The organism is Paenibacillus tyrphae, assembly GCF_000722545.1.
Taxonomy (GTDB): domain Bacteria; phylum Bacillota; class Bacilli; order Paenibacillales; family NBRC-103111; genus Paenibacillus_G; species Paenibacillus_G tyrfis.
The window spans coordinates 1-230,686 of sequence record NZ_JNVM01000017.1; the positions used below are offsets into that span (position 1 = coordinate 1).

The following is a 230,686-nucleotide window of genomic DNA, read 5'->3' on the forward strand; positions in this document are numbered from 1 at the left end:
CGAGCGCATCCAAACATCTGATGGATCAGCGTCGTTTGCTCCTCCGTAGGGTAGATGCGACAGCGAAATGCTTTATGATGCAACATGCGTGCATTTACCTTCCTTGGTGATTCTATGATAATTATAGCACATATGTTCCCATTCATACACAAGAGATGCTGATTCATCTCTCCCTTATCGAAGCGGGAGTCCTCTCAGCCTTAACGATAAATTTGTAGACTTTTCGCCCCATTTTTGCCGCTCGTAAAAAAACGGGACCTGCAAAAAAAAGGGATTGTGTTGATTTTTGACGAATGTTAACTCTCAGCCTAAAAAAGTGGAGGGAGTCTCATTCATGAACGATTTGCTCGTATCGCCATTCGTCCCAGAGCAATTGAAAACCAAAGCGGATGGGACTTTTTCACGAATGTTTGTCGATCTGGCGCTGAAAAGCTTCGCCAGCCCCCACACCGGCTCCCTCCTGCTCGATCAGGACTGCAATCTGCTGATGGCCGGTGAATCGCTCGGCAAGAAGCTCGGTTACAGGACGGAAGAACTGGAGCGGATGAATCTTCAGACCTTAGTGCATCCCGGGGAGCTTCTCCTGTGCATGCATCATATGAGCCAGCTCGTATCGGGCCAGCTCTCCCGCTATGAAACCGAGATGCGCTGGCTAAGCGCGGACGGACAAACCTTATGGATGAGCGTTTATGCAGTCGAACTTAAGGACAGCAACGGCGGACCAGCTTACATATACATGCAAACCCAGGATATCACCGCGCAAAAAGATGCCGAAAGCGCGCTTCAGGAATCGCTCATCCGCATGACCTCCCTGCTCGAAACGTTTGCCGACGCTTATATTATGTTGAACCGAAGCGGACAGCTCGTCTATGTGAACCGGAACGCCGAGCAGCTCCTGCAGCTCAACCGGGAGGATATGCTCGGACACGGCATTCGGGGCACGGTGCCGGAATGGCTTGGCGCAGGCTTTTACAAAGCATGCTGGAGGGCGATCGAGGAAGCGGTTCCCGTCTTTTATCAGGATTATTATCCATTGGTCAAAAAGTGGCTGGAAGTCAGCTGCTATCCGGGCAAGCCCGGCTTGTCCGTCTTTATCCGGGACATTACCCGGCATAAAGAGCAAGAAGAGACGCTCCGCGCAACCAAGCAGCAGCTTGATTCCATGATTGAGCATGCCGCGGACACCATTGCGATTCTCGACGCGGACCTTAGGCTGACCAAGGTGAACAAAGCGTTCATCGACTTGTTCGGCTATGGCGAAGCGGAGCTGATCGGCGAGCGTCCGCCGAACATACCGGAGGAGCTGTGGATCGAGTCGGAGCTGCTGTTCCGCAAAGCGCTGCAAGGCAAGCAAATCTCCAGCTTCGAAACGAAGCGCAAGCGCAAGGACGGCACGCCGCTCGATATGAGCCTCACGATCTCGCCCGTTGTCGGTAAGGATCAGGACATTACCGGGATCTGTATTATCGGGCGGGATATCAGCGAGAGCAAGGCTACCGAGGAACTGCTGCGCAACTCCGAGAAGCTGTCGGTCGCCGGGCAGCTCGCCGCCGGCATTGCCCATGAAATCCGCAACCCGCTAACCTCGCTGAAAGGTTTTACGCAGTTTATGAAGAGTGCCGGGCATTACAAGGAGCATTACTTGGACATCATGTCGTCGGAGCTGACGCGCATCGAGCACATCATCAGCGAAATGCTGCTGCTGGCCAAGCCAAGAGCGGCCATCTTTCATTATAAGCGGATTGGCCCCATTCTCGCCGATGTCCTCTCCCTCCTGGAAGCGCAAGCGAATCTGAACAGCGTCGGCTTCAAGACGCGGATCAAACCGGACCTGCCTGCGGTTCGCTGTGAAGAGAATCAATTGAAGCAGTTGTTCATCAATATCGTCAAAAATGCCGTCGAAGCGATGCCGATGGGCGGAACCGTGGAGATTGTGGCGGCCTTGGCTGAGCCGGGCATGCTCGCGATCACCTTCCGGGACGAGGGCGACGGCATTCCCGCCGAGCTGCTCCAACGGATCAGCGAGCCCTTCTATACGACGAAAGAAAACGGCTCGGGCCTCGGTCTGATGGTGAGTCAAAAAATCGTCACCGAGCACAAAGGCCGCATGGCCATCGCAAGCGAAGCCGGCGTGGGAACGACCGTGACAATAACGTTACCGGTTTAAAGCATGTAAGAATCTGCCACAAGCCAAGACCCCTTTAACATGGCGATAAAGGGGTCTTATTGTGCGCGCGAATGTTCGTTTTGCTCATCTCAAAACCTTGTATCTCGCTTCTGTCTCCCCTTCGACGATCCGTCCGGTGGGCACGAAGCCGACGCGCTCGTACAGCTTTCCGGCCGCCTCATTGTCCGGCACATAGCTGATGACGATCTCGGGGCTGCAATCCTCCTGACGCTTGATCAGCTCCAGGCCCAGCCGGATCGCAGCCTCACCGTAGCCCCGGCCTTGAAACCTTTTGTCGATCATCAGCCGCACGATCCAATACAGCCCGTCTTCCGGGTCCTTGCCGTACATGAAAAAGCCGACCATCTTGTCTTCGTGATAAATGGAAAGCGGCGTGTACGTTTTGTCGTAGGCGGCTTGAATAATCGAATACCAGTTGGGAGCCACCATCTTCCGCTGCTCCTCCTTCACCTCCAGCTTCACGCAATCTTCCCAATTGTCCTGAGTAATAGCTTCGAATCTTACCGTCGGTGCGTTCCTCAAAGCGGTTCCTCCTCACGCAAGTCTATAGACCCATCATACGGGAAGCGTCGCCGGAAGCGTAGGGAAGATTCGGGTATAAGCCGTTTTTTCGGTCGACAATAAAGCTTCTAGTAGAGAGGTCAGGGGAACGTAAGCGCTTTGGTACAACTCATGGATGAATGGAGATTCGGCAAGCTCAACTTTGGTATGGTTGAGGTAAGCTATTTTGTCATTTATAAAAAATTGAATCTGATTCCGATCTCTTGACACTACAACGGAACGCGTCTCTTCATTTATCTTTTTTCCTGATTATACCACACTCCATACCGACCAGATCGAAACCTGTACCTCCCCCTCAACTTGTGCTATGATAAATTTCGTGATTTCTCAGGGAGAGGCGGACTAGAGGCGTGGCCAAGCTATATTTTCGTTACGGAACGATGAACAGCGGTAAGTCGATCGAAGTACTGCGCGTCGCACACAATTACGAGGAGCAAGGAAAGAAAGTGCTGCTCTTTACCCCAGCGGTGGATGACCGGGACGGGGTCGGCGTCGTTGCTTCCCGCATCGGGATGCAGAAGGACGGCATCGTCATTGACGACAGCCTGGACATGGTCGGAATGGCGGCGGCCGAGCGGCCGAACTGCATTCTGATCGACGAAGCGCAGTTTCTGAACAAGCAGCAGGTGCTGCAGCTTACAGAAATCGCGGATACGCTCGGCATTCCCGTCATTGCGTACGGGCTGCGGGCGGATTTTCTTGGCCAACTGTTCGAGGGCAGCTATCATCTGTTTGCGCTGGCGGATAAAATCGAGGAGATCAAAACGGTCTGCTGGTACTGCGACCGCAAAGCGACGATGAATATGCGCCTTGCCGACGGCAAGCCGGTATTTGAGGGCGCGCAGATTCAAATCGGCGGCAACGAAAGCTATTTGCCGGTATGCCGCAAATGCTACTCCATGCAAAAGAGCCAGACGCAACCCCATCATGAATAAAAAAACGGAGCGAAGCGCCTCGGCGCCTTGCTCCGTTTTGCGTTTTAGACGGGCAGCGCCCAGTTGCCGGCGCGGAATACCGGCTCCCGTACGCCGTCCTGCGTAATCCCGTCGATGTTCATATCGGCCGAGCCGATCATGAAATCGACGTGCACAAGACTGCTGTTCGCCCCGTGTTGGGACAGCTCCTCTTCCTTCATCTCCGTGCCGCCGTCCAGATTGACCGGATACGCTTGTCCGAGGGCGAGATGGCTCGATGCGTTCTCGTCGAACAGCGTGTTGTAAAAGATCAGATTCGTATTGGAGATCGGCGATTCGTGCGGAACCAAGGCGACTTCGCCAAGCTTGCGAGCTCCCTCGTCCGTGTCGAGCAGCCGCTTCAGCATCTCGTAGCCTTTGTCTGCGGAGAAATCGACGACTTTGCCGTCTTTGAACGTCAGGCTGAACCCGTCGATCAGCTGGCCTCCGTGATTCAGCGGCTTCGTGCTGCGGACGACCCCGTTGACGCCGTCGTGGTGGGGCATCGTGAACACTTCCTCCGTCGGCAGGTTCGGGTTGAAGAAAATACCCTTGGCATTCTCTTTCGCGCCGCCGAGCCAGACATGCTTCTCTGGCAGGTCCACGGTCAGGTTCGTGCCCGACGCTTCGTATACGAGCTGCTTGTACCGTTTCTCGTTCAAGTAGCTCACGGTCCGGGCCAAGCGGGCATTATGCTCCTTCCAAGCCTCGACCGGATCGTCCGCGTTCACGCGGGTCGCTTCGAAAATGCGCTCCCACAAGGCATCGAGAGCGGCTTCCGGCGAGAGATCGGGAAATATTTTCAATGCCCATTCTGGCGTGGCGTAGGCCATCAGCGTCCAGGACGCGCGGTGCGCCATCAACTGGCTGCGGTACCCCTTCAAAGCGGTAGAGGCCGTTTTGTTCGCCGTGGAGACCCGCTCCGGGTCGACGTCCTTGAGCAGATCAGGATTTGGCCCGTAAAATTGAATAAAGGCCGCATCGTTCTCCGCCAGCTCCTGAAGACCTTGCGCCTTCCACATCGGATATTCGTGAAACGCTTCCATCGGCGCCATCTTGTATTTGATCCGCGTCAGTTCCTCGTCGTTCCACTCGACCATAACGTTCTTCGCGCCGGCCTCATAAGCCTTAACAGCAACAAGCCGGACCAGCTCCGCGGCAACGACCGGGGCCATGACGACCACCGTTTGTCCCTGTTGTACATTGGCGCCTACCCGAACGGCCAGCGTTGCATATTTTTCCAGTTTGTGGGCAAATGTGCTCATTAAAATTCCTCCAAAAATGAAAGGTTGTCCTACGTTCCCAGTATAACGCTTTATGCCGCACTTTACCAAATGATGTATACCGAAATGAACCCAAAAAAACCAGCCGCGAACGGCTGGCTGCAAGTTCCCGTTATTTTTTCGTTTTGGACTCCGCCACTTCCGAGTCTTGATTATTGCCGGGCTGGGACTTTTTGCCGTTGTTGTTGGCATTGTCTCGGGACATTGGGACGCCTCCTTCCGGGATTTGGGATTCGCCCGTAGTGTATCCGATCCGCCCGGCAGCCATACATAAAAACATACGCTATGTCCACTCCGCCAACAAGCGGTCAATTAACCACACGAGATCGGCAGCCCGGTTCGGCGACTCCGCCGCCCCGTTCAGCAGATCGAGCAGCGCGATCAGATCGGCCAGCTTGGACTTCAGCTCCCACCGTTCGGGCAGCACCCCACCCTCCTGCACGTAGCCGCGGATAAAATGGTGCTCGAACTCGGAGCCAGTCGATTCATAGCGAAGCATGTTGCCGATGTCCACCAGCGGCGGACCCGCGAAGGCAAATTCCCAGTCTAGCACAGCCGTTACCTCATATCCTCCGGAGCCGTCCGGCGCCAGCAGCACGTTCCGTCCGTTAAAGTCGGAATGGATCAAGGAATACTTCGGCTGCTCCTCCAACAGCCCGGCATGGCGCTTACACAGCTCCCATAGCGCTTCGGTCCGGCGCGGACCGAGCAGGCGGCCGGCCTCACCGTGCAGCAGACTCTGCTCCGCGAAGCCGACGAACATCGCTTCGTCCAGCCGCATCGGCGTGCGATCTCCAGCTCCGGGCCTAGGAGGCCAGGGACCGGAAACGGGAACGCATGCACGGATGCCAACGTTCTGCCGAGCGCCGCCGCCGCGGAAGCGAGCTCTTCCGGGGAGGCCGTCAGCCTCAGGGACGACAGCAGCTCTCCGTCATGCCATTCAAGCAACGCCCAAGGCCGCGGAAAGCGGGCGAACGAAGCATCCGCATGGAGGAAGGCCGGGACCGGAACGGCGAACCGTACCAACTGGGCAACCGCCTTCTCCTTGCGCATAACATCCGCATCGCCCCGATAAATACGGAGCACAAAGGGCCGCTCCTCTCCGCGCAGGCGGATTTTATAATTCGAGTTGCTCAGCCCTGTTCCGAGTGGCTGCGCGAACTCGACGGACCTTCCCGGGAACACCGGCTCCAGCAGCCCGTTCAGCTCCGCCAAGCTTAAGCGCACGAACGGCTCTCCCCGCTCCCAACCGGCTTTCTCCTGCCACACGTCCTTTCCCGATACAACGTTCTGTCGCGAATCCTCCATACCGCCACGGCTCCTCTCCCGTTAATCCATCGCAGACCGGACCTGCCGCCTCAAGCTCCCGCCAGCTTTTTGAGCTCCTCGGCTTCGCTCGGGTCTTTGGCGATCAGCTTGTCCACCCACGCCTGATCCGTCTTGCCCTGCTTCTGCAGCGACGCCACGTACCAGCGCGCGATATACCGCTGCACCGAGGAATCCATGTTGTCCGATAAGGCCGGACGCAGGATGTCCGCCGCTTCGGCATACTTGCCTTGGTCGTAGGAAATTCTCCCCAAGACTAGAAACATCGGCTTCGTAATCTCGAAAGGAGGCACGCTGATCGAAGACGGAATCGATTTTAGCGACTCCCGTTTTTCCTGCACGTGCTGATAAATGCCGACGGCTTTTTGATATTGCGCGTCTCGTTCCGCCGGCTTATTCGCCTGCCCCGCAGCATACCCCAGCTCGTACGAAAGCACCATCGCCCGTTCGTACCACATCATATCCCATTGAAATTTCGGGATCGACTCGCTCGCGATCGCCAGCGCCTGCTGGGCATTGTCCTCAACCGCCCAGCGGTACCGATTCTCGTGGATGCCGTGCGCGTTAGGCTCGTTGTCCATAAACCTAGCGGCGAGCTGCTGGGCTTCCTGCAAGTACTGCTTGTCCTTCGTCTGGTTGTACACATCATTCAAGATCCGAATCTTCAGCAGCGCGTAATCCGCATTGGTCGAATGAAGCGCCATGGCGTTATCGATGAAGCCGATAAACTTCTCCAGTTGGACGGATTCCTGCGAAAGCTCGTTATACGCCTTGCCCGCCTCGGTGTTCGCTTTTAGCAGTCGAATCGATACGACGAGCATGCACAAGCTGAGCAGTAGGACGAACCCCGGGTAAATCCATTTCGCTTTTCCCGATGCGATCGTCGGCTGCTCCTGCTCCTTGGTCCCCGGCAGGGCCGCGCCCGCCAGCAGTCCTCCCAAGCCGATAAAGACAAGAGCGGACAAATAGCCGTAGCTTAAGTCGAAGTCCATGAAGCTGTGGGCAAGAATGGCCGCCAGCACGATGAAATAAACGAAATGCCGCCTTCCGTCTTCCGTCTCGTGATGCTTGATCACATGACGCACGTAAAAGTATACGATGCAGCCGATAAAAGCAAACAGCAGCAGCGTGCCGACCCAACCGATATCCGTCAAGGTCTGGAACAAAAAGTTATGGGCCTGGTTCGAAGCGTAGCCGTAGCTTTGGTGGGATTGATACAGCGCGGCCCATGTCCCGCCGCCCTTCCCGAACAACGGCGCTTCGTTTACGATTTGCATCGCATCCTTGTAAAAATACCCCCGCTCCTGCACGCTGTGCTGCTGGAAGTTGATGCTTGCAATCCGCTGCTGCAGGTTCTCCGGCAGCAGGTTCAGCACCCACTGGCTGTTCAGCACGACCGCGATGCCGATGCCGCCGACCAGCAGGATCACCAGCGGGAACCAGAGCCGGGCATAGCGGAGCTTGAATTTTTCCTCCAGCTTCCCGACGGCCGGAGGCACGTATTTGTGAATGACCGCCGACAGCAGCGCTACCACAACCGATCCGGCCGCCAATTGAAGCCATGCCTGCGCGGACAGCGCTGCGTTCGAGGTGTGGAACAATTCCGCTCCGATCCGCGTACTGGGCCCGGACAGGATGAAGGCGGCCGCCGCGGCGACGCCCAGATTGAGAATCATGACGATTTGCCCGGACAAGCGGAGAAAAGGCAGCAGAGCGAGCAGCACCACCGGCAGCAGCACGAGACCGCCGCGGGATAAGGTCAGGATGAGCGACAGCAGAGCCGGCGCCAAAATTAAGGCGTTTCCTGCGGCTACGGCCCATTTGGAGGAAGAGGCGATCATATACAGGGCACCCAAGATGATGGCAATCAGATAGGCGGCATACGAGTTGGCGTAAGTAAAAGAAGACGTTAAACGCATGCCGTTGCTGTCGGCTATGATGACGCCATGCGCCTGGATGTTGCCGTACCAGACCAGCAGTCCGTAAATGACGAGCGCATATCCTGAATACAGAATGCCGTGCTGAACGAGGGCCGCCCCTTTTTTATTCCGGGCGAGCACCCAACTGATGACAAAAAACGAAGCATACATGAGCTCGGCGTACAATCCTTGAAGGGCCAAATACATGGACGCCGGACGGGTCAGCACGGGAATGAGATAAGCGAGCGGAATGAGCCATACCGCCAGCAGCAGCATGTCCCGCTTGCCGGTCGCTTTAAACGAGGTCATCAAAAACAGCGAAGTCAGGAACAAAGCGATGTAAATAAAAATATAGGAGCTGTACAGCGGGAAGTTGTAGAAGATGTTGTTCCCCGGCTTGGCTTCGTAGGAGAACATCAGAAACAATCCCTGGTGAAACGGGGCGATGAACAGAAACAACAGGACGAATCCGAGCACCGAATAGAAAAGCAGCGACCCCTTTTCCTGCTCCCGGCTTTCCAGCCACTGCTTTCTTGAAACATAAGGCGTGTTCATTACGACAATTCAACTCCGTCTGTATGATGGGAAAAGGCGGCAAAGACTCATTCTCCCCCATTCTTTAGACGCACCAGATCTGGATAATGTTTCTATCCCGCTCCCGCATTTCATCATTTTCCCGGACGGCGCATAGGTTGAACTAGAACAAGTCTGCAAGCGAAAGGGGCGGGAGCCATGATGACCCGGGAACATGGGTTCAAGCTCGGAGTACTCGTTTATTTGCTCGCTTGGTTCATTGGAAGCTTCTGGATGACAGGCGCCATCCGCAGCGGCCGTATCACGCATTGGCTTGGGATCAAGCTTCTTCCTCCCGTCACAGAGTACGCTTACTATGCGCTTGCCGGAGCCATCGGAGGCACCATGTACGCCATGCGCTTGTTCTTCGAATATTACGACAGCATGACCCCGCGCTGGTACTGGTGGTACCTGCTTCGTCCGATCAAATGCGCCGGTGCGGCCATGATGACGATTGTTCTGTTCAAAAGCGGCATTATGCTGCTCCAGACCGGCACCTCGATGGAAGCGAAGATCGGCATCGCGTTTCTCGTCGGATTCGGCTACGGCAAGCTGATGGATAAGCTGCGGACGCTGACGGAGGCGCTGTTTAACGGAAGCGGCAACGGCGGCAAATCGGGGGATGACTCGCCCAAATAAACTCCGCCAATGTGCCAAGGGCAGCGGAGTATGAATATCCTAGCATATCATGACCCGGAAGGAGGTGCCCGAGCAGATGGATAGCCAATCTCCGATCGAGTCGCTGCGAACTCAACTGCCTTCGAGAACGGTGGAGAACAAAATTTACATCGGGGAATTCACCTACGGTCATCCGGATATCCGGTCTTGGGGCGAGAGCAGCATTCTGATCATCGGCAAGTTTTGCTCCATTGCGGACCGAGTGACGATTTTTCTCGGCGGAGAGCACCGGCCTGATTGGGTAACGACGTATCCGTTCAACTCCTTGATGCCCAAGTACTCCTTCATTACAGGACATCCGAAGAGCAAAGGAAACGTGACCATCGGGCACGACGTCTGGCTTGCCTCGGGGGCGACGATTTTGTCGGGAGTTACGGTCGGGCATGGAGCGGTTGTCGGAGCGGGCGCCGTCGTCAGCAAGGACGTTCCGCCCTACGCTATCGTGGCGGGAAACCCGGCTAAGGTCATCAAGTGCCGGTTTCCCGAAGCGACGATTCAGCGCTTGCTCCGCATCGAATGGTGGAGCTGGCCGCTGGACAAAATCGAACGGGCCGTCCCCTTGCTGCTGTCGGGCGACATGGATGCTTTTTTTCGCTATTGCGATACGGTCGGCTAGCCGCTGGCGGATCAGATCCCGGCCAGCTTGAGCACATTCAGCAGCTTGTCGATATCGACGACGATATTATCGGCGCCGACGGCGGGCTTGGGCGGGTATTCGATGTCGCACACAACCTCGTAATAATCGATGCCGGCATGGTGGCATATTTTCCAAAAATAGTTATCTACGACCGTACGCGGCGACAGCTCGATAAGCTTCGCTCCGGGAGGACAGAAGGTGATGTTAATATTACTGCTGCCAAACGGAGCGACGACCACGCTGGCGGAGGAGTAGATCGCAATTTTATCCCACATCGACAGCGGCGTCGGAACGATCTTCGTAAACCCTTTCTCGCTTAGGACGCGCATCACTTCATCCTCGTTGACGACGAACCGCGCCGCAGCGTCCTGCCGGCTGACGTAGATCCGTTCATAGCCGCCAACCTTCGCGACCGGCAGCCTTTCTCCCAGCCGCCGACGAAGAAACTGGTATGCCCACCTCGGACTTTTTCCGACCATCAAAGGAACCGCGGGCACGACCAGATTGCTGGCCTTCAGATGAAAATCGCTGTGATCGACCTGAACCAGCTTATCCATCGGAAAGCCGAGCATGCCGAGAGACTCATACTGAAACGGATGATGCAGCATGCCAACCAAATATTTGTCGATCGGGATGCCGCTTTGCTCGAGCAAATGAATCCGTGGCAGGATATCATAGAACCAATGGCCGTACACGGCCTGGGTAAAGATGCCTTTCTCGGGCATATTCCATCCCCAGATCAAGGTAGCCACCGTTTCCGCTATGCATACCGGAGGCGGCAGCAGCATTCCGCCATGATCCGGGCAATACAGCTCCACATCGAGCAGCCGCTTGTTGTTAGAGGTAACCACGTAGCCGTTCCCGGTCATGACGCGTCCGTTCGGGACGACGGCGACGAAGGCCGGATCGAAATGACACTCGCTTGCCCAGCGCGGAGGATCGAATCCGCCAGGGGCCTCAAGATGAAGCTTCTCCCCGGGATAGATGATCTTGTAAAATTCCGGCATGAGGCTCCGGTCAAAGGCCGCGCGATCCATCACCCAATCGATGGTTTTAGCGTAGACTTGATCGGGGATTGCATACATCTTGTCTCGCCTCCCATTCTTCATAAAAATGCTAATGCCGGCTCGTCAGGCCCCGTCGATATAATGCGCGACAAGCTCATCCCGATGCTCCAGTACTGCCTGGAAAGCCGGAGGACACCCCTTCGGGAAGAGGACGCCGAGGCCGTTGGAGTGCGGGAACTGGAGATGCGGGTGTTCACTGAGCTTCTCCCATAAACGGTACACGCCGAAATCGCCCAGCCTGACCACGATATCGTGAAACAAGACGATGCCGTTCTCCGCCAGCTTCGGGTACCAGGTCGTATAATCGTGCAGCACCGCATCATACGTGTGGTAGCCGTCAATGTGCAGCAGATCGACCGAACCGTCGGGAAAACCGGCCAGAGCCTGGTCGAAATGGCTGCGAACCAGATAGCCGATGCCCGGAAATTCCCGGAGCGTCACGGATTGAACGGCCTCATAAATAGGATCACCGCCATAATAGCCGGTATGCGGATCGCCCTGCCACGTATCGACAGCGAAGCAGCGGGTGGACAAATTTCCGTCCTTGACCGCCTGGCAAAAGCTGAAGAAGGAAGTGCCGTAAAGCGTGCCCAGTTCCGCAATAATGCGCGGCTTGGCAAAGCGCACAAGATCGTAAGCGAAACGGCGGTGGCCGGACCATGCGCCGTTCGTCGTATAGGCTAACGGCAGCTCGGGGGCGTGATCCGCGGCAAACCGTACAGGATGATATTCCCAATCCATCGAATAAACCACCGCCTTGAGGAAAATCCCGAAGCAACCTACGGGTATGCCTTATTCTATGTCCAACTCACCCGGCCGGGGTGGGCAAGTAAATAAGGGGAAAGGCACATTTTGAAATAATTTCCCTTTCATTGACTTGAAACGGACCGTATCCTACAATAGGATTTGCATGACCGAACCGGCCGAAGCCTGGAAGCGGCCATGCTTTTTTTTACTTTGAATGAGTTTTAGGGATGAGAGGTGTGCTGATGGAAACCGCAGGAGAAGCGATCCTGTCCATTCGCGACTTGCGAATGATGTATGGAGACCGCTATGTGCTCAGAGGAATCGATCTTGACGTATATCCGGGACAAATCATCGGGTATATCGGGCCGAACGGCGCGGGCAAAAGCACCACGATCAAAACGATGCTCGGCCTCGTGGAGGGCTACACCGGAGAAATCCGTATTTTCGGCAAGGACATCTCGGACGGCAGCGTGGATTATAAGCAGCGGATCGGGTATGTGCCCGAAACGGCCGAAGTGTACGACGCCCTGACGGCGAAAGAATATTTGACCTTTATCGGCAATCTGTACGGACTGGAGGACGAACAGGCGGAGTGGAAAGCCAAACGGCTGATCGACCTGTTCGGGCTGGAGGATGCGTATAACGCGCGGATCGTATCGTATTCCAAAGGCATGCGCCAAAAGGTGCTGCTCATCTCCAGCCTGCTGCACAACCCGGACATTTTGTTTTTGGACGAGCCCTTGAGCGGACTGGATGCCAACAGCGTCATGGTGGTGAAAGAAATTTTGGCGCAGCTGGCCGCGAAGGGCAAGACGATCTTCTATTCCTCGCACATTATGGATGTGGTCGAAAGGATCAGCAACCGCATCGTCCTGCTGGACGGCGGCGAGATCGTGGCGGACGGAAGCTTCGACGAGCTGAAGGCGCAGAGCCGGGAAGGATCGCTCGAAGAGATCTTCAACCGGCTGACGGGCTTCCATGAGCATAAAGAGATTGCGGAACGATTCGTCTCCGTCGTACAAGAGGTGTAGGCGATGAGGGAATTCGTATCGCTTAAGGTGCTGGACCGGTTCAGGACTCTGTTCGAGAGGCTGGGCGTCGATTACCCGTTGATGCGCAAAATTTTGCAGATCAAGCTGACGATGGACGGACGGCGGATGCCAACCATTTTCAATCAGTCCGCCAAAAAGAACCGGCACGAGACGGCCGATCAGAACAATTTCGTGAAGTCCCTCGGCTTGTACGCCTTGCTGGGGCTGACCATGGTTCCTTTCGTCGTGATGGGCGACAACTATATATTCCAGATGAGCTTTGTGTTCGGCCTGCTGATGTTCCTGGTCATGACTTCCTTGATCTCGGACTTTTCTACCGTTCTGCTCGATATCCGGGATCGGAACATTATCGCCTCGAAGCCGGTCAACCGGCGGACGATCGGCATGGCGAAGACGCTGCATATTTTGCTTTATTTGTTCTTTTTGACCGTAGCGCTCTGCGCTGCGCCGATGATTGCGGCAATCGTCAAGCATGGCGTGTTGTTTTTTCTCTTGTTTGTGGTCGAAATCGTACTGACGGACGTGCTGATTGTCGTTGTGACGGCCTTTTTGTATATGCTGATTCTGAAGTTTTTCGACGGGGAAAAGCTGAAGGACATGATCAATAACGTGCAAATCGCGCTATCTATCGCGATTACCGTCGGCTATCAATTCGTCGGACGGTCGTTCGACCTCATGCAGCTTCACGTCGCGTTCGAGCCGAAATGGTGGCAGGTCTTCCTCCCTCCCCTGTGGTTTGGCGCGCCGTTCGAATGGCTGCTGCGCGGACAGGCGGCCCCGCATTTCATCGTCTTTACACTGCTGGCGTTCGTCACGCCGATCGTTTCGATTCTGATCTACACGAACCTGATGCCCTTCTTCGAGCGCAGCTTGCAGAAGCTGGCGAACGATAGCACGAAAAAAGGCAGGGAGCAAAGCAGATGGCTGGATGTCGTTTCCAGATTCATTTGTTCAGGACGGGAGGAACGCACCTTTTTCCGGTTCGGCTCGCTGATGATGGGCAACGAAAGGGAGTTCAAGCTTAAGGTATACCCTTCGCTGGGCTTCTCGATCGTGTTTCCGTTCATTTTCTTTTTCAACGTGCTGCGGGCCCAGTCCTTCAGCGAAATCGCAGCGAGCAAATGGTATCTGAACATTTATTTCTGCGCGCTGCTGATTCCTACCGTCGTGATGATGCTGCGGTATTCAGGCAAGCACAAGGGCGCTTGGCTCTACAAAACGATGCCCTTGCCAAGTCCGGCGCCTATTTTCCGCGGAACGATCAAAGCGTTCCTCGTCCGGCTGTTTATGCCCGTGTTCCTGATCGAGAGCGTTATTTTTCTCGCGCTGTTCGGGGTGCGCATCGTCCCGGATTTAATCGTCTTCGCACTGAACGCGCTGCTGTACACGGTCATTTGCTTCCGAACTTTCCGCAAGGCGCTGCCGTTCTCGGAGTCTTTCGAGGCGGTAAAGCAGAATGACGGCCTCATTATCTTGCCGCTTCTGCTGCTCCTCGCTCTGTTCGCCGGCGTGCATCTGGCCAGCACGTTCGTCACCGGCGGGATCTACGCGTACATGGCGCTGCTGGTCGTGCTGAATGCCGCCGTCTGGCGGAAAGGATTTGCCATCTCGTGGGATGACTTACGGGACAAGGGATAAGGGATGAGCATCAGCCGGCCTCAGAAATGAAAAGAACCTCCGTTTCCATGATATCGGTGGATTCGGAGGTTCTTTGGTTTCTGCTGTTAGTGCTGCTGCGTGAACATTGGGGGCCATGCATTTATCTGGAGCGCTAGAGATTTAGAGGAATAGCGATGTGCTATCGCAGCCAATCAACCGTTTGCTCGGACCATAGAGGATCTGAGGTGCGCTAATGACGTCCCCCAAGGCAGCACGAACATTTTTCGACACGATTAAGTCACCTTTTGTTCCGCTATGTTTCGGTACCGGGTCCAAAAGCGCCGCTTTACGCATCGTAGTTCCTCTATGCTCGAATAGAGGCCCCCCAATGATTCGGAGCTTCGCCGATTGCGCATTTGCTGCGGGGCCCGGCCGGAATTGGATGACCTCATCCCGCCTGATTCTGCAAAGCTCGGGCCATCGATCTACTCTCATGACTCCATCCAAAGGATTGAACTGTCGAGCCTCCCCCAGCCTGATTCTGCGAAGAATCGCCCTACCTTATCGCGAACTCACGCTCTCCCGCACGATCAGCTCGGTGTCCAGCATGAGCCGGTGGCTCACCTTGCGGCCTTCGAGCAGATCGATCAGCATCTGGGCAGCCTGATACCCCATCTCGTATTTGTTCTGGTTTACGGTCGTGAGCGCCGGCGAACAGTACGCCGTCACGTCGATATTGTCGAAGCCGACGACGGAAATTTGTCCCGGCACTTGAAGCCCTAACCCGCGGACGGCCTGCAAAGCCCCGAGCGCCATCAGATCGCTGATGCAGAACAGCGCCGTGATGTCCGGCTGCTGCGCAAGCAGCCTGTACACCGCTTCCTTGGCTCCCGCCTCAGAGAAGGAGCCGTCCATGATGAGCGACTCGTCGAACGGGAGGCCGAAGCGCTCAAGCGCCTGCTTGTACCCTTTCAGCCGCTGCACGCTGACGTCCGCCTGGGAATGGCCGTTGATGACGCCGATTTTGCGGTGACCCGCTTCCAGCAAATAGCTGACGGCCCGGTTCGCGCCGCCGACATTATCGGAGGTCACATAGCCGACGTTCGGCCCCTCCAGCGGAATGTCGATGAGCACGCAAGGAATTTGGGAGGAGACGACTTCTTTCAAGTACTCGTCGTCCAGACGGATGCCCATAATAATGACGCCGTCCACGCCGCGCTCCTGACACAGCGTCTTGTACGATTTGATTTTTTGTTTCTGCGGCGTCGTGCTGAACAGCACGAGATCGTAATCGAGCTCTCCCGACCGGTCGTTCATGCCGCACAAAATTTCAAAGGCAATATTATCTTTCGAGCTGGTCCGCGTCACATTGGACAGAAGCAGACCGAGCGTTTTCGTTTTCTTCGAGATCAGCGAGCGGGCGGCCATATTCGGGCTGTACCCGAGCCCTTGCGCAATATCCTTGATCTTCTGGCGCGTAACTTCATTGACGTCGTCATACCCGTTCAGCGCCCGCGATACGGTTGTGACGGACACGCCGGCCGCCTTGGCGATATCTTTAATCGTAACCATGTTCTCTCCTCCGAAACGTTTTGAATCTCTATTTTTATCTTGTTGGCAGCCGCAAAAAAATATTTACTAAAAAAAGCAGTTGTAAATGCTTTCAGCTTGCAATATAATCAAGTATATCGTATCCAAAACGTTTTGGAAAGACAATTTTCCTTTCTTTTGCAGAGAAGAAATATTTTTTTATCGGTTTTCCGAAACGTTTCGGATAGCTCTTATACAGTGAGGTGACCGCATTGGATTATCGAATCATCAAAGAAAACGATCTCTTCCTCTACTCCGACAAGGACGGCGATATTCCGCAAGGTCATCCGTCCGGCTTCGGGCTTTATACCAAGGATACCCGCTTTCTGAGCCGGCTGGAAATTGCCATCAACGGCCAAAAGCCGGTGCTGCTGTCCTCCGCGGCGGATGCGAACTACATATCCGTCATCCGGCTGACGAATCCGCATATGGAGCAGAACGGCGAGTTGATTCTGTGGCGGGAATCCGTCGAGATCGAGCGTACGCGGTTTATTTACGAAGGCGGGCTCTACGAAACCTTCCGCCTGACCAGCTATTATCCGAAGCCGATTGAGTTCGACTTCTCGGTGCTGGCCGACGCTGATTTTGCGGATATGTTCACAGTACGCGGCTTCCAGCACGGCGAGACGGGCCATAAGACGGGAACGCAGAGACAGAACGGCGGGCTGACGATCGGCTACGCCGGCGTGGACCATGTCGCCCGGGAAACCCGCATCGCTTGGCAGCCGCAGGAAAGCTTCATCGACGAGACGACGAACACCGTCGGCTTCCGGCTTCGTCTCGATCACCGCGAGAGCCGGGAAATCACGTTCTTCGTCGCACCGGTCGTGAACGGAGAAGGCCCCCGGTTTTACGACCCGCAGGTGGCGATGGCGAAGCTCGAAGCGAGCTATGCCGGCTGGAACGCCGGATCGACAGCCGTCCGCAGCGACAACGCCGCGTTTGACAAACTGTTCCACCGTGGGGTGCAAGACCTGCGCGTGCTGCTGACTGATGTCGGCTACGGATCGTTCCCGGTGGCTGGGCTTCCGTGGTATTCGGTTCCGTTCGGACGCGACAGCCTGATTGCCGCGCTGCAGATGCTTTCGCTGAACCCGCAGGCGGCGAAAGGTACCCTGCTCACGATGGCCGCTTACCAAGGTCAGAAGGAAGATCCTTGGCAGGACGAGACGCCGGGCAAAATCATGCACGAAATCCGCTACGGCGAGCTGGCCGGCGCCGGGATGGTGCCGTTCGCCCCGTATTACGGAACGATTGACGCGACGCCGCTCTTCCTGATGCTAGCCGCGGAATATTACCACTGGACGAACGATCTGGCGCTGATCGAACAGCTGATGCCGAACCTCGAAGCGGCGCTCACCTGGATCGAGCGTTACGGCGACCGGGATGGCGACGGCTTCGTGGAATACTTCCAGGAGTCTTCCAAAGGAATCGCCAACCAAGGCTGGAAGGATTCGGCCGACTCCGTCGTCCACCGCAGCGGGGATTACGGCCAGGCGCCGATTGCGCTCGTCGAAGTGCAGGGATACGTGTATCAGGCGAAAACGCGCCTGGCTCCGATCTTCCGCATGCTCGGCCGCAGCGTAGACGCCGACCGTCTGGAACAAGAAGCGGCCGTGCTACGGGAGCGCTTCGAGCAGTCGTTCTGGATGGAAGACGAGCAGTATTACGCCATTGCGCTGGACCGGAACAAGCAGCAGGTGCAGTCGGTGACCTCGAATACCGGCCACATTCTGATGTCCGGCATCGCGTCGCCTGAGCGTGCCCGCTCCGTCGCGTCGCGGCTCGTCGCGGAAGATATGTTCGGCGGCTACGGCATCCGCACGATGAGCACCGGCTCGTCCGGGTACAACCCGATGAGCTACCACAATGGCAGCGTGTGGCCGCACGACAACTCCCTTTGCCTGCTCGGACTGAGCCTCGGCGGCTTCGAGACCGAAGCGCTGAAGGTGATGCAGGGGCTGATGAAAGCGGCGGATGGCTTCGAATATGCCAGACTGCCGGAGCTGTACTGCGGTTACTCCGACGAGCTCGGGCATCCCGTTCCTTATCCGGTCGCCTGCTCGCCGCAAGCATGGGCCGCGGGCACACCGCTGACGTTCCTGCAGACGATGCTGGGCATTCGTCCGAATGCACTAAACGCAACGATCGAGCTGCGGCCGCTGCTGCTCCCCGGCATGAACGAGCTGGAAGTGACGAACCTGCGCATCGGCCAAGGAACGCTGCATTTACGTGTCAGCAGAACCGGAGACGTCGCCGCGCCGTATCAAGTGGACATTTTAGAGAATCATACGGGGTATCAAGTTCTTATTCAACCATTTGAGGGGGATGTTGTGAAATGAAAAAATCGCTATCCGTCATTCTCTCCGTAGGTTTGGCTTCCAGCATGGTGCTGGCGGGCTGCGCCAAAGAAGAAGCCAAGCCGGCTCCGACCGGCGATGCGCCGAAAAGCGGCGAGCCCGTAACCGTAACGCTGGCCGGCTGGGGATCGTCGCCAGAGGAGCAAGATTTGCTCAAGCAGACGATTCAAGAGTTCGAAAGCAAGCATCCGAACGTCAAAGTAAAATACGAAGTAATCGCCGACCAGTACATGGACGTCATCAAGACGCGGCTTATCGGCGGCGAAGGCCCCGACGTGTTTTATCTGGATGCGTTCGAAGCTCCGGCTCTGATCGAGAAGGGTGTTGTCGAGCCCCTCGACAGCTACGTGAAGCCTGAATTCGACGTGGCCGACTTCGAAGAGCCACTGCTGAACGCGTTCAAGGTCGGCGGCAAAACGTACGGCTTCCCGAAAGACTCCTCCACGCTGGCCATGTTCTACAACAAGAAGCACTTCGAAGAGGCGGGCATTACCAAGCCGCCGACTACGTGGGAAGAGCTGCAGGACGCCGCGAAAAAGCTGACCAAAACCGAAGGCGGCAAAACCGTCCGCTTCGGCTTCGGCGTCGCTCCCGAGCTGGCGCGGCAAATGTACATGGCGCAGGCGTTCGGCGGCAAAGTGTCCGACGACAAAGGCAACGCCGCTTACGCTTCCCCGGAAGCGCTCAAAGGGCTGCAGCTCGTCGTTGACCTGCACAACAAGGACAAATCGTCCGGCGAGCCGAAGGAAGTCGGCGCAGGCTGGGGCGGCGAAATGTTCGGCCAAGGCAAAGCGTCCATCGTCTTCGAAGGCAACTGGGCAATTCCGTTCCTGAACAGCAACTACAAAGATCTTCAATACGCCACTGCCGAGCTGCCGACAGTGAACGGCAAAAAAGGCACGATGGCCTTCACGGTCGCCTACGTCATGAACAAGGCGTCCAAGAAAAAAGAAGCTTCCTGGGAGCTGATTTCGTACCTGACCGGCAAGGAAGGCATGAAAACGTGGACCAGCAAAGGGTTCGCCCTGCCGACGCGCAAATCCGTCGCGAAGGAGCTCGGCTACGACAAGGACCCGCTGCGCGGCGCCCTGGTTGCGGGCTCGGCTTATTCCACGCCATGGCAAGCAGGACCGACGCTGCCGACGGTCATGAACAATTTCAACAACCAGTTCCTCGACGCGTTCCTGGGCAAATCCTCGCTGGAAGACGCGATGAAAAAAGCGCAGGAAACCGCCAATAAAGAAATTGCTGCCGGCAAATAACGAAGCTGAACCGGGAGGGGGCTGCCCCTCCCTTCATCCACTTAAAAAGCGGGGGACGTCATCCTGTTCAGTCTGACACAGTTCCCCTGCCTCTTTTGAAAGGGAGGTTTCCCTATGGCAAGCCGTTCGGTTTGGAAGCGGAAGCTGAGAAGCACGATAACCGGCTATTTGTTTTTGCTCCCTACCCTGCTGGTTATCGGCACGTTTTTGTTTTTACCCGTCTTTTATTCGCTGTTCCTGTCGTTTCATAAAGTGAATCTGCTGGGCGATGTCAGCTACAAGTTTGTCGGATTCACCAACTTCGAACGGATGGCGCAGGACGAACGGGCATGGATCGCGCTGAAAAACACCGCCTCCTTCGCCGTCTTCGTCGTGCCGCTGCAAACGGCGCTGGCGCTCGGACTCGCGTCCATTTTGAATGCGAAGCTGAAATTCCAGAATTTTTTCCGCATCGTCTTCTTTATGCCGACTGTGACCTCGTCCGCCGTGCTGACGCTCATTTTCATGTGGATCTATAACTCCAACGGGCTGCTCAACAAGGCACTGCAAGCGATCGGACTGCCCGGCTACAACTGGCTCGGCGATCCCGCAGTGGCTCTCAAAGGGATCATGCTGATGAACATCTGGTCGACGGCGCCGTTTTTCATGGTCGTCTTTCTCGCCGCGCTGCAGGACATTCCGGATGCGCTCTACGAGTCGGCGATGCTGGACGGAGCGGGCGCGTGGAAACGATTCACCGCCATCACGCTGCCGATGCTGAAGCCGGCGACCTTCTTCACCGTCGTCATGGGCATTATCGGAACGTTCCAGTTGTTCGACCAGTCGTACATTTTCTCGGCAGGGTCCGGGGGGCCGAACAACTCCACCCTGACCGTGGCGCTGCTGATTTACCAGTATGCATTCAAAAACTTAGACTTCGGCTACGCCTCCGCCCTCGCCGTCGCGCTGGCTCTGGTCATCATGATCGCGACGTTGCTTCAGCGGAAGTTGTTCGCCGAAGAGAAACTGAACTGAGGAGGCCGAGACGATGGTTAAACAGCCGAAACCGTGGGTCAAGTATGTCATTTACGCACTGCTGTTCCTGTATGCTGCGGTGACGATGGTACCGTTCCTATGGGCGCTCTCCTCCTCGTTCAAGACGCTGGAAGAGATTGTCGCCGGAGGCATCAATTTTATTCCCAAGAATTTTACGCTGCAAAACTACTACGATATTTTCGTCCGCGAGCCGCTGTTCCTCCGATGGATGACCAACAGCGCCTTGATCGCGGTCGTGGCGACAGTCTGCAACATTTTGTTCAACTCGATGGCCGGCTATGCGCTTGCGCGCATCGATTTCATCGGCAGCAAAGTGATGTTCCTCATCATTCTGGGCGTGCAGATGATTCCGGGCCAGCTCACGATCGTGCCCGCGTACTTGATCATGAAAGAGCTCGGATGGCTGAATTCGTACGCCGCGCTGACGGTGCCGATGATGGCCAACGCCACGTTCACGTTCATGATGCGCCAGTTCTTCATCAACTTCCCGAAGGAGCTGGAGGAAGCGTCGCAGCTCGACGGACTGAGCCGCTTCGGCATCTTCTTCCGCATCGCGCTGCCGCTGGCCGTTCCGGCGCTCGCCGCGCAGATGATCTTCGTGTTCATGGGCGCCTGGAACGAATTCCTGAAGCCGCTCATGTTCGTTTCCGACAAATCGATGTTTACGCTGACGCTCGGCCTTAACACCTTCAAAGGCCAGTACATCAGCTACTGGAACTACATCATGGCCGCGTCGATGGTGTTCACGCTGCCGGCGCTGCTCATTTACGCCTTTTTCAACCGCTTCTTCATCAAAGGCATTACGTTTACGGGCGGTAAGTAAAACCACACAAAAACATAAGCTGACAATTGAGCGGTCTCCAACCGGGACGATTTGGTTCCCGGGGAGACCGCTGTTTTTTTGTTCTCCGCCGACCTCTCCCCTCCAATCCTCTCATAACGGAAGAAAATAATTCCTGATCATTGATTTATATAACATTTCATTGATTAGACAAGTAGCCGCGCGCATCGTATCCCTTTTAAGATAAAGACAGATCGACAATACACAGGAAAGGGTGGTCCGTTTGAAACAAACCGCGACAGCGGTCCCTGAGGATCGTCCGGCGGTGAAGCCGGGGAAGACGAAGGTCGCGGCCTGGCTCCAGCAATGGGATCTGCAGCTTATGGTGCTGCCCGCGCTCGTCTTGATTTTGATTTTCAGCTATTTCCCGATGTATGGCGTGATCATCGCATTTCAGGATTACTCGGTGTTTAAAGGATTCGCAGCCAGCCCGTGGGTAGGCTTCAAGCATTTCGTCGATTTCTTCCAAGCGCCCGAGCTTGGCGTCGTGATGCGAAACACCATTGTCATCAGCTTCCTGAAGCTGGCCATCGGCTTTCCGGCGCCGATCATTCTCGCAATTCTGCTGAACGAAGTCAAAAATATGTTTTTCAAACGCGTCGTGCAGACGGTCAGCTACTTGCCGTATTTCCTGTCTTGGGTCATCGTCGCCAACTTCGTGATCTCCCTGCTTTCGACCGATAATGGAAGCGTAAACATTTTTCTCCAAAAGATCGGGGTCATCGACGAACCGATTCCCTACTTGTCGGTTACGGAATATTTCTGGACCATTCTCGTCACGACGAACGTATGGAAAGAGATTGGCTTTGCCTCTATCGTATACTTGGCTGCAATCGCTTCCATCGACCCTCATCTGTACGAATCCGCCGCTATCGACGGCGCGAGCCGTTTTCGCATGACTTATTTGATAACGTTTCCATGCATTTTGCCCGTCGTGATGATTTTCTCTATTCTGGCGATCGGCAATTTGCTGAACGCGGGCTTCGAGGACTTGCTGCTGCTGGGCGTCAACCCGGCGCTGCGCGACGTATCGGAGGTTCTGGACACGTACGTGTACCGGATGGGGATTACGTTAAACCGCTATTCGTTCGCGACAGCCGTCGGCTTGTTTAAGGCCATCGTCAGCGTCGGTCTGCTGACTCTTGCGAACTATCTCGCGAGACGAACCGGCAACAGCTTGTGGTAAGGAGGATGTATTGATGAAGCTGGCATTGGAAGATCGCGTCTTTAGCATCGTTATCCATATTGCGCTGCTCTTTCTGGCCTTCGTAACGTTTTATCCGTTCTGGAACTCCGCGGTCATCTCGTTCAACCTCGGTTCGGATACGAGTCTCGGCGGCATCACGTTCTGGCCCAGAGCTTTCACGCTGGAAAATTACCAAGTCGTGCTAAAGGACGTTAAAATATTGAAAGGCTTCGGCGTTTCCATCGCCCGTACGCTCGTCGGCACCTTTCTGACGATCGCGGCGACGTCCATCTTTGCGTACGGCATGTCCCGCAAGGAGCTGATCGGCCGGGGCTATTACATGACCTTCTGTATTATCACGCTTTATTTTGGCGGCGGTTTGATTCCGACCTACCTGCTGATTCGCGGTCTCGGCCTGTTCGATTCGTTCTGGGTATTCGTCATTCCGTCGATCATCAGCGTATGGAGCATGATCATCTTCCGCACGTTTTTCCGGGGAATCCCGGCCGGTCTCGAAGATGCGGCGCGGATTGACGGCTGCGGCTACTGGGGCACGTTCCTGCGCGTTGTGCTGCCGCTGTCCGGTCCGGTCGTCGCCACGCTCTCGCTGTTCACGGCCATCGCCCACTGGAACGACTGGTTCGTCGCTTCCATCTATATCAACAATCAGGACCTGCTGCCGGTGCAGGCGCTGCTGAAGCAGACGCTCGATTCCAATATCGCTTCTGAGCTGACCCAGGACTCAGCGGCTCAAAGCTTCCTCGCCAAGCGTCAATCGTACACGACCAAGTCGCTGACGATGGCTACCATGATGGTCACGACGGTTCCGATCATCCTCGTCTATCCGTTCTTGCAGCGGTTTTTCGTCAAGGGCGTACTGGTCGGTTCCCTGAAAGAATAGTCCGGGCTTCAAAGCGCACCGCTTTAAGCATAGCTTGAAATGACAATGGGAAAGGGGCTATACAGACAATGAACAATTGGGTCAAAAAAGGAATGGGTCCGCTGGCAGCCGTCATGGCGCTGGGGACGGTTATCTCCGGATGCTCCGGCGGAGGCAGCGCTCCCGCCGACAAAGCGGCGGCGCCAAACGGAACGCAGACGCCGGCCGCCTCGTCAACGGAGCCGTGGAAGGTAGGCAGCGAGCCGATCAGCTTCACGCTCTTCGGCAACTACGGCTGGTACACGATGCCTCCTTGGGGCAAAGACGTATTCTCCAAGCAAGTACAAGAGCAGTTCAAAATCAACATAACCGCCATTAACGCCGGGGGCAATGCGGAAGCCAAGCTGAGCACGATGATCGTCAGCAAGGACTTGCCTGATGTCATCTGGGGCGACCGCGACAAGTTCGAGCGGCTGCGCGAGAACGGCGTCCTCGTGCCGCTTGACCCGTATTTAGACAAATACCCGAACCTGAAAAAATGGGCGGGCGACGAAATTCTGAACATGCTGCGCTCCAAAGACGGCAAGCTGTACATGTTCCCAAACTGGTACACGAACAAGCCGACAGGCAATGCCGGCTACGTCATAAACAAGAAAATTTACGAAGAGCTCGGCAAGCCGAAGCTGGAGACGACCGACGACCTGTACAACTATCTGAAGCTCGTCAAAGAGAAATATCCGAACATCATCCCGTTCGAGCCGGGCCAGGCCAAAGAAGGCAAAGGCGTCGACCTGCTGTTCTCCGCCTTCGCAGAGAACAATCCGGCGAGCTACGCGGGGACGCTGCGCGCCGTGCCGAAGGACGGCAAGTTCACGTCGCTCTTCGCCGATCCGGTGTACAAGGAAGCCATGATCTTCGTCAACAAGCTGCACCGTGAGAAGCTGATGACGCAGGATGCGCTGACGCAAACGGTCGATCAGGTACGCGAGAAGCTCAACACAGGGCGCGTCGCCGTGTATGCGGATATTACCGCTACCGACTATGCTTCCAAAGCGGACGCCGAGCTTTCCAAGTCCGATCCGAATGCCGGATACTTCATGATCTGGCCGATCCACAAGCCGGGACTGGATAAGAACAAAATCATGGTGGCCCACTACGACCGTCTGGGCTGGAACGCCGCCGCGATCACGGCGACGGCCAAGGACCCCGAGAAAATTTTTGCGGTGCTGGACTGGATGACCAGCCCAGACGGCATGCGTCAAATCGTATGGGGTCCGGAAGGCATGTATTGGAAAGGTCTGGACAGCGAAGGCTTGCCGAACTTGACGGACAAATTTTTCAGCGAGCCTGCGGAGCGCACGAAAAACATGAACGCGACGAACGACCTGCAATTCGTCGGAAACTCGACGTACAACGATAAAATCAAAGTGAAGGCCGAGCTCTCCTTGCCGGAGGAGAAGCGTTCCTGGGAAACGAAATATCAGGATGCCATCACCTGGAAGACGCATATGGACCTGACGGCGCTTCGCGGGATCGAGCCTCCGCAGGACAGCCCGGAAGGGATCATTCGCGAGCGCTGGATCGAGCTGTACAAGAAAGTCCGCGCCCAAGCGATTCTGGCCAAAAGCGAGCAAGAAGTCATTGAAATCATCGACAAAGGCGAAAAAGACGCGCAAACGCTTGGCATCGACAAGCTTAACGAGTATTTGACAAAACGCTGGAAGGAAAACGAAGAGAAAATGAAGAAGAAATAGTCCATGCGGACAAGGCAGGGTGCGCTATCGGCGCACCTGCTTTTCCATTTCATTCGAAGATCCAAGGCCGAGGAGGACCGACATGTACAAAGTGCTGATCGCAGACGATGAGACGCTGGATCTGGAAGGAATGAAGACGTTTATTCCTTGGGAGTCGCTCGGGATGGAGATTGTGGGCGCCGTGACGAACGGGTTCTCCGCTTGCGAGCTGATCGAGACCCAGAAGATCGATGTGCTGGTTACCGACGTCAATATGCCCAACATGTCCGGACTCGAGCTGGCGAAGCGCGTGAAGGAACGGTTCCACGACGTGCGGATCGTTTTTGTCAGCGGTTACAGAGATTTTCAATATGTGAAGGAAGCCCTGACCTTGCAAGCTTACAGCTATGTGCTGAAACCGATGAACGAGGACGAGCTCATTCAATCGCTTGAGCGTATTCGGCGGGATCTGGATGACGCCCGCAAGCGCGAGCAAGCGGAGCATGAAGTCCGGCAGATGCTTTCAGGCGGCGCAAAGCCCGCTCCATCTCCAGCTGTGGCCGCGGACGGGATGGGTAAAAACGGGAAGCTGATTCAAGAAATTATCGGCATGATGCGCAGCGGACTGGATCAGCCGCTCACGCTGAAGGAAGTGGCGGATCAATTCTCGTTTTCGCCGAATTACCTCGGGCAAATGTTCAAGGAAGCGACGGGCCAGACGTTCCATGAATACCTGGTCGCGCTGCGTATGGAAAAAGCCGGGGAGCTGCTTCGCGATCCGAAGCTGCGCATTTATGAGGTGGCTTATCGGGTCGGCTACCGCTATATCCCTTATTTCAGCAAGCAATTCAAAGAAACGTACCGGATGACTCCGCTGGAATTCCGCAATGGCCAATAGCCGATTCCGGTCCGCACTCCGTCGATCCCAGCGAAACACCGCGGCCGCTTCGGGGCCGAAAGCGCGGTACATGCCCTTCGGGTACAAGCTGATGCTGTCCTATATGCTGCTTACCTTGGTTCACGTCATCTTGTTCGGTTATTTGGCCAATTGGATCTTCGTGGATTCGGTCCGCAAGCAGACGAGCGAGAACGTTCAGGCGGCGCTGCGCCAAATGAAGGACAATATCGAGTACCGGATGAAGGATACGGTTCGTCTGTCGGATATGATCTACTACGACGAGACCGTGGCTTCCCGGCTGAGAAGATTGAACGAAGGCTACTACGGCTACGAATCGGTCACGCAGTATTTGGAGCCCAAGTTCGATAGCGTTATCAAGGCGACGAACCACCGCATCTGGCTCGTCGTTTACTTGCGCAACGAAACGTTGCCCGAAATCTACTCGTTTTATAACGATTCGGACCCGCTGACCTATGCCGGCAAAAGCTATAACATGATGTATTTGAAGCGGATCGCCGACAACTCGTGGTATAAGGATTTTCCCCCGGAGCGTTACGGGGTGACCATGCAGTGGCAGCAGATCGACCGGGACGCCGAGTTCGGCAATATTTCGCTCCTGCGGCGGCTCGTGGACACGGCTTCCTTCGGCCGCCAGTTAGATTTCGGCTTCATGCGGCTAACCGTCAAGCTGACGGAGATGTTCGAGACCGTCTCTCCGGATTTCGGGGAAGGCACGTCGGTTCGGATCCAGGACGGGAAAGGACAGATTTTGTTCGAGCGGGGCGCCTGGACGGCGGGAAGGATTGCCGAGGTCGGGGAAAGCAACTACTTGACGATTACCGAGCCGTTCCAAGACTTGGATTGGAAGCTTGTAGCCAGCATCCCGAAGGAATGGGTCGAGAAGGATGCGAAGAAAGTGAAGGTGCTGACCGCCGTCATCGGATCGGCCAGCTTCTTGCTCTTTCTCGGCGTAGGCGGTTTCCTGTCGCGCTACTTCTCCAAACGGGTGTCGCGCATTGTGACGGTGCTTGATTCGTTCCGTCACGGCAGCTTCCATAAGCGGATACGCTTCAAGGGAAAGGACGAGTTCTCGACGATCTCGCAATCCATCAACGCGATGGCGGAGCATATCGACGGGTTGATTCAACAGGTGTACGTTGCCGGCATCAAGAAGAAAGAAGCCGAGCTGGAATCGCTGCAGGCCCAGATCAATCCGCATTTTCTGTACAATACGCTGTCCTCGATCAGCCTGCTGGCCAAGTTCGGGCAAGTCGAGCAGCTGCACCGGATGGTCAGTAATCTGGCGCTGTTCTACCGGCTTTCGCTCAACGAAGGGCGCACCATTATTCCGGTAGCGAACGAGCTGGAGCAGGCGAAGGCCTATCTCGATATTCAAAAGGTGAAGTATACCGACCGGCTGGACGTACTGTTCGAGATCGAGCCGGAGCTGCTGCGCTACGAGATGGTCAAGCTGATTTTGCAGCCGTTCTTGGAAAATGTGCTGAAGCATGCCTGGACGGGCGACCGGGTGCATATCCGGGTAGCCGGTCGCCGGATCGGCGACGATATCGAGTTCCGCATCATCGATGACGGCGTCGGGATGACGCCGGACACGCTGCGGCGCATCTCGCAGTTCGACGATGGCGAGGAAGCCGGGTACGGCATCCGCAACGTTCACCAACGGATCGAGCTGCATTACGGCAAGCCGTACGGCGTAAGCATCTACAGCAAGCTGGGCATCGGGACGTCGGTGACGATCCGGCTGCCGTGCGTGCCGCGGACGGCGCCATACGTATCCAGCCGGGCGGAGCTGGGTGCCGGACGGCGCCCGGAGGAGGCGTGAGGGTGTTGAAACGAGCTTCCCGTAGGGGGAAGCTTATTTCAATTGCTTGAGTAGTTGGCTAACCCAGCCCTGCGATATGCCAACCAGGTTACCCCATTCGGCTTGCGAAGCGGATGGATGCTGTTCCATCACCGCGGTCAGGCGGAGCATCGTATCCTTATTCCGTTTTCGTTTCGTTCCGGTTACCGATTCGTCATTCCTGCCCGACTCCTTTAAACAGGCCTTGCAGATAAAATGTCCTCGAAAAAAGAAAAGCTGCTCGTCGGAGGAACAAAAAAGACATTCCTCCGCGCGGTATTTCCGGATCAGCACCTGCCTTTTTTCATCATCGACAAAAAATTCAATCGCATCGCCAAACTCTATGTTCAAAGTTCGTTGCAGTTCAATCGGCAGATTAATGCGTCCTAGATGATCCAAATGTCGGACAATGCCCGTTTTTTTCATTTTCCCGAACTCCCGTAACCTAGAATAAGCTTAGTAGTGCGAATCCCCGTCAGAGAAAAGGATAAAAATGCCACCGTCAGCTTTTGGAGTTCCATTCCGTTATAGAAGTGATGGACCGCCTTCTCTCTGGGCGCGTCGGGATGCTTTGGACAACTGCCAGGAGTCGAGCTAACCCTACTAAGACACGCTTTCTACTACATATAACGATCTATCCCGAACAAATTTGACGAAAAAAAATTACAAAAATAAGAAACTTATTACATAAAATGCTCGTTCAAACAATTGTATATAACAGAATGGTGTTGGAGGAGTATACATGGAGCAATGGCTCACGTTCTTACGTAATCATTTCCATCACCTGGACAACTCATCTCAAGAATTGATCTATCATTCTTTTCGGGAACTGATCTATCACGACATATACTTTTTGTTCAGGGATCATGCTTTAGCCGAAGATGTTGTACAAGAATCATTCTTAAAAGTGGTAGAGAAAGCGCCGAAACTGGAAAATACGGTAAATATGAAGGCTTGGCTCAAAAAAGTAGCCCGGAATACCGCTTACGATTGTTTTAAAAAAAACAAAAAATACCGGCATGTATCCGACCTGCAGCTCGTTAAAGACAGTGAATACTTTTCTCCGACCGAAGAACGCACAGTGGCCGATCAGGTGGAAGAAAAAATCCGTGACGAACTGCTTCACGAAGCCCTGAATCAATTGAACTTCAAATACAGGCATGTGTTGCTTTTATTCTACATCGAAGAAAAATCATACCGGGAGATCGCACAGGAATTGCAGATATCGGAACAAGCCCTCGCTCAAATCCTGACAAGGGCCCGCAAGAAATTGTTTTATTATTTCTCGAGAAAATGGGTTGATCAAAATGAATCATTTAGACCATGATGATCACAAGCTGAAGGAATTGTTGAAACGAAACTATGTCCGTGTCGAAATCCCCGATGGCGCGGCGTCTTGGCAGCAAGTACAGCTCAGGCTAAAAAAGATCGGCCGCCGTAAAATGTTCATCCGGCGCATCAAGCTAACGGCTGCGATTATCGCCTGCTCCTTGGTCATCAACTTTTTGATGAATGACAATTTTCCTACCTCCTATGCGAATATTGCCTCGCTGCTTAAAAAGGTTCAGGGCAATATCATAGAAATTTTTTATGAAGCGCCGCCGGCTCGGGACTCTACACACGCTAAAACAACTGCGCCTCCGGAAGAAAAGCCGCCTGCTTCGAATCACCCTAGCAGCAGCTTCGATCCCGAAAAAACCAGTTTGGAAGAAGCTAAAAATAAATTGGCCTTCCCTCTCTTGACTCCATCCTATGTACCTGAACGATTCAGGTTAGATGCCGTATTCGTAACGAAGGAACCGAACGGAACGTATCATGATGCCTACTTGGAATACCTCGATGAACATGGAGAGTTGTTAAAGATCAGTCAACGAAAAATTGAAGGAAAAACAGGGGCAATTAAAACCGATATTCATAGCGATTCGGGCGAATTTATTGATGTTTTTGTGGGTGAACATCCGGCGGTTTTATTCGCGGATCGGAATGGCAGCATAACGAGCTTGGAATGGCTGACGAAAGACAGAATTAAAATCTATATCTCCGGACCCGTCGCCAAAGAGGATATTTTAAAGATTGGAGCATCATTACAATGAATAGCGAACAAGGGGAGCCCTCTGGAGCTTGTTGAGAAACCCGCTTCGCGTAGAAAAATCTCTGCATACGCCGGTGGGGTATATCCCTCCAGCCGCTCTTGAAACCCGTGAACTTGATTAGAATTTGCGGTACTTTCACGGGTTCCAAAGGCGGACGTAAACTCTTACGGGATATACCCCACCTCTATTTGTCTGAGTTTTTCTACTTCAGGGTTTGTCAACACTCTGAAGGGGAACATCCCCTGTTCGCTTTTTTTCTTTAATCCGGAATGAGCAAGGTGGAGGAATAACGAGCGCCATCTTCCTTTGTGCTACCGTAAGTAATCCAATGGGACGATTTCACCCGATAATAATAGCCGCTCGAAACGGACAAATTGTCGATGGTCTTATTGATGCGCGATGCATTGCTCATCTCCGCCTTCTCTCCTGTGTATACGTCAATCCATTCACTTCCCGTCCAACGCTGTAAAACCAACTGTATCCCGACCGAATCCACTCTACGGGTCGCAATGCTTTCCCCCCATAGACTTGCCTCTCCATTCCCGCTATAACTTATGTAAGCAGAACCGTTTTCAAGGTAATTAAAATTGGGATCAAACGGGGTAAATGAAGTGACAACTTCCGGCGGTGGCGGCGTTTGAGCTGCCATAGCTTGTCCGGGAATTGCCAGAGCAATCGCAAGCACGGCCATGATTACAGTTTTTGCAGCGAATGGTCTCAACACGGATTCCTCCCTAAAAATTCGATTCATTATCCTTAACGCCTTATCTATTAAAAATCTAACGCTTTATTTTCATCGACTCATCCCAAGCAACCGAACGCATGACTACGTACAAAAAAGCCCGCTCCCGGCCGAACCGGAGGCGAGCTTTTGTATTGTTTTGTCTTGGCGATTTTCCAAATTAAGGTTTTGCGACGATCGGCACTTCCCACTTCACATCGCGGTGCTGCTTTTGCACGGCCTTATACGTGACCGTCAATTCCTTCGGCTCCTTCTCAAGCTGCGGGATCACCAGCACGCCCTGTTGGCTGACCGTGCCGTCAGCGTTGCGGGTCGACGTTTTTTGCAGCAAAGCATCGTACTCCTTGCCCGTCTCGTCCTTGACCTGCCAAATATCCAGCGCAACGACGTCCTTGGCCAGCTCCGCTTGAAGCTCGATCACCCCGCCTGTACCGCTAACGGTCTGATTCCCGATTTTGGTTTCCGCAGGGTCCGTCTTCATGGCAAAGTTGCTGAAGGTGAGCCGGGTTCCTTGGTCCTCCGCCTGAACCGGCTTTTGCTGCAGCTGGGCAGGCTTCAGCTTCGCGCTGAAATTGGCCAGTTCATTCGTGTAAACGGAGTGCAGTCTGAACGTAAGCTTCCGGTCGCCGCTCATTGGCACAAACGTATGCCACAATTGCATGACCTCGTCCGTTCCCGTGCCCGTAATCCCGTTTACAATCGTGTTTTTCTCGATGCTCAAGTCTCTGTCGCGCAGCAAGCCGTCGTCTCCCGCCGCCACAACCTTCCCTTGCTCGTCGACAAGCTCGTAAGCGATTTTGTATTCCTGAATGGCACGACTGAGCTGGAAAGACTGGAATCCACCCGGGCCCGGATTCATCTCCTCGGACAGACCGTTCTGCTTCATGATCTGCTTCTGCCGCTCGCGAACTTCGGGAGTGAGCTGGGTCTCCAGCGACAGCAGCGTGGCACTAGGCGCGAAATCGACCTTCTTGAAGTCGATCTTCAGCCCTTGCGACGACGTATACTGCTGGTTGACCGCTACCGATTTCGTCGCCCGCTTCGCTTCGGCCATATCGATCGGAACCGACAGCTTCCAGCTTCCTTCTTTACCGTCGAGCTTCGCCCAATGCACCTCGGCGGTCAGTTCGTCCGGCAGCTCTCTTCCGGTGGCGGTCAGTCCGGTCAATTCCTGGCGAATCATGATATACTCGCCTTCTTTCCTCATCGTCCATCCCCATCCCGCTTCTTCAGGCTTGATGAGAGGCGTTCCGTTTTTGTCCTTAAGGACAAACTCTTCCAATCTGTTTTTCCGTTCTCCCAGCTTTAACATATCGAAATCGATTTTGTTGCCGTTCTGGTCTATCGCTTCGCACATGACCGCAACGCGCAGCGTATCCGCCAATACCTCCTTGATCTTTAACGTGATGCCTTGATCCGTTACGCCGAGATCAAGCTGCTTCGAGAAGCCTTGCTTGACGGCCTCCTTGATCCCTTGGTCCACGTCCTTACTGTTGCTGAAAATGCTTTTCACATAATCCGCGAAGGTCGGCGATACGAAGGTACCCAGCGATATGGCTACGGCCAATCCGGCCACAACAATGGTTACTTTTTTCAAAATGTCCACACTCCTCTTTTTCCAATCGATACGTTTGGGTGCGGAGTCCGGCGTTTCGGCCGCTTGCGGCTGCTCGCCCGGCACGTAAGGGTCCAAGCGGTCCAATATGGCCTGGGTAAATCCATCCTCGGGCTGCACTTCTTCGAGCGCCGGATCAAAGTCGTCCAGCGAAGTCAGGAGTCGTTCCATTTCGTTCCGGCAATCGGCGCAGCTCTCCAAATGGCGTTCCCACTGTCTGGCTTCAAACGGAGAAAGGTCTTGGTTCAGTTCCGCGGCCAGCCGATCAGCTCTGACGCACTTCATAGATGAACTCCCCCTCTACTCCGGAATTGGACATGCTCTCCCGCAGCTTCTGCCTGGCGCGGTACAGACGCATCTGCACCGTGCTTATGGGAACCGAAAGCCGTTCCGCAATTTCCTGATAGCTTAAATGTTGCACATATCTCATCACAAACACCGCACGCTGGCTCTGATCGAGCTCCATAATCCGCTGCTCCAACGCCTGTCTCCGTTCCTTCTCCAAGTAGGCGGTTTCCGGAGTTTCTCCCTGCATGAACTCGGCGTCGAAGCCGGTGATGTCGGGTCTGCGCTTGCGCTTGCGCAGCTCGTCAATACAGCGGTTGGCCGCGATCCGGTACAGCCACGCGGAAAAGCTGTGCCCCGGCGTATACTCGTTCAAATGATTATACGCTTTAATGAACACCTCTTGGGCAATGTCCTGCGTATCCGGCGAATGACCCAGCATGCGCCGAAGCAGGGCAAATACCCTTCCCTTGTATTTATCGATAATTTGAGCGAACGCCTGCTTGTCTCCATTCAGAATCCGCCCAACGATTTCAATGTCATTGTCCATCCTAGCCCTCCCTGTCCCAAAAGGTTCGCTGCGCAGCATCTGCCTTTTGCGGCAGTTACATTAGGTATGACGCTGAAGAAATGGAAATCTTTCTCTAACTGGAAAAATTTTTTCGCCGCCATCCGGTTCCTGTCACAAACCGCTCTCCTTGTTCGCCATAACGAGTAGCAACGCTGTTTTCCGGAGTGATCCGAACCCAAAGGAGGAAATAGTCATGAATCGAAAACCGTTCGACGCTGCCGTGATCGGCGGGGGGCTTGCGGGATGGATCGCCGCCATCGAGCTGGCGCGGGCGGGCAGATCGGTCGTCCTTCTGGAACAATCGGACCGGATGGGCGGACGGGCGAGAACGGCCGACAAGAACGGCGTGCTGTTGAATCTCGGAGGCCATGCGCTGTACCGCAGCGGGGAGCTGCATGCCTTGCTTCGGGAATGGGGCGTGCCGTTTGAGGGAGGTCCTCCCTCTTCCAAGATGTCCGCCATTTGGAGCAATCGGGTCTTCCCCATGCCTGCGAGCCCGATCCAACTGCTCGCCTCCCGCCTGCTCTCATGGACAGGCAAAGGCGAGTTGGTGCGGCTTCTGCTGAAGCTTGGGCGGACCGATACGGACATGCCGGAGAACGCCAGCCTCCGGGATTGGGCCGAGAAGGAAGTCCGCGATCCGATGGTGCGGCATATTTTTTACGCCTTATGCCGGATAGCCACCTACACCCAAGACCCCGACCGGCAATTGGCCGGACCGGTGCTCAGGCAGGTGCGGCGCTCGCTGAAAGACGGCGTGCTGTACTTGAACGGGGGCTGGCAGACGATCGTCGACCGCTTGGAAAAGATGGGGGCAGCCGCCGGGGTTCACGCGCGGTGCGGCAAAGCGGTAAGCGCCATCGAGCAAACGAACGGAGCCGTGAGCCGGGTCGTCTGTACGGACGGCGAAGCGTTCGAGCTCGCACATGTGATCAGCACGCTGCCGCCAGCAGACACCTGCCGGTTGGTGAGCAACGCGGAGCATACCTCGCTGTACCGTTGGAAGAAGGAAGCCCGGCCTTCGATGGCAGCTTGTCTGGACCTCGGGCTGAAGCAGCTCCACGGCCCCGTCAGAGATATCGCTATCGGACTGGATCAGCCCGTGTTCTTCAGCAATCATTCAGCAGGCGCGAAGCTAAGCAAGCATGGTACAATAGTCGTACATTTGGTCAAATATAACGGCCCCGGCGAGAGCGATCCCCGGGCGGACGAACGCCTGCTGGAGCAAACGATGAGTCTTCTCCATCCGGGCTGGGAGCAGGAGGTCGCGGTGCGGCAATATTTGCCCAATATGCCGGTCGTCCACGACTATATGCACCTGGGGCGCACAGATCGTTTCCCGGGTCCGGCCGTACCGGACATTCAGGGACTTTACGTAGCCGGAGACTGGGCCGGTCACGGGGAGATGCTGGCGGATGCCGCGGCGGCAAGCGCCAGAAGGGCCGCACAGCGGGTTCTTGCGGAGCTGGACCGGCCGCGCGCCGAACCGGTTTGTGCGGACGAGACGCCCGAGGGCCAGAGGCCGTACGAGATTTCGAAGGGAGGCGCTTAGACATGGAACCTGCCGAATTGGCCGGGGAACTGTACGTTTCCTACAAGCCCCTGTTATTTTCCCTTGCCTACCGCATGCTGGGAAGCGTAATGGATGCGGAGGACATTGTACAGGAGGCATTCCTGTATGTGAACGAAACGAAGCTGGATCACGTGCAAAATATGAAGTCCTACCTGTGCAAGCTGGTGACGCACCGCTGCATCGACCGGCTTCGTTCGGCCAGCAAGCAGCGCGAGGTTTACGTCGGGCCTTGGCTGCCGGAACCGCTAATCGCGGACAGAGATCCGGACGGCGAGCCGTCTCATTCCTATTTGCACAAGGAATCGCTCTCCACCGCTTATCTGCTATTGCTGCAGCAGCTCTCTTGGACGGAGCGGGCAGTGTTTCTGCTGCGCGAGGTGCTACAGTACGAATACGACGAAATCGCCGATATCGTCGGCAAAAGCAGCACGAACTGCCGGCAAATCTTCCACCGCGCGAAGCGGGCCGTCAGCGGCTTGCCCGATCCCAGAGACGGACAGCCGTCCGAGGCGGTGCCGGCCCGCGGGGGTCCGCATCCTTCGCAGGAGCAGACGGGCGACCTGATCGAACGGTTCGTTCAAGCGCTAACCACGGGCAATGTCAGGCAATTGATGGATATTTTGTCCGCGGATGCGGTGCTGTACTCCGATGGAGGCGGCAAAGTTACCGCGGCCGTTCGTCCCGTGCAAAGCGCGGAACGCGTATCGCGTTTCTTCGAAGGGCTCATGGCCAAGCTGCCCGAGGCATTCTACTATCGCTTGGCGGACGTTAACGGCCAGCCGGGCATTGTTTGTTATTCCGGCAAGCAGCCGGTGAATGTCATTTCGTTCCATATCCGGGAAGACCGGGTCCATGGCATTTATATCGTCGTGAATCCGGATAAATTAAAGCATGTTCTATAGCCCGTCCAGCGGAGGAACCGGCAGGAGGATCGACTCTTCTGCCGGATTTTTGCCGTTTGATGGCATGGATGATACGTTAACCCGAATATGATATAATCAGTTAACAATATTCTGCATCGCGATGCAGGAATGGAGAGAAGTCCTATGAACAGCATCCGGCTCCGCGGCCATCATCTGCTTTGCCTGCTCGGGTACCGGGGAATGGGGTACTCCGAATCGTTTTGCGACAATATGACGGCTGTGTACGAAACGCTACGGAAGCATCCGGACACCCGAATCGAGCTTGTCGAAGGCCCCGACGACATCTGCAGCGCGTTTCCCAAGGACCAGCCCCCGCATTGCGACGGCCACAGCGTATACGACCGGGATGCCCGCGTGTTGAACAAGCTTGGACTGTACACCGGCTCCGCGATGACGTGGGCGGACATCTGCGCCGCCGTCTCCGCGACGATGCGTCCGCACGACATCGGCCTACTGTGTTCGAGCTGTCCATGGGAGCGATACGGTGTCTGCAAGAACGGGGTCCGTCTGATCCGCAGCGGAGAGCCGCTGCCTCCGGTCGCCAGCCGTAGCAGATGGCCGCAGCCGAAAAAATCGGTATAGGGGAAACTAGCCCTTTCACATCCAGTCCATCCCGAGGTATGATAGAGAGACATACTTCTACAAGCAAGCAAGGATGGTAGCGGAAATGAAAGTCGGTCTGGTTCGGCATTATAAAGTAAAAAAGGATTATCCGTCGCAATTTCTGATCTCGGCCAGGGAGCTCGATCAATGGTTCGCGGAGTATGATGAATCCGACATCGAGCTCGGTCAGACCGACCTGGGCGGCATCGAATGGAACCGCTGTTATGCCAGCGATATGTCTAGAGCGGCCCGCACGGCCGAGCACATTTATGACGGTGAAATTAAGCGCTGGAAAATGCTGCGCGAGGTTCCGCCTCCGTCGTACCGAACGAAGGTACGGCTGCCGCTCATGATGTGGGCGGTTCTGATTAAAACCTTGTGGTTTGCGGCCCCCCGGTCGATGCCGGAAAGCATGGCCGATACCAGAAACCGGGCCGACGCCGTTCTGGACGAGATTTTCCAGCAGGGCGACGGGAATGTGCTTATCGTCAGCCATGCCGCCTTGATGATGACGATGAGAAAAGCGCTGCTTGCGCGTGGCTTCCGGGGACCGAAGTTCGGTACGCCGGAGAACGGCAAGCTGTATTTGTTCGAAAATTAACGCGAAAGGTGAGTGCCATGGCGAAGAAAAACAGGCCGGCGGCTCCTCCGGGCGCCGCTTCCCAAGACAAGCCCGCTACGCTGAAAGATTTGTTGAATCCGGACGTCGTAAGCAAGTTGAAAGCGCAGGCGGATCAAATGAAGGCCGAAGCCGAGATTCAGCGCGAGGAAGCCAGAAAGCAGGCGGAAGCGGCCCGCAAGGCCGAGCAGAAGCGGCTGGACAACAACTTCGAATATTTGCTGAACAACAGCGGCATGGACTGGAAGAAGTACAATTAAGCGGTAAGAACAGTAAAACCTCCAAAATCGCGGTAAAACGTGATCGTGGAGGTTTTGTTTTGTCTCATAGGAGTGTATGGATTACTTGCCGGGCGGTCTTACAGGAGCAGGACCAGCCAAGGGACAACGACCAGCGCCAGAAGCGCGGTCACGAGCATGGATATGCTCGATACCGTGCCGGAGACGGCGCCGAACTCGAATGCCGTCGTCGTCCCGGCCGTATGGGCGCTCGTCCCGAGCAGCACGCCCTGCGCCACCCCGCTGCGGATGCGGAACAGCCGGATAAGCATCGGTCCGACGACCGTGCCGAGCAAGCCCGTGACCAGCACGAACAGCGCCGTCATCGCCGGGATGCCCCCGATCATATCCGTGATGGCGATGGCAATCGGCGTGGTCGTGGAGCGCAGCACTAGGCCGTCGATGATCTTCACGTCGAGGTGCAGCCCCTTGGCGATCCAAACCGAGGTCGCAACACCCGCCGCGGAGCCGACCAGCACGCTGGCCATTATTTCTACGGCATATTTGCGCAGCAGTGCGACATTTTTGTAGAGCGGCACGGCCAAGGCAATTGTCGCGGGTCCGATCATGTCCGTCAGCCAATGCGCCCCGGCGTTGTAAGTCTCGTAAGGAATGTCTCCTTTCAGCAGCAGGACAATGACAACCGCCGGTGTCAGCAGCAGCGGCGACAGATAGATTTTAGGTTTCCTACGATACAAGCTTTTTATGCCGTAATAGACGGCCATGGTGAACAGCAGCAAGCCGAGCGAGAGCCAGGTCATGACGGGGTTCGCTCCTTTCGCTTCACGATCGCTTGCGCCACAAGCCCTGCCGAGAGCATCACGACGACAAGGCTGCTCACCAGCACGAGCATGATCGGCAGCCCGTTATCCCGCAGCAGCGACTGATATTGAATCATCCCGGCCGCCGCAGGGATGAAGAACAGCAGCATTTCGGCCAACAGCCACTTGGCCCCCAGATCGATCCATTCGATCCGGATGATTTTCAGTTGAAGCAGCACAAATACAAGAACGATCCCGAGAATGCTCCCCGGAATCGGCAAATGAAGCAGGGTTGCCAGCCCGTTCAACAGCCAAGAAACAAGGACAAAAAAGAGCACCTGCCCCAAAGTTTTCACAAAAGCCGCCATGTTGCACAGCTCCTTTCCTTCCAAAGTTTACACCCCTTCCTTTCATAGGTAAAATGAATATATCGAATTTCTTTCATTCCAGTTATCTATGCAAAGGAGGTGCCCGGGCATCGATATCCGGCAGTTAGAGTATGTGCTGGAGATTATCCGACACAGCAGCTTCACCAAAGCAGCCGAGGCGCTGCACATTACCCAGCCTACCATCAGCAAAGCAATCAAAAATTTGGAGGAGGAGCTAGGCGTCCCGCTCTTCGTCCGCTCCGGCAAAACGCTGGAACTGACCGACGCCGGCCAGCTCATTGCCGGTCAGGCGCAGGATGTCGTCCGTTCGTTCAAGCATCTGGAGCTGCAGCTCGGCGATTTGACGAATTTCAAAAAAGGGCATATCCGGATCGGATTGCCGCCGATGGCGGGCGCGAGATTTTTCCCCGGCATTTTGAGCCGGTTTCGCGACACGTATCCAGGGCTGACGATCCAACTGGAGGAGGATGGCTCGGTCAAGCTGGCGGAAAAGGTGGAGGACGGCACGCTGGACGTCGGCGTGGTGCTTTTGCCGGTGGACGAGGAAGTGTTCGAATCGTATTCGTTCGTGAACGAATGGCTTCGAGCCGTGCTTCCTCCTGCCCATCCGTTGGCGGGCAGAAGGGAAATCCGGCTGGCCGAGCTGCAGGACGAGGCTTTCATTTTGTTTCGGGAAGACTTTGCGCTTCATGAGCGGATTATCAAGGCTTGCGATGGCGTCGGCTTCCGGCCCCGGATCTGGTACGAAAGCTCGCAGTGGGATTTTATCTATGAAATGGTTGCCTCGGGAATGGGCGTGGCCCTGCTGCCCGAAAGCATCTGCGGCATGCTCGACCCGAACCGCGTCGCCACGGTCACTTTGACCGACCCGGCCATTCCATGGCATCTGGGCATGATTTGGCGGAAGGACCGCTACCTGTCGTTTGCCGCGCGGGAGTGGGTCCGCTTCTCGAAGGCGCATTTGACGAACTAAGGCAGGCCGTCTCTTTAAATCCATTTTCGGAAGGGGTACGTAACTATGGAACGATTTCGTGCACTCGTCGTGGACAAAACGGAGAATCAGTTTTCGGTAAGCGTACAATCTCTCAGCTTGGACGATTTGTCGGAAGGCGAGGTGCTCATTCGGGTCGCCTACTCCGGCGTCAATTACAAGGACGGCTTGGCGGCAAGCCCGAAGGGCCGGGTGGTCCGCGACTATCCGATCGTGCCGGGGATCGATCTCGCCGGGACGGTAGCCGCTTCGACCGATCCGCGGTTTCGCGAAGGCGACGAGGTGCTGGCGACGAGCTATGAGCTCGGCGTAGGGCATTCCGGCGGATTTAGCGAATATGCGAGGGTTCCCGCCGATTGGGTGATCTCCCTGCCGAAAGGGTTATCCCACCGCGAGGCGATGATCCTCGGAACGTCGGGATTGACGGCAGCGCTGTCCGTCCACCGTATGGAAGAGAACGGCTTGCGCCCCGAGAACGGCCCTGTGCTCGTCACCGGAGCGACCGGCGGCGTCGGAAGCCACGCCGTCTCGATGCTTGCGGCGTCGGGGTACGAGGTCACGGCCAGCACGGGAAAAGCGCAGGAGCATGACTACCTGCGCGAGCTGGGTGCCGCTTCGATCCTCCACCGGGAAGAGCTGTACCCGGAAGCGGTCAAGCCCTTGACCAAGGAACGGTGGGCGGGCGCCGTCGATCCGGTGGCCGGCGCCGCGCTGCCACATATTCTTAGCGCTATCCGACGCGGCGGCTCCGTGGCGCTTAGCGGGCTGACCGGCGGCGCCGAATTTACGGCGGCCGTGTTCCCGTTCATTCTCCGCGGCGTGAACCTGCTCGGCATCGATTCCGCCTACTGCCCGCTCCCGCTCCGGCAGCGGCTCTGGGAACGGATGGCTTCCGATCTGAAGCCGCCGCGGCTCGAAGCGATGGTCCATGCGGAAACGACCCTCGACGAGCTGCCGACCGCCCTACAGCACATTCTGCAAAGCGGCGTCCGCGGGAAGGTCGTTGTGAAGCTGAAGTAAACGCCCCGTAAGAGGCCGAATCTCTACGAGAAAAAGCCCGACCGGTCAACCCGGTCGGGCTTTTTGTACGGTTGCAGCGCGAACTGCAAGTCGCTTATCCGGCAACAGGAAGCTTGATCTTCTGACCCGGGAAAATGAGATGCGGATTGCTGAGCTGATTCAGCTCTTGCAACTTCTGCCACGTAGTGTTGTGTTTCCTGCCGATTTTCGACAGCGTATCGCCGGACTTCACGATGTACACCCCGCCGTCCGTCGCCGCTGGTGCCGCCGGGGCGGGCTTTGCAGCTTCCGGTGCCGGTGCAGGCGTTGTCGGTGCAGGAACGGCCGGAGCCGGTGCTGGCGTCGGAGCCGGTTTGGACGTCTGCTCGGCCGGCGGAGCCGGAGGAGCCGGTACCGTTGGCGCCGGTGCTGCCGGAGTCGTCGCCGCGCCGGATGCATTTTTGACCGCGATGCGGCCTTCGACTTGCGGATTCACTTCGCCCCTCTTCTGGAAGTACTTGATCAGCGATTCCTCCAGCGAAGAATAGTCGCCCGCAAGCGGGTAGTCCTTGAACATCTTGTAATCGTCTCCGCCTGCAGCCATAAAGTCGTTCGTCGCAAGCAGATACGTTTTGTTCAGATCGATCGGCTGGCCTTTGACTTTGACCCCCGATACCCGTTTACCTTTCGGCTGTGCAGGGTCAAGCTCGAAGGTAACGCCGCCGACCTGCGGGAAGCCGCCCAGCGGTTCCGGATAAGCAGATACGCCGTGCTCAAGAGCGGCGACGATGTCAGAGCCCTTCACTTTTTTCGTCTGAATGTAGTTGCCGAACGGCAGTACGGTAATGACCTGCCCCTTCGTAATCGTGCCTGCAGCGATCGAATCGCGGATGCCGCCGCCGTTCGTGATAGCAACGTCGGCCCCCGTCTCGTCGATCATCGCGTCGGCGATCAGGTTGCCGAGGTTCGACTCGCCCTTGCGCACAACTTCGCGGTCCCCAACAAGCTTGACGGAGGTGGCGCCCACTTTTTGCTGGAGCACCTTCTCCTGATCTTTTTTCACAGAGTTAATAATGTCCAGAACGGCCGCGTCGCCCGGCGTTTTGTCGTCGTCAGCGGCTTTTTTCGTGATCAGGCCGGACACCTTGTCCTTCAGCTTTCCGTTCTCGAACGTCAGGTCGACGCGTCCGAATTGCTTCAGGTACTCGCCGGTCTGAGCGATCAGCACGTTGCCGACCTTCATGCCCGTATCCAGCTTCGTATGGCTGTGTCCGTCGATGATGACGTCGATGTCCGGCACCTGCTCGGCTACCTTGATGCTCGTGTCAATGCTGGACTTGTCGACTCCAAGATGCGTCACCGCAATGATCGCGTCGACTTTTTTGCCTTTCAGCTCGCCCACAATCGCCTTCGCCTCGACGGCAGGGTCCGTAAAGGTGAGGCCCGCGACGTTGTTCGGATGCGTTTTATAAGCGGTTTCAGGCGTAGTCAGGCCGAAAATGCCCAGCTTGATGCCGTCCACTTCCTTAATCACGTAAGGCTGCAAAATACGGGTACCGTCCGCTTTTTTCGTATTGGCGCTAAGTACCGGGAATTTGGCTTTGCCTGCCAGCTCTATAAGCCGCTCGTAGCCGTAGTTGAAATCGTGGTTGCCCGCGGCCATCGCGCTGTACCCCACGGCATTCATGATGTTGACGATGCTTTCGCCGCGCACCAGATTCGCAACCGTTTGCCCGTGGAACGTATCGCCGGCATCCAGTATGAGCGAGTTCGGGTTCGTTTTTGCATACTCCTTGATCATCGCGGCCATTTTGGCGAAGCCGATCCCTTCCTTGCTCTCGTCGACCCGGGAATGCGTATCGTTCGTGTGGAACAGCGTAACTTTCGTCGTGCCCTTCTTGCCACCGGTATTCCCCACCGACGTTTCCGCCGCCGCTGCCGGGGCTGCCGCCGATACGAGCATCAGCGCAGCCAGCGCCGGGGACATCCATTTTTTCCAACCCTTCATTCGAAGCTTCTCCTCCCAAATTATAACAGTTTGGTATGTCCCTCTTAGTTTAGCACAGATATATAAATGGAAATTCTGCCCTGTGTAAATTTTTCGTAAATTCAATCGGCTCGATGGCGGAAAGGCAACTCCGGCGCCAACTTTAAAACGAGATTGAGTTTTTTCAATTGGTATCATACAATGAAAATGCTTAATTTTTGGCAAAAAGGGGATCGCAGCACATGTTTGGATGGTTAGCAAAAGGCTTGCTCGCAGGCTGCATCGCAGTCGGGGTTATCGCCGGTTCGGTCTATCAATGGGGCAGCTATCCGTATGCGGATCAGGTCGCGGTGCTGGCCTATCATCATTTGGACGATACGGATAAGAGTAACGTCACGATCACGCCGGAGCTGTTCCGCAAGCAAATCAGCTTCTTGAAGGAAAAAGGATACCATTTTCTGACGCTTTCGGAATTCCGCGAATTCATGAACGGCAAGAATGTGCCCCGGCAATCGGTGCTGATTACGTTCGACGACGGCTACGAAAGCTTCTATACGTACGGATACCCTGTGCTCAAGGAGCTTGGCATACCGGCGGTCAATTTTGTCGTGACCAAGGACCTGGCCGATCCGAAGGCGCCCGCCCTGACGGCTTTATCCGAGGAGCAAATCCGGCAGATGGCCTCGGCAACGGACTTTATCGATTTTCAATGTCATTCGCACGACCTGCACCAAAAAGTGGACGGCCATCCGCTGCTCACCAGCCTGCTGCATACGGAGGGCCGAATTGAAACGGTGGCCGAATACGGCGACCGGATTCTGAAAGATACCCGGGCTTGCGCCACCCGGCTCCACGCCCTTCATCTGCAGGAAGTGGATATGTACGCCTACCCTTACGGCATGTACGATCAGCAAGCATCGGAGTTGGTCCGGCAGGCCGGGATTCGCTACGCTTTTACGGTAAAAAGCGGCATGGTGACGCAGAAGGACGACGTGATGCAAATTCCGCGCATCAATGCCGGGAATCCGAGCATCACGCCGGAAAAGCTGCACCGCACGATCATGCGCCGCGCCGTGAAGAAGCAGCTGTCCTGGTTGAGCCGCTAAAGGCAGGTTGGTTTAGCGGCGGCTGTCGAACCACAGCTTGCGGTAATCGACCCAGCCGAGCGAGCTGATCGAGACGTCCCGCAGTCCCGGCGGGTACGAGGCGGACTGCTGCCAGCGGTACCACAGGATGACGGCGCGTTCCTGCAGGAGCGCTTCTTCCAGCTGACCCAGCAGCGCTAGACGGCGGGTGCGGGAAGGCTCCCCGGGAAGTGCCGCGCATAGACGGCTCGCCATTTCACGCAGCTCCGGAGGCAAGCAGCGCCTTACGGGGCTGTTCGCGTTAGCCAGCAGGGCGAGCAGCGTCCACTCCGCATCCTCATGCACCGGCTGCTCCAGCAGATACAAATCCGCTTCGGCGAGCGTGTTCTTTTCGAATAAGAGATAAATGTCGGAAGCATATAGTACAACATTTAAAATTACATTAATTTACTTGATTGGTATATTAAAATAAATTACAATTAATATTGTAATTTATTACTAATTAACCCTTTCGCTCAAAGGAGGTGTGGTATATCAATAATTTAAGATTGAATCAAACAATCTTATCATAAATGGGAGGTTAGGGATGAAAACAAAAGGGCTCGTGACATTAGTCGTATTGCTGTTTCTATCAACATTCGCCGGATCTTTTTCGACTGTGAAAGCAGCAGCTTCTTCTGTAAAACCTCAAGTAAGCGCTGGAAATTTATCGGGTTACGCTCTAAAAAGCGATGGGACCGTATGGGCTTGGGGCAATAACGGTTCTGGAAGATTAGGAGACGGGACGACAACCAATAGTACTGTCCCCATCCAAGTATCAGGTTTAGACTCAGTCATTCAAATTGCGGCTGGGGGCAGTCATTGCCTTGCACTGAAGAGTGATGGGACCGTATGGGCTTGGGGAGCAAATACGACTGGGGCTCTTGGGAATGGTACAAAAAAAGCCAGTAAATCTCCGGAACAAGTGCTATATTTGAATTCGATTATTGCAATTGCAGCAAATGATAACTCCAGTATGGCCCTAAAAAGCGACGGGACTGTTTGGGCTTGGGGGTCAAATGCGTATAAAAAATTAGGAATTGGTGCCACTTCAGACGCACAGGTTTCTCCCGTTAAAGTGCATAATCTGAATAATATTGTTTCTATTTCGATGGGATTTACCCATTCCTTAGCTCTTCAAAACGACGGGACCGTATGGGCTTGGGGGGCAAAAGGGAACAACGATTTTACTTTAGGGGATGGTACTAAAAATGGTCAAGCAGAGCCAATAATAGTTTCTAACCTGGATCAAGTTGCTTTTATTAATGCAGGCACGAATTCCAGCATGGTGATAAAACAGGATGGAAGCTTGTGGCAGTGGGGAGCTGGATATGCAAATGGCATTAGAGGGAATGTGCCTACTCAATTTCCGAAACAAATGAGCTATGTTGATGCGGTTAAATATGTTGCTACATATCATGATAGAGCAACTTTTATAAAACCAGATGGCAGTATTTATTCGATAGGAGCGGTAACCGAAGGATTTCTTGGGACAGGTCAAACATCCGGTGATAATCAATATATCCCATACCCTGTTGTACTTTCAGACTTAGCAACTCCGTTAAAGGACATGACTTCTCTGGCGATGGAAGATTTATTTACTTTGGCTATAAAAAAGGATGGAACCGTGTGGGCCTGGGGACATAATACATCAGGACAACTCGGTGATGGAACAAAAACGAATAAAAATTACGCTGTGCAAATTTCTGGCTTAAATCTATTGGAATAATAATTCAACCATATTGAATTAAACAGCCCCAAGGCATTTTGCAAGGTGAGTATGGAACGTTTCTACTAGTCATGAATTATTTTTTGATAACCGATTTACATAAGGGTACGGATCTTTTCTTATAAAGAATAGTTCCGTATCTTTTTTTCTGGACACAGAGGTTTACTGCAAAATGGGGCGTGATAAAAAGCAAAGGGCAGTCCCTCGGCTATTATTGAATAGCTTTGAGGACAGCCCTGAAGGTAGCCAAACTAGCTTTTCAAGAGTTATTATCCACTAGTTGGTTTCTATTGCAATGGTTTTATTGAATTAATCCGCTTTAAAGTAAAGGGCATAAGGCAATGTAGCAGACGCAGGAATCATTGTTCTAAGTATGAAACTTTTACTATTACTTACTGATCTTGCTGTATTTTTACTAAAATGATCTTTATCGTTTGGTTTTGGGGTTTTAGAAATGCCATCAATTTGATATACAAGATGTCCCGGAGCGCTACCCGCACTTCCGAATAACGTGCTAACTGCCGTTGAACTTGTTAAATTAATGGTTATATTATAGTCTGTTAACCAATAAGTATTACGTACTTTCCCACGCCACACTACGGGTGTTTGATTAATTGAATTGCCATCTTTATCCCATCTTGTGTATAATTGCTCTTGCTCATTTGTATATCCTGGATTATCGGCTAGTTTAATATATTTTGTCGTTGTATTATTAATATTTAAATTAATGGTTCCGTCTCTGCCCCAATGGGCTAATAAACCACGATAATCATCCGATTTTGTTGAAGTTTCATTCGTAGTTGCTATCGTAGACATATATGCCGTTGTATAAGGAATAGGGTCACTTATGGAAGAAGTTGTATTCACATCTGAAACTTTAACACTCGCACTACTGCCATCAGAATTTATAGCATTGAATTCCGCAAAATAGACCATTGCTTTATGTGAAGCTATATCACTCGAATATTGGTATTTATATGTATCTCCCGCTGAAAGAGTTGCTATGAGTGTTGGATTTGAGGATGCACTCATGAAACTATTTGCAGCGCTTTTTGCGGCCGGTCCTATATCTTTTGCAGCAGCATTACCGTAGCCGAACTTATTTCTATAAATTTTTACAGTTTGAGCAGAGGTATTTTTAATAACAATCCAAAATCTTAGAGTGCTTGAACTTCTGTTTGCATGAGATGACCAAAATCTGAAAGCGCCTGTCAATGTATCGGTATACAAAGTTCTATTCACTTGTCCTCTTACAACGGAGCTATCCTCCCTCTTAGCACCATCACTAAAAATAGATTCAGGGGCATTTGATGCGAAAACCTGTCCACCAGTAAAAGAGAAACTAACATTACTTGAATTGAATGGTTCCATTGTCGTGGGAAAATTAATTGATACTTCGGTATCTTCCGGGTAGGATGCAAATGTGGAAAACGGTACACCTAAAAATAAAACGATCGAGAGGATGAAAACTAAAGACTGCTTCATACAATAACCTCCTTTAATTATCATTCTAATATTCAGTTACTTGCAGTCCTCTACCAACCCCTTAAAATAAGTAAATTATATATTGTTTTATAAATAATAGCATGAAATGTAATATTTGTAAATTAATACACTATTATGAATTGATGAATTCTGGTGAATTCGACGTTGTAGGCGCGTTCGGCCCCGCCGGCGTCGGCTTCGCCTGCGCCGTGCTGATGGCACTCACCGCCGCAGCCTGGCTTATTTTTCACCGCAAACGGCGTATGCTATAAGGTGCGGCAAAAAAACGTACGAAGGAGCGAATCGAGATGCAGCGGTTCGAAGCGGTGCTGCACCGGCCCGAAGAGACAGGCACGTGGACGTACTTCACGCTGCCCTTTTCCGTGGAGGCCGTTTTCGGCAGCAAGGGACAAGTCAAGGTAAAAGGAACAGTCAACGGCGTACCGTACCGCAGCTCGGCGATGCCGCACGGCAACGGCACCCACTACATAGTCGTAGGCAAAGCGATTCGCGATCAGGCCGGAGTCGTGCCGGGGGATACGGTGCAGGTGACGATGGAACCGGACACAGAAGAGCGGACCGTCGAGGTTCCCGGCGATCTGGCCGACGCTCTGCGCCAAACGGAAGAAGCCGCGGCCCGATTCGACAAGCTCGTGTATTCGCACCGGAAAGAGTTCGTGGACTGGATCGAATCGGCCAAGCGGCCGGAAACGCGGGCGAGCCGGATCGCGAAAGCCGTAGCGATGGTGCTGGAAGGAAAAAGGCCGAAGGGATAGCAAACGCATTGGAAGCCGCGGCATTGACCGCCGCCGGCGCCACTCGCCTTAAAAAAAGCAGGCCATCTCGCGTAGGATGGCCTGCTTTCCCTTTATTAGTTACTTTCCAAATACGCTTTCAGCCGTTCCTTCTGATGAAGATGATGGCGGTAATGCATCTCCACAAGCTCGAACCATTCTTTCGCGTTAAGCCCGCCGAGTCTGGCATGCTGAACGGTTTGCAGCGGGGAAATTTCCTCAAGCAGCGGCTCAATCTCTTTCATTCGCCGCACCACCGTATTCAACTCTTCGACGATCTGTTGTTTCGTTAGCGGCTGGTCCGGGATAGCCGTCTGGACTTGAATACGAACCGGCGGAAAGCTGCCACTCCTAAAAATCGCTTCTCCCGCTTCCGTCTTCCCTCCTGCTTCAGCGGGCTCATTGGCGCTCTGATGCCTGCAAAGCTCGATATTCCGAAGCTGCATGTTAAGCGCGGTGTTGATCAGATGGACATACATTTGTCCCAGCGACCATTCGTTCTCGCTTGGCTTACGAGTCAACTGTTCCATGCTGAACTGATCTAACTCCTGAATATAATGGTTCGTGATTTCTTCCATACGTTGTACGATTTCGGCTGTGCTCATCATTTTAGTGACCCCTCTCGCATCAGGTATCAGGCTACCGCCTGCAGCACCAGAACAAGCGGCGGCATGAATAGCCATTCGTTTATGCTATACATGCCGCTGCGTGCTTGTTTGGATATATATTCTATTTTATCATTTTTATTCAATTTAATCGAATAGAATGCTAACGGGGAATTGCGTCCGGTCACAGAGGTTTTCCAAACATTTAGGTTTCCAGCCGGAATCTTTTCAGTTCGTGCTGCATCTCCTCGGCGATGAGCCGCAGCGTCTTCACCTTCTCCCCCGCCACGTCGAACGCACGCTTTTGTTCGACCGTCGATGCCATGATCTCTTCGCTGCCAGCCACCGATTGCTCCGTGATCGCGCTGATGCTCTCAATGGCCTGCTGAACCTGGGTACACATCTTCTGCGAAAGGTTCATGTCGTCCGATAGTGCGGCCAGATGACCCGCAACCTTCTGCACCTTCTCGGAAATTTCGGCAAAAGATTGTCCTGTCGAGGAGGCAGCTTCCTCCTGTACGCGAGATAACTCCATACTCTCCGACACGGAATCCTTCACCTTATTCATCGCCGAGCCGATCCCTTCGACCGCCTGGAAAATTTGCTTCGCGGCGCTCACCGACTGGTCTGCCAGCTTCTTCACCTCTCCGGCGACGACCGCAAAGCCTTTGCCCGCTTCGCCTGCCCGGGCCGCTTCAATCGAAGCGTTCAAGGAAAGCATTGTCGTTTGTCTGGCAAGGCTGGAGACGTAAACGGTCATTTTGGCAATCTCCGCCGCGTTGCCCTCCAGCTCCTGCACGGTCCGTTCCACGACAGCCATTGCGCTCCGATTGTCGGCCACGACCCGCAATTGTTCCTGCATGGCGCGGCCGCCCAGCTCGATCGCGCGGACCGCTTCTTCGCCGTACTCCGCCGACCGTGCGGTTTCCGCAAGATTCGCCTCGAACTTCCGCTGCATCTCATCTACGAGAGATACCGTCATCGTCAAATCTTCCGCTATTTTTTGACTGCCGACGGCCAATTCCTCCGTAGCAGTCGCCACCTGGGCGACGATCCCCTGCATCGTATCGTTGTTCCGATCAATGTCTCTTGCCATGTTGTCCACGCGAGTGCCGGCTTGGTCTACCGAACGGACAATGCTGCGGAGGTTACCGATCATTACCCGAAACGATCCGTTCAGTTCGTCCAGCTCGTCTCGCCCCTTCGTTTCGGCCAGTTCGATCATCAGGTTGCCCTGCGAGATATGCTTCGCAGCGTCGTTCAACCGGCGAATCCGCCGGACGAGCTGCCTGGCCGAAAACGTATTATACGTACCGACCGCTACGAGCAGCAGTATGCCTCCCGCCAGAGCCAGCTGCCACGTAAACCGAATGCTTCGCGTCAAGTGACCGGTATAATCGTCGTAACGCGCCTGCATCTGGAGGTCGAGCATATGAATATCGTTCTGTATGCCCAGCGTACGAATGGATTGCCGCTTTGCCTCCGGGCTGTTCTTGCCGTTTAACGCCTGATCGGCAGCCGCCGTCAGCTCCTTAAACTTCGTATCGATGCTCGCAAGCAGCTTTTGCTGATCTTCCGACAGCGCAGTCCCGCCGGACAAAGCCGTGATCGTTTTTGCCGCTTGGCCCAGTTGACTTTTCACTCCCGCCTTGTTGCTCTCGGTCATGGAGGACGAGTAATTGTTCAACCCCTGACCAATTTGGATCATGCTGCTCTTCAGCTCCCGGATGTTCATCATCGCAGGAACCAACTCATTGTTTTGCGAGTTAATGCTTACCAATTGAAAAATAATATAGGCCACCAAAGCCAAGGACGCGAGCAGCGAGATCATCGCGCTGCGTACCAGTTTGCCCTGCAGTTTCATCGCTTCTTCCTCCGTTACCGAATCATGGTGTTGGGATCGTGATGCTTCCGGACGCAAGCTTCTGGATCAGGTCGTCAACCTTCTGCTGCTGCTCCGGCTGCAAGGAAATGACGCGGATCGGCGCGAGGCCGACGCCATTCTCCTTCAGACCAAATACCATATGCTTCTGCGGAAAACGGCCCGAATTTTGCACAAAAGATTTCACCGCCAGATCGATGGTAACGTCAATATTTTTCAGCATCGACGTTACAACGGCTTTCTCCGCAACGAAAAATTGATCCGTATCGACGCCAATCCCGTATTTTCCGCGCTTCGCCGCTTCCTGCAGCACTCCGACACCCGTAAAACCCGCTGCCGAATACAGGACATCGACCTTTTGTTTATCGATCATCCCGCCGGCAATTTGCGCGCCAAGCGCGGCATTACCAAAATCTCCGGCGTAGGCTGCGGTGACCTCAGCTTTCGGATTCACCGCTTTAACCCCCTGTTCGAAGCCGTTCTGAAATTTGCGAATGAGCGGCGCGTCCACCCCGCCCACAAAACCGACCGCGTTCGAACGGGTGGCCAACCCGGCAATCGCTCCTGCGAGGAAGCTTCCTTCCTCCTCCTTAAACGTAATCGAAGCCACATTCGGCAGGTCCGACGTCTCGTCGACAATGATAAACTGCCGGTCCGGATGCTGCTTCGCGGCTTTCTCCAAGCTGTCCTTGATCATAAAGCCCAAGCCGATCACAAGATCGCAGCCATCCTGCGCCAGTTGCTCGAACCCTGCATCGTACGTTTTCGTCTTGGCGATCTCCCGGTAATCAAAAACGATGCCTTGCTCATCGCGGGCCTTGATCAGCCCTTGAAACGCGGCATCGCTAAAAGACTGATCTCCCAACCCGACTTCCGACAGCATAATACCGATCTTCATTGGTCGCTGCGCCGCCTTTTCCGCCTGCTGCGCGCAACCGGCAAGCAACCACAGGCTTACAAGAAGTGAAATCCAACGCATCATCGCTTGTCTGCCCTTCCTCTTCATTGTCCGTCACCTCTTATATATGTAAAAAAATTTAGTACCTTTAATATATCGTGCAGAGACAGCTGTAAATAAAGAGTTTAATTTTATATTTAAAAAAACGGCGTAACCGCAAAAAAGCTTAATCAAGCGATGCCGCGGCATGCTTGATTAAGCTTTTGGATTGCTGAGCCTTTAGGACTGCTTACTTCCCCGATTCCGCCTCACTGCGCCGCAGCCGGGATCGGCCGCCGCATCAGCTCCTGCCGCTCGAAGCCGTACTGCTCATACAGCCCGTGCGCGTCCCTGGTACCAAGCACCATCCGGATATCCCGCACCGCCGGATACTCCACCAGAAACTGCATCAGCGACTTGCCGAGGCCCTGCCCCCGGTGATCGGGGTGCACGATAACGTCGCAGACCCAAGCGAACGTGGCGTAATCCGTCACCACCCGCATGAAGCCCACCTGCGCCTCCCCGTGGTAAAGGCCGAAGCAGAGCGAATTTTCAAGACTCCGCAGCACCGTCTCCTTGCTTCGCTGCGCAGCCCAGTAGCTTGTCTGCAAAAGCGCATAAATCACATCCGGCTGCAGCTCTTCCCGGCAATCGTTAATGCGGTACGGCAGCATTTCGTGCTTCCATTCCATCTGTACCCCTCCTGTAGATGTTGGTTTCGTTGATTTCGTTCAGTATAATGGAGACAGATGACACTCACTTATTTATTTCTCCCATCTGTACCCGTACAAAAATATCGACTCCTTCAGGGGGGACTCTGCGCATGAGTATGAATATGAACATAAGTACGAGCATGGGCTGCAAGTTCGAAGCCATCAAAGCGGACATTCAGCGCAAGCTCGCATCCGGCACCATCCGGCCGGGCGCCAAGCTGCCTTCGATCCGCGACGTATCCGTTCAGTACGGGTGCAGCAAAAATACGGCCATTCGCGCGTACGACGAGTTGGAACGGGAACACTTGATTTATTCGGTTCCCAAAAGCGGCTATTACGCCGTCGTCCGTTCCGAACACCCCTCCTCCGCCGAACAATTAGAGCGAATCGACCTTGCCACCGCGACCCCGGACCCGGCGGTTATGCCGTACGCGGACTTTCAGCATTGCTTGAATCAAGCGATCGAGCGGTATCAGGACCAGTTGTTTTCGTATTCGGACCCGCTCGGCTTTATGTCGCTCCGACAGGCGCTGCAAAAGCATCTGACCACGGCGCAGGTATTTGCGGAACCGGAGCGGATTGCTGTCGTATCCGGTTCCCAGCAGGCGATTCACATGCTGGCCAGCATGCCTTTTCCGAATGGCAAGACGGCCATTCTCGTCGAGCAGCCCACCTACTTCGGTATGCTCCGCACGCTGGAGCTGTTGGGCATCACGGCCATCGGCATCGCCCGCACCGACGAAGGGTTCGATCTGGACGAGCTGGAGCGGCATTTTCGGACGAACACGATCAAATTTTTTTATACCGTACCGCGGTATCACAATCCGATGGGAACGAGCCTGAGCCAGGAGCAAAAGCAGGCGATCGCCCGGCTGGCCGAGCGCTACGACGTTTACATCTTGGAGGACGATTATTTGGCCGATCTCGAAACGAAGCGCCGCGCGGACCCGATCTACAGCCTGAACCGCTCCGGCCACGTCATCTATGTCAAAAGCTTCTCCAAAGTGACGCTGCCGGGCCTGCGGCTCGGCACAGCTGTCCTGCCGAAGCCGCTGCTCGAGACGTTCCGCCTGTTCAAGGCGTCCACCGATTCGAGCACGTCCGCCTTGTCCCAAGCGGCGCTGGAGCTTTACTTGACGTGCGGCATGTTCGACCGCCACGCCGCGTGGATGCGCGAGCATTACCGCATCCGGATGGAGGCGCTCCGCATGGCAGCCGCCCGCTACCTGCCGCAGGAGGTCGGCCTGCGCGTGCCGGACGGCGGCGTCTTCGTACGGCTGCTTGTGCCGCCGCCGCTGGAGGCCGACGATCTGCTGGCGGCGCTGAAGCAGCAGAACGTCGCAGTCTTGTCCACCGCGCGAGGCTATCTGCGCACGTTCGCGAAGGACAACGGCCTGCGCCTGAGCGTCATGCGTGCGAACGAAGTCCAGATCGACGAAGCGATCCGCCGCATCGCCGACTGGATCGAACAGGCGCGCCACCGCAACCCGCCGCTGCAATGGGAGCCGGTCGTCGACTGGATCTAGACGAGGGGATACCGCCTGTCGATTTGCATGAATGTATGACCCATTTCGGATACTACGACTATGTGTATTTTTCCAAAGACTTCAATCCGTGTCGGAGCTCTTGAACCACGCGAAGGAGGACAATCATGATTAAGAAAATTGCAACGACTGCCGTTTATGTCGAGGATCAGCAAAAAGCGAAAACGTTCTGGACGGAGAAGGTCGGCTTCGAGGTCGTAGCCGAGCGCCAAATGATGCCGGGAGCGAGTTGGCTGGAGGTTGCGCCGAAGGGAGCGGAATCCGCGCTGGTGCTCTATCCGAAAAGCATGATGAAAAACTGGGCCGAGCTGAAGCCGTCCATCGTATTCGTCTGCGACGATATCGAGAAGACATACGAGACGATGAAAGCGAACGGCGTCACCTTCGAAGGCGAGCTGCAAAAAATGCAGTGGGGCTCCTTCGCCACCTTCCTCGACGAGGACGGCAATTCGTTCTTGCTCAAAGGCTAGAAAAAAAGAGACCGCCCAAACGCCGAAGCGTTTGGGCGGTTCTTACATCTATAGGCGGTCCGGCTGCCGTAACGGACCGTCGCCCTTCTCATTTCCCCGCTGCATACTCGGCCACGACCGGGTCCGAATTCAGCCTCCCGCTCACCGCCTTGATCACGAACCGGTACGATGGGGACGAATCCTTTTTCGCTACGGTATAGCTGTAGGTGGCCGTTCCGTCCGCATGACGGACTTTGGCCGTCCAGTTCGGCCCCACTGCGTCACTCTGCTCGTAAATGCGATAGCCCTCCACAGCCGGTCCCGTATCCGGAGCGGTCCAAGTCAGCTTAATTTGCCCGTCTGCCGTCAGCATCGCTTTGGCATTTTGCACCTTGTTCGGCTTCGCAGCCGTCTTCTTAATGCTGTATGCGTCGTATCGTTCCGTGCTTCCACCCTTCGTGGTCGTATAAGCTTGGAAAGACAGCGTATCGTCCTGGATGGTTACCCCGGTGAACATTTGCTTTTTCGGTTGGCCGGATACGGCCGCGTACGGGAAATCCTCGTCTTTGGGCTTATAAAATTTCGGGCCCGCCGTATTGCCGACGAAATATACCGTCCCCTTCGGGTTCAGGACGTGGCCTTCCCCGTCCTTCGTTACCTCTTGAGGCTGACCGGCGTACATTTGATAGCTTCGGGTGTACGTATGGTCGTGTCCCGACAGGACGGCATCGATGCCTAGCTCATCGAACAGGGGCGCCAGATGCTCGCGGAAAAACTTGACGTCCGTGCTGCTGGAATGGCTGGCTACGGAATAAATCGACTTGTGGAACAAGACGATTTTCCACTTTTTATCCGTTTTGGCCACTTCGTTACGAAGCCACTCCACTTGCTTCTTGAAGACGGGGTCGGAGTCGCCCGAATACTGCGTGTTGAAGACCATGAAATGGGCCGGACCGTAGTCAAAAGCGTACACCGAGCCTTCCGGGGTGGCGTCCGTTTGCGACTTGTTGCGCAGATGGAAGTGGTAAGCGTAGTTGTTGTAATTTTGGGTTTCATGGTTGCCCAGAATCGGCATCAGCGGAAAGCGGGATAAAATATCCTTCGGCTCGTTAAGCAGCCACATCCACTGCTCCTCCACATCGCCGTTGTCCACCAGATCGCCCGTATTGACAATGAATTTGGCATCCGGGAATTTTTGAATCCCTTGCTGGACCGTGTTTTTCCAGATCGTGTAGTCGGCTTGTGTCTTCGCTTGGGAATCGGTCGTATACAGGAAAGTAAAACCGTTATCGCTTGCAGGCTCCGTCGTAAACGTGCCGATATCGCTCCAATTGCCCGCCGTCCCGTCGCCCAGACGGTAAGCATAGGCGGTGCCGGGCTTCAAGCCGTCGGCGATGGCTTTATGACTGGAATATTTCGTGAATTTATTGTTAGATTTATCCGCCAACGTCAAATAAACGCTGATCCCTTGCGAAGCGCCTTGATACGTTTGGACTCCTGTGGACGGAAACGAATTTCCGTTAAGCTTCGAGGCTTCGACGACCTGAAGCTGGGTGCCGGTGATTTTTTCGGACGTGTACCAGGCGAACGCCATGCTGGTTTTCGGATCGTCGTAATAAGTTAGCGCGATCGCCGTCGGCTTGCTGCTCTGCGGATTTCCTCCGCTGCCCGAATCGTCGGGATTCGCAACGAGCTTCATATCCCAATACAGGTCGGAGCTGCTTGCGCTTCCCTGATGTACCTCGGCCGCAAGCACGTTCGCGCCGTCGCGGAGCTTGCTTTTCAAAATTGCGGTCAGATCGGCCGTTACGGTGCGGGGATCGCTTTTCGACTCGGAGGCCAGTGTAGAGTATCTAATGTCCCCTTCCGGCATATTGAAGCGGTACGCCTCTTCGCCGTTGACATAGAGCACGACGCCGTCGTCCATCCCGAAAGTCCCTTTAATTTGCTGATAATCGCTTACTTTGGCCGCGTGAACCGTTGTGTGGAAATACGTGGTCGGGTATTTCTTTTTGGCGTCCAGACCATAGCTGACGGCGGTCTTTACGGGGCCAAACTCTGAAGTTGCGGTGTCCGCCGGATAACCGAAAGGCGCTTGTCCGGAGCTCCAGGCGGAGTCGTCGTAGGAAACGGTCTTCCAATCGCCGCCCAAATCTTTCCCCCGGTCGAAATAGCGCCATGTGGCATTTCCGGCCAGCAATGTGACGGGACCGGCAGACGACGCGGCGGGACCTTCGGCGGGTTCATCCGCAAGGACCGCTCCCCCTGTAAGCAGCAATTGGAACACCAGAAGCAGAGACAATACTATCGGCCATCGTTTTCGCTTTAACCCTCTGTTCATCATCTTCACTCCTCTTCATAAATGAAGTATTTAACCTTTGATCAAATCAATTCAGCGCTCTCCCTCCTCGCTCCATAAAATCCCACTATATGGAAAACAAAACCATTGTAGCTTTCATTGTAAAAAATTTCAATATGGAATAATCCCAGATGAAATTAATCCACCTGCCATTCCCCAAGAGAAAAGGGACTCTTCCTTACGCTCCAAGTCGAGCGTGCGGAATGTCCCTCTTTTGCTCATGCTATTTGCTATTGCAAAACGTCTCCATCCGGTTCAGCTAGTGCGCCAGCCGCCCATCCCGGACGACGACTTTCCCGCCTTTGACGACCGTATCCACGTGGTTGATGCCGAAATGATACGGCACATAGGCCAGATTGGCCGCATCGAAAATGACCAGATCGGCCTGCTTGCCCGGCTCCAGGCTACCGACCCGATCACCGCGCCCGATGGCGTGCGCCGCGTTGACAGTCACGGCCGTCAGCACTTCTTCCGGTGTCAGCCCGAGGTTCAGGCAGCCGAGCGTCATCACGAGCTGGATCGACTCCGTCGGCGAGCTGCCGGGGTTGTAGTCGGTCGACAGCGCGACGGCGAGGCCGAGCTCGATCATGCGGCGCGCGCGGGCATGCTGCTTCAGCCGCAGGTTGAACGAGGTCGCCGGCAGGCAGACGGCGATCACGCCGGCATCGCGCATCGCCTCGAACCCGGCGTCGGTCGCGGCCAGCAGATGCTCGGCCGAGATGCAGCCGAGCTTGCCCGCAAGCTCCGCGCCGCCTAGCGGCTCGATCTCGTCGGCGTGGATTTTCACGCCGAAGCCGAGCGCCTTGGCCGCCGCCAGAATTTCCTCGGATTCGGCGGGCGAGAACACGCCGTGCTCGCAGAACACGTCGCAAAATTCGGCCAATCCGAGACGCTTCACCTCCGGCAGCATTTCGCGGATCACGAGCTTCACGTAATCAGCCGAGCGGCCCTTGTACTCCTCGGGTACCATGTGCGCGCCCATGAACGTCGAGACGAGCTCGACCGGATGCGCTTCATTCAGCCGCTTCGTCACCCGAAGCTGCTTTAGCTCGTCCTCAAGCGTGAGGCCGTAGCCGCTTTTCGCCTCGCACGTCGTCACGCCCTGCAGCAGCAGCGTATCGAGGCTGCGCTTCGCCTTGGCGTACAGCGCGTCCTCCGTCGCCGACCGCGTGGCGCGAACCGTGCTCAGAATGCCGCCGCCCTGCGCCAAAATTTCCAAATACGTCGCGCCCTGCAGCTTCATCGCCAGCTCGTGCTCGCGCGAGCCGCCGTGCACCAGATGGGTGTGCGGGTCGATCAGACCCGGCGTTACCAAGCGGCCGCCGGCATCAAGCTCCTGCACGACCGGCAGGCCCGCGATCTGCGCGCGTACGTCGGCTTCGGGACCTGCAGCGACAACAAGGCCGTCGCGTACGGCTACGGCGCCCCCTTTCACGACCGGCACCTCCGCCATGCGGCTGCCTGTACGCGGGCCCACTTCCCCCGCCATCGTGATCAGCTCGCCGATATGGTGCACAAGCAAATCGATCCGTTGTTGTTCCATCCTCCATCACCTCAATAAAGTCGTCCGACCCGACATCGTTCGGGCCTGACGGAATATTGCAGCATGCGGTTCCCACGGTCCGCCGGTTGCCTGGCGGATGCGGCGAACCGCAGCTAGAATGCTTGATTTAACCGGCTGGCTCAAAACGCCAGCCGTGCCTTCTTAAATACCCAACATTGGCACGCGGACGCCGCGTTCTTTGGCCGTTTGAATCGCCAGCTCGTAACCCGCGTCCGCATGGCGGATAATCCCCATGCCCGGGTCCGTGTTCAGCACGCGGGACAGCCGCTCTTCCGCTTCTTGGGAGCCGTCCGCGACGACGACCATACCGGCGTGGAGCGAGTAACCCATTCCGACGCCGCCGCCGTGATGCACCGAGACCCAGCTTGCGCCGGACGCCGTATTCACGAGCGCGTTCAGGATCGCCCAGTCGCCGACCACGTCGCTGCCGTCCTTCATCGCTTCCGTCTCGCGGTTTGGCGAGGCGACGGAGCCGCAGTCGAGGTGGTCGCGGCCGATGACGATCGGCGCGGACAGTTCGCCGCTGCGCACCATCTCATTGATCGCGAGCCCCATCTTCACGCGCTCGCCGTAGCCGAGCCAGCAGATGCGCGACGGCAAGCCTTGGAAGGCGACTTTCTCGCGTGCCATTCCGATCCAGCGGCGCAGATGCTCGTTTTCCGGGAATAGCTTCAGCACGAGCTCGTCGGTCTTGTAGATGTCCTCCGGATCGCCGGACAGCGCGGCCCAGCGGAACGGTCCTTTGCCTTCGCAGAACAGCGGGCGGATGTACGCCGGCACGAAGCCCGGGAAGTTGAACGCGTCCTTCACGCCTTCGTCGAGAGCGACCTGACGGATGTTGTTGCCGTAGTCGAACACGACGGAGCCCAGCTTTTGCAGATCGAGCATCGCCTGCACATGCGCCGCCATCGACTGCTTCGACAAGCGGACATATTCCGCCGGGTTGCTGGCGCGCAGCTCGGCGGCCGCTTCCAGCGAGTAGCCCGTAGGCACGTAGCCGTTCAGCGGATCGTGTGCCGACGTCTGGTCGGTGACGAAATCCGGGACGATGCCGCGGCGCACGAATTCCGGGAAAATTTCCGCCGCGTTGCCGACGAGGCCGATCGAGAGCGGACGGCCCTGCTCCTGCGCTTCGCGGGCCAGCTTGAGCGCTTCGTCCAGATCGTGCACCATCACGTCGCAGTAGCGTGTATCGATCCGGCGCTGAATGCGCGTCGCGTCGACGTCGACCCCGATGACAACGCCTTCGTTCATCGTGACCGCCAGCGGCTGCGCCCCGCCCATGCCTCCGAGACCCGCGGTCAGCGTCAGCGTCCCGCGCAGCGTGCCGTTCGCATGCTGGCGCGCCGCTTCGGCGAACGTTTCATACGTGCCCTGCAGAATGCCCTGCGTGCCGATGTAGATCCAGCTGCCCGCTGTCATCTGCCCGTACATCATCAGTCCTTTTTTATCCAGTTCATGGAACGTATCCCAGTTCGCAAAGGCCGGCACGATCACGGAGTTGGAGATGAGCACGCGCGGCGCCTGGCTGTGGGTTTTGAAAATGCCGACCGGCTTGCCGGACTGCACAAGCAGCGTTTCGTCCGCTTCGAGCTCCGTCAGGCACTCGACGATTTTGTCGTACGCTTCCCAGTTGCGGGCCGCCTTGCCGATCCCGCCATAGACGACGAGGTCTTCCGGCCGCTCAGCTACCTCCGGGTCCAGATTGTTCATCAGCATGCGCAGCACCGCTTCCTGCTGCCATCCTTTGGCCGTCAGCTTCGTGCCTCGCGGCGCGCGAATCGTACGTTTATTTTCCATCGTTATCTCTCCCCTTGGGTTTCATAATTAGCCGCGCTTCATCGTGCCGGCCATAAAGTTAAGAATGACGTGCAGCGCCGTACGCACGGTCGCCCGGCGCGGGTCCTGCATCGGATCGACGCAAACTACATCGAAGCCCTTTACCTTCGGATGGCGGCCGAGCATGAACACCGCCTCCAGCAGCTGCCAGCTCGTCATCCCGGCGGGCACCATCGCCGGAACGCCCGGCGCGTAGGCCTGATCGAGCACATCCATATCTACCGTGACGTAGATCGCGTCCGTGCCCCTGCCGGCCACTTCAAGCGCCTGCGCGACGAACTTCTCCACGCCCTCCAGCGCGACCTGCCGCGCCGTAAACTGCGTAATTCCCTGCTCCCGCGCATAGTCGCGGTATGGCTTCGAGTTCGCGAAGCTGTGCAGGCCGATCTGCGCGATATGCTTGCCTTCCACGGCGCCGGATTCAATCAGGCCGCGGATCGGCGTGCCGTTGGACGGTCCGCCGTCCTGCAGGTTGCGCACGTCCATATGAGAATCGATCTGGACGATGCCGACCGGCCCGCCGATTTTGTTCCGGAACGCCTTGACGGACGGGCACGTGATCGAATGGTCGCCCCCGGCGATGATCGGGAATAAGTCCGGCAGCGCCTCGTACACGTTCGTCAGCCCCTGCTCGATGTTCGCATGGCAGCGCAGCAGGTCGGTGACATGCATTTGAATATCGCCGAGGTCGCGGGCGTTCAGCTCCTGCAGATCGACGTCATGGTCGATGCTGTACGTCGTCACGTTCGCGAACAGCTCGCGCAGCGCATTCGGCGTCATCGACGCGGCGGACACGCTGATCGACGTCTTGGACAGCGGCACTCCGATGAAGCCGAAGTCGACCGGCGCTTCGCCATCCCACGGTGTGAGCCACTGGGCCACCTTCGTTTCGAACCGGTCGCGCCAGTTCGACTGCCGTGCTAGCTCCGGCGGGTTTAACAGATCAATCGTTTTCACGCATAAGCCTCCTTTTGCCTTAACGCGCGGGTTCCGGTATCTCCTGCCGCCAAAGAACCCGCCGCTTAGCCTCCTGTATGATTAACCACGTAGTAAGATTAGCCGCCTTAACGGTTAATGGCCCAAATAAGCCTGCTTGACGACGATCGGGGCCAGTCCCATCGACGGCTCGTCGGGGATGAGCAGCTTCGGCTTCGCCATCAGCGCCGGCCTTCGGCCACCATTCACGATGCCTGCCTCCACAAGTTTATGCGTCGGCTGCCCGATGATGTCTTTCCCTTGCGAAGGGATGACAGAGAATGAATTGTAAACTTCTCAGTGTACTTTTATCGTACTTGCAAACGCTTTCGAAAGCACTAGTGAATTTTGCGAAGGTTTAGCACAATTTTGCTGCACGATATTCGTTCGGACTGCAGCGAAGATAACGTTTGAATAACCGACTGAAGTAATTGGAATCCTGAAACCCGGCAAGCGCGGCGATCTCTTGTATCGGTTTATCGGTGTTTTCAAGGTAATAGACCGCTTTTTCAATCCGGAGCTTGTTCAAGTAGTCGACGAAGGTGCTTCCCGTTTCTTTGCGAAACAGATGGCTGAAGTGGTAGGTGCTAAGGTAACAATATTGTGCTATCTCTTCGAGGGGAATCTTGCGCTGATGATGCTGCTTCATATAGGCGATGGCCGTCCGGATCACCGGCGACACCTCCGCCGTCTGCGCTTCGCCGATCCGTGCGGTCAACTTGCTCCAGTGCTCGCTGACTTTGGCCGCGAACTTGTCGTAACGGATCGTCATGTACAGATCTTGAATAAACCGGGCGTTCTCCGACAAAATGCTTTGCGCATGGCCGCCGACATCGAGCGACAGGCGCGTCAGCTGCATGACGAGGTCGATGACCTCGGATTTGAACATATCCACATTGCCGCGGTACGTCTGCCCCATGCGCTCCAGAAGCAGGTGCAAGTACGAAACCGCTCCGTGCACGTCGCCCAGGCGGACGCGGGCCATCAGCTCCGTCCGTTCCGCTTGCGAGACCGGATTATGCGGCTGCTCGCCGTCCTGCTTTTGCTTTTCATACTGGAAAATGAGCCGGTTGCCCTGGAAAAAGCGGTCGATCATCGACTCCTTCGCTTCCTCGTACGAGTAGTGGAGCATGTACGGGTTATCGTAGAAGGTGCCTATGCCAACGGAGACGGAAAAGCCCTGCGCATCGGTCAGCTTCTGCACCTGCTTCGCCATCGCGAAAGCGGTCTTGGCAGGATCGGGATCGCGCCGTTCCTTCGTCCCCAGCTCGACGAGCAAGGCCAACACGCCTTCGGCCACCCATACCCAGACGAACGGCGCTTGGATGCCCGCATGCAGAGCGCTGATCAGCTTGTGGCCGATATCGATGCGCCACTGGATGGGCTGACCGAGCGCCAGATCGGGATACCGGTCCATCGAGAAGACCATCGCCAGATTGGGCCGAAGGTAAATATCGAACTCCGCCTGCATCTCCGTGAAAGACGCTTCGTGAACCAGCGTACCGGAGATCAGCAGGTGGGTAAACGTCGCTTGGGTCGGATTTTGCCTCATGGGAGCCTCCTAACGGTCTTTCGGTTAAAAAACGCATATCCAATATAGCCTGATTGCCGCAGCAGAACAGGGGGCCGCGGCAAGGGAGTTTTTTGCTATCGGCGTTATAACGCGATTTGCCTCACGATTTCGGCCAGTTCGTTGACGAACGAATCCTTGTCATTATCCGCTGAGGATTCAACGGACACGCAACGGTCGACTTGAACACCGCTTAACTGCAGAGCAGACAACACCCATGGCTTGCTGTCCTCATGCAAACAGACGATAGATGACGGCCGATGGTCGGCGATTTGCTGCGCGAGCCGATCGATGTTTTGTTGTCTGACCCGCTGCCTATCCGCTTCCGGTACTTCGTTGACCGACCGGGGACACAGATGAATCAGGAACCACTCTCTGCTTCTAAAATAATGCAGAAAATCCCAATGGTCTTCAGGAACGTCTTCCCCTAAAGCTATCGCAAACGATTCCTTCACCTGTTCGAGCAATACGGAATCGCCATTAAAGAAAAACGTGCTGTCACCGGGAGGCGCATCTCCGATCATCAGTGTATTCACGCAATCCGGTTGAAACATCCGGTCATTGACGTAGATCGTAATCACCGTTTCATTCGGGCAATCGGCCATTTTCCGGCGCCACGTCGAATCCTCCATCGTTAAGTAACGCTCAAGATTATCAAGCAGAGCGTCCCAGCCTTCGGCGGTATCGCTGATTTCCACGAACTCCCCATTCTCATAATCGAAAACCAAACCCCGATCTTCGTACAATTCGCTTTCGAATCTGGAATAATGAATACGGAAAATTTCCGCCCATTCTATCCAGGTTTCATAGCTATCATGCGCTATGGACAATCCTTTATCGTTTACCGTAATTTTGTCGGTGTGACCCATCTCTTTCGCTTCTTCCCTTCGTTCCTATAACCGATTTGCAAACCAAAAAAGGCCCTGCGCTCGCGCATCATGCGGAGACCGGGCGCTTCCTGGCTAGGTCTTTTTTCAACTCCGCAACCTTAAGCAGCCGTCTCTTCCGCTTCCACGGGCTTGAACCGGCTTTTACCGAAGAAGACGTAGAACAACACCGAAACGACTGTATACACCACCGCCGTGATGCTGAACGCGTAAACGTATCCGTAATAGCTGCCGTATTGAGCGACAAGCCCGGTGCTGACCGGCGAAGCCAGAAACCAGCCCAGATTGAACACCGCTTCTCCGGAGCTGGAGGCAAGTCCTCGCATCGAGCGGTCGACGTATTTCATCTTGATCGTGTTGTAGAACGGATTCGCGGCATTCATCAGAGCCTGCCGGAACAAGTACCCTCCGCTTGCAATCATCAGATTGGTCGAAAACGCTGTAATGAGCAGGAACGGGATCGAGCACAGCTGAAGCACGATAACTGCTTTCGCTTCCCCGAGCCGCCGGGCGATGACCGGACCGATCAAGTACGCAAGCGCGGTCGCGCCCTGTCCCAAGGAGACGATGACGCCGATCACCGATTTTGAGGCGCCGAAGCGGTCTTCGAAATAGACATTCAAGTAGGGCACCACCATGCCCCCGGCCGTCGAGGTCATCAGCCCGAGCATAACGAAGAGGCCGATCACTTGAAGCGACGCTTTGTGATGCTGCACGGCATGCCGCCATGACAGCTTCCCGCCGGACGACCGTTCCTCCCGGGCCCCCTTTAGCATCAGGACCGGAATCAGCCCGAGCGCCGCTATGCCGACGCCCGTCAGCAAGGTCAGACGCAGGCTCAGGACACCGTCAAGACCGAAGCTAAACTGAAGCATGTCGGTGAGAAACCCGCCGAAGACGTTGCCGATAACGCTTGCAAACATGATGAGGGCCAGATTCAAGCTGAACAGGTGCACCCGCTGCGACGGGGTGGAATGGTTCGCCATGAACGGAATGACGGTCGCGGACACGACCGCCAGCGTCATGCCGCCCAGAAACGCAGAGACGAGCAGCCCCTGCTCGCCATCGATCAGCGAGCGGGCCGTTAGAGCGGCGATCACCAGAAAGCCCCCTATCGACACGAGCCGCTTCGGACCGAACCTGTCGTTCATGATGCCGGCCGGCACCAGCACGATCGCTGCGGCCATAGCCGCCATTCCCACAATATGCCCGACCATCATCTGATCGTAGCCGAGCGCTTTGACATACAGATTGTAGACGAGGCTGAACATCCCGAGCCCCAAATTCCATACGAAATTAAAGCAAAGAAACAACCGGAGATTCCGGCTGTACCCGAGAAACTGCATCTTCCATTCATATAATAAAACCGACATCGGCTATCCGTCCTCCGGAGTCATGCAGCATGAATACCACATTTTAAGAGTAACCGATTCCATCGATGATTTGAATCTCTTTTTTTCCAACGATCCCTTTCCAAAGCTTGGATAAGGATGTTATGCTTGACAGATACGGAGCGGACGGTCCATACAACAGCTCCGGTTCGGAAGGAGAGACTAGATTGACAAGCTGGCATCAGAGCTTTACTCAAGATTTGTTAAACCAAGCGGCCCGCGCCTACGGGGTGGCTCCGGAGACGGTAAGCCATGTGGGGGGCTTTGAAAATCTCATATACGGCTTCCGGCGCGACGGCCGGGACCTGATTCTGCGGGTGACCCACAGCTCGCACCGCTCGCGGGAGCTGATCGAGTCGGAGCTGCACTTCGCCGGCTATCTCGCCGAGGGCGGCGTACGGGCAGCGAGGCCGGTGCCGTCTTACTCGGGCCGACGGACGGAAACGGTTGAAACGGAAGACGGCTACTTCACGCTCGCCTGCTTCGAGCAAGCGCCGGGCGGTCTCGTCCAAGCCGGGCATCCGGCTTGGGGCCCCCGCCTCTTCGAAGGCTGGGGCGAAATTACGGGGCGCATGCACAAGCTCGCCCGGTCGTACACCGTCCCTGCGGACATGACCCGCAGGCCGGACAAAGATATTTTGACCTTGGACCCGGCTTATTTGTCCCACCCCGACATTGCCTTGGCCCACGGCCGGTACGTCGAGGTGGAGACGCACATCAACGCGCTTGAGCCGGAACCGGACGGCTACGGCTTATGCCACCGGGATCTGCACCACAAAAACTTTTTTGTGCATGGGGAAACGATCACAGCGTTCGATTTCGACGATTGCGGGTACGACTATTTCGTGCAGGATATCGCCATGGCCGTTTACTATGCCTCGGTGCTGGGGGACTGGGCCCGGCCCGAAGCCGACCCGAAGCGCGTATCCGAATTTGCCAAGCGGTTTCTCGACAGCTTTATGAACGGATACCGGCGGGAACACGAGCTGGGCAGCCACTGGCTGAAGCAGCTGCCGCTGTTCGTGGAAAGACGCCGCTGCGATCTGTGCATGATCTTCCTGCAAAACGCAGTCGCCGAGCCTCCGAGCACGGCAGTCCGCGAGTGGCTTGACCGGAATCTGGAACAAATTTCTCACGGGAATACCTTATTATGACCTACGCAGTTCATGGAAAATATAGGTAAATATTTGATAGCCCCTGGCTTCAAGGCCAGGGGCTTATTCTTATGATTTTACCATCTCACCATTTCGCTACTTCAACGTCCGCTTTCAGCCACGCTTCCCACTTCGGATCTTCAATCTTAAGAAAACTGAGCGAAATTCCTTCCATATCGAGCGAAGTCAAATGCGTGCCGATTTTGACGAACCGGACATCCAAGTTTTCCAGTTCACACAAGCGGCGAATGTCATTGGCAAATGCATACTGTTCGACCAGCGGCGTCGCGCCTAAACCGTTGACCAATATCGCGAAAGGGTCTTGCCTTCTCCAACGGTATACGCTTTTCAGCTTATTGAACAGCTCGACCGCAAGCTTTTCCGAAGAAGAAAACACCTCTTTGCGGTACCCTTTCTCCCCGTGGATGCCAATGCCGTAATACGCTTCGTTTTGTTGCAGCGTAAACGACGGTTCGCCCTTCGTCGGATCGTTCGCCGGCGACAGCGCCACGCCCAATGTGTGCAGCCTGCCGATCACTTGCTCGCCGAGTTCCTTCAGTTGCTCCAGCGTGCAGCCTTCCCGCGCGGCCGCCCCCAATATTTTATGGACCAAGACGGTACCGGCGACGCCTCTTCTTCTTTTGTTGTACGTCACGTCATCTTCGATCGACACATCGTCGTTAACGATGACATGGTCGACCATTCGCCCTTCTTCTTTCGCCAAAGCTTCCGCCGTCAAAAAATTGCTGACGTCTGCGGTAAAGTTTTTAACGATGAGCAGCACGCTTCTGCTCCTGTCCACGAGGCGGATCGCTTCCAACACTTGCTCCGGCGTCGGCGGCACGAAAATTTCACCCACAACCGCAACCGAAAGCATGCCGTCGCCCACATAGCCGAAATCCGCCGGCTCATGGCCGCTTCCTCCCCCGCTGATGAGCACAACTTGCTGGCCCATGTCCGCAAGGTCTTTACGGAATATTAAATTATATTTCGCATTATAGGACACCCGGTCTTTATGCTCAAAATAAAATCCGTGCAGCATATTGCGGACGATATTTTGAACATCGTTGATGATTTTCGTCATTTGTTTCTCCACCTTACTTTGGCTTGCTTCCGGTCTGCTCGAGCAGCAGCAGTTGATTGCGGATCATCTCTTTGATGAGCGAAGACAACACCGAAGGTTGAATGGAACAATGGTGTTCAATCCAATCTTTGATCGTCCCGACAAACCCGTGACTGTAAAACGACGCCAACATATTTTTGTTCGCCTCGGAAATATGGATCGGCTTGTCCGTCAACCGTTCATCGATGATTTTAATATATAAGTTTTTCGTATGTTCAAATAAATACTGGTTAAACGAATTTTGATCGGTTACTTTAAACGCCCTGCGGTAAAACCGCTGATTCTCGTAAAAATAGTCCATCAACAAGTCGAAAATGTTCTCCCACTTCTCATAATCCAAAAAGTCCTTGATGTTTTCCTTCGTTTCTTCTTTGTAAATCCAGCCCAAGAGCTCATACTTGTCCACGAAATGGTAATAAAACGTTTGCCTGCGCATCTGGCAAGACTGCATGATATCGCTTACGGAAATTTCGTGGAACGATTTGGTTTCCATCCGTTTTTTTAAGGAATTCGCTATGATCTTTTTGGTAATGAGCGAATTGGTCATGATCATCTTCCCAACCCTAGGTTTACTGTTAATCTTAACAAAATCATAATGATTATTGAAGCAAGCGTTGTTTGACAGTTTGCCGTTTTTGTCCGTTTACGATGAAACGCTTTCATTCTATCATAGAAATTAATCAAACGATTTGGAACTTATTAATCGCGGGAGGTATGGCAAAGTGAAAAAGATCATCAACAAACCAGAGACGCTCGTTGCGGAAATGTGCAACGGGCTCGTCATGACCCATCCGGAGCTGGAGTTTATCAAGAAATATAAGGTGATCAAGAAAAAAGAAATTAACGAAAACAAAGTCACCTTGATCAGCGGCGGCGGCAGCGGGCACGAACCGGCTCACGCCGGGTTTGTCGGCAAAGGGATGCTGGATGCGGCCGTATGCGGCGATGTGTTTGCATCTCCATCCCAAATTCAGGTGTACCAAGCCATTAAAGCGACAGCGAGCCAACAAGGGACGCTGCTGATTATCAAAAACTACAGCGGCGACGTCATGAACTTCAAAAACGGCGCTCAACTGGCCGCAGAAGACGGCATCCAAGTGGAATATGTGCGCGTCGACGACGACATTGCCGTTGAAGACAGCTTGTACACGGTCGGACGCCGCGGCGTTGCCGGAACGGTGCTCGTCCATAAAATTGCCGGAGCTGCTGCAGAAGAAGGCCGCGATTTGATGCAAGTGAAAGCGGTCGCGGAGAAAGCGGCGCATAACGTGCGCAGCATCGGCGTGGCGCTCACCTCGTGCACCGTTCCTGCACACGGGTCGCCAACGTTCAAGCTCGGCGAAGATGAAATGGAATACGGCGTGGGCATTCACGGCGAACCGGGCCAGCGGCGGGAAAAAATCGTTAGCGCGGACGAACTGGCGAAGCGGATGACGACCGGGCTGTTAAAAGATTTGGGCATCCAAGACGGGGACAACGCGGAAGTTGCCGTGCTCGTCAACGGCTTCGGCGCGACCCCATTGCAGGAGTTGTACTTGTTTAACAACGCGGCGGTTCGCGAGCTCGCAGGCCGGAACATCCGGATTTGCCGCACGTTTGTTGGCAACTATATGACGAGCATCGATATGGCGGGCATTTCGCTGACGATCTTGAAGCTCGATGACGAACTGAAAACACTCTTATCGAAAGAATGTCATGCGCCGGCATTCCGGGTAGACGGTCCGGTACCGCAAGTCGAGTATGCAGACATCGCGGAAGCCGACGACGATCGACCGGTTTCCTTCAAAACGGAAACGCCGGAACATTACGCGGCGGTTCAAGGCGGCGTGCTGACGCTTCAAAACATGATCTACATCGTCGATAAAATGAGCGAAATCATTATCGAAAATGAAGTTCCGTTCTGCGAACTCGACTCGCATGCGGGGGACGGCGATTTCGGGATGAGCGTCTCCAAAGGATTCAAGCAGTTAAAGCGGGAATGGAGCGCGATTTTGGCCCAAGAGCCTTTAACGATCGGTTCTTTCCTAGACGCGTGCTCGATGGTCATTATGGAATATTGCGGCGGCGCTTCCGGACCGATTTGGGGCTCGGCGTTCCGTGCTGCCGGCAAAGCGGCAGGAGATAAAGCGGTACTGACTGTTGCGGAGTATGCGGAAATGTTGCAAGCCGCGGTCAAAGGCATTCAGGCAACTGGGGAGCGTTCCTTCGGCAGAGGCGCCGTTGTTGGTGACAAAACGCTGATTGACGCGCTGGTGCCTTTCACGGATACGTTCACGGCAAGCGCCGCGGCGGGCGACGACTTTAAAATCGCTTTTGAAAAGGCGGCGCAAGCTGCGGTGGAAGGCGCCGAAAAAACGAAACAAATCGTCGCCCGAATGGGGCGCGCCGGCAATGTCGGCGAACGCAGCCTGGGCTATCCGGATGCAGGCGCCTACGCGCTTGGCGTCATCTTTACGGAAATCGCGCGCAGCATGAAATAATCTAGGAAACAGCGGCCGGATGAGGACATCACGCATGTCTTCGTCCGCCTCATGCAAAACTATCATTTATCCTACTGTATATATCAGAAAAAACCGCCGTAAAGAGCGGTTTTTTGCTGATATCCCTAGTTCTATGTCCAAAATCCTGCATTACCCGTCCAAAGATTGCGCATTCCAAGGCAGGCGTCTGACTTTGTCCACATACTCCGTTACATTGCGTTCCTCGTCCGCCGGATAGTCGTAGCCGAGCTTTGCCGCAAGCGGTACCCCGATCCTCCGGATGAACTCTCCCGCCTCAAATAGCTTTTCCCACTGCTCCTCGGGGTCGGCCCCGCAGTACAAGGACAACATTTGCTCGTAAATATCGGGTTCCAGATACCGCTTGAACCATTTGCCGGCGCTGCCGACGTTGACCTTCCAATCATAGTTCGCGCCCACGTGCCATTCCAGCAGAAAGCGAAGCGATTCCATGAAATATTGATCATATAAATTTTTCGCCCGCGGGATTTCATCGCGCCACAGCTCCTTGGCAATATACACCTGCAGCCACCACAGCTCGACGATATGCAGATCCCACATGTAGCGGGAAGGCTTTTGGACCAGATAGCTGCTGTCGTTCGGCTCCGGCAGCTTCAAATCCAGATTGTCCTTATCAAGCAGCACTTTGCTGAGCGAGTCCTGATATACCTCTTGAATGCTGCCGATATCCTTGAAGCTGAGGTCGATCCGCACGCTGTCTTTGAACTGCATCATGTAGATGGACGAGCCGTCTTCGAAATATTCGTACTGCACGACGACGCGCTCGCCGAACGCCTCAATCCAGCTTCGGTCCGTATTGTAGGGATGGTCCCCCAGGTTCGTCATATAAAAGTCAATATCGTAATCCTGCATAAAATCGACCGGGGCGTTAGGATTGACCCGCGAACCGTTCATGACGACGCATCGAATCCGATCATCCCTTTCGGCAAGTTGCAGGAGCTGCGCCAGTACCTCTTGTTCGTTTCTCATCTCGTTTAACCGACCTCCGCATTTTCAAAAGTGGATAAAACCATTCCGGATGTCGGCAGAGGCGGTCCGCGTGCAAGATAAGGAACGAAGCGCGCGTGAACATACGGTTAGAGCTTATCGAGCAGCTTCTTCATGTTATGCTTCTCCTTCCAAGTAAATTTTTGTAAGTCTATTGTATACGTTCAACCGTCTTGCGGCAAATGTTCTCCGACCGAAACGGCCTCTCATGGCCCGGTTGTCTGCGCCCGCCAATATTGACGCGTCTCTTCGTCCTTGACGACGAAGCCCAGCTTGCTTACCTCGCGGCGCAGTTCATTGGCTTCGCCCTTTTCCTTCTTCTTAAGCGCAATTTCGCGCGCTTGCAACAGCGTGTTGACCGTATGCGGCAAATCAGGGGTATCGAGTACCCAGCGCCGGAACTGATTCTTGTACGGATCACCGCCGGACGACCAAGGATACCCGTGCTCCGTCAAAGCGCCGGCGATATGCTTGCTCGCCCACTCATAGGTTTCGCGGGCAAGCTCCTCTCCCGCATTTCCAAGGATTACAAGCTGCTTGCCATCAAGGAAAACCAGGCTTATATCTGCGAGACTGAGATCTTGAACGACCCCGTCTTTCTCCAGCCGGATCGTTTCGTCAGAGACCACCACACGCAGCGTATCCTTGATCACCTCCTCGGCGAACCAGAGGCCGGCGAGCAGACCAAGAAGCGAAGTGACGACGGTCACCCACACCCCGGAGAAGGACGCGATTAGCTTAAGCGGCCCTTCAAACGGTACCCAAGGCAAGGTCAAAGCCCACGTGGCGATCAGCGGGATGAAGTACCCGAGCGCAATACCGAGGATAATACACCCTGCAAAAATCAGGACACGGATAACAGCGGAAAAGCCGATTACGGTCGGTTTTTGGTACGACGGCCGCAATGCATTCATATGATATTACCTCCTAAGTTGATTCAAAAGATGGCGGATTAGGACTGCTACACCTCTTACTTACCTATCGGTAAGTAAATAATATCACAAAAAATAACATTTGAAAATAATGGATTCGTCGCGCTTTACATCATGCCCGACCTTTATAAAATGGCCCCCAGCGCAAAAAGACCGCACTTCGCAGTCCTTTCGCAATATTACGTATTCAAGTTGGAAGGCTGGCCGCCGGCGCAGCGGAGCGTCAGCAGCCCGATGCCGTAATCGGCGCTGGCAAACAAGAGCAGGACCGATTGTCCCTCCCGTAGATGGCCATGCGATACCGCTTCCTGCAAAGTGAGGAACGGATCACTGCCCAAAAAATTTATAGCTTTCCGCGTTTGCCTTACATAGACAGGAATCCCACAGTGTTCCCCGGCCTCGCCCACAGCCTTTACGAAGGAATCAGACACGTTCTGAATCACCAGCCGATCGGGTGCGTTCCCCGCCGCTTGCATCTCCTGCAGCGCTTGCTCCGCTTGCCGGGCAAGCGCCAGCGTCGTCCGCTCGTAATCGGCCGTCGTCCACGCCCGCATCGAGCCTTCGGGAAAGACAGGCCGTATACGGTAATCCACTACCTCGTAATCGCCGGCTTCGGCGTTCACCATACAGAGCACCGCTGCATCGCCTTTGATCGAGCCCGTCCAAGACATCCGGCTGAACGGATAGTTTGTTCGATCCGCCATGCAGAACAAGCCGTCCGTTCCTTCTCCATACTCCAGCATCCGCTTGCACCAGTCGATTGCTCGAATGCAGGCGAGGCTGCCGAGCTGTCCAAGCACAAACGACTGCGCATGGCGATGCCCGAACTCGGCGCACAGCATTAACCCCGGCAAGGTCGTCAGCGGATGCTGTACGGTCTCGTGGCAGTAACAGATCAGATCAAACTTCCGGTCCGCTCTGAAGCATCGCTTCCCTTCCTCGCACAAATATTCGACGGGATGCTTTCCGAACACAGGAATCTGAACCGCAGGAAGCGTGGAATCCAGCAGTCCGGGATCCACGGGGGGCCAAGGCGAGGACATCCCGGCATGCGCAAACAGCCATTTGGGCGGGCTATCTTCCCATGGCTGTCCCGCCTCCGCACAGTAGGCCTCCAAGGAGCTTTCCGCCTCCGGAACGATGCACCGAAGTCCGCTAATATACAGCTTCGTACCGTCCGCTGAAACATGCGCGCTCACGGCTTCCCTTCTTCCTTGGCCGGAACTCCAAGCCGATTGGTCGGCACATACTGGTGCAGGGCACAGCCGAATGTGCCGGCCATGCCGACGGTAACCGTTAAATAATAGTCCCCCGGCAGCAACGCCCCGTCGGCTAACGCGCGCCAAAGGTTGGAAGGAATGTCCGCATTCGTAATATGCCCGGCTTCGTTCAGGGTGGCGTAGTAAAACATATCCGGCGAAATCCGCAGCGAACCGGCTACCGTCTCCCATATCTGCCGGTTCGTATTGCCGCACACGACGAGACGGATGTCGGAAAAGGTGAATCCGGCTTCGCTAAGCGTCTCCTGCATAATCTTGCGGATGCTCATATAGAAAGTCGCATGGAAATGCCGCAGGCGGGACGGATTGTTATCGTAGACCTTGCCTGCCGTTTTGTACTTTACGGCAAGCGTTCGATGATCGCCGTATTCCCGGCGTAGTAAGCAGGCGCTGGCACTGTCTCCGCTAAGGATGAAATCATTGATATAGTAGAACGGATGGATACCGAGATCGGCGGTCACAACCAGCACCGCTTTGTCCGGATCGCGGGCGAACGAATAGGCGGCCATGTGCAGAAACCAATGGAACGTCGAGCAGGAATGCTCCTCGACCGGATACAAGGGAACCTGCTCCCAGCCCCAGCGCAGCAGCATCGTTTTGAACAGATTGCACTCATGCCAAGCTACCTGAGACGTATGCGCAAACCAGATTTCCCCAATCTCGATGCCTTCCCGCTTGCAACGCTCCGCTACTGGCTCAAGTGCCCTCTCCGCCATTTCCTCCATCGACAGGTGTCTTTCTACCGCAACTGTCTCGTACCCCCGCTCCCGGTAATAAGCCTCATCGGTTTCAAGGGGATACCCGCATTGCACCGCGTTTGAAATGATGTCCGCAATCGGCACCGTCAGTTCGGGCCGATACACGGAGAAGTCATCCATATGAAACCGCCCTTGGATCATACCCAGCCCTCTTTCATAGGTTACCGCCAGCTTGCGGCATTTATCGGCCGTAGTTATAGAGCAGCACGCATCGTGAACAAATAGGCGTCAATCCGCCGCCCAGTGCCTCTCGGTGGCGCCGGAAATTTTCGTTGTGAAACACGTCCTTCAGCTCCTGTCCGTTCAAGTCGCCAAGGGTAAACTCCGGGAAAAACTTGCACGGATTTACTTTCCCGTCCGGCATCACATCCACCCGGTTCGCGATGGATAAACACTGCTCCCGCTTCATCGCCGGTTTCTCGGAGCCAAGAACGAAGTCCCTGATCTCATCCCGCTCCAGCGCCGGCTGAAACCGGATTCGGCTGTTCCATACCCGCTCGTTGATCCGGTCGATTTCGGCGATAAGCGGCTCGATATTCGATTCCGAGACGCGGAAGGTGAAGGAATGCCAGCTATACCGTTGCTGCTGCTGCGCCGCTTCCAGCCAAGGGAAGTACCGCGAATAGTAGTCGTCCATCTTCACTGCAATCTCGCTTGGGATGTACCAAGGAAACACGAAGTATACCGTATCGACGCCGAGGCCTTCGAAATATGCCATAAAATCGTATAGCTTCGTTATCATGGAATCGCTAATGGTCAAGCTGAGCGAAATACGGCCCTTATACTCCCCGGTTCGCTGCAAGCCCAGCAGCAGTTCCAGCGTTTGGACGACTTTCTTGTACGTGCCCTTCCCGCGAATGGCGTCGTTCTCCGCTTCAAAGCCGTCCAAGCTGATGAGCAGCGTCATATCCTTCGATATTTTCAGCACGGAATCCAGCTTCTGCTCCACGAGCAGTGCATTGGTACAAATGGTCGTATTACGGGGATCGCGTTCCAGCAAGTCGGCCAATTCGTCAAACTTGCTGTAATACAGAGGCTCGCCCCCCCAAAGGAACAACCGGGATTTCCGCTGGCGCGTTTGTTCCAGCAGGCGTTCGAGTATGGAAAACTCGATCTCCTGACTTTTCGTCTCCTTGGCCATATCGTGATGAAAGCCGTCGCTCGCCCATTCGAAGCAATGCTTGCAGCGCAAATTGCAGCCGTTGTTCAGCTTGATGCCGATATCCTCGGGAATGTCCAGCGCGAACGTCGGATCGCGCCGCAGCGCTTTGCTGGTCACGGACATGTTGCGAATCGTCCGCTTCATATTATGAAACGTGTTTCCGTCAAAGGCGACTTTCGTTTTCGGTTGCATGAGCGGCCCTCCCTTCTTTCGGCAAACGGTTTTTCATGATCTGTCGAAAACGGGCTGCTAAGCCATCTGGCCGCTGGCCCCGTTCGAAATAGCCTCTCTCAGGCCCTCCAAGAAAGTAACGAAAGCTTGAATGGAGTTCAGGTGTTCGAGTTGAAAATGATCAAAGTCGATTTCCACATCGAAAGCATCTTCAATGGCCAATACGAAATTGATCATTTGCAGCGAATCGAGTCCAACCTCGTTAACGATATCCGTCTCCGGCTTCAACGTGGACAGCAGCTCCGGAGACTCCTTGATTTCACTCAAAATTTTCATCACGGTTTGCATTACCATATGAAATTCCTCCTCATCTAGGTCGGTTGTTGGCCCGAGGCCAGCGGATATCCGGGCAGCTTCGCCCTCGCCAGCGTCAGCAGCCGCTCGTGCAACGCCATGCGCTCGTACGATTGAACGATCGGCACATGGCTTGTTGTCCCGTCCAGCACGTCGCTGAAAAACGCCAATTGATTCACGAAGTAATTTTGCGGCTCGAAGGCCAGCTTCTCCACCGCCCCGGTCTGCTTATCTTGGATGCGAATCGCCATGCGATACGTTCCCATGCTGGCGCGGAAAAAATCGTCCACGGTCACAACGGCACGCTCAAATTCGAGTGTATGCCGGGAGATCGCAGGCAGCTCGAAGGAAGCGACAAGCTCGGTACGTACCCCGTCCGCGTATTCCAGCGCCGCCCAGAACGTCCAATCGCAACCGCCCGGCCCCGCAAAATCGGACTCCGCATCGCAGCCCGACGGCTCCAGCCCCAGCACCGCTTGAAGGAATTGCAGCCAATAGCAGCCGAAATCATAGAAGGCGCCGCCGCCGCGTTCCGGGAAGCTGCGATAGTTTTGCCGCTCCGGGTCCTGGAACGGAACCGAGATTTGCGAGCGCACCTGCAAGAGGCGGCCGTAAGCGTTCCCGCCGACCATCCGCTTGATCTCGCACTGCCAAGGATGGTGCTGCACCATCAGACCTTCCAGCACGGGCAACCCGGACGCGGCCTGCACGTCCATCAGCCGCCGAAGCTCCTCCGTGTTCAGACAGATCGGCTTCTCCACCAGCACCGGCTTCCCGGCCTGCAGCGCCCGAATCGCCCATTCCGCATGCAGCTCGTTGCTGAGCGCGATATAGACGAAGTCAATCTCCTCGCAGGCCAGCAGCTCCTCATAGCTGCCGAACGCGTGCGGAATGCCGTACTTGTCCGCATAGGACTCGGCTTTGGACTTCGTCCGGCTCGCAATAGCGTGAACGCCGAGGTGTTTGAGACTTTTGAGGGGCGTGAACAGCGCCCGGTCGAGGATGTGAGCGCAGCCGAGCACGCCGATTCGTTTCTTTCTCATGGGCACAACCTCGTGCTTCCTTTATTTTTCCGTCTTCGTCTTGAAGTTCAGACAACAGGCCTGACAGATCGGGAATGAATTTTTTTTCAAATAATTGCGGTATTGCTTATACTTCGGTCCGTTCCAAATATCGAGCAGCCGCTGCTCGTTGACGTTGCCCAGAGTCAAATCATAGAAGGCGTGACAGGAGGTCACGTCGCCTCTCGCATTGATCTCCGTGCTGAGCCAAGGGAACTCGCACCGCTTCTTGGCATGCGACAGCTTGTGACTGTTTCCGCTGAAATACAGCTCGACCGTCTCTTCGGTCATGTTTTGCGGGTAGGCATTGAAATAAACGCCCTTCTCCTTACAGTACTCCTCGATGTTGCGTACCTGACGGGAGATATCCTTTGCATTCATCTCGCTAAACTCGGATAATTCGCGGACGAAGCCCTTGGAAACAGCCGCATTCGTGTCCAGATCAAAATTATTTTTCAAAATATTCCGGTAATTCACGTGATCTTCAGGCGTAATAAACGACTGAAACTCCAAACTGATATGATCCAGCTTCGTAATATCCATGCTGTTGAAGAACAGCTCTTCCACATGCATATACGTCAGCGGGGTAATGATGAAGATCGTGCCGATCTTAGGAAACTCCTTGCCCTTCTCCTCCCGGAGCGCATGAAGCTTCTCAATGCCGCGGGTCGCTCTCTTGAATACGCCCTTGCCGCGCTGCTGGTCGTTAATCTCCTCCGGACCGTCCATCGACACCCACACGCGATGCGGCTCGTTCTCGATAATCATCTCCGCATGCTTCTCCAGCAGCGTTCCGTTGGTCGGGAAGGCGACTTGGCTTCCGTAATATTTTAATGTAGCCAGAACCTCGTCGATCTGCGGATACATCAAAGGTTCTCCGCCAAACAGATCGTAATACGGCTTGACCGGGCTGCAATCCTCGATAATTTGCTTAACCACTTTAATATCCAGCTGCGTTAACATCGTTCGTTCCTTGTAGGCGCCGTTATCGCCCCATTCGTAGCACATTTTGCACCTTAGATTGCAGGCCTCCAGAAGCTGCAGCCAAATCCATCGGGGCGCCGACGTACTCAAGAGCGGTGAAATCGTTGAAGCCGTGTCGTTGTGAAGTTGTACGGACATCGTCTAACCTCCTCCAATTTTCGAATCATTGTTGGTATAGGACCTGTCGATTCAGCCTAGACTGCCTCATCTGCGGAGCCTTCCCGCCTGCGTTTGGTTCCGGGTCGGCATCACCTCCTTATCGTAATTTGCTGCTTCAGACGAATGTTCCGCTACAAATTCGAGCTGCTGTACACGCCCAGCGCCCGCTTCCACAGGAAACGGACCAGCAGGAAGCAGACGACCGGCGCAAGCGCGCCCCAGGCCCATTCGGCGGCAGACAGCTTGCCGAGCACAAACATCGGGGCAAAGTTCGTAATCAAAAACACCGGAACGACAAACGTTCCTATCCGCTGTATCCACTTGTTGTACATGGATGCAGGCATATTGTTGGAATCCCATACGGAGTACGAAATCTCGCTGGCGGCCGACGTGTTCACGAACCAGAACGAGAGCAGCGAAGGAATGATCATAATGCAGTACGTAAGGACGGTTGCGGTCAGCAGAAAGATTATAAATCCGGCGACATGGAGCAGCGTCAGCGGAATGCCCGCGGCGCTCCAGCCGATCGCGATCATCACGGTGCCCGCAATCATATTCGGGATCGGCATCCCGACCTCGATATACCGCAAGGACACGAGAAATTGCAGCGAAATCGGCTTGACCATCATCAGATCGAGACTGCCCGTGCGGACATGATCGCTGAGACGCAGGAAATTGTTAAAGAACAAGCCCATGTAAATGCCCGTCAGCCATAAATGCGTTCCCATAAACATCAGAATCGTATCCGGCGACAGCCCGTTGATCCGCACATTCGTTTTGTACACGACGACCGCATACAGCAGCTTGGCCATCAGGAACGCCGCTTCGACGAATATGCCCGTTATGAAATTGAATCGGTATTCCATCTGGGAAATGACCGAGTTTTTGGCGAATAACGCCAGAATGTACAAGTGCCGCCGCAGTTCGGAAACGAAGTTCAAAGCTCAGCCTCCTAGCCCCAAGTACCGTTTCATCCCGCGCTTCCAGGCCAGATGGCAGACGATCAGCATCAGACCGATCCATAGGCCTTGTCCGGCGATGCCTTGCCATATAAGCCCGTCCGCTATTTTGCCGTTCAGGACGTTGACAGGGAAGTAAATCATATAGTGAAAGGGCAGGAAACGAAACAGCTGCTGCAGCCCTTCTCCGAAGATTTCAAGCGGAAACATGCCGCCGCTCATAATATTGACCAGCAGGCTGGTAACAACGAAAAAGTAGGAGATTTCCGACAACCAGAAGGCGCACGCGCAAAGGGCGTACGAGATCAGAAAGCTAAGAATGACAGACAGGCACAGGGAGAGGAAAAAAGCCAGCAATCGTTCAAGTCCGGTATGCTGCTTATAGAATGAGTTCAATGCGAAGGTTAGAGCCAGAATGACGAGCAGGGAAATCGCCACATAGATCAAGCGCTGCCCGATAAACGAGCAGATGCGGAAGCCAAAATACGCAATCGGCTTGACGATATATTTATTCAATCCGCCGCTTTTGATATCTTCGGCGATGGCGTGCTCCATATTCGTAATGACCAGCTTGGAGACGACGGCGGCCATGATCGTATACATGATCATCTCTTGATAGGAATAGCCGAACAAGCCGCTTTCTCCGGCGCTCGCGTACACCGCCGTCCATATGTAGTAATGCACGACGATCGGAAATACCGCGCTGAACAGAGAGAGAAAAAAATTAAAGCGGTATTCCAGCGAGCTTTGGAAGCCGATGCGGAACGCGACGACATACTTGTGATGAGCCATGGCGCTACCTCTCGCGGAGTCCGACGATGCCGTCTTCGGTCGTCGGTCCTCCATTTTGTGAGTGATGGGGAGTTGTCCGGAAACGATTGCTTGCTTGAACGACGTGCGGCTTTCGTCAAAATTTTTGGAAATCAACAATTTTTTCAGAAAAAACCGCCGTTTCTACATCTCGTCATACTCAAAGCACTTGACAAATTTCAGCATGACAAATATTACCTATTTTTCGAAAGAAATTACCGTATAACATGTAAAATTAACCCATTGCTTTCATTCATTGTATTGAAAAGCTGGGTACTTTGTCCATAGTGCACGGGGATCAATTGTACCCCAAGCGCTTGGCGAGAACGACGACATCTGATATCGACAGACAGCAAATGATGTAATATTGTGTCGGATACGGCCGATACGGCCGGAAGCGAGCTCAAGAATGTCATAATCCGCAATCGTTAAGAAATCCTAACCAATGTGACATGCTATAGTATAAGAAACGGAAGACGATAAAAGGGGAAATGAACAATGACAACACTGCACCAAGCACCGGTGTCAAAAGCGGAAATGCTTATTCGCAGACCGGTTGAAGAGGTATTCGAGGCTTTCGTCGAACCGGCGGTTACAACGCGATTCTGGTTCACCAAAAGCAGCGGGAGGTTGGAAGCTGGCAAAAGTGTCCGGTGGGATTGGGAAATGTACGGCGTTTCTACCAACGTCCATGTCAAAGAAGTCGAGGAGAACAGGCGCATTCTCATCGAATGGGAGGCGTCTTACGGCTTCACCACGGTCGAATGGATCTTTACCCGCCGGGCGGATAACGAAACCTTCGTGACGGTAACGAACACTGGGTTTCAAGGAGATGGGGATGACATCGTCAAGCAAGCGATCGACTCGACGGAAGGGTTTACGATCGTACTGTGCGGGCTGAAGGCGCTTCTTGAGCACAACATCGTCTTGAATCTGGTGTCGGATAAGGCTCCCGACGCCCATGTTAACCGGTAGGAGCCGGCTTATAAAGAATTAGACCGATTCAGCTTCTGCGAATCGGTCTTTAGGCTATTGAGAAAGTGGTTTTGACAAGAATAGAGAAACATACGGAGGTGGGGTATCCACTGTAGAAGCGATAGCGGCCGCCTTTGTCTTCGGGAAATGTCCGCTAATAAGCGGCTTCCAATCAAATTTCCCGATGACCCGGGGCCCCCGCAAAGTACTCGGCCTAAGCTTCCCTGATTCAACTTCACTTTGTGGGGTGGAGCAGCGGTCGGAAGTAGATACCCCACCCCCTCGTACACCTCTATTTCCCTCAATTGACCAAACTCAAGCGGGAACTTTCACGACAAAAGGAACGGTAAACACCTTGCCTTCGTGCTGGAACTGGCCCCATAGCTTATATACGCCGCTTTTCGGAAACTTCGTCATAAACTTGGCGTCCGGCCCGGAAGCCTTCTCCTCCATCGGATGGACGTGCAGATACTGCTCGGCATCGGCGCTCAAAATAACCACATGCCCGACCGCGCCGAGATAAGGCTGAAGATTCGTCACCGGCTGCTTCGAAGCGGCGTCACGAATCGTAAAGGTCAGGTTCGCGTCCATTCCCGCCATCAGGTGATCGATCGCAAGCGTGACTTCTTTGCCGTCTACCGTCTTGACCAGCGTGGACTCGGGTTCGATCGCCGCGGCTGCGGGCGCATCGCCCTGTACGCTGATCCATTGCGTCTGCGTCATCGTTCCTTGGCCTGTCGGCACGAAGTCCGCAAGCAGCTTATAATCGCCGCCGCCCGGAAACTGCGTCGTGATGTCGAACCGGCCGCCGCCCTTATAGTCGGGGTGAATGTGGTTGAAGAACGACAGGTCTTTGCTGACGACGATCAAGTGAAGCTTCTTCTCGTGCGTGATGTCGAAGTTTTCCACCGGCTTGTTGTTTTTGTCCGTAATCTGAATCGTAAGCGGGGTATCGCTTCGTGTCTGCGGCTTCTCCGGCGTCAGCTTGAAGGTCGTGACGACCTCTGCGCTCTTCGGCGCTTCGGACGCCCCGCCTCCGTGATTGCCGTGCCCGGCTTCTTCCTTCGGAGCCTCCTTCGGGGCCGAGGCTTCTTTCCCCTGCTGGCCGCACGCGCTCAGCAGCAACGCCGTACCCAGCAATGTCGCAATGGCTGCTTTTTTCATAAATACCCTCCTGTTTTCTCTCGGTTGTTTTTAGTGTAAGGGAACCTTTTGAAGATCTTGTGAAGATCATCACTCTCCGCGGAGCTTTATCCCGGAAAACAAATCCGCACCGCCGTCCCCCGGCTGACCTCGCTCTCGATTTCCATGTGTCCGCCGTGTGCTTCCATCAGTCTCCGGGCGATGGTCAGTCCGATGCCGCTTCCTCCCGTGGTGCGATTCCGTGACTTGTCCGTACGATAGAACCGTTCGAACACATAAGGCAGCTCCTCGGCGGAAATGCCGATCCCGGTGTCCGCGACGACGACCCGCGCCTCGCCGAAGGCGTGCTCCACCGTCACCTCGACTTGTCCCCCGGAGGGCGTATACTTCCATGCGTTGCTGAGCACATTCGCCAAAATTTGCCCGACCCGCCGCCGGTCCGCTTGGACCAGTACCGGTTGTTCCGGGGCGGCGAACCAAAGAGAGACCTTTTTTTGCACGAACGCGGCTTTAACGGTCTCCACGCTCTGAGCCGCGATGGCCGACAAGTCTTCCGTCTGCAGGCGAAGCCGAAAATGAGGTGAGTCCATTTGCGTCAGCTGCTCCAAATCGCCGACCAGATGACTCAGCCGCTCGACCTCCTCGTGACAAGACCCGAGCCGGACCTGCGTCGGCTCCCAGACGCCGTCCATCATCGCTTCCATATGGCTCTTCAAAGTGGCCAGCGGGGTGCGAAGCTCATGGGCGACGTCGGCCGTCATCGTCTTCCGCAGGCGCTCCTGCTTCTCCAACTGCGCAGCCAGCGCGTTAATCGCTTGCGCCAAATTGGCCAGCTCGTCGTTCCCGCGAACCTCCGTACGGGCTTCCAGCTCGCCTCCGGCCATGCGGACCGCCATCGCTTTCATCGCCATGAGCGGCGCAGCCATCCGCTTCGCCGCGTACAAGCCGGCCAAGGCCGCCAAGACGATACCTCCGGCGGCAATCCAGACGATCGACTGGACAATCGCCTGCTCCAGATGCGCATTGAACATCACCATATCCGCGCTCGCTGCCGCCTGCTGCTGATACATCATAAAATGACGGTGCGCCTGCACGAGCAGCACCGTAAGCGCCATGATCAAAATCCCGCACGTTAATCCGATAAATACAAGCGCAAATCTGGCATACAACCCTCTCACGGCAAAACGCCTCCGGCAAACCGGTAGCCTGCGCCGTACACCGTCACGATATACCGCGGCGCTTTCGGAACCGGCTCGATCTTCTGCCGCAGGTTTTTGACATGCTGGTCTACCGTGCGCTCGTCGCCTTCGAAGTCGAAGCCCAGCACCTTCTCGATCAGCTCGTCTCTCGTAAAGCAGCGCTCCGGGTGGCGAGCAAGCGTAAGCAGCAGCTTGTATTCGTTGGGCGTTAGAGCAACCGGATCGCCATCCTTGTATACTTCGCGCTTTAACGTTAGAATAACCAGCTCGCCGCCGCCGAACGCCATCCGGTCCGCCAGCAAAGCGTCGTCCTGCGTGCGGCGCAGGATTGCCCGGACCCGGGCGGCCACCTCCCGCGGACTGAACGGCTTCAGCACGTAGTCGTCCGCGCCGATGGACAGCCCGGTCACCCGGTCGTTCTCGGACACCTTGGCCGTCAGCATCAGGACCGGTAGCGAGGACCTTAGCCGGATGCGCCGGCATACCTCCTCGCCGGACATGTCGGGCAGCATCAGGTCCAGGATGACGAGATCGACCGCCTCCCGCTCCAGCACGTCCAACGCTTCCGAGCCGCTGGCGGACTCCAGCGTGCGGTACCCGTCCTTTTGCAGATAAGAAGTGACGACATCCCTGATTTTTGCCTCGTCGTCGACCATGAGAATCGTCTTGTTCACCGCGGCTTTGCAGCTCCTTTCCGATCCTGCCGTATTCATCGAAAGAAGGGCGCCCGGTAACCGGGCACCCGCCTTCCGCTCTACCTGAAAGTCCGGTGAATAACAGGCCGCTGCGCAACCAAAGCATTCTTCCGATCGCTGTTGTTCCCGGATTTCCGGATGATATAACCCCTCTTAAGGTTGAAATCCGGAAACAAAGGCGACCACTTCGTTTCTACAAAATGCTTTCGGTTGCTCCACTCGTTATTCACCGAACTTTTAGAGCTTCACCTTCTGCAATCGGAGCGCGTTGAGCACCACCGATACCGAGCTCAGCGCCATCGCGGCTCCCGCCACCCACGGGGCAAGGAAGCCCAGCGCGGCGATCGGAATACCGAGCGTATTGTACGCAAGTGCCCAGAACAGATTTTGCTTGATGTTAGCCATCGTTTTCCGGCTCATCGCCGCGGCGTCCGGCAAGCGGATGAGATCGCCCTGCATGAGCGTCACGTCGGCCGCTTCGATAGCGATGTCTGTCCCCGTGCCGACAGCGATCCCGACGTCGGCCGTCGCAAGCGCCGGCGCATCGTTGATGCCGTCTCCGACCATGGCGACCTTGCGCCCTTCCGCCTGCAGCTTCTTGACTTCGGCCGCCTTCCCTTCCGGCAGCACCTCGGCCAGCACGCGGTCGATACCCACTTGGCGGGCGATCGCCTCCGCCGTCCGGCGGTTGTCGCCGGTGATCATGATGACCTCGATGCCTTCCTGCTTCAGGCGGGCGATCGCCTCTTGCGACGTTTCTTTGACCGCGTCGGCGACCGCAACCATGCCGGCATACTGCCGGTCCACGGCGATCAGCATGGCGGTCTTGCCTTCCGATTCCAGCCGCTCCATGGTACCCTCGGCCTGTGCAAATTCGATCCCTTCGCGACGAAGCAGCTTGCGCGTGCCAACCAGTACCTCGCGGGCTTCGACGACGGCGGCGATACCATAGCCCGGTATGGCCTCGAACCGTTCCGCCTCGGAGAACGCGATGCCTTTCGAGCGGATGCCTTCCACAATCGCTTCTGCCAGCGGGTGCTCGGATTGCTTCTCCGCGGAAGCGACCAGACGCAGTACCGTCGCTTCGTCCGCAGCTTCGATACTCACGTCGGTTAGCTCCGGCTTGCCTTTGGTGACCGTTCCGGTTTTATCCAGCACGATCGTATCGATCCGGTGCATCGATTCCAGATGCTCTCCACCCTTGAACAAAATCCCGAACTCCGCCGCGCGGCCCGATCCGGCCATAATGGAGGTCGGCGTCGCAAGCCCGAGGGCGCAAGGGCATGCAATGACGAGAACGGCAATCGCTTTCTCCAGCGCATTGGCGAATTCGCCCGGAACAACCGCAAAATACCAGATCAAGAACGTAAGCACCGCAATCCCGACGACGATCGGCACGAAGATGCCGGAGATCCGGTCGGCCACCCGCTGAATCGGCGCCTTCGAGCCTTGGGCGTCTTCGACGACCCGGATAATTTGCGCCAGCGCCGTTTCTTTGCCGACCTTGGTCGCTTGGATCCGCAGGCTGCCGTTCCGGTTGACGGTCGCGCCGATGACGGCGTCGCCGGGCTTTTTCTCGACCGGAATGCTTTCGCCGGTCAGCATCGATTCGTCGACCGCCGACATGCCGTCAAGAACGATGCCGTCGACCGGAATTTTCTCGCCCGGCTTCACCAGCACGACGTCCCCGGCCAGCACCTCTTCCACCGGCACGCTCAGCTCGACGCCGTCGCGGACGACAAGCGCCGTTTTGGCCTGCAGGCCCATCAGCTTCTTGATCGCTTCCGAGGAGCGGCCTTTCGCCAGCGCCTCGAACCATTTGCCCATCACGATCAACGTGATCAGCACGGCGCTCGTCTCGTAATACATGGAAGGCATGCCATGGTGCGACGGAGAGCCGGCCGCAGCCCACGCCAGCGTCAGGTACAGGCTGTAAAAATAAGCTGCCGACGTGCCCAGTGCGACGAGTACGTCCATGTTCGCGCTTTTGTTGCGCAGCGCTTTGTAAGCGCCGGTATAGAACGGCAAGCCGATGATGAACTGCACCGGCGTCGCGAGCGCAAGCTGCACCCATGGATTCATCAGCGCTTCCGGCAAATAAATCCACGAGGTGAACGAAAAGTGGCTGACCATCGCCCACAGCAGCGGGAACGAAAGAATGGCGGAGAAAATCAGCTTCGTGCGGTGCGCGGCAATTTCTTTTTGCCGGTGGTCGCCGCCGTCCTCCCGTTCCTCCTTCAGCCCCGCTTTATAGCCGAGCTGCTCGACCTTCCGGATCATTTCGTCCACCGATACCGCCTGCCCGGAGTATTCGACGTGAGCTGTCTCCAACGCAAAATTCACGGTCGCTTTCCCGACGCCGGGCAGCTTGTTCAAGCCCTTCTCGATCCGGTTCGCGCAGGCTGCGCAGGTCATGCCCGTAATGGCAAGCGAGGCTTGCTGCTGATCCGGCTGCTGCTGTTGTTCCAATCGCTGTTCCATAGCTAAGCACCTCTCCTCAAATATACCCGTATGGGGTATATTTTAATCAAAAAAAGAGAGCGGCCGGAGCCGCATCTCGGCAAAACCGGTGAATCCCGGATTAAACCACGTCGTAGCCTTGGTCTTCAATCGCGGCTTTGATCGCATCCGGATTCGTTTTCGACTCCTCATACTGCACTTGAACGGATTTTGCGGCCAAGTCGACCTTGCCGGTTGCTCCGATGTTCTTCAAAGCGCCCTCGATGGAATTCACGCAATGATTGCAGGACATGCCTTCAACTTTCAATGTAATAGTTTGCATAGGGGATCTCTCCTTATTTCATTAATTTTTGGATGGTGGTAAGCAGCTCTTCAACGACTTCGTGCTCACCCGCTTGGATGCGTTCGATCACACAGGACTTCATATGGCCTTCGAGCAGCAGCTTGCCGACGCCGTTCAGCGCCGATTGGATCGCGGCGATCTGGTTAAGAACGTCGTCGCAATACGTGTCTTTCTCGATCAAGCCCTTCACGCCCCGGATCTGGCCTTCGATGCGGTTCAACCGGGTGATGAGATTGGCTTTGACTTTATCGGAATGATGGCTTTTTCTCTCGCTGTCCGTGGAGCAGCAATGTTCCGCCTCCGTAATGTTATCCATTGTGTTCCCTCCTCTTGACTTTATATTACTATACCCCCCTACCCTATGTCAACGGGTGAATTGCATTTTTTTTCAAGCAGCCGTCCGGCTTTAGTTTTCCATTTCCTAGGCTATTCTAAACCAAGCCTGAGCGGTTGCGTCGTCCCCATTCCTCAAAAAAAGTTGCATTCCCCCGCTGGAGAACGATGGCTTTTTCTCCAAGACAGCTGCGAAAAATCCAACGTGTGCGCAGAACCGGCTGTGGTGTCCAAGCCTCCCGACTTTTTTGTCCGTTCGTAGTGACTCCCCCTAGAGCGTGTGCTACAATATTATTAAATCGTGACACGATGAAAAAAGACAACCTACGGATTTGGAGTTGAGAAAACGTGAACAAGCCCGCAATGTTTAGGGTGATCGTGTGGGGACTTATCCTTGGCCTTATCTTAACCGGATGCGCCCCGACCGCTAAGAAGGAAGAATCCCCGGTGGCCGCAGCCAAAGACGAGCTGATCTTGGCCGTCGGCTCCGAGCCGGAAGCCGGCTTCGATCCGACCACCGGCTGGGGACGGTACGGCTCGCCGCTGTTTCAAAGCACGCTGCTGAAACGGAATGCCGAGATGAAAATTGTAAACGATCTGGCCACCGGCTACGAAGTGAGCGGCGACGGGACAGTATGGACCGTCAAGCTGCGGAACGACGCGAAGTTTTCCGACGGCAAGCCGGTCACGGCCGCCGACGTGCAGTATACGTTCGAAGCGGCGTCCAAAAACGGCTCCATTATCGACCTCACGAATATGAAAAGCGTCGAAGCCGCGGACGCCGCCACGGTCAAGTTTACGCTCAAAGAGCCGCAATCGACGTTCCTGACGCTGCTCGTACAGACGGGCATCGTGCCGAAGCACGCCCACGGCCAAGACTATGCCCAGAAACCGGTCGGGTCCGGGCCGTACAAGCTCGTGCAATGGGACCGGGGCCAGCAGGTCATCGTCGAGGCGAACCCCGATTATTACGGTCCGAAGCCGTTTTTTAAAAAGCTTACATTTCTGTTCCTGAACGAAGATGCCGCTTATGCCGCCGCTAAAGCCGGAAAAGTGGACGCCGCTTACATCCCCGCCGCCTTCAGCAAGCAGCCGGTCGCCGGGATGCGGGTCGAAGCCGTACATACCGTAGACAACCGGGGCATCGTGTTCCCTTATCCCCGTTCCGGGAGTATCACGAAGGACGGCAATCCCATCGGCAACGATGTGACGGCCGATATCGCGATCCGCAAAGCCGTCAACACGGCGATCGACCGCAAAGCGCTCGTCCAAGGCGTACTGGAAGGACACGGCACGCCGGCCTACACCATCAACGACCGGCTCCCCTGGTGGAATCCGCAGACGGTCACCCCCGACGCCGATGTCGAAGGCGCGAAGAAGCTGCTCGCAGAGGCGGGCTGGAAAGACGCCGACGGCGACGGCATCTTGGAGAAGGGAGCGCTCAAAGCGCAATTCCCGCTCATCTACCCTTCGGGCGACGTGACGCGGCAATCGCTGGCGCTGGCTGTGGCCGACATGCTGAAGCCGGTCGGCATCCAAGTTAATGTCGATGGCAAAAGCTGGGACGATATCAAGAAGCTGATGCATTCCAGCGCCGTCATGATGGGCTGGGGCAGCAACGATCCGCTCGAAATGTACAACGTGTACAGCAGCAAATACCGCGGCGTCGAATATTACAACAACGGGTATTACAGCAATCCGACGGTCGATGCTTGGATGGATAAGGCGCTCCGGGCCACGAAGGAAGAGGACGCCTGGGAATTTTGGAAAAAAGCCCAATGGGACGGCACGACCGGCGTTAGTGCACAGGGCGATGCGCCATGGGCGTGGCTGGTCAACATCGACCATCTCTATTTGGTTAAGGACAAGCTGGATATCGGGAAGCAGCGCATTCATCCGCACGGCCACGGCTGGCCGGTAACGGACAATATCGAAGAATGGAAATGGAACAACTAGGCCCGGAAAATGAGGTTATAAGATGATGCGCAGCTTGCTTACGTTTTTAGGCTTGAAGGCGGTCCGGCTGGTCACTTTGCTGGCGGCGATCAGCGCGATTTCCTTCGTGCTCGTAAACGCCTCACCCATCGATCCGATTCAAGCCTATGTCGGGGCCGACATCATGCGGGTGAGCCCGGAGCAGCGGCAGCAGATCGCCGAGCATTGGGGACTCGACAAGCCGCCGGCCGAACGATTCGCGAATTGGGGGGCGGCCCTGCTGCAGGGCGACCTTGGTACCTCCATGATTTACCGCCGACCGGTGGCGGAGGTGATCGGAGATCGGTTCGCAGGTTCGCTGGCGCTGATGTGCGCCGCCTGGCTGCTGTCCGGCCTGCTCGGATTTGCGGCAGGCAGCTTGGCCGCGATGAAGAAAGATACGTGGATCGACCGGCTGATCCAATGGTACTGCTATACGCTGGCCTCCACGCCCGCGTTCTGGATGGGCCTGCTGCTGCTTCTGCTGTTCGGGGTGTGGCTGGGCTGGTTTCCGGTTGCGCTGGGCGTCCCTGCCGGGGTGCTGGCTCAAGAGGTTACATGGAGTGACCGGGTGCAGCATATGATCCTGCCCGCGCTGACCTTAAGCATCGTCGGCATCTCGAACATCGCGCTGCATACGAGGCAAAAGCTGCTCGACGTGCTCGCCAGCGACTACGTGCTGTTCGCCCGGGCCCGCGGCGAGCGCGGCTTCCGGCTGTTCCGGCGGCATGGCCTGCGCAATATCGCGCTGCCCGCTCTGTCGCTGCAGTTCACCGCGTTCAGCGAGCTGTTCGGCGGGGCGGTCTTGGCCGAGCAGGTATTTTCCTATCCCGGCCTCGGACAAGCCACCGTCGAAGCGGGGCTGCGGGGCGACGTTCCGCTGCTGCTCGGCATCGTGCTGTTCAGCGCCCTGTTCGTGTTCACCGGCAATCTGATCGCGGATTTGCTTTACCGCTTGGTCGATCCGCGAATCCGGGAGGGACGGGCGCTATGAATAAGATACAAACGTCCAGCGGTTCGGCGCACTTTCGCCCCCGGGTGCGGCTCGGCCGGAGACATCGGGCGCTGATCGCGGCGATCGGCGCGGCCGTGCTGATTGTGGGAACCTTGCTCATCGGGCTGCTGCTCAGCCCGGACAACCTGTCCACCCGGCTGGAGTGGCGCAATCTTCCACCGTCGCTGCAGCACCCGTTCGGCACCGACTGGCTCGGGCGGGATATGTTTACCCGCACTCTCAAAGGCCTTGCACTGAGCGTGCAGGTCGGCTTGATCGCCGCCGCTTGCAGCGTGGTCATCGCAACGGCGCTGGGGCTCATCGCCGCGACGATGGGCCAGACGGCCGACCGGATCGTCGCATGGTTGATCGACTTATTTTTGAGCGTGCCGCATCTCGTCACGCTCATTCTGATCGCGTTCGTCTGCGGCGGCGGCATGCGCGGCATCGTGATCGGCGTCGCCCTGACGCATTGGCCGAGCTTGGCGCGGGTCATCCGCGCGGAGGTGCTGCAGCTGCGCAACGCCGAATTCGTGCAGATTTCGCGGCGGCTCGGGCAGTCCCGCTGGCAAGTGGCGACGCGGCACATGCTGCCTCACCTGCTGCCGCAGCTGCTCGTCGGGCTGCTGCTGCTCTTCCCGCATGCGATACTGCACGAAGCCGGCGTGACGTTTATCGGCCTGGGCCTGTCGCCGCACCAACCGGCGATCGGCATTATTTTGTCCGAGTCGATGCGGTATTTGTCGACCGGCATGTGGTGGCTGGCCGTCTTCCCCGGCCTCTGCCTGCTGATCGTCGTCCGGGCGTTCGACCGAGCCGGGGAAAGTCTGCGTCTGCTGCTCGATCCGCGGAACCCGCAGGACTGAAGCAACAGGCCCCGCAGCATGACAAAAAGAGGAGGCTCGGCGCAACGTGCCTGAATCTATGCCTGAACATATTCATGTCCCTGTACTTGAAGTGAACGACTTCTCCGTCGCTTTCACGCGATATGACCGCGGACTGCGCCAATCTACAGTGGAAGTCATCCGCAGCCTGCATCTTACGGTCGGACGGGGCGAGCTGCTCGCAGTCGTCGGATCGAGCGGCTCCGGCAAAAGCCTGCTCGCTCACGCCATCCTCGGCATCTTGCCGGACAATGCTGCCGTCTCCGGGACGCTGCGGTACGAAGGCGAGCCGCTGACGCCCGCCCGACAGGAGGCGCTGCGCGGCAAGGAGATTGCGCTGGTGCCGCAATCGGTCAATTTCCTCGACCCGCTGATGCGGGTGGGCGACCAAGTGCGGAGCTCGGTACGCGAGGGCGATGCCGACGCCACAGTCCGCCGCATCTTCGACCGCTACCGTCTCGCCCCCGGGATCGAGCGGCTGTACCCATTCCAGTTGTCGGGCGGTATGGCACGGCGGGTGCTCGTCTCGACGGCGACGGTCGGCGGCCCGCGGCTCGTCATTGCCGACGAGCCGACGCCCGGTCTCGATCCCGCGGCGGTGCGGGAAACGCTAAGCCGGTTCCGCGAGCTGGCGGACGAAGGCTGCGCCGTGCTGCTTATCACTCACGACATCGAGTCGGTGCTTCCCTTTGCCGACAACGTCGCCGTCTTTTATGCCGGGACGACGGTCGAAACGGCGCCCGCCGGCGACTTCTCCGGCGACGGAGCGCAGCTGCGCCATCCGTACAGCCGGGCGCTTTGGCAGGCGCTGCCGCAGAACGGCTTCACGCCGATTCCCGGCGTCCAGCCGCATCCGTCCGCGCTGCCGCCGGGCTGCTTGTTCGCGCCGCGCTGCGCCGGGGCCGGCCCGGATTGCAGCCGCGAGCGGCCGGAGATGCGGAAGCTGCGCGGCGGAACGGTGAGGTGCATCCATGCGACTTGAAGCGCGAGGCCTCGGGTACCGGCGCGGCCGGGACGCCTGGCTGTTCCAGGGTGTCGACCTTACGCTAACGCCGGGGGAAATAACCGGCCTCGTCGGTCCGAGCGGCTGCGGCAAGACGACGCTCGGGCGGCTGCTGGCCGGGTATGAGGAGCCACCGGAAGGGCGCATTACTCTAGGCGGCAATCCTATCCCGCGCAGCGGCTACCATCCGGTGCAGCTCGTCTTCCAGCACCCGGAGAAGGCGGTCAATCCGAAGTGGCCGATGCACCGCGTCCTGCGCGAAGGCGGAGAACCCGATCCGTCGCTGCTGGACGCGCTGGGCATCGAGCAGGAGTGGCTCCGCCGCCGGCCCGGCGAATTGTCCGGCGGCGAGCTGCAGCGGTTCTGCGTCGCGCGGGCGCTTGGACCGCATACGCGGTTTCTCATCGCCGACGAAATGACGACGATGCTCGACGCGATCACGCAGGCGCAAATTTGGCAGGCCGTGCGCGCGATCGCCCGGCAGCGCCAGCTCGGCGTACTCGTCGTCAGCCACGAACCGGGCTTGATCCGGCATCTCTGCACCGACGTCGTGAACTGGAACGAGCTTACAGGTACGGACTGAACTCCGGATGGTCCAATGTGCTGTCGCGGCGAAACTGCCCAAAGAGAACGATTGACAGCCGAAAACGACCCGTGCTATAGTACTGTTAATTTATTTTTCATGAAAGACAACGATGGGGAAAGTAAGCACGGCGTATTTCCAAGCGACCCGGGGAAGGTGCGAGCCCGGGAAAGAAGCCCTGCCGAAAGCCACCCTGGAGTCGCCCTCTGAAGCTTGCAGCCGTAGGAGTTGGCCGGTGATCCGCCGTTATAGGACCGAGTGGACTTCGTATGTAGTGGAGTCAACGAGGGTGGTACCGCGTGAGCAACAGCTCTCGTCCCTTTTTTTGGGGACGGGGGCTTTTTTATTTGCAAATTTGCACGAACAAATCCATGAAAAGCTGGTGAATGGTCATGACTTTAAATTGGTCCGAACGCATCTCTCCCGTCATCCGGGATATGCCGCCGTCCGGCATCCGGCGGTTTTTCGATCTCGCGTCGGAGATGACCGGCATTATTTCGCTCGGCGTCGGGGAGCCCGACTTTGTGACGCCTTGGGCGATCCGGGAAACGGGGATTCAGTCTTTGAGGCAAGGGTACACGATGTATACGTCCAACGCGGGCTTACTGGAGCTGCGTGAGGAAATTGCCGCTCACCTGCATGGATTTTACGGTGTGCATTACGAGCCCCGCAGCGAGGTGCTGGTTACAGTCGGGGTCAGCGAAGCGGTCGATCTTGCTTTGCGCGCAATCGTGCATATCGGGGACGAGGTGCTGATCGCCGAGCCGTGCTACGTCTCGTACGCGCCATGCGTCACGATGGCGAGCGGCGTGCCGGTTCCGCTGACCACGACGGCGGACAACGATTTCCGGCTGACCGCCGCGCAGGTGGAAGCCGCGATCACGCCGCGGACCAAGGCGCTGCTGTTCAACTATCCGAACAATCCGACCGGCGCGACGATGCCCCGGGAGGATCTGCTCGAAATTGCCAAAGTCGTGGAAAAGCATAACTTGATCGTCATTTCCGACGAGGTGTACGACAAGCTGACTTACGAGGGTGAGCATACATGCTTTGCGGCGCTGCCGGGGATGCGGGACCGGACGATTTTGCTGAACGGCTTCTCCAAAGCGTACGCCATGACCGGCTGGCGGCTCGGGTATGCTTGCGGACATTCCGAAGTTATCGCGGCGATGACCAAAATCCATCAATACACGATGATCTGCGCGCCCATTACGGTGCAGAAAGCGGCTATCGAAGCGCTCCGGAACGGCACGGAGGAAATGAAGGAAATGGTCAGCTCGTACAATCAGCGGCGGCGGCTTGTGCTGAAAGGCTTCCAAGAGATCGGCCTGCCCTGCTTCGAGCCCCGGGGAGCCTTCTACGCCTTCCCGTCGATCCGGCACACGGGCCTTTCCTCCGAGGCGTTCGCCTGGCGGCTGCTGGAGGAGACGAAGGTTGCGGTCGTACCCGGCAACGCTCTCGGCTCCGCCGGAGAAGGCCATATCCGCTGCTCCTATGCCTCTTCCGTAGAAAATTTGACCGAGGCGATCGAGCGGATGGGCCGCTTCCTGAAGCAGTTCGAGTAATATGGGTCGTTCCCCATGGGAAGCGGGCTAACCGGCCGAATCCGCAGGCGTTGCAAGCTTTACGGCGTAATCATGCATGGCTTCCAGTGAGCCCGTATAGATGAGAATGCCCCGTTCGATTAAACGGCGAAGCCGATATTCGATCCAGCTATGGGAAATCGGACGGTCCAAAGCATGAAAAAGAATTTCCTCGATCAGCAGTCCGATTTTAACCCAGCCCTGGGCCTCTGCCTGTAGGGTACGGACGCCCTGAACGATCGTTTCGTCGAAATAGCTTTCATCCGCCGTCCGAAGGTTACCATTCTCGTAGATACGAAGCAAGCCCGCTTCTTCTACCAGTCTCCGCCAGTCTTGGATAAGCCACTCTCTGGTCCACGGCGCAAGCGGCCCCGCATTACCGATCCACGAAGCCAATTCGTCGGTGGCGGCTTCCCCGGTATGGCGGAGCCGTCCTTCGGAAGCGACGGTGACGTTCATGACGGATACGGTAACGTCGGGCGGCAGGGAAGCAAGCACGGCGCGAAGCCCGGTTTGTTCAAAAACGTTGTCGGCTGCCCAGATCACGACAGGAACCGGATTCGCGGAAAGACGGGAGAGCCATTCCCGCCAAGCTTCCATGTTGCTTTTCAGATAGGGCAAGTATTGCCGGGCCTCCTCATTGGCAATGGTTTCCTCCCATCGAAGACGCACTTTCTCCCAATTCTGCGAGGCCGCGCAAACCGGAGGACCCGACATCAAATCGTCTTCCCAATGAATCACCGACTTGTCGGGCCTGGTTCCCATGGCAACCTTTAAACAGCCTTTCGCTGCCGCACCGAAGACGATCTGGACCGTCATCAGAACGTTGTCTCAGTCGGTGAGGTGGTCTCCCCGGCGGGGTCAAACGCTCCATCCACCGCGTCCCATTCGTTATAAAACTGCTCCAAATACCGCTCCATAAAGCGGTGGCGCTCCTCCGCCAAGGCGCGGGCGGCGGCCGTGTTCATCAAATCCTTGAGCTTCAGCAGCTTCTCGTAAAAGTGATTGATCGCCGTTCCCGGGTGGCTGCGGTACTCCTCCGGCGTCATGTGCTCCCGGACCGGCAGCTCCGGGTCGTGCATCGGCCGGCCTTTCCAGCCGCCATAAGCGAACACCCGGGCAATACCGATGGCGCCAATCGCATCGAGTCGGTCCGCATCCTGCACGATCCGGCCTTCGGCGGTACGCATCGGCTGACCGCGTCCTCCTCCAAAGGACATCGTCGAAATAATGTCCACGACATGCGCACGGTCCGCTTCGTCCGTTCCCGCTTCGGCGAGCCAGTTCTTTACCTTTTGCAGTCCGGCTTCCTTGCTCGGATTCAGCTTTTCATCCGCTACGTCGTGCAGCAGGGCCGCCAGCTCGCAGATGAACGTGTCCGCCCGTTCGACCGCCGCCAGCCGCTTGGCCGTGCGGGTCACTCGGACAATATGCCACCAATCGTGGCCGCTGCTGTCTCGTTCCAATTCGGCTCTCGCATAAGCGGCGGCCTGCTCCAGCAGCTTTTCTCGTTTGATCGGGTCCATAAGCGTATTCATCCTCTCCGAGTTTTGTATCGTCTCGCTATTGTACTATGCCTCAGAGTGGCGCGCAAAGAAGGCCGCAATCGCACGGATTGCCGCCGGGTGAGAAATCCCTGCGTGAATCATCGAGCCGGACGCCTACACCTCCGTCGTCTCTTCGGCCAGCGGCATATCCGGCGGGGGAAAAGTCGGCAAGGACGGTGCCTGCTGGCGGGATTTGTCCGCCGTCTTCCAAGGATGGCGCTCGTCGATCCATTGGCGGATTAACGTATTTACCAACGACGCCGATTTGGTCGGAAGCTGGTGGCCGACCTTGGGCAAGAAATGCAGCGTGCTGTCGGGCAGGCTGCGGTGGAGGATATGGGCATACCGATGAAATTCTTTATCTTTCTCCCCGTATAAAAGCAGGATAGGCGTTTGAATCTGCCCCAGCTTCTCCGTGCAGTTGTACGTCAGGCTGCACTTGAAATAGTCGTTCACGTTCCGCAGCTGTCCTTCCTTAGCCGTGCGGTAAAGACGCCGGAACGTCTTCCATTTGTTCGAGTTGCCCCAGGCGATAACCGCCGCGACAATCCGTTTGGCGCGAAGCCCCATCAGCCCGACCGCCGCCCAAACCTCGCTGCGCCGGTACCAGTCGCTTAACTCCGACATGCCGCTGATCAGAATCGCCCCGTAGAACCGGTCGGGATAGCGGAGCAGCGCTTCCAACGCGACCGATCCGCCGGTCGAATACCCGCACAAATAAGCTTTTTTCAGCTCCAAATGGTCGAGCAGCCCGCGAATGTCTTCCGCCAGCAGGGTGTATGTAAGCTGCTCCGAGGACTGCCCGCTCTGTCCGTGGCCGCGAATATCGAACGCAATAATCTGGTACCTGCCCGAAAGCTGCTCCAGCTGATCCGCAAAGTTGCTGCTCGTCAGCATCGGAGGATGAATGAACACGATCGGAACGCCGGAGCCTTTCACTTTATAGTACATCGTCGTTCCGTTAATCTTGGCGAATGGCACGACCGCTTCACATCCTTTCTTTTCCAAATTGGAAGGGAAATTGCAATTCCTAGCATGCCCTTCCCCTTCGCAAAAGATGCGCGCTCCCGTTCCCGCCGCCCTTTTCTGCCCCGGATGCTCAAGATTCCATGATTAACGTAAGTCCGCAGGACGGGCATTCCCGCTCTTCCGCCGTCACACGTGTCAAACAGGCTGGACACTGCTCAATAGCTCCCGCTTGTGCGCAGCATACGTCGTCTTGCGGCAGCGGCGTGTCCAGATCGGCCAAACTCTCGAACCAGTTGCTTACGGGCTGACCGTCGACTTCAAGTACCTGCAGCTCATCCGACGGAAACCAGCGGATGATTCCGTTCCTGTCGCAGACCGCTGCCACCGCGCCAAGTAGGCCCGCTCTCTGCGCTTTGTAAGCACCGAATCCCGGGCCCAGAAAAAGATATTTCCGCCCGCTCGGTTTATGCCATACGATCGTTGCCACCGGTCCATCCTCCCGCCTTATGTTACATTTACCCATTAGACCTGACGAACCGCGAAAAGGTTGCTCCGCTTGCAAAAAAACCGGCCGTTCCGCCATTGAGCGAAAACGACCGGTTTTTCATTTATAAGGAAGAGAATGCGATTCGAACCCGTTATGGATACGGCAGTCGGTAACCCCGATGCCGCCGGGCGTGTTACAAGCCGAGCACCTTGTTGACCGACTCGATGACGCGGTCTTTTTGAAACGGCTTGACGACAAAATCTTTCGCTCCCGCTGTAATGGCTTCCAGCACCATGCCCTTTTGGCCCATGGCCGAGCACATGATGATCTTCGCGTTCGGGTCGTGCTTGCGGATTTCTTTGACCGCTCCAACCCCATCCAGCTCGGGCATCGTAATATCCATCGTGACCAGGTCGGGCCGGGCGGACAAATAAGTGTTGACCGCCTCCATGCCGTTCGTCGCTTCCGCCACCACTTCGTGCCCTTCCTCCGTCAGCATCGTTCGCAGCATCATCCGCATGAAAGCGGCATCATCAACTACCATTACTTTAGCCATAGGCAAGACCCCCAACCGTCTAAGGTGATGTTGTATCCCTATTATGACAGAGCTTTATTAGGAAACTGTTAGGTTAAGGAAGAATTTGCCCATTTTTTTGCTAAAAATTATGAAAAAGCTTGAGGGTATCAGCCAGTTCTTCTCCTCTAAATGCACAATTTAAATCCTGGCAGTACACATGTCCAATCACTGTAAATATCATTAACGTATGTTTATAACGTAGTGAATCCCTATGGAAAGGAATGGAGCGTACGTATCTTTTACAGGCCACGGCCTGGGAACTACTACAACAGCCGTTATCCTAGTTTTATTAATTTTTCTAATTATTGTAATTTCATCTTTGTGTATTTAAAAACATGATGAATGTTGAGGTGATGTTAAATGGCAAACCAAAAAAAACAGATTAAAAATGCAAAAGCAGTTCGTACAAGCGCGAAAAAACAAAATAAAAATGCGAAAACCGTTCGTACAAATGCATTCTCCCCATTCCCGTTCGAATCACCCGGATTCGAGCGATTCGAAGAAAGATTCGAGCCATTCGAGCGATTCGAGCCGCGGTTCGAGTCAGCGAGATTCGAACGGTTTGAGGAATTTTTTGAACCCCGATTCTTTGGAAGAGGATTTTTCTAACTTCTTGCTTTTTCCTCAAGCCTCCTGCGAATCCAAAATTCGTTGGTGGCTTCTTTTTCTGCCTGGCTTTCAAGCACAAAAAAACCGGGTTCTCGCGAACAAGAGAACGACCGGCTTCCCAAAAGCAGCGGTGGCTGTTATTGAAAATGCGTCTGGTAAGGCTGCTGGGGCTCCGCAGGCTGCACAGCTTGGATCATGGTGCGCATCGTATGGTCGGCCAGCTGCGGGGCTTGGTAGAAGCCCTTGTAGTTCATGTATTGGAACATTTCCCAAGCCATCTCCTGGCAAATGTTCGCCGAGGTCGCATGGTACTGGCGAATTTGCGGATCTACGCATTCGCAGGCCCACAGCATGGCGACGGCCGAGCCGGTTTTGTGCAGATTCAGCGCAATTGTCGCGATGGACCCATCGGACAGCTGCGTCGCGTTCGGATTCGGCCCAGGCATGGACGGCTGCTGCAGTCCGGCTTGCGGTCTTTCGTAAATGCGCAGCTCCGGCGTATGCGGCGTCGTCATGGCGATGCCTCTGCCTTGCAGCAGGCCGATACCGTAATCGTAGCCCTCCAGCATCCGTCGCTGCTGATTGAACAAAATATCTTTCAAGTGCGTATCCTGCGCCATCGCGAACAGAACGCCGTACAGTTCAATGTGCGCCGCTTTCGTGCGGACCGCCTCTTGGGTTTCCAGAAATTCGTGGGCGGCAAAACGTTGCTGCGTGTGCATAAAAACCTCCTGAACTGGAATGGAAATTTCGGAACACCGATAGTATGTCCAAAGATTGGAAACCATTATGCGCACATATCCAAAATTTTGAAGATGGCCGCATCCAACAGCGTTCATCCCGCGCCTAATGTGATAGATTTCACAAGATAAAACTCGATGTACTCCCCATCGCGCGAAAAATAAGCCGGTCCCGAAAGGAACCGGCTCCAGCCTAGTTTGCGGCGGCAGACCCGCTTGTAGAGCCGTCGGGGTACACGGTGAAGGAGGAGACGCTGCGCGTGCCGTCTGCAGCTTTTTTCGCCGTCCACAGCTCGTACCGGTCGACTTGTCCGCCTGCGTTCCAACGAATGAACAGCTGCCCCTCCAAGTCGCCGCGGCTCAAGCCGTCGGCGTCAGCGCTGAGACCGCCGCTGCTGTAGCCGGCCGATGCTCCGAAGTCGTAGCGCCACAGCTGCTGCTTGGAGCTGTCAATCAGCGTCAGGAAGGACGGTTCGCCCAGCACGCTCTTCACGTCTTTGGCCTCCATACCGCGTTCGAGGCGGTACGTTGCCGCCCATATTTTTTTCTGCGCGTCACTGGCATTCTTCGGCTCGGAAACGACCGAAACGGTACGGGCTTCCGCGTCATAGACAGCCCCGGCCCCCAAGTTCTCGGCCATGAAGCGAAGCGGCACATAAGTATGGCCGTCATAATTCAAAATCGCGAACCGGGAGCCCGTATCGCGAACCTCTCCATTGAATTTCATTTTTACGGGAAATAGCGTCGCCCGGATTTCATCCGAGGCGTAAACGGCGGTGGAAGCGGCAAGCACGGCTCCGCAGAGCAGTCCAAGTATAAATTTTTTCATGAGTTCCTCCTTGGATTCGTTGTTGCGGTCCTATTCATTATACTAGGGATATGACGAGGTTGGCATGGAAAAAGGTTACAAAATGTTAGTCAAGAGGGGGGAAACGAAACGGACGGGGGTTAGTTGCTGAGGAAGCATACGCAAAAACCCGGAACGCGCACAAGAGCAGCGCAGTCCGGGTTTCGCTCATTTATAAAGCGGACAGCATCGTATCCATCAGAGCCGGCTTCAGCCGCATGCTCAGCCGCAGCGGCCCGCCCTCGGAAGGAGCCGGGCATTCCACGAATGCCGCTTGTTCCTTTAAGGTTAGCTTGAAGCTGCACGAAACGCGCTCCTCGGCGAATGTACAGACCGCCAGCGCCCCCGCTTGGCACAAAGATTCGAAATCGATCGTCCGGTTTATCCCGCTATAGAAAACGCAATCCACGTACAGCCGGTCCTCCTCGCGGCTCCATTCCCAGCGGGCCGATGCCTCGCCCAGCGACGCGAACACGGGCCGGATGTTAAGCACATGGCGGCCGACCGTCACATGCAGTTCTCCCTGAAGATCCTGCTCGACCTTCGCATCGCAACCGCCTCCGCCGATCTCAAACCGCAGCCGCAGGTCCTTGGCTTCGATCGATCCGCGGATACGGTCCAGACTGTTATGCGTGTCTCCGCCGTTCGTGCTGAAGCCGATGCCGAAGAGGACCCGGTTTTCCCGCTGCACGGAAGTAAAGACGGCGGCGGCATAATCGTAGCCGTCATGCAGACAGCGCAGCCACACATAGGACGTGCCTTGCTCGTCGGATACATAAGCCAGCAGATTGCGGCGTTGATTCCACATGTTTTCGCGGCTGACCGAGCCGATGCACAACGTTTCGGTTTGGTAGAACGACGCTGTTTTCTCGATGCCTTTTTCTTCGTTCCGGTAAAAAACTTGGGCGTGAGTGCGGACGGACGGCTCCGTAAACAGAGGCACAACTTCGTCCGGGCATCCGATCGGACTGCCGTACCACTGCGGATCGTAAGCAAGCTCTTCCTCCGTCAGCCATTCGACGCGGCCCTGCAGCGCAATCTGAAGAAAGGACCGCACAGAGGGCGACAACGTCGTGTCGTAGCTGCGGGCATGCGGGCCGCCCCATTGACGGGTTGCGGGATGAAAATGATTGGCAACCGCCCCCCACGCCAAATGGAGCAGCTTCGCGGCAAGCGTCTTTATTTCCGGCGATTTCGCCCAGGCGTACAAATCCGACAGCTCGACAAGAGCGACCTTCGTATAGGTCGGGCTGTTGTATTCCTCGAACGCCCCAAGGCGCATCGTATATTCGTAAAAGGCGTGCAGCCGCTGCCGGCCGTAGACGGCAAAAGCTTCCTGCCCGTACATTTCGCCGGCGATCAGCGTGACGAAAGCGCCCATGATCGCGATGTTGGTGTAGCCCGGCCCCACATTGCGCGCGATAATCGCTTCGCAGGCACGAAACACCGCTTCGCGTAGCCGTTCCTTCAACGCTTCGGGAAGCCGGTCTTCGTGCTTGCGCACGGCCAGCAGCAATTGCTTGCCACAGAAGTCGGCCCAGTTCCAGTCGGGCGGGCGCATGTCGCCGAGCGGCTCCTCGTAAAACCACGACCAGATGCCGTACGTCGGCAGGCTGCGGTCCGTCTCCTGGAGCGCGATAACGCGGTCCAGAATCGCGCAGGCCCGCTCCAGCTCCGCTTCCCCGCCGCCGTCCAGCAGGGCGACGGCATACCCTAGCGATTCCCGGGTCGGATGCACGAAAGGAACATCCTTCAGCGCCGTATGGTAGCCCGGGCTGCTGAACGGAACGCGCAGCAGCCGGAGATCCTCGTTGTACTCCTGCTTCTGCAGCCACCGCTGCAGAAGCCTCCGTTCAAGATCGGAATGGGTAAGCATGGTTTCTCTCCGTCCCTCTCTATACTTATGGTTTCGTTGTTACTCACGCGGCTGCGAGGCTTCTCCGGCCGCCGCCTGCATCGCAGCCGCCTCGGCCGCTCCCGCCGGACGGCCGTCGATATAAGCCTTGCGGCCCGCTTTATCGACGAAGAGCGCACGCCCTTCCGCGAGCAACAGCAGCATCCCCTCGTCCTCGACAACCAAAGCGCGCAGCACGTCGGTGCGGCCGGCATATTTCGTGATCGGCCTTGTGCGGAAGCCGGTGGCGGAAGCGTTCGGTTCGATTTTGCTCACAAAATAAACCCAGTCTCCCGCTTGGTATTGCGCTGCCGCGCCGTCCGTAAGCTGCACCATCAGCTTGTCGGAGTTGGCAAATTGCACGATCGTGCCGTTATTGTCGGAGGTCCGCACATTCGTCGGGTCCCACAGCGCCTTCGTATACAAATCGTCCATCACTTTGCCGTTTGCCGTCACAAAGCCCACGCTCAGCTTGTCGAGGTCGGCCTTCGACAGCCACGTCGGCTTGGCCGCTCCGCCGCCCGGCGCATTCTCGGCCTTCAGCAGCGGCCAGCCGCTCACCTTCGCGGTGCCCGCCACCATCGCAGGAGCCGCCGCCGAGCCGCTGTCCGCGCTAAGATCGAGCAGCGGGCTGCCGTCCACCGCATACAAGCCGTTGATGCGCACCCGGTCCGGCTCCAGCGCGCCGGGAACGTAAGGCCGGTTCGGCACGGACATATAAGGCAGGCCGATCAATTGATTCAGCGACGTATAGCTTTGCGCCGAGCCCATCCGCACGGCGAGCACATTGTACAGGGACGTGCCGTTCGTCACGTAATATTGCAGCGTCAGGTTCGCCCCGTCGCCGGGACCGCCGGCGCTGCCGGTATCCTTGCGGATATAATACCGCGGCGTGGACCAATTGTCCGTCGTCCGCTTCACGTCGTCGTACTGCTTCTTGCCCTCCGCATCCGTCGCATACCAGCCGATGAGCCGGTCGATCTTCGGAAAGCCGGGCTTATCCGGATCGGCTGTACCCGTGTCGAGCAGATGCTCGGTGAAATCCGTGCCGGATACGGACAAGTTCAACGGCTGCTTATTGTCGTTTTTGAAGTAGACGGACACTTGCCCTTTGCGCAAATTGTACTCTTCCAGCTTCTGCTGCTCGCTGCGGTTCCACGGGTACTTTCGCAGCATCCGGTGCATCGCGACCGGCCCGTGCATGGCAATGTGCCCGAGATTGGCCGTATCGCCGTAGGACGGCGTCGTCGAACCGAACGATTTGATCAGGAAACGGCCCACATCGGCCTTGAGCGCATCGCCCCAATACGATAGCCCGGAGAAGTTCCCCATATTAAAAGCCGAACCGCCGCCTTCGTTGTGCCGCGAGCCTGCAAAAATCCATCCGTCTGCCGCCAGCCGCGCATTAAAATAGTCGGCCATTTCCAATCCGTCCGCCCGAATGACTTGCTTCAGCTCGCCGAAAGCCGCGTCTCCGTCCGGGATCGATTCGATGATGTCCGCCAGATCGCTGAGCGATACGCCCGCGTAGCTGACGTCGAAGCCGTTGACCTCGTAAAAAATGTTCCGTCCGTCCACCAACTGCCGCGCTTGCACACGCATGCCTTTGTCCGGCAAATTCGAGCCTGCCAGTCCCCGGATATAATAATCCGTGACTTCCCGCTTCAGCGCCGCATCGTCCGCGGCCACCGCCAGCTCCACCCCGCCGAGCAGGCCGACAAGCGCCTGGTTCATCGAGTTTTGCGTACTGAATTTGGTCACCCGGGTCAGCCAGCGCCACATCGAGTACGCTTTGTCCTTCGCCTGCGCCAGTTGAGTCTCGGTAAACAGCCCCTGTCCGTAGGTCAGCGCCGCCGCCAGATTGTGAAGCCCAAACGCTGTCGTCGGATAATCCGCATTTGTCGTGCTGCCGCTGACGCTGTACGGCACGTAAGCCTCCCCGCTGTTCGCCTTCCCGTCCAGCAGACGGGACGCATTCGCGGGGTTGTCGGTCGTCGTCACCCGCCGGTTCAAATAAAAATCAAGCGCGTCCTTCGCCCGCTTGGCGAGCGCCGTGTCCGTTTTTCCCGTGATGCTCCACATGTACGCAAGCAGTCCCGCCGAACCGAAGCCCGCTTCCGTGCTGCTGCTCTGCTGGTCCACACCGATGTAGGACATTTGGTCGAACTGCACGGTGCCGACGGCCCGGTCGAGCATAAGCTCGCAGATCACGTAGTGCACCGGATAAGGCGTATCGAACACGCCGCCGATCTCGCTCCACTGCCCGTTGGTCGGCGCGCCGTAAAAGGTCTGCTGCCCGATTTCCCGGTCCTTCATGTCCATAAATCGGAGCCGCATCGCCACGCCGCGGCCATCCTGCGCGGCGAAGCCGGGCTGCGTCTTGTACTTGACCGTCGCGATGCGATAGTCGCCTCCGAACTGCCGCGTGCCGTTCGATGACGCTTTCGCCGTCATCGTCAGCGCCGCCGCCGTATCGGCCGACTTCGACGTGAGCATGCCGCCCTTGCCGGCATAGCCGCCCGCCGCGGACCCGCTCCATGACTCGACGGCCGCGCCGCCGAGCGATTTCAGCGTCCACGCCGGGGAAGCCGCTTCAAAGCCGCCGTTCGGGAAGGCGGCCGTGCCTTTCGCCGCAGCGACGACGCCGTCGCTGCCGGTCGTCGTATCGACGCGCATCAGCCGAATGCCATCCCACTGCACCGTGCCCTTCGCCCGGTCGAGCCCGGCTTCGACCCGGATGCTTGCCGCCTGCACGCCCGGTGCCGTCACCAGTCCGCGAAGCTCCTGCCAGCCGCCGCGGGCATAGACGGCACTCGTCACTGTGAACGGCGGTGCCAACGGACTTCCCGCCTCGTCCAAAAAGGTTACCTTCGCGTAAATCCCTTGTCCTCCTTCGGAAGAGACGATCTGCTCCGCCTTGTAGAACGCACTGAGAATCATCACGCTGTTCGGCGCCACCGTCGCTTTCACCGGCGTCGCATAATCGACCAGCACGTCGGCCGGGTTCGCGATGGTTTGCGAAATCGCTGCGCTGCGACTTGTTACCGCTTCCATTTGCAGCAGCTTCAAGCCTTCCAACGCGGCGCTTGCGTCGTTCACCCAGCGGACCGTCCCCGTCTGCGGCACGCCTCCTTGTCCGTCCGTTGCCGTCCAGCCGTCCGGCAATGCGCCTGCACCTTCTTCGAAGCCGAAGTTCGCCACAATGTTTCCTGCCGTCAAGCTGCCGGCAGCGGCGTTCACATACACCTTCTGCGGAAAATTGTCCGTCCGCCCGTCCGGCTGCTGGTTACCGACCAGATTGCGCTGAAAAAATTGCAACTGCCGCTCCACGGAAGCCGCGTCCGGAAATACGTTATCCACCCGGTCGTAAAACAAGCTCGTGTCCGGCGTCATCGCCGACGGAGCGACGGACGCTTGCGCCCCCATCGGAACCAGCACAGATAGCGCTGTCGTCCCTGCGACCAGCGCCGACAACCAGCGCAGCCGTCCTCTGCCTTTGCTTCCCTTTTTCATGTTCGTCCCTCCCGACTGGTCTCGCCTTGCTAAACCAAGAGCTCCTCCGCCTGCCCCGCAGGAGCGGGCGAAGGAGCTTCTTTCACCGTCCGCCGCCGTTCCCCTCCGTCAGCAGCTCGCTGGCCAGCAGCAGCGCCAGCGCCTGACCGTACGGCGTCGGCGTTATTTTTACCTCGTTGTACGCCTCCACCGTCGGCATGACGGGCGTCCCGCCGGACACGCCGTGCACCGCTCCGTACACGTCCACGTGGATGAGCACCGCCTGCGCCGCCTTGCGGACGGCTTCTTCCAGCTTCGCCCGCAGCGCCGCATCCGCCGCCATCCCGTGCTTCAGAGCGAGCAGCATCCCGTAGCCGATCCCCGCCGCAGCCGACGTTTCCAAATAAAAATCGTCCCGGTCCAGTACGGTATGCCACATCCCGTTCGGCGTCTGGAAGCGCAGCAGCCCTTCCAGCAGCTTCGTGTACCTCCGGCACACCTCTGCGGGCGCTTCGGCCAGCCCCCGCACCTCGCGCACGATTTCCGGCACGCCGAAGGCCACCCACGCGTTCGCCCGGCCCCATCGCGCCGCCGACATATGATCGCCGCGCTGTCCGTCGTAGCCGTGGAACAGCACGCCCGTCGCCTCGTCCTGCAGCAGCCGGAGGTGGATTTCCACTTGGCGGACCGCCTCTTCCGCCATCGCCCGGTCACCGGTCAGCGAAGCGAGCCGGGCGAGGAACAAACCGCCGACCACGAGCGTATCCGCCCACATTTGCTCCGGGAAGTCGATGCCTTCGGTTACCGTATGCTCGAAGCCGCCCTGCGACGTGCGCGGAGCCTCCTCCATCAGCCAGCGGCCGTGCTCTTGCGCCAGCTCCATCCATCCCGCCTCCGCATCAGGCTGCTCGCGCAGCAGCTCCGTCAGCGCCGCGAACGGCGCCGTCGAATTGATGACGCGCAGCTCCGCCGCCTTGTGCCGGTTATCCCGCATCCAGCGCCACAAATAGTCGCGCACCTTCGGGCTTCCGGTCGCCTGCCCGTATTTTACCGCAGCGATCAGCCCTACGCCCGGCTTCCAGTCCCAGTTATACATATTGCGCTGCCAATCGCTTTCCGGCGCCGTCATCATATAGTGATAAATTTGCTGCGCTTTGGCGAGCAGCAGTTGATTGTCCATGGTTGCCTGACCCCTCTCCTATCCTTTGATTGACCCGATCATCGTTCCTTTGGCAAAATATTTTTGCAGGAACGGATAAATCAGCAGAATCGGCACCGTCGCGATCACGATCATCGCCATTTTTACCGATACCCCGATCCGCGGCGTATCGCCGCTCATGGCCGCATCGACGGCCTCGTTCGTCATCTGCACGAGAATTTGCCGCAGCAGCACCTGCAACGTCATTTTCTCCACCGCGCTGTTGTACATGACCGCCTGGAAAAAGATGTTCCACTTCGACACCGCGTAGAACAGCGTCAGCGTCGCGATGACCGGCAGCGAAATCGGCACGATGATCCGCGCGAGCACGCCGATATCGTTGCAGCCGTCCATCTTCGCCGATTCTTCCAGCTCCGCCGGCACCGACCGGAAGAAGCTGACCATAATCATCAGATTGAAGACGCTGAGTGCGCTTGGCACGATCAGTGCCCAGAGCGTATTGAGCATATGCAGCTCCTTAACCAGCAGGTAAGAAGGGATGATGCCCCCGCTGAACAGCATCGTGAAGAAGGCAATGAACAGCATGACCGTCGAGCCGTGCACCGATTTTTTGGAGAGCGGGTAAGCAAGCGTCGTCGTCAGCAGCATGCTGAGCGCCGTGCCGATGACGGTCACGAATATCGTATTTTTGAACGTTTGAATGAACTGTTGATTTTTAAACACCGTCTCGTAGGCAATCGTCGACCAGCCCTTCGGCCACAGCAGCAGTTGGCCTTCGAACACCAGGTGCGGCGAAGACAGCGAAGTGACCAGTACGTTCCAAAACGGAAATATCATCAGCAGCGCCAAGAGACCGAGCAGGACTCCGTTGACCGCTTCGAACAGCCGGCCTTTTTGCGATTTCATCGGACTTCCGCCTCCTTCCTTCCTAGAACAGATAGTTGTCGCTCGTCTTCTTTGCAAGCCAGTTCGAGCCAAGAATCATCACGAGCCCGACGACCGATTTGAACAAGCCGACCGCAGCTGCGAAGCTGAAGTTGCCTTGCAGCACGCCCGCTTTAAACACATACGTATCGAACACTTCCGCCACCTGCATGACCATCGGATTACCCATCATGTACAGCTGGTCGAACGACAAGCTCATAATGTGCCCGATTCGCAGCAGCAGCAGCACGACCACGGTATTCATCAGCGCCGGGATCGTGATCGAGCGGATCTGCTGCCAGCGCGTAGCCCCGTCGACACGGGCCGCCTCGTACAGCTCCGGGTTAATGCCCGCCAGCGCCGCAAGGAAGATGATCGTGCCCCAGCCCGCTTCCTTCCAAATGCTCTGCACCGTAATGATGCCCCAGAAGAGCCGTTGATCGAGCAGCAGCTGCACCTTTTCGAAGCCGAGCCCTTTGACGATTTGCGTAATCAAGCCCTCCGAGTTCATCAGCGTGACGGTCAGCGAGCAAATGACGACCCAGGAGACGAAATGAGGCAAGTAGATGATCGTCTGAATCGTTTTCTTATAAAATGCGATCCGCACCTCGTTAAGCAGCAGCGCCAGCACAATGGGCGTCGGAAAAAACAGCGCCAAATTCAGAAAGCTGATGACCAGCGTGTTGCGCAGCACCATCCAAAAGTCCGGGTGCTTGAACAGCCGCTCGAAATGCGCGAACCCGACCCAATCGCTGTGCAATACGCCCGCAAACGGGTTATAGTCTTGAAACGCCAGCACGATGCCGTACATCGGCACGTAATCGAACAGCAGAATAAACGCCATGCCCGGGAGTGCCAGCAAATACATGTAGCGGTCCGCCCACAGCTTCTTGGCGAGGCGCGAGCGTCCCGACTTCGCCGCCGCCCCCGTTCCCGGAGCGTTCCATGCCGCGCTTTTCGGCTGGATGGCCATGGGATGTCCCCCTTTCCTATCATTCGTATTGTCTCATCCGAACGAGCGGAGGCTTCCTCCGTCACACACAGTACGGCGCAGCTTGGCTGCCCGTTTTTGCGCATGACGGATACGCCGGCTTAGCATGCCGACGTTTCCGTCCGTATTTCGCGGATTACTTCGCACCGCCGGAGCCGGCGGCCTGGGCGATTTCATCCATCCATTTGTTACCTTCGAAACGGTCGTACCACTGCTTCACGATACCGTCCCAATCGTTCACGCTCAGGCTGCCCATAATGACTTTCACGATGCTGCCGTTGATGAACGCATCGGCCTCGGCGTTGTATTTCGAACGTGTCGGCGAGAACGCAAAGTCGAGCGGCGCGGGCAGCTTCAAAAATTTCTCCAGCATGAGGTTGCCGTCACTCACAAGCTTCTGCGCTTCGGCGCTGTTCTTCTTGCCCACGAACACCTCCTCGGTCTTGCCGACCGGCAGCGTCCACAGGAATGCGCCCGGCATGTCGCGCTTGGTCGCTTCCGCATTTACTTCGTTTTTGCCGTCCTTTTTCGTGTAGTGAACGCCTTCCACACCGTACAGGTTGAACTGCTCGCCTTCCGGGCTGGCGCCGAAGTCAAGCCACTCCATCAGCTTCTGCATTTTGGCCGGGTCCTTCGCCGCTTTCTTCGTTATGAACAACCCGCCGTAGTTGACGCGTCCGGTCGCCCCTTGGCCGTACGGCCCTTTAACCGGCTCGAACGGAACAAGCTTGCCATTCGGATTCGATTTCTTATAGTTGTCCTCGAAATCGTTAATTCGCGATGCATACTGGAAGAAAATGCCGGATTGCCCTTTGTTGACGACCTTCGATTCGGCGGTCCGTCCGTCCGTCACGGCAAAGTCGGGGTCGATCAGGCCGTCTTTGAACGCCTTCTGCATCCACTCGAGCCATTCCTTGAATTGCGGCGTCGCAAAATTCGGCACGTATTTATCGCCCTGCTTCACCCACTTGTCCTGAATGCCGAACGGCTGCTGCAGCCCGCTGACGCCGATGAACGCATTGTTCGCATAGCCGATCTGGATGCCGATCGTGTCTTTTTTGCCGTTCTTGTCCGGGTCGCCCGTCGCGAACGCTTTGGCTACGTTGTACAGCTCCTCGGTCGTTTTTGGCGGCTGCAGCCCAAGGCTGTCGAGCCAGTCCTTGCGGATCATCGGCATGTCCCCGGAGGCGACCGGATTGCGCACGTTCGTGATCGCATAAATTTTGTTCTGGTACTTCGTGATATAGAGATCCTTCTGCTTTTTCAGGTTCGGATACTTGTCGATATAGTCGTCGAGCGGGACGATTTCGCCCGCCTTGATCATGCCGACGATAAAGTCATCCATCGTCCGCCAGGCGAAGGCGTCCGGGACGTCGCCCGAGGCGATCTGCACGCGGATCTTCTCTTTATAAATCTCCCACGAGTTGATGTTCAGTTCGAATTGAACGCCCAGCTTCGTTTGCAAATATTTAAGCGCTTCGTTGCTGTCCGGCGACGTGCTCGGGATCGTATTCCCGTTGTCGTAGGCCAGCTTCAATTTGACCGGTCCGGACGGCGCCGCCGCTTGCGATTCTTTCCCGTCCGATGTGGCGGCACCCCCGCCTCCGCAGCCTGCGGCTACCGTCAATAAAGCCGCAGCCAGCATTGCGGCGCCGATTCGTTTTTCCGTACGCTTCCATCTAAGCTTAACCAATGTATCCAACCCCTTTTCCCTGCTTCCAAATGTCGGTCTATCGATTCCGTTGTGAGTTCGGCCGGCCTGCCATGCCTTTACTGTACTCCCGCCCGCCATCCGCGGCAATTGTCAAAAACGTACATCCGCGATTTCCGGCCAAATGACCACGCCCGATCCTAGCCCCGGATGCCGGATTTCCCGCTGAACGGCAAGTGTTAAAATGCGCAAATGTCCTTTTTGTCCGAAATGACACTTCCTGTGCTATAATTTTTCGTTGTACTGTTAAGATGCGAGCACGCGCTGCCTAAGCGCCGACAGTGGCAGCTCAGACAGAAACGGAGGGGAACCGGCATGCGGCTGCAGCGTTCGAAAAAAGCACAAACCGTCATCGTCATGCTGCTGCTCAGCGCTCTCTGCATTATGGCGATGGGCTTTACGGTGTATTTCCTCGCCACCCGAAGTCTGTCGGAGGAAGTGGAGAAGGCGTACCGCAGCTCGCTGCAGCGGACGCAGGACCGGGTGTCCAGCTATTTTAAACAAATCGATCAAGCCATTCTGCAATTCGAGAAGCTGCCTGCCGTCGAAAGCCTCGCTTCCCCATGGACGGAAGAGGACGGGATCGGGCTGATCAGCGTGCAGGAAACGATGCTTCGCATGCAGACGTCGCTGGAGGACGTGGACAACATCGCGCTGTACCGGGTATCGAGCGGCCGGCTGTTCAGCACAAACCGGCAGGTGACGGCGTTTCAGGACGACTACATGAACGTGATCGGGGCCTTTGAGCAGACGGGCAAAAAGGCCGCCCTGCTCAATCTGACGGTCCATGATACGCCGACGACGGTGTATGTGCGCAGACTGCCCGTTTTCCAGACGACGCAGGATTTATATATGATCATTCATTTGAATCAGCAATTTTTTGATCACATTCTCGGGCTGCCCGACGGGGAGCAGGGAACGTACTTTATATTGGACGAGCGCCGGGACATTTTGCAGGCCCGGGGCGCTCTGGGCAGGTCAACGCTGGAAAGCGAAATTGTCCCGTTGATCAAGGAAGGCAAGCCGAAGGCGGCGGACGACCTGTTCGTCGCGTATTTGCCCCCGTCGTACCAAGACTGGATATTCGGGTTCGCGATTCCGAATCACGTGCTGTTTGCCAAAATCGGCAGCCTTCGCAACGTCATCTTTGCCATCGCGGGTCTGTTGCTGGCGCTTGCCGTGCTTGTGACCCTGCTGGCAACGGGGCGGCTGTGGCGGGGCTGGAGCGAGCTCGTCTCGCTGGTGGAGGACAGCGGCCCAGCCCGCGCGGGCGCATCCGCCGGCGAACCGGTCCGAACCCCCGACTCGGACCCGGACGAATTCCGGCACGTCTACGATACGGTGCGGCGGATCAAAGCGACCCGCGACGAGCTGCAGGAGAGGATCAAGGAGCTGACGCCGGAAATCAAAGCGACCATCTTCCGCAGCCTGCTGCTCAAGGGCATCCGGTCGCAGCAGGATCGCGACAAATGCGAGCGCTATCAGCTTCCGCTGACGGAGGAAGGCGAATTCGGCTGCCTTGCCGTCCAGATCGACCAATACCGCAGCTTGGAAACGCTCTATTCTGAGATCGATCTGTACTACTTCAAATACGGCATATCCAGCGTCATTCAAGAGGTCATCGATACGAAAGGCAGCGGCATGGTCGCCGCTTGGGGCGAGGACCGCTTCATGGCGGTGCTCACGCTCCCTGCGGCAGCGCCGGAAGAAGCTAAAGCTGCGGTGCGGGAAGCGGCGCAAACGATCCGCGATTTTATCCGGCACTATTTTCCGTTCACCGTCTCCATTGGCGTGAGCCGCCTGCGTAAGGACTACGCTTATTTGAACGTATCTTCGCAGGAAGCGGAAGAAGCGCTGAAGCATAAGCTGGTCGCAGGAAAAAACGAAGTGATTCCGATCGAGGAATTCGGCGGCGAAACGGAGTCTCCTGAGGTGCCCTTCTCGTTCCGTGAGCTGGAAAACGATATTCTGTACGCCGTCCGCTCGCTCGACCGCGGGCTGGCTTACGACTATATCGACCGGCTGCGCGAATTGGAAGGGGTCCGTACGATCCACTATCAGTGGCTGCAATCGCGGATGATCGATCTCACGCTGTTCCTGTACCGCTCGGTCGGCCAGTCGCTGTCCCGCCCTCTGGCGGAACCTGTGGCTGCGGAATGGCTGGAGCTGTCCACGCTGGAGGAGTGGAGCGATTGGCTGAAGACGCGGGCGTGCGATCTGCTGATCGGCGAGCTGGAGAAGGAACACCACGGACATATGCGACGTGCCGCCGAACAGTTAACCGGCTTCATCGATACGCACAACGAAGAAGATGTCCGGCTGGAAAGCTGCTGCAAGGCGCTCGGCCTGCCAGTCACGCTGGGCAAGCAGGCGCTGAAGGAAGTGCACGATGCCACGTTCTCCGACTATCTGCTCGCCAGCCGCATCGCCAAAGCGAAGCATTGGCTGCGGCATACGGAGACGAGCATTGACGAGATGGCCTCGCGCCTGCAGTACAGCAACGCGCAGAACTTCTCGCGCACGTTCAAGAAGATCGTCGGCATGCCTCCGGGGCAGTACCGGAAAGAGTCGCGGGGAGAGGGATGAGACGACACGTATGCGGGAGGAGCGGTTTGCAGGAAGGTATGGCTTACAGGGTACAGGCCCTGGCTTGGAGAAATAAAGGAACGCAGATGCGTTATCCATAAAGCGAATGCACCCGGTTAAATAATAGAGGAACACACGTTCTTTACTTGTGTCGAATTTTATCCCGTTCGCCTGTCTTTCGGCCAATAAATCATCGTAGTTCCTCTATTCTCCGAATTGCAGTATACTAAGGCCAATTAACGCATCTGCCGTGCGCTATTATTAACGGCGACTGACTAAGAAAGAAGGCCAGGGCAAATGACTACCGAAAAAACAAATCCGCCTTTATACTACGAAACCCGTGGCGAAGGATACCCGCTGATCGTGCTGCATGCGCTGGCAACCGACCACCGGTCGATGATGGCATGGATGGAGCCGCTGTTTGAACAGCGGCCGGGCTGGAAGCGGATCTACGTCGATATTCCGGCTCACGGACGGAGTCCGGTTGAGCCTTGGATGAAAACCTCCGACGACCTGTTGTCGGTTCTGCTGGACGGCCTCCGGACGATCCTGCCGGAAAACGAGCGGTTCGCGATCATGGGGATGTCGTTCGGCGGCTACATGGCGCAGGGGATTTGGCACGCCGAGCACCGCCGGGCGGACGGGCTGTGTCTTCTCGCCCCGGCGCTTCACCGGAAAATCCGCACCCTCCCCGAACGAAGCGTACCGGTCCGGGACGAGGCGCTGCTGGCAGAGCTTGAGCCGGAGGTTCGGGCAGCCTTCGAAACATTAGCCACCGTGCAATCGCGGGCGAACTGGGAGCTTTTCCGGGAGGAATGGCAGCCGGGGCGTCTGCTCGCCGACCGCGCGTTTCTGTCTTCGGACTGGCGTACGCAAGGGTACCATTTTCAATGTGACCCGATCCCGGAGGACAGCCGTTTTCCGCAGCCGGCGTTGTTTCTCCTTGGGCGGCAGGATGCAATCTGCGGGTACAAGGATCATTTTGCCGTGCTCGAATCGTTTCCTCGGGCGACCTTTGCCGTATTGGACGGGGCAGGTCATCTGCTGCAGATCGAGCAGCGGAAGCTGGTACAGCATCATGTCGGCCTCTGGTTGGATGCTGTCGAGCGGGAGAAGCTGGCGTTTAGCTAACGAAGATGAGAAAAACAGAAGCCCAGCTGGTCCTAAAAAAGATAGGCGGGCTTCTTGATACGTTCCGGATTTTAATGTAACTCTTTTTTAACGTATGCCGTTTCTATGAAATACGATATATTCGCTGTCTTGTGCGTTACGTATGAGTAACTCCAATGAAATTGCCGTCCGGGTCCTCAAAATAAATGGCTGCGTGCGCATGCGGCCGGTTGAGCAGCACGATGGGACCCGCCGGCGCAAACCCGAAAGCTTCCTTCACCTCGATCCCCCTATCCGTAAGCCATTGCTTATCCTCGAACTCCACTTGAAAGGCGATATGCCCCAACGACGGATAATACGGGACGTTCACCTGTTCCGTCTCCCACAGACCGAGCCAGATCTTTTTCCGGCAAATGAGCCTCGTACAGCCCTTGGATCACAGGAATGGTCACCTTTCTAATTTAGAATCCGAGATCCCATACTTTTTCAATTTGTTTTAGTAACCAAAAATTTCACCTAGAAAACACCTAATAATTCTATCGAATTTTGTCGATAAAAAGGAGATGAACACAACAAAGGAGCGAAACATAATGGGTAGACATCACTTTATGCTTTCAGTCGGGAGAAAACTGTTTTTATCGTTTCTGCTCCTGATTTTGCTGCTGGCCGGCTTCGGCCTCACCTCGCTGGGCCGGGGGGCTAAGATGCAATCGAAGACGGAGGAAATTACCGGCGATTGGCTTTCGGGAGTGGGAATCGCCAACAACGTCAACTATTTGACAGAACACATTCTTGTTATGCAATATAAAATTTTGACCAATCCGGAAGTCGCTAAAAAACAACAATACATGCAGGAAGCCGACGCCACGTTTGCAGAGATCGACAAGCAGCTGGATCTGTACGGCGAGACGTACTCAAGCGACGAAGATCGCATCACGACGGAGCAGCTTCGGGCGAAATGGAACAGCTATAAAGAAGTTTATGACCGCACCGTAACGTTGGGCAAGCAAATCGACCTGGTTCGAGGCGCAGTGAAGCAGGAAAAAGAACTGACGGCGCTGATGACCCAATCCCAGCAGACCTATGACGAAATGCAGAAGCTGCTAAATAAAATGATCAAAATCAATAACGACGGCGCCAAAAAAGCGACGCAGGAAAGCGGACAAATCTACCAAAGCAATATCGGGCTTACGATCGGGATGATCGTCATTTCGGTCTTGATCGGAATCGCCTTGGTCATCGTGATGATCCGCATCATATCCAAGCCCGTAAAGCTCGTATCCGAATCGCTGCACCGGGTAGCAGGCGGCGACTTGACGGTCGAACCGCTCACGGTCAAGCAAAAGGACGAGATTGGAAGTCTGGTTGTTTCCCTGAACGATATGGTCGCCCATCTCAAAATGACCGTGGTGCAAATTCAAGAGGCATCCACGACGGTTGCCGCTTCCTCCGAGGAGCTGCAGGCCAGCTCGGAACAAAATACGATAGCGACCAAAACCGTTACGCTGTCCATACAAGAGATGGCCTCCGGTACGGAGAATCAGTTGATGCGCTCCGACGAAACCGGAAGGGCGATGGAAGAGATGGCGGCAGGCATTCAACGCATCGCCGAAACGACGTCGGACGTATCCGAGCTGTCTCAAGAATCCACCATCCAAGCGCAGCATGGCAATGACGCTATTCAAGCGGCGAGGAGCAGAATGAACGCCCTAAGCGATTCGGTCGGACAAGCGGGCGCCGATATCAAGACGCTGGAGACGCATTCCGTCAACGTCGGCAGCATTCTGCAGATCATCAACGACATCGCTTCGCAAACGGGTCTGCTGGCGCTCAACGCCTCCATCGAGGCGGCAAGAGCGGGAGAGCATGGACAAGGCTTCGCCGTCGTCGCGAACGAAGTGAAGAAGCTTGCCCAGCAGTCCGGTGAAGCCGTTCAAAGCATCTCGGACATCATCACGCAGATTCAAACCGATACATCCAAAGCGGTGCTCACGATGAACCGCAGCTTGTCGGAGGTTCGCATCGGCCTTCAAGCCGTTACCGAGGCGGATGAAGCGTTCCAGCAAATCACCCGCACCGCAAGCGACGTATCCGGCAAAATTCAGGAAGTGGCGGCGGCAGCCGAAGAAATGGCAGCAAGCTCGGAGCAGGTGTCCGCTTCCGCTTCGGAGATGAGCCAAATTGCCAAACATTCCGCCGAGTCGGCGCAGACGATTGCCGCTACAACCGAAGAACAGCTCGCATCAGCCGAGGAAATTGCTTCGTCCGCGGAATCGTTAAGCCGGACGGCGCAGGATTTATCCGAACTGGTCAACCGATTCAAATTGTAAGGGGCGCTCTAAGCGTCCGCAAAAGGGAGGAAGCCCCGCAGCGTATACGCGCTGTGGACTTCCTCCCTTTTCCATTTCACACTATGTTTCATGCTTATATTGTAAACTTGCGGACCAGCGTTTCCAGATTTTCCGCCTCCCGGCTCAGTCCTTCGGACAAGGAGGAAACCTCCTGCACCAAAGCGGTTTGCGTTTGGGTTTTGTCGTTGACGATCTGCACGCCGTCCAGGGATTCCCTGGCGACATTGGCCATATCGGAGACGGAGGCGGCAATTTCCTCCGAGCCTGCCGCCATCTCCTCCGAAATGGCCGAAACCTCTTGGATTTGGGCGGCGACCTCTTTGGTGGCCTGCAATATTTTTTGGAACGAATTGCTGGCAGCCCGCACCTTGTCGCTGCCCAAGGTCACCTCTTCGCTTACCCGCTGCATCGCTTTGACCGTTTCCGTCGAATCGCTGCGAATTTCCTGGAGCAGTTCGGCGATCTGCCCTGCCGAGGCGGCAGAGCCTTCCGCCAGCTTGCGGATTTCCGACGCCACGACCGCGAACCCCCGGCCGTGCTCCCCCGCCCGGGCCGCTTCGATCGAAGCATTGAGCGCAAGCAGATTCGTTTGCCTGGACAACGTAGCGATCGTATCCGCAATTTGCCCGATGTGGGACGAACGCTCGTCCAGCCTGGACACGATCCGGGCGGATTGGTTAACGGATTCGTCGATATGATCCATTTGCTGCTTGGCCTGTTCCATATGTCCGTAGCCGTCCACCGCTTCTTTCTCCGTATCCACGGCGGCCCCGGACAGCTCGGTAGCCGATTCGGCCACCCGCTGCACGCCCTTGGCCATTTCTTCGATCGCCCGCGATCCGTCCAGCGTGTTCTGCACCGAAATGACGGCCCCCTGCTTGATCATCGCCATCCGCTTGCCGATTTCCTCGGTTGCGGCAGAGGTCTGCTTCGTATTGGCAATCAGCTTCTCCGACGTCTCCCATACCTTCTCGGAGGTGCCGGTAATCTCCTTGATCATGCCGTGCAGACTGTCCAGCATCCGGTTAAGCGAGCCTGCGATTTCGCCGATTTCATCCTTCGTATTCGAGGTCAGCCTTGCCGTCAAATCTCCGCCGTTGCCGGCCAGCTCGGCAATTTTCTCATTTACTGTTTTTAAAGGCCGCAGCTTAATTAAGATCAAGGTAAAAATGCCGAACAAGACCAAGAACGTAATCACCAGCAGGATCACGGCGAAGCTCATCATGGAGGTAGCCGTCTGACGGGCCGCGTCCGCCTCCTGCTGTGCCCGGGTGTTCATCTTGGTTTGAAATTGTTGGATATAGCCCGTAATTTCTTTTTTGCTCGCATCGTATTGTTCGCCGAACATAAGCTTCCGGGCACTGTCGAAATTTTTCTCCTCCACCGCCTTCATGGCGGCTTCCTCGGTTTTGATCAAGGTGTCGGAGCTGTTCTTCGCTTTCTCGATCAAATCCAGCTCTTCCTGCGGCGCCTGAAGCGCTTTCAGCTGTTCGACAACCTTATCGCGCGACTTGGTCTCGTTGACCTCTTTCCAGTAATGATCGTAGTACTGCTTGTCCCCGAACTGGACATATCTTCTCATCTCTTCGGTCAAATAATCGGAGGCATTCTTCAAGTCCAAGCCGAGCTGCTTGAACTGTGCCTGCCGTTGTACCGCCAGCCGCTCCTGGGCGATGCCATTCTCCAGCTTGCTGACACTGAACCAGTTGAGCAGCGATAATACCAATAAAAGTCCGCCCATCACCTTTAACCAGCTTGAAATCTTCATCCGTAGTCCCCCTGAAGTCCTGATTTTATTCGACATTTTTCAACAATATTTATCGACATTTTTAGACAAAAATTTGATATGCAATTTTTTACTTTATATTTTTTTACGACAAATTCAACGAGGAGAAAATGAGAAAAGGATACGGCGAGCGGAAGAAGTAAGGTGAAGTTATCCGAAGCGCTGGAGTCGATTGGAGAGTGGGGCCGGGGACAGGACCGTTTCGATGCTTATGCAGAGCGTCAATAGCAATAAAAAGCCGGCATATCCTTAAAGGATATGCCGACACTAGGGCGACGCTGCGGACTACCTCTCCCCCGCCGATTCGGCGAGAAAATCAACCAGATGCATCGCTTGCATCGTCTTGTCTTTCCCGTGGCGGTGCACGCCCCATTTCATCTGAAGCAGGCAGCCCGGATTCGCCGTCAGAATGACGTGCGCCCGGGTACGCTCCACCTGCTCCATCTTATGGTCGAGCACGCTGGCGGACATCTCCGGCTGCGTCAAATTGTAGATCCCGGCGGAGCCGCAGCAGCGGTCGGCGTCGGGCAGCTCCTGCAGCTTCGTACCGGGCACGGTTCGGATAAGCTGCCGCGGGGCCGATGCGACGCGCATCACGTTGCGCAGATGACACGAGTCCTGGTACGTGACCGTCACCTGCTCCGCCCCTTGGCCGAGCGGCTTCAGCGGCAGTGGACGACCCTCGGCGAGCAGCTCCGACACGTCGCGGACCTGTGCGGCGAATCGGCGGGCCTCCGCCTCCTCGGCATCGCCGTGAAGAAGGTGGTCCACCTCCTTCAGGGTGGCGCCGCAGCCTCCGGCGTTGCTGACGACGGCATCTACGCGGGCCGCGCCGAAGGCAGCGATGTTGGTCCGGGCCAGACGGCGGGCGCTCTCCCGTTCGCCGGCATGGGCGTGCAGCGCACCGCAGCACGTCTGTGAGGCCGGGACCACGACCTCGTAGCCCGCCAAGCGCAGCAGCTTGATCGTGTTCACGTTCGTCTCCGTGAACAGCACATCCATGATGCAGCCGCGGAACATCCCGACCCGCCCGAGACGTTCGCCTTCGGCGGGGATCACGAGCAGCGATTGTCCGCCTTCGGTCTGTTCCCAACGGGCAGGCAGGCCTAGCTTCTCCCAGCGGCGGATGACGCCGTCGCCCGCCGCTTGCGGCAGCACCGCTTCCATCTCGCGCATATGGGCCGGGAACAGCTTCATGACGCCGAGCCCGCGTGCCAGCTTCTGCAATCCGCTCGTTTGGTACAGCTTCAGCGACGAGCCGAGCAGCCGCATTCGGCCGTGATGCGGAAACAGCCGCTCCATGAACAGCCGCTTCACGGTCCGCACCGGCCACCGCTCGGCGGTTACCGCCGCGATCGACTCGCAGGCCTGTTCGATCAGCTGCCCGTACTTGACATCCGACGGGCAGGCCGGCTCGCAAGCGCGGCAGCCGAGACACAGGTCCATCTGCGAGCGGAACGCGGCGTCCGGCTCCATTTTGCCGTCATAGACGGCCTTCATCAGCGCAATCCGGCCCCGCGGCGACGCCGCCTCCAGCCCCGTCTCCTGAAACGTCGGACAGGCCGTCTGGCAAAAGCCGCAGCGCATGCAGTTGGTAAGTTGATCGGGATCGAGCGTAAGCTGCAGCTTCTCGGTCAATGATTTGATCTCCGTGCTCACGCGTCACGCACCGCCTTTCGCCGCCGAATCGCGGCCGTCCTCAAGCGAGGCCCCGGACAAGCCCGTTTCCCCAGCACCGGCTTGCTCCGGTCCCTTGGTTCCGCCCGCTTCGTTCCCCGCTCCCGGCTCCGAGGTGTACACAACGCGCTTGCGCGTCTCCGCGAACAGCTTGCCGGGATTGAGCAAGCCGTCCGGGTCGAACGCCTGCTTCAGCCGCTTCATCAGGCCGATGCCGGACGCGCCGACCTTCCATTCGAGATACGGCGCTTTCACATGCCCGACGCCGTGCTCCCCGGTGATGGTGCCTCCGAGTCGGATCGCCGCGTCGAAAATTTCCTCGAACGCCAGCTCCACCCGGTGAATCTCCTCCGCATCCCGCGCATCGGTCATCGCCGTCGGATGCAGGTTGCCATCGCCCGCATGACCGAAAGTGCAGATCCGCACGTTATGCTTCGCCGCAATGCGCTGTACCTCCAGCACCATGTCGGCAATCTTCGAGCGCGGCACCGTCGCGTCCTCAAGAATGGTTGTCGGCCGCAGCCGGGAGAGCGCCGCCAGCGCGCTGCGCCGGGCTTCCATCACTTTGGCCCCCTCTTCCGGCGTCTCGGCCACCTTCACCTGAATCGCCCCTTCGCGTTTGCAAATCGCCTCAATCAGCTGTAGGTCCTTCTCCACCTGCGCCTCGTCGCCGTCCTGCTCGATCGCCAGGATCGCTTGCGCATCGACCGGAAGGCCGATTTTGGCGAATGCTTCCACCACCTCGATCGTCGCCTGGTCCATAAACTCAAGCGTACAGGGCGTAATCCGGTTCGCAATAATCTGCGAGACCGTCCGCGCCGCCGCGGGCAAATCGGCGAACACCGCGATCATCGCCCGTCGGTACGCCGGCTTCGGCACAAGCTTGACCGTCGCTTCCGTCAAAATCGCCAGCGTGCCCCCGGACCCTACGAGCAGCCTCGTCAAGTCGTAGCCAGCGACATCCTTCACCAGCTTGCCTCCCGTCCGCAGCACCTCGCCGCTCGCCAGCACCGCTTCAAGCCCGATGACGTAGTCCTTGGTCGTGCCGTACTTGAGCCCGCGCAGCCCGCCTGCGCCCAGGGCGATGTTGCCGCCCATCGTGCAGATGATCATGCTGCTCGGGTCCGGCGGATAAAACAGCCCCGTTTCCTCGACGGCCGTATGAAAGCGCTTAGTATTCAGACCCGTCTGGAACGTCGCCGTCAGGTTGTCCTGATCGATCTCCAGCAGCCGGTTCATCCGCGTCATGACCATAATCAGCCCCCCGTGAAGCGGCACGACGCCCGCGCACAGATTGCTGCCAGCTCCGCGGGTGACCACCGGAATCCGGTGTTGGGCGCAGACGCGCATCACCGCCGCCACTTCTTCCGTCGAAGCGGGAAAAATAACGCCGTCCGGCATCGATTGGTACAGCGGCGTAGCATCGTAGCTATACGAAACGAGCGTTTCGGTATCGTCGCGGAACCAGGCGTCCCCGACAATCCTTCTTAATTCTTGACTAACCGTTGCAGCCAGCAAAGCGTTCCCTCCCGTATGCCCCTGAATTAATCAGGTCATCTGATGACTTAATTATAAAAGCACCCGCCTTCCTCCGTCAATGCTTCCGTCGTCCCGCAAGGCGGCATGATTCGCCCGGGCAAACATGGTACAATAAGGGAAATCCTGCACGCTGCCGCAGTGTGCTTAACGCCGCATGATTTCGGTTGCGTTTCGACTGGAGGGAATGCCATGGATTTTTTTTCGACACCACGGGGTCTTTTGGACGGGCCTCCACCCTTCTTCATTTTCTTCTTTGTGCTTATTCTGGTTCTGATCGTAGGTACCGTCTTGTACGGGATTTTCTATTCCGTCTCTGTCTGGTCCGCCAACAATGCGTCTGAGCGTCTCACCGTCCCCTGCCGGGTCGTCGCCAAACGCACACAGGTGTCGGGCGGGTCCGGGGATTCGAGCGCTTTTACGAAATATTTCGCGACCTTCGAATTCGAGGACGGCGGACGGGTTGAGCTTCCTTTGAAAGGCCCCCAATACGGACTGCTGGTCGAAGGGGACTTCGGCGAACTAACGTATCAGGGCACCCGCTTCATTGATTTTGTCCGCATGAGAAAGGAAGAGCATTCATGATCCGCAAAGGCTATGAAATCGTCGCCGACACCCTTCGCGAGCAGATCGAGCAGGGCGTCTGGCCGGTCGGTTCCCGGATCGACTCGGTCGAGCAGCTTGCCGTGAAGTTCGGCGTCGGCCGCTCCACGATCCGGGAAGCGCTCATGTCACTCAAGGCGCACGGCTGGGTGGACGTCCGCCACGGCGGCGGAACGTTCGTGCTCCGCAATAGCGGTGCGCTTCAGATCGAAGCGCCCGAGATCGGCAACGTGGAGCAGCTCCGGCAATGGCTTGAGCTGCGCTTCATCCTGGAAACCGAAGGCGCGGCACTGGCCGCGGCGCGGCGCAGCAACGGGCATCTGAACGAACTGGACGGAATCCTCGCGGAGATGGCTTCCCTGACCGACGAGGACAAGCTGGAGCAATGCGACATCCGCTTTCACCTGAAGCTGGCCGGAGCGTCCGGCAACGAGCTGCTCGTACGCACGCTGGAGACGCTCTTCCTGACCATGGGTCCGGCGATGCGGGAGAGCCGCCGGCTGTGGCTGTTCGCGGAGCAGAGCCAGACCGTCCGGCTCTCTGAAGAGCACCAAGCCATCGTCGACGCGGTCCGGCTGCAGGACGCTGCCCTTGCCCGAGAACGCGTCGCCTCCCACTTGCGCAAGGTGGAGCAGATGCTCCGCCGTTTAACTTACGAAGCCTGATGGCATACGGCCATGTGCATACGAAAAAGCCCGCCGGCATATTCCGACGGGCTTTTCTCATTTAATGGGCGGCTCCTCCGCCCTTTTTCAACCATTCGCAGCCGTCCGCGCAGGAGCAGAGCGCCTTCTGTACCGAGCACCACGAACGTTTCGCATAATAAATCGGCACTTCCTGTTCCTTCGCTTGCTGCTTGATGGCTTTGGTCAGATTGTGATTGACGTAATCCGTCAGCACAAGCACCGCGTCCACCTTTTCCGGAATCCCCTTCTTCACCATTTGGCATTTGCGTCCGGACATATGCATCACTTCGTCAAAACCGATATTCGCCAGATGATCGGGCATATTGCCCAAATGATCCGCTCCTACGACCAAAATCGACGGCATGTTTCGAGCCTCCTTTTCGTTAACGGGCTATCTCCTGAGAGGAGCCTTCCGTGCATGTATTTTTATCGTGTGTGCCTTCGATTCTTCATTATTTCGCGCCCGCGAGCAGCTTGAGCTTCCGTTCCTCGCGCTCGGCGCTGCTCATCCGCGGACAGGTATAGCAATACCCGTGATCCGTATCCGTCTTGTAAGCGAGACAGCAGCTGACTTTCATCCGCAGCCGCTCTCCGGGATTCCGCGGATCGTCGACGTAGCGGAACTTCACATCGAGCGGATGCCGCGGCCGGCCGAAAACGTCCGGCGACAAGTCCGACAGCAGCGCCTGAAAGTCCTCCGTCAGCTTGGCTCGCAGCTCTTCGCTATCGGCTTTGGCTAGCGCCATATCGTGCACGTAGTACATCCGGGTCGCGATCTGCCCCCACAATTGTCCCGCATCGAGCCCTGCCGCTTGCGCCAGCGATGCGAGCAGCGGCCGAAGCGTCTCTCCATACAAGGCGGAGAGCGCCTGGCGTCTCCACCCGGCCCGGTCTCCCGCAGGCACCGACAGCGTCTTGGCGTCATGCAGCCGGAACCCGAACATCGGTCGGCCTTCCTTCAGATACAAATTGACCGTCAGATTGCCCGGCGAAAAATCGAACGCCGCATCATGTCGGCTAATCATATACTGCTGCGCCGCGCACAGCATGCCGAGCCAGCCGCTAAAATAAGTGGCCGGCGCTTGCCCGTCCAACGCGCGAATATGCTTGCCATACTTCACCAGAAGCATGTCCGCATGCCGCCGTTCGAACAGCTGCGACAGCTTGACCGACAACTCCCCCTCGTCGGGAAGCTCCCGTATGAAAAAAAACTGTGCCTCCAGCTCGCCGAGACCTTGCTCCGCCAGCACTTCATTCCTTGCCTGCTCCATGCCGCTCTCCCTTCCCGTTCCGGTTATTGCTCTCGGGCGCTCTTTCGATGCTCCCCTGAGCCTTTTCCTCTTCCAACACTTGAACCGAAATCCTCTGTATGTATGAATCGTACCGGCGCTCTTCCGGCTGCGTCTGTAGTCTGACGGGAATCGAACGGTCCGCAATGCTGCCTGCCCGGCTAAGGTTTCTATGCCTGATCAGCTCATACAGCAAACCCACGGACGACTCCTCCTCTTATTGTATGATAATGATTCTCAATAACATGTATATTACAAATGATAATGGTTATCATTATCGTTGTCAATGGGTTGCCCCTTTTCTCCTAATGCAGGCGACAAAGCATTGGCAGGCTTCGGGTTCCTCGTTCAGTAACGAAGATAGTACGCTGATGGCCTAAACGGTTTACGGAGAAGCCTGGGGTGAGCCCTATACCGGCCAAGTGGCGGTGACCGCCTTTTGAACCGGGTCAGCCCGCAGTTTCCGAATACCGTTTCGGGCGTTATTTTTCAGCCCGGGGCATTTACCGCCGTGGACGACGGCCAGATCTGGCTGACGCCGGACAGCACAGCTTACCAAGCGGTCTATGACGCCGTGAACGGCTGGGACCCTTCAGGCGAAGCGCTGTACTATTTCAATCCGGCTACGGCCACCTCGCAGTGGATCTGATCCAGGTCGCAAATTAAACGAATCGGCCGCCATATTTTTTGCAAATGAGAACACGGCTTCAATTGAAAAGAGCCGGGCCTTCGCAGGTGCCCGGCTTACCGTTGCTTTCACTATATGAAGCTTAGAAGAACAAGACGCTGCAGCTGACAATCACGAGCAGAATGAACAGAACCAGGATGACGCCTGTCGATGTGAAACCGCCAAAACCACCCACAATGATCAGTCCTTCGACAAAATTGAATATCCGACATTCTCCCCATGTCGAATATTCGCAATATTAATGTATGCGGAAGACGAATAACCGGTATGGACGAGTGAGGGGGGCATAGATTCAGACAGGCCCATTCTTTTGCTAGGTTGAAGCGACAGGATCAACCATTTTTCGACTGTGTGATCTTTTTCACATCACTTTCCTCTCGGACATGCTATAGTAAAGGCGTAGGGAGGAAGCAAATCCCGACATCAATCAAAGGAAAGGAACATGCGATATGAACACCGTGCTTCGTTCCCGCTCCGGCCGACGATTGCTGCTATAGCAACCAATCTTGCCTTTAAAAAGTCTCTTACCTTATTGAAAGGCAAGCAAACAATTTTTCTTACATGAATTTGTGAATTTTTTCACGATATCTTGTTGGAAACCCGAACGGATTCAACGGTCCGTCTAATCCTGTAAGTTTAAATGGATATTATCCCTTAATGATGGTAATTTATCCCTCTTCATCTCTTTAGTGTTGTGCAATAATGAATTGAAAGTGTCACTGTTTGGACACAATTTGATACCCAAAGGGAGCGATTATGATGATTATGAAATGGTTAAGAGAAAACGTGTATGCTGCCGGCTTGCTGCTCATATTACGCGTGTACGTCGGATGGACATGGCTTACGGCCGGGTTTCACAAACTTACCGGCGGGTTCGACGCCACCGGCTTCCTGAAGGGCGCTGTTGCCAAGCCGCCAATGGACAAGGCCACAAACGAATTGATTTACCCGACCTTCAACGCGTTTGTCGAAAATTTCGCTTTACCTAACGCGAAGCTGATCAACGTCATGATCCCGCTCGGTGAGTTTCTCGTCGGTCTCGGCTTAATTCTCGGGACGCTCGCGACAGCAGCCGCCTTCTTCGGATTAATGATGAACTTCATGTTCCTATTCGCCGGAACCGTAAGCACGAACCCTTGGATGGTCCTCCTCGGCTTCATCCTCTTGGCCGCAGGAGCCAACACCGGCAAATTCGGTGGCGACTACTACGTACTGCCTTACCTCCGCAAAATGTTCCGTAAGATGAACAAAGGCGGAGACGGCCACGATCCTAACAAAACCGCCGGCGGCACCCGTGCCCCGATGGGTGCGTAACCGAATGAATGAAAAGAAGCGCAAGCTGATCAGCTTGCGCTTTCCTTATGTGTCCTGCTAATTAATAAAATTCACTGCTTTCATCATACGATATAGCATAATCGACACTTGTCCGCGGTCAGCTTGCGCTTGCGGTCTAAAAGAGGAATCTTCGAATCCCTGCACAATCCCTAATTGATTACTCAGAAATACTGCATCCTTAGCCCATTCGGCGATCTGATCCTGATCCCGATAAGACTGTGCAGATTTAGCGTTATTCACGCCCGACGAAGAGTCGGCCAGTCCAGCGTAAATCACTGCACGTTGCAGCATCACAACAAGCTCTTGACGCGTTACTGGCGTATCGGGCCGGAAAGTTCCGTCTTCATACCCAGCGATCAAGCCGCTTGCTGCCGCTGACGCGATCGGAATGCTGTACCAGTCAGACGCTTTAACGTCAGAGAATTGCGCTTGACTCGCTTGGTCAGGAATCAGGCCAAGCGCCTTCGTCAGCATGCTTGCAAGCTCTGCTCTAGTTACAGGTCTTACGGATGCAAAGCTACCGTCCGGATAACCGGATACGATAAATTTTGAGGCTAACGTTTCAATCGCCCCTTTGGCATAGTGTTCCGGAGCGATGTCATTGAACGTTTTGCTCTGCCTAACGATCGTATATAATGAGTTGCCTTTACGATACAAAGTCCCCTGCCATTTACCGTCGCGATTGGTAAATATAGCGGGAATCGGGTAATATTGCCCGCTGTTCTTATCAATCACAAGGCCGGCCAATTGACTTGCCGACATCTCCGCCGACACATCCCCGATCTCCAAAGTACGAGCGGCATAGGTTGGTAATGCGTTGATTTCTTTGATTTTCCCTTCCGCCGTAATGACTTCTATTTTAAAGTCTACCAGCTTGCTCACGACAGACGCACCCGTCTGGGCTAACACATCAACAACCGCTTTTTCAAGAGCTTGATCTGCTTTTGTGAAGCTTACGATTACACTTCCCTTTTCGTTCGCCGCCGACAATTCGGCTACAAGCTGCTCAATCACAGATTTAGGCAGTTCCAGTGAAGCTCCTTCCGACTTGATGACCAGTTTTGCATTACCCAGTCCGCCAGCTAGCGCTTTAAAAGAATCTCTGGTGAATTCCGCCTGAACTGCGTCGGCTTTTCCGGGAATTTCAACGACAAGCTGCGTAGATTCTTTATTCAGGCCCTTCAACAGTTCGGCCGCTTTTTTATCATCGATTGTCGTTTTGCTCACTTTATCATTGGAAGGGGAGCTTGGCGCACCACCGCCTCCTCCGCCTACAAATCCGCCACCCGAGTTAACAGGGGTCTGGGAATTGTTATTTTCAGCATTGTAGCTCTTGGCGGTCCGTAGACTTTCGACCGTATCACCACGCTGTATCGATACGTAAATCGAACCGCTTCCCGCCCCTAATTGATTCACATTAAATGCTACGGATTGCTTGTCTTTTTCAACGACGGCAGAAGCCATAGAATACGGTACAGTCGGCGTGCGGTAAATCCGAATGTTGTCGCCTTCCTGCAATCCGTTCACTTGAATCGAATCGTTGCCGTCCTTATTATTCGTTACGATGATCTGATCCTCCCGCAGCGGCGCAGTACGAATCCGGTCTTGGACGGGTATAAACACAGGCTTGGCTTCGATTCCCCTGCCGCGGGTAACGATTCCGATTTGCGTAGCGCCGGGAGGCAATTTCGTGTGGGGCGGAATGGAAATTTGGAATTCCGATCCCATTCCGCCAAAAGATCCAACGCGTCCCTTAATTTCAGACAATAGCTGAAGTTTCTCACCTGTTTGATTAGCAAAAAACGTCTGATAAATCATTTCCGGATCGTCATTCTTTACGAAAAAGCTCAACGTTCCCCCAATTTGGCCGGCCTCTCCATCAATGTCCAAGAAGGGGGATGGTTGGATCGGGCTAACAGAATCAACAAGCTTGAGCCAGTCTATTTTCTCGGAAGATACGTTATCGCTAATATGGACAATTTCTTTATTAGGAGCAGGCTCTCCCTTCTCATTGACCGGAACGACCATAACATAAGCGGTGTCGGCCTTAATCAGTTCGGGAGCAACGTTAACCGTATACTGATCTTCCCCTTTAGTAACTGTAGCGAAAGGTTGAACATCCCATTGAAACATTCTGTTCCCAAAAAATAAATGGTATCCGCTAATGTCCGATTCGTCAGCCGAAGGCTGCCAGGTTACTTTTCCCTCTATCTTTCCCCGACTCGGGTTTGTGTCGATAAACATCGTTTGAGAAGGAGTTGCGTATGGCCGGTCCCAGATTGGAATGCTTGCCCCAGCTTCCGACTCTCCCTTCTCGTTCTTGGAATAAACGGCGATTCGTTTTGCTCCAGAAGGAATAGCGATTTCCGGCAAGCTGACTTCATATCTTTCGCGGCTGTCGCTTCTCTTCGTCTGCATAATCGGTTTGAGCTTCTTGCCTTCGCCATCGAGAAAGTAGGCAATGTAATCTGTCACATCATTAGCCGCTGAAAACTCGTGCCAAGAAAGGATACCCGATAACTTTCCTTTGGCCTGATTCTCGTCGAAGAACGAAACAGCTGCTGGAATGGATGACGGTCTGCCCTCAACGCCAGAATCCAAAGGCACTTGCTCCGACAAGATGTTGTCGTAGATCCTTAGATACGTAAAATTCATCGCAGACTGACCCTTGGAGTTTACAGCCTTAATGGCAACGTATGCAGCTTGATCCGGAACAGAGCCCTTGATGTCAAAGGAAAACTTCCTTTGAACATTTGAAGTATCCGAAGCTACTCCATCCTCATAGGCAACTTTTCCGAATCGGTCTCCCATCGGTTTTTTATTGCTATCTGCAAAAAACAGATCATACCCGAATTTGTCAGACGACTCATAAACATACCAGCTTAGTTTTAAAGCCAGCGCCCCTCGTTGTGGATCGGTATCCACCAAACGCGGCTCAAGGGGAGAAGCATAAAAGGCCGTTCCTGTGTTATCCCAAATGTCCGCGACACCGGGAGTAGCCCCTTCTCCAACGCTGTTCTTGGCGTATACGCCAAAATATTTGGCCCCTTGTGGAAGCTTGGTGCCTTTTGGAATGTCAACCGAATAACTGTAGCCGGCCGTTTTAGGGAGCGTATAAATCGAAGCTCCGATTTTCTGTTTATTGGCATCCAGGAAATAAACGGTATACTCCGTTATAAACTCCTCCGAAGAAGGCGCTGACCATCTTAGAGATCCGCCAATTGTCCCTAGGTTATCATCCGTATCATAGAAACTAACACCTACGGGCAAATGCATCGGCGGCCTGTTGGCCGGAGTATCCTGCTGCAACTCGCTCATCGAATTATATCTATATACAGTTGAGGTGCTTGGGTCATATGTCAATACATTGCCGTTCTTTAAAATCAATGCCTGATCGATCGTATAAGATAAATCAAACTGCTTGTTGAACGTATCGCGATTATATACGGCGGATTGCGTAAAAACATAAGGACCGTTCGCGTAGACGACTGGGGCGCCATATTCTCCATAGACGTAACTGATGACATTAGCATCCAGACGTTCTTTGCCGAAATAAAGAAACGGTCCGTCCTTCAGAATCTGGCTGCTATACGCGCCGCGATCCCTTTTAGAGATAATTTTATTGTCGGTTGTCCGGATTTGCGTTAAACTATTGGCCCCCCCGACATACAGCATGTTGTTTGTTTGGTCCAGCTTCAGCTTGGGAACATATACCGACAGCGTTTGGTTATCAGGCTTCAGCTTTTGGCCGCTTCCACCATAAACGGCGTCATACACTCGAACTTCTTCCCATTGATCGTTGTAAGCATAATAAAGCTTATTTCCCGCCTCGATCTGAAATGGATTCGTGTCGACCGTTATTTGATACACGGATGACGGAACGCTGGTCCCGTATACGGTATCGACCACACCAATTTTGGTAGAACCGGATAGTGCAACATACAGCTTACCTTCATACCCGGAGATATCGACAGGATCGGAGCCGATAAACATATCGCCAACGACGCTTAAATCGCTGCTGCGCAGAGTTACCAAGCGGTTCGCATCCTTAAAGATGGCGTAAATGTATTCCCCATTCTCGCTGACGGTCCAGTCGGATAGCCCATAATTGAATCGGACTCCCCCCGTTACTTTGCTCGCGGTCAGAGCTGCGGGAGTCAAAGGAAGCTGTAATTTTTCAATCGTTGTAGTCCCGCTTTTAAACATATAAATTTGGTTGCTTGAATCCATTGCCATTAAACTTGAAGCATACGGAAGCTTGGTAACCTCGGTAAACGTCTTCCGGTCCATTACGGCCCCTGGAGTATAATCGGAACCCGTCAGCACATATTTTCCGTTCGAAAAATATGCACGTGCGCGATAATTGCCTTGTATTACCGCCAGATTGGCAGGGTCGAGCAAATATCCGGCAAAGTAAATTCCGGCATCGTCGAGAAGCAATTTTCGATTGGGATAACTAAAGCCATACCCTTCATCGTAGGTTGTTTGGCTTAGCAGCCGATGATCGGATACGCTATAAGCGTAAAGGTTCGAGCCGCTGCTTCCTCTTGCTCCCACGAATAGCTTTTGCCCGGATTGATCGATAATGATATCCGGTTCTGATGAAGCCGCTGTCTTGACTTCTCGAATCCCGTTGGTCGACAAGTTGTATTCGAATACACTGTTCCGGTAATTTCCGCCGACATAGAACACTTTATTATCGGTAACCGCCGTCAGATAAGGACGGTCTGTCGTAGCCAATGTGCGCTCAACCGTCTTCGAAGCGATATCTACGATTTTGATTTGTGTTGCGCCCGAGAGAGGCACATACAGCTTGCCATTAAATAAATCAATATCGGAAGGCTTGGAGCCGATATCGATCGACGTCTCGACTTGAAGATCGGACATGCGAATGAACAAGAGCTTGTTTCCCTCTTCGGAAACGGCATAAATATACCCTCGTGATTCGTCCAAAACCCATTCGGTCAGCTTGAACCCGAGGCTCTGACTTTCAAGAGAGGCAGCTTGAGCCTTGGATGGCCCTGCTATCGGAAGAAACGGCGCGAGCAGGCTGGCAATGAGAACCGCCATCCAGCTTGATTTCACCAACCGCCGTTTCATGAGCCGTTGTATCCGTACGACTAAAGACAAAAAAATTCCTCCTAATGATATAGTATGATTTTGCCAACATCGTAGATTTTACAAGATATCCTGATCAAATATTGTCATAATTTGTCGAATAAAATAATATTTTTGTCGATAACAAACAAAAGGTTTGTCGTCCTCGAAAGGTGAGAACAACAAACCTCTATTTCCTGCTTACCGCAAGCATCATCATAAACGAGATGACGATGATCGAGCCGGTCCACCACCAGGCGAGCGTCATGCGGCCGGATTCCACCGCCATGTAGATGGCGGTCGGAACGGTCTGCGTCTTCCCCGGAATATTGCCGGCGATCATCAGCGTCGCCCCGAATTCGCCGAGCGCCCGGGCGAAGCCTAGAATGTAAGCCGTAGCGAGGGAGCGCCAGGCCAGCGGCAGCGTAATATAGCGGAGCACCTGCCACTCGCCCGCTCCCGCAGAGCGCGCGGCGTCCTCTAGGTTGCGGTCGACCGAAGCGAAGCCGACCTTCATCGTTTGGTATACGAGCGGAAAGGCGACCACGAGCGCAGCGATGACGGCCGCCCACCACGTGAAGATGAGCGGAGCCGCGAACCACTCTTCGATCCAGCGGCCGAACCAGCTCTTCTTGCCGAGAAGCACCAGCAGGATGAAGCCGATCACGGTCGGAGGAAGCACCAGCGGCAGCATCAGCGCGGTTTCCAGCAGCGTTTTGCCCCGAAACGTACGGCGGGACAAGCCCCATGCCGCAGCGATCCCGAGGACGAACACCAGCGCGCTAGCAACCAGCGATACTTTGACCGACAGCAGGACCGGCGACAGAAAAGCGTTCCAATCGATGCCAGGCATGCCGGTTACTTCCCGGCGGGGATGGTGAAGCCGTACTTCGCGAACACGTCCGCCGCTTCTTTACTTTGCAGGTACGTGTAGAAGGCTTCGGCTTCTTTGGCATGCTTCGTCGCTTTGACGATACCGGCCGGATATTCGACCGACTTGTAGGTTTTCGGATCGACGTTGAAGGCGATTTTCACCTTCTTGGACGTGAGTGCATCCGTCTTGTAGACGAAGCCCGCTTCCGCGTTGCCCGATTCGACATAGGTCAGCACCTGCCGCACGTCTTTCGCCATGACGAGCTTCGGCTGCAAAGCGTCCCACTGCTTCGCGTTCGTCAGCGCTTCCTTGGCATAGCCGCCCGCCGGTACGGATTCCGGTTCCCCGATAGCGACGTGCTTCACTTCCGGCTTCGCCAGATCGTCCACCGTGCCGACTTGCGCCTTGCCGCCTTCCGGTACGACGACGACGAGCTCGTTGACGAGCAGGTTTTTCTGCTGCGCCGCATCAACAAGCTGCTTGTCCACCAGCGCCTTCATATTTTTGGCGGCGGCGGACAGGAATACGTCGGCGGGAGCGCCCTGCTCGATCTGCTGCTGCAGCGCGCCGGAAGCTCCGAAGTTGAAGTTCAGCTTGATGCCCGCGTTCTTACTTTCGTAAGCGGTTTGGATCTCCTTGAGCGCGTCGGTCAAGCTCGCCGCGGCGGAGACGGTCAGCTCCACCTTTTCGGCGGGAGCGGCCTGTTTGGTCTCTTGCCCGGATTTCGGCGCGTCCGCCGGGGTAGGCTTGGCTTCACCACAGCCGGAAAGCCCAATGGCTAGAGATAAAGCAAACAGCAGGAATAAACAAGAAGTAGCGATTTTACGCACAATATCCTCTCTCCTATCTATTTAATTATGTTTAGATATAACTAGATATACTTAATATAAGCGAAAAAAAGGAACCCTGTAAACAGCGGTTTGAATCACTGACGCATCCATCGTATGATAGGTGTGACGACTTCGTGTCCAGGCCGGGACCAAGACCGGCGCTGCCTGCGAAAACGAATGCAAGACGGGAGGTTTCAGCGTCATGACCAACGACGTTTCCTATACAACTGAAGAAATCGCGAAGCTCTTGAAAATATCCAAGCTGACCGTGTACGACCTGATCAAAAAAGGCGAGCTTCCCGCTTATCGCGTCGGCAAGCAAATGCGTATCGATGCCGTGGATCTGGATGCCTATAAAGCCAGAGCCCGCGAAGGCCGCATGCCGCCTGCAGCCGCTCCGGCACCTTCCGGTGCCTCAAGGCCGGAGGCTGGTTGGGCTCCGGGCAGCCGTCCGCTCGTAATCACGGGGCAAGATATCAGCCTCGACATGCTGGCCAAGCATCTGGAGAAGCAGGCACCCGGCGTCCGCCCGCTGCGCTCGTACGTCGGCAGCTTGGACAGCCTTATCTCGATGTACCGTGGCGAATCGGATATCGTGAGCACGCATCTGCTGGATGGCGATACCGGGGAATACAATATTCCGTATATCCGCAAGCTGCTGGTCGGCTTTTCGTATATCGTCGTGCATCTGCTTACCCGGAATGCCGGGCTTTACGTGCCGCAGGGCAATCCGAAAGGACTGCGGAGCTGGGGCGATCTTGCGCAGCCCGGACTGCGTATCGTCAACCGGGAGAAAGGCTCCGGTGCGCGCGTGCTGTTGGACGAGCAGCTGCGGCTGCACGGCATCGCTCCGGGCAGCATTGCAGGCTATGAGGCGGAGGAATCCAGCCATATGGGCGTAGCCGGCAAAGTCGCTGCGGGCGAGGCCGATGTCGGGGTCGGGATCGAGAAAGCGGCGAGCATCGTCAAAGGCGTCGATTTTATCCCGCTGATCCGGGAGCGTTACGATCTCGTGATGCTGAAGAAGCCGGATAACCGCGAATGGATCGAAGCGGTCCGGCGCATCCTGCAATCGGACGCCTTTCTCAGCGAGCTGCGCTCCATCGGCGGATACGACTTGACCGAAACCGGCAAGGTTTTACTGGAAACGTGACAAACCGGTTACAATAAACGCTGCCCGGCAGGACTGGGGGTGGGGACACTTGAAAAAATGGGTATGGATCATCATCGCCACCTGTGTCATTATTGTGGCTTGCCTTCCCTTCTATCCGAGACTGCGTTACCATCTTTATGAGCAAGACCGATTGCCGAGCGACTACGAAATTTCTTACGGGTACGAGTTATACGACTACAGAGATAAATTTTTCCCTCCGAAGGCCGGGTGGAAGAGGTTCTCTACGGACCCACGGACGATGTTCCCTGACGGCAAAAACATTCTCGTACTTGTGGCGCATCCGGAACTTGTACATGGGGAGCACGCCTTCCGCTTTCTGGTCATCCGCGTTCGCGACGGTCTGCCGGTCATGACGGAGCCCACTTATCCACAAGGCGACTTTTTGTTTACCGCCAGATTGCGTTCCGATCGTTGGGAGCCCGGAGAATATAGAGGAGAGTATTGGAAGGACGACTCGCTCGTAGCGGCCAAAACGTTTACTATCCAAGGAAAAGGCCCTGAGGCCGAATAAATCGTGAAGACCGCTTGGCACAAAATCTAACCGGACTCGGGTGATCGCATCAGCATGGATTTTTCAATCATCGAGCATTTGACAGAGGACAACATCAAGCATTGGCTGGAGCAATACCGCTCCCTGGGGCCGCTTCCCGGCATCCTGCTCACGTTCGCCAAGTCGTTCGTTCCTCCGCTGCCTACGCTGGTCATCGTCGGAGTCAATGCGGCGGTATACGGCTTATGGCTCGGCTTTCTATATTCGTGGATCGGCATGATCGCCGGATGCCTGACGACCTTCCTGATCATTCGCAAAGCGGCTGGCCATCCGTACTTCGAGCGGTGGAAGCGCAAGCCCAAAGTCGAAAAAAGCATGCGGTGGGTCCGCCACAACGGGTTCAGCTATGTGTTTCTGCTGAGCGTGTTTCCGGTCGGCCCGTTCGTGCTTGTCAATATGGCGGCCGCCGTCGCGCGCATGCGGCTGCATACATTCCTGATCGCCGTGGCCGCTGGCAAAGCGATCATGATCTTCTCCGTTTCGTATATCGGGTACGATCTGGAACGATTTGTCCGCGATCCGCTTCAGCTGCTCTATGTGGTGTTGTTTATCGGGGGCTCGCTGTTTCTCAGCAAAAAAATCGAGACGCATTTTACAAAAGCGGCTGCGGCTAAAGAGGAGCAGCGAAGTCTAAACGGAGACGAGCAGGGGAGCGGATGAATCCCGATCCATTTGCGTCATCCCATTCTTTTCTATCTGTATCTGTTCATCCTTCGGCAAAACGACGAAATCCGGAAGCATAGGCTTCCGGATGGGCCACCCCGGGCTTTTGGCCTCGGGGAGATGGTTTTCGTTTAGGTAGCGCGGGTCAACTGCACGGTTCCGCAAGGCAAGGCAGTTGCTTCTTACATGGCATGGATCCAGGTCACACCCGAAGTTTGAAGGTCGGTCTCCCATTCCTTCGGCATGTTCACATCGCTGATAATGATGTCGATTTCCTTGAGATCGGCCAGCTTGTAGAACTGCCCCTCGCCGATCTTTGAGCGGTCGGTCATCACGATCGATTGCTTGGAATGCTCGATCAGCTTGCGTGCGAGCTGCCCCCGTTCGGCGTCGAAGCTTGTAATTCCGCGGTTTACCATCAAGCCATCGATCGAGATAAACGCCTTGTCCGCATAAAACTGCTCGACCATCCGCTCGGCCATCGAGCCGGATACCCGTGCCTGCGAGGCATTGACCTTGCCTCCGATAAAATAAACGTCGCCGGAGAACAGCTCCTTGTTCTTGTAATCGATGAGCAGATACAGCGCCGGAGCGGAAAAGGCCAGCACCGTAATATTTTTCTTATTGAGCAAAAAATGAATCATCTGCTGGGTCGTCGTGCCGTCGTCGATGAAGATCACGTCGTTGTCTTCCACCAGAGACGCAGCCGCCCGGCCGATCCGCTTCTTCTCGTCGGCGTACAGCTCTTCCCGCTTCAGGTGCGGCGGCTCTTCCCGTGCCAGGTTGATTTTGACCGCACCGCCGTAGACCCGCTTCAGCTTGTTCTCCGCCTCCAGCTCCTCCAAATACCGGCGCACCGTCTCCGACGACACCTTCAGCTTCTCAACCAGCTCAAATGTCTTTACTTTTCCTTCCAGATTGAGCGTGTTCAAGATGACATCCTTGCGTTCTTCCCCCACCAAAGACATTCGGCGCAACCTCCAGCCCTGCGTATGATACTTGCATTATAGCACCCGAGCGCCGCAGCTTACACGATTTTCCGTTCCGCCGCTTTACAACCAGAATCGGTTGCGCCCGATCGCCTCCAATAGCCGCGCGATATCGTCCGCATGCACATCCCCGATGTTGCCGATGCGGAACGTGTCTGCGGACGAGATTTTGCCCGGATACAGCACGAAGCCTTCGAGCTTCATCCGCGCGTAAAATTCCGCAAACGAAAACTGCGGATGCGCCGGATACACAAACGAAGTAATGATCGGCGATTGGCACGAGGCCGGAAGCAGCGCTTGAAACCCAAGCTCCTCCATCCCCCGCACCAACAGGCGCTGGTTGTTCTCGTACCGCTGCTGTCGCTTCGTGATGCCTCCCTCGTCCTCCAGCTCCAGCAGTGCTTCGTGGAACGCGTGCACGACATGGGTCGGCGAGGTGAACCGCCACTTGCCCTGCTGCCGCTCCATCGTCTCCCATTGATCGTACAGATCAAGCGAGAGCGACCGGGCGCGTCCGGCGCAGGCAGTCAGCTCCTCCGTCTTCGCGATGACGAAGCCGAAACCGGGGACGCCTTGAATGCACTTGTTGCTGCTGCTGATCAAAAAATCGATGCCGAGCGTCGCCACGTCGATGGCGATGCCGCCGAAGCTGCTCATCGCATCGGCGATCAGCGTCTTGCCGTGCTGCTTCGCCGCCCGGGCGATGTCCTCCAGCGGATTGCGCATCCCGGTCGTCGTCTCCGTATGGACGACGGCCACATGCGTAATATCCGGCTGCGCGGCCAAGACGGCTTCCAAAGCGGCCACGTCCGCAGGCGTCGTCTCGCCCAGCGCGATCCGGACGGTCGGAATGCGCAGCCGCTCCGCCATTTGCGCGATCCGCTCGCCGTAAGCTCCGTTAATGAGGACGGCCAGCTTGCCGTCCACGGGGATCGCCGAGCCGATCACCGATTCCACGACGAATGTGCCGCTTCCCTGCATCAGCACGGCCGTATACCGGTCCGTCTCCGTCGTCGCCAGCCGGACCAGCCTGCCGCGAATGTCCTGTACCAAGTCGTTGTATTCGCGGTCCCACGTGCACCAGTCCTTCAGCATGGCCGCCTTCACCCGCTTCGTCGTGGACAAAGGTCCCGGCGTCAGCAGCAAATATGGATTATCCGGCATTGCCGGAACGGTCATCGTTTCTGTCATAAGAATTCATCCTTTCGTTGCGGCCGCCATGGAGCATGGGGATTCCCCTGCCGCCAAGCGCCGGTTAATGTCTGCAATGACCGGGTCCAACGCCCCGATGGAGTCGATCACATAATGCGCGCCCTCCGACCGGTAGCGCCGCCCAATCTCTTCGAGCTTCCGCTGCAGAACGGCGGGATCGCATGCATTTACTTCCGCCTCGGTCATGCCGAGTTCACTGCTGCCTTTGAGAATGCTGACCGTCCAGGTTCCGGCGTTCAGCCCTTCACGAATGTCGCTGATTGTATCTCCGACTTTGACGATATGCTTCATCGGATAAATACCAAGCCGAATTGCGTTCTCGTAGATCATCCACGGATACGGCCGGCCCGCAGGCATTTCGTCCGGCGTTACCAGCCCATCCGGCGCATAGCCCTGCTTCTTCGCCTCGGCGGCGACGATCTCCATCATCTCCGTCGTATATCCCGTGGTCGAGCCGACCTTGATCCCTTGCGACCGCAACCGCGCCACCAGCTCAATCACTCCCGGAATCGGGGTCGCATACTGCTTCAGGATGCCGAACAGCATCAGCTCGAAATCCGAGTACAGCGAATCGACATCGGCTTCCTCCGGCGTCCGGCCGAAGGCCGCCTTCCACTGCTTCGCCACGCTGTCCAGGCGGCAAAGCTCGCGGAGATGATCCCGCTTCAGCATCCCCATCGGCCCGCGCGCTTCCTCGGCCGTCAGCGTAATTCCCCGCTTCGCAAACACTTCCACAAATACTGCCACCGGCGCGAAGCAGCCGTAGTCAACCGCAGTTCCCGCCCAATCCAAAATGACTCCTTGTACCGTCATATCTTGATTCCTCCCGTATTATTTGTGCGTTTGCCAAGCTTCTGTCCGCCGCTTCACGCCCCGCAAAATGAGCTCGTAAAGCAGCCGGACAGCGATATTCGTTCCCAGAATCAGCACCGACATAGCCGCCGCGGCCGCCGTGTCGCCCGCATCGTCCATATGGACGATGGAGACCGCCGCCAGCTTGAAATCCGGCGAAGTCAGGAAGACGAGCGCCGACACCGTTACCATGGAGTTGACGAAGAAGTACATCCCCATCTCGATAATAGCCGGCAGCGACAGCGGCACCGTCACCTTGAGAAACGTCCGGTAGAACGGCACCCGCATCGACTCCGCCACCAGCTCGAACTCCTTGTCCTGCTTCTTCAGCGTCGTCATTGCCGTGATGAAGGGCACCGAGAAAAAGTGAACGACATTTGCCAACACCAGAATGGCTACGGTGCCGTACATCGGATGCAGCGGGTTGTCCGGCGCGTTGAAGAAGAAAATGTACGCCAGCCCGATGACCATGCCGGGCAGCGACAGAGGCAGGATGGCCAAGAAATAGCCGAGCTGCCGGGCGCTTCGCAGCATCCGCGTTTTTTCGATCAAGTACGCCGTGATGAACGCGAACAGCGTGCCCAGGACTGCCGTCAGCAGCGAAAGAACCAAGCTGTTCCAGAACGGCTCGAACCCGGCCGCCGCCATCGCAGAAAAATCAAAATGCTTGAGCGAAAGTGTCAGGTTATAAGGCCATACGTTCACCAACGAAGCATAAACGATCGTCAGCAGCGGAATGAGAATTCCGATGGACATCAAGGCGCAGAACAGCGTAAACAGCATGTCCCTCAGACGGCCGTTCACAATGCGGTACGGCGTCGATTTGGATGTGATCAGCGCATTTTGCTTGCGCTGCACGAGCCGGTCCACGATGAAGGCGACAACCGCCGGGATCGTCAGCAGAATGCCGACCGCCGCGCCCATGGACATGTTTTGCTGGCCGATCACCTGCTTGTAAATATCCGTCGCGAGCACGTTGAACTTCCCGCCGATGACCTGAGGCGCTCCGAAATCAGTGAAGCACGCAGTGAAGCAGACGAAGATGGCGCTGATCAGCCCGAACTTGACCGACGGCAGCGTCACCGTGAGCAGCCGCTTGAGCCTTCCCGCGCCGAGCGTCTCCGCCGCTTCGTACAGCCGATAATCGGTGACGGCCAGCGACGCCGCCAAGATCAGAAACGCTTGCGGGAACAAGTAGATGACCTCCGCCATGATGATGCCGACCGGGCCGTACAGCTCGATTTTAAACCCGGGCACCAGTCCGAACAGCCCGTTCGTGACAAGACCTTGGTTGCCGAACAAATACGTCAGCGCGATTCCGTGCATCATCGTAGGCGCGAACAACGGCACAAGCGCGATCATTTTGAAGAATCCCTTTCCCCGGATCGCCGTCCGGATGACCCCGTATGCGTAGAAGAACGCCAGCGTGACAGCGATGCCCGTCGAAAGGACCGAGACGTAGATCGTATTCGTTAGCGACTGGGACAGCGCCGGCGTCGAAAAGTAACGCACAAAGGTAGCCAGCCCGACGAAAGCTCCTTCACGGTCCAAGAACGCCTTGGCGAACAAGACGCCCAGAGGAAACAAAACGGCCGTGAGCAGCAGCAGGACGACGATGACGACAAGCGACATCTGCCAGAGCTCCGCGCCCCCCGCTTTCGGGCTGAGCGCCCGGGTTCGTGCAGTCCACATGATGAAATCTCCTTCGCTTGGATTCAATGGGCCAAGGCTTCCGCCTGGAACGACAGCAGCTTCTCTGCGGGCACGTTCAGCAGGACGCGGGCGTCTTTGGCCAGCGGCAGCTCGCGGGAGGCTTGGGCAGGAACGTCCACCGTTACCAGCTCGCCTGCGCCAGAGTGAAGCATTTGGAGATTCAGCCGGTAGAACGGACCGCGGAATTCGACGCTACGGACGACGGCCGGGATGCCTTCACCCTCATTGCCTGCTCTGACCTCGATATGCTCCGGCCGGACGGCGATCGCTCGCCTGCCTTCCGTCCCTGCTCGCCATACGCCGTCTTCCAGAAAGTTGATCGCCCCGACAAAATCGGCGACGAACGGAGAGTTCGGGCGGTCGTACACGTCCTGCGGCGTGCCGGTCTGAACGACCTCCGCGTTGTTCATGACGACGATCCGGTCGGCCATCGTCAGCGCCTCTTCCTGATCGTGCGTCACCATGATGGTCGTGATGCCGAGCTTGGTCTGCAGCTCGCGGATTTCCTGCCGCAGCTTCACGCGCACCTTCGCATCCAAAGCCGACAGCGGCTCGTCCAACAGCAGCATGTCCGGCGACAGTACGATGGCGCGGGCTAAAGCGATGCGCTGCTGCTGACCGCCCGACAGCTGGGACGGATAGCGCTGCATGACATGCTCCAGATCGATCAGCGCGAACGCTTCGCGCACCTTGAAGTCGATATCTTTCTTGGACCATTTCTTGTTCTGCAGCCCGTAAGCGACGTTCTGGTAAGCTGTCAAGTTCGGAAACAAGGCGTACGACTGGAATACCATGCCGAAATTCCGTTTCGCAGGCGGCAGAGCGGTGATATCCTTCCCGTCTACGGCAATCCGTCCTTCGGTCGGGCTTTCGAGACCGGCAATCAGGCGCAGCAGCGTCGTTTTGCCGCAGCCGCTCGGCCCGAGCAGGCAGACGAATTCGTTTTTGTTCATATCGAGATTAACCTGTTTCAGCGCTGTGAACGAACCGAATGATTTGGACAACTGTCGGATCGATAAATACGGTTGCATAAGAGCCTCCTTCAGACCGGCCCGCAAGGGACCGGCTTGCTTGCTTTCCATTCAAGTATAGGCCGGTTTTGTTAACGGAATATCAAACGCAAGTAAAGATTATGTTATTTGTTTTGTTTTGTTGTATTTATGTTGTTTTCATAAGAGAATTTGGAAAAAAAAGCGCAGAACCTGCGGCTCCGCGCTTTCATTTGGTTGCGATTTGTTCGTTTGCGTACTATTATTTCTTGGCTTCGCTCTTGCTGTCGTAGCGTTTGCTCCACTCGTTCAAGACGCTTTCGCGGTTTTTGGCCGCTTCGTTCAGGTCGTTCTTGATCAATTGCTTGATCGGGTCCTTCTCATAGCCTTCCGGAACTTGGCTGCCGTCGCTCTTCACCGCCAAAATCGCAAAGTTTTTGCTGTATTCCTTCATGGCGTCGTCGCTGATGGCCCAATCGAGGAAATCTTTGGCCGCCTGCTTGACGGTCTTCTTCTTCAGCAGCGCATTGGCTTCCACATCCCAGCCGGAGCCTTCCTTCGGAAACACGACCTCGACCGGAGAGCCCGTCTTCTTCTCTTGGATCCCACGGTAGCCGAAGGAGATCCCGATTGGATATTCACCCGTTCCAGCCATCTTCGCCGGTTTGGAGCCGGAATGCACGTACATCGCGATGTTGTCGTGAAGCTTGTCCATGTATGCCCATGCTTTGTCCTTGCCTTCCAATTGCACGAGTCCCGACACGGTCAGGAAGCCGGTTCCGGAGGAGGCAGGATTCGGCATCGTAATCAAACCCTTGTACTCCGGCTTAATCAAATCGGCATAGCTTTGTGGAACCGACAGGCCGCGCTTCTCCATCTCTTTCTTGTTCACGATAAACGCCGTTTCCCAAGCGTCGATGCCGACCCAGCGCGTCGGGCTGTTCTTATCCTTGAAGTCCGGCTGTACCCGGTCGACGCCCTGCGGTGAATACCCTTCGAGCATTCCGTTCTGATCTAGCACAAGCAGGCTCGTTGCGGCAAGCCCCCACACGACGTCGGCTTGCGGGTTATCCTTCTCGGCGATCAGCTTCGCCGTAATGATGCCCGTCGAATCGCGAACGATGTTCAGCTTCACGTCAGGGTACTTCGCTTTATACGTCTCCAGATATTTTTTGATCTGATCGTCTTCCAGCGCAGTATAAACCGTAAGCTCTTTGCTTTTCGTATCGATGCCCGCATCGGCGCCGGCGGTTCCGGTATTGCCCGCTCCCGAAGCTTGCCCCTTTGGTTCAGACTCCGTTTTTCCACAAGCGGCCAGCAGCATGGAAAGCGCCAGCATAAGGATCAACATAAGCGATAAAGACTTTTTCACGTCATAATCTCTCCTTTAATTGGATATGACACCTTGGGCTTGGCCCGTTATCCTAACTATAAGAGAGTTTTGTAAAATACATATTAAATACACGTTAAGTTATTGTGTTGTTATTCTTTTAATTGGTTTTAGTTTGTTTTATATCCATAACCGGCTTTTCTGCCCGTCGCCCCGATAGGCTCTCGTGCATATGGTAGTAGCATACTTGCGAATCTTCTGCGAAGGAGCTGCCCCCCATGCCATACCGCATTATCGTCGCTTTGTCCCAGCGGATGCTTCATCTGCTGGAAGGCAATCGCGTGATCCGTTCGTATCCGATCGCCATCGGCAAAATACTGACACAGTCGCCCGTGGGCGAGTACAGGATTGTAAACAAGGTGCCCCATCCGGGCGGACCGTTCGGCGTCTTCTGGATGGGACTATCTCGCCCGCATTACGGCATCCACGGCACGAATAACCCGGCGTCCATCGGCCATGCCGTCTCTCACGGCTGCATCCGCATGTACAACGAGGATGTACTGTCGCTTGCCCGTCTTGTCCCCATCGGCACGCGGGTAACGATCCGTCCGTAGCTGCCGTACACGGCAGGAGCTAATTGGCCCGGTTCCTGCCCGCGGCTCTGTGCGCGAGTTGATGAAAAACTTTCACGGGCCATGCCTCGCCGAAACGCGCTCCGGGTTTCCTTGTCCTGGAAAAAGGCAGCTACTGCGGCAAATGAAGGCTTAAAAGAAGTACCTTTTTTTTATTGGCCCGATTTTGCGGTATACTGGCTAACAGAATGAACCAATTGAACATAAGGTCAGGTGAGCGGGTTTGCTGCGGATATGCGCCGTTACTCACAATGCGGATTTACTTACCGATATTGGACTGGACAGGCTGGACGATCCCGGCATCGCCTGGTATTGGGTCGACTTCAATCAACCGACGGACCAGGAAGCAAAGCTGCTGGAAAGCCATTTACATTTTCACCCGCTCGCGATTGAGGATTGCTACCATTTGCTGCAACGGCCGAAGGTGGATCATTACGAAACCGTTCATTTTTTCGTGCTGCATGCGCTCCATCCCCAAAAACTGTCGGCGCAGGAGGTGGACCTCTTTCTGGGCGGCCGCTTTATGGTGACGTTTCATTTCGATCATCAGCCGGAGCTCGACGAAGCGTGGCTGCGCATACAGGAGCAGCCTTCCTACCGGCAGAAAGGACATTTGTACGCGGCCTATTTGGTGATGGACAAGCTGGTGGACGGATATTTTCCGGCGGTGTACGAGCTGGAGGACCAACTGCTCGCAATCGAGGCCGGGGGCCGCAAACGGTCGATACAGCAAATGATGGACGATATTTTCGAAATTCGCGGACGACTGCTGAAATTGCGGCGGACAATCGTGCCCATGCGCGATCTGCTGTATCGGGTCGTGAACTCGGAGCGGATCGAGGGGGTTAAGGAGCAGTTGTTTTATTTTACGGATGTGTACGACCACTTGCTCAAGCTCTCGGAGATGATCGAATCGAACCGGGACATCACCGCCGACATGCGCGACAGCTACATCTCCATGAACTCCAATCGGATGAACGCGATCATGAAGACGCTTACGGTCATCACGACCATTTTCATGCCATTGACGTTTATCGCCGGCATTTACGGGATGAACTTCGATTATATGCCCGAGCTGAAGTGGCATGGCGGGTACTTCTTCGTGCTCGGCGTCATGCTCGGCATCGGGGCGGGGATGTTCTGGTGGTTCAGGCGGAAGGGCTGGTTCGACTGAACCGGCCGTGCTATACTTTCTGAAGAGCTTACGGAAAGGCTCTGTTTCGTTATAAAGGGAGCGGGTTTTCATGATCATCCAGTTCATTCGTTATCGTTAATGTAAGGTGCAGAACAGGCAGCCCCCCATTTTTTTGAGCTATGGGAAGGGTTTCTTTGTGCTGTGCCTTTTTCATTCAACGACAACGAATGAACGAGGTGTTTTTTGGTGTTGAAAAAAATCGATGCGGCCGCCCGCTTGATCGGCCGGCACAGCTCTCTGTTTCAATGCCCCGTCTGCGGGCTTGCTATGGAAATGAATGAAAACCGGACGCTGCTTTGCCGAAATCGTCATGGCTTTGAACCGCGAAGCCGGGCTATATTTTGTTAGTAACAAAGGCCGTCAAAAGCGATTATGGAAAAACGATGTTCGAAGCCCGCAACCTCGTGTGTCGGAGCGGCTTCTTTCAGCCTCTGATCGGGCGGATCGGTCAGACGCTTCTTAACAATATAAGCGGCCCCCGCTTGGGGCCGGTCACCGTATTGGATGCCGGATGCGGCGAGGGCTCTCAGTTAGCGCAGCTTGCAGACGTGTGGAAGCGCGGAACGCCTGCCGGCTTCCTCGGTGCCGGGCTCGATCTTTCCAAGGAAGGCGTCGCGATTGCCGCGAGAGAGTATGCGGGCTTCATCTGGTGCGTGGGCGATTTGGCGCGGAGTCCTTTTCAGGATCAGTCGTTCGATGTCGTCCTGAACGTATTATCCGCTTCGAATTATGGGGAATTCAGCCGCTTGCTGCGCAAGGATGGCATGTTGATCAAGGTCATTCCGGGCAGTGGGCATTTGTGCCAGCTGCGGCACGCCTTGTACGACGACCGCTCGCCCAGACAAGCTTATTCCAACGAAAAGACAAGGGCGCTTTTCATGCGGCATTTCGACATGCTGGACGAACGGCAGATCCGATACGACGTCGCGTTGCAAGAGGAATTGCTGGAACCTCTGGTTCGGATGACGCCGCTGTCGTGGGGCGTTCGGGATGAGCAGATTCAGCAGGCGCTGCAGTTGGCGATCCGGGAGGTTACCGCGGATTTTACCATGCTGGTCGGGCGCGCAAAAATCCGGTAACCCTGCTCAGGGATGGATATAATGAACACCTCCGCAGCGCGGAGGTGTTTTTTGGGTTAGGGTGATTATCTAGCAGAAACCTATACGGGCAGCAAAGCATCTTTCCGCTATTACATTCTGCTTATTTACATGTGGTGCGTGATAAATCGCTTGTTCGGAGCAGACGGGAAAGCATAGCTTTTATCCCACAGTATAGCCTGTATCGAGTAAATCCAAGCTGAGTCCTGATTTTTAGCATAATTATACTCAGTTTGTTAGTCGATGTACGCAAGACTCCATATATTGTCTTCCAGTTTAAAGATAAATGCACTTGTTTCTTTTTTTATTTGTTGGTTTTGCTGAATCTCTGTTGAAACGATCACCTGAAGTTCATTCGGGTTTGTATCATTTTTTTTAAATTCTGCCTTCTCCAGACTTAGGACGTATTTGTCCATGTTCCCTACGAGTGTTTTGTAGCTGGATTTGGCATTTGTTTTTACCTGCGGTTCTGAGGAATTAAACGATGAAACATATCTTTGTTCATCTCTCTCGTTGAGAGCCTTCACATTTTGATTAATGATAGAAATCATCTCTCGGTAATCTTTATTGTCAGTATAAAGTTCCGGGTTAAGATAGTTTATCTTCGTAAGATCAACTGTAGTTTTGAACTCTTCATTGGAAGATCGTGGTGAATTCTGGGTCCCGTCTGTTTTACATCCTGTAAGTATGAGGGCTAAGAATAAAGTAATAAGAACTATGTTAAAACTTTTCATACTCTATCACCACATAAGGTTGTATTTTTCATCAAATATTTTACTTTATATATTGTACGGCGATTCATTCTACATACAGAAAGGGATGATCTGTATGTACGAACATCCCATTCGCTTACACCTAATAATTAACTTATCATGGGAGGCCAAAATATGTCAACATATTCCAAATACACAGCAAATGTTAGTGGTAAACTTATTGACCTTCATGTCATTAGTGCGCCAGCTCAAAATATTACTTTGCAAACCATCAACTCCAAGGTACCGGACCAAAATAGTAACGGAATTAACGGAAGTTTCTATATGTTTGAAAATGGCGATCTTCTTTCTATCTCCGTAGTTAATGATTATGTCCTGAAACCGTCGATGTCTTATGGTGGTCGTTATAACATCGGGAATGCTTCTGTCTCTATTCCGAAAGGAACCATTGTATATGATGGCGCTGAATCCGTAGTCAGTCATCAAATCGTCGATGACTATAAGAAACTCGCAGTGATTAAACGCTATAACTATTGGGCACAGGGCGGAGTCAGCATGAGTTTGCGAGACGATGCTAATTGGAAACAAACGATGGCAGCTCAAGACCTCCCAGCTCAAGACTATGCTACAACAAGGTCCGGCCTAGCCTTTACAAATGGCTCGATGCCATATATTTATGGCATTGTAACAACCACAGCTTGCTTACCGGGGGAATTCCGTACTGCAATCAAAACAACCTTCTCTTTTGATGACGCGATCTTCCTCGATAGTGGTCCATCTTCCCAAATGCGTGCTGTAGATAGTAACCGCCAAACGGTCAAAATTACTGGCGGTAATACCCCACAAGAGATGATTGTATTTTATTAAGCAAAGGCAGAGCCTGCTCCTTATAAGAGGAGCAGGCTCTGCCTTTGCTATATTTTTAAAATAACCTAAAAGTAATCCCCTTTTGTCTGAACCATTTTCAGCTTGCATTCAGGTTCATGTCATAATTTCTTCATCTTTGTCTGCCATAATGCTTTAAAAAGCAGGCATTCTGTGCAAGAAAGGCTGAACGGAATGGAGCGGAAACACAATTTCTTTTATATTCAAGCGGCCCGTGGCGTTGCCGTTCTGCTGGTTATGCTGTTTCACGCTTCGCAAACGGGCCAGCATTATTTCGGATACAATTATCTCGGGATTAGCGAAATGGGACGCTCGGGAGCCTATACGTTTTTTTTCGCTTTAACCGGTTATTTAATGTTCACGCTGTATCGCGAACAATTCGGAAGGACGGAGCTGTTCGGAACGTTTCTGCTGAAACGGTTCTACCGCATTTATCCGTTATATTGGCTCATGACGGCAGCCGTCGTCCCGATCTATTTTTTGGTGCCGTCGTTCGGTTTCGGCTATGAGCGCAATCCCGCGGTCATTTTCAAATCGATGCTGCTCTGGCCACAGGCTCAAGCGCCCATTCTGGGCGTCGCCTGGTCGCTGACGTACGTTGTATGGTTTTATCTGATGTTCTCCTTGGTGTTTCTCTTGAAGGAAAAAACCGTCGCCGTGATCTATTCAGGGTGGCTGACGATCATTGCCCTGAACGAGATCGGGTGGATTCAGGTGAAGTCAGGGCTGCTGGAGCAATTTTTGTTTAACGAGGCTCACTTGGAGTTTTTCGCCGGAATGCTCGTCGCTTATCTCGTCCGCAAGCGTTCACTCGGCCACAGCCTATGGTGGATTGCGGGGGGCGGCGCCGTCTACGCGATTCTCTGGGTGCTGCGGTTCGAGCAGGCCGGTCTGCGGTATACGGATCTGCTGCATACGTTCGGATCGGCGCTGGTGTTGGTTGGGATAACGACGTGGAAAGGGCCGGTGTACCGCTGGCTGAAGCCGCTCGCGCTGTGCGGGAACGCCTCATATTCGATTCTACTCGCCAGTCTGCCGATGATGTCGGTCACCTTCAAGCTGGCGCGGGCCGTGCATGCGGTGGAGCGGATCGGTCCGGCGCTCACGGTCACGCTTTGCTTTCTGTCGGGACTGCTCCTGTGTCTCGCCGTGTACCGCTGGGTCGAAAGACCGCTGAACGCGTTGACCAAGAAAGCCGTGCAAGCACGAAGCCGCCGCAAAGCCCAGGAGGCCTATTCGCGCGCCACATAGACTCGAAAAGCCGTATTCCATAAGAGGAGGGAAAACCCTGCTTACGGAATACGGCTTTTTAAGTTGTTGCAAACACATATGAAGCGGCGTCCGGCGACAGCCAAGTTTATTCCACCGCATGGTCTGCCGGGGTATATCCTCCTGACCATGCCTTGCGCGACGTCCAGTCTGCCGCCTTGTCCTGCCAAAACGGGCGGTCCACCGAAAGCCCGAGCGGCAGGAAAACGGTGGCGCATAAGTACAAGCTGCCGGTGGAAATGTACGGCTCCCCGATTTCCGGCTGATGCCCGCAGAAGCCGATCGTCAGCCAGCCGCCCGCATCGAATGTGCCCGGCGCCTCGATCATGCGGCGCATCACCGCGGTCAGCGCGCAGCGCACCTGGGCCGGCGCGACATCGTCGGGCAGCTGCTCGCGCAGCGCCATCTGGGCCAGTAGCTGGAACGTGCCGAAACGGTAAGCGAGCGAACGTCCGACGACGGGAAACGTTCCTTCCGGCGAGATGGATCGTTCCTGCACGGCGGCGTAACGCACCGCTCTCCGCTGGATGCGCTCCCGCAGTCCCGCCCATTCGGCATAGCGGTCGCCGACCGTCTCCAGAAGATCGAGCAGCATCGGCTGAATGACGAAGCTGTTGTAGTAGTCCGCATGGTAATGAGGTCCGTCGCCGTACATGCCGTCGCCGAGATACCACTGCTCATGCTGCTTCAGCGCGTAATCGATCCGCATCGGGTCCCACGTGTCGTCGCCGATCACGCAGAGCGCCGCTTCGATCATGGCCGCGAACAGCAGCCAGTTGTTGAACCATGGCTTCCGGGAACGGGTCGCCCTCAGCGCTTCCTTCACGTTCGCCTTGATGCGGTCGTCCAACCCGCTCCACAACGCCGTCGGCGCTCGCAGAATCGCATGGGCCAGAAAGGCCGCATCCACGATCGGCTGGTAGCCGTCCGAGAAGTTCATCCGATCCGGCGACTGCGGATCGGTCGCCGCATCCATCGCCAGCTGCGCCAGCCGGACGTACTCCCCGCGCAGCTCTCCTTCCGCTCCCGTCCTCGGGCCGTGCTCCAGCCATGGCGCGATGCCCACGAGCAGCCGGCCGTACGCCTCCAGATACGTGTACAGCTCCCGGTCGTCCAGCTTCGCCTCCACCGGCATCCGCTCTTTCAGCTTGCCCTGCGACAGCGCTTCAAGCACCGGCTTCGCGATGCGCTGCATCGTTTGCAGCCAGTAGTCCCGATCATCGGCATGAGTCGTCACGTTCGATCTTCCTCTCGTTTGATGTTGTTCCGTGAGCGCCCGTTACATCAAGCCGGACCTCGACTTGTACTCGCCGGGCGTGACGCCGATGTATTTTTTGAACACCTTGGAGAAATATGTCCGGTCCGAATAGCCGCAGCGCAGCGCGACGACCTCGATGGAATCCTTCGTCTTCTCCAGCAGGTCAGCGGCGATTTTCATCTTGTACCGGTGAACGTAGTCCGTGAAATTTTCGCCGGAAAGCTTCTTAAAGTACCGGGAAAAATAGCTCGGATTCAAATACAAATGCGTCGCAATATCGATCGAGGTGATCGTCTCCGCCAAATGCTGCGCGATGTACTGGTCGATCGTCTGCAGCTTCGGCTCCTTGCTCGCCTGCGGTTCCCCGAGCCGTCGGCCATTCATGATCTGCCGCAGCTTCAGCCCCATCAATCCGAGCGCATCGCCGAGCGTCAGCGTCTGCTGAAGGCAGGCGTACAGTGTCTCGCCACTGAACGCCCGGTACTGGAGCTCGACGAGCCGCAGCCTGTCCGCGCACTGATGCACGAACGACGCCGGTTCCGGCCGCATCTCCAGCGCCGACCGCCGAATGCCAGCCAGCGCTTTCTCCAGCAGCGCCTCATCGTGATCCCGGACCGCCTGTGACAATTCGGCACACTCCTGCTCGAATCCCCCGGCTCCCGGATGATACGCTTGCGGCAAACCGGCCGCGGGCAGCACGGTCACCGGATGCTCCGTGTAGAAAGCGGCGTAGCGCTGTGCCGCCATGCGGCGATGGACTGCGCCAATCTCCGTAACCGCAAGTTTATCGGTACTGGAGCTGGCGAAGAACGTCGTGCCTACGCCGAGAAATTCTTTGCATTTGGCTTGAAGCTTCGCCAAAAATGCCAGCAGATGCTCCTGCGCGTTCCATTTCAAGGAAGGCCGGTAATTGAGCAGTACGGCCAACCCTTCGCCGTCGTTGAATGTCGTGATGCCTTCGAATTCGCTCGCCAGCTCGGCTGCAATGTTCGCGACGCCGTAACGGATCAGCGGCAGGTCCTTGTGCGCATAGCGCGAGAGCACGTCGTAATACGACACGTAGCCGAGCGCCAGCAGAAACGACGGCTGGTCCCAGACGAGGCCGAGCCGTCCGGCGGAATCGGTCAGATAAGCGGCTTCTCCGCCGCGCAGCAGCTGCTTGAAAAAGGAATCCCGCAGCACATTGGCATGCCGGCTCCAGTCCTCACGGTACGTCAGCTGCTCCGTCTGCGCTTTCGCCGCGCGAATGAGCCTTACGGATTTCTCCAAGCTCTGCGCCAGCTGATCGGCCGTCAGTTCGTCCTTGATCAGGTAATCGTCGACGCTCAGCTTGAGCGCCTTCTGCGCATAGTGGAAGTCTTCATGGCACGTCAGAAAAATGACTCGCACCTCCGGCCGCCGCCGCAGCATCTCCGAAGCCAGCTCCAGCCCGTCCATTTGAGGCAGGCCGATATCCGACACGACGAGGTCCGGCCGGAGCTCATCGAACAGCCGCAGCGCTTTGACGCTGGAGTACGTGTCCGCGACGATTTGCAGGCCGAGCGCGTTCCAATCGATCAGCTGCTTCAAATATTTCAGCATCGGCACATCGTCGTCGATGATCAGGACTTTGTACATGACTATCCTCTCCCGTTGTCCATTGTCGCTCGTCAGGCTCGCATATTCAAAATAACGGTTAAGCCCCCGGACGGGTTCTCCCGAAGCTTCATCGTTGCATCCGGTCCGTACGTCAGCCGAAGCCGCTGCAGCACGTTGATCAGTCCGACCCGCCGGTACGTCTGCGGCTTGTCCGTCTCGGGCCCCTCCAGCATCCGGTTCAGCGCCTCCCGCTCCTCGTCCGGCATCCCCTCGCCGTTATCCGTCACCCGGATCTCGAGACGCGAGTCCAGCCGTTCAGCCTCGATGTCGATTTTTGCATCGTCCAGCTTCTCGGCGAACCCGTGCAGCAGCGCATTCTCGACGATCGGCTGCAGCAGCAGCTTCGGCACCTCGAATTCAGCCGCCTCGGGAGCCAAAGTCACCTTCAGCTCGACATGAAGCTCGCTGCGCAGCCGCATAATGTCCATATAATGTTCGAGCAGCTTGCATTCCGCGGCCAAGGAGGTCGGCTCGTTCACCTTCATGTACGCCCGCAGCAGGCTCATCAGCGAATCGATCTGGCGGCTGTGCCGACGGTCACCGCCCAGAATCAGGCTGCATTTAATCGAATTGAGCGTATTAATCAAAAAATGCGGCCGGATTTGCGCAAACAGCGCCTGCAGCTCGATCACGCGCTTCTGCTCCTGCTCCTGCTCGATGTTCGTAATGAGCTGCTCGATCTCGTCGAGCATTCGGTTCCACGTCTGTCCGAGCTGCGCAATCTCATCCTTGCCCTTGCCCTGAAACCGGATCAGCCGGTTCCCTTGGCCGAACTGCTTGGCCATGAAGTCCAGCTTCTGAATCGGCCGGTGCAGCCGTTTGGCCAGCAGCAGCGACACGATAAAGAACAGTGCAAAAAACGGAACGACGAACAGCATGGCCATGTAAAAGATTTTATAAATTTGCCCGGCCACTTCTTGGTCGGACGTCTCATAGATCATTTTCCAGCCGGTCTTGGACAGCACCGCTTCGCTCCGCAGCGTTTGGTCCGACACGCCTCCGCCGCCGAACCGGACGGAAGCATCTCCCGCGATAAGCCGCCCTTCCTCATCATAGAGCGCAAAGGTGCCGGAGGCCGCCTGACGGAACAGCTTCTCGAAGTACGGGTTCGTAATCCCGATGTATAGCGTGGCCAAATAAGCATTATCCGCCGGATCACGGATGACTCTGGCCGCGTAATAAACAGGCTCGCTCTTGCCTCCCTCGGTTTGGACGCGGCTCAACCATTGCAGCCGCTTCGGCGTATCGAGGTCGACCTGAGACCGAAGCTGCTCCCAGTGCTGCCGGAATGGAGCCAGTTGATCGGGCTCGCTGGAAGGGATGATGAAGCCCTTGCCGTTGACCAGAAACATCCGGATGTCCGTATTGAGCGTCTTCGCCAGCACCAGACCGAAAAAATCCTGAATGTGCTGCTGTCTCTGGTAATCGGCGAAGCTGCCGATTTGCTGGGTATCGGTGAAGCTGCGAAGCTGAGCCCTCGCGCTCGGGTCTTGTATGAAAAAATTCGACGCATACGTCAGATCGTCGATCGTCTTCGTAATATCCTTCGCCATCACGTCGACGACCGACTGGTTGGTCAGGCGAATTTTGTCCATTACCGCATCCCGCGTCATAGACAGCAAAAATACCGACACGATGATGATCGGCAGCAAAATGAGAAATAGAAACGAGAGCTGAATACGCCGGTAGTAGGAAAATTGAAACATGCTGTTCATGGTGTCAAAAGCTCCTCTCTCTTTCCTGTCCCCATTGTATCACCGCTCTTGCGTCGACCCAAGTATTTGCTTCACCCGAGCTAAAATAAAGGAACTGATCTGTCGCTATCCTGCGCAATCCCAATCGGCTGAACCAGATAGAGGAACGCACGTTCGTTATTCATGTCGAATTTGATTCAGTACTCCTCATTTTCCGTATATAACGCATCTAGGATGCTTTATTTCTTCTTTTCTGCCTGATCCATGGCGATTAACGCATCTGCGATGCGCTATTTTTACCACAAGACTTACCGCCCTATTGTCGTCGGCAGATGTTCGTTTTTCCGCCCCCGCTCCTCTTGGGCTGTACGCTGTACTACGAGAGCCGGTTTTCCCAAGGCTCGCTCGCACGCCAACTTTTTGTTCATCGAGAGTCCGCCTCGGTTCGTCCCGGTGCAAAGAAAGGACGCCCTGCGGCGCCCTTTTCCCTGACTATTTTTTGCTGTTCTCTTTGATGACTTTGTTCGCTTGCTCGACCATTTGCTTCTGGGCGTCCTCGGCAGACTTGCCGTCCAGAATGAACGAGCTGAAGCCGTCTTCGAGCACTTTTTTCAGCTGCGGTGCGTACGGCGCAACAACCTCGGACGGAGCCGGCGCGTGAATGCGTTTGTCGAACAGCGCTTTGTCAAGCGAGTCGGTGTTGAAGAGATCTTTGCTTTTCGCGATCGTGCCTTCGATGATCTTCTTATCGTCGGCTTTCTTCCAGCCGGACAATTCCTTCTTCGCATCCGACGTATTCGTCGTTACGAAACGGATGAACTGATACGCTTCGTCTTTGTACTTCGACCCGGCAGCGACGGAAATGAACTGTCCGCCGATGCTCGTTTGACCGAGCTCCGCATCCTTCGAGGAGCGCGGCACCGGCGCGAACGCCACTTTGAAGTTATGCGGATACTTCTGAACGTCGGCCGAATCGGCGACCATCCAGCTTCCCGTAACGAGCATTGCCGCTTTTTCGTTGAAGAATTCCGTACGGTACGCCAGCTTCGCGCCTACGACGTCAGCGAACGGCGTCGTGGACTTGTCTTCTTTCTCCATCGTGCGGCGGAGATTGAAGAACGACAGCATCGACGGATCGTCGAATTGGGTCGTGCCGTCTTCCTTCAGGAACGCATTCCGCTTCTCGTTGAACAGAATCGGGTTGGCGTAATCGCCCCAGTTATGGAAGTAAGCTCCATACCGTTTATTGTTGCCTTCGCCTTTGGTCAGCTTCTTCGCGTATTCGCGGAAGTCGTCCCAGGTCCAGCCGACCTCCGGCACCGGCAGCTTCGCTTCGTCGAGCGCCTTCTGGTTCAGCAGAACGATCCAGTTGCTGCGCTGGTACATGGCGGCGTAGTTTTTGCCTTTGTACTTCGGATTGACGTAATATTCGTCCTCCGGCTTCACGTTCTCTTTAGCGTACATATCGTCCAGAGGAGCCAACACGCCTTGCGCCGCGCGGGCCAGCGTCTCGTCGATGCTTGGGAACAGCACCAAGTCGATCTGCTCGCCGGAGGACATCGTTACGTCCAGCTTCTTGAGCGTCTCTACCGAGTTGCCCGGCACGAGCGGCACGGACTCGACTTTGATGTTCGGATATTTCGCTTGGAACTGGTCGATGAGCGCCTTGGTCGTCGCGCCCATAACCTCATTGTCCCAGTTGTAATATTTCAGCGTCACGTTCTTCTGTCCGCCTTCGCCGGACGCTTCCTGCTTCTCCGCCCCTTGGCCGCAGCCGCTCAGTACGGAAACCGCAAGTACCGCCCCGCTCAACAGCAACGCGCTTGTTTTCTTCATGTGAACTCCCCCTTGGATCATGATGATGTAGGTCTCTATAGCTGCATTCTAAAGCTTTCACGCCCAAAACGATGTGTCTAATTTTTGCCTGTCCCGTGCAATATTTTGACCTTTATCCTTTTACCCCGCCCAGCGAGATGCCGTTAATGACCTGCTTCTGGAGCACGACGAAAATAATCAACAGCGGCAGGATCGCAGACAGCGAAGCCATCATGATCACCGCGTAGTTGTCGGCGAATTCGTCCTTGAACATTTGCATCCCCAGTGGGATCGTATACAGACCTTTGTTGATCAGGAAAATAAGCGGCGTCTGGTAATCATTCCATGTCCAGATGAACTTGATGATGCCGACCGTCGCCAGAATCGGCTTACAGAGCGGCAGGATGATGCTCCAGTACGTTTTGAAATAGCCTGCGCCGTCGATTCTGGCCGCCTCGATAAAATCACTGTGAATCCCCATCATAAACTGCCGAAGCAAAAACGTGAAGTAGATGGAGAACATGCCCATCAGAACCATACCCGCGTGCGTGTTGTACAGATGAAGCCATTTCATCAAAAGATAGCGTGGCACAAGCGTCGCCTGCTCGGGAATGACCATGAACGTCAGCAGCATGCCGAAGGCGAGATCCCGGCCTTTGAAGCGCAATTTCGTGAACGCAAACGCCGCCATCGACGAGAAGAAAATGGTGCACGCCGTCATGATCAGCGCCAGCTTGAGCGAATTCAAGTAAAAGAGATAAAACGGTACCTTGCCCAGCCATACCTCTTGGAAGTTGCCGATAAAGTTCCAATCCTTCGGAATCCAGCGGATCGGGAACTCCATGACATCCTTCTCGAACTTCGAGGCGGCCGAGATCATCCAGATCAGCGGAACCAGGAACAATACGGAGAACGCTCCGAGAAGGATCGTCAGGAGCCATTTGGTGAGATCGAATTTTCGTACAGGCATACCCTTCTACTCCTCTCTAGTAATGTACTTTGCGCTTCTGGAGCTGCCAAGTGGCCAGCGTCGCCAGTCCGACAATCGCGAACAGGAGCCAGGAAATCGCTGAAGCGTAGCCCATCTTGAAGTTGCGGAAGCCTTCCTCGTAGATCCGGAAGACGATAACCGTCGAAGAGTCGTTCGGTCCCCCGCCGGTCATAAAGGCGACAAGGTCAAACACCTTGAACGACGACATCAGCAGCGTGATGAACAAAAAGGACGTCGTCGGCCCGAGCAGCGGCAGCGTGATCTTCGTAAACTTATGCCAAGGCGAGGCGCCATCGATGCTGGCCGCTTCGTACATTTCTTCGGGAATGTTCGTCAGGCCCGCCAAGTAAATGACAATCTGGTAGCCGATGCCGGCCCAGATCGCAATAATAATGATCGAGAGCAGCGAGTAGTTCGAATCCGCCAGCCATTTGGGCGGGTCCGTAATGCCGAGGCTGATCAGAAACTGGTTGATCGGCCCTTTCGAAGGATGGTACAGCGCGCTCCAGACCGCACCAAGCGCGACGAGCGACGAAATGTACGGGATGAAAAAAGCGACCTTAAAATAGCTTTTCCCGTAAACGCGCGAATGAATAAGCACGGCGAGAATCAAGGCGAGCAGCATACCGACCGGCACCGTGAGCACCGTGTAAATCAAGTTGTTTTTGAGCGCCATCAGCACTTTCTCGTCATCGAAGAGCTTCGCGAAGTTATCGAGTCCGACGAATTTAATGGAAGAAATACCCCCGACCAGATTCCATTCGCTGAAGCTGAGATATAGCGAGAACACGACCGGAAATACGTAAAGCAGCACGATCCCGACAAATTCGGGAGCCAGAAACAGCCAACCGACAAGCGCTTCCTTTTTGGAATTGTTCCATTTGGATTTGGCCGCGGCGCCCGCCGTTCGGTTCGAAAGCTTGTTTGTCTCCATCGTAATCACCCCTGTAAGTGAACAATACTATTGTTGATTCTTACTATATAAGAGGCTCCTCCCCCCGCGCTGCGGACGATTCTGACCGAGTTGTGCAAAATTTTTACCATGCCGGCAGGTTTGGAAGGAGGCGGGGTGGGCGATTTTATTCGGCGTCGGGCATAGCAAAAAGGACAATCCGGGTTGAGTCTCAACCTGAATTGTCCTTTTCGGGCTATTATTCATAATTTCCGTTCATGTCTTACAGATCATCGTAAAAGCCGGCTACTTGTTGCCCTTTTTTACTTCTTCCAGGGTAATGACATTCGCTTCGATCAGCGGAGTGATCTCCACACTAAAGTTCATCCCGTTGATGACAAGCTTTAATTTGTATTCCTTCTCATTGATCCAGAGTGTTGCTTGGTCACCTGTTGCCCCGCCTCTGGTACCTTTGTATTTTTTGTCCAAAGCATCCATCAAGTCTCTGAGATCAACCCAAGCCGCACCGTCCGCTTTGTTTGCAGCTTCATTCGATTTTTTTACGGATTCCTCCGCTTTCCCCGTGTCTTTCTTTACGTCCGCATCAGCTTTTTTTACGGTTTCTGTGGCCGGTTTTTCGCTCTTAGCGGGGGGTGTGTAGGTCGTACTTGTCACATTGGTGAGTTCAATCGTTTGGGTGTCTTCTTTATACGACACGGTGTATCCAGTTAATTTCCCTACCTCGCGAACCGGCAAATAAGCCGTGCCCTCATACACAAGCGGAGTCGTTTCCAATGGAGTGTCCACGCCGTTGATTTTGAAATTGAACTTGGCAAAGACCGCTTTGATTTCTTTGCCGATATCTTCCGCTGCAAATGCCGTTGCCGCCGAACCAAGCATCATTCCTACGGTAAGACCGACTATGAGTTTTTTCATTCTAGTAAACTCCTCTCCAATTATGGAATATTTTTCACATAAGTAAGACGGAAATTGTACGACAAATGTTTCACTTATTTCTATTATTTTTCATTTTGCCAACGAGCCCGGATTCCGTGTAAGATAGTCGTGAATACTATTCTTAAAGGAGGGGTGACTGTGACGTTCGGAGCCCGCGTATTGAAAACGGGGATTGCGGTTACCCTGGCACTGTATATTAGCGTACTGGTCGGCTTCACGCCCCCTGTCATCGCCGGAGTCGCTGCGATTTTTGCCATGCAGCCGTCCATTTACCGGTCGTGGCGTTATTTTCTCGAACAGCTGCAAACGAATACACTTGGGGCCGTGCTGGCCTTAGTTGCCGGTATGATTTTCTCGAACGACCCGGTTGCGGTCGGCATCGTTTGTATCCTTGCCATTATGATCTGCCTAAAACTCAAAATGGAAGAAACCGTCGGGCTGACACTGGTGACCGTCATCGCTGTCATGGAAGCATCCGGGCAGTGGGATTTTGCGCTCAATCGGTTTTTGCTGAGCTTAATCGGGATCGGTTCCGCTTTTTTGATCAACATTACGTTCTTCCCGCCCCGCCCCAGAGTACAGTTCGTGAAGCAGATCGAATCGATTTTCTTCAAAATGTCTCTGCTGCTGCGCACGGTCATTTCGGACGAAATCAAGGAAAGCGTATTCCGCGACGAAAAGCAGGCGCTCGAAGGAGCCCTCAAGTCGCTGACGGACAAGTATACCCTGTTCGAGGAAGAGCTGCACAAGCTCAAGCGCGCTAGATTCAGCGAGGCTCGTCATCTGGTCGTCTACAAGCAAATGCTGCACACGCTGCATAAAGGGATGGCCGTGCTGGAAGCCGTGGAGGAGCATTATTTTCAAGCGAACCGCACTCCGGAGATCGATCGGGAATTCGACCGCCATTTGGAGAAGCTGATCAAGTTCCACGAGCACGTGCTCTTGAAATTCGAGAATAAGCTGAAAGCGGAAATTTCTGAAACCGCCGTTATCGAAGTGGAGAACGACCGTTTCTTGAAGAGCCTCATGAACCAGTACGCCGATGCCAGCGACGGCGACCTGCGCCTCTCGATCGTAGCCGCGGCCATGTATGACTACGGCTACCAAACCGGCAGGCTGAACAAACTGGTCGAGCAGTTCGACCGCGGCGCGGAAGACAAAGAAAATGAGCTGCTGGAATCCGTGTCGGCGTGGATTAGTAAGAAGTAGGGGAACGGCCCACATGACTGACATAATAAAAAACCAGGATGCGCTGTGACGCACACATCCTGGTTTTTCGCTTACCCCTGCGTAGAACTTCCTCTCAAAACCCTTTTCCCCCGATCGGCCGGACCTTGACGCCGCCGGCTTCCGCGATCAAATGCCGGCAGCGCCCGATGAGCTCGCGCACTTTTTCGTTCTTCAGCGACGCGGCATGTGCCTCCTGGCTCTCCCACAGCTCCGTGATCCACAAGACGTCCGGCTCGTCTTCAGCCTCATGCAGAATATAATAGATGCAGCCTTCCATGTCGTTCAGCGTATCGGCTTCCAGCATCATTTTCGCAAGCTCTTCCCGTTTTCCCGGATGGGCCGTCAATTTTCCGAACATAGCATATTTACTCATGATTCATCTCCCTTTCTACTTGTGTGGTTGGATAACATCGCTTCGTAATGCGCGAATATGTGGGCGCTGGCTTCCGTCATTTTCCGGACGAGCAGCTCCGATTCGATCTGCAATGCCGCGCCGTACGGCATCAGAAAATAGGGCACGTAGGTCAGCAGCGTCGAACGTTCCAAGCGGAATACGGCCTCTTCGGGCCGACGCTCCACAAGCGCATGGCCGAACAGCCAATGCCGGCACAGCTCGTTCAACACCTGCTCCTTCCCTCGAATACGCACGGTCTCGAACACTGCGGGCCCGGACGGATCGGGAAGCAGGTTGCCGAGCAGATGATCCTTGGCGGAGAACTCCGCCGGACGCTCGAAGCGTCCCTCGGTCTCCCGCAGCCCGCGTATGCGGTCCACGCGAAAGCTCCGTATCTCTCCCCGGTAACCGCAGTGCCCGACCGCATACCAGCTCCCTTTCCAGAAGACAATGCCATAAGGATCGAACAGCCGCGGAGGAGAGGCCTCCCCCTTGCCCCGGTCATATTCCATTTCCAGCGTCCGCCCCTGTCCGGCCGCTTCCTCCAGCATTTGCAGATAGGCCTGATACCCGCCGTCGGCAGGCGGATAAATGACCGACAAGCCTCCGCTATGGCGCTCAAGCAGGTCCAGCTGCTTCTCGTTCGCGTAGCGCTTGAGCTTGTCCACCGCCCGGGCCAAAGCGTCCGAGTACGGATACCCGGCCTCCTTGGCGAAGATCGTAGCATGGATCAGCCCCTTCTGCTCCTCGGCATCGAAGACGAGCGGGGAATCGGCGAAACGGCTCAGGATGCTGTAGCCGCCGTTTGGACCGGATTCCGCGACGATCGGCACCCCGCTGGCGCACAGAGAATCGATGCAGCGGTAGACCGTCCGCACGTGAATCTCCAGCTCTTCCGCCAACTGCTTGGCGGTCATCCGCTTGCCCGAGCGAAGCATCCAGAGGATCGATAACATGTTGTCCGCTTTCGTCATGGTCCAAACCTTCCTTTCCCACAATCGTCCGGAATCGATTCTTTTGTGCGCCGGTCAGTCCAAAGGCGTCTTTCCCTTTTCCACCCAAGTCTCGTAAGTCGGGCCGTAAATTTCAGGGGGACGTAATCCGGCTTGCCGCATCAGCACCGTCATCTGGCCCCGGTGATGGGCCTGGTGTATGAGGGAAAACCGCAACAAATCGCCGTTCCGCCATTCCTCTCGTGCTAACGCGCGCGTCTCAAGAAGATTGTCATCGGTCCATTGCGTCTTTACGGCTTCGAGCAAAGCCCGACTGATGTGCCGGTACGCCTCCGCGATACCTCCCGCCGATTCCGGAGCTTTCGCGCCTTCATCTACTCCCTCGAAATCAAGACCCAGCGAGGTCATAAAATCAATCGACGTGACCAGATGCCAAGCCAGCGCTCCCAATGTGCGGCGATCAGCGTCAATCCTCCGTTGTAGCGACTCGTCGGTCAGTCCGTTCAAAACCTGAACGGTCAATTCCGCTTCCTTCTCCCACTCCGCCACAAAATTCGTTATCGTCGTAAACATGCCCATCCTCCCGGGATCTTTTTTCTCCTCATCATAAGTATAATTTCAGATCCCTGACAGAAACGGTCAGTTATTCCGATGAGCTATTCTTTATTTTCCGGACGGCAGTTTTCCCCGTTAAGCCTGCATCGCTTTCGCCATCGCGGCCAGTTTGTTCATCGTATTCCAGTTGCGCGTGGTTACGGTATCGCCCAGCTTGTTCAAATGCTTCGCCAGCTTGGAATCCAGTATGCTTTGACGGAACAAGAAGTAAATCTCGCGTCCATGGATGTGGTACTCATCGTTATCGCGTTCGCTGGCGGACAACAGGTCGATCACCTTCTGCGGCGTTGCTTCGGTCAAGGCGGAAACGTGGATGCTCTCGCCTTCCGCCAAGGAGATGTCCGCATAAGGGCAATCCGCAATGATTCGTTCCAACTCCTCGGCCGTCCTCAGGACGACGGTGATCGAAATGCCAAAAACCGCCCGAATCTCCTCTTCGATCCGCAGGCGCAGCGTCTCTGGGCTCTCTTCCGATTCGAACAGGACATTGCCGCTTTGAATATACGTTTGGACCCGATGCAGGCCCATCGTTTCCAGCGTGCGCTTCAATTCGGCCATCTTGATCTTATTATGTCCGCTCACGTTAATGCCCCGCAGCAGCGCGATATAAATAGTCATTCTGCCACCTCTTCTTCGGAGTATAAATATAAAATCGGGTCGTGCTTGACCGTGAATTTGCTATTCTTTAGTATACCTTTGCTATACCCTTTTGAATATGTTTTTCATGCGTCGGAGCGATATGGCGTCCATGATGGACCGCAGCAAGTACGGTGTTGTTTTTCCACGGCGATCCAAATTTTGGTATACTATTCATCAGGAAGTCATTTCATCGGAACAGCGCGAGGTGAATCATGAAAGACCCGGAAATAGCGATAGGTAAACCACGAACTGGAGGAGAAAAACATGAACTACCAATTGGAAAGAGTCGCCAGCGAATCGGACGAATACGGGTTCGTTCGGAATCAACTGATAGCCTACAATCTCAAGAACGTGGATGCTTCCTACGATTTCATAAACTTCATTGTAAAAAACGAAAACCAAGAGATCATCGGCGGACTGCTTAGCCGTCGGTTCGGTGAAGGTATTTTTGTTGAAATGCTGTGGGTAGATGAAGACTCGCGTAAATTGGGATTGGGATCACGCTTGCTTGAAGAGATCGAACAGGCCGGAAGGCAGCAGGACGTAAAACTCATTTATTTGGACACCTTCAGCTTCCAGGCTCCGGATTTCTATAAAAAGCACGGTTTCGAGGTGTTCGGGACTCTGGAGGATTTTCCGGTCCAGGGGTGCACGAAATATTTCTTAAAGAAGACTCTGTAGCAGGTAACGGAAAATGGTGAAATTCGACCTGATATCGGACATCCACTTGGACTTTTGGGTGGAATATTCGGGGAATTTGACGAAAATGAACCGGCAGTTGGACGCTTTTATCCAGCTGCTTTTGCCTGCCTCTCCCTCAAGCACCCTAGTCATCGCCGGCGATCTCGGACACTTCAATAAGCAGAATGCGATGATGCTTACGAGGCTTAAGGAGCACTACCATCATATCATCATCGCAGCAGGCAACCACGACTATTATTTGATATCGAAATCCATCAAAAATAAATACAATAACAACTCGTTCCACCGATGGGCTGAAATGAAGCAGCTTCTTGACCCGCTGCCCGGCGTGCATATCCTGGACGGAAGCTCGATCGAGATCGATGGGATTCGGTTCGGCGGCTGCGGCATGTGGTACGATTTTCAGTACGGTCTCCAAGTGTTAAAGGCTGACGAGGAGCGAATCTACGGCCATTGGAAAACCATTTCGAACGATTCCGCGTTAATCGAAGGAAGACCGAGATTGGTGAAATGGATGTTTCAAGAAGAGAATCGAAAGCTTCGCCAAGTCCTCCCGGACAGCGATGTTATCGTAACCCATGTATCGCCTGACTGGACGCATGTCCCTGCCGACCGGGCGAAACAGCTGGCGACGAGCTTTTATTATTTTGACGGCTCGGAGTACTTTGGGCACATTCTCAATAAGATATGGTGCTTCGGGCATGTGCACAGTCGAATAGATTACACCAGCCATGGCTGCCAGTTTATTAATGCTTCGCTCGGCTATCCGGACGAGAACGACGGAGTACCGCAACCCATCGTGACCGTTCAACACAAGCTGTAACGAAAGGAGCGCGTTGCCAATGCATAAAACCTATCCCATTTTGCATGTGGTTTTGGTTATTCTGTGCTGTCTGTCCTTCATCTATGGAGCCAAGCTAATCGCCGATGCCATTCAGGCTGCCTCCGCGACAACGGATGCGAGCAAGCCAAAAGCACTATCCGACGCGGTGCTCCTAACGGACGAAGAAGCGGCGAGCTATGTGGGTCTGCCTGAAACCAGCTTCAAAGAGCTGGTCAACAAGTCGGAAGCGATCAGAGAGAAGCTATCGGCTTACGATACCGATAAATACATTTCGTTCTTTCAAATTAATGGTCACCGGTATTACAGCAAAAGCACGTTGGACAAATGGATTGATTACCATATGCTCCATTCAAGAGGCAAAGATCCGTTTAGCAGTTGATTCGACTTTATACAGAGGCACATAAAGGAGCGATAGCCTATGGCTTCCAAGACCGCATCGTTCTCCCAATCGATCCAGTCCTACTTAACCTATACCAAGATGCCTTGGGGACAGCTATTCTATGCAACAGCCTGGCATCAAATCGACCGTTTTCTCGAAGAGGCCGGACAATCGATTCTGGATATCGGGTGCGGCTTCGGCATCACCAGCGAGGAATATGCCAGGAGAGGGAATCGGGTGACGGGAATCGACCCTACGCCGGAAATGATCGAAATCGCGAAGCAATCCGCGTCGGACAATCGCATAAGCATCGGTTACAGGGTATCCACGCTTCAAGAGGAGCTTGCTTTGCCGGGACGGTATGACTGGATATTTTGCCATAACGTACTGGAATATGTGAAGGAGCCCGGAGACTTGCTTAAGCGAATCGGCTCCAAGCAGAACGAACGCGGCTATTTATCGCTCATTGCTCATAATCCTGTAGGAAAAGTAATGAAGAAGGCAGTCATCCTTAAAGATCCCGAGGAAGCCTTGCACGGCCTCGAAAGCGATCGGGAATACAGCAGCGTGATTCAAACGGAGATCGCCACGTATCCCTATGAACGGCTGCAGCAATGGCTTCAGGAAGCGGGCTACGAAGTTCTGGACCGATGCGGCATCCACAACATTTACGGATACATTGCCGATAACGAAATCAAGCAGCAGGAAGAGTGGCATCACCGGGCCGTGAAACTGGAACTGGAATTAGGACGTCTAAGTCCGTATAGAGATATTGCGGTGTTCACCCACCTCATCGCCCGAAAAAAATAATAGCTTCCACTACGAATAGCAAAGGATGATCCCCAGTGAAATCAGCCCAAGAACTCGAAGTTGTCAATCTGTCGCAAGTAAGCGGCAGCGTCGAAGAGCAGTACCGCAATGTCGTCGTCAGTACCGTGAACGAAAGCTGCCTTCGGCTGGCCGTGTTCACCGGTGAATATCAATGGCATTATCATCCGACCTCCGACGAGCTGTTTATCGTGCTGGAAGGCGAGCTGCTCATCGATTTCCAAGACCGCGACACCGTGTCTCTGAAAGCCAACGATTCCATCACTATTCCTGCCGGAGTGGTGCATCGGACCAGATCGAACGTGCGAACGGTTAATCTGTGCTTCGAGCATACGGATGCCGATACGGTGTTTATTTAGAGGCTGATGATTTTCAACCGGCACAAAATAAAGCACGTTTCCAGAGAGGACGGGCGGTATGAAACAGCTGGCCTCGTCCTTAACGAAAGGTGCTTTTTTGCGTCCGCCTTTGGGTCTATATCCAAAAATAGTGAAACCATGGAAAACCCTCCTCGTAAGCATATAAAAATAGATTAGGAGTGGTGCACCATGTGGAAGCCTGTCGATACCCGATTTTACGCCAAACGATTGCCCGTTGCGATCGCTGCGATCGACGATGGCGGCGAGGCCAATTATATTCGTACGGTTCTGGAACAATTCAATACGGTTATGCTGTTTCATGCGATCGGCACGCCGGGGGATTTTCTGCAAGTGATCGGGCAAGGGGAAGAGAACGCTCCCGCTTACCTTATTATTAGCGCTCATGGGGACAAGGGCGGGATTATTTTCGGTGAATATATCGAAGAAATCGACGTTTCGAGCCTGCACGATGAGGTTATGCTGCCGGAGACGATAGGCCAAGCGATTAACCTGCCGGGAACAGTTGTTATCAATACGGCCTGCTCTGCGGGTGTGGAAGAAGCGGGAAAAGCTTTTATGCAAGGAAACCTTAAAGCGTATATCGCCGCCGATATCGATGTTTCGGGAGAAGCGGCCGCGCTGTTCATCATGCACTTTTTCCATCGGTTGATCAAGACGGAATCGCTGGAGGAAGCATGGCAGCACGCAGCCGCTTACGACGAGGAAAGCCGCGCCTACCGGTTGTACGTACAGGACGGCTTCTATCAGCTGACGCCGGAGGGACAATGCAGTAAGACGGCATATTGAAATTATGGAAGTAATCTGAAACAGTCTGGGGAGGAAAATGAATGCTGCGGTTATTTCGTTACAATTGGATGATACGGGACGAATGGTTTGAGACCTTCGGGGCAATAAGCGAGGAAGAGCTGCTGCGCGAACGCACCGGCGGAGTCGGCTCCATCCTGAAGACGCTGTTTCATATTGTCGATGTGGAGTGCAGCTGGATTCGGGTAATCAAGGGCGAGCCGGACCCGGAGCCCGATTTCAATGACTTCGCAAGCTTGGACAAGGTCCGGCAGCTGTCCGCGCAGTATCGGAGCGAAGTCGAGGACTTTCTCGTACATTGGACCAATGAGTCCGATGGCGAACCTGTCACGCCTTCCGGGACGGAAGAAACGTTTACCCAAGGCGAAATCTTAAGACATGTGATCGCCCACGAAATCCATCATGTCGGACAATTGTCCGTCTGGGCCAAGGAACTGGGCTTGCGGGCGGTTTCGGCGAACTTCATCCGCAGAGGCTTATAGATAGGCAGCCGCCGGCTCTCTGGGGGCCGGCGGTTGCCTGAGCCGGGACAAAGTCCCTCTATCTCCTCTCCACACGCACGCGCAGGCCGACCTCGAACATCCGGCTCCACGGCATGCGGCAGTCGTCAATCACGACGCGGTGCCCTTCGTCGTCGATTTGCTCCCGGGCAAACTGCTGCAGCTCCCGTTTCACAAGGTCCGCCACCGCCCCCCGCTCCCCGTCGACCGAGAAGTACGTGTGCCCCATAGACGGCAGGCACGACTGGGTGACCTGCTGGCGGACGGAGGCGCAGTAGCCCGCATCATCCACGAGCCGCATGGCCAGAAAATCGCGATGGCCCGACGTATCGCCGTATAAGTAATAAATGAGCCCCTGCGCGAGGCACGTGCCGAGCGTATTGCCGTTGGTGTTCCAGCCGGCGTAGGCGGCCAAGCGGAACAGCAGCCCCTTCTGCCGCAGCAGCCCAAGCAGCTCCAGATCGGAGCCGTTGGCATAGGCAACGTCGGCGACCAGACACGGCTTTTTCCAGCGGTGAACGACCTCATGCGCTATTTCGGTCAATTCGACAATGTTCCGCAGCACGGTATATCCGCGGTTCGGATTGGGCAAAGCCTGCTCCCAGGCCTCGATCATCTGCTCTCCTGGCGTATTCACGCACAGAACCAGATCCGCTTCGCCGACGGAGGAAGCCATCATCGCGCCCGCCGCCACGATGTGGCATTTTAGCGTCTCGTACAGCATCCGGTCTTCGTACAACGGTGTCACGAACGGCCCCTGCGCGCTCGAAAAATGCGGGTAAATGAGCGGCCGGACGCCCATAAACCCGTTGATCATACGGGCGAGCAGCGTGCAGCCGACCTCGTCGGCTCCCGGGTACATATAGATCTGAAGCTGCAGGCTCAGGCTCCGGATATGCTCGCGCACGCGCTGCTGATCTACGGCCGTCAGCCCGAAGGGAGCCGAGTCGTCCTGCGGCACGATCATGAAGTCGACGATCCGCTCCTTCATCAGCTCGACCGCCCATCGGTTGACCTGCAAATTAACGTCACGGCGCTCCGTGTAATCCTGCCATACGACATCAGGGATAGCCGTATCCAACCGCTTCAGCTCCGCAAGCTCCTTCTCGTCCGCCAGCCCAAGCTCCGCCCGATGCCGGAGAACCCCCCGCCGGAAAATGTCCTTCCCCCACGCTTCGTAATAATCCGGTTCCTCGTCACTGCTCGAATAGCTCGGACAGCGCATGATCAGGTTGAAGGCATACAGCCGCAGCTTCGGGTTGATTTGCTTTAGCTTGCGCAGCCTATCCAACCGCTCCCGGCACTGCTCCGGCGACAGCAGGTGCAGTCTCGACGGCACGATGCCGCCGTATACCAGCGTATCCAGCGACACGATCGCGCCGTCGGCTTCAGCCGCCCGCTCGAACAGCCAGGCCCACAGCCGTTCCACGTCCGCAGGCGATTTTTTACGCCCCATCGCCTCCAGCTCTGGCCGCACGAGCCGAAAATCCGTACCGGCGGCCAGATCGGCCGGAAAATCAAAGTTGCATGGACGTTCGTCCAGCGGAACGTATAGTATGGTTCGCATGGCTTCCCCCTCCCCCGGCCGCTTTATCTCTAGCCACTCTCCCGAATGGCGTGCACGAACCGCTCGGTAATGTGCTGCGGACGCGTAATCGCCCCGCCGATGACGACGAACTGCGCGCCCGCGTCCAGCGCCCGCTTGGCGTCCTCCGGCTTGCCGTATCTTCCTTCTGCGACAACCGGAACTTGCACGGCTGCGGCGAGGCGGGCCACCAGCGCAATGTCCGGCTCGGCCGATTGCGTGCTGTACGGCGTATAACCCGACAAGGTCGTCGATATCCAGTCGACGCCGAGCTGTGCGGCGTACCGCCCTTCCTCCTCGGTCGAAATATCCGCCATAATCAGAATGTCCCGCCGCTTCAGCTCCTTCACCGTATCCGCCAGCGTCCGACCGTCAGGCCGCGGCCGGTTCGTGCCGTCCAGCGCAATAATATCCGTGCCGGCGGCATGGACGGCGAGCGCATCCTCCAGCGTCGGCGTAATATACACGTCGCTGCCTTCGCAGCTTCGTTTGTTCAAGCCGATCACCGGCACGGCGACGGCTTGCTTCACGGCAAAAATATCCGCGAGCCCGTTCGCGCGAATGCCGACCGCCCCACCAAGCACGGCCGCTTTGGCCATCTCGGCCATATGATGGGGGCCGAACAGCGGCTCCCCCTCATACGCTTGGCAGGAGACGACCAGGCCTCTCTCCGTAATTCTTTGTCTCATCATATGATCTCCCAACCGCAAATAGGATGCTAAAACCGGACTTCCTCGCCCGACTGGGCCGATTCGTAGATGCCGCACAGCATTTTCATCATTTCCACGCCGTCCTGTACCGGGCTGATCGTCTGCTCCCGGCCTTGGCAGCAAGCGATAAAATGGTCGATCTCGTTCTGGAAGCCGCGTTCGAAGTCAAATGTCAGAAGATCGATCTGCGGCGTTACATTCAAGATCGTATCGTGTCGCTCCGTGACAATCGTCAGCTCCGGCTCCACTTCGACCCCGCCTTTGTCCCCGTACAATTTGACGGCGAATTCGTCTTTCTTGGCCTGAAGCGTAAAGCTGACATCAACGAGCAACGAGGCGCCGTTCTCGAAACGGATCAGCGCGTTCGCCAGATCCTCCACCGTATTGTGCTCGTTATAGTCGGCTGCCTTATAGTAATCCAAATATTGAATATGGCTCCGGTTACCCAGCTTCCGGTACGCATTGCCGCTGATCGATTTGACCTTCGGCTTACCCATCAAGTACCAGCACAGATCGATGATATGAACGCCGAGATCGATGAGCGGACCGCCGCCCGAGCGCTCGATATCGGAGAACCAGCCGCCCGGATTGCCGAGCCTGCGCAAGCAGGTCGCTTTGGCGTAATAAATTTCGCCCAACTCGCCCGCATCGATGAACTTCTTCAGCACGCGCACATTGGTGCCATACCGGCGCACATAGCCGATCTGCAGCGTCTTGCCGCTCCGGCCGACCACCGCCTCCACCTGAAGCGCTTCCTCCACCGTCTTGCACAGCGGCTTCTCGCACAGCACGTGCTTACCCGCCTCTAAGGCGGCAATGCTGATGGCGGCATGGCTGTCGTTCCACGTGCACACGCTCACCGCGTCGATATCGGGATCAGCAAGCAGTTGCTTGTAATCCGTATATACTTTTCCCGCCCCGTAGGCTTCCGCCTTAGTTTTCGCCCGCTCCTCGTTCAAATCGCAGATCGCCGCAAGCTCCACCTCCGGGTTGTTGGCAAAAGCCTTCAAATGCAATTCCGAAATACTTCCCGCTCCGATAACGCCGATTCTCACTTTACTCATGACGAATCCTCCCGATCCGAATATACCTAATTTTACAATTATTTCCACATAGCGCGGACGTAATCCATGCCGATTCTAGCTCCCTGCCTACAATCTTCCATGCCTTCAAACTCGATGGACACGTACCCGTCGTAGCCCGACTCCTTAATAATGCGCAGCACCTCCGGCATATCGATGTCGCCCTGACCGACAATCGCCCCACGCAAATAGCTGCCGCCCGCCGACCGGAACCATCCTTCGCCGGGATTCCGATACGAAGGCCGGACGTAAAAATCTTTCACATGCACCATTGAGGCGATGGGAATATTTTTGCTGACGGCCGGAACGGACAGCTCGTCGACGCACAGGAAATTGCCCACATCCAGCGTCGTCCGGAAATTATCCCGACCCACCCGTTCCACCAGGCGCTGCACCCGGTCGCTGTGCTGGATGTAATACCCGTGATTTTCCACGCTGGTGACGATTCCGTACGAAGCGGCATGATCGGCTACCTGACGGCAAGCCTCCGCCACCCGCTCCAGATCGGCTTCGAACCGGGAGATCGTCGTTTCCGGCAGCGGCCGGGACGCCGCATCGTGCCGCATGAGCCGGATGCCCATACGGTGCGCAAGCTCGACGTGCTTTTTAACCCGCTCGATTTCCGCCAAGTACGCCTCGTCGGACTCCGTCACAAAGTTGGCGCCGATCGCGTAATTGGACAGCTCGATGCCGCACTGCGCCGCTTTTTCCCGGATCCGGTCCGCCAGCTCCGGCTGCTCCAGCAAGTCGTACTCCAGCGGCACGATTTCCGCATGCTCGCCCCCGTTCTCCGCAATCCATTCGATGATGTCCAGGATGGTCCAGCCTTCGCGCTGCACCGCCTGATACAAGCTGTAGGAGCTGATGCCCAGCTTCATTGTCATTTCCTCCCCGGATGCTGCTTTTGGTTATTTCATCCCCGTGATGGAGATGCCCTCGATAAACTTTTTTTGCACGAAAAAGTACAGAATGACGATCGGAACGGTGAACAAGGTCGAAGCCGCCATCAGCTGCCCCCAAGCCACTTGATTCTCGCGGATGAACTGCTTCAGCCCGATTGATAGCGTCCACTTCTCCGGATCGTTCAAATAAATGAGCGGACCCTGAAAATCGCCCCACGCCGCAAGAAACGTGAACAGTCCCACGGTTAAGATCGCCGGCTTCGCCAATGGAAGAATAATTTGCGCATAGGTGCGGAACTCCGAAGCGCCGTCGATTTTCGCCGACTCCGTCAGCTCGTGCGGGATGCCCATAAAAAACTGCCGCACCATGAAAATGTAGTACGCCATGCCGGTGCCGAACCACGAGGAAAGCACGATCGGCCAGTACGAATTGATCAGCTCCAGCTTGTTGAACAGCACATAAAGCGGAATCATCGTCACTTGAAAAGGAAGCATCAACGTACTCATCATGACGAGGAACAGCGCATTTCTGCCCTTAAACTGAATCCGTGCAAACCCGTAAGCGACAAGCGGCGCGATCACGACAACACCGAGCACGCAAAGGGCGGAAATCAACACCGTATTCATCGTGTATTGGAAGAACGGAATGGCCTTCATCGCATTGACGTAGTTGCTCCACTGGACCGTCTCGGGCCACCAGCGGACCGGCACGACGAAGATTTCTTCGTCGGTTTTGAGCGACGTAATGACCAGCCAGACGAACGGCAGCAAAAACAGCAGGCCGACGAGCACGAGCGGCAGATGCGTCACCCAGCTTGGACGTGCCCCGAGGGCGCTCTTCCGCTTATTCCGGCTAACGGATAAGGAAGACGTTGCGGCAGTTGCCTTGGACATTAGCGCTCACCTCCGTAATACACCCAGCGGGCCGATGTTTTGAAGACCAGGAAGGTCAGCAGGAAGACGATAACGAACAGCACCCAGGCCATCGCCGACGCGTAGCCCATCCGCAGGAACGAGAACGCCGTCTGGTACAAGTAAACCGCGTAGAACAAAAGCGAATTTTCCGGTCCGCCGATCGCCTGCCCGTTACCGTCTGCGAACACGTAGCCTTGCGTGAACATTTGCAGCGCCCCAATGACGCCCATGATGACCTGAAATAGCGTCATCGGCGAGATCGCCGGCAGCGTGATGTGGCGGAACTTTTGCCAGGCGTTGGCTCCGTCGATCTCCGCCGCTTCGTAATACATGCGCGGCACATCCTGCAGGGCAGCCAAATACATAATGCTCGCCGTCCCCGTTCCCCAGAAGCCCATCAGGATCAGCGCGGGCTTCGTCCATTGCGGCTCCAGCAGCCAGACGGGCTGCGGCAATCCCAGCATGCCCAGCAGCTCGTTGATCAGCCCGTACTGCGCGTTCAGCAGCCACATCCACAGCAGCGTCGCGGCAACTGTCGGCACGAGCGTAGGGAGAAAATAAATCGTACGGTAGAGCGATTTTCCTTTGACGTTTTTGTTGAGCAGCAGCGCAATGCCGAGCGCAAACGCCAGATGCGGGAACAGCCCGAACACCGCCATAAAAAGCGTATTGTACAGCGATTGCCACACCTTGCCGTCCGTGACCAGCTCCGCGTAATTCGCGGCGCCCACCCACTGCGGAGCTTCGAACAGGTTGTACTCCGTCAGGCTGTAATAGAACGAAGATACGATCGGCAGCAGCTGAAACAGCAAAAATCCGATCAGCCACGGACTGATAAAACACAACCCGACGAAGAGACGCTGGCGCTCTCTGCGCTTAATTCCGATTCGATTGACTGCATCCATCTCCGGCCCTCCTCCTCTTCGATGTCCGGGACGCGCGATCGGTCCGATAACCACATGCGCGCGCCCTACCGTTCTTATTTCTTGCTCGCTTTATCCGCTTTCGGCTGGATTTTGGCCAGCACGTTGTCCATGGCCTGCTGCGGCGTGATCTGGCCTTTGAGCGCTTTTTCCGTTTCTTCGTTCAACGCCTGCAAATATTCGTTGATATAGACGCTGTTCGGAAAACCGTTCAGATTCGGGCTCTTTGCGCTCTCGAAAAATTCCCACAGCGACTTCGTCGCTTCGTTCTTGGTCAGCTTCGGGTTATCCAGCGCACTCAGCAGCACCGGAATCGTCTTCGCTTTGGTCGCGTACTCGATCTGCACATCCTCCGACAAGAAATACTGCATCACTTTCCAGGCCGCTTCCTTGTTCTTCGCTTTGGCCGGAATGAACATGGCGACCGGGCTGACCATGCCCGCATTCTTCAGCTCGGGCCGGTCTTTCGGATAAGGGAACGGAGCGACGCCGATCACTCCGCCTTCACCACGCTTGTCGTTGTACATGTTCTCCCAGCCGATCATCATGCCGAGCTTGCCGGTGACAAGCGGGTCCTGTGGCGTATCGGCCTTGCCCATGCCGGATTTGAACTTGGAGATGCCCTCGCTGCCGAACTCCTTGTAATACTCCGTCTGGTAAGCGATCGCATCGACGTTCGCCTTTTGGGCGGCCGTCAGCTTGCCCTTGCCGTCATCCCAGGAGCCGCCGAAGATGATCGGCCAGAAGACGTTGTCGATCCACGGATAGTCGGGGATGAAGCCGACTTGCTCGTAGCCGTTTTTGCCGTCCTTCTTGGTCAATTTTTTCGAGACCTCGAACATCTCCTCAAGTGTTTCCGGCGGCTTGGAAATCCCTGCATCCTGAAACATCTTCTTGTTGTAGTACAGCCGGCTTGCCATGCTCATCGAGATCGGGAAGCCGTATACTTTGCCGTCCACCTTCATGCGCTCCAAGGCGGCGGGAATAATTTTCTTCGTATCGAAGTTCGCCTGCTTGACAAAATCGTCAAGGTTCAGCACCGCACCCGCTTCGGACCATGGACCGATGTTGTTCCAGAACGTGAACATCAGATCGGGCGCGCTGCCGCCGGAAATGGCGGTGAGCTGCTTTTGCGGGTCCTGGTTGCTCAGCGCTTTGACCGTAATTTCGTTCTGGCTGGCGTTGAAAGCCGACACCATCTGATCGAGGACGGCCGCTTTATCGCCGGTGTAATGGTTCCAGAGCTGAACCGTTACTTTCCCTTCCGTTTTCCCGTCGCCGGAGGCAGCTCCGGACCCGGACCCCGTTCCGCCCGCGTCCTTGCCCCCGGCGCATCCGCTAAGTCCTGCCGCCGCCAGCACGGTCGCCAGCAGCGCCGTCATCGTTTTATGCGTTGTATTCCGAATCATGTCAGCCACCCTTTCGATAGTGAGTTTTCGGTCTTGCCGCCTTCTCTCCCCTCCACGGCGAGCCGGAACGCTCCGGGCTTTCCGCTTCAGGCGGGTACATGCTAAATAGTCGCCTGCTCTGACTCCTTCAGTACATCGGACAAGACTAAATGAAAATCACCTCCTACAATTAATATAAAAACGGAATAATCCTCCACAAAAGAGCATACTTCGGGACAATTTTCCTCGGTCTGCCCCTTCTGCACGAATTCGCCGCATTTGGGTGCCAGCCGTGGCTTCCCTCTCTACGTTGAAATATCGGACGTAGAGAGGGTGGCTTTGCGTCGCGAAGCGGTCTCCATCGCCGCGCAGCCGCTCGTACTCGCCGCGCCAGACTCGTCATCGCCGCTTGTTCCGCAGAAACGCGTCGATCTGGCGCTGCTGCTCCGACCCGATCGCCTCTAGCAGCACACCGGCTTCCGCTTCGAAACGCGGCCACGCTTCCTCCGGGTCGAGCACTCCGTTAAACAGCGGCGTGTAGTACTCCGCCTCGATCCTTGCGTACGCGTTCAGCTCGTTCTGTACCGGAGTTCCGTCGAACTGGAACCCGGTCAGTAGATCCGGCGTAAAATGCTCCGCCCGCCGAATAAACCAGTCCAGCGCCTCGGTGCGGTCATCGGTCGCCGGCACGCGGTCGTCGTCCGGGTTCCACAACCAAACGTACGGGAACTGCTGATAGCCGCTTTTCAGCGTCCGGTAACGGTCTGTCCCTACGGACTCCCAATGGACGCCTGGAAGTCCGTACGCCAGCAGGTCGTAGTTGTCCTTCTCGTTGGCCCAATTGAGGAACTGGATCGCTTCCTCTTTGTGCTTGCTGGTCACCGGAACCGCGATAAAATTCCATTGGGCGAAATTCGACAGGTTCGCTTTCAGAATGTCCTGATAAAAGGTCACGCTCTCCAGCTCTCCGCCCGCTGCATGCCGCTTCAACTTTTCCTGATTCCCCTCGTCAACCGAGAACGAGCCTGCCGGGAAGATCGCTACCTCGCCCGAGAAGCCCGGGTCTTGAAAATCCTTGATGCCAAGCACGTTCTGATGCATGACGCCGTCCACATACAGCCGGCGCGCCTCGCGAATCCAGTCGCGGACCGGCGAGTCCTTTTCGCGAAACAGATTGTGCACCTTGCCGTCATTGCGCTGGTAATACAGCATCAGGCTGCTACCCAGTGCCTGCGTCGGCCGGATCTGTTCCTGCGCATCATCGTAATGCCGGAACGCCGCCTGACTATAGAGCTGCTGCGACGTATTCCCCGCTGCGATCAGCGGCACGATGCCGGGCTCCTTCTGCTTCAGCAGGTAGGCGAACCGGATCAGCTCTTCGTAGCTTTGGATCGGCGGCACGCCAAGCTTCTCGCGAAGGTCCTTGCGGACGAAATATGAGTGACCCATCGTATAGGAGACGCCTAGCGGGATCGCCATAATTTTGCCGCCGTACCGGTTGGCCTCCCACATCGGCCGGGGCCGCTTGGCGAGGATCGTCTCCCCGTACTTCTCTAGCAGCACGTCGAGCGGCTCGTAGTACCCGTTGGAGATCATCTCGCTCAAATGCAGCCACGGCGCGTCGAAGACGAGATCGATCTCCTCACCCGAAGCCAGTGCCACCTCGGATACCCGGCCGAAGTCGTTCCATGGCACGAACTTGATGTCGAGGCTCACGTTGAGCGTTCCCGCCAGACGCCGCTGTGCTTCCTTCAGCACAAGGTCGTAGTCGGCGGCCCGATCGCCCGGGAGCATGATGCGGAGCGTCACCGGAGAAGGCGTGGCGGCCGGAGCCGTCCGGCCCGCATCGGAAGCGGAAGGCCCTCCGCAGCCCGCAGGCAAGAGAAGCGCAGCGAGCAAGCAGCCCCATCGCAGCGAACGGTTCATTCCGCTTCCCCTCCTTCCCCTTCGGTATGGTGCAGCCGGTATTGGTTCGGGGTCAGCCCCGTCGCTTTTTTGAACGCCGTAAAATAATGGCTCCGCGTCAAAAATCCCGAACGCTCTCCGATATCCGCCACCGACATGCTTGTCGTGACAAGCAGCTCCTGCACCTTCTCGATCCTGGTGTTCAGGATATAGTTCGAGAGCGACACGCCGCGCATTTCCTGAAAAATGCTGCGGGCATACTTGGCCGACAGCGAGACTTGCTCCGCAATCGCTTCGACGGACAGCATCGGATCGTGAATATGGTACAGTACGTAGTTGATCATCTCCTCCGCAAGCTTCTCCTTCCGGTCGCCGCCTTTGCGGGAGCTGAGCTGGTCCATGACGACGAACAGCTCCGCCTCCAGCCAGTAACGCGCTTCCTGCAGCGTCGAGAACCGGTCGAGCTGTTTGTCGATACCGTCCACGCCCTGCAGTGCCCGAAGCTTGTCGAATTCCTTCATGATCGTAAATAAAATGACGGTCAGCCTTACCTTGCATTCGGAGTATTTGACCGCCGCCATCTGCCCGAACAGCTCCTCCAGCAGCAGGACGACCTGGTCCTTCTTCCCGGACTTGACCGCGACAAGCAGCTTGTCGAGGCTCTTCGGATCGGATAGCGGCTGCAGCAGCCGAACGTAGCTTTCGTAATCGCCCTCCGTGTATACCTTGTCTTCGCCGCTGATGAACTTGAGCAGAGTAAGCTCCAGAACGAAGTCGTAGACGGAGCGCAAATCGTCCTCCAAATGCTTCAGATCGCTCACCGCGACGGTCACCTGAAGCCGGACATACGTGGCAATATGCCCCTTGATCGTCTCCAGCAGCTTGCGGACCTCGGCATCGTCCCGATCCAGCCCGATCAGGAAGACGATGTGATCGCCGGCCAGATCGATCGTCTCCAACGTACCGCTCTCGCCCGCGATGATTTCTCCGGCAATGTTGCCCATCGCGTATTTCAGCAGTTGGCGGGAAGCAAAATCGTACGTTTCGGCAGCGTCCCGGTACGCGTCGATTTTGACGACGGCGAGCCGGATCAGGTCCGACGCCAGGAGATTCGATTCCCGGGCAATCCCTTCCCGCAGCGTCCGGTTCATTCTTCCCTGTAGCAGCCACTGGCGCAAATATTCCGCCTTGATCAAGCCGGAATGGCCGCGAAGCGATTGGTGCATTTCGTCGACCCGGCTGGACAGCAGCTCGATCCCGTTCTTCAAGATGCTGTACTCGTCTCCCGCAGCAGGGAGGGACAGCGCGGAATGGCGCGACTCCTGCACAATGCGGCGCTGCAACTGGTCCGCCAGCCTGCGGAATGGCTTCACCATCCGGCGGGAATTCCAGAATGCCGCCAGCAGCAGCAGGACGAGCAGCAGCAGCGAGTAGCCGACGATTTTTGTCTGGAACGCTTGCGCTTGACGCTTAAACGCTTTCAACTCGGTTAACGAATACACCGTCCATTTCTGCGAGGCCAGCGGTGCGGAATTGACGAACAATTGCATGCCGCGCATAGTCATGACCTGCGTCTCCGCACCTATAGGCTTCAGGCGGCGCAGCTCGTTCAGGATGGCCGCGTCGTTCTCCTTGGTGCCCAGCACATTCCGGCCTTGGCCGTCCACAATCATCAGATCCATGCCGAGCTCCTTGTTCAGACCGAGCAGATTTTCCTGCAGCGCCCTATTATCCAGCAGGAGCACGAGATAGCCGCGATGGTCTTTCCTGGCCGGCGTGGACGGAACGATGAGCGCGAGATAAGGCTCGCCGCCGGTTTCATGATAAAAAAACTGCAAAAAGAGCGGCCGGTCCTCCCGAATCTTCTTCAACATCCCTGCATCCCCGAATTTCTCGAACGAAACGAGCCCCTTGAGCGAATCGATCACCTGCTCCTTCTGGACGTTCACCAGATAGGTGCGCTTGATAAACGGCTCGGTCGACATATAGTTCGTCAGCGCATGAAGCGCATCCATGTCGTCCAGCGGACTGCGGCTGGCCGATTGCAGCCATTCCTGCACCGTACGGTCCTGATACATATGAAGCCCATACGCTTTGAGCTTGTTCAGCAGAAACTCGGTGCGGCTTGCCGTTTGCAGCATCGTATCGCGGTTGAACAGATCCATTTGCGAGTAGGCGTATTTCGAGAACTGGTTCGCCAAAAACATGGAGAACGGAATAATGATCATCGTAAAGATCATTCCGATCCACAAATAAATCCGAACGTAGTTCTTGGAAAATAAATGTCGCATCGTCCAACCTTCCTTGCGAGTCTGTCGTAGTAGTCACCGTCCTCATTATACTATACATCCGATTGCGGACATCCGTATTGGACTGATCGAGGCATGGCAAGTTGGCGTATTGGATTTCCTGCCCACATTGTAGCAGTTGCCCTCCGGATTCGCCCAGTTCTCATTTGCCCAAAACGGTTCTCAAATGGCGGAAACCCGCTATTTTCAAGGCTTCCGCTCAAGTTCGGCACGGAGTTTGCCGGACGGATGCCGTCCTCGGTAACCGTAAAACGAAAACAGGCGGACGGCCGAAGAGGTGCTCCTCCAGCCGTTCGCCTGTCCGAAATGCAGCTTTATTTTGCAAGGTCCTAGCGTGTCTCCGGCCGATGCTCCGGCTGCTCTGTCACAACCGTTCCGTCCGCAAGACGCAGCCAGCTTTCGAAGCCGCGCTCGCCTTCGCGCAGCCGGATGATGCGCGCTCCGCGCGGGAAATCGTCCCGGCCGTACGTGTTGTAGCCCGTCGCCCGGCCATAGCACAGGCGGACACCGTGAAGCGTGCCGCAGTAATCGTTGACGTGGTCGTGCCCGGCGAACGTGCCCATGACGTCGCCCATTTCGACGAGCGCCGCGAACAGTCCCGTATTGATCTTCGGGCAACACACGTTCTCGTACTTATGCCCGTGGCATACTTCGCGCTCCCATACCTCCGCATACTCCGGCAGCGGGATATGGAAGAACGCCAGGGCCGGCAGCGGCGTGCCGCCGTTGTTCGACGTATAGGCAGCGGATTGCCGGACGTACCAATCGATCTGATCGCGGCCAATCCAGCCGTAGCCCTGAACGTGCGGCAGCGTAGACATGCAGCCGGAATCTAAGCCGTACAGCAAGGCGGCCGGACGGCCGGACGCATCCCGAACTTCGAGCATATAGTTGCCTTCTCCTGCAATGTCCGACGGACCGTTTACCGCTAATGCGTACTCGTAGCCCGACACTTTGTCCATCAGCTGCTGCCGGGTGATTTTCATCTCGGTATCGTGATTGCCGAAGACGACCGCCCACGGGATGCGCCGCTTCTCGACGACGGAAACCGCCCGGTCGAACCGGCTAAGCGGATCGTCGCATTCCTTGTCTTCGATGACGTCTCCGGTGAAATAGACCAGGTCTGGCCGCTCCGCTTCGAGAACGTGCTCCATCAGCTCCAAGGTACGCCGGTCCGCATCGCCTCCGGATTTCATATGCACGTCGGTGAACTGCACAATCGTAAACGTCCGGTCTTCCCGAAAAGTTAAAGCTTGCACTTGAATCGCTCCTCTTCGCTAGTGTCAATCGCGTTACCGTTTGCCGGAAGCTGCACATACCTCATTGTTAAGCGGACCGATTCCGCCGGCGTCGGACCCGCTCCGTGCGTCGGCGGCGAACCTCAGGCCGTCTTCCCCGCCGCCTTTGTTTTATCTTCGTGCTCGAACGGCTTCCATCCCGGCGTTTCTACCTTCACCATACCCGGAAGCACGACCAGCTCCTGCACGACGTGCTCGTATTGCCCGGCCGTCGTCTTGAGCGCCATACGTACGCTCAAGGCTTGGCGGAAGCCTTCCTCCGTTTCCTTCGCCCGGCTCTCCAGATGCAGCACGGTGACGGAAGCGCCCGCAGCCTTGATCCGGTTCAGCATCGCACCGAGATTTCCATCCCCGTCCCAGAGCTCGACCTCCACCTCGCGCTTGCGCTTCGTCTTCGCCAGCGCCGCCTTTTCCACCTTGTTCAAGAGGAACAAGCTGACGATGACCGCAGCCGTCGAGACGACGGCCCCGTAGTAAAAACCGGCGCCAACCGCAAGACCGATGGCCGCCACGACCCATAGCGAAGCCGCAGTCGTCAGCCCCGACACGGTCGGCCCCGTGCGTATAATCGTTCCGGCCCCGAGGAAACCGATGCCGCTGATCACCTGGGCGGCCAGACGGGCCGGGTCCAGCCTCACGTTCGCTTCGGCCGCAAAATCGGAAAAACCGTAGCTCGACAGCAGCACAATCAGAGCCGAGCCCATGCAGACCAAAATATGCGTGCGAAATCCGGCCGAATGCCCGCCAATTTCCCGCTCCAAGCCGATCAGACCGCCTAACACCAGCGCCGTAACAATACGAAGCGTCAGCTCCGCATAGCCGATATGCCACACATCCGGGGTCAACGACAGTTCCATGGGGACCTCCCCTTACCGCCCGAGCGGAACGGCGATCCGTTTCTTCTCGTGCACGTAGATGATTTCCTTGTACCCGGTCCGGGCCAGCAAATCCATCGCCTCGTCCAACTGCGTCCCGATGTCGTCCGGAAAATGGGAATCAGAGCTCAACGTAATCGGAACGCCGTGTTTATGCAAAATGTCCAGAAAAGCGGGACTTGGGCAAGCTTCCTTAACCGGGTACCGGTAAGCAAGCCCAGTATTGATCTCGGTCGCCACATCGGCCTGCTTGAGCGCTCGGGCTACATCTTCGTACATTGGCAGCAGCAGCCCCTCCTCTGGCCGGTAATTGAATACCTTCAGATTGTCCAGATGCGCGATAATGTCGAACAAGCCGCTGGAAGCCGCCATTTTCACGTAGTCGAACAATTGCCGGTACAGCGCAAGCAGGTCTTTTTCCTTGAACAGCTCCTGGGTTTCCGGGTTGTCGAAGCCCCAACCTTCCAGAAAATGGACGGACCCGATCACGTAATCCAGCTCGTACCGCGACAGCAGTTCGCCGAGCTCCGCCTCGCCGCCCGGGAAAAAATCCGCCTCGACCCCAAGCGATACAGGTATGCCCGCGGCCTTCGCCCGGCGCACCGCCTGAAGATACGGCTCGATGGAGCTTACGCAGACACGGTCCAGCCAGTACTGCTGCAGCCGGCCAAGCGGCGTCTCGTCCACGATCATGTGCCGTTCGTAGTACGGCCGGAACTCGGTAAACCGGTATAGGTGGTCCACCATCCCGAACCGCTCGATCCCGCGCTTCCGCCCCTGCTCGAAATAGAACGCGAGCCATTCGTCGCTGAAGCAGCCCGCCTCAAGTCGCTGTTGAAGCAGCTCTCCCAGCTTGTTCATCCATTCGAGCGAATGCGGCCGGTCGCCCAGCCGCCCGCTCTTCCGGTGCACGTTCTCCAGCGCCCGCGCCGTCCGCTGCAGCCAACCGGTCGAGTACGGCCCCTCCTCCAGGTGAAAATGAAAATCCAGCTTCATCCCGCTTCCTCCTCACGCCCATTAAAAAGTCTCCAACGCTTTTGACGACTGATCATCAGTTTGTTGTTTATTGTTGCATATATCACTTTATTGTTGTTGTTTCTTGTTGATTATTGTAGTCCTTTCTTCATTATCCGTCAATCTCAAAATGAATCGGGCGTTGACAATCGATTTTGGCAGGACGGGCATTGATGGCTTTGGAAAAACTTTTCAAATCCTTTATACTGAATAAATAAGAAGTTTTTCTGCCAAAGCCGATAAGACGGTTAACGGGATTTATCATCATGACTATAAATAGTAAAACACCTAAAGGAGCGATCCCCTTGCTAATCGATATCAAATCCAGATTGGACCAGCCCGAAATCGCGGAGCTTCTCGAATATGCCATTTTTCCCGACCCGGTTCGGCTGGAGCAAGCCCTGGACGACTATAAGCGCAGCGAAGAGCTTGAATTGTACGGCTATGAAAAGGACGGAAAGCTGATCGGTCTCGTCGGCTTCCGGATCGATTCCGGGCGCGTGATGGAGCTGCGGCACATTGCGGTCCAGCCGGACTATCGGGGACAAGGCTATGGCCGGGGCCAAATTTTGGAGCTGATCCACCTCAAAAACCCCGCTGAAATCGTCGCGGAAACGGATGAGGATGCGGTCGATTTTTACCGGAACATCGGGTTCGAGGTCGTCAGCCTGGGTGAAAACTATCCGGGTGCGGAGCGGTTTCGCTGCACCTATGAGGTTGAGCCGGAGGAGGAACGGGAAGCGTGAGCGCAGCCGTTGAAATCGTCGAAATCCGGACGTACGAGCCGGATTCGTTGGAGCAACTGGCCGATCTGCTGATCGATGCCGTGGAGAGCGGCGCTTCGGTCGGCTTTTTGCCCCCGTTAAGCAAGGAAGAAGCGGTGGATTATTGGAAAAGCGCGCTGGAGCCGGGCGTCGTCCTGTGGGCGGCCAGGCTCGATCGGAAGATTGTCGGCACCGTACAGCTCCAGCTCGCGCAAAAAAAGAATGCGGCCCACCGGGCGGAAATCGCCAAGCTGATGGTCCATACGCGCAGCCGCAGAAACGGCATCGCCCGCGCCCTGATGCTGGCCGCCGAAGAACGGGCCCGCGCCGAAAACCGAACGCTGCTTGTGCTCGATACGCGCGCAGGCGATCCATCCAACCTGCTGTATCGGTTGCTTGGGTATGTGGAGGCGGGACGCATTCCCCGCTATGCCCGCTCCGCGGACGGCAGCTTGAACGATACCGTGTTTTATTACAAAGAGGTCGAGGCTTAGCGCCATGAAGCACCTTCTGCTCCTTCTCGCATGGCTGCTGGCCATCCAACCTGTTACGACTCCTGAGGCCGTCGCGAAGCCCGCGCATGCCAATCAGGCGGCACCGAATCATTTCCCGTCTAAAGTTTCCTTATTAACCCATGCATTCGAAAAACTGATGGCCCTGGAGCCAAGCCTGGACTCCAAGATGCAATTTATTTCTCTGGATTGGCAGATGACGGACTGGAAGCTATCCGAGGACGAACGGAACGAACTTATCGAACATTTTCATACAAAATACGGCGTGGAGATCCTGTTCGACTCCTATCATCAATTAAAGGAGAAAAACAAGCAGGACCCGAAAACGAACAGCCTCTACGGTATCCTGCTCAATATCGAGAAACTGGAGATTCATTCGCCCGAAAGCGTGACGGTGATCGGCGGGAAATACCGCTCTCCTTTAGGAGCCGCGGGATTCACGGCCACTTGGAAGAAAACGAAGGATGGCTGGGAAGTCGTTAAAGTTACGGATCATTGGATCAGCTAGGAGGCTTCGGATGAACAAAACAACCGTATATTTGGTCCGGCACGGACAGACGGAATGGAACGTGGAGCACCGGTTTCAAGGTCATCAGGATTCTCCGCTGACGGAGCTTGGCTTGAAGCAGGCCCGTTGGCTTGGCGAAGCCCTGCTGGAGCAGCCGCTCGATTGGATCTACAGCAGCTCTAGCCCCCGGGCCGTCAAGACCGCCGAGTTGATCCGCGGCAGCCGGCCGATTGCCATGACGGAATGCGACGAAATGAAGGAAATCAATCTGGGCGAATGGGAAGGACAGATCGCTGCCGAAATTGCGGAGCGCTGCCCCGAGGCTTACGAGCACTTCTGGCGTCAGCCGGACCGCTTCCGCGTGGCTCAAGCGGAGACGTTCGCCGAGGTGGAGCACCGCGCCCTTGGCAAGCTCCGGCGCATTCTGCGTGATCATGCCGGGCAAACCGTGCTGGTCGTCACCCATACGGTCATAGTCAAATTGCTGATGGCCGCTTTCGAGCAAAGGCCGATCGAGCAATTATGGGAGCTCCCGTACATACATCCGGCCTGCCTGTGTAAGATCGAGTTTACTGAGGACGGCAAGCTGGACATCAAGCTGCACGGCGACATCAGCCATTATCAGGAAGCGATTCAGCCTGCGGAAGGCTAAATGACGCGGCTCACTGCCGCATGATCCGGGAGGTCTGGGAATGAGCATCGTACAAGTTACCTCAGATAATATCGCTCGGGAGCACATCTGCTGCGCCATGTCGGACAAGAAAACCCAACACGGCGTCAGTCTGAAGAAAGAGTGGCTGGCGTGCCGTTTTCAAGAAGGGCTTGTCTTTAAAAAGCTGGATGCCAAAGGAAAAGTGTTCATCGAGTACTTGCCTGCCGAGAACGCTTGGGTGCCGATCGATGCGCCGAACTATACGTTCATCAACTGCTTTTGGGTGTCCGGAAGCTACAAGGGACAAGGCTATGGGGCGCAGCTTTTGCAGGAATGCATCCGGGACTCGGAGGGCAAAGCAGGCATTGTTGCGGTATCGAGCCACAAGAAGCGGCCATACCTCTCGGAGAAGTCTTACTACGTGAAACACGGGTTCGAGGTGTGCGATACCGCTCCTCCCTATTTCGAACTGCTCGTCAAGCGGTTCGATCCGGACACCCCGCTTCCCCGGTTCAAGGAAAGCGCCAAGCAGCAGACCGTTGCGGACGGTGACGGCCTGGTCGTGCTGTATACGGACCAATGCCCTTTTACCGATCATTATACCGGCGAAGAGCTCGATGCCATTGAACGGGCGTACGGAATTCCGGTGAAGCGCGTGAAGCTCACGACCAAGGAGCAGGCGCAAAACGCCCCGTCCGCCTTCACAACATACAGCGCGTTTTATAACGAACGGTTTGTCACGCACGAGATTTTGACGAAAGCCAAATTCGATAAGCTGTGGAACACGCTCGGGGAAGCTCAGGGCTAGAAGCGGGTGCGGTTTTGTCCCGGATAGACGCCCTCGGAAGCCCCCGATCCAGAGCCGAAGGAGAGACTTACGGTGAACATAGTATTTTGCAGTGATCCTCTGGACCCGAAAAAGGCGGATGCCGACTACGAGCTTGAATACCGCACAGCCGCAGGACTGGGACTCCCCGTCGAGCTGATCTCGCTCGAAGACTTGCTGGATGGACAGGCGGCCCGCGCCGTCCGACGGGTCCGGGAAGCGGCCACGGCAGAGCCTGCGATTTACCGCGGATGGATGATGAAGCCCGCGCACTACGAGCAGTTGTATGCGGCCTTGCAGCAAAAAAACATCCATCTGGTCAACACGCCGGAACAATACTTACTCTGCCATCATTTTCCTCATAGCTACCGATTCATTAAAGAGCATACCCCCGAGAGCTGCTGGCTGGACATCGCTGCGGTCCACTCGGACATCAATCGCGTCCATGACATGCTGGCTTCGTTCGGCAGCCGGCCGCTTCTTCTGAAGGATTACGTCAAATCGCGGAAGCATGAATGGGAGGAAGCCTGCTATATTTCCGATGCGTCCGATCAGCGGCAGGTGGAAAAGGTACTGCGAACCTTCATCGAGCGGCAGGGCGATGGGCTGAACGGCGGAATCGTGTTCCGCGATTACGTCGAGCTCGAAAAGCTGGGGGCGCACGAAAAAAGCGGTATGCCCCTGTCGAAGGAATACCGTCTTTTCTTCTACCGGCACCGGCTGATCACGGCGCAAAATTATTGGGAGGAAGCCGCCTACGACGGGGATCGACCGGATCTGAGCGTGTTTATTGCGATCGCGCAGCGGATTCGCAGCAGTTTCTTCACCATGGACATTGCAAAAACGGCCGCAGGCGAATGGCTGATTATCGAAGTCGGCGACGGTCAAGTATCCGGTCTTCAGGATAGGACGGATGTCGAGGCTTTTTATCGGTCGTTTCTGGACTGAGAGGTCATATAAACGGCAGGGCGAAATTCAAGACGAATAAAGCGGCGATGACCGCGAACACCGGGGAAATTTCCCGCCGTTTGCCCGCCGCGAGCTTCAAGATCGGAAAGGCGACGAAGCCGAATCCCATGCCGTCCACGATGCTGGAGGTGAGCGGAATTCCGGCCACGATCAGAAAGGCAGGCAGCCATTCCGACAAATCGTCGAACGGAATATCTTTCACGCCTTGGAGCATCGATCCGCCGATCAAAATCAGCACCGGCGCGATGGCCGAATCGGGAATCAGCCGCATGACCGGACCAAGCGGCACCGCACAGGCGAAGAGCGCTCCGGCCGTTACAGCCGTTAAGCCGGTCCGGCCGCCGGCAGAGATGCCTGCGGCGCTCTCTACCGCCGTAACCGTCGGGCTCGTGCCCAGAACGCCGGAAGCGGCTACGGATACGGCTCCCGCCTGAAGGCTGCGGGCCGCCTTCTCCGGCTGCCCGATGAGCCGAAGCTGGGCGTCGATGAGCCCGATGTTTTCGAACAGCACGACAAGCGTGAACGAGAACACCGCGGTCCAGAATACGACGGACGGCAGCCCGGAGAACGACATCGCCCCGAACACGGAGCCGTAAGCCGCCAACGATAATCCCGTTCCCGCGCCGTCCCAATCGAGTTGCCCGGTTATGGCCGCCAAGCCGGTACCGGCCGCGATCCCGATCAGCAGGTTTCCCGGGACGCCGCGGACGTACAAAGCCAAGGTCACGGCCAGCGTGGCAAGTGTCAGCAGCGTGTGCGCACTGCCGAAATCGCCGAGCGCAACGATTGACGAACTGCCGGGGACGACGATGCCTCCTTTTTGCAGTCCGATGAAAGCTAAAAATAAGCCGACACCCGCGCCGATCGCATGCTTGAGCGAGTCGGGGATCGTGGCGGCAAGCCGCTTGATCAGAGGCGTAAAGGCAAGCGCCGAGACGATCAAGCCGGATACGAAGACGGCCGCCAACGCCTCCGGCCACGGCAGCCGCATTCCTTGGACGACAGTATACGAGAACAGCGCGTTAATGCCCATTCCTGGCACGATGACCAGCGGACTGTTCGCCCAGAGACCGACGAGCAGCGACCCGAAACATGCCGCAAGCGCCGTCGCGATCACCCCCGCCTCGTACGGAATGCCCGCATCCGCGAGAATCGATGCGTTGACGGCGACAATATAAACCACCGTAAAAAACGAAACGACGCCCGCGGTCATTTCCGTACGGACGGTCGTACCGTGCTTTTGCAGAAGAAACCGTTTGGTTAGCATGCGGCACCCTCCCGAGCGAAACCCGCGCCCTATGTTATTAGCTCCACACCTAAAATGCCAAAGGATGATCATGGCGATGAAACGGACTTGGTACTATCAAGCAACCGTTGCAGAAGGCCCTTTCTCGAAAACGAAAATGGAACACTTGATTGCAAACGGCATCATTGACGGCTTCACAAACGTAAGAGCAACAACCGGCGGACCGTGGATGCCTGCCAAAGATTCGGACGCTTTTCATTCAGCCTTTAATGCGGCTTTTGACGCCTTGCCCCGCCAAGGACGCAGGAAGCATAAGTTCAGCCTCCGCGTCTCTCTTTATGTGATCTGCTTTATTGTTAACCTATTAGTAGTTATCTTATTACTAAATTCCTTGGGACAGTTGACGAATTTGGCGCTGCTCAGCTTGGCCAGTGCGTTTGGCGGAATGGCGCAGCCGGAATATCCGGAGATGGTCGCAGCCTATCGGAGATGGAATACAGTCGCAACTTACGGATTGGCTTTGAGCCTTTTTCTTAATTTCGTCGCGATAATTCAGAGCAAGCATTGGCTAGTACCATCGATCCTCATCCCTTGGAGCTTGCTTCTCTTTTTGGGGAGGCTGGTTTTGTAGGATCTTTTTTGGGGAGGCTGCGGAGATGATGGAGACCGACTACGATTTTAGAAGAAGAAAGATCAAGGTACCGAATGGAAAATTAAGCATTATTATCATCCTTCTCCTATTGGCTGCCGGAGGATACTACCTCTACCTGATGATAACCGAGAACCCGGATGCCGCTAAGAATAAGGATGTTAAGACTACGCTGGTCCAATTTTATAATGAGTTTGTGAAGAGCCGCGATGTCGGCCCTGCAGCAAAATATATTTATCGTAACGATGGGCAGCTCATTGTCAATTACCGTTTTTATTACGGGGATATCCAATCGTACCGGATCAAAAAAATTCAAGACATCGAAGCCCACAAAAAGAAAGGCCTCGTCGAGGTCCGAACCCTGAATTGGGAATCCAAAGAATTCAAGTATACGGATACCGTCACGCTCGAATATATCGAAGGCCGATGGCAAATTACGAATTATTGGAGCACGAGTTCAGACGGTTGGCCGAAGCTGCCATAACGGGGGAAGCATGAGTATTTACGGAGACATTCATAAAGTTTTGAAGCATTTTGAAACCCATCTATTCGCTTGCGATACGCCGAAAGACAATGTATCGATTCTGGAGAACATACGGAACATTTGGCATGATATTGAAAAATATTCCAAAAACATTTATCCTGCGAAAACGGACGAATTAGCCCATATTGTTCATTACATCCCTGCAGATGATCTGGTGATAACTAAAAATATGTATGAAGACGCTATCCGCCGGTTTACACGTTTAAAGAATACTTGGACTCAAGAAAAAGATGTCAAATCGTTTTATTTACGATTGTTTTGGCTCTTGGAGACATTGTTGCTGTTCAACAAAGATTCGGAAGAATGCTGCGACTTATGCCAAGGGGTTATGTTTTATTATGTGGAAGAGATCGGACAAATTGTTCTGAAACAATGCCGCAGCTGCGGCATTTGTTATGATACGGAAACGAATGAACAACTCTCGGTTCATCATATATATGAACTGCGGATAGCGTTCAGAAGCGATCTCTCGGGCATGCTCGGACGCGATGCATGGATTTAAGCAGCAACTGGAACTTCTTGTTAAAATTAATCGTCTGTATTTAGAAAGCTTACTACATTTTACTTTGCGGGGGTTACATCATTGAACTTTACTTCGTTTTATGTTGATCTGGCTCGGCAATATGCTCAGCAGCAGCCGATCGCGCAGCAGGTTGGCGTTTTGGCAGGCGGCTCTGTGGGGCGCGGCGAAGCGGACCGGTTCAGTGACTTGGACTTAAATGTCTACACGTCGAACCAAGAACAGCCGCATTACAGCGCCAATGTGCTCTTTAAGGAACACGTCATTCAGCTTCATGTCCACCCGCTGCCGCAAATAGAACAGGTTATCGGTTCCCCATGGGATTTCCGCTTTCTAGGGGAAGCCCGTATCGTTTCGGACCCTTCGGGACTGCTGCAAGCTTTGATCGCCAATGCTTCGGAGTATTTTCAATCGCCACAAGGCCGGGAACGGATGCTGTCGCAGGCCAAGGCCGAGATAGCCGAACATCAGGCATGGCTTCAGGAGAGTCTGGATGCTGAAGAACCGTTGACGGCCAGCTTCGCTGCCGATGCCGTTTGGGCGGATGCGGCGCAAGCCTACGCATATTTTGTCCATGGCGCCATGTCGACAGGAGGATTACTGCCGATCGTGAGACAGTTGGACCTGTACCCGGCCTATCGGGAGACTCGGTTCGGGAGCGGCACTACAGACTCCGACAAACTGCTCGCGTCGCTTCAGGCGTACCGCGCTTACTTGCGTGAGCGGAGTGGCGATGCGGATGCCTTTGCGCTGCAATCCGTTCAAGACGAGCTCGCAGCCCGCAAGGCGGCGAGGTACCATGAAACGGGCGATCTCGATAATCTCGCTTGGCAGCTCTATGCCGAGGCCTTCTGGTGTTATCTTGCCCTCGCGGACGGCCAAACGTTCGAGCAGCATGTCCGAGAGCAGCCGGAAGCGGTGCAGGCGCACCTTGTCACACTTGGCTTCCGAACGTATTCGGAAGAGCAAATGCATACCTTGCTAGAACAAGCGGAGCAGTTGATCTTACTTTGCGAAGAAGGCCGGGAGCGCTAAAGATCCCATGAGGAGAAAAAAGAAAGGAGCTCGAAATCTATGGACCGCCGCCGCATTCATCTTGTATACGTCCTGCATGCTGTACATGATGTTTGTCGGATTCGGGCGGTCCGTTCATGCGGACGAGCTTCGTTACAACCTGCATCCTTTTCGCACAATCGGCAATTATTTTATTTATTTTGACTCCTATGCGTTTTCCATTGTGCTCATCAATCTGGGCGGCAACATCGGGATGTTCGTTCCCTTCGGAATTTTGCTGCCGCTCTTGTTCCGGAGATGCCGGACGTTTCTCGGCTTTTCGCTCAGCTTCATCGTTCCGCTAATCGTTGTCGAGCTTCTGCAGACGGTGCTGCGCGTCGGTTCCGGCGATATCGACGACGTCATTCTAAACTACGCGGGCGCCTCTCTCGGGTATGTGCTGTACAAGGTTGTATTCGGCAGAATGCGTCACAAAGGTTCGTCCGGTATTTTCATGGTGTGAGAATATATTGTCATATGTCTGAACATTTTCCGTCGTGGTATAATAATATGGCAGACGAAATGGAGTTGAGAGGATGACCAACAGACTTGACCCTAAAGTCGATTTCGTTTTCAAACGCATTTTCGGTGTCGAAGAAAATAAAGACGTGCTGTTGGATTTTTTGAATGTAACCTTGAGAGAAAGCGAGCCTTCTCCGATCACGGATATTCAGATCCTCAATCCGTATATTGATAAAAACGCGCTGCATGACAAGCAATCGATTCTCGATCTGCATGCCCGTACGGCAGACGGAAAGCAAGTAAACATCGAAATTCAACTGTTCAACCGGTACGATATAGAGAAACGGACGTTGTATTACTGGAGCAAAATGTATTCCAGCCAGCTTGAAGAAGGACAAAAATATAAAGATTTGAAAAAGACGATAACCATCAATATTTTAAATTTCAACTTTATCCCGAATGATCGTTACTATAATCTTTTTCATTTGCGGGAATACCATACCGGGTTGAGGCTAACCGATGATATCGAGATTCATTTCATGGAGTTGCTTAAGCTGCAATCGCAGAGGGCCAGCCTATCGGATAAGCTGGTAAAATGGCTGTTGTTCCTGAAAGGCGTGGATAAACAAGAACTATGGGAGGTCATCGCCATGAACGAACCGACACTGCAAAAAGCGATGGACACGCTGGAGTTTCTGAGCCAGAACGAAGAAGCCCGTCGATTGTATGAAATGCGGCAAAAAGCGCTGCACGACGAAGCGTCCATGATCGATGGAGCCAAGGAAGAAGGTAAGCGCGAAGGTAAGCGCGAAGGGAAACGGGAAAAAGAAATTGAAGTCGCCAAAAATTTGCTGGAGATGGGCATGGACGTGGCTAAGATCGTTAAAGCGACGGGATTGCCCGAAAGCGAAGTCAAAAAACTAAAAGAGCAGCTTCATTAATTGCCTCTGCTAAAATTTATCTGTCATTCAAAAAACACGTTCAAAAGGACGTGTTTTTTTGAACCCCCGCTACTTTACAGGCCCGTTTAATCTTCGCCCTCCGCGTCCTCTTCCCTCTCGACTTCGAACGTTTCCATCCAATATTTCGCCCGAAACGCCACCATTTCGTTCTGCGAGTCCACGAAAGACGAAATAAACTTTTCCGCATCCTCGTCGTTCCATACAATCGTTTCAAAATATTTCTCGATTACTGCATAGGACCAAGACGGATTCATCGGTTCTATACGTTGTTTCAGTCCCGGTATGGCTAACTCCGTAATCTCTTCAGGCATATATTCGATGGCGTCTAATGCCCAATAATGAGGAGCGTTGGCATCCACTTCATCCAAGATTTGCAGTAAATAATCGATATAACCGGGAGACGGATGATTCAGCGCCGACCCAATCCATTCATGAGCATGCACCCATGCTTTCGTGACAAGATTTTCCGAAATGTAGGCAATAATTTCTTTCTGAACATCCGCTGGCCCACTTTATCTCCCAGCTCGTAACGCAGCTTATGCGACTCGTTGTGATCTGCGGCATGCTTCATTTTATCTGTATAAATCTTGATAAGTGTTGCTAGCCGACCCGCTCCCTCCATAAACTTCCCCCATCTCCCCGATCGTCTCTTTCAAAAAGGGTCCTACCAAGCATTTAGGCACACAGCCTCCAGCCCACTATGCAGCAAACGCATAGTAACCCTTTTGGCTTCCTCTCAGCCAGCAGCGTCCGACACATCGTTCACGCTTGCCCACTCCGCGGATACTGGAACGACTGCCTCCAACGGAAAGCCGTACGCTTCGTACGGCGGAAGCCGCTACCGCTTCAGCGCTTCATGCAGCTCCCGGTATTCCTGCGGGCTGATCCCCTCCATTTCCTTGAATACGCGGCTGAAATGCTTCGTGTTCTCGAACCCAGTCATCCCGCCGATCTCATACACTTTGTGCCCGGTCGTTACAAGCAGCTCTTTGGCTTTATCAATGCGCAGCTTTTTCAAATAGCTCACGAAGCTTTCGCCGGTATATTCTTTAAAGGCTTGGCTGAAATAGGAATAGTTCAAAGACACATGGTTGGAAACGACGGCCATGTTCAAATCTTTATGGAAATTATCCTGCATATACTGCACGGCCTGCTTCATTTCCTTGTGATCGATATGGAACGTCTTCATGCTGCGCACGTAGTCGTCCAGCCGATGCAGCAGCCCCTCCACGCTGTGGTAATAATCATGAAAATAATAAAAATTCCAAAGGTCTCCGACCTTCTTGAACAAACGAAGAATCTCGACCGATTCGCCCCCGTAAATATGAAACACTTTGTCAAAAATCAGCTCGTTGAACGCGCGGCTGACGCCTTCCAAATACGCTATATCGTATCGCGCCACCGTCCGGATATCGAGCACTTCCATGAGCAGCGACGTCAGTTCCTTCTCCCGGCCGGCCCCCAGCATATTGGCCAGCTTTCTGATCTTCTCCGCAGGGATCACAAAGTCCCTGCTCTTCCCGGCGATGCACTCGTAGGAGACGACCCCCGGCGCAGATTGAAGAAACGTATATTTCAACGCCTGCTCCGCCTCTTGATGGGCCGCCCGCAAGCGCGCCACGCCTTGGGTATAGCCGCTCAGTCCCATGCTGTATGCAAAATAACCCGTTTCCACGATGCGCCCGGCCAAAAATTGAAAAAGCTCGCGATGCCGGGCGATCAGCACAAGCTGGTTCTCCTTATCCCACACGTGCGCACGCCGCTGTCCGGCCGGCTCCGGAGCGTTTTCGAGCTCAGCTTGAATGCGCCCCAGAAATTCGGTCGGCCCCATACCCTGGACGGAACCCCGATATTGCAGCACCCCAAGCTGAAAGCCCTCCTCCAGCCACTCCAGACCGCATCCCTTCAGCCGTTCCGGCAGCCCCGGCTCCTCCGGATGCGGATGACGCAGCAAATAGCTTAGCTGACTTTCCCGATAGGCTTCCTGCTGCCGCATCGAGCTTGTCAATTGTTCGTCGACGTGCTCCCTCTGCTTCAGCTCCTTCTCCAGCTTCAGCATCGTCCGGGCAAGCTCGTCACGGACGATCGGCTTGAGCAAATATTCCGACACATCGCAGCGGATCGCTTCTTGAGCGTATGGAAAGTCATCGTGGCCGCTCAAAATAACGACGGCCGGCTTCCTCTCCAGCTCCTGAATCCGCTGAATCAGCGCAATCCCGTCCATCACCGGCATCCGAATGTCGGTAATCACGATGTCCGCGGGCACCCGGTTCAAAAGCTCCAGCGCCTCCGCCCCGTCTTCGGCAAAATCGAACGTATAAGCGTCCGGGAACAGCCGGTCGATCATCGCTCTCAGACCGAGCCTAATATTTTTCTCGTCATCAACGATAAGCACTTTTCTCATCCGCAGACAACCCTCCCGATAAGATTAAATAGGGCAGCTTTATCGTTACCCTGGTATAAGCTCCCTCCTCGCTGTCCACGGTCAGTCCGTACTCACCGCCGTAATGCATGGCGATCCTTTGCATCACATTGCGCAGGCCGATCCCTCTGCCCTCCTGCTCTCCAGATAGCCCGTGTCCATATTGGGCCCGGAATCGAACGTCGTCCATAACGAGCTTCTCGCGCAGCTCGGCAAGCTTCTCCCCCGGCATGCCGGCCCCATTGTCCGTCACCTCAATGTACGTCGACTCCTCTCCTCGCCAAGCGCGAATCCGAATCGCCATCCCCTCCCGTCGCGTCCGTTCCGTCCGCATGCCGTGCTTCACCGCATTTTCCACCAGAGGCTGCAGCGACATCTTTAGCATCTCCTGCTCCCGGTATCCTTCGGGAATGTCCAGCTGCAGGTCGAGCTTATCGTCATAGCGCATATTCATAATGGCGATGTAGTTGCGGATGTGCTGCAATTCATCCCGAAGCTGCACGTACTCGCTGGACCACTTCAGGCTGTAGCGCATCAGCGCCCCGAGAGAGGTCAAAGCGTCCGAGATGGTGTACTGCGCCTCCACTTCGGCCAGCATTTTCAGATTTTCCAACGTATTGTAGAGGAAATGGGCATCGATCTGGTTTTTAAGGGCGTGCAGCTCCGCCTCCTTCGTCGCCGCTTGTTTATTCACCGCTTCCACGATCAGCTCGTTCATTTTCTTCATCATCTGCCGAAAATGATGCGCAAGCTCGCCTACCTCGCCGCCCGCATCGATATCGATGTGCACATTCAGATCCCCTCGGCGCACCTTTTTCATCGAATCGCGCAAAATGTGCAGCTTTTTCAAGATCAGCGACTGCAAAAAATAAGTGATCACGGACAACAGCGCGATGAGGACGATCGCTGCGGCGATGAAGAGATTTCGCGTATGCCGAATTTGCGTCACCTGATTGTCCAGAGATACGACATTGAGCAGGTAGGCGTCCATCTGGTCGATCGGCGTCGTTAGGCACAAATACGGCGTGTCCCCGACCGTGAACGTAAAACTGGCTCCTTCCTCATGAGGACGCTCCGCCCAATCTCGCCGAAGCCGCTCCATGTCGATGTCCTTGAAAAATGTGCTGCCCATATCGGTGAACATTCGTCCCGAACGATCGATGACCAGCATGCGGGATTGGTCGTCTTGAAGAGGACTGAACACTTTTTGAAAAAACTTATCGATTTTCATGTCCACCTCAAGAATCCCGACATGCCTGTCGCTCGGGTAATAAATTTCTTTCAACAGCGAGACGTAGGTCGACGCAGCCCGGTTGTCCGCCGTGGCCCGGTTCATGATGTCTTTTTCATCCTCCAAAATTTCCCACCTAAATTCACCCCGCTGCTCCAGCACGCTCTTGTACCACGGCCTGGCGGAGATCCGGCTTTCATGGAAAATCATCGGCCAGATCTCCATCGTATTCGGATTATCTGTAAACAGGCGGACATTCGTAATGTTAGGGTTATTAAACATAAGCCTTTGCAAATTGGAGAACGACTTCGTATTGAAATCGACGAGCTCGGGAACCTCCAGATCGTCCGGGCTTTGCATATAATTCATGAGTTCTTTGTCCGCCGTGTAGAACTGTGCCGTGCGCAGCATAATTTCCATATTGTTCAAAATATACGCTTTCTCGCTGGACAGCGCATATTGATTTTTCTTGAGCGCATCTTGAATCGTATTATGATAAAAGCCGTTAAATATATACCATGAAAACAAAATGATAGGGATCAAAATAATGAAAATATACGCCCCGATCAGCTTGAACTGTATGGAAATGCGGTCCGTCAATCTGGCAAGCCTTATGTTCCGCATGTTTTTCATCTCCGTTATCAACGAGTTGTTCCCTTATTGTAATACGGAAATAAGAAAAAAGCCCGGAGCCCCCGGAAGCTGGGCTCGCGGGCCGAACCGCCCGAACTACTTGGCAAATTGCGCAATCTTTTGGCTGTTGGCCTCGAATTCTTTTTGCTGATACGCTCTCACCTTCTCCAGTCCGGCAGCCTGCCGATCCTTCTGGAACTTGTCGAAGAGCTGATCGAATTCCGCATCGGACTTGGCAAGCAGCAGCTTCGGCAGCGCCTTGCCCCAGAGCTGGGCAATCTTCGTGTTGGCGATCCCCTCGACGGAGTTGCCCGTCGGCACGATGTTATCGTATTGCGAGAAGCTCTTCGTCTTACCCCGGGTCCATGATTCCGGCTGCTTGATCGGATCGACGCTGGGCGGTGCCCATTTGAGGTTCATGTTCGTATCCATCAGCATCCAGAAAGTAAAGGAGGAGCCGTACTTCTTATCGAAAGCGGAACGGTCTTTGTTCATCAGGTCAAGCACTTCGGGCTTGAACTGGTCTTTTCCTTCAATGGTATCGTAGCTGACGCCCTTCTCGCCCAAGAACAGATCCTTATTCCCTTCTTCGCTGATCAGGTAACTGAGGAACTTGATCGCTCTCGCCTTGTCTTTCACATCCTTGGAGATCAGCGTCACCGTCCAGCCGGCAATTCCCGGACCTGCCAACGTCGGCGGGTCCTGCTTCGCGTTGGCCGGTCCGTCGACGGCAATGTACGCCGTGTTCGGATCTTTCTGATACAGCGAAATATTTTGATTAGCCATATCCGAGCGTTGAAACAGCATAGCGAAGTACCGGCCCTGGGCGATTTTCTCCTCCATTTGCGGACGCTTGTCGATGAAAATGTCTTTGGCGAGCAAGCCGAGTTCGTTGGCTTGGCGGAACGTCTTCAGCCACTTCACCAATTCGGGGTCGGTGTATCGGTCGTAGAGCTTGCCGTCTTTTTCGTAAGGAATGGCCAGAAAGTTAGCCAGCATGGAGGAATTCTGGTTCGCATCGAACAGCGAGTAGTTGCCGGTATCTCCAAACTCGCTCAGCCCCAGCGGAATGAGCGGCTGGCCGTTCACGCTCGGGAACTTCTCTTTGGCTGCCTGCAGCGCCTTCAGAAAGCCTTCCGGCTTTCTCATATCCGGCTTGCCGAGAGCTTCGTACATATCTTTGCGGACCATAAAGGTCTGGTTGGAAACGAAATTCTCCCCGTATTTCTTGTAATCTTGCGGGGAAGAGGACGCATTCGGATACCCGTAGAAATGGCCGTCCTTCTGCGTATACCAAGTCGTCTTGGCCGGGTCCGTCACCTTGAAGAAGTAAGGGTCGTATTGCTTCGCTAATTCGTCCAGAGGTAGAACCATGCCCCCTTCGATCATTTTCTTGACCGCGTCTTCATACCACCCCAGCGTAATGAAATCGGGCAGCTTGCCGGAAGCGATCATCGTATTCAGCTTTTCGTTTTCGTTGCCGGCCGGAACGATAAAATTGATGTTCACGCCCGTTTTCTTTGTGACGTATTGGGAGGTCGGATCGACGCCCCACTTGTTCGGAAACCAGGAGAAGTTCAAATACCAGTCGAACGTAATCGGCTTCGTGTCGGACTTCCAGCCCGGCTCGTCGGGATTTCCGGCCGGAGCTACCGGGTCCGTAGAAGCGGTTTTCGCCTCTTTGGCCGGTTCGTTGCCGCGATCTGCGGAACATGCGCTCACGGATACGGCCGTGACCAAAGCAAGCAGCATAGCGAGCGTTTTGCGCGTTTTACTTATACCCATCTGCGTTTTCCCCTTTTCTCTATCATCGTAGTTATATCGAATCAGCCCTTGATAGAGCCGATCATGAAGCCTTTCACAAAATATTTCTGCAAAAACGGATACACGATCACGATCGGCAAGGACGTAATGACCATCGTCGCCAGCTTGATCGACTGAGAGGACACGGACTTCGCGATAGTACCGGAGGTGGCGGCCATCATCTGATTGGAGCTGGATTGGGCCACGACTCTGTACAGATACGTCTGGATCGGTTGGAGCTCGCTCTTATTGATGTAGATCATTCCCGTAAAATAATCGTTCCACTGGTACACCCCATGGAAAAGCGCAATCGTGGCGACGACGGGCATCGAGACCGGGAGAATGATCGAGCGGAAAATTTTGAAATCGTTCGCGCCGTCCAGCTTCGCCGCCTCCTCCAGCCCATCGGGAATCTCCCGGAAGAACGCCTGGAAAACGATCAGATCGAAGAAACTGAACATGGCCGGAATAATGTAGACCCAGAAGCTGTCGAGCAGCCCCAGATCCCGAATGAGCAAGTACGAGGGAATGAGCCCTCCGCTGAAAAACAACGTGACTGTGCCCAGCGTCATATAGGCCCGGCGTCCGATCAGTTCTTTGCGTGAGAACGCATACGCCACCATGGCGGTGAACAGCACATGCACGACTGTCCCGACGAGCGTCTTGGCGACGGTCACGCCCATCGCCAGCATGATGCCGTCGTTGGCGAATACGGCCAGATAGCTGTCGAAGCTGAACATGCGGGGCCACCAATAAATGCCGCCCCGCATCGCGTCGTTGCCGTCGTTCAGGGAATTCACGAGCACATACCAGATCGGGTACAGTGTGACGAAGCATATCGCGAGCATGAAGACATCGTTCAGCCGGTCGAATATAACCTCCCGCAGCGTTCTGCGGTTCATGGAAACCATCCTGCGATCCTCTCCTTTCCTAGAATAAGGACGTGTTGTTCAATCGCTTCGTGATGTAGTTCGCCGAGAGAAGAAGAGCGAGCGAAATGAACGATTTGAGCAAGCCTACGGCCGTTGCATAGGAGAAGCGGCTTTGCTTCAGCCCGACCTGATACACGTACACATCGACGACGTTGCTAGCGCTCTCGTTCAATTGATTTTTGAGCACGAGAATCTGGTCGAAGTTCGAATTCAAAATGCCGCTGACGGCAAGAACGAACAGAATGGTAATCGTGCCCTTGATCGCCGGGAGCGTCACGTAAATCATTTTCTGGAACCGGCCTGCGCCGTCGATCGTCGCCGCTTCGTACATTTCCGGAGAAACGCCGGAGATGGCGGCTAAATAAATGATAGCGGACCAGCCCAGCTCCTTCCATATGTCCGAGGAGACGATAATAGTCCAGAAATATCCTGGCTCGGCCAAATAGCTGATCGGCTGCTCGATAAGGTTCATCGCCAGGAGCAGCCGGTTGACGATCCCGACGTCGGCCAACCAGGTCGCCAAGATGCCTCCCAGAATGACCCAGGACAGAAAATGGGGCAAATACGAGATCGTTTGCACCGCCTTCTTGTAGCGTACGGAACGCAGCTCATTCAGGAAAAGCGCGAAGACGATCGGCAGCGGGAATCCGAAGAGCAGCTTGAGCACACTCATTCCGATCGTATTTTTGACCACATCAGCCAAGCTGTCGTCTTCCAGAAAAGCTTTGAAATGTTCCAGTCCCACCCAGGGCGCTGCGGAAATCGGCGCCGTGATATTGAAATCCTTGAAGGCAATGACAATGCCGTACATGGGGACATAGTTGAAAACGACAATCCATAAGACACCAAGCAGCGCCATGACTTGAAGATGACGCTGTCCGTAGAGCCTGCGAAGCAGCTTGGATGCCGAACGGCTCAGGGCTTCCGGCTCCTGCCGCCGAATCCGCGTATCTGTCTTGGGGTTCAAATCTACTGCACCTCCGGCTCGCACTTTCGTATGTAAGCATTTTCATCATTTTTATTGTAGATGCCCGACGCTTCCGGCGTAAGGAGGAAAATTTCGGCTGGGGTTGCTTTTTTTCGGGTTTTGTTCGTTTTGGGACAAGCAAGTCAAATTCTTCATAATTTCTTAACGTAATCATTCATTCCCCTTTACACAACTTGCCTATAATCAAGTTGTCCAATTCTTGTGGAGGTGCTTATTTATAATGAAGAAAAAGGCTTTTAAAGTCTTAACCAGCATCGCGGTCACCGGCAGCCTGCTCGCAAGCGGCACGGGATTCGTTACCGAGCCTGTACCGGCGGCTTATGCGGCGGAAACCACGCAAGCTCCATCCGTGTATATCGCACCTATCGACCGAGCGAAATTTTTAGCCGGAAGCCTCTTCGACTTCCGTGTAGAATTAAATCACCTGACGGCGATGCCGTCGTCCGTCAGCATTACGGTGAACGGCAAAGATGCCGAGCAATTTTTCGGCAAGCCTTTTGTCAAAACCAATACGGACAAAAGCCAGGAATTCACCATCCGGGATGTAAAAATCACTGAACCCGGTACCTATGAAGTCGCCGTCAAAGCCGACAACGGCTTGGCAAAAACTGTGAAATACGAAGTCGTGCTCGCCGACCAAGGCGGCAAAAAAGCGAAAAACGTCATCCTTTTCGTCGGGGACGGCATGGCTTTCCCGGATATTACGATGTCCCGTATCATGTCGAGAGGCATCACCGAAGGCAAATACAACAGCCTGCTTGAAATGGATAAATTTGATCAGCGCGCGGTTGTGACGACTTCCGGCATGGACGCGCTCGTAACGGATTCCGCGAACAGTGCCAGCGCATACAACACCGGCCACAAGTCCGCCGTGAACGCTCTGGGCGTCTACCCGGACAATACAGAAAGCTCGCTGGACGACCCTAAAGTCGAGACGCTTGGGGAAATGCTCAAGCGGACCCGCGGCATGTCGGTCGGCGTCGTCACGACGTCGGAAATCGAAGATGCCACCCCGGCGGCCGTCGTCTCCCATACGCGTAGACGCTCAGACAAGCCGGAAATCGCCGAAATGCTGTACAAGCTGCAGCCGGAAGTGATTCTGGGCGGCGGATCGGCGTACTTCCTTCCGAAAACGACGCCTGGCTCCAAACGGAAAGACGAGAAAAACCTGTTCGATATGTTCCAGCAAAAAGGCTATACGATCGCGGAGAATGCCACCCAGCTGAAAGCGGCGAATGCGCCGGACAAGCTGCTCGGCCTGTTCCATACGGCGGACATGAGCGTATACTACGACCGCTCGACGAACAACAAAGCGGAGCTGAAATCGTTCACGGATCAGCCGAACCTGTGGGATATGACGCAAAAAGCGCTCGATACGCTCAGCAAAAACGACAAAGGCTTCTTCCTGATGGTTGAAGGCGCAAGCATCGACAAGCAGCTTCACCCGCTGGATTGGGAGCGCGCCGCTTACGATACGATCGAGATGGATAAAGCGATCGGCGTAGCCAAGCGGTTCGCCGAGCAGAACGGCGAGACGATGATCATCGTTACGGCGGACCATTCGCACTCCGTCAGCGTAGCGGGAACATATTGGGAAGGCGACGGCAAATCCGGCCGCGAAGCGCTGCGTACGTACGAGGATTCCAAATTCCCGACGTATGTCGACAGCAACGGCGACGGGTTCCCGGACACGCCGGACGTTGATCGCAAGCTGGCTGTCGTGTTCGGTTCTCACCCCGACTACTATGAGGATTACAAATTCGATGCGGTGCCGACTTCCCCGACGGTGAAAAACAAAGATGGCCAATATGTGGCCAATCCGGCCAAGCTGGCGAATCCGGACGATCCGAACCGCGACCGTTTCCTTCGTCCGGGCACCATTAGTTCGGCGGACAGCCAAGGCGTCCATACGGCAGATGATGTGCCGCTGATGGCTTACGGCCCGGGATCGCAATATTTCAAAGGCACGATGGACAACACCGATGTATTCTTCGGCATGGTCAATGCTCTCGGTCTGAACCTGTCCGATGCGAAAGCGGATGGTAAAAATTGGGTTCCACTCGCAAACTTCGTCAATCTGATGGGCGGTACGGTGAAATTCAACGCGCCGACAAGGGAAATTACGATCCAAATCAACAACAGCACGGTTGTTTTGAATCTGAACAGCGGCAAAGCAACGAAAAACGGCAAAGACGTTGTGTTGGAGCATAAATTCGAGAACGGCACGACGTTCGTGTCCGGCAGCTCCATCTTGGAAGTGCTCGCGAAGTAAGCAAGGCTCGCAAGATCAATCGATAAATGGAAATTACGGAGTGAATGGAGGCGTTACCCATGCGGCTTGAACCAAGAGGCATGACCGCCTTAACCGTCGGCCTGATCGCCGTTACGCTCCTCGTTCCCGGCTGCAATCAACCGGTTCCCCTGTCTTCCGGGGGGCCGGTTGATTCTTCCGTTTCGGCGGCAGCATCCGCCCCGGCGGCGGAGACTTCGGCTGCCGGAACGCAGCCGAAGCAGGCTGGTGCGGGAGAGGCCGGCAAAGCCGCTCAGCCAGCGGCGGCGGATGCAGGGCAAGCGGGCGGCGGGCAGACCGCGGCCGGCGCCCCGCAGGCAAGCGCGAGCGAGGCCGGCGCGGGCAGTGCGGCGACGGCCCCTGCGGCAGCGGGCACCGTGCCCGCAGGCACGGCCCCGGCAGGCGATGCAGCCGCGGGGCCCGGCCCGCAAGCAGCGGCCGACGCGGCCGCCAAGGGCGCTTCCGCGGCAGCCGGAACGGAGCCGCCGCAAGAGAAGCCGCCTGCGGCCGAACAAGCGGCGTCCAAGCAAGCGAAGCCCGAGACGCCGAAAAATATCGTGAAGGAAGCGGGCAAAACGCCTGTTTTAACGTTCGAGGACCTGTATTCCGAGATGACGGTGCGCGGCGTGAAACTATCGGATCAAGTAAACCAATTGGCTGGCAAAAAAGTGGAAATGACCGGCTTCATGGCTCCTCCGTTAACCGCCAAAGTCAACTTTTTCGTGCTGACCAAAGTCGCGCTCACCGTCTGCCCGTTCTGTTCGACGGATGCGGACTGGCCGACGGATATCGTAGTCGTCTTTATGCCCAAGAGCAAAGACGTGACGCCGACGGAGCATCAGGTCAAAGTGACGGGCACGCTCAGCGTCGGTTCGCAGACGGACGAAGAGACCGGCTTCGTCAGCCTGATCCGCATCAACGCGGACAACGTGGAGGTGCTGAAGTAATGCTGCATGCCGAGAACTTGACCAAGTCGTACCCCCTTCCGGGCAAGCGGCAGGTGGACGTGCTGAACATTTCCCATTTTGCCATGAACGCAGGCGAACGGGTGGCCTTGGTCGGACCGAGCGGCTCAGGCAAAAGCACCCTGCTTCAGCTCATCGCCGGCATTCTGCGGCCTACAAGCGGCACCATCCGCCTGCTGGACCGGCAGCTCGAACGGTTGAGCGAAGCGGAGCTGGACCGCTTCCGCGCGCAGCATATCGGCTACGTGTTCCAGAACTTCAACCTGCTGCCGGGCTTTACTGCGCTGGAGAACGTACTGGCGGCCATGCAGTTCGGTAAAACCGTCCCGCCGAAGGCGCAAAAGCAGCGCGCCGGCGAGCTGCTGACGCAGGTCGGCCTTGAGCACCGGCTTCACCACAAGCCGGGCCAGCTCAGCGGCGGCGAGCAGCAGCGCGTCTCCATCGCGCGTGCGCTGGCGAACCGCCCGGCCCTTGTGCTCGCGGACGAGCCTACGGCCAGTCTGGACCAGGCCAACGCGGAGCAGGTGTTTTCCCTGCTGGCCGAAGCTTGCGAACAGAACGGAACGGCCCTGCTGCTGTGCACCCACGACCCGGAGCTGGCCGGCAGATTGGACCGCGTCGTGAGCCTCCGGGAGCTTTCCATTTACGATACCAGAGAGGTCGGGTAACATGTCTTTGCTGCACATGGCTTGGCGCAACCTCATGAACCGGCGGGTCCAAACGCTTATTACCGTCATTGTCGTAAGCATCGGCGTCGCGATGACGCTCAGCATCATGATGCTCTCCGCAGGCATCAAGCAGGGCATCGTCAAAGCAAGCGAGCCGTTCGGCATGATCGTCGGTTCCAAGGGCAGCGCCAACCAGCTTGTGTTCAACACGATCTTTTTGATGGATAACCCTTTGGCGAATATTTCGCTGGACTATTACCATACGCTGGAGAACGATCCCCGGGTAACCCAGGCGGTTCCGTTTGCGCTCGGCGACAATTATAAAGGGTTCCGGCTCGTCGGCACGACCCCTTCCTTCTTCGCGCTGAAAGGGAAGCCCAGCGACCCGCCTTATTTCCAGCTCGTGGACGGGCGGCTGTTCGACAAGCCGTTCGAAGCGGTGCTTGGCGCCAAGGTCGCCAAGGAAACCGGGCTGAAGGTCGGGGACCGGCTCATTTCGGGTCACGGCGTGGCCAAATCCTTGCAGCACGACGAAGGCCACAAGGACCATCCTTACACGGTCGTCGGCATCCTGCACAGCGTATCGGCCCCTTCGGATCAAGGGATTTACGTCAGCATGGACAGCTACTGGATCAGCCATGAGCATGCGGGGGAGCAAAAGCACGAGGAAGACGAGCATGGCGTGACCGCCGCTTTGGTGAAGCCGCGAAGCTACGTGGACCTGATGAAGATGTATCAGGAGATCAACCAGGGCAAAGAGGCGCAGGCGGTGTTTCCCGGACAAGTCATCGCCAAAATCTTCGATATGATGGGCAGCGGCGAACAAATTTTGAAATATATCAGCTACGTCGTTCTGGGCATGGCCGGACTGACCGTCGTTCTGGCCCTGTACGGTTCTACTGTGGAACGAAGACGGACCGTCGCCATCCTGCGTGCCATTGGTGCAAGCCGCAGCGCCGTCGTCACGATCGTGCTGCTCGAATCCGTGCTGGTGGTCGTCTTCGGCTGCGTGCTCGGCACGGTGCTCGGCGGCGGACTCACCTGGCTGCTGTCGGACTATATCGGCTCGCAAATATCCGTGACCGTCGCGGTCGCGTACAGCTGGGACTTAGCCGCCGTTATCGGAGGCGTTGCGCTGCTGGGCATGATCGCGGGCATTCTCCCCGCCATCAGCGCTTACCGGACGGAAACGGCCCGTTATTTGCACACGGCATAATCAAGTTTGTAAAAAACGACGAGTCGCCCTCTCTTCAGCTCGGAAAAGGCTGAAAGAGGGCGATTCGTCGTTTCGTTTTAACGCTGCAGCAGCGCCGTTATTTTTTTCTCAAACGTGGCGTAGTCGGCAGCACCAGTAATTTTATCCGCGATCATGCCGCTGCGGTCCACCAGATACGTTGTCGGAATCGGCACGATACGGTACGCCTGAGCCGTCTCCGCCCGTTCATCGAGCAGCACCGGAAACGGCAGACCATGCTCCGAGACGAACGCCCGGACGGATTCGATCTGGTCCTTGGCCGTAATGTTGACCGCCACCAACTCAACTTGGTCCTGATACCGCTCATACAGCCGGACCAGCGCCGGAGCCTCCGCTTTGCACGGCTCGCACCACGATGCCCAGAAATTAATGATCAGCGGCTTGCCGCGAAATTGCTCCGACGTATACGTTTGTCCGTCCAGCGCCGGGAGTGTAAAAGCGGGCGCCTGAGCCCCAATCTTCGCCGCCGTCCCGGGACGAGCCGGGAGCTTGGAATACAGCACCAAGGATACCAGCGCGATCAGAAGGAGCAGCATCCCTTTTCTTTTCATCGTTTCACCGTCCGTCCTTCTCCTGCTTGTCCCCTTTATTGTACCGGGCGAATGTTTTCCGAATGTCAACAAGGGGATTTGTGAAAGAACGATCTGAAATGGTAGAATCAGGTTGTTCATGCAATTTATACGGGAGCTTCTATGAATAGGTTTCGTCGCTGCCTGCGGTTTACTGAGGCTTTGTGCAAAAAGAGTTTCCATCGTATAGAGAAGGAGCGGAAAAACAAATGAAAAAACTTTTACCCTTGGTCTTGTGCCTCTTTTTGGCCGGATCGACAGCGGCTTACGCCTACCAGCCCCAAAACGATCCACCAGGCATAAGGAACAAGTCGAATGACGTTATGGATTATTTTTCTGTTGAAACCTCGAAAGAGGGCAGCTTCTTCTTTACATCCGGGGACGGAAAAGAGGATCTGAAACCTAGTGTAGACGGTTCGATTTATCGGGTCGTGATCAGTTCAAACGTGAATGCCGTCTTTACAGCTGTGTTCCCGAACGGCTCGGAGCAAGCCTTTGAAATGGACAAATCCCACAACGGATACCTGGTCATTCCGGTCGAGTCCGGCGTCAAGTCGCTGAAAATTAAAGTTGGAACGGACGGATCGCGAACGGTCAAGGCCAACTTGCACCAGTATCGCGTACATACGGAAAAAAATAATTTCATTTTCAATTATAAAAAATGGAAGAAGAAAACGAGGTAAGTTAACCGTAAAAGGACTAAAAAAAGGGAACCGTCACACGGTCCCCTAGAGTGTTGAGAAAGAGGTTTTTAAAGAAAATAGAGATACATACGGAGGTGGGGTATCTGCTGGAGGAGCGTGAGCGTTCGCCTTTGTCTGCTGGAAATATCCGCTACTAAGCGGCTTCAAATATAGATTTCCTGCAGACAAGAGCGACCGGAAGTAGATGCCCCACCCCCTCGTACACCTCTATTGACATTCCAGCCGGATCAGGCCTCGCGCACCGCCACATAAATCTCGACCTCGGCATCGCCAGGATCGAAGCCGCGCGCATCGTATACTTCGAAGTCGCCCGTATAAGCGCGCTCGTACGAAGACGTCTCGAACCATGCCCAGATGCGCTGCCACGCCTCGGTCACGACGCGAGCCACGGGGCCCCGCTCACTTTTGAACACGACGTACCGCGCCTCCGGAACCGCCTCTACGGCCAATCCTTCCGGCGCCGCCTCCTTCGCCCACGCATGCCCGATCAACACCGTGTAAGCACCGTTCACGTCGCTCTCATAATTTGTGTACAACACGTAGGTCAAATGCGGCTCGCTTAGCCCGTCGATCCGGGACAAGTTCGCAGCGAAAAAATCGTTCCACAGCCGCGGAATCGCCCCGTCCGGGCCGGTTTCGCGCTGATTCGTCGTTCGGGCGCTCACGCCGACAAGGTTCATTGCGGGTTTGGAAGCAAAGCTGGTTTCCATAGGTTCGTCCTCTTTTCATCGTATAGTTGCCATCGGTCATCGTGATGTTCTGTAACTTTCATTCTTAGTATACGATGCAAAATTGGACAGCACCCTGTCATAGTTCCGCGTACTGCGCGATAATCTTTTTCGCTCGCTCCCTGAGCTCCCTCGCCATAAACGCCGGCTCGTCGATTATCACCTTGTCCCCAAAGCTGAGCATCCAGCCGTAAAACCACTCGTTCGCCGGATAGCTGCCGCGGATACGAATCGAACCGTCCGGCAGCCGCTCCGCCTGCTCCGTCGGAAACGTATCCTCCACCCGGTCGCGGACTTCCGGCCGAAAGGTCAGCACCACCTCGGAGGCGCCGGACTCCGACCATTCCGGCTGCCAGGAATACGAGTCCAGGGCCGGCGCCGGACGCGGCTCGAAACGCTCCTCCGTCACGCGTAGCTCCTGAACCCGGGACAACCGGAACACGCGAAATTCGCCCCGCAGCGTGCAGTAGGCATGCAAGTACCACAGGTAGCCTTTCAAGATCAGGCCGATCGGCTCCACAGTCCGTTCGGTTCCCGTTCCCTCCAGATTCGTGTAGCGAAACGTAACCGTACGACGCTCCCCGATCGCAGTTCTTAGCGCCTGAACCCTCGCCCTTGCCGACGCGCTCTGCCCCCACGGATTGAAGTCGAATGTCAGCGGCGCTCCGCCCTGCTCCAGCAGCTCCCGCTCCGTCGGCTGCAGCATCGTTTTTACTTTTTCCAAAAGATTGGAAATCGACTGATCGTCGAACGCCGTACGTATGCCTTGGACAGCAGCCAGCATGGACAACAGCTCGTCCAGAGCCAGAAATTGACGACTGATCGTAAACTGCTCCATTATCTCAAAACCGCCGGTCGTCCCCTGATGCGTGACGATCGGAATGCCCGCCAGACTTAGCGCCTCGATATCGCGGTAAATCGTCTTGGTGGATACCTCAAACCGGTCGGCCAATGCTTTGGCGCTAAGCCTTTTTCGATTCAGCAGCAGCACGGTGATCGCCAACAAACGATCCGTTCTCAGATGCTCCGCCCTCCCGCCACGTCCTTACGGGGAGCTGCCATCGTTCGTCAACAGCCCCTCCGTTGCCTTTTACGAACATTATAACAGAAAGAACCGGCTGAGGCCGATGACATCTACATATTCCGTTCCTCTCCGGAAACGCAATAAACGGACATTGAGCGGATTTTCGGCACGGCGGCGCTGTCCAACACGTTCAGACGAATCCGGTCCGTACGGACCGGAGCAAACCGGTCGATCTTCTTATGGCCGACCGCGCTGCCTCTTACGAGCTCAATCCACCGTCCGTCCAGCATCGCTTCCAGCGAATATTCCCGAATGTGCTCGCCATACCGGATGTCTTCCATAAGCACCGCATGATCCAGCTCCATAGGCTCGTCCAGCACCAATTCCGCTATGCCTTCTATACCCTGCACTTCGGCAAGCGATTTGCCAAAACGGCGGCGGATTTCCTCCCCGAACGCCAGTACGCGCTCCACGTCCGCCTCCGGCAGCAGCCCTCGCCGATCCGGAGATACATTCAGCAGCAGCGTCGCTCCATGCCCAACCGAGCGGTAATACACGTCCATGAGCTCCTCCAGGCTCAGCAGGCGGGCTTCGTCGTCCGGATGCCAGAACCAGTGATTCCTGCGGATCGGCACGTCGCACTCGGCTGGCAGCCAAGCCGGCGTCTCCGGCAGCCAGTTCACGGCCGTCTCGGTGAACATGCTGACTCGGGCCGTCTCGGCCGTGTTCCAGCACGGATACGGCGCGACGCCGTCCTCGTTCCCGACCCACCGGATCGTCGGGGCCCCCATGTTGAAAATCATCGCGTCTGGCTGATGCCGTTTGACGAGTGCGATGATGCGCGGCCAATCGTACTCCCGCCCTTCGGACCCGGCTCCGTCGAACCACACCTCGACGAGCGGCCCGTACTGCGTCAGCAGCTCGGTCAGCTGCTCGGCGTAGAAGTCGTCGTAAGCGGCGCGATCCCGATAGCTGGCCGCATTCCGGTCCCACGGCGATACATAAATGCCGAATCCGAGCCCCTCGCTTCGGCAGGCCTCCGCACAAGCGCGCACGACATCGCCTTTTCCGTCAAGCCACGGGCTCGACTTCACCGAATAGTCGGTTGTCCGGGTCGGCCACAGGCAGAAGCCGTCATGGTGCTTCGCCGTCAATATAAAATAGCGGAACCCGGCCTGCTTCGCGGTCCTTACCCACTGGACGGCGTCCAGCGCTGTCGGACGGAACCGCTCGGGCGAGTCCGAACCGTCGCCCCATTCCTGATCGCAAAACGTATTGATGCCAAAATGGCAAAACATCCCAAGCTCCATATCCTGCCAACGGAGCTGCTGCTCCGTCGGTACGGCTAACTGTGGCTCATGCTTCATCATGCCGTAATCTCCTTCCGCTTCTTCAAAATTTTTGGGCAACCTCGCAGCCAAGCCCGCTCTGCACTCCGTTGGAAGTACAGGCGGGCTTGATGGCGTTGTTCGTTCCTCTGCGGATTACTTCTGACCCTTGGCTTTAAAGCTGTCGTTCATTTCCTTGATGTGGCTTTGATAGCCCGGGTCGTCTTTCATCGTCTTGACGAATTTATCCCAATCGTCGATCGTCGATTTGCCGATAATGACGTTGATCATCATATCGTTGATCTTTTTGTTCCAGTCAGCTCCCTTTTCCTTGAACGGCGCCGATTTCGGCAGCCCGAACTCCGGATTCGGCTCGGATTGTCCCGCGATCGTATCAACCAGCTTTTTATTGTATTCGAGAATGTCGGACGGCATGCCCGGCGCGCTGGCGCGCAAATACTTGTTGTAATAGCCGGTTACCCATTGGCCCGTAGAGTCGCCCGAATAGCCTTTCTTCTTGCCATCTTCCGTTTGCGTGACCGCACCCTCCGCGCCGATGGTGAAGTCCGTATCTTTGATGCCGTACGTTCCCAGATTGTAGCCTTCCTCGGTAGCGGTATAGTCGTACACTTCCAGAATGCGCTTCAGCTTCTCTTCGCTTACTTTCTTGCTGACGAGGAATTGGCCGTAGTAGCCTATAGCCTGCTCGTAATGCGCTTTGCCGTCCGCAGCTTTCGGAATCTCATAGGCCACCAAGTTGGCGTTCGGGTTCGCTTTTTTCAAGTCTTGATTGAATTTATAGGCGTCGGAGACGTTCGTGATCGCCGCACCGGCTTTTCCTTGAACGAGCATGTCGCGCACCTGCTGGCTCTTCATGACCGGCAGATCCGGCATGATGCCTCCGGATTGGAACGTTTTGTTCCAGAACTGCATCGCCTCTTTCGCCTGCGGCGTCATCCAGTTCGGGGTGATGCTGCCGTCCGCTCCTTTCTGCCAGCCCGTTCCCGCGCCGAACATACTGATCAGATAACCGGCCGGGCCCGGCGAACCGAAGAGCGCCAATCCGTACGTATCGGCTTTGCCGTTGCCGTCCGGGTCGTTCTTCGCGAAGGCCGTAAGCACGTTATACAGCTCATCCATTGTCTTCGGCGGCTGCATGCCGAGCTTGTCGAGCCAGTCTTTGCGCAGCACGAGCGCCTCGGAGCCATCCAGCGGACGCACCCTCGGCAGCGAATACAGCTTGCCTTTAATGGAGGCGTTATCAAAAACGTTTTGCGGATATTTGGATAAGTTCGGGTAATTTTTGATAAACGGCGTCAGTTCCCAGAACGCGCCTTTGTCGATCGCATTCAGGAAGCTCGGCGTCGTGTTGAAGTCCTCCACGAACATCACGTCGGTAATGTCGCTCGATGCCAGCAGCACGTTCAGCTTTTCCGTGATGTTGTTAGCCGGGATGTAATTGATTTTCAGATTGACGTTAAATTTCTCGCCGATCTTCTTGAGCCCTTCCAGCTCGCCGGTCGGCGCCGCGCTGAACGCGATCGTCGTGACGGTGATATCCATCGGCTTGCCAGATTTGCCGTCCCCTTGAGCTGCCGGAGCGTCGGACGGCTTCCCGCCGCAGGCGGCGAGCGAAGCGACCAGGGCAACCGATACGGCGCCCGCTGTGATTGTTTTCATCGTTTTCATTCAAGATGACCTCCCTTAAGTATGTTTCCGGATGCGAGGCGAATGTTCTTTTTATCGGCGAACGGCCGGACACGGTCAGACTAGAATGCATCAGCCTTTGACCGAGCCCACCATCATACCCTTGACAAAATACTTCTGCAAAAACGGATAAATCACAACGATCGGCAGCGAGGAGATGACGACGGCAGCCATTTTGATAACATCGGGCGGCACGGTCTGTTCGCTTTGGATCATGGCAGCAACGCTCGGATCGGCCACCTGCGTGGACGCCTGAATCAGCAGCAGTTGAAGCAGCACCTGCATCGGCCGCAGCGAGTCGTCGTTAATGTACAGCACCGCGCTGAAATACGTATTCCAGTACGCCACCGCAAAAAACAGTCCGAAAGCGGCCAGCGCCGGCAGCGACAGCGGCAGCATGACCCGGAAGAAGACGCCGATGTCCGAGCAGCCGTCGATGTTGGCGGCCTCCTCCAATTCGGCGGGCACGTCCTGATAAAAGTTCTTCATTAAGAACACGTACCAGGCCCCGGTCAGCACCGGCAGAATGAGCGCCCAGATCGTATTGGTAAGGCCCAAGCTGTCCACAAGCATATAGTTCGGAATCATCCCCGGCTGAAACAGCATCGTGAGCAAAATCGCCACGAGAAAAAACTGCTTGCCCTTGAGCCGTTTGCGCGACAGCACATACGAGAGGGAGCTGGTTACGACAAGACTGAGCAGGGTACCGACGACGGCCAGCACCGCGCTGATTCCCATCGACCGGATGAACGTTCCCGTCGACAAAATGTAACGGTACGAGTCAAGACTCCATTTTTCCGGAAAAATAACGACCGACTTCGTCACATACTCGTTCGCGTCGGTGAACGAGATGATCACCACATACAGAAACGGCAGCAGCGTCAGCAGCGAGATGACGGTCAACAGCATGTAATTCGCCGCTTGAAAAAAACGGTAAGAGGCCGATGCTTTCATGTTAGTAGAGCCCCTCCTCTCCGAAACGCTTCGCGAGACGGTTGGCCGCAACGACGAGGATAAGGCCGACGACGGATTTAAAGACGCCGACAACGGTTGCATAGCCGAACCGGCCGTTCAGGATGCCTACGCGGTAGACGTAGGTGTCGAACACGTCAGCTACGCTGGATACCGGAGCGCTTGCCATCAGGTAAATTTGCTCGAAGCCGACCTCCAGCACTTGTCCGAGCCGCAGAATGAACAGTACGATGATCGTGCTGCGGATGCCTGGCAGCGTAATGTTCAGCATCTGCTTCCAGCGGTTCGCCCCGTCGATCTGGGCCGCTTCGTATAGCTCCTGGTTAATCGCTGTAAGCGCCGCAAGGAAAATAATCGTCCCCCAGCCCGCTTCCTTCCAGATGCTCTGCGCGGTCAGCATGAGCCAGAAGCCGTCCGGATTCGTCAAGAAAGCAATCGATTTGCCCCCGGATTCCGTAATCAATTGGTTGACTGCGCCGGTGCCTTGGCTGAGCAGCAGGAAGCAGATGCCCACAATGACGACCCAAGACAAAAAGTGAGGCAAGTAAATAACCGTTTGCACGAATTTCTTAAAGAACAGCATGCGCACTTCATTCAGCAGCAGCGCCAGCACGATCGGCATCGGGAAGAAAAATAAGATGTTCATGAAGCTGATCCCCATCGTGTTGCGGAACAAAATCCAGAAGTCGGGGTTCGAGAAAAACTCTTGGAAATATTTGAACCCTACCCATTCGCTGCCCCAGAAGCCGCTCCAAGGCGAATAATCCTTGAAAGCCAGAGCCAATCCCCAGATCGGGAAATATTTGAATACGAGAAAAAACAGCAATCCCGGCGCCGCGAGCAAGTATAAGCCTTTGTCTCTTCGCAAAGCGACCGCCCATTCCTTGATGAAGCCGTTTGTCTTCGGCCCGGCTCCGTTCTTCCGCAAGCCGGTCGGAACGTTCGTACCGCGAACCGCTTCCGTTTCGGATGAACCCATGCTTCCACCTCCTGCGTAGTCAGATCAATCCGTCTTCGATCGAATATGTCTGCATCGTACAGCGAAGCGGAGGTGGCGGCAAGGCGCAATTCTTGGAACGGTAATCGGGCAAAAAAGGAGCATCGCCCCTCGCGCTAGAAGCCGAAAAGACGCGCCGATGCACGATTTACGCACGTCATGCCCACTTCTTATCTTCGCCGGCAATACAAAAAATGAGCATGACCGCAGTCCGCATTTTCCTCCCCATGGTTGAGTTTCCCAGCTGAAAGGTCTATAATCAGTACTGCTTTCATCTATGATTCTACTACATACATCTAGGAGGCAACATCGCATGAAATCTGGAACATGGAACAAGTGGAAACGCGGCCTGGCCGGGGGCTTGCTCGCCGTCACCACAATGCTCGGAACCGTCGTACCCGCACTGGCAAACGAAGCGCCGCAGACTGCGCCTCAAATCAGTCCATGGTCGATGGGCGTACTGAACGAAGGGGAAAAATACGGTATTTTCCCGCTGTCTTGGTACTATGACGGAACCTTTCAAAAACCGATCGCTCATGATAGATTTCAATCGTTAGTTCAAGCGGCCGGAGTGAAGCTGGATGCGCTGGGATTAAGCAAAAAGGGCGAGTTCACGCTGCCATCGGGAACCGCAACGATCACTAGAGACACGGTTCTCCAAGCTTTGTTCGGTTTGTTAAAGCAGTACGAGCTGCCGGCAGCCTTCGAGATGGATAAGGACGCTGCGCCGATTGCATATTTGCAGAAGAAAGGCATTGTTCAAGGAACGGGCAGCGGTCTGGAGCTGGATCAACCGTGCACCGTCGAGCAGGCGGCCGTGCTGGCCAGCCGGGTCATCGAATATGCCTACGAAACCGCCGACGGCGGGGCCAAAGGGCTTTTCTGGAAAGTAACGAAGGGCAACAATACGATGTATTTGTTCGGATCGATTCACCTGGGGATTCCGGAGATGTATCCGCTGCGGAAAGAGGTCAAGGATGCCTTCCAATCGTCCGACGCGCTCCTGGTCGAAGTAAATCTCATGCCGGACGACACGGCCGGATTGGAGTATTTTACCGGTCTGACGAGCTATAACGACGGCACGACGCTGAAGGATCACGTATCCAAAGAAACGTACGAGAAGCTGGATCGCGTGACCGACCAATTGAAGCTGCCGAAACAAGCCTTCGATCAGCTTAAGCCTTGGGTAATCACCTCCAACCTGTCCCTTACGGCGCTCATGAAATCTCCAGAGGAGTTGGCTCAAGCGACCACTTTGGGTGTCGATATGCACTTCCTGTCCAGCGCCAAGCTGACCGGAAAACCGGTTCAAGAGCTGGAAGGGTTCAAGCTGCAAGGCGATGTACTGAGCAGCGCTTCTCCGCAAGAACAGGAAAATGAATTGAACGCGGTGCTGGACCAGCTGTTAACGCCTGACGCCAATGCTCCGGATATGGCTGCACAGTTCAAGCAGTGGCAGCAGCTGTGGGCCAAGGGAGACTTGGACGGCTTCAGCCAATCCTTCTCCGCTTCACAGCAGTCTACCCAAAGCGGGATGACTCAAAGGCTGCTCGGGGAACGGGACAAGAACATGACGAAAAAACTGGCGGAATTGCTGGAGAAAGACGGTAAAGCGACCTATTTCGTCGTCATCGGTGCGGCGCACTATGCGGTGAAAGATATGGTTCTCGATCAATTGAAGCAAAAAGGCTACGACGTGCAATTTATTAAATAACAATAGGCGATAAAAGTGCCGCCCCGGATCGAAGTGCATTCGATACAGGGCGGCTTTTGCTATTCGTCATTCAGATTCGCGAAAGAAAGACGTGACTTCAAACAGCACGCCGCCCAGAGCCGTAAAATACAAGGTGTAGCCGCCTCTCATTTTTCTGGGGCCGTGCTCCGTAGGAATATTGGCGGTAGCAAGCTTGGCATGGAACTCATCTACCTCGGCCATCGTTTCAACATAAAATCCGATGTGGAAATCCTTCGGGTAAGTTACGGTTTCTTCACCAAAACGGCTCAAAACCAAGGTGAAGCCCTCTCCATCGCTCATCACGGCGAGAGCGTCGCCTTTCTGGTCGAGCAATTGAAAGCCGAATAAGCGCTGGAAGAAATCCGTTGCTTCGGATAGATCGTTGACACAAAGATTCAAGTGGTTGAATTTCATAAAGTTGCCTCCTTTATAACTTTGACTTTTCTGCAGTCCAGAATATGTATCTTATCGCAGGTATTCATCAGAATCACCTTTCAATCTAAATATATTAGATTAATCTAATAGTGTTAGAATAATCTAATATGGTATACTTGTCAACGGAAAGGGTGAATTCTCATGGCTAGGAAAAGGATCTCTCCCCCGGACTCCATTCTGGGTTGGCCGGAGGCAGAAGCTGCGCATGTTCCGCTCGACCGTGTTCGTATTCTTCAAACCGCGCTGCAGGTGCTGGATGAGATCGGCCTGAAGGAACTCAGCATGCGCAAAATCGCAGACAAGCTGCAGGTCAAAACCGCCTCCTTATACTATCATTTCAAAGATAAAGAACAGTTAATGCAATTGCTTTCGGATAAAATCAGCGGGGAAATGGTTTGGCCGGAGGCGTCGCTTCCATGGAAAGAGCAAGTTTTGCAATGGGGAATTCAGTTCAGGAAAGTTCTTCTTCAGCACCGGGATGCGGTAGAGCTGTTCAATCTTACCATCGGGGTGGGCTATCAGCGTCTAACGCAAATCGAAAAGCTCTATCAGCTCTTCGTCTCGGCGGGCTTCGCCGACCCTCAAATTCCGTGGATCGCGTCCATGCTGAAAAACTATGTGCTGGGATTCGTCGCCGAAGAGAGCCGGCTTCACGCTTTTGCAGGGGATGAAGATCAAGCTTCGTTTGAAGCAATGGGCGAGCAGTACAGCCGGTTTTTTCGCCAATTGCCGGAGGAGCAATTCCCCAATACGATCCGCCTGGCCTCTCATATTACGAATACGGATTGGGAGAAGGAGTTTTCTTTTGGCTTTAGCGTATTGATCGAAGGCTTTTCAACCAAACTGCCGCAGGAGTAACGCTTAAACAACCTTTCAACAAAAATAAAACAGGTCCGGCTTTACGCCGAACCCGTCTCGCGGAACTGACCGGGCGTTTGCCCGGTTTGTTTTTTGAATACGCGGATGAAATTTTTCGGCTGGTAGCCGACGCTTTCCGCCACCTCGGCGACGGACAGACCGGTGGTCTGCAGCAGCGTCTTGGCACGGTCGATGCGGTAGGCCGTCAAATATTCGATGAACGACACGCCTATGATCCGCTTGAACAGCTTGCTGAAATAAGGCGGGCTGAGTCCGCAGCGCTCGGCGACTTGATCCAGCGACAGATCGATATGATGATTCGCCTCGATATAAGCGATCGCGGTCTCGAACGTCCGCTCGTATTCCTGATGATGCCTTTGCTGCACCTTCCGGGCAATCGGACGAATCAGCCGCTCCCGGAACCAGTCGTTCAGCTCTTGGATCGAATGCACGTTCTTGATCTGCACGTACAGGTCAGTTTCGTCGCCGGTCCCGTCCGCGCTTTCCTTAAGCGACAGATTGAGCAGGAAGACAACCCGAAGCGCGGCGGTGAGGAGCTGGTAATAGGCCGTCCGAATCCGCTCCGTCTCCCGCAGCGTCTCCTGGGCATAGGCGGCGAACTGCTCAAGCTGCAGCTCCGCTTCCGCGGCGTCGCCGTTGCGCAGCGCCTGCTCCAGCCCCGCTTCGATCTCGAACGGGTACGGGTAGGACTTGGCTTCGCCGGCGTCCCCGTCCCCGCTGCGAATGACTTGACCGGTCCCGGCCCAGAACCGGGAGCGGATCGCCATCACCGCCTGCGCGAACAGCCTTGGCATGCCGCCCGGCGCCCCCGGCCCGTCCCCAAGCCCCGCCGTGACCGGCAGCTTCAAGTAGTCGGCCAGTACGGTACGCAGCCCCGCGGCTAATTCCTGCACCTGCGCAAACCATGCCGCAGGGTCCTCCGTGTCTTCCCAGAGCCAGACGGCAATCTGATCGTTCAGCAGGTTCACGACCATGCCGCTTGCGCCCTGCTGCGCGAGTACGTCCTGCGCAATATTTTTCATCGTAAATACGATCAATTCCTTGTCGCTTTCCCGGAAGCGGCTGCTGCCGTCCGGCGACTGATCGTAAGCAAGCGCAAAAACAGCGTGCATGTGCTGATAAGGCACGGCGTACCGTTCGAACAGAACCGGAAGCTGCTCCGACGTATAATGCGCGTAATGCCCCTGCAGCCACTGCAGCGCGAACGCCTCGCGGATGGCCGGCAGCTGCCGGTTGAGCTGCGTCTGCAGACGGGTTGTCGCCTGGTTCAGCTCCGCCCACCGGCTCTGCACGTAGCCGATCTCGTCGGCCAGCAGCTCCTCGTCCCGGTTCCCACGCACCAGTGAAACCAGATGCTCGATCGGCCGGTACAGCCGCTTCGTGCTCCAAGCCGTCGCCGCTGCGCCCAGCAGCAGAAACACCAGCACGATAGCCACGGTGATGACGGCGATGCCGCGGGATTTGGCGTTCAGCTCCTGCAAAGGCACCATATCGAGGTACGTCCAGCCGTTGAACGAAGAATGGAGGGCGGTCACCAAATAATCGCGCCCTTCCCAAGTGAAGGAGAAGGCGCGCCCGGGATGCTCTCCCACCTGCTCATACAACCCCTGAGGAGCGGGATGCCCAGCCGACGAGACGACCTCCCGGCCTTCCTCGTTCAAGATGAACGAAAGCTCGCCCGGGTAAGCGGAAAATCTTGTCATATTTTCCTGAAGGAACGACGGATTCAGCTGCAAAAGCAGCAGGCCGATCGGCTCCGAGGCTTGGAAAGGTACCTGACACACGAGCGTCACGCCCACCTGTCCACCGGGGGCATCCCCCATAAACCGGAACGTATCGTTGCTCCAGTACATCGCTTCACGGGAAGCAAGCAGGCCTTGCAGCTGCCGGCGATCCTCCTCTCCGGCTACCTTATGTCCGCCTTGATCCGGTGACACCAGATAATCGTCTTCGGCAATATACATGACAATACGGCTAATCTCGGCGTTGCTATTTTGAAGAGAAGATAAATTTTGGAATAAATTGGAGTAAAATCCGGCGTAGTTCGCCCATTTCTGCTCCGTCAGGTTGCCGTTGAAAAACGACCCGAGCAGCATCTGGAGCGCATTGCTGCGGACCCGCTGCAGCGCCGTATCGATAGAGTACGAAGCGTGGTTCAAGACGCGGGCGTTAGCTTGGTCCACTTCCTCGCGGATCGCGGACGACGAAAACCAATAGCTGGAGAACCCGACAAAGATGACGGGGAAGATCGAGGCAAAAAGCGATACGGCAAGCATGCGCCGCAGCATCGACTTGCGAAACGAAGCAAACGGGTTCCGTATGCGGAAATAGGTGCGTTTCATGGTGTGTAACTCCCCCTCGCTTTCTCCACTTTAGTCTAATGCGTCGCCCGGCCATTTGGCAAGACCACAGGCGCACCGGTCAAAAAGACACGGCGCGCCCGCATGGATGGCTTTCTATGGTCCTGTCCGGCAAGCGCTACTTCCCCTGCACCTCGGTTGCCGTGATCATGTGCAGCAGCACTTGAGCGACTTCGGCGCGTGCCGCGTGAACTTGCGGAGCAAGCCTGTCTTCCGCCTGCCCCTGCAGGAAGCCGAGCTCAACCGCCTGCCGCACCGCATCCTTCGCCCAAGCGGAGATTTGTCCGGCGTCGCGGTAGGCCGCAAGCCGCTGCGCATCCGGCGCTGCCGCTTTGCCGCCCTGGAAAGCGTAAGCCCGCATTAGCATGACGGCCATTTGCTCCCGGGTGATCGGTTCGCCCGGGACAAACGACGTGCCCGTCACCCCGTCGACGACTCCCGCTTCATGGACAGCCGCAATCGCGTCCGCATACCACGCCTTCGGGTCCACATCGTGGAAAGGCATCCCCGACAGGCTTGCTTTCAGTCCAAGGACGCGAACGAGCATGGTGGCAAATTCCGCACGCGTCGTCGCTCCTTGGGGGTTGAATTCGCGTTCCGTCACGCCGCTGACGATATGCTTGGACGCCATCACCTTCAGCGTGCGGTACGCCCAATGATCCTCCGGCACATCCGCAAACGATTTGTCGTAATCCAGTACGGCAAACGTGCAGCAAGCCGTAACGGCGGCCGACACCGTACCCGTCGCTTTATCGACCTTCGCCCCGACAAAATCCCATGTCTTCGACGTTTCGTTATAGGCGTAAATGCCCAGCCGGTCCGGATCGGCTGTCCGGGCGGCATCGTAAGGCAGCTTGAGCACGACCGGCGCAGTGAACTTCTCCGGACGGAAAACCGGTTTGTTTGGCGCAACCGCGCTGATTTGCAGCTCATACACCGTCCCCGCCAAGCGCAGCTCCGACGACGGGTCGGGCTTGGCCGCATTCGGCGCGAGTGCTTGCTCTGCCGCTGAACGCAGACGCAGCACAATCCGCGCGTCCGCCGTATCCGAAGGCAGGCTGCCGCTCACTTGTGCCAGCACGGCGGACGGAATCGTGAGCGCCGCCTTGCCGATTTCCACTTCTAGCGGATTGTTCCGCAGCAAGGAGGCCGCTTGCGCCGGGAGCGCCAGTTCCAACGCCGATTCGTCCATACGCAGCGTCACTTTGCCATTCGCTGCCTGCCGCAGCTCCTCTTCCTTCACGACGACTGTCCCGGACTTTTTCGACGGATCGTTCGATCCCGTCGCAGCAGAGCCGGATGCTTCAGGCTGCGAAGTGGAACTCGGTGAAGACCCGGGCGTTGACGAGCCCGAGTTCGAGCCGGAATCCGAATCGGAACTCGAATCAGGCTTCGGCGATGGTCCGGGGCTTGGGCCGGGACCAGGCTCAGGCGTTGGGCCGGGCTCAGGCTTCGGCCCCGGGTCCGGTCCGGGACCCGGCTTCTCGGGCTCCGTGCCCACCGTAGTTACTGTCACGCTAGGTCCCCCGGCGCTCCAATTGCCCGCACCGTCCACCGCCTCGACGCGGAACATATACGCCGTATTCGGGGCCAAGCCCCGGATCACGGTCGAATACACGCTGCCGGCCACGGTAGCCGATTGACCGGCACCCCAGCCGACGCGGTATCCGGCTACGCCGTTGTCATCGGCGGCTGGCGTCCAAGTGAGCGTGACTTCGCCGCGGTTCAGTTCCGCCGCGGTCAGAGTACTGCCCGACGGCCACGTAGGAGCGGCCGTATCCGGCCGCTCCGTACGCAAAGTCGTTACCGTGACGCTCGGACCGTCTGTGCTGACGCGTCCGCCCGCATCCGCCACCTGTACGGCGAACGTATAAGTCGTGCCCGGCGCCAATTGGCGCACGTCATACCCGTAAGTGCTGCCGCTGACGCTGGCGATCGGGGCACCGTTCTGATAGATGCGGTATGTCGCATCGGTTACCGTGCTCGTCACCGCTCCCGTCCAGGTGAGGGATACGCCGGTTTCCGAGACGCCAGCGGCCCGCAGCGCGCCGCCCTCCCAATGCGGGACGAGCGGGTCGCGCAGCTTGATCGTGTGCGTCGCCCCTGCCGAACCGGCCACGTTGATCTGTACGACCAGCTTAGGCGACGTCTGAACGACCTGCACCGTGCTGTCCTGGCTTACCGGCACCAGCGAACCGCGGTTCAGCTCGACGGTAACCGACGATTGCTTCTGCGTCGGATCGGAGACGGAGAGCGTGATTTCTCCATTCCGCTCCTTCACCATCACGGATACCGGATTTCGCGCCGTCAGCGAGTCGATCGTCCCGGCCTGCCAGAAATTCGCCGCCGTGATCCCGAGCGACGGCTTTCGTACCGCCTGCACCTGAGCATTGTTCGCGAGAATCGACACCGGCGGCTGCGCGCTGTAGCTTTGGGTTGCCGCCGCATTCCGATTCGGCAGCAGGACGTAAGCGTAATCCGCGTTCACCGGCTTGACGCCGTGCGAGAATGCCAGACTTAAGTAATTGCGGGTGATCGGTGTCGCGCTGAACCCCGTATTGATATCCTTCCACGCTCCGGTGCGCGCTTCCCGCTTCACGGCCACATTCGCTCCGTTCGGGAAATAATATCCGATATCCGTCCCAGGAACGTTGCCTGTCAGATGCGCCCATTGGACCGTCCGATTGAGATCCGTGGTCTCCTTTGGCACGACAGCGCCGTCGATCGTCAGAATGTTGTCGTTCCCGTCCGTGAGCTTCCGGTTGTCGGCAATGGTCTCTACGGGATTGCTGCCTGTAGAGGTGATACCCGCGCCAAGCGCGACGATTTCGTCGTCGAGCAGGAACCATGATTTTTTGCCCTGCAGGTCGCTTCCGATGAGCTTCTTGAGCGTAAAGTCCATACCGACCGCGCTGTACAGGCCGTCCAGCGTAGAGCCGCCCACCCACGTTTGGGTGTTGGGATAGCTCGCCCAATCGGTCGCCGTCAGCGTTTTGCCGGAACCGTCCGTCGTTGTGCCCGGCAGCCGGAACGAGTCCACCGTCGGCCAAAAATCGTTGCGGTACTGCGTCTGATCGTCATTGTACAAATAGGTCATACCAACGCCCGTAAACCAGCCCTTCAGGTTCTCGCCGTTGCCCTTCTCGAACGAGGAGATCCGGTCGGAGAAGAGGCTGACGCCGAACAGGTAGCCGGGACGGAAATGAAACACTTTGTCCATGCCCGCCATGATCTGGCTTTTCACCAGCTCGCCCCGCGGCTGCACGCTTGGATCGTTCAACAATCCTTTCAGCAGCTTAATTTCATAAATCGACGAGGACGCCTGATAATAATTCGTCGTGATTCGATCCTTCGTAATCCATTCCTTAACCATGCTGCGGTAAGCAGCCGCTTTATCCGCCGGTGCGCCGTCGGACATGCGCAGGATGGTCATCATGAGACCCCTTGCGGAACCGGCGGTTTGCCGGGAAATGCCCCGCCCGTTCGTCATATCGAGTGCAAGCCCGTTATAGATGATCGGCTCGAAGCTTTGCGACACCCAATCGTACACGCTGTTCGTCCGCGGGTCCGTAATCGGCCAAGGCGAGCCGTTCAGCATGTAGCCCATATCCGCAGCGCCCTTCAGCCACACCCCGCCGTACCCTGCGGTATAAGCGATGTTCGTGTGCTGCACGAGCGAACCGTCGCGGTATACCCCGTCGCCGCTCGTCGTATAGACGAACTCGCTGCCGATCGCATCGCGGCCCTGTACGATTTTCGCGCCGTTCTTGCCGATCACGCCGCGAAGCGTAACGACCAGCGCTTTGTCCAAAAGGTTCGCGCCGTTCTGCTTCTTCCCTTTCACCCCGAGAACGGAGGAATAGATTGGGTCCGGACAAAACTGGTCGATCGCCCGTATGTACTGCTCCACCTGCGCCGGACTCAGATCGTCATACAGCAGCACCAGGATATCGTTAATGGTTTGAGCCGCCCCGATCTCCCAATCCCACCAGTTATCATACGGCGTTTTGTTCTCGTTGTACCGGTTCGCGTACATCCAGTCCATTGCCTCGACAAGATCCTTTTTCAGCGCAGGATTGTTGTACAAGGTCGAGTAAGGCGTCTTATAAGCAACCGCCATCGTTCTTAGGCGGGAGAAATTCGATGTCATCTGCGCGGAGACGGTCGTGCTGGCCAGATCGCTCCAGAGATATGTGCGCCCCGCCGCCGTGTTCAGCTTGTTCCAAAATCCGGTTTGCTCCGCATTGCTGACAGAGGAAGCCAGACTGTCCAGAAAATAGGCGTAGTCGGTATCCGCAGGGTCATAGCCGGTACCGCCCGTCAGCTTGTCCATCCATTTCAGCCGGATTGCATCATAGGCCTGCATCATCTGGGCACTTTCCACGCTGACGATCGATTGCGCCGACAAACGGCCGTCATCGGTCTGGGCGGTAATGGTAGCGGAACCTACCTTGCTACCCGTAACCAAGCCCGCAGCCGATACGGAAGCGACCGAAGCGTCGGATGACGACCAGAGTACCGTCACATCGGATGCCGCGCTGCTCGGCGTAACGACTGGAGTCAACTGCGCGGTTTTCCCCACTTCGACGGATACGCCGGTTGGCTCTAAGGCAAGACCGGTCGCCCCGGTCCACTCCGTGAGCGTCACATCGTCCACCCAAGCGGTGCCGGAAGCAAAATCGAAGATCGGCTCCACCACGACTTTATTCACGTTCGACGGAATCGACAGATACAGATCGTACGGCTGCCAATCGTTGGTTCCTTTTAATTTCGGCGTAAGCGGGCCGTCGCCGATTTTCGTACTGGAGTTAAGATATTGCGTCCGGACATACATGCCGCCGCTTCCGGCGTTCACGTTGTCCGTCTTCATCCACAAAGACAGCTTATAGCTTTTGTTCGGTGTGACGAGCGGCGATTGCGTAACGGAAGCCCGGTCCGATGTCGTGCTTCCGGACAGCTTCAGGGCCTTCGTACCACCGTGCGCTTGTGTTGAGTCCACAGCGAAGGCGCCACCGCCAACCTTGAATCCGCCTGTCCAATTGGACGGCGCTTTCCCTCCCGTCCACTTCCCGGAGCTGTCCGTGACAACGGTTTCAAAATCGCCGTTCAACACCAAACTTCCCGTAGCGGCCATCCCGATCCCTCCTCCTATCGGGACTAACCAGCCGGGCATCACTAATGCCAGGATCGTCAAAATTTTCACCATGTTCGTTTTCATTCCGGTCCCTCCCAGCGGCTTTCGGCCAAACGTCCCCCCAGTTCAAGCAGAACGCGCGGGACTCCGGCCGCTATTGCATCTCTATACTTACAGAAACGCCATCCGTTCGGCAAGGCTCAATTCTTGTAAATCCGCCCGGGCAAAAAATGTTCCCGGCTCTTCGCCGTAGCAGCAGCCATTTTCAAACGAAATAACTTAATATTCGGGTTTGAAGTTTTATTATCTCCTGCAGCCCACAGTGATCCGTCGGAAAGTTACAGAAGAAAAACCGAGTAAAACCAAGCGCCACGAATCCTGGCAATAGGGTTCGCGGCGCTTGGTTTTCTCATAAGAGAAGGGGACAGATTTATGCTGAGCATAGATTTTATTTATGGTCTTTGGAAAAAGTATAAAATAAACCAATTCCAAGAAAAATGCCACCTAACAAACGATAAGACGCGGCATAGACTTCTAGTCTCCTTAAAGTTTCTTCTTTATCTGCAACTCCTCCCATTCTTCGAACAAAGCTGCTAGCTTGACTGCTAGCCATCTCGGGACTCATTAACACTAAATATAATCCAATAGCGGCTAGAATAATACAAAAAATTCTAAATTTACTCAAAAAATCAAAACCTCCTAAATTTTTCTTTATAATGCTTTTATATATACCGATCTATGATACCATAAAATAGAAAGAAAAATATGGTAAGGGAGTGTTTTTATTGAAAAAGAGATTTGCTGCCTTACTGTTAACTCTTTCTTTTGCTTTTAGTTTAGCAGTAGTTCCGGCAAGCGCAAAAAGTGAGGAAACTCAGAAGCCAGTTGTCGTTCAGACCATTAAGTCGACTCCTGAAACCGAAAAGGAACTCATTGAAAAATTCAATCTAAAAAAGCCTTCGCCTGATGCTAAATTAAATTCTATTAGAATTATAGAAGACAAATCCTACAATTATAGGGAAGATAGACAAATAACGCCGAATTTCCAAATCAACGGGTATGTTTTTGAGGAAACAGGTCGAGGAACATTACATGGAAGTACTCCTATTGTAGAAACAAGGTATTTTTGCAGTAAGCCCTCTGGATGTAAAAGCCAAGCGGAACTACAAGCAAACAGCAGCGTAGCCCATCAATTTAGTGCAACATTTGGTGGCGAGTATAACAGCGTAATTTCAGCAGCGGTTGGATATAACGTCACAGATTCAACAGGGGTTGCCGCAACTCTTGTGCTCCAAGAGGACAACATTCCTTATAATAAAACTTGGATTTGCCAAGGGTATGCGGTGCATAACTATATAACATTTAACCTTTACAAAGAATTTCTTGGTATTAAATCAAAACTAGGAAGCGGAACTACTACAAAGCCCATACCGAATAGGATTGTAGCAACCGACTGGTTTCAATAATGAACGTTTCCCAAATAAGGATAGGTATTTGGCTCGACAATTGATAATTTGTGTTGCAATGTGAAAATCGGCCCTTGTTCGCATCATTTGCGGCGGGCCGATTTAATTTTTCCATCTCAAAAGTTTGTCAGCAATGCTTAGGAATTTTCCACTCGCCTTTCTGCCTCATGTTATTTTCATAAGTGGATTCAAGTTCGTCGTGAAGGGGTTCGGAATTTCCGGACGCAAGCCGGACTTTAGTTAACTTCTTTTTCCAATATAGTAATGAACACTTGGGGCGCGACTTCGACGTCTTTGGTTTCCGCAAATCCGAACTGCTTGTATAACGAGATTGCCGATCCGTTTTTGGCCCCCGTGCTCACCGCAAATTTGCGGATGCCCGGTACGGATTCCAGCGCGTACTGAACCAAGCTTCTTCCGATGCCTCTGCGGAAATAATCCGGATGCACGACCAACCGGGTAATGTGCAGTACGTCCTCCTGCTTTTCGACCGCAATGACCCCCGCCAACGTCCCATCGGCAGTATAGCCGTAAAACGTTTCCTCCGCTTGCATCAACGTCTGAGCCGTATCCCGGAGCTGGGGAATACCGTCGAAACCGATCAACTCCGCTTCGACACGGTAGGCTGGAAGCTGCACCCGAAGCACTTGCTCGGCCACGGCCGGCTGCGTCATGTCCAACTGCTGTATCATCTCAACCCTATCTCCTTCTCGTCTTGGTTTGATATCCCTTTATCGTAACGAAGAGGCGAGGGAACGCCAAGCTAAAAAACAAGTTAAGTCAAACGATCCGACATCCCGACTGAACCTTTGAAGATTCGAGAGGATACTTTTGAACAAAACCCGAGTCATTTTTCCATAAAAATACATATCACCGCTGACGTTCGAATAGGATACATTGTGGACATGGCCCCCGGTCCGATGCGCCCGTTTTCATGCCGTCTGCGGCAGCTTGCAGCCGGATTGTACTTTACCGGGAATTCGAGTATGGAAGGAGGGAACGACGATGTGGGTCAAGCCAAAAGCTAAAATCATCGACGTCTGTGCCGAAGTGACCGGTTATGCCTGCCAGAAATAAGCGGCTCCTTAAGCTGCAGCGCATAACAATCGGGTTGCCGGAGAAGTCCGGCATCCCTTCTATAAGGGGGACGACGGATGCTTCTCAAAATTATGGGGACGGCGGCCGGAGGAGGCTTCCCGCAGTGGAACTGCGCTTGCCCCAACTGTCACTTGGCACGCGCCCGCGACGGACAGGCGCTTACCCGGATGCAAAGCAGCGTGGCCGTCAGCAGCGACGGAGCTGCGTGGTACTTGATCAACGCTACGCCGGATATCCGCCAGCAGATCGAATTGCAGCCCTCCCTTCGCCCCGGACCGGGGCTCCGCAGCACGCCGATCGCGGGAGTTCTGCTGACCGATGCGGAGCTCGATCATACGATCGGGCTGCTTAGTTTAAGGGAGGGCGGGCAACTGGACATTTTTGCGACCGGTCCGGTCATGCAAGCGCTAGCCGGGCCGTTTCCCGTCCGCCATATGCTGGAGCCGTACGCAGGCGCGCACTGGCGGGCAATGACGCCCGGCGTTCCTTTTGCCCTGTTCAGCGACAGGCTGGAGGTTACCCCATTCTGTCTCGGCTCGAAAGCCCCCCGCTATGCTTACGGTTGCTTGGGCGGAGACGAAGGGAGTTCAGCCCCGGCTTGGGTCGTCGGCTACCGGTTCGAGGACCGACTGACCGGCGGCAAAGTCGTCTACGCCCCAGGCGTCGAAGTCTGGTCGGACGAGCTGGAGCAGCAGCTGGCGGATGCGGACTGCATTTTGCTGGACGGCACCTTCTGGCAGGCCGACGAGTTGAAGGGGCTGGGCGTCTCGGAGCTGGCCGCTTGGGACATGGGGCATGTCCCGATCGACGGAACGGACGGGAGCCTGCACCGGCTTGCCCGCCTGACCACGGCGCGTAAAATCTACGTGCACATCAATAACACCAATCCGATACTGAATCCCGCATCGTCCGAATGCCATACGCTGCTTGCGCTTGGCATCGAAATCGGATACGACGGCATGGAGCTGGAGGTATGATGATGAGTGAGCCATGGTCGAACGACGAATTCTTGATGCGGCTGCGCCGGATCGGAGAGCAGCGGTATCATGACAAACATCCATATCACATCCGCATGCACGAGGGAAAGCTCAGCCCGGAGCAGCTTCGGGCCTGGGTCGCCAACCGGTTTTACTATCAACAAAACATCCCGGTCAAAGACGCGCTCATCCTGGCCAAGCTGCCGACCCGGGAGGACCGGCGCCGCTGGCTGCAGCGCATCGTCGACCATGACGGCCACGAGGGGGACGAAGGCGGCATCGAAGCGTGGATTCGCCTCGGGGAAGCCGTCGATATTTCCCGCGAGGACCTGCTTAGCGAGCGGCTCGTACTGCCCGCCATCCGTTTCGCCGTCGATGCCTATGTGAACTTCTGCCGGCTGCAGCCGTGGCCCGAAGCCGTCGCTTCCTCTCTGACGGAGCTGTTCGCGCCGACGCTCGTCTCCCGGCGCATCGTCGTCTTCGAGGAGTTGTATCCGTGGATACGCCCGCAGGGGCTTGACTATTTCCGCACCCGGCTCCACCAAGCGCCACGCGACTCCGATCACGGGCTGGAGCTCGTGCTGCGCGAATGCCGCACCCGCCGCGAGCAGGAGCGGTCGGTCGCCGCGCTCTCGTTCAAGTGCGACGTGCTGTGGTCGCTCCTTGATGCGCTGCAGCTCGCTTACATGGGCGGAGAGAGCCGCGTATGAGCTGGGGGCTGCAGGAACGGCCGGCCATTCGTCCCCCTGCCCGCATGAAGTACGACGCGCTGCGCAAGCAGGAGCTGCTGCTGCTGCCGGAGCGGGTCGTTCAATTGAATGAGACCGCCGGAGCGATTTTGCGGCTGTGCGACGGGCAGCGAACCGTGGGGGAGCTGACGCGCGAGCTGGAAGCGAGGTACGGGCAAACCGGTCTGCAGGACGAAATTGCCGAGTTTTTAACGCAGGCCGCGGAGGAAGGCTGGGTGGAACGATGGATCTAAGCTTGCCGTATGCATTGACCGCCGAGCTGACTCACCGCTGTCCCCTCCGCTGCCCGTATTGCTCCAATCCGCAGGAGCTGGAGCAGCGGGACAACGAGCTGCCCACCGACGTATGGCTGCACGTCCTGGAGGAAGCCGCCGGGCTGGGCGTCGTTCAACTGCACCTGACAGGTGGGGAACCGCTGCTGCGGGCCGACACCGAGCTGCTCATCGAACGGGCGCGTTCGCTCGGCCTATTCGTGAATCTGATCACAAGCGGCGTCGGGCTGACCGAAGCGCGCCTCCACCGGTTAGCAGAGGCCGGGGTCGACAGCCTGCAGCTCAGCCTTCAAGCGGCGACCCCTAGCCTATCCGATCATATTGCGGGCTTCAAAGCGTTCGACATAAAGCGGCAAGCCGCCGCCCTCATTCGGGCCGCAGGCCTTCCCTTAAATATGAACGTCGTTCTGCATCGGCACAATATCGGGGAGCTGGAGGCAATCGTTGAACTTTGCCTCTCCTGGGGGGCGTCGCGGCTGGAGCTGGCCAATACCCAGTATTACGGCTGGGCGCTGGTCAACCGGGAGACACTCATGCCGACGAAGGAGCAGCTCAAGACGGCCGAAGCCTCATTTGGCGAATTAAAGAAGCGGATCGGCAAGCAAATGGAGCTGATCTGGGTCGTCCCCGATTATTACGCCGAGCTTCCGAAGCCTTGTATGGGTGGCTGGGGCCGGATCTCGCTCACCGTGTCCCCGAGCGGCAAAGTACTGCCTTGCCCTGCCGCTTCGAGCATCGAGACGCTCACGTTTGATTCGGTGCGGGACCGGAGCCTCGCTTCGATCTGGTCCGAATCCGCCGCGCTGAACGCCTTTCGCGGCACGGACTGGATGCCGGAGCCGTGCCGCAGCTGCGACCGCCGCTTCGAGGACTTCGGAGGCTGCCGCTGCCAAGCCTACCTGCTCACTGGCGATTCCCGGCATACGGACCCGGTATGCCGTCAGTCGCCTCACCACAGCTTGATCTCGGACGCCGTCGCCGAGGTAAACGAAGCCCGTCCGGAAGTTTGGGGCTCTGTCGAAGCGCCGCCTTCCTACGTTTATCGTGGCTGAAATAGCTCTCGCAGAAAAAAATAAATCCAAGACCTGTATGGAGCTTTCACTGTTCCAAGGTCTTGGATTAATGCATAATTATCCCGAAGCTCAAAGGGGAGCGGGGCTCCTCCATCCATTCGCTTAGCCGTTCCCTGCTGCGCCAAACGCCTTTTTTTACACGCTCCGGGGACATCTCCAGTATTTCCCCTATCTCTTCATAGGATAGCTGACATTCGTATTTCAGCGAGACGATTAGCCTTACCTCATCCGGCAGCGCATCGACGGCTTCGAGGATCGTACGGGGGCTGAGCTTGCGCGGCTTCAGCCTGCGTTTGCCCGCAGCTTTCGCCATTTTGCACCGGTGAATAAGCACGCGGTAGACAGCCGTCCTCATAGAACCGGTCGTTGGCCCAAACCCTTCCTCCGCATGTCTGCGAAACACCTCTACGAACGTACGCTCCACCTCCTGCGCCGCAAGCTCGCGGTCTTGGAGCAGCCGGTACGCAAGCCGGTAGATCGGATCGTGCAGCGATTCGACGAAGCTGCGGAATGGTTGAAGCTGTTCTTGGCCGTCTGCAGAAGCCGGCTGGTATTGCTGTGGATTCATGCTTTTTGCCTCCGTTCTCATTATCTCTTTCATTATAAGAACGCGATGTGTACTTCAAGTGTCTTTTTTGGAAAAGTAGAGCAGCTTCGCACTTTTTTCATAGATACAAAAAAGCAGCCTAAACCCCGAGTCGCGAGGTTTAGACTGCCCTGCAATATCTTATTTGCGCTTAACGCCCAGCGTAACAATCTCGTAAGGACCGACCGGCAAAGACAGGCTCGGCTCCTCCGAAACGAGCGCTCCCGCTTCCTCCAAGACGTTGCTTTTGTAGACCGATTCCGCGCCGCGGGCCGAATGCAGCTCCAGCTCCGTTCCGGCCGCTTCCATGTTGAACCATCTCAGCATGAGATCGCCGGAAGCCTCGCTCACTTTCATGGACGAGAACGCAAGCGCGCCGCCTTCCCAGCGGTACGGGGCGTAGCCCGAAGCGATCGGACCGCCGTGCACGCCGGTTTGGCAAACCGTCCACGGAATCTGGAACGAGTACGCCTCGGCAAAAGCGCCCGAAGCCGAACCGTCGCCGCTATGCGGAATAATCTCCATCCGCACCGTGTGCTCGCCGAGACATTGCGCCTCCGGCGTCGGGAACAAGCCCCAATCGCCAAGCTCGCTGACGGATCGAAGCAGCGTGACGGCAATCGTATTGCGTCCGTCCCGCAGCACTTCGTACTCCTGAAGCCCGAGGTTGGCGATCGTGAGGCCCGCCCCTGCTCCGCTTACGTCGACGAACGCTTGCTGATGCTGCGCATTGCTCGGATTTTCCCACTCCGCCGCCGGTTCGTTGTCCCGCGTCGCAATCTCGAAGATCGAATCGGCGCGGTGTACCGCCGTCTCCACGTCGGTCGGGAAGAGCGCGCGCAGCCGGTGATCCTTCGCCTGGTTGTTGAAGGACACCTGCAGCTCGACGCCCCGGCCGCTGCGGCTCAGACTGACCTGCGTGCGGATCGTGAGCGGCACCATGTCCTTGACGCGCTGCCCTTGGCGATGCGGGAAATAGACCAGCTCCCGCTTCTCCTGCTCGAACACGGCATCGCCCGATGCCGGAACCGACCACTCGTGCACGATTTCCACCGTCGCACGGTATGGCGTATCCTCGACAACGCGGATATCTGCCTTCAGCCCTTTCGTCGTCAACGCCGTCTCGCCGTTCGGCTGCTTGTACATATACTCGTTGCCGATATCGCCGGTATTCTCGTACACGCCCAAATCGCGGAACGTGCGGCCCGTTTGCTTGTCCGTCACGGCGAGGGAACCGTCCTCCGCGATCTCGACGCGAAGCAGGGCATTCTCCATCACCCGGTCGCCGTTCAGCAGCGAAGCGGCATCGGCAGCCGGGAGCGAAGCCGGATCGGCCGGCTTGAGCCACGCGTACGCGGAAATGCCAAGCGCAGGCACGTTCTGCGCCTCGAAGGTGAGGCTTATCCTACGGCACATATACGGCTGACGGAACTTATCGTCCGGCAGGTCGTAGCCGAACTGTAGGCCCAGATCCTGCATCGTGAACGGCACGGCGCGGCCTTCCGCATCGACCAGCGTACGGCCGGAGACGTCCAGCGCCTGCATACGACGGCTCATCTCGTCCAGCGGGAAGCCGTCGCGGAAATACAAACGCTCGGCATCCAGCTCCACGGTAACGACTCCAGTCCGTGCCCAGCCCGTCGTATTGAAGACGACGAGCGGACGCGCCTCCGCGCCCATGCGGGCGAAGACGGACGTATCGACAGCATCCGCAATGACGCGCTTGCTGTCGTCGACGATCGTCTCGGCCACATGGCGGCTTTTGTCGAAACGGGTCACCATCTCGCGGTGCACCTCGTCCACGCTGCAGCCGCAGATGCTGTCGTGCGGGTGGTTTTGCATCAGCGTTTTCCAAGCGTACGTGAACAAGTGGTGCGGATACTCTTTACCCAGCAAGTGCGCGAAGGACGCCAGCGGCTCGGCCACTTTCTCCAGCAGCGCTTGCCCCTGCTGGTTCATCTGCTTCAAGTAAATGCGGGCGGACGCGGTATTGACCAGTGTCGACCATCCGTCCGTGCGCTGGCTGCGCAGCTCGCCCTTCACCACGGACAGCTCCCGGTCCAAGGACCGGTTCACAGCCTGCAAATAATCCGCCACGTTCGAGTGGACGAAGTCGGTATCCGGGAACAGCTCACGCGCCGTGCGGATCGCCTCGGACAAGTCCTGCTGGATCGGCTGGTGATCGCAGCCGTTCATGAACAGCAGCTCGCCGGTGGAAGCGTATTTCTCGGCATCCGCCAACTTCCGCTCCCAGTACTCCTTCGCTTCTTTCTCGTCCGTCGGAACTTCCATCCCGTTGCAGTACCAGTTCGCGAACAAAATGCCAAGCACCCGCGAGCCGTCCGGGCCTTCCCAGAGCAGCTCGGAGAACGACGATTCGTAGTCCGAATCGGACACGGTATTGTTGAAGCCCGTCGGCTTGACGCCGCGGCCGAACATCGCGTTATCGATGCCCGCCTGGCGCAAAATTTGCGGCGCCTGCCCCATGTTGCCGAACGTGTCGGGGAAATAGCCGACCTTGGCAATCGTCCCGTACCGCGCGGCGTCCTGATGCCCGATCTGCAGGTTGCGCAGGTTCGCTTCGCTGCTCGTCAGGAACGCGTCCTGCAAAATGTACCAAGGCCCGATATGAATGCGGCCTTCCCGGATGTACGCTTCAAGCTGCTCCTTTTTTTCTGGCCGGACCTGAAGATAATCCTCCAAAATAATCGTCTGGCCGTCCAAATAAAAGCTTTTGAACTCCGGATCGCGCTCGAGCGTATGAAGCAGCGTGTCCATCAGCTGGATCAGCAGCATATGATGCTTTTCGTAGGGCAAATACCATTCCCGGTCCCAGTGCGTATGGGAAATGATATGCGCGGTTCTTTTTTTGCTCATGGCTTGTGACGCCTCCTCCCCGGACTACTCTCCGGTCACTTGGATATGAACTTCCTTCGGCCGGTACACGGACTTCAAGCGGCCTTCCCGGTCGACCGCGAACAGCACCGAACGCTCTTTCTCCAGCACAAACGAATACCGCCGGCCCGTCGCCGGGTCCTTCACTTCCACATCGGTATCGAAGGCGAATTCGGACACGAAGACGAACAATGCGCCGTCTTGGAAAGCGAGCTTCCGTCCGTACACGCCCGGGAACCCGCCGCCGCGAAGCCATTCCAGCTCCGCGCGGAAGCCCGCCACGGTCAGCGCGTATTGGTACAGCATCGCGAGCGGCTCGGCGCGCTCGTTCAATTCGATCGGTAGCGGGCACCAGAGGAGCCGCCCCGAACCGAGCGGAACGTCGATCAGCTTGTCGGCTTTCGCCTCAGCAGTCTCGTCCGTCCGAACTTCCTTCGCCACCTCGGCGATCCGGCGCTGTCCGAACGAGACAGGTAGCAAGCGGCCGTCGAGCTCCAGCATTTCTTCGCGCCGCACGTTGGCCCGACGATAAGAGCCGACCGTCTCCTTAAGACGCTCTGCAGGCTGCCAGTAAGCATCCAGCCCGAGAGGACCCGTAACGAGCAGCGTCGCTCCGGTAGCCCGTACAATTTCGATCAATTTCGCAAACGCTTCGCTATCTATATTATGTGCACTCGGCAGGATGATCAGCTTCGCCGGCACTTCTGTAAGTGAATCCAGATGGTATTCCCCGACCCCGCGGAAAGGAACTTTCAGCTCGTAGGACAGCATCCGCGTCAGACGGGTCGTCGCATCGAACGCCAATTTCCGGTTGGAAAAGTCGTTGGAATACGGGAAGACCACGGCGACCTCCTCCAGCTTGCGGCCCTGGAACAGGTCCCGGATCTCTTCCATAAAGCGGCCGAAGTCGTAGGAAACGTCCGCCTCCGGCTTCTCCGTTCCGTCCGCCCGCAGCGCCCCGATGTGCGATTCGTTGGCAT

General features: G+C 55.8%; 208 protein-coding genes, 2 pseudogenes and 1 other annotated feature (1 of these 211 cut by a window edge). Of the genes and pseudogenes, 85 read left to right on the forward strand and 125 right to left on the reverse strand.

Features of this window, described 5'->3' with window-relative positions; all coding sequences use genetic code 11:
- A partial coding sequence (locus tag ET33_RS40435; RefSeq protein ID WP_327204064.1) for a helix-turn-helix domain-containing protein occupies positions 1–167 on the reverse strand: 167 nt, incomplete at its 3' end.
- A gap of 167 nt (positions 168–334) precedes the next feature.
- Here ET33_RS40435 and ET33_RS20455 point away from each other — a divergent pair.
- Positions 335–2,167, forward strand: coding sequence for a PAS domain-containing sensor histidine kinase (locus tag ET33_RS20455; RefSeq protein ID WP_036686072.1), 1,833 nt, complete (start codon positions 335–337; stop codon positions 2,165–2,167).
- 84 nt (positions 2,168–2,251) lie between these two features.
- Here the strand turns inward: ET33_RS20455 and ET33_RS20460 are convergent, their stop codons facing one another.
- Both ET33_RS20460 and ET33_RS40665 read right to left on the reverse strand, forming a co-directional pair.
- On the reverse strand, positions 2,252–2,710 hold the full coding sequence (locus tag ET33_RS20460) for a GNAT family N-acetyltransferase (RefSeq protein WP_036686075.1): 459 nt from the start codon (positions 2,708–2,710) through the stop codon (positions 2,252–2,254).
- A 33-nt stretch (positions 2,711–2,743) separates the two neighbouring features.
- Positions 2,744–2,986 carry a stalk domain-containing protein gene (locus ET33_RS40665; RefSeq protein ID WP_081890412.1) on the reverse strand — a complete coding sequence of 81 codons (243 nt, stop codon included), beginning with the start codon at positions 2,984–2,986 and terminating at the stop codon, positions 2,744–2,746.
- 113 nt (positions 2,987–3,099) lie between these two features.
- On the opposite strand from ET33_RS40665, the gene ET33_RS20465 reads away from it, so the two are divergent.
- A complete protein-coding gene (locus ET33_RS20465) occupies positions 3,100–3,684 on the forward strand; it encodes a thymidine kinase (protein WP_036686078.1) in 585 nt (194 codons plus the stop codon).
- 44 nt (positions 3,685–3,728) lie between these two features.
- Here the strand turns inward: ET33_RS20465 and ET33_RS20470 are convergent, their stop codons facing one another.
- The 4 genes from ET33_RS20470 to ET33_RS20480 form a co-directional block, all read right to left on the reverse strand.
- Complete coding sequence (locus tag ET33_RS20470; protein ID WP_036686081.1) at positions 3,729–4,967, reverse strand: aminopeptidase; 1,239 nt, start codon at positions 4,965–4,967, stop codon at positions 3,729–3,731.
- A gap of 301 nt (positions 4,968–5,268) precedes the next feature.
- On the reverse strand, positions 5,269–5,721 hold the full coding sequence (locus ET33_RS40295; protein WP_327204065.1) for a phosphotransferase family protein: 453 nt from the start codon (positions 5,719–5,721) through the stop codon (positions 5,269–5,271).
- Entirely contained in the window at positions 5,610–6,293 is a 684-nt protein-coding gene (locus tag ET33_RS36525; RefSeq protein ID WP_051775471.1) for a phosphotransferase family protein, read from the reverse strand. The genes ET33_RS40295 and ET33_RS36525 overlap by 112 nt, the downstream gene beginning before the upstream one ends.
- Before the next feature lie 50 nt (positions 6,294–6,343).
- Positions 6,344–8,785: an O-antigen ligase family protein gene (locus ET33_RS20480; protein WP_036686654.1), complete on the reverse strand. Its 2,442-nt coding sequence runs from the start codon at positions 8,783–8,785 to the stop codon at positions 6,344–6,346.
- A gap of 177 nt (positions 8,786–8,962) precedes the next feature.
- On the opposite strand from ET33_RS20480, the gene ET33_RS20485 reads away from it, so the two are divergent.
- Together ET33_RS20485 and ET33_RS20490 are read left to right on the forward strand one after the other, a co-directional pair.
- Positions 8,963–9,442: a hypothetical protein gene (locus tag ET33_RS20485; protein WP_036686083.1), complete on the forward strand. Its 480-nt coding sequence runs from the start codon at positions 8,963–8,965 to the stop codon at positions 9,440–9,442.
- 76 nt (positions 9,443–9,518) lie between these two features.
- Entirely contained in the window at positions 9,519–10,097 is a 579-nt protein-coding gene (locus tag ET33_RS20490) for a CatB-related O-acetyltransferase (protein WP_051775472.1), read from the forward strand.
- An 11-nt stretch (positions 10,098–10,108) separates the two neighbouring features.
- Here the strand turns inward: ET33_RS20490 and ET33_RS20495 are convergent, their stop codons facing one another.
- Both ET33_RS20495 and ET33_RS20500 read right to left on the reverse strand, forming a co-directional pair.
- Positions 10,109–11,203, reverse strand: coding sequence for a glycosyltransferase family 61 protein (locus tag ET33_RS20495; RefSeq protein WP_036686085.1), 1,095 nt, complete (start codon positions 11,201–11,203; stop codon positions 10,109–10,111).
- Positions 11,204–11,248: 45 nt separating this feature from the next.
- Positions 11,249–11,926: a class I SAM-dependent methyltransferase gene (locus ET33_RS20500; protein WP_036686087.1), complete on the reverse strand. Its 678-nt coding sequence runs from the start codon at positions 11,924–11,926 to the stop codon at positions 11,249–11,251.
- Between the two features lie 248 nt (positions 11,927–12,174).
- On the opposite strand from ET33_RS20500, the gene ET33_RS20505 reads away from it, so the two are divergent.
- Complete coding sequence (locus ET33_RS20505; protein ID WP_036686090.1) at positions 12,175–12,963, forward strand: ABC transporter ATP-binding protein; 789 nt, start codon at positions 12,175–12,177, stop codon at positions 12,961–12,963.
- A 3-nt stretch (positions 12,964–12,966) separates the two neighbouring features.
- Positions 12,967–14,622, forward strand: coding sequence for a hypothetical protein (locus tag ET33_RS20510; protein WP_036686092.1), 1,656 nt, complete (start codon positions 12,967–12,969; stop codon positions 14,620–14,622).
- Between the two features lie 522 nt (positions 14,623–15,144).
- On the opposite strand, the gene ET33_RS20520 is transcribed toward ET33_RS20510, so the two are convergent.
- Positions 15,145–16,155: a LacI family DNA-binding transcriptional regulator gene (locus tag ET33_RS20520; RefSeq protein ID WP_036686096.1), complete on the reverse strand. Its 1,011-nt coding sequence runs from the start codon at positions 16,153–16,155 to the stop codon at positions 15,145–15,147.
- Between the two features lie 230 nt (positions 16,156–16,385).
- Here ET33_RS20520 and ET33_RS20525 point away from each other — a divergent pair, with 230 nt between their 5' ends.
- The 9 genes from ET33_RS20525 (at position 16,386) to ET33_RS20565 (ending at position 28,211) form a co-directional block, all read left to right on the forward strand.
- A complete protein-coding gene (locus tag ET33_RS20525; RefSeq protein WP_036686098.1) occupies positions 16,386–18,515 on the forward strand; it encodes an amylo-alpha-1,6-glucosidase in 2,130 nt (709 codons plus the stop codon).
- Positions 18,512–19,795 (forward strand): ABC transporter substrate-binding protein, encoded by a 1,284-nt coding sequence (locus tag ET33_RS20530; RefSeq protein ID WP_036686100.1) that lies wholly within the window; start codon positions 18,512–18,514, stop codon positions 19,793–19,795. Before ET33_RS20525 ends, ET33_RS20530 begins: the two co-directional genes overlap by 4 nt.
- Positions 19,796–19,909: 114 nt before the next feature.
- Complete coding sequence (locus ET33_RS20535) at positions 19,910–20,809, forward strand: carbohydrate ABC transporter permease (protein WP_036686102.1); 900 nt, start codon at positions 19,910–19,912, stop codon at positions 20,807–20,809.
- A gap of 13 nt (positions 20,810–20,822) precedes the next feature.
- Complete coding sequence (locus tag ET33_RS20540; RefSeq protein ID WP_036686105.1) at positions 20,823–21,653, forward strand: carbohydrate ABC transporter permease; 831 nt, start codon at positions 20,823–20,825, stop codon at positions 21,651–21,653.
- Positions 21,654–21,993: 340 nt separating this feature from the next.
- Positions 21,994–22,857 carry an ABC transporter permease gene (locus tag ET33_RS20545; protein ID WP_235206785.1) on the forward strand — a complete coding sequence of 288 codons (864 nt, stop codon included), beginning with the start codon at positions 21,994–21,996 and terminating at the stop codon, positions 22,855–22,857.
- 13 nt (positions 22,858–22,870) lie between these two features.
- The gene (locus ET33_RS20550) at positions 22,871–23,758 is read left to right on the forward strand and encodes a carbohydrate ABC transporter permease (protein ID WP_179223559.1); all 888 of its coding nucleotides are present in this window, start codon (positions 22,871–22,873) and stop codon (positions 23,756–23,758) included.
- 68 nt (positions 23,759–23,826) lie between these two features.
- Positions 23,827–25,491 (forward strand): extracellular solute-binding protein, encoded by a 1,665-nt coding sequence (locus ET33_RS20555; RefSeq protein ID WP_051775473.1) that lies wholly within the window; start codon positions 23,827–23,829, stop codon positions 25,489–25,491.
- Positions 25,492–25,573: 82 nt separating this feature from the next.
- Positions 25,574–26,368: a response regulator transcription factor gene (locus tag ET33_RS20560; protein ID WP_036686112.1), complete on the forward strand. Its 795-nt coding sequence runs from the start codon at positions 25,574–25,576 to the stop codon at positions 26,366–26,368.
- Entirely contained in the window at positions 26,358–28,211 is a 1,854-nt protein-coding gene (locus ET33_RS20565; protein ID WP_036686114.1) for a sensor histidine kinase, read from the forward strand. The genes ET33_RS20560 and ET33_RS20565 overlap by 11 nt, the downstream gene beginning before the upstream one ends.
- Before the next feature lie 33 nt (positions 28,212–28,244).
- Here ET33_RS20565 and ET33_RS20570 read toward each other — a convergent pair whose 3' ends face one another.
- Positions 28,245–28,655: an AbrB/MazE/SpoVT family DNA-binding domain-containing protein gene (locus ET33_RS20570; RefSeq protein WP_036686117.1), complete on the reverse strand. Its 411-nt coding sequence runs from the start codon at positions 28,653–28,655 to the stop codon at positions 28,245–28,247.
- A gap of 316 nt (positions 28,656–28,971) precedes the next feature.
- On the opposite strand from ET33_RS20570, the gene ET33_RS20575 reads away from it, so the two are divergent.
- Positions 28,972–29,556: an RNA polymerase sigma factor gene (locus ET33_RS20575; RefSeq protein WP_036686119.1), complete on the forward strand. Its 585-nt coding sequence runs from the start codon at positions 28,972–28,974 to the stop codon at positions 29,554–29,556.
- Positions 29,537–30,322 (forward strand): DUF4367 domain-containing protein, encoded by a 786-nt coding sequence (locus tag ET33_RS20580; RefSeq protein WP_036686121.1) that lies wholly within the window; start codon positions 29,537–29,539, stop codon positions 30,320–30,322. The genes ET33_RS20575 and ET33_RS20580 overlap by 20 nt, the downstream gene beginning before the upstream one ends.
- Before the next feature lie 259 nt (positions 30,323–30,581).
- On the opposite strand, the gene ET33_RS20585 is transcribed toward ET33_RS20580, so the two are convergent.
- From ET33_RS20585 to ET33_RS20595, 3 genes are all read right to left on the reverse strand, one after another.
- The gene (locus ET33_RS20585) at positions 30,582–31,043 is read right to left on the reverse strand and encodes a hypothetical protein (protein ID WP_051775475.1); all 462 of its coding nucleotides are present in this window, start codon (positions 31,041–31,043) and stop codon (positions 30,582–30,584) included.
- Positions 31,044–31,224: 181 nt separating this feature from the next.
- Positions 31,225–32,964: a DUF4179 domain-containing protein gene (locus tag ET33_RS20590; RefSeq protein ID WP_036686123.1), complete on the reverse strand. Its 1,740-nt coding sequence runs from the start codon at positions 32,962–32,964 to the stop codon at positions 31,225–31,227.
- On the reverse strand, positions 32,945–33,514 hold the full coding sequence (locus tag ET33_RS20595; RefSeq protein WP_036686125.1) for an RNA polymerase sigma factor: 570 nt from the start codon (positions 33,512–33,514) through the stop codon (positions 32,945–32,947). The genes ET33_RS20590 and ET33_RS20595 overlap by 20 nt, the downstream gene beginning before the upstream one ends.
- A gap of 214 nt (positions 33,515–33,728) precedes the next feature.
- Here ET33_RS20595 and ET33_RS20600 point away from each other — a divergent pair, with 214 nt between their 5' ends.
- The 5 genes from ET33_RS20600 to ET33_RS20620 all read left to right on the forward strand — a co-directional run bounded on the left by ET33_RS20600 (position 33,729) and on the right by ET33_RS20620 (position 37,513).
- The gene (locus ET33_RS20600; protein ID WP_036686128.1) at positions 33,729–35,087 is read left to right on the forward strand and encodes a protoporphyrinogen/coproporphyrinogen oxidase; all 1,359 of its coding nucleotides are present in this window, start codon (positions 33,729–33,731) and stop codon (positions 35,085–35,087) included.
- A gap of 2 nt (positions 35,088–35,089) precedes the next feature.
- Positions 35,090–36,010, forward strand: a complete 921-nt coding sequence (locus ET33_RS20605; protein ID WP_036686131.1) for an RNA polymerase sigma-70 factor — start codon at positions 35,090–35,092, stop codon at positions 36,008–36,010.
- Positions 36,011–36,154: 144 nt separating this feature from the next.
- A complete protein-coding gene (locus ET33_RS20610) occupies positions 36,155–36,613 on the forward strand; it encodes a DUF1284 domain-containing protein (protein ID WP_036686133.1) in 459 nt (152 codons plus the stop codon).
- 85 nt (positions 36,614–36,698) lie between these two features.
- Positions 36,699–37,235, forward strand: a complete 537-nt coding sequence (locus ET33_RS20615; RefSeq protein WP_036686136.1) for a histidine phosphatase family protein — start codon at positions 36,699–36,701, stop codon at positions 37,233–37,235.
- 17 nt (positions 37,236–37,252) lie between these two features.
- Entirely contained in the window at positions 37,253–37,513 is a 261-nt protein-coding gene (locus ET33_RS20620; protein WP_036686139.1) for a YqkE family protein, read from the forward strand.
- Between the two features lie 98 nt (positions 37,514–37,611).
- On the opposite strand, the gene ET33_RS20625 is transcribed toward ET33_RS20620, so the two are convergent.
- Together ET33_RS20625 and ET33_RS20630 are read right to left on the reverse strand one after the other, a co-directional pair.
- Complete coding sequence (locus ET33_RS20625; protein WP_036686142.1) at positions 37,612–38,292, reverse strand: LrgB family protein; 681 nt, start codon at positions 38,290–38,292, stop codon at positions 37,612–37,614.
- The gene (locus tag ET33_RS20630; protein ID WP_036686666.1) at positions 38,289–38,660 is read right to left on the reverse strand and encodes a CidA/LrgA family holin-like protein; all 372 of its coding nucleotides are present in this window, start codon (positions 38,658–38,660) and stop codon (positions 38,289–38,291) included. The genes ET33_RS20625 and ET33_RS20630 overlap by 4 nt, the downstream gene beginning before the upstream one ends.
- Before the next feature lie 109 nt (positions 38,661–38,769).
- On the opposite strand from ET33_RS20630, the gene ET33_RS20635 reads away from it, so the two are divergent.
- Together ET33_RS20635 and ET33_RS20640 are read left to right on the forward strand one after the other, a co-directional pair.
- On the forward strand, positions 38,770–39,654 hold the full coding sequence (locus tag ET33_RS20635; RefSeq protein WP_036686668.1) for a LysR family transcriptional regulator: 885 nt from the start codon (positions 38,770–38,772) through the stop codon (positions 39,652–39,654).
- Between the two features lie 45 nt (positions 39,655–39,699).
- Positions 39,700–40,692, forward strand: coding sequence for an acrylyl-CoA reductase family protein (locus ET33_RS20640; RefSeq protein WP_036686144.1), 993 nt, complete (start codon positions 39,700–39,702; stop codon positions 40,690–40,692).
- A gap of 94 nt (positions 40,693–40,786) precedes the next feature.
- Here ET33_RS20640 and ET33_RS20645 read toward each other — a convergent pair whose 3' ends face one another.
- On the reverse strand, positions 40,787–42,679 hold the full coding sequence (locus ET33_RS20645; protein WP_036686146.1) for a 5'-nucleotidase C-terminal domain-containing protein: 1,893 nt from the start codon (positions 42,677–42,679) through the stop codon (positions 40,787–40,789).
- Between the two features lie 221 nt (positions 42,680–42,900).
- Between ET33_RS20645 and ET33_RS20650 the strand changes: the two genes are divergently transcribed.
- On the forward strand, positions 42,901–43,764 hold the full coding sequence (locus ET33_RS20650; RefSeq protein WP_036686148.1) for a polysaccharide deacetylase family protein: 864 nt from the start codon (positions 42,901–42,903) through the stop codon (positions 43,762–43,764).
- 12 nt (positions 43,765–43,776) lie between these two features.
- Here ET33_RS20650 and ET33_RS20655 read toward each other — a convergent pair whose 3' ends face one another.
- Entirely contained in the window at positions 43,777–44,109 is a 333-nt protein-coding gene (locus ET33_RS20655) for a periplasmic substrate-binding domain-containing protein (RefSeq protein ID WP_036686150.1), read from the reverse strand.
- A 220-nt stretch (positions 44,110–44,329) separates the two neighbouring features.
- Between ET33_RS20655 and ET33_RS20660 the strand changes: the two genes are divergently transcribed.
- On the forward strand, positions 44,330–45,511 hold the full coding sequence (locus tag ET33_RS20660) for an RCC1 domain-containing protein (protein WP_051775476.1): 1,182 nt from the start codon (positions 44,330–44,332) through the stop codon (positions 45,509–45,511).
- A gap of 309 nt (positions 45,512–45,820) precedes the next feature.
- Here the strand turns inward: ET33_RS20660 and ET33_RS38520 are convergent, their stop codons facing one another.
- Positions 45,821–46,996, reverse strand: coding sequence for a hypothetical protein (locus ET33_RS38520; protein WP_152570676.1), 1,176 nt, complete (start codon positions 46,994–46,996; stop codon positions 45,821–45,823).
- Positions 46,997–47,304: 308 nt separating this feature from the next.
- On the opposite strand from ET33_RS38520, the gene ET33_RS20665 reads away from it, so the two are divergent.
- Positions 47,305–47,772 (forward strand): YdeI/OmpD-associated family protein, encoded by a 468-nt coding sequence (locus ET33_RS20665; protein ID WP_036686153.1) that lies wholly within the window; start codon positions 47,305–47,307, stop codon positions 47,770–47,772.
- 95 nt (positions 47,773–47,867) lie between these two features.
- Here ET33_RS20665 and ET33_RS20670 read toward each other — a convergent pair whose 3' ends face one another.
- The 4 genes from ET33_RS20670 to ET33_RS20685 form a co-directional block, all read right to left on the reverse strand.
- Positions 47,868–48,395, reverse strand: a complete 528-nt coding sequence (locus ET33_RS20670; RefSeq protein WP_036686672.1) for a DinB family protein — start codon at positions 48,393–48,395, stop codon at positions 47,868–47,870.
- 205 nt (positions 48,396–48,600) lie between these two features.
- On the reverse strand, positions 48,601–50,259 hold the full coding sequence (locus ET33_RS20675; RefSeq protein ID WP_036686155.1) for a methyl-accepting chemotaxis protein: 1,659 nt from the start codon (positions 50,257–50,259) through the stop codon (positions 48,601–48,603).
- A gap of 22 nt (positions 50,260–50,281) precedes the next feature.
- Entirely contained in the window at positions 50,282–51,283 is a 1,002-nt protein-coding gene (locus ET33_RS20680) for a BMP family lipoprotein (protein WP_036686158.1), read from the reverse strand.
- A gap of 200 nt (positions 51,284–51,483) precedes the next feature.
- On the reverse strand, positions 51,484–51,906 hold the full coding sequence (locus tag ET33_RS20685; protein WP_036686161.1) for a GNAT family N-acetyltransferase: 423 nt from the start codon (positions 51,904–51,906) through the stop codon (positions 51,484–51,486).
- Positions 51,907–52,037: 131 nt separating this feature from the next.
- Here ET33_RS20685 and ET33_RS20690 point away from each other — a divergent pair, with 131 nt between their 5' ends.
- Together ET33_RS20690 and ET33_RS20695 are read left to right on the forward strand one after the other, a co-directional pair.
- Positions 52,038–53,453 (forward strand): aminotransferase-like domain-containing protein, encoded by a 1,416-nt coding sequence (locus ET33_RS20690; RefSeq protein WP_235206775.1) that lies wholly within the window; start codon positions 52,038–52,040, stop codon positions 53,451–53,453.
- 125 nt (positions 53,454–53,578) lie between these two features.
- The gene (locus ET33_RS20695) at positions 53,579–53,941 is read left to right on the forward strand and encodes a VOC family protein (protein ID WP_036686163.1); all 363 of its coding nucleotides are present in this window, start codon (positions 53,579–53,581) and stop codon (positions 53,939–53,941) included.
- 88 nt (positions 53,942–54,029) lie between these two features.
- Here ET33_RS20695 and ET33_RS20700 read toward each other — a convergent pair whose 3' ends face one another.
- The 8 genes and pseudogenes from ET33_RS20700 to ET33_RS20730 all read right to left on the reverse strand — a co-directional run bounded on the left by ET33_RS20700 (position 54,030) and on the right by ET33_RS20730 (position 64,487).
- The gene (locus tag ET33_RS20700; protein WP_161783559.1) at positions 54,030–56,261 is read right to left on the reverse strand and encodes a purple acid phosphatase family protein; all 2,232 of its coding nucleotides are present in this window, start codon (positions 56,259–56,261) and stop codon (positions 54,030–54,032) included.
- A 277-nt stretch (positions 56,262–56,538) separates the two neighbouring features.
- Positions 56,539–57,822: an imidazolonepropionase gene (hutI, locus tag ET33_RS20705; RefSeq protein WP_036686165.1), complete on the reverse strand. Its 1,284-nt coding sequence runs from the start codon at positions 57,820–57,822 to the stop codon at positions 56,539–56,541.
- Positions 57,823–57,984: 162 nt separating this feature from the next.
- Positions 57,985–59,643: a urocanate hydratase gene (gene hutU / locus ET33_RS20710; protein ID WP_200879227.1), complete on the reverse strand. Its 1,659-nt coding sequence runs from the start codon at positions 59,641–59,643 to the stop codon at positions 57,985–57,987.
- A gap of 27 nt (positions 59,644–59,670) precedes the next feature.
- On the reverse strand, positions 59,671–60,639 hold the full coding sequence (locus tag ET33_RS20715) for an agmatinase family protein (RefSeq protein WP_036686169.1): 969 nt from the start codon (positions 60,637–60,639) through the stop codon (positions 59,671–59,673).
- A 126-nt stretch (positions 60,640–60,765) separates the two neighbouring features.
- Positions 60,766–60,876, reverse strand: a pseudogene (locus tag ET33_RS38525) (ABC transporter ATP-binding protein); the annotation flags it as partial.
- 139 nt (positions 60,877–61,015) lie between these two features.
- Positions 61,016–62,209, reverse strand: a complete 1,194-nt coding sequence (locus ET33_RS20720) for a helix-turn-helix domain-containing protein (RefSeq protein WP_036686172.1) — start codon at positions 62,207–62,209, stop codon at positions 61,016–61,018.
- Positions 62,210–62,313: 104 nt separating this feature from the next.
- Positions 62,314–63,096 (reverse strand): hypothetical protein, encoded by a 783-nt coding sequence (locus tag ET33_RS20725; protein ID WP_036686175.1) that lies wholly within the window; start codon positions 63,094–63,096, stop codon positions 62,314–62,316.
- A 119-nt stretch (positions 63,097–63,215) separates the two neighbouring features.
- A complete protein-coding gene (locus ET33_RS20730; protein ID WP_036686177.1) occupies positions 63,216–64,487 on the reverse strand; it encodes an MFS transporter in 1,272 nt (423 codons plus the stop codon).
- Between the two features lie 185 nt (positions 64,488–64,672).
- Here ET33_RS20730 and ET33_RS20735 point away from each other — a divergent pair, with 185 nt between their 5' ends.
- Entirely contained in the window at positions 64,673–65,659 is a 987-nt protein-coding gene (locus tag ET33_RS20735) for a phosphotransferase enzyme family protein (RefSeq protein ID WP_036686179.1), read from the forward strand.
- Between the two features lie 85 nt (positions 65,660–65,744).
- Here the strand turns inward: ET33_RS20735 and dhaQ are convergent, their stop codons facing one another.
- Both dhaQ and dhaS read right to left on the reverse strand, forming a co-directional pair.
- Complete coding sequence (gene dhaQ / locus ET33_RS20740) at positions 65,745–66,743, reverse strand: DhaKLM operon coactivator DhaQ (RefSeq protein WP_036686180.1); 999 nt, start codon at positions 66,741–66,743, stop codon at positions 65,745–65,747.
- A gap of 13 nt (positions 66,744–66,756) precedes the next feature.
- Entirely contained in the window at positions 66,757–67,329 is a 573-nt protein-coding gene (gene dhaS / locus ET33_RS20745; RefSeq protein ID WP_036686182.1) for a dihydroxyacetone kinase transcriptional activator DhaS, read from the reverse strand.
- A 175-nt stretch (positions 67,330–67,504) separates the two neighbouring features.
- Between dhaS and dhaK the strand changes: the two genes are divergently transcribed.
- Positions 67,505–69,262, forward strand: a complete 1,758-nt coding sequence (gene dhaK / locus ET33_RS37040) for a dihydroxyacetone kinase subunit DhaK (RefSeq protein WP_036686184.1) — start codon at positions 67,505–67,507, stop codon at positions 69,260–69,262.
- A gap of 150 nt (positions 69,263–69,412) precedes the next feature.
- On the opposite strand, the gene ET33_RS20755 is transcribed toward dhaK, so the two are convergent.
- The 10 genes from ET33_RS20755 to ET33_RS20800 all read right to left on the reverse strand — a co-directional run bounded on the left by ET33_RS20755 (position 69,413) and on the right by ET33_RS20800 (position 78,900).
- The gene (locus ET33_RS20755; RefSeq protein WP_036686187.1) at positions 69,413–70,270 is read right to left on the reverse strand and encodes an aminoglycoside 6-adenylyltransferase; all 858 of its coding nucleotides are present in this window, start codon (positions 70,268–70,270) and stop codon (positions 69,413–69,415) included.
- 224 nt (positions 70,271–70,494) lie between these two features.
- On the reverse strand, positions 70,495–71,202 hold the full coding sequence (locus ET33_RS20760; RefSeq protein WP_036686189.1) for a YqeB family protein: 708 nt from the start codon (positions 71,200–71,202) through the stop codon (positions 70,495–70,497).
- A gap of 197 nt (positions 71,203–71,399) precedes the next feature.
- Entirely contained in the window at positions 71,400–72,419 is a 1,020-nt protein-coding gene (locus ET33_RS20765; protein WP_036686192.1) for a hypothetical protein, read from the reverse strand.
- Positions 72,416–73,399 (reverse strand): 3-oxoacyl-[acyl-carrier-protein] synthase III C-terminal domain-containing protein, encoded by a 984-nt coding sequence (locus ET33_RS20770; RefSeq protein ID WP_036686195.1) that lies wholly within the window; start codon positions 73,397–73,399, stop codon positions 72,416–72,418. Before ET33_RS20770 ends, ET33_RS20765 begins: the two co-directional genes overlap by 4 nt.
- A gap of 40 nt (positions 73,400–73,439) precedes the next feature.
- Positions 73,440–74,612: a radical SAM protein gene (locus ET33_RS20775; protein WP_036686198.1), complete on the reverse strand. Its 1,173-nt coding sequence runs from the start codon at positions 74,610–74,612 to the stop codon at positions 73,440–73,442.
- 57 nt (positions 74,613–74,669) lie between these two features.
- Positions 74,670–74,945: an acyl carrier protein gene (locus ET33_RS20780; RefSeq protein WP_081890416.1), complete on the reverse strand. Its 276-nt coding sequence runs from the start codon at positions 74,943–74,945 to the stop codon at positions 74,670–74,672.
- A 17-nt stretch (positions 74,946–74,962) separates the two neighbouring features.
- The gene (locus ET33_RS20785; RefSeq protein WP_036686200.1) at positions 74,963–75,988 is read right to left on the reverse strand and encodes a Gfo/Idh/MocA family protein; all 1,026 of its coding nucleotides are present in this window, start codon (positions 75,986–75,988) and stop codon (positions 74,963–74,965) included.
- A gap of 21 nt (positions 75,989–76,009) precedes the next feature.
- Positions 76,010–77,128, reverse strand: coding sequence for a radical SAM protein (locus ET33_RS20790; protein WP_081890417.1), 1,119 nt, complete (start codon positions 77,126–77,128; stop codon positions 76,010–76,012).
- Positions 77,129–77,280: 152 nt separating this feature from the next.
- Positions 77,281–78,090 (reverse strand): ABC transporter permease, encoded by an 810-nt coding sequence (locus tag ET33_RS20795; RefSeq protein WP_036686203.1) that lies wholly within the window; start codon positions 78,088–78,090, stop codon positions 77,281–77,283.
- 3 nt (positions 78,091–78,093) lie between these two features.
- Complete coding sequence (locus ET33_RS20800; RefSeq protein ID WP_036686204.1) at positions 78,094–78,900, reverse strand: ABC transporter permease; 807 nt, start codon at positions 78,898–78,900, stop codon at positions 78,094–78,096.
- Positions 78,901–79,416: 516 nt separating this feature from the next.
- Here ET33_RS20800 and ET33_RS20805 point away from each other — a divergent pair.
- On the forward strand, positions 79,417–79,893 hold the full coding sequence (locus ET33_RS20805) for an SRPBCC family protein (protein WP_036686206.1): 477 nt from the start codon (positions 79,417–79,419) through the stop codon (positions 79,891–79,893).
- Positions 79,894–80,208: 315 nt separating this feature from the next.
- Here ET33_RS20805 and ET33_RS20810 read toward each other — a convergent pair whose 3' ends face one another.
- The 6 genes from ET33_RS20810 to ET33_RS20835 all read right to left on the reverse strand — a co-directional run bounded on the left by ET33_RS20810 (position 80,209) and on the right by ET33_RS20835 (position 86,049).
- The gene (locus ET33_RS20810; RefSeq protein ID WP_036686208.1) at positions 80,209–81,057 is read right to left on the reverse strand and encodes a hypothetical protein; all 849 of its coding nucleotides are present in this window, start codon (positions 81,055–81,057) and stop codon (positions 80,209–80,211) included.
- Between the two features lie 86 nt (positions 81,058–81,143).
- A complete protein-coding gene (locus tag ET33_RS20815; protein WP_036686211.1) occupies positions 81,144–82,214 on the reverse strand; it encodes a sensor histidine kinase in 1,071 nt (356 codons plus the stop codon).
- The gene (locus ET33_RS20820; protein ID WP_081890418.1) at positions 82,211–82,948 is read right to left on the reverse strand and encodes a response regulator transcription factor; all 738 of its coding nucleotides are present in this window, start codon (positions 82,946–82,948) and stop codon (positions 82,211–82,213) included. The genes ET33_RS20815 and ET33_RS20820 overlap by 4 nt, the downstream gene beginning before the upstream one ends.
- Before the next feature lie 219 nt (positions 82,949–83,167).
- Entirely contained in the window at positions 83,168–85,411 is a 2,244-nt protein-coding gene (locus ET33_RS20825) for a heavy metal translocating P-type ATPase (protein WP_036686213.1), read from the reverse strand.
- 100 nt (positions 85,412–85,511) lie between these two features.
- Positions 85,512–85,712, reverse strand: coding sequence for a copper ion binding protein (locus tag ET33_RS20830; protein WP_010493235.1), 201 nt, complete (start codon positions 85,710–85,712; stop codon positions 85,512–85,514).
- A gap of 13 nt (positions 85,713–85,725) precedes the next feature.
- The gene (locus tag ET33_RS20835) at positions 85,726–86,049 is read right to left on the reverse strand and encodes a metal-sensitive transcriptional regulator (protein ID WP_036686215.1); all 324 of its coding nucleotides are present in this window, start codon (positions 86,047–86,049) and stop codon (positions 85,726–85,728) included.
- Positions 86,050–86,429: 380 nt separating this feature from the next.
- Between ET33_RS20835 and ET33_RS20840 the strand changes: the two genes are divergently transcribed.
- The 6 genes from ET33_RS20840 (at position 86,430) to ET33_RS20865 (ending at position 93,069) form a co-directional block, all read left to right on the forward strand.
- Complete coding sequence (locus ET33_RS20840; RefSeq protein ID WP_051775506.1) at positions 86,430–88,022, forward strand: ABC transporter substrate-binding protein; 1,593 nt, start codon at positions 86,430–86,432, stop codon at positions 88,020–88,022.
- Positions 88,023–88,047: 25 nt separating this feature from the next.
- Entirely contained in the window at positions 88,048–89,034 is a 987-nt protein-coding gene (locus ET33_RS20845) for an ABC transporter permease (RefSeq protein WP_081890434.1), read from the forward strand.
- Positions 89,031–89,900 (forward strand): ABC transporter permease, encoded by an 870-nt coding sequence (locus ET33_RS20850; RefSeq protein WP_051775478.1) that lies wholly within the window; start codon positions 89,031–89,033, stop codon positions 89,898–89,900. The genes ET33_RS20845 and ET33_RS20850 overlap by 4 nt, the downstream gene beginning before the upstream one ends.
- A gap of 58 nt (positions 89,901–89,958) precedes the next feature.
- Positions 89,959–90,900, forward strand: a complete 942-nt coding sequence (locus ET33_RS20855) for an ABC transporter ATP-binding protein (protein ID WP_036686221.1) — start codon at positions 89,959–89,961, stop codon at positions 90,898–90,900.
- The gene (locus ET33_RS20860) at positions 90,890–91,504 is read left to right on the forward strand and encodes an ABC transporter ATP-binding protein (protein WP_036686224.1); all 615 of its coding nucleotides are present in this window, start codon (positions 90,890–90,892) and stop codon (positions 91,502–91,504) included. Before ET33_RS20855 ends, ET33_RS20860 begins: the two co-directional genes overlap by 11 nt.
- A gap of 100 nt (positions 91,505–91,604) precedes the next feature.
- Positions 91,605–91,828: a binding site (T-box leader), on the forward strand.
- 68 nt (positions 91,829–91,896) lie between these two features.
- On the forward strand, positions 91,897–93,069 hold the full coding sequence (locus ET33_RS20865) for an aminotransferase class I/II-fold pyridoxal phosphate-dependent enzyme (protein ID WP_036686695.1): 1,173 nt from the start codon (positions 91,897–91,899) through the stop codon (positions 93,067–93,069).
- 27 nt (positions 93,070–93,096) lie between these two features.
- Here ET33_RS20865 and ET33_RS20870 read toward each other — a convergent pair whose 3' ends face one another.
- The 13 genes from ET33_RS20870 to ET33_RS20935 form a co-directional block, all read right to left on the reverse strand.
- A complete protein-coding gene (locus ET33_RS20870) occupies positions 93,097–93,906 on the reverse strand; it encodes a DUF3658 domain-containing protein (RefSeq protein WP_036686227.1) in 810 nt (269 codons plus the stop codon).
- Entirely contained in the window at positions 93,906–94,613 is a 708-nt protein-coding gene (locus ET33_RS20875) for an HD domain-containing protein (protein ID WP_051775479.1), read from the reverse strand. The genes ET33_RS20870 and ET33_RS20875 overlap by 1 nt, the downstream gene beginning before the upstream one ends.
- 135 nt (positions 94,614–94,748) lie before the next feature.
- Entirely contained in the window at positions 94,749–95,615 is an 867-nt protein-coding gene (locus ET33_RS20880; RefSeq protein ID WP_036686699.1) for an alpha/beta fold hydrolase, read from the reverse strand.
- Between the two features lie 118 nt (positions 95,616–95,733).
- Positions 95,734–96,090, reverse strand: coding sequence for a hypothetical protein (locus ET33_RS20885; RefSeq protein ID WP_036686229.1), 357 nt, complete (start codon positions 96,088–96,090; stop codon positions 95,734–95,736).
- 193 nt (positions 96,091–96,283) lie between these two features.
- Positions 96,284–96,646 (reverse strand): response regulator, encoded by a 363-nt coding sequence (locus ET33_RS20890; protein ID WP_036686232.1) that lies wholly within the window; start codon positions 96,644–96,646, stop codon positions 96,284–96,286.
- A 767-nt stretch (positions 96,647–97,413) separates the two neighbouring features.
- A complete protein-coding gene (locus ET33_RS20900) occupies positions 97,414–97,998 on the reverse strand; it encodes a spore coat protein (protein WP_036686235.1) in 585 nt (194 codons plus the stop codon).
- A gap of 211 nt (positions 97,999–98,209) precedes the next feature.
- Positions 98,210–98,845 carry a stalk domain-containing protein gene (locus ET33_RS20905; protein WP_036686238.1) on the reverse strand — a complete coding sequence of 212 codons (636 nt, stop codon included), beginning with the start codon at positions 98,843–98,845 and terminating at the stop codon, positions 98,210–98,212.
- Positions 98,846–99,035: 190 nt separating this feature from the next.
- On the reverse strand, positions 99,036–100,739 hold the full coding sequence (locus tag ET33_RS20910; RefSeq protein WP_051775480.1) for a hypothetical protein: 1,704 nt from the start codon (positions 100,737–100,739) through the stop codon (positions 99,036–99,038).
- Positions 100,740–100,778: 39 nt separating this feature from the next.
- Positions 100,779–104,270, reverse strand: coding sequence for a hypothetical protein (locus ET33_RS20915; protein ID WP_036686241.1), 3,492 nt, complete (start codon positions 104,268–104,270; stop codon positions 100,779–100,781).
- An 82-nt stretch (positions 104,271–104,352) separates the two neighbouring features.
- Positions 104,353–105,429 carry a glycoside hydrolase family 88/105 protein gene (locus ET33_RS20920; RefSeq protein ID WP_036686244.1) on the reverse strand — a complete coding sequence of 359 codons (1,077 nt, stop codon included), beginning with the start codon at positions 105,427–105,429 and terminating at the stop codon, positions 104,353–104,355.
- A gap of 18 nt (positions 105,430–105,447) precedes the next feature.
- Positions 105,448–106,314 carry a carbohydrate ABC transporter permease gene (locus ET33_RS20925; RefSeq protein ID WP_036686246.1) on the reverse strand — a complete coding sequence of 289 codons (867 nt, stop codon included), beginning with the start codon at positions 106,312–106,314 and terminating at the stop codon, positions 105,448–105,450.
- A gap of 22 nt (positions 106,315–106,336) precedes the next feature.
- Positions 106,337–107,305 carry an ABC transporter permease gene (locus ET33_RS20930; protein ID WP_036686248.1) on the reverse strand — a complete coding sequence of 323 codons (969 nt, stop codon included), beginning with the start codon at positions 107,303–107,305 and terminating at the stop codon, positions 106,337–106,339.
- Between the two features lie 154 nt (positions 107,306–107,459).
- Positions 107,460–109,016 carry an extracellular solute-binding protein gene (locus tag ET33_RS20935; protein ID WP_036686250.1) on the reverse strand — a complete coding sequence of 519 codons (1,557 nt, stop codon included), beginning with the start codon at positions 109,014–109,016 and terminating at the stop codon, positions 107,460–107,462.
- A gap of 333 nt (positions 109,017–109,349) precedes the next feature.
- Between ET33_RS20935 and ET33_RS20940 the strand changes: the two genes are divergently transcribed.
- Together ET33_RS20940 and ET33_RS20945 are read left to right on the forward strand one after the other, a co-directional pair.
- Complete coding sequence (locus ET33_RS20940) at positions 109,350–111,620, forward strand: helix-turn-helix domain-containing protein (RefSeq protein ID WP_036686252.1); 2,271 nt, start codon at positions 109,350–109,352, stop codon at positions 111,618–111,620.
- Positions 111,621–111,917: 297 nt separating this feature from the next.
- Complete coding sequence (locus ET33_RS20945) at positions 111,918–112,751, forward strand: alpha/beta fold hydrolase (protein ID WP_036686254.1); 834 nt, start codon at positions 111,918–111,920, stop codon at positions 112,749–112,751.
- Between the two features lie 136 nt (positions 112,752–112,887).
- Here ET33_RS20945 and ET33_RS20950 read toward each other — a convergent pair whose 3' ends face one another.
- Positions 112,888–113,100: a VOC family protein gene (locus tag ET33_RS20950; protein WP_051775481.1), complete on the reverse strand. Its 213-nt coding sequence runs from the start codon at positions 113,098–113,100 to the stop codon at positions 112,888–112,890.
- A 220-nt stretch (positions 113,101–113,320) separates the two neighbouring features.
- On the opposite strand from ET33_RS20950, the gene ET33_RS20955 reads away from it, so the two are divergent.
- Positions 113,321–115,060, forward strand: coding sequence for a methyl-accepting chemotaxis protein (locus tag ET33_RS20955; protein ID WP_051775482.1), 1,740 nt, complete (start codon positions 113,321–113,323; stop codon positions 115,058–115,060).
- A gap of 94 nt (positions 115,061–115,154) precedes the next feature.
- Here the strand turns inward: ET33_RS20955 and ET33_RS20960 are convergent, their stop codons facing one another.
- The 3 genes from ET33_RS20960 to ET33_RS20970 all read right to left on the reverse strand — a co-directional run bounded on the left by ET33_RS20960 (position 115,155) and on the right by ET33_RS20970 (position 120,062).
- Positions 115,155–116,849, reverse strand: coding sequence for a methyl-accepting chemotaxis protein (locus ET33_RS20960; protein ID WP_051775483.1), 1,695 nt, complete (start codon positions 116,847–116,849; stop codon positions 115,155–115,157).
- A 303-nt stretch (positions 116,850–117,152) separates the two neighbouring features.
- A complete protein-coding gene (locus ET33_RS20965; protein WP_036686256.1) occupies positions 117,153–118,526 on the reverse strand; it encodes a (Fe-S)-binding protein in 1,374 nt (457 codons plus the stop codon).
- Between the two features lie 3 nt (positions 118,527–118,529).
- Positions 118,530–120,062 carry an FAD-binding oxidoreductase gene (locus ET33_RS20970; RefSeq protein WP_036686258.1) on the reverse strand — a complete coding sequence of 511 codons (1,533 nt, stop codon included), beginning with the start codon at positions 120,060–120,062 and terminating at the stop codon, positions 118,530–118,532.
- 210 nt (positions 120,063–120,272) lie between these two features.
- Here ET33_RS20970 and ET33_RS20975 point away from each other — a divergent pair, with 210 nt between their 5' ends.
- The gene (locus ET33_RS20975) at positions 120,273–120,665 is read left to right on the forward strand and encodes a DUF2500 domain-containing protein (protein WP_036686260.1); all 393 of its coding nucleotides are present in this window, start codon (positions 120,273–120,275) and stop codon (positions 120,663–120,665) included.
- Positions 120,662–121,348, forward strand: coding sequence for a FadR/GntR family transcriptional regulator (locus tag ET33_RS20980; protein WP_036686263.1), 687 nt, complete (start codon positions 120,662–120,664; stop codon positions 121,346–121,348). Before ET33_RS20975 ends, ET33_RS20980 begins: the two co-directional genes overlap by 4 nt.
- 61 nt (positions 121,349–121,409) lie before the next feature.
- On the opposite strand, the gene ET33_RS20985 is transcribed toward ET33_RS20980, so the two are convergent.
- The 3 genes from ET33_RS20985 to ET33_RS39835 all read right to left on the reverse strand — a co-directional run bounded on the left by ET33_RS20985 (position 121,410) and on the right by ET33_RS39835 (position 122,860).
- Positions 121,410–121,733 (reverse strand): DUF2325 domain-containing protein, encoded by a 324-nt coding sequence (locus ET33_RS20985; RefSeq protein ID WP_036686265.1) that lies wholly within the window; start codon positions 121,731–121,733, stop codon positions 121,410–121,412.
- Between the two features lie 88 nt (positions 121,734–121,821).
- Positions 121,822–122,640, reverse strand: coding sequence for a ferric iron reductase (locus tag ET33_RS20990; RefSeq protein WP_051775484.1), 819 nt, complete (start codon positions 122,638–122,640; stop codon positions 121,822–121,824).
- Positions 122,621–122,860, reverse strand: a complete 240-nt coding sequence (locus ET33_RS39835) for a hypothetical protein (protein WP_036686267.1) — start codon at positions 122,858–122,860, stop codon at positions 122,621–122,623. Before ET33_RS39835 ends, ET33_RS20990 begins: the two co-directional genes overlap by 20 nt.
- A gap of 178 nt (positions 122,861–123,038) precedes the next feature.
- On the opposite strand from ET33_RS39835, the pseudogene ET33_RS39840 reads away from it, so the two are divergent.
- Positions 123,039–123,307: pseudogene (locus tag ET33_RS39840) on the forward strand (cell wall hydrolase); the annotation flags it as partial.
- 121 nt (positions 123,308–123,428) lie between these two features.
- On the opposite strand, the gene ET33_RS39845 reads toward ET33_RS39840, so the two are convergent.
- Entirely contained in the window at positions 123,429–123,530 is a 102-nt protein-coding gene (locus ET33_RS39845) for a dihydroorotate dehydrogenase (protein WP_100085691.1), read from the reverse strand.
- Positions 123,531–124,105: 575 nt separating this feature from the next.
- Between ET33_RS39845 and ET33_RS21005 the strand changes: the two genes are divergently transcribed.
- Positions 124,106–124,660, forward strand: a complete 555-nt coding sequence (locus ET33_RS21005; protein WP_036686270.1) for a DoxX family membrane protein — start codon at positions 124,106–124,108, stop codon at positions 124,658–124,660.
- Positions 124,661–124,717: 57 nt separating this feature from the next.
- On the opposite strand, the gene ET33_RS21010 is transcribed toward ET33_RS21005, so the two are convergent.
- The 3 genes from ET33_RS21010 to modA all read right to left on the reverse strand — a co-directional run bounded on the left by ET33_RS21010 (position 124,718) and on the right by modA (position 131,482).
- Positions 124,718–129,811, reverse strand: coding sequence for an S-layer homology domain-containing protein (locus ET33_RS21010; protein ID WP_036686272.1), 5,094 nt, complete (start codon positions 129,809–129,811; stop codon positions 124,718–124,720).
- Between the two features lie 157 nt (positions 129,812–129,968).
- Entirely contained in the window at positions 129,969–130,631 is a 663-nt protein-coding gene (modB, locus tag ET33_RS21015) for a molybdate ABC transporter permease subunit (protein ID WP_036686274.1), read from the reverse strand.
- 5 nt (positions 130,632–130,636) lie between these two features.
- Positions 130,637–131,482 carry a molybdate ABC transporter substrate-binding protein gene (modA, locus tag ET33_RS21020; RefSeq protein ID WP_051775486.1) on the reverse strand — a complete coding sequence of 282 codons (846 nt, stop codon included), beginning with the start codon at positions 131,480–131,482 and terminating at the stop codon, positions 130,637–130,639.
- 202 nt (positions 131,483–131,684) lie between these two features.
- Between modA and ET33_RS21025 the strand changes: the two genes are divergently transcribed.
- The 3 genes from ET33_RS21025 to ET33_RS21035 are packed head-to-tail and all read left to right on the forward strand — an operon-like array spanning position 131,685 to position 133,866.
- The gene (locus ET33_RS21025) at positions 131,685–132,635 is read left to right on the forward strand and encodes a helix-turn-helix transcriptional regulator (protein ID WP_036686276.1); all 951 of its coding nucleotides are present in this window, start codon (positions 131,685–131,687) and stop codon (positions 132,633–132,635) included.
- Positions 132,636–132,684: 49 nt separating this feature from the next.
- A complete protein-coding gene (locus ET33_RS21030) occupies positions 132,685–133,167 on the forward strand; it encodes a hypothetical protein (protein ID WP_036686278.1) in 483 nt (160 codons plus the stop codon).
- Positions 133,168–133,221: 54 nt separating this feature from the next.
- Complete coding sequence (locus tag ET33_RS21035; RefSeq protein WP_036686281.1) at positions 133,222–133,866, forward strand: TVP38/TMEM64 family protein; 645 nt, start codon at positions 133,222–133,224, stop codon at positions 133,864–133,866.
- Between the two features lie 185 nt (positions 133,867–134,051).
- Here the strand turns inward: ET33_RS21035 and ET33_RS21040 are convergent, their stop codons facing one another.
- The 6 genes from ET33_RS21040 to ET33_RS21065 all read right to left on the reverse strand — a co-directional run bounded on the left by ET33_RS21040 (position 134,052) and on the right by ET33_RS21065 (position 140,996).
- Positions 134,052–134,837 carry a DeoR/GlpR family DNA-binding transcription regulator gene (locus ET33_RS21040; RefSeq protein WP_036686282.1) on the reverse strand — a complete coding sequence of 262 codons (786 nt, stop codon included), beginning with the start codon at positions 134,835–134,837 and terminating at the stop codon, positions 134,052–134,054.
- An 84-nt stretch (positions 134,838–134,921) separates the two neighbouring features.
- A complete protein-coding gene (gene phnW / locus ET33_RS21045; protein WP_036686723.1) occupies positions 134,922–136,022 on the reverse strand; it encodes a 2-aminoethylphosphonate--pyruvate transaminase in 1,101 nt (366 codons plus the stop codon).
- A gap of 33 nt (positions 136,023–136,055) precedes the next feature.
- A complete protein-coding gene (gene phnX / locus ET33_RS21050; protein ID WP_036686285.1) occupies positions 136,056–136,883 on the reverse strand; it encodes a phosphonoacetaldehyde hydrolase in 828 nt (275 codons plus the stop codon).
- 18 nt (positions 136,884–136,901) lie between these two features.
- A complete protein-coding gene (locus ET33_RS21055) occupies positions 136,902–138,614 on the reverse strand; it encodes a putative 2-aminoethylphosphonate ABC transporter permease subunit (protein ID WP_036686287.1) in 1,713 nt (570 codons plus the stop codon).
- Between the two features lie 23 nt (positions 138,615–138,637).
- Positions 138,638–139,666, reverse strand: a complete 1,029-nt coding sequence (locus ET33_RS21060; protein WP_036686289.1) for a putative 2-aminoethylphosphonate ABC transporter ATP-binding protein — start codon at positions 139,664–139,666, stop codon at positions 138,638–138,640.
- Between the two features lie 220 nt (positions 139,667–139,886).
- Entirely contained in the window at positions 139,887–140,996 is a 1,110-nt protein-coding gene (locus tag ET33_RS21065; protein WP_036686292.1) for a putative 2-aminoethylphosphonate ABC transporter substrate-binding protein, read from the reverse strand.
- 236 nt (positions 140,997–141,232) lie between these two features.
- Here ET33_RS21065 and ET33_RS21070 point away from each other — a divergent pair, with 236 nt between their 5' ends.
- The 3 genes from ET33_RS21070 to ET33_RS21080 all read left to right on the forward strand — a co-directional run bounded on the left by ET33_RS21070 (position 141,233) and on the right by ET33_RS21080 (position 143,860).
- Positions 141,233–141,568, forward strand: coding sequence for a L,D-transpeptidase (locus tag ET33_RS21070; protein WP_036686295.1), 336 nt, complete (start codon positions 141,233–141,235; stop codon positions 141,566–141,568).
- A 241-nt stretch (positions 141,569–141,809) separates the two neighbouring features.
- Positions 141,810–142,760, forward strand: coding sequence for a magnesium/cobalt transporter CorA (gene corA / locus ET33_RS21075; protein WP_036686297.1), 951 nt, complete (start codon positions 141,810–141,812; stop codon positions 142,758–142,760).
- Positions 142,761–143,122: 362 nt separating this feature from the next.
- Positions 143,123–143,860 (forward strand): methyltransferase domain-containing protein, encoded by a 738-nt coding sequence (locus tag ET33_RS21080; protein WP_081890423.1) that lies wholly within the window; start codon positions 143,123–143,125, stop codon positions 143,858–143,860.
- 254 nt (positions 143,861–144,114) lie between these two features.
- Here the strand turns inward: ET33_RS21080 and ET33_RS21085 are convergent, their stop codons facing one another.
- Positions 144,115–144,612, reverse strand: a complete 498-nt coding sequence (locus ET33_RS21085; protein WP_036686299.1) for a hypothetical protein — start codon at positions 144,610–144,612, stop codon at positions 144,115–144,117.
- 153 nt (positions 144,613–144,765) lie between these two features.
- Between ET33_RS21085 and ET33_RS21090 the strand changes: the two genes are divergently transcribed.
- Positions 144,766–145,458: a hypothetical protein gene (locus ET33_RS21090; RefSeq protein WP_051775487.1), complete on the forward strand. Its 693-nt coding sequence runs from the start codon at positions 144,766–144,768 to the stop codon at positions 145,456–145,458.
- 192 nt (positions 145,459–145,650) lie between these two features.
- Positions 145,651–146,727 (forward strand): acyltransferase family protein, encoded by a 1,077-nt coding sequence (locus ET33_RS21095; protein ID WP_144028751.1) that lies wholly within the window; start codon positions 145,651–145,653, stop codon positions 146,725–146,727.
- 106 nt (positions 146,728–146,833) lie between these two features.
- Here the strand turns inward: ET33_RS21095 and ET33_RS21100 are convergent, their stop codons facing one another.
- From ET33_RS21100 to ET33_RS21130, 7 genes are all read right to left on the reverse strand, one after another.
- Positions 146,834–147,982 carry a DUF2264 domain-containing protein gene (locus tag ET33_RS21100; protein WP_258958936.1) on the reverse strand — a complete coding sequence of 383 codons (1,149 nt, stop codon included), beginning with the start codon at positions 147,980–147,982 and terminating at the stop codon, positions 146,834–146,836.
- Between the two features lie 42 nt (positions 147,983–148,024).
- Positions 148,025–149,620, reverse strand: coding sequence for a response regulator (locus ET33_RS21105; RefSeq protein ID WP_036686303.1), 1,596 nt, complete (start codon positions 149,618–149,620; stop codon positions 148,025–148,027).
- A gap of 32 nt (positions 149,621–149,652) precedes the next feature.
- Positions 149,653–151,356 (reverse strand): cache domain-containing sensor histidine kinase, encoded by a 1,704-nt coding sequence (locus ET33_RS21110; protein ID WP_051775488.1) that lies wholly within the window; start codon positions 151,354–151,356, stop codon positions 149,653–149,655.
- A 471-nt stretch (positions 151,357–151,827) separates the two neighbouring features.
- Positions 151,828–153,171, reverse strand: a complete 1,344-nt coding sequence (locus tag ET33_RS21115; protein WP_036686306.1) for an ABC transporter substrate-binding protein — start codon at positions 153,169–153,171, stop codon at positions 151,828–151,830.
- Positions 153,172–153,283: 112 nt separating this feature from the next.
- The gene (locus ET33_RS21120) at positions 153,284–154,120 is read right to left on the reverse strand and encodes a carbohydrate ABC transporter permease (protein ID WP_010493293.1); all 837 of its coding nucleotides are present in this window, start codon (positions 154,118–154,120) and stop codon (positions 153,284–153,286) included.
- Between the two features lie 16 nt (positions 154,121–154,136).
- Complete coding sequence (locus tag ET33_RS21125) at positions 154,137–155,075, reverse strand: carbohydrate ABC transporter permease (protein ID WP_179223567.1); 939 nt, start codon at positions 155,073–155,075, stop codon at positions 154,137–154,139.
- A 264-nt stretch (positions 155,076–155,339) separates the two neighbouring features.
- Positions 155,340–155,969 (reverse strand): stalk domain-containing protein, encoded by a 630-nt coding sequence (locus ET33_RS21130; protein ID WP_036686310.1) that lies wholly within the window; start codon positions 155,967–155,969, stop codon positions 155,340–155,342.
- A 159-nt stretch (positions 155,970–156,128) separates the two neighbouring features.
- Here ET33_RS21130 and ET33_RS21135 point away from each other — a divergent pair, with 159 nt between their 5' ends.
- Positions 156,129–157,199, forward strand: a complete 1,071-nt coding sequence (locus tag ET33_RS21135) for an FUSC family protein (RefSeq protein WP_036686313.1) — start codon at positions 156,129–156,131, stop codon at positions 157,197–157,199.
- Positions 157,200–157,293: 94 nt separating this feature from the next.
- Here ET33_RS21135 and ET33_RS21140 read toward each other — a convergent pair whose 3' ends face one another.
- The 4 genes from ET33_RS21140 to ET33_RS21155 all read right to left on the reverse strand — a co-directional run bounded on the left by ET33_RS21140 (position 157,294) and on the right by ET33_RS21155 (position 159,800).
- Positions 157,294–157,593, reverse strand: a complete 300-nt coding sequence (locus ET33_RS21140) for a putative quinol monooxygenase (RefSeq protein WP_036686315.1) — start codon at positions 157,591–157,593, stop codon at positions 157,294–157,296.
- Positions 157,590–158,588 (reverse strand): helix-turn-helix transcriptional regulator, encoded by a 999-nt coding sequence (locus ET33_RS21145; protein WP_036686318.1) that lies wholly within the window; start codon positions 158,586–158,588, stop codon positions 157,590–157,592. The genes ET33_RS21140 and ET33_RS21145 overlap by 4 nt, the downstream gene beginning before the upstream one ends.
- A gap of 54 nt (positions 158,589–158,642) precedes the next feature.
- Positions 158,643–159,140 (reverse strand): DinB family protein, encoded by a 498-nt coding sequence (locus ET33_RS21150; protein ID WP_036686320.1) that lies wholly within the window; start codon positions 159,138–159,140, stop codon positions 158,643–158,645.
- 117 nt (positions 159,141–159,257) lie between these two features.
- On the reverse strand, positions 159,258–159,800 hold the full coding sequence (locus ET33_RS21155; RefSeq protein ID WP_036686322.1) for a DUF1697 domain-containing protein: 543 nt from the start codon (positions 159,798–159,800) through the stop codon (positions 159,258–159,260).
- 285 nt (positions 159,801–160,085) lie between these two features.
- Between ET33_RS21155 and ET33_RS21160 the strand changes: the two genes are divergently transcribed.
- From ET33_RS21160 to ET33_RS21190, 7 genes are all read left to right on the forward strand, one after another.
- Complete coding sequence (locus tag ET33_RS21160) at positions 160,086–160,502, forward strand: GNAT family N-acetyltransferase (protein ID WP_036686324.1); 417 nt, start codon at positions 160,086–160,088, stop codon at positions 160,500–160,502.
- A gap of 13 nt (positions 160,503–160,515) precedes the next feature.
- Positions 160,516–161,346, forward strand: coding sequence for a metallophosphoesterase family protein (locus ET33_RS21165; RefSeq protein WP_036686327.1), 831 nt, complete (start codon positions 160,516–160,518; stop codon positions 161,344–161,346).
- A gap of 19 nt (positions 161,347–161,365) precedes the next feature.
- Complete coding sequence (locus ET33_RS21170; RefSeq protein WP_036686329.1) at positions 161,366–161,746, forward strand: helix-turn-helix domain-containing protein; 381 nt, start codon at positions 161,366–161,368, stop codon at positions 161,744–161,746.
- A 39-nt stretch (positions 161,747–161,785) separates the two neighbouring features.
- Positions 161,786–162,556 (forward strand): methyltransferase domain-containing protein, encoded by a 771-nt coding sequence (locus ET33_RS21175; RefSeq protein ID WP_036686332.1) that lies wholly within the window; start codon positions 161,786–161,788, stop codon positions 162,554–162,556.
- A 68-nt stretch (positions 162,557–162,624) separates the two neighbouring features.
- Positions 162,625–162,933, forward strand: a complete 309-nt coding sequence (locus tag ET33_RS21180) for a cupin domain-containing protein (RefSeq protein WP_407668110.1) — start codon at positions 162,625–162,627, stop codon at positions 162,931–162,933.
- A 189-nt stretch (positions 162,934–163,122) separates the two neighbouring features.
- Positions 163,123–163,740, forward strand: coding sequence for a hypothetical protein (locus ET33_RS21185; RefSeq protein ID WP_051775489.1), 618 nt, complete (start codon positions 163,123–163,125; stop codon positions 163,738–163,740).
- Positions 163,741–163,781: 41 nt separating this feature from the next.
- Positions 163,782–164,240: a DinB family protein gene (locus tag ET33_RS21190; protein ID WP_036686337.1), complete on the forward strand. Its 459-nt coding sequence runs from the start codon at positions 163,782–163,784 to the stop codon at positions 164,238–164,240.
- Positions 164,241–164,298: 58 nt separating this feature from the next.
- On the opposite strand, the gene ET33_RS21195 is transcribed toward ET33_RS21190, so the two are convergent.
- The 12 genes from ET33_RS21195 to ET33_RS21250 all read right to left on the reverse strand — a co-directional run bounded on the left by ET33_RS21195 (position 164,299) and on the right by ET33_RS21250 (position 179,146).
- Complete coding sequence (locus ET33_RS21195) at positions 164,299–165,825, reverse strand: DUF4127 family protein (RefSeq protein WP_036686339.1); 1,527 nt, start codon at positions 165,823–165,825, stop codon at positions 164,299–164,301.
- Positions 165,826–165,854: 29 nt separating this feature from the next.
- A complete protein-coding gene (locus ET33_RS21200; RefSeq protein WP_036686341.1) occupies positions 165,855–166,532 on the reverse strand; it encodes an N-acetylmannosamine-6-phosphate 2-epimerase in 678 nt (225 codons plus the stop codon).
- A gap of 29 nt (positions 166,533–166,561) precedes the next feature.
- Complete coding sequence (locus tag ET33_RS21205; RefSeq protein ID WP_036686344.1) at positions 166,562–167,617, reverse strand: Gfo/Idh/MocA family protein; 1,056 nt, start codon at positions 167,615–167,617, stop codon at positions 166,562–166,564.
- Positions 167,618–167,655: 38 nt separating this feature from the next.
- Positions 167,656–168,513 (reverse strand): sugar phosphate isomerase/epimerase family protein, encoded by an 858-nt coding sequence (locus ET33_RS21210; protein WP_036686347.1) that lies wholly within the window; start codon positions 168,511–168,513, stop codon positions 167,656–167,658.
- Positions 168,514–168,543: 30 nt separating this feature from the next.
- Positions 168,544–169,431, reverse strand: coding sequence for a carbohydrate ABC transporter permease (locus ET33_RS21215; RefSeq protein WP_036686350.1), 888 nt, complete (start codon positions 169,429–169,431; stop codon positions 168,544–168,546).
- A complete protein-coding gene (locus tag ET33_RS21220) occupies positions 169,431–170,357 on the reverse strand; it encodes a carbohydrate ABC transporter permease (protein WP_036686353.1) in 927 nt (308 codons plus the stop codon). The genes ET33_RS21215 and ET33_RS21220 overlap by 1 nt, the downstream gene beginning before the upstream one ends.
- Positions 170,358–170,431: 74 nt before the next feature.
- Entirely contained in the window at positions 170,432–171,784 is a 1,353-nt protein-coding gene (locus ET33_RS21225; protein WP_036686355.1) for an ABC transporter substrate-binding protein, read from the reverse strand.
- Positions 171,785–172,162: 378 nt separating this feature from the next.
- Entirely contained in the window at positions 172,163–173,689 is a 1,527-nt protein-coding gene (locus ET33_RS21230) for an ABC transporter substrate-binding protein (protein ID WP_036686358.1), read from the reverse strand.
- Positions 173,686–175,959 (reverse strand): AraC family transcriptional regulator, encoded by a 2,274-nt coding sequence (locus ET33_RS21235; RefSeq protein ID WP_051775490.1) that lies wholly within the window; start codon positions 175,957–175,959, stop codon positions 173,686–173,688. The genes ET33_RS21230 and ET33_RS21235 overlap by 4 nt, the downstream gene beginning before the upstream one ends.
- A 347-nt stretch (positions 175,960–176,306) precedes the next feature.
- Positions 176,307–177,236, reverse strand: a complete 930-nt coding sequence (locus ET33_RS21240) for a metallophosphoesterase family protein (protein WP_036686360.1) — start codon at positions 177,234–177,236, stop codon at positions 176,307–176,309.
- A gap of 122 nt (positions 177,237–177,358) precedes the next feature.
- Entirely contained in the window at positions 177,359–178,132 is a 774-nt protein-coding gene (locus ET33_RS21245) for an MgtC/SapB family protein (protein ID WP_036686362.1), read from the reverse strand.
- Positions 178,133–178,144: 12 nt separating this feature from the next.
- Positions 178,145–179,146, reverse strand: coding sequence for a PHP domain-containing protein (locus ET33_RS21250; protein ID WP_036686364.1), 1,002 nt, complete (start codon positions 179,144–179,146; stop codon positions 178,145–178,147).
- 323 nt (positions 179,147–179,469) lie between these two features.
- Here ET33_RS21250 and ET33_RS21255 point away from each other — a divergent pair, with 323 nt between their 5' ends.
- From ET33_RS21255 to ET33_RS21280, 6 genes are all read left to right on the forward strand, one after another.
- Entirely contained in the window at positions 179,470–179,910 is a 441-nt protein-coding gene (locus ET33_RS21255) for a GNAT family N-acetyltransferase (protein WP_036686366.1), read from the forward strand.
- Positions 179,907–180,422, forward strand: coding sequence for a GNAT family N-acetyltransferase (locus ET33_RS21260; RefSeq protein WP_036686368.1), 516 nt, complete (start codon positions 179,907–179,909; stop codon positions 180,420–180,422). Before ET33_RS21255 ends, ET33_RS21260 begins: the two co-directional genes overlap by 4 nt.
- 4 nt (positions 180,423–180,426) lie before the next feature.
- A complete protein-coding gene (locus ET33_RS21265) occupies positions 180,427–180,948 on the forward strand; it encodes a hypothetical protein (RefSeq protein ID WP_036686371.1) in 522 nt (173 codons plus the stop codon).
- Between the two features lie 10 nt (positions 180,949–180,958).
- A complete protein-coding gene (locus ET33_RS21270; protein ID WP_036686373.1) occupies positions 180,959–181,600 on the forward strand; it encodes a histidine phosphatase family protein in 642 nt (213 codons plus the stop codon).
- 97 nt (positions 181,601–181,697) lie between these two features.
- Positions 181,698–182,408, forward strand: a complete 711-nt coding sequence (locus ET33_RS21275) for a GNAT family N-acetyltransferase (protein ID WP_200879232.1) — start codon at positions 181,698–181,700, stop codon at positions 182,406–182,408.
- Positions 182,409–182,480: 72 nt separating this feature from the next.
- Positions 182,481–183,374: an ATP-grasp domain-containing protein gene (locus tag ET33_RS21280; protein ID WP_036686377.1), complete on the forward strand. Its 894-nt coding sequence runs from the start codon at positions 182,481–182,483 to the stop codon at positions 183,372–183,374.
- A 4-nt stretch (positions 183,375–183,378) separates the two neighbouring features.
- On the opposite strand, the gene ET33_RS21285 is transcribed toward ET33_RS21280, so the two are convergent.
- Positions 183,379–184,662, reverse strand: a complete 1,284-nt coding sequence (locus tag ET33_RS21285) for an NCS2 family permease (protein WP_036686379.1) — start codon at positions 184,660–184,662, stop codon at positions 183,379–183,381.
- 76 nt (positions 184,663–184,738) lie between these two features.
- Between ET33_RS21285 and ET33_RS21290 the strand changes: the two genes are divergently transcribed.
- From ET33_RS21290 to ET33_RS21315, 6 genes are all read left to right on the forward strand, one after another.
- Positions 184,739–185,272 (forward strand): DUF4339 domain-containing protein, encoded by a 534-nt coding sequence (locus tag ET33_RS21290; protein WP_036686381.1) that lies wholly within the window; start codon positions 184,739–184,741, stop codon positions 185,270–185,272.
- A gap of 25 nt (positions 185,273–185,297) precedes the next feature.
- The gene (locus ET33_RS21295) at positions 185,298–185,774 is read left to right on the forward strand and encodes a nuclear transport factor 2 family protein (RefSeq protein ID WP_036686383.1); all 477 of its coding nucleotides are present in this window, start codon (positions 185,298–185,300) and stop codon (positions 185,772–185,774) included.
- A gap of 10 nt (positions 185,775–185,784) precedes the next feature.
- A complete protein-coding gene (locus ET33_RS21300; RefSeq protein ID WP_036686386.1) occupies positions 185,785–186,336 on the forward strand; it encodes a hypothetical protein in 552 nt (183 codons plus the stop codon).
- 81 nt (positions 186,337–186,417) lie between these two features.
- Positions 186,418–187,389, forward strand: coding sequence for a nucleotidyltransferase domain-containing protein (locus tag ET33_RS21305; RefSeq protein WP_036686389.1), 972 nt, complete (start codon positions 186,418–186,420; stop codon positions 187,387–187,389).
- 7 nt (positions 187,390–187,396) lie between these two features.
- Positions 187,397–187,870, forward strand: coding sequence for a VanZ family protein (locus tag ET33_RS21310; protein WP_036686392.1), 474 nt, complete (start codon positions 187,397–187,399; stop codon positions 187,868–187,870).
- A 73-nt stretch (positions 187,871–187,943) separates the two neighbouring features.
- Positions 187,944–188,810, forward strand: a complete 867-nt coding sequence (locus ET33_RS21315) for an Rpn family recombination-promoting nuclease/putative transposase (RefSeq protein ID WP_036686395.1) — start codon at positions 187,944–187,946, stop codon at positions 188,808–188,810.
- An 86-nt stretch (positions 188,811–188,896) separates the two neighbouring features.
- Here the strand turns inward: ET33_RS21315 and ET33_RS21320 are convergent, their stop codons facing one another.
- From ET33_RS21320 to ET33_RS21345, 6 genes are all read right to left on the reverse strand, one after another.
- Positions 188,897–189,274, reverse strand: a complete 378-nt coding sequence (locus ET33_RS21320) for a hypothetical protein (RefSeq protein WP_235206776.1) — start codon at positions 189,272–189,274, stop codon at positions 188,897–188,899.
- A gap of 395 nt (positions 189,275–189,669) precedes the next feature.
- The gene (locus ET33_RS21325) at positions 189,670–191,235 is read right to left on the reverse strand and encodes a response regulator (RefSeq protein ID WP_036686398.1); all 1,566 of its coding nucleotides are present in this window, start codon (positions 191,233–191,235) and stop codon (positions 189,670–189,672) included.
- Entirely contained in the window at positions 191,213–193,108 is a 1,896-nt protein-coding gene (locus ET33_RS21330; RefSeq protein ID WP_235206777.1) for a cache domain-containing sensor histidine kinase, read from the reverse strand. The genes ET33_RS21325 and ET33_RS21330 overlap by 23 nt, the downstream gene beginning before the upstream one ends.
- A 105-nt stretch (positions 193,109–193,213) precedes the next feature.
- Complete coding sequence (locus tag ET33_RS21335; protein WP_407668111.1) at positions 193,214–194,869, reverse strand: type 2 periplasmic-binding domain-containing protein; 1,656 nt, start codon at positions 194,867–194,869, stop codon at positions 193,214–193,216.
- Positions 194,870–194,943: 74 nt separating this feature from the next.
- A complete protein-coding gene (locus ET33_RS21340; protein ID WP_036686403.1) occupies positions 194,944–195,831 on the reverse strand; it encodes a carbohydrate ABC transporter permease in 888 nt (295 codons plus the stop codon).
- A gap of 19 nt (positions 195,832–195,850) precedes the next feature.
- A complete protein-coding gene (locus ET33_RS21345) occupies positions 195,851–196,795 on the reverse strand; it encodes an ABC transporter permease (RefSeq protein WP_036686748.1) in 945 nt (314 codons plus the stop codon).
- A gap of 265 nt (positions 196,796–197,060) precedes the next feature.
- Here ET33_RS21345 and ET33_RS21350 point away from each other — a divergent pair, with 265 nt between their 5' ends.
- The 4 genes from ET33_RS21350 to ET33_RS21365 are packed head-to-tail and all read left to right on the forward strand — an operon-like array spanning position 197,061 to position 201,979.
- Positions 197,061–199,112: an alkaline phosphatase gene (locus ET33_RS21350; protein ID WP_036686406.1), complete on the forward strand. Its 2,052-nt coding sequence runs from the start codon at positions 197,061–197,063 to the stop codon at positions 199,110–199,112.
- A 59-nt stretch (positions 199,113–199,171) separates the two neighbouring features.
- Entirely contained in the window at positions 199,172–200,077 is a 906-nt protein-coding gene (locus ET33_RS39510) for a hypothetical protein (RefSeq protein ID WP_200879228.1), read from the forward strand.
- A complete protein-coding gene (locus ET33_RS21360; protein WP_036686409.1) occupies positions 200,077–200,763 on the forward strand; it encodes an ABC transporter ATP-binding protein in 687 nt (228 codons plus the stop codon). Before ET33_RS39510 ends, ET33_RS21360 begins: the two co-directional genes overlap by 1 nt.
- Position 200,764: 1 nt before the next feature.
- On the forward strand, positions 200,765–201,979 hold the full coding sequence (locus ET33_RS21365) for an ABC transporter permease (protein WP_036686411.1): 1,215 nt from the start codon (positions 200,765–200,767) through the stop codon (positions 201,977–201,979).
- A 77-nt stretch (positions 201,980–202,056) separates the two neighbouring features.
- Here ET33_RS21365 and ET33_RS21370 read toward each other — a convergent pair whose 3' ends face one another.
- On the reverse strand, positions 202,057–202,569 hold the full coding sequence (locus tag ET33_RS21370; RefSeq protein ID WP_036686414.1) for a TlpA family protein disulfide reductase: 513 nt from the start codon (positions 202,567–202,569) through the stop codon (positions 202,057–202,059).
- 227 nt (positions 202,570–202,796) lie between these two features.
- On the opposite strand from ET33_RS21370, the gene ET33_RS21375 reads away from it, so the two are divergent.
- Positions 202,797–203,270: a hypothetical protein gene (locus ET33_RS21375; protein ID WP_036686417.1), complete on the forward strand. Its 474-nt coding sequence runs from the start codon at positions 202,797–202,799 to the stop codon at positions 203,268–203,270.
- A gap of 248 nt (positions 203,271–203,518) precedes the next feature.
- On the opposite strand, the gene ET33_RS21380 is transcribed toward ET33_RS21375, so the two are convergent.
- The 6 genes from ET33_RS21380 to ET33_RS21405 form a co-directional block, all read right to left on the reverse strand.
- Positions 203,519–204,001, reverse strand: a complete 483-nt coding sequence (locus tag ET33_RS21380; RefSeq protein WP_036686419.1) for a GyrI-like domain-containing protein — start codon at positions 203,999–204,001, stop codon at positions 203,519–203,521.
- A gap of 97 nt (positions 204,002–204,098) precedes the next feature.
- Complete coding sequence (locus ET33_RS21385) at positions 204,099–205,025, reverse strand: helix-turn-helix transcriptional regulator (protein WP_235206778.1); 927 nt, start codon at positions 205,023–205,025, stop codon at positions 204,099–204,101.
- Positions 205,026–205,153: 128 nt separating this feature from the next.
- Positions 205,154–206,413: an alpha-L-fucosidase gene (locus ET33_RS21390; protein ID WP_051775507.1), complete on the reverse strand. Its 1,260-nt coding sequence runs from the start codon at positions 206,411–206,413 to the stop codon at positions 205,154–205,156.
- A 114-nt stretch (positions 206,414–206,527) separates the two neighbouring features.
- Complete coding sequence (locus tag ET33_RS21395; RefSeq protein ID WP_036686423.1) at positions 206,528–208,060, reverse strand: type 2 periplasmic-binding domain-containing protein; 1,533 nt, start codon at positions 208,058–208,060, stop codon at positions 206,528–206,530.
- Between the two features lie 90 nt (positions 208,061–208,150).
- The gene (locus tag ET33_RS21400) at positions 208,151–209,032 is read right to left on the reverse strand and encodes a carbohydrate ABC transporter permease (protein WP_036686424.1); all 882 of its coding nucleotides are present in this window, start codon (positions 209,030–209,032) and stop codon (positions 208,151–208,153) included.
- 1 nt (position 209,033) lies between these two features.
- Positions 209,034–210,029 carry an ABC transporter permease gene (locus ET33_RS21405; protein WP_036686426.1) on the reverse strand — a complete coding sequence of 332 codons (996 nt, stop codon included), beginning with the start codon at positions 210,027–210,029 and terminating at the stop codon, positions 209,034–209,036.
- Between the two features lie 331 nt (positions 210,030–210,360).
- Here ET33_RS21405 and ET33_RS21410 point away from each other — a divergent pair, with 331 nt between their 5' ends.
- Entirely contained in the window at positions 210,361–211,761 is a 1,401-nt protein-coding gene (locus ET33_RS21410; RefSeq protein ID WP_036686428.1) for a TraB/GumN family protein, read from the forward strand.
- Between the two features lie 66 nt (positions 211,762–211,827).
- On the opposite strand, the gene ET33_RS21415 is transcribed toward ET33_RS21410, so the two are convergent.
- Positions 211,828–212,196 (reverse strand): VOC family protein, encoded by a 369-nt coding sequence (locus tag ET33_RS21415; RefSeq protein WP_036686431.1) that lies wholly within the window; start codon positions 212,194–212,196, stop codon positions 211,828–211,830.
- Between the two features lie 162 nt (positions 212,197–212,358).
- Between ET33_RS21415 and ET33_RS21420 the strand changes: the two genes are divergently transcribed.
- Complete coding sequence (locus ET33_RS21420) at positions 212,359–213,075, forward strand: TetR/AcrR family transcriptional regulator C-terminal domain-containing protein (RefSeq protein WP_036686433.1); 717 nt, start codon at positions 212,359–212,361, stop codon at positions 213,073–213,075.
- A gap of 41 nt (positions 213,076–213,116) precedes the next feature.
- Here the strand turns inward: ET33_RS21420 and ET33_RS21425 are convergent, their stop codons facing one another.
- The 3 genes from ET33_RS21425 to ET33_RS38530 all read right to left on the reverse strand — a co-directional run bounded on the left by ET33_RS21425 (position 213,117) and on the right by ET33_RS38530 (position 221,275).
- A complete protein-coding gene (locus tag ET33_RS21425; protein WP_036686435.1) occupies positions 213,117–215,438 on the reverse strand; it encodes an AraC family transcriptional regulator in 2,322 nt (773 codons plus the stop codon).
- 136 nt (positions 215,439–215,574) lie between these two features.
- Entirely contained in the window at positions 215,575–220,674 is a 5,100-nt protein-coding gene (locus ET33_RS36540) for a polysaccharide lyase family 8 super-sandwich domain-containing protein (protein WP_051775492.1), read from the reverse strand.
- Positions 220,675–221,038: 364 nt separating this feature from the next.
- Positions 221,039–221,275 carry a hypothetical protein gene (locus tag ET33_RS38530; protein WP_088830317.1) on the reverse strand — a complete coding sequence of 79 codons (237 nt, stop codon included), beginning with the start codon at positions 221,273–221,275 and terminating at the stop codon, positions 221,039–221,041.
- 100 nt (positions 221,276–221,375) lie between these two features.
- Between ET33_RS38530 and ET33_RS21435 the strand changes: the two genes are divergently transcribed.
- Positions 221,376–222,056, forward strand: coding sequence for a hypothetical protein (locus tag ET33_RS21435; RefSeq protein ID WP_036686436.1), 681 nt, complete (start codon positions 221,376–221,378; stop codon positions 222,054–222,056).
- A 236-nt stretch (positions 222,057–222,292) separates the two neighbouring features.
- On the opposite strand, the gene ET33_RS21440 is transcribed toward ET33_RS21435, so the two are convergent.
- Positions 222,293–222,748 carry a GNAT family N-acetyltransferase gene (locus ET33_RS21440; protein ID WP_036686438.1) on the reverse strand — a complete coding sequence of 152 codons (456 nt, stop codon included), beginning with the start codon at positions 222,746–222,748 and terminating at the stop codon, positions 222,293–222,295.
- A gap of 462 nt (positions 222,749–223,210) precedes the next feature.
- On the opposite strand from ET33_RS21440, the gene pqqB reads away from it, so the two are divergent.
- Genes pqqB through pqqE form a run of 4 tightly spaced genes read left to right on the forward strand, consistent with a single transcriptional unit; the run spans position 223,211 to position 226,204 of the window.
- On the forward strand, positions 223,211–224,131 hold the full coding sequence (gene pqqB / locus ET33_RS21445; protein ID WP_036686440.1) for a pyrroloquinoline quinone biosynthesis protein PqqB: 921 nt from the start codon (positions 223,211–223,213) through the stop codon (positions 224,129–224,131).
- Positions 224,132–224,133: 2 nt separating this feature from the next.
- Complete coding sequence (pqqC, locus tag ET33_RS21450) at positions 224,134–224,841, forward strand: pyrroloquinoline-quinone synthase PqqC (RefSeq protein ID WP_036686442.1); 708 nt, start codon at positions 224,134–224,136, stop codon at positions 224,839–224,841.
- Positions 224,838–225,113 (forward strand): pyrroloquinoline quinone biosynthesis peptide chaperone PqqD, encoded by a 276-nt coding sequence (pqqD, locus tag ET33_RS21455; RefSeq protein ID WP_051775493.1) that lies wholly within the window; start codon positions 224,838–224,840, stop codon positions 225,111–225,113. Before pqqC ends, pqqD begins: the two co-directional genes overlap by 4 nt.
- Positions 225,104–226,204 (forward strand): pyrroloquinoline quinone biosynthesis protein PqqE, encoded by a 1,101-nt coding sequence (gene pqqE, locus ET33_RS21460; protein ID WP_036686444.1) that lies wholly within the window; start codon positions 225,104–225,106, stop codon positions 226,202–226,204. The genes pqqD and pqqE overlap by 10 nt, the downstream gene beginning before the upstream one ends.
- A gap of 67 nt (positions 226,205–226,271) precedes the next feature.
- Here the strand turns inward: pqqE and ET33_RS36545 are convergent, their stop codons facing one another.
- From ET33_RS36545 to ET33_RS21475, 3 genes are all read right to left on the reverse strand, one after another.
- Positions 226,272–226,793 (reverse strand): RNA polymerase sigma factor, encoded by a 522-nt coding sequence (locus ET33_RS36545; RefSeq protein ID WP_051775494.1) that lies wholly within the window; start codon positions 226,791–226,793, stop codon positions 226,272–226,274.
- 159 nt (positions 226,794–226,952) lie between these two features.
- Positions 226,953–229,688 carry an alpha-mannosidase gene (locus ET33_RS21470; RefSeq protein ID WP_036686446.1) on the reverse strand — a complete coding sequence of 912 codons (2,736 nt, stop codon included), beginning with the start codon at positions 229,686–229,688 and terminating at the stop codon, positions 226,953–226,955.
- A gap of 24 nt (positions 229,689–229,712) precedes the next feature.
- Positions 229,713–230,686 carry the 3' end of an alpha-amylase family protein gene (locus ET33_RS21475; protein WP_036686448.1) on the reverse strand. The gene runs 2,140 nt beyond the window's last position, so 974 of the gene's 3,114 nt are visible here — the last part of the coding sequence; its start codon lies beyond the right edge, outside the window — the gene reads right to left on this strand; it ends in the stop codon at positions 229,713–229,715.

Bases quoted from the DNA above. Each gene is read 5' to 3' on its own strand.
- ET33_RS20990 (WP_051775484.1), bottom strand. From the start codon at position 122,640: ATGGAGCAGGCAAGGAATGAAGTGCTGGCGGAGCAAGGTCTCGGCGAG.
- ET33_RS21185 (WP_051775489.1), top strand. From the start codon at position 163,123: ATGTGGAAGCCTGTCGATACCCGATTTTACGCCAAACGATTGCCCGTT.
- ET33_RS20955 (WP_051775482.1), top strand. From the start codon at position 113,321: ATGGGTAGACATCACTTTATGCTTTCAGTCGGGAGAAAACTGTTTTTA.
- ET33_RS21290 (WP_036686381.1), top strand. From the start codon at position 184,739: ATGAAACGGACTTGGTACTATCAAGCAACCGTTGCAGAAGGCCCTTTC.
- ET33_RS20660 (WP_051775476.1), top strand. From the start codon at position 44,330: ATGAAAACAAAAGGGCTCGTGACATTAGTCGTATTGCTGTTTCTATCA.
- ET33_RS21085 (WP_036686299.1), bottom strand. From the start codon at position 144,612: ATGAAAAGTTTTAACATAGTTCTTATTACTTTATTCTTAGCCCTCATA.
- ET33_RS20685 (WP_036686161.1), bottom strand. From the start codon at position 51,906: ATGGAATGGAAGCACGAAATGCTGCCGTACCGCATTAACGATTGCCGG.
- ET33_RS20800 (WP_036686204.1), bottom strand. From the start codon at position 78,900: ATGGCTCATCACAAGTATGTCGTCGCGTTCCGCATCGGCTTCCAAAGC.
- ET33_RS21325 (WP_036686398.1), bottom strand. From the start codon at position 191,235: ATGAGAAAAGTGCTTATCGTTGATGACGAGAAAAATATTAGGCTCGGT.
- ET33_RS36525 (WP_051775471.1), bottom strand. From the start codon at position 6,293: ATGGAGGATTCGCGACAGAACGTTGTATCGGGAAAGGACGTGTGGCAG.
- ET33_RS21095 (WP_144028751.1), top strand. From the start codon at position 145,651: ATGGAGCGGAAACACAATTTCTTTTATATTCAAGCGGCCCGTGGCGTT.
- ET33_RS21335 (WP_407668111.1), bottom strand. From the start codon at position 194,869: ATGCTGCTTGCTTTGGTCACGGCCGTATCCGTGAGCGCATGTTCCGCA.
- hutU (WP_200879227.1), bottom strand. From the start codon at position 59,643: ATGGAAAATAAACGTACGATTCGCGCGCCGCGAGGCACGAAGCTGACG.
- ET33_RS20550 (WP_179223559.1), top strand. From the start codon at position 22,871: ATGAAGCTGGCATTGGAAGATCGCGTCTTTAGCATCGTTATCCATATT.
- ET33_RS21440 (WP_036686438.1), bottom strand. From the start codon at position 222,748: ATGATACAGCAGTTGGACATGACGCAGCCGGCCGTGGCCGAGCAAGTG.
- ET33_RS21405 (WP_036686426.1), bottom strand. From the start codon at position 210,029: ATGGGTTCATCCGAAACGGAAGCGGTTCGCGGTACGAACGTTCCGACC.
- ET33_RS20825 (WP_036686213.1), bottom strand. From the start codon at position 85,411: ATGGAACAGCGATTGGAACAACAGCAGCAGCCGGATCAGCAGCAAGCC.
- phnW (WP_036686723.1), bottom strand. From the start codon at position 136,022: ATGCCGGATAATCCATATTTGCTGCTGACGCCGGGACCTTTGTCCACG.
- ET33_RS21120 (WP_010493293.1), bottom strand. From the start codon at position 154,120: ATGCCTGTACGAAAATTCGATCTCACCAAATGGCTCCTGACGATCCTT.
- ET33_RS21220 (WP_036686353.1), bottom strand. From the start codon at position 170,357: ATGGATGCAGTCAATCGAATCGGAATTAAGCGCAGAGAGCGCCAGCGT.
- ET33_RS21035 (WP_036686281.1), top strand. From the start codon at position 133,222: ATGGATTTTTCAATCATCGAGCATTTGACAGAGGACAACATCAAGCAT.
- ET33_RS21410 (WP_036686428.1), top strand. From the start codon at position 210,361: ATGAAATCTGGAACATGGAACAAGTGGAAACGCGGCCTGGCCGGGGGC.
- ET33_RS20520 (WP_036686096.1), bottom strand. From the start codon at position 16,155: ATGGTTACGATTAAAGATATCGCCAAGGCGGCCGGCGTGTCCGTCACA.
- ET33_RS20905 (WP_036686238.1), bottom strand. From the start codon at position 98,845: ATGAAAAAATTTATACTTGGACTGCTCTGCGGAGCCGTGCTTGCCGCT.
- ET33_RS20780 (WP_081890416.1), bottom strand. From the start codon at position 74,945: ATGGTAATGCAAACCGTGATGAAAATTTTGAGTGAAATCAAGGAGTCT.
- ET33_RS21375 (WP_036686417.1), top strand. From the start codon at position 202,797: ATGAAAAAACTTTTACCCTTGGTCTTGTGCCTCTTTTTGGCCGGATCG.
- ET33_RS21160 (WP_036686324.1), top strand. From the start codon at position 160,086: ATGAACTACCAATTGGAAAGAGTCGCCAGCGAATCGGACGAATACGGG.
- ET33_RS21275 (WP_200879232.1), top strand. From the start codon at position 181,698: ATGTCGGACAAGAAAACCCAACACGGCGTCAGTCTGAAGAAAGAGTGG.
- ET33_RS20670 (WP_036686672.1), bottom strand. From the start codon at position 48,395: ATGAGCACAGCCGAAATCGTACAACGTATGGAAGAAATCACGAACCAT.
- ET33_RS20595 (WP_036686125.1), bottom strand. From the start codon at position 33,514: ATGGACAATGACATTGAAATCGTTGGGCGGATTCTGAATGGAGACAAG.
- ET33_RS20480 (WP_036686654.1), bottom strand. From the start codon at position 8,785: ATGAACACGCCTTATGTTTCAAGAAAGCAGTGGCTGGAAAGCCGGGAG.
- ET33_RS21025 (WP_036686276.1), top strand. From the start codon at position 131,685: ATGACCAACGACGTTTCCTATACAACTGAAGAAATCGCGAAGCTCTTG.
- ET33_RS21330 (WP_235206777.1), bottom strand. From the start codon at position 193,108: ATGCGGAACATAAGGCTTGCCAGATTGACGGACCGCATTTCCATACAG.
- ET33_RS21195 (WP_036686339.1), bottom strand. From the start codon at position 165,825: ATGCGAACCATACTATACGTTCCGCTGGACGAACGTCCATGCAACTTT.
- ET33_RS21070 (WP_036686295.1), top strand. From the start codon at position 141,233: ATGCCATACCGCATTATCGTCGCTTTGTCCCAGCGGATGCTTCATCTG.
- ET33_RS21350 (WP_036686406.1), top strand. From the start codon at position 197,061: ATGAAGAAAAAGGCTTTTAAAGTCTTAACCAGCATCGCGGTCACCGGC.
- ET33_RS21170 (WP_036686329.1), top strand. From the start codon at position 161,366: ATGCATAAAACCTATCCCATTTTGCATGTGGTTTTGGTTATTCTGTGC.
- ET33_RS20470 (WP_036686081.1), bottom strand. From the start codon at position 4,967: ATGAGCACATTTGCCCACAAACTGGAAAAATATGCAACGCTGGCCGTT.
- ET33_RS21055 (WP_036686287.1), bottom strand. From the start codon at position 138,614: ATGTGGACTGCACGAACCCGGGCGCTCAGCCCGAAAGCGGGGGGCGCG.
- ET33_RS21470 (WP_036686446.1), bottom strand. From the start codon at position 229,688: ATGAGCAAAAAAAGAACCGCGCATATCATTTCCCATACGCACTGGGAC.
- ET33_RS20960 (WP_051775483.1), bottom strand. From the start codon at position 116,849: ATGAAGATTTCAAGCTGGTTAAAGGTGATGGGCGGACTTTTATTGGTA.
- ET33_RS21315 (WP_036686395.1), top strand. From the start codon at position 187,944: ATGACCAACAGACTTGACCCTAAAGTCGATTTCGTTTTCAAACGCATT.
- ET33_RS21420 (WP_036686433.1), top strand. From the start codon at position 212,359: ATGGCTAGGAAAAGGATCTCTCCCCCGGACTCCATTCTGGGTTGGCCG.
- ET33_RS20575 (WP_036686119.1), top strand. From the start codon at position 28,972: ATGGAGCAATGGCTCACGTTCTTACGTAATCATTTCCATCACCTGGAC.
- ET33_RS20645 (WP_036686146.1), bottom strand. From the start codon at position 42,679: ATGAAGGGTTGGAAAAAATGGATGTCCCCGGCGCTGGCTGCGCTGATG.
- ET33_RS20760 (WP_036686189.1), bottom strand. From the start codon at position 71,202: ATGAATGCATTGCGGCCGTCGTACCAAAAACCGACCGTAATCGGCTTT.
- ET33_RS20580 (WP_036686121.1), top strand. From the start codon at position 29,537: ATGAATCATTTAGACCATGATGATCACAAGCTGAAGGAATTGTTGAAA.
- ET33_RS21235 (WP_051775490.1), bottom strand. From the start codon at position 175,959: ATGCGACATTTATTTTCCAAGAACTACGTTCGGATTTATTTGTGGATC.
- ET33_RS20900 (WP_036686235.1), bottom strand. From the start codon at position 97,998: ATGCACACGCAGCAACGTTTTGCCGCCCACGAATTTCTGGAAACCCAA.
- ET33_RS20665 (WP_036686153.1), top strand. From the start codon at position 47,305: ATGCAGCGGTTCGAAGCGGTGCTGCACCGGCCCGAAGAGACAGGCACG.
- ET33_RS21270 (WP_036686373.1), top strand. From the start codon at position 180,959: ATGAACAAAACAACCGTATATTTGGTCCGGCACGGACAGACGGAATGG.
- ET33_RS20600 (WP_036686128.1), top strand. From the start codon at position 33,729: ATGAATCGAAAACCGTTCGACGCTGCCGTGATCGGCGGGGGGCTTGCG.
- ET33_RS20490 (WP_051775472.1), top strand. From the start codon at position 9,519: ATGGATAGCCAATCTCCGATCGAGTCGCTGCGAACTCAACTGCCTTCG.
- ET33_RS21200 (WP_036686341.1), bottom strand. From the start codon at position 166,532: ATGAGACAAAGAATTACGGAGAGAGGCCTGGTCGTCTCCTGCCAAGCG.
- ET33_RS36540 (WP_051775492.1), bottom strand. From the start codon at position 220,674: ATGAAAACGAACATGGTGAAAATTTTGACGATCCTGGCATTAGTGATG.
- ET33_RS20540 (WP_036686105.1), top strand. From the start codon at position 20,823: ATGGTTAAACAGCCGAAACCGTGGGTCAAGTATGTCATTTACGCACTG.
- ET33_RS20535 (WP_036686102.1), top strand. From the start codon at position 19,910: ATGGCAAGCCGTTCGGTTTGGAAGCGGAAGCTGAGAAGCACGATAACC.
- ET33_RS20840 (WP_051775506.1), top strand. From the start codon at position 86,430: ATGTTTAGGGTGATCGTGTGGGGACTTATCCTTGGCCTTATCTTAACC.
- ET33_RS20605 (WP_036686131.1), top strand. From the start codon at position 35,090: ATGGAACCTGCCGAATTGGCCGGGGAACTGTACGTTTCCTACAAGCCC.
- ET33_RS20545 (WP_235206785.1), top strand. From the start codon at position 21,994: ATGGTGCTGCCCGCGCTCGTCTTGATTTTGATTTTCAGCTATTTCCCG.
- ET33_RS20650 (WP_036686148.1), top strand. From the start codon at position 42,901: ATGTTTGGATGGTTAGCAAAAGGCTTGCTCGCAGGCTGCATCGCAGTC.
- ET33_RS20810 (WP_036686208.1), bottom strand. From the start codon at position 81,057: ATGAAAAAAGCAGCCATTGCGACATTGCTGGGTACGGCGTTGCTGCTG.
- ET33_RS21205 (WP_036686344.1), bottom strand. From the start codon at position 167,617: ATGAGTAAAGTGAGAATCGGCGTTATCGGAGCGGGAAGTATTTCGGAA.
- ET33_RS20680 (WP_036686158.1), bottom strand. From the start codon at position 51,283: ATGAAGAGGAAGGGCAGACAAGCGATGATGCGTTGGATTTCACTTCTT.
- ET33_RS20975 (WP_036686260.1), top strand. From the start codon at position 120,273: ATGGATTTTTTTTCGACACCACGGGGTCTTTTGGACGGGCCTCCACCC.
- ET33_RS20775 (WP_036686198.1), bottom strand. From the start codon at position 74,612: ATGCAACCGAAAACGAAAGTCGCCTTTGACGGAAACACGTTTCATAAT.
- ET33_RS20925 (WP_036686246.1), bottom strand. From the start codon at position 106,314: ATGAAATCGCAAAAAGGCCGGCTGTTCGAAGCGGTCAACGGAGTCCTG.
- ET33_RS20985 (WP_036686265.1), bottom strand. From the start codon at position 121,733: ATGCCGTCGATTTTGGTCGTAGGAGCGGATCATTTGGGCAATATGCCC.
- ET33_RS39510 (WP_200879228.1), top strand. From the start codon at position 199,172: ATGCGGCTTGAACCAAGAGGCATGACCGCCTTAACCGTCGGCCTGATC.
- ET33_RS20870 (WP_036686227.1), bottom strand. From the start codon at position 93,906: ATGACGGTCCAGATCGTCTTCGGTGCGGCAGCGAAAGGCTGTTTAAAG.
- ET33_RS20855 (WP_036686221.1), top strand. From the start codon at position 89,959: ATGCCTGAACATATTCATGTCCCTGTACTTGAAGTGAACGACTTCTCC.
- ET33_RS20720 (WP_036686172.1), bottom strand. From the start codon at position 62,209: ATGAGGCAAAATCCGACCCAAGCGACGTTTACCCACCTGCTGATCTCC.
- ET33_RS21250 (WP_036686364.1), bottom strand. From the start codon at position 179,146: ATGAAGCTGGATTTTCATTTTCACCTGGAGGAGGGGCCGTACTCGACC.
- ET33_RS21110 (WP_051775488.1), bottom strand. From the start codon at position 151,356: ATGAACAGCATGTTTCAATTTTCCTACTACCGGCGTATTCAGCTCTCG.
- ET33_RS20730 (WP_036686177.1), bottom strand. From the start codon at position 64,487: ATGTCGGTTTTATTATATGAATGGAAGATGCAGTTTCTCGGGTACAGC.
- ET33_RS20820 (WP_081890418.1), bottom strand. From the start codon at position 82,948: ATGAATACGGCAGGATCGGAAAGGAGCTGCAAAGCCGCGGTGAACAAG.
- ET33_RS36545 (WP_051775494.1), bottom strand. From the start codon at position 226,793: ATGAATCCACAGCAATACCAGCCGGCTTCTGCAGACGGCCAAGAACAG.
- ET33_RS20495 (WP_036686085.1), bottom strand. From the start codon at position 11,203: ATGTATGCAATCCCCGATCAAGTCTACGCTAAAACCATCGATTGGGTG.
- ET33_RS21285 (WP_036686379.1), bottom strand. From the start codon at position 184,662: ATGCTAACCAAACGGTTTCTTCTGCAAAAGCACGGTACGACCGTCCGT.
- pqqD (WP_051775493.1), top strand. From the start codon at position 224,838: ATGAGCTGGGGGCTGCAGGAACGGCCGGCCATTCGTCCCCCTGCCCGC.
- ET33_RS21140 (WP_036686315.1), bottom strand. From the start codon at position 157,593: ATGAGTAAATATGCTATGTTCGGAAAATTGACGGCCCATCCGGGAAAA.
- ET33_RS21130 (WP_036686310.1), bottom strand. From the start codon at position 155,969: ATGAAAAAACTCATAGTCGGTCTTACCGTAGGAATGATGCTTGGTTCG.
- ET33_RS20555 (WP_051775473.1), top strand. From the start codon at position 23,827: ATGAACAATTGGGTCAAAAAAGGAATGGGTCCGCTGGCAGCCGTCATG.
- ET33_RS21300 (WP_036686386.1), top strand. From the start codon at position 185,785: ATGAGTATTTACGGAGACATTCATAAAGTTTTGAAGCATTTTGAAACC.
- ET33_RS20910 (WP_051775480.1), bottom strand. From the start codon at position 100,739: ATGCTTACCCATTCCGATCTTGAACGGAGGCTTCTGCAGCGGTGGCTG.
- ET33_RS21215 (WP_036686350.1), bottom strand. From the start codon at position 169,431: ATGTCCAAGGCAACTGCCGCAACGTCTTCCTTATCCGTTAGCCGGAAT.
- ET33_RS20690 (WP_235206775.1), top strand. From the start codon at position 52,038: ATGAGTATGAATATGAACATAAGTACGAGCATGGGCTGCAAGTTCGAA.
- ET33_RS20890 (WP_036686232.1), bottom strand. From the start codon at position 96,646: ATGGCTAAAGTAATGGTAGTTGATGATGCCGCTTTCATGCGGATGATG.
- ET33_RS20850 (WP_051775478.1), top strand. From the start codon at position 89,031: ATGAATAAGATACAAACGTCCAGCGGTTCGGCGCACTTTCGCCCCCGG.
- ET33_RS20625 (WP_036686142.1), bottom strand. From the start codon at position 38,292: ATGACCTGGCTCTCGCTCGGCTTGCTGCTGTTCACCATGGCCGTCTAT.
- ET33_RS20980 (WP_036686263.1), top strand. From the start codon at position 120,662: ATGATCCGCAAAGGCTATGAAATCGTCGCCGACACCCTTCGCGAGCAG.
- ET33_RS20590 (WP_036686123.1), bottom strand. From the start codon at position 32,964: ATGAAGTGCGTCAGAGCTGATCGGCTGGCCGCGGAACTGAACCAAGAC.
- ET33_RS21125 (WP_179223567.1), bottom strand. From the start codon at position 155,075: ATGGAGACAAACAAGCTTTCGAACCGAACGGCGGGCGCCGCGGCCAAA.
- ET33_RS21005 (WP_036686270.1), top strand. From the start codon at position 124,106: ATGATTATGAAATGGTTAAGAGAAAACGTGTATGCTGCCGGCTTGCTG.
- ET33_RS21225 (WP_036686355.1), bottom strand. From the start codon at position 171,784: ATGATTCGGAATACAACGCATAAAACGATGACGGCGCTGCTGGCGACC.
- ET33_RS21105 (WP_036686303.1), bottom strand. From the start codon at position 149,620: ATGTACAAAGTCCTGATCATCGACGACGATGTGCCGATGCTGAAATAT.
- ET33_RS20865 (WP_036686695.1), top strand. From the start codon at position 91,897: ATGACTTTAAATTGGTCCGAACGCATCTCTCCCGTCATCCGGGATATG.
- ET33_RS20510 (WP_036686092.1), top strand. From the start codon at position 12,967: ATGAGGGAATTCGTATCGCTTAAGGTGCTGGACCGGTTCAGGACTCTG.
- ET33_RS20455 (WP_036686072.1), top strand. From the start codon at position 335: ATGAACGATTTGCTCGTATCGCCATTCGTCCCAGAGCAATTGAAAACC.
- ET33_RS21265 (WP_036686371.1), top strand. From the start codon at position 180,427: ATGAAGCACCTTCTGCTCCTTCTCGCATGGCTGCTGGCCATCCAACCT.
- ET33_RS21175 (WP_036686332.1), top strand. From the start codon at position 161,786: ATGGCTTCCAAGACCGCATCGTTCTCCCAATCGATCCAGTCCTACTTA.
- ET33_RS20945 (WP_036686254.1), top strand. From the start codon at position 111,918: ATGACTACCGAAAAAACAAATCCGCCTTTATACTACGAAACCCGTGGC.
- ET33_RS21115 (WP_036686306.1), bottom strand. From the start codon at position 153,171: ATGAAGAAAACAAGCGCGTTGCTGTTGAGCGGGGCGGTACTTGCGGTT.
- hutI (WP_036686165.1), bottom strand. From the start codon at position 57,822: ATGGAACAACAACGGATCGATTTGCTTGTGCACCATATCGGCGAGCTG.
- ET33_RS21165 (WP_036686327.1), top strand. From the start codon at position 160,516: ATGGTGAAATTCGACCTGATATCGGACATCCACTTGGACTTTTGGGTG.
- ET33_RS21360 (WP_036686409.1), top strand. From the start codon at position 200,077: ATGCTGCATGCCGAGAACTTGACCAAGTCGTACCCCCTTCCGGGCAAG.
- modB (WP_036686274.1), bottom strand. From the start codon at position 130,631: ATGCCTGGCATCGATTGGAACGCTTTTCTGTCGCCGGTCCTGCTGTCG.
- ET33_RS21380 (WP_036686419.1), bottom strand. From the start codon at position 204,001: ATGGAAACCAGCTTTGCTTCCAAACCCGCAATGAACCTTGTCGGCGTG.
- ET33_RS20505 (WP_036686090.1), top strand. From the start codon at position 12,175: ATGGAAACCGCAGGAGAAGCGATCCTGTCCATTCGCGACTTGCGAATG.
- ET33_RS21155 (WP_036686322.1), bottom strand. From the start codon at position 159,800: ATGACTATTTATATCGCGCTGCTGCGGGGCATTAACGTGAGCGGACAT.
- ET33_RS20500 (WP_036686087.1), bottom strand. From the start codon at position 11,926: ATGGATTGGGAATATCATCCTGTACGGTTTGCCGCGGATCACGCCCCC.
- ET33_RS21390 (WP_051775507.1), bottom strand. From the start codon at position 206,413: ATGATGAAGCATGAGCCACAGTTAGCCGTACCGACGGAGCAGCAGCTC.
- ET33_RS21395 (WP_036686423.1), bottom strand. From the start codon at position 208,060: ATGAAAACGATGAAAACAATCACAGCGGGCGCCGTATCGGTTGCCCTG.
- ET33_RS20790 (WP_081890417.1), bottom strand. From the start codon at position 77,128: ATGTCCGTACAACTTCACAACGACACGGCTTCAACGATTTCACCGCTC.
- ET33_RS20920 (WP_036686244.1), bottom strand. From the start codon at position 105,429: ATGGACAATCAACTGCTGCTCGCCAAAGCGCAGCAAATTTATCACTAT.
- ET33_RS20785 (WP_036686200.1), bottom strand. From the start codon at position 75,988: ATGAGAAAGAAACGAATCGGCGTGCTCGGCTGCGCTCACATCCTCGAC.
- ET33_RS21145 (WP_036686318.1), bottom strand. From the start codon at position 158,588: ATGACGAAAGCGGACAACATGTTATCGATCCTCTGGATGCTTCGCTCG.
- ET33_RS20940 (WP_036686252.1), top strand. From the start codon at position 109,350: ATGCGGCTGCAGCGTTCGAAAAAAGCACAAACCGTCATCGTCATGCTG.
- ET33_RS21415 (WP_036686431.1), bottom strand. From the start codon at position 212,196: ATGAAATTCAACCACTTGAATCTTTGTGTCAACGATCTATCCGAAGCA.
- ET33_RS21150 (WP_036686320.1), bottom strand. From the start codon at position 159,140: ATGTTTACGACGATAACGAATTTTGTGGCGGAGTGGGAGAAGGAAGCG.
- ET33_RS21365 (WP_036686411.1), top strand. From the start codon at position 200,765: ATGTCTTTGCTGCACATGGCTTGGCGCAACCTCATGAACCGGCGGGTC.
- pqqC (WP_036686442.1), top strand. From the start codon at position 224,134: ATGAGTGAGCCATGGTCGAACGACGAATTCTTGATGCGGCTGCGCCGG.
- ET33_RS20565 (WP_036686114.1), top strand. From the start codon at position 26,358: ATGGCCAATAGCCGATTCCGGTCCGCACTCCGTCGATCCCAGCGAAAC.
- ET33_RS20755 (WP_036686187.1), bottom strand. From the start codon at position 70,270: ATGAGAAACGAACAAGAGGTACTGGCGCAGCTCCTGCAACTTGCCGAA.
- ET33_RS21230 (WP_036686358.1), bottom strand. From the start codon at position 173,689: ATGAACCGTTCGCTGCGATGGGGCTGCTTGCTCGCTGCGCTTCTCTTG.
- ET33_RS21340 (WP_036686403.1), bottom strand. From the start codon at position 195,831: ATGGTTTCCATGAACCGCAGAACGCTGCGGGAGGTTATATTCGACCGG.
- dhaS (WP_036686182.1), bottom strand. From the start codon at position 67,329: ATGACCAATTCGCTCATTACCAAAAAGATCATAGCGAATTCCTTAAAA.
- ET33_RS21040 (WP_036686282.1), bottom strand. From the start codon at position 134,837: ATGTCTTTGGTGGGGGAAGAACGCAAGGATGTCATCTTGAACACGCTC.
- ET33_RS21190 (WP_036686337.1), top strand. From the start codon at position 163,782: ATGCTGCGGTTATTTCGTTACAATTGGATGATACGGGACGAATGGTTT.
- ET33_RS21370 (WP_036686414.1), bottom strand. From the start codon at position 202,569: ATGAAAAGAAAAGGGATGCTGCTCCTTCTGATCGCGCTGGTATCCTTG.
- ET33_RS21245 (WP_036686362.1), bottom strand. From the start codon at position 178,132: ATGGAACTGTCGTTGACCCCGGATGTGTGGCATATCGGCTATGCGGAG.
- pqqE (WP_036686444.1), top strand. From the start codon at position 225,104: ATGGATCTAAGCTTGCCGTATGCATTGACCGCCGAGCTGACTCACCGC.
- ET33_RS21060 (WP_036686289.1), bottom strand. From the start codon at position 139,666: ATGCAACCGTATTTATCGATCCGACAGTTGTCCAAATCATTCGGTTCG.
- ET33_RS20930 (WP_036686248.1), bottom strand. From the start codon at position 107,305: ATGGCCATCCAGCCGAAAAGCGCGGCATGGAACGCTCCGGGAACGGGG.
- ET33_RS21090 (WP_051775487.1), top strand. From the start codon at position 144,766: ATGTCAACATATTCCAAATACACAGCAAATGTTAGTGGTAAACTTATT.
- ET33_RS20615 (WP_036686136.1), top strand. From the start codon at position 36,699: ATGAAAGTCGGTCTGGTTCGGCATTATAAAGTAAAAAAGGATTATCCG.
- ET33_RS20695 (WP_036686163.1), top strand. From the start codon at position 53,579: ATGATTAAGAAAATTGCAACGACTGCCGTTTATGTCGAGGATCAGCAA.
- phnX (WP_036686285.1), bottom strand. From the start codon at position 136,883: ATGACGGTACAAGGAGTCATTTTGGATTGGGCGGGAACTGCGGTTGAC.
- ET33_RS20875 (WP_051775479.1), bottom strand. From the start codon at position 94,613: ATGGACCCGATCAAACGAGAAAAGCTGCTGGAGCAGGCCGCCGCTTAT.
- ET33_RS20830 (WP_010493235.1), bottom strand. From the start codon at position 85,712: ATGCAAACTATTACATTGAAAGTTGAAGGCATGTCCTGCAATCATTGC.
- ET33_RS20570 (WP_036686117.1), bottom strand. From the start codon at position 28,655: ATGAAAAAAACGGGCATTGTCCGACATTTGGATCATCTAGGACGCATT.
- ET33_RS20835 (WP_036686215.1), bottom strand. From the start codon at position 86,049: ATGGATAACATTACGGAGGCGGAACATTGCTGCTCCACGGACAGCGAG.
- ET33_RS20530 (WP_036686100.1), top strand. From the start codon at position 18,512: ATGAAAAAATCGCTATCCGTCATTCTCTCCGTAGGTTTGGCTTCCAGC.
- ET33_RS20640 (WP_036686144.1), top strand. From the start codon at position 39,700: ATGGAACGATTTCGTGCACTCGTCGTGGACAAAACGGAGAATCAGTTT.
- ET33_RS20860 (WP_036686224.1), top strand. From the start codon at position 90,890: ATGCGACTTGAAGCGCGAGGCCTCGGGTACCGGCGCGGCCGGGACGCC.
- ET33_RS20805 (WP_036686206.1), top strand. From the start codon at position 79,417: ATGACAACACTGCACCAAGCACCGGTGTCAAAAGCGGAAATGCTTATT.
- dhaQ (WP_036686180.1), bottom strand. From the start codon at position 66,743: ATGACGAAAATCATCAACGATGTTCAAAATATCGTCCGCAATATGCTG.
- ET33_RS38520 (WP_152570676.1), bottom strand. From the start codon at position 46,996: ATGAAGCAGTCTTTAGTTTTCATCCTCTCGATCGTTTTATTTTTAGGT.
- pqqB (WP_036686440.1), top strand. From the start codon at position 223,211: ATGCTTCTCAAAATTATGGGGACGGCGGCCGGAGGAGGCTTCCCGCAG.
- ET33_RS20630 (WP_036686666.1), bottom strand. From the start codon at position 38,660: ATGGCGGCTTTTGTGAAAACTTTGGGGCAGGTGCTCTTTTTTGTCCTT.
- ET33_RS20845 (WP_081890434.1), top strand. From the start codon at position 88,048: ATGCGCAGCTTGCTTACGTTTTTAGGCTTGAAGGCGGTCCGGCTGGTC.
- ET33_RS21400 (WP_036686424.1), bottom strand. From the start codon at position 209,032: ATGAAAGCATCGGCCTCTTACCGTTTTTTTCAAGCGGCGAATTACATG.
- ET33_RS20675 (WP_036686155.1), bottom strand. From the start codon at position 50,259: ATGAAACTGCAGGGCAAACTGGTACGCAGCGCGATGATCTCGCTGCTC.
- ET33_RS20620 (WP_036686139.1), top strand. From the start codon at position 37,253: ATGGCGAAGAAAAACAGGCCGGCGGCTCCTCCGGGCGCCGCTTCCCAA.
- ET33_RS20770 (WP_036686195.1), bottom strand. From the start codon at position 73,399: ATGATCCAAGGGCGGTTTCATATGGATGACTTCTCCGTGTATCGGCCC.
- ET33_RS20915 (WP_036686241.1), bottom strand. From the start codon at position 104,270: ATGAAAAAGGGAAGCAAAGGCAGAGGACGGCTGCGCTGGTTGTCGGCG.
- ET33_RS20560 (WP_036686112.1), top strand. From the start codon at position 25,574: ATGTACAAAGTGCTGATCGCAGACGATGAGACGCTGGATCTGGAAGGA.
- ET33_RS20485 (WP_036686083.1), top strand. From the start codon at position 8,963: ATGATGACCCGGGAACATGGGTTCAAGCTCGGAGTACTCGTTTATTTG.
- ET33_RS21295 (WP_036686383.1), top strand. From the start codon at position 185,298: ATGATGGAGACCGACTACGATTTTAGAAGAAGAAAGATCAAGGTACCG.
- ET33_RS20700 (WP_161783559.1), bottom strand. From the start codon at position 56,261: ATGAACAGAGGGTTAAAGCGAAAACGATGGCCGATAGTATTGTCTCTG.
- ET33_RS20610 (WP_036686133.1), top strand. From the start codon at position 36,155: ATGAACAGCATCCGGCTCCGCGGCCATCATCTGCTTTGCCTGCTCGGG.
- ET33_RS21425 (WP_036686435.1), bottom strand. From the start codon at position 215,438: ATGAAACGCACCTATTTCCGCATACGGAACCCGTTTGCTTCGTTTCGC.
- ET33_RS21310 (WP_036686392.1), top strand. From the start codon at position 187,397: ATGAGGAGAAAAAAGAAAGGAGCTCGAAATCTATGGACCGCCGCCGCA.
- ET33_RS20725 (WP_036686175.1), bottom strand. From the start codon at position 63,096: ATGGGTCACACCGACAAAATTACGGTAAACGATAAAGGATTGTCCATA.
- ET33_RS21210 (WP_036686347.1), bottom strand. From the start codon at position 168,513: ATGAAGCTGGGCATCAGCTCCTACAGCTTGTATCAGGCGGTGCAGCGC.